The sequence below is a fragment of the Burkholderia sp. Z1 genome (assembly GCF_014893795.1).
Taxonomy (GTDB): Bacteria; Pseudomonadota; Gammaproteobacteria; order Burkholderiales; family Burkholderiaceae; genus Burkholderia; species Burkholderia theae.
Genome location: NZ_JACFYL010000001.1, coordinates 743,381 through 974,066, shown reverse-complemented (window position 1 = coordinate 974,066; position 230,686 = coordinate 743,381). Strand labels below are relative to the sequence as shown.

At 65.7% G+C, this 230,686-nt stretch carries 198 protein-coding genes, 1 tRNA gene and 1 riboswitch (2 of these 200 cut by a window edge); of the genes, 86 read left to right on the top strand and 113 right to left on the bottom strand.

Features of this window, described 5'->3' with window-relative positions; translation table 11 throughout:
* The 3 genes from H3H55_RS04435 to H3H55_RS04425 form a co-directional block, all read left to right on the top strand.
* Positions 1 to 55 carry the 3' portion of a hypothetical protein gene (locus tag H3H55_RS04435; protein WP_048251490.1) on the top strand. 203 nt of this gene lie to the left of the window's left edge, so only the last 55 of its 258 coding nucleotides appear in the window; its start codon lies off the left edge, out of view; it ends in the stop codon at positions 53 to 55.
* Positions 56 to 159: 104 nt separating this feature from the next.
* Positions 160 to 816 (top strand): protein-L-isoaspartate O-methyltransferase family protein, encoded by a 657-nt coding sequence (locus H3H55_RS04430; RefSeq protein ID WP_048251491.1) that lies wholly within the window; start codon positions 160 to 162, stop codon positions 814 to 816.
* Positions 817 to 830: 14 nt separating this feature from the next.
* Positions 831 to 1,154, top strand: a complete 324-nt coding sequence (locus H3H55_RS04425; RefSeq protein ID WP_193097795.1) for a rhodanese-like domain-containing protein — start codon at positions 831 to 833, stop codon at positions 1,152 to 1,154.
* An 84-nt stretch (positions 1,155 to 1,238) separates the two neighbouring features.
* Here the strand turns inward: H3H55_RS04425 and H3H55_RS04420 are convergent, their stop codons facing one another.
* On the bottom strand, positions 1,239 to 2,567 hold the full coding sequence (locus H3H55_RS04420) for an aspartate aminotransferase family protein (protein ID WP_193097794.1): 1,329 nt from the start codon (positions 2,565 to 2,567) through the stop codon (positions 1,239 to 1,241).
* A gap of 307 nt (positions 2,568 to 2,874) precedes the next feature.
* Here H3H55_RS04420 and urtA point away from each other — a divergent pair, with 307 nt between their 5' ends.
* The 12 genes from urtA to ureG all read left to right on the top strand — a co-directional run bounded on the left by urtA (position 2,875) and on the right by ureG (position 14,264).
* Complete coding sequence (gene urtA / locus H3H55_RS04415) at positions 2,875 to 4,182, top strand: urea ABC transporter substrate-binding protein (RefSeq protein ID WP_129513906.1); 1,308 nt, start codon at positions 2,875 to 2,877, stop codon at positions 4,180 to 4,182.
* Between the two features lie 142 nt (positions 4,183 to 4,324).
* Complete coding sequence (gene urtB, locus H3H55_RS04410) at positions 4,325 to 5,944, top strand: urea ABC transporter permease subunit UrtB (RefSeq protein WP_193097793.1); 1,620 nt, start codon at positions 4,325 to 4,327, stop codon at positions 5,942 to 5,944.
* 1 nt (position 5,945) lies between these two features.
* Entirely contained in the window at positions 5,946 to 7,130 is a 1,185-nt protein-coding gene (urtC, locus tag H3H55_RS04405) for an urea ABC transporter permease subunit UrtC (protein ID WP_193097792.1), read from the top strand.
* Positions 7,127 to 7,984, top strand: coding sequence for an urea ABC transporter ATP-binding protein UrtD (gene urtD / locus H3H55_RS04400; RefSeq protein ID WP_129513903.1), 858 nt, complete (start codon positions 7,127 to 7,129; stop codon positions 7,982 to 7,984). Before urtC ends, urtD begins: the two co-directional genes overlap by 4 nt.
* A gap of 4 nt (positions 7,985 to 7,988) precedes the next feature.
* Entirely contained in the window at positions 7,989 to 8,681 is a 693-nt protein-coding gene (gene urtE, locus H3H55_RS04395; protein WP_129513902.1) for an urea ABC transporter ATP-binding subunit UrtE, read from the top strand.
* A 145-nt stretch (positions 8,682 to 8,826) separates the two neighbouring features.
* Positions 8,827 to 9,705, top strand: a complete 879-nt coding sequence (locus tag H3H55_RS04390) for an urease accessory protein UreD (protein ID WP_193097791.1) — start codon at positions 8,827 to 8,829, stop codon at positions 9,703 to 9,705.
* Positions 9,706 to 9,941: 236 nt separating this feature from the next.
* Complete coding sequence (gene ureA, locus H3H55_RS04385) at positions 9,942 to 10,244, top strand: urease subunit gamma (RefSeq protein WP_006406310.1); 303 nt, start codon at positions 9,942 to 9,944, stop codon at positions 10,242 to 10,244.
* A gap of 8 nt (positions 10,245 to 10,252) precedes the next feature.
* Positions 10,253 to 10,558: an urease subunit beta gene (locus tag H3H55_RS04380; protein WP_048251499.1), complete on the top strand. Its 306-nt coding sequence runs from the start codon at positions 10,253 to 10,255 to the stop codon at positions 10,556 to 10,558.
* 38 nt (positions 10,559 to 10,596) lie between these two features.
* A complete protein-coding gene (gene ureC / locus H3H55_RS04375) occupies positions 10,597 to 12,303 on the top strand; it encodes an urease subunit alpha (RefSeq protein WP_048251500.1) in 1,707 nt (568 codons plus the stop codon).
* A gap of 17 nt (positions 12,304 to 12,320) precedes the next feature.
* The gene (gene ureE, locus H3H55_RS04370) at positions 12,321 to 12,932 is read left to right on the top strand and encodes an urease accessory protein UreE (RefSeq protein ID WP_193097790.1); all 612 of its coding nucleotides are present in this window, start codon (positions 12,321 to 12,323) and stop codon (positions 12,930 to 12,932) included.
* A complete protein-coding gene (locus H3H55_RS04365; RefSeq protein WP_193097789.1) occupies positions 12,919 to 13,599 on the top strand; it encodes an urease accessory protein UreF in 681 nt (226 codons plus the stop codon). Before ureE ends, H3H55_RS04365 begins: the two co-directional genes overlap by 14 nt.
* 17 nt (positions 13,600 to 13,616) lie before the next feature.
* The gene (ureG, locus tag H3H55_RS04360; RefSeq protein WP_193097788.1) at positions 13,617 to 14,264 is read left to right on the top strand and encodes an urease accessory protein UreG; all 648 of its coding nucleotides are present in this window, start codon (positions 13,617 to 13,619) and stop codon (positions 14,262 to 14,264) included.
* Positions 14,265 to 14,333: 69 nt separating this feature from the next.
* Here the strand turns inward: ureG and waaA are convergent, their stop codons facing one another.
* The 4 genes from waaA to H3H55_RS04340 form a co-directional block, all read right to left on the bottom strand.
* Complete coding sequence (gene waaA, locus H3H55_RS04355) at positions 14,334 to 15,689, bottom strand: lipid IV(A) 3-deoxy-D-manno-octulosonic acid transferase (protein WP_193097787.1); 1,356 nt, start codon at positions 15,687 to 15,689, stop codon at positions 14,334 to 14,336.
* Positions 15,690 to 15,726: 37 nt separating this feature from the next.
* Positions 15,727 to 16,611 carry a Kdo hydroxylase family protein gene (locus H3H55_RS04350; protein WP_193097786.1) on the bottom strand — a complete coding sequence of 295 codons (885 nt, stop codon included), beginning with the start codon at positions 16,609 to 16,611 and terminating at the stop codon, positions 15,727 to 15,729.
* Between the two features lie 43 nt (positions 16,612 to 16,654).
* Positions 16,655 to 17,650, bottom strand: a complete 996-nt coding sequence (gene waaC / locus H3H55_RS04345) for a lipopolysaccharide heptosyltransferase I (RefSeq protein ID WP_193097785.1) — start codon at positions 17,648 to 17,650, stop codon at positions 16,655 to 16,657.
* Positions 17,651 to 17,825: 175 nt separating this feature from the next.
* On the bottom strand, positions 17,826 to 19,220 hold the full coding sequence (locus tag H3H55_RS04340; protein WP_193097784.1) for a phosphomannomutase/phosphoglucomutase: 1,395 nt from the start codon (positions 19,218 to 19,220) through the stop codon (positions 17,826 to 17,828).
* A 256-nt stretch (positions 19,221 to 19,476) separates the two neighbouring features.
* Here H3H55_RS04340 and H3H55_RS04335 point away from each other — a divergent pair, with 256 nt between their 5' ends.
* Genes H3H55_RS04335 through H3H55_RS04315 form a run of 5 tightly spaced genes read left to right on the top strand, consistent with a single transcriptional unit; the run spans position 19,477 to position 24,914 of the window.
* On the top strand, positions 19,477 to 20,733 hold the full coding sequence (locus H3H55_RS04335) for a lipopolysaccharide biosynthesis protein (RefSeq protein ID WP_193097783.1): 1,257 nt from the start codon (positions 19,477 to 19,479) through the stop codon (positions 20,731 to 20,733).
* Complete coding sequence (locus H3H55_RS04330) at positions 20,730 to 21,554, top strand: glycosyltransferase (RefSeq protein ID WP_193097782.1); 825 nt, start codon at positions 20,730 to 20,732, stop codon at positions 21,552 to 21,554. Before H3H55_RS04335 ends, H3H55_RS04330 begins: the two co-directional genes overlap by 4 nt.
* Before the next feature lie 51 nt (positions 21,555 to 21,605).
* Positions 21,606 to 22,742 carry a glycosyltransferase family 4 protein gene (locus H3H55_RS04325; protein WP_193097781.1) on the top strand — a complete coding sequence of 379 codons (1,137 nt, stop codon included), beginning with the start codon at positions 21,606 to 21,608 and terminating at the stop codon, positions 22,740 to 22,742.
* 15 nt (positions 22,743 to 22,757) lie between these two features.
* A complete protein-coding gene (gene galE / locus H3H55_RS04320; RefSeq protein ID WP_193097780.1) occupies positions 22,758 to 23,780 on the top strand; it encodes a UDP-glucose 4-epimerase GalE in 1,023 nt (340 codons plus the stop codon).
* Positions 23,781 to 23,807: 27 nt separating this feature from the next.
* Positions 23,808 to 24,914 (top strand): MraY family glycosyltransferase, encoded by a 1,107-nt coding sequence (locus tag H3H55_RS04315; protein WP_193097779.1) that lies wholly within the window; start codon positions 23,808 to 23,810, stop codon positions 24,912 to 24,914.
* Positions 24,915 to 25,001: 87 nt separating this feature from the next.
* Here H3H55_RS04315 and H3H55_RS04310 read toward each other — a convergent pair whose 3' ends face one another.
* From H3H55_RS04310 to H3H55_RS04295, 4 genes are read right to left on the bottom strand one after another with little or no spacing between them, the layout of a single operon-like run.
* Positions 25,002 to 26,876 carry a polysaccharide biosynthesis protein gene (locus H3H55_RS04310; protein ID WP_193097778.1) on the bottom strand — a complete coding sequence of 625 codons (1,875 nt, stop codon included), beginning with the start codon at positions 26,874 to 26,876 and terminating at the stop codon, positions 25,002 to 25,004.
* Positions 26,877 to 26,888: 12 nt separating this feature from the next.
* A complete protein-coding gene (locus H3H55_RS04305; protein ID WP_193097777.1) occupies positions 26,889 to 27,905 on the bottom strand; it encodes an MraY family glycosyltransferase in 1,017 nt (338 codons plus the stop codon).
* A gap of 5 nt (positions 27,906 to 27,910) precedes the next feature.
* On the bottom strand, positions 27,911 to 28,876 hold the full coding sequence (locus H3H55_RS04300; RefSeq protein WP_193097776.1) for a UDP-glucose 4-epimerase family protein: 966 nt from the start codon (positions 28,874 to 28,876) through the stop codon (positions 27,911 to 27,913).
* On the bottom strand, positions 28,873 to 29,700 hold the full coding sequence (locus tag H3H55_RS04295) for a glycosyltransferase family 2 protein (protein ID WP_193097775.1): 828 nt from the start codon (positions 29,698 to 29,700) through the stop codon (positions 28,873 to 28,875). Before H3H55_RS04295 ends, H3H55_RS04300 begins: the two co-directional genes overlap by 4 nt.
* Positions 29,701 to 29,876: 176 nt before the next feature.
* On the opposite strand from H3H55_RS04295, the gene H3H55_RS04290 reads away from it, so the two are divergent.
* Entirely contained in the window at positions 29,877 to 30,692 is an 816-nt protein-coding gene (locus tag H3H55_RS04290; protein ID WP_193097774.1) for a sulfotransferase family protein, read from the top strand.
* A 92-nt stretch (positions 30,693 to 30,784) separates the two neighbouring features.
* On the opposite strand, the gene H3H55_RS04285 is transcribed toward H3H55_RS04290, so the two are convergent.
* The 5 genes from H3H55_RS04285 to H3H55_RS04265 form a co-directional block, all read right to left on the bottom strand.
* Complete coding sequence (locus tag H3H55_RS04285) at positions 30,785 to 31,762, bottom strand: glycosyltransferase (protein WP_193097773.1); 978 nt, start codon at positions 31,760 to 31,762, stop codon at positions 30,785 to 30,787.
* Positions 31,763 to 31,810: 48 nt separating this feature from the next.
* Positions 31,811 to 32,389 (bottom strand): acyltransferase, encoded by a 579-nt coding sequence (locus H3H55_RS04280; RefSeq protein ID WP_193097772.1) that lies wholly within the window; start codon positions 32,387 to 32,389, stop codon positions 31,811 to 31,813.
* Positions 32,390 to 32,403: 14 nt separating this feature from the next.
* The gene (locus tag H3H55_RS04275) at positions 32,404 to 33,642 is read right to left on the bottom strand and encodes a glycosyltransferase family 4 protein (protein WP_193097771.1); all 1,239 of its coding nucleotides are present in this window, start codon (positions 33,640 to 33,642) and stop codon (positions 32,404 to 32,406) included.
* Positions 33,643 to 33,668: 26 nt separating this feature from the next.
* Positions 33,669 to 37,064, bottom strand: coding sequence for a methyltransferase domain-containing protein (locus H3H55_RS04270; RefSeq protein ID WP_193097770.1), 3,396 nt, complete (start codon positions 37,062 to 37,064; stop codon positions 33,669 to 33,671).
* A gap of 117 nt (positions 37,065 to 37,181) precedes the next feature.
* Positions 37,182 to 38,552, bottom strand: coding sequence for an ABC transporter ATP-binding protein (locus H3H55_RS04265; protein WP_193097769.1), 1,371 nt, complete (start codon positions 38,550 to 38,552; stop codon positions 37,182 to 37,184).
* A 502-nt stretch (positions 38,553 to 39,054) separates the two neighbouring features.
* On the opposite strand from H3H55_RS04265, the gene H3H55_RS04260 reads away from it, so the two are divergent.
* The 3 genes from H3H55_RS04260 (at position 39,055) to H3H55_RS04250 (ending at position 43,487) form a co-directional block, all read left to right on the top strand.
* Positions 39,055 to 39,879 (top strand): ABC transporter permease, encoded by an 825-nt coding sequence (locus tag H3H55_RS04260; protein WP_193097768.1) that lies wholly within the window; start codon positions 39,055 to 39,057, stop codon positions 39,877 to 39,879.
* On the top strand, positions 39,869 to 41,269 hold the full coding sequence (locus tag H3H55_RS04255; RefSeq protein WP_193097767.1) for an ABC transporter ATP-binding protein: 1,401 nt from the start codon (positions 39,869 to 39,871) through the stop codon (positions 41,267 to 41,269). Before H3H55_RS04260 ends, H3H55_RS04255 begins: the two co-directional genes overlap by 11 nt.
* 319 nt (positions 41,270 to 41,588) lie before the next feature.
* Positions 41,589 to 43,487 (top strand): glycosyltransferase family 2 protein, encoded by a 1,899-nt coding sequence (locus tag H3H55_RS04250; protein ID WP_226800099.1) that lies wholly within the window; start codon positions 41,589 to 41,591, stop codon positions 43,485 to 43,487.
* Positions 43,488 to 43,817: 330 nt separating this feature from the next.
* Here the strand turns inward: H3H55_RS04250 and H3H55_RS04245 are convergent, their stop codons facing one another.
* The 7 genes from H3H55_RS04245 to rfbB all read right to left on the bottom strand — a co-directional run bounded on the left by H3H55_RS04245 (position 43,818) and on the right by rfbB (position 50,984).
* Complete coding sequence (locus tag H3H55_RS04245) at positions 43,818 to 44,672, bottom strand: class I SAM-dependent methyltransferase (protein WP_193097765.1); 855 nt, start codon at positions 44,670 to 44,672, stop codon at positions 43,818 to 43,820.
* Positions 44,673 to 45,015: 343 nt separating this feature from the next.
* Complete coding sequence (locus tag H3H55_RS04240; RefSeq protein ID WP_193097764.1) at positions 45,016 to 45,927, bottom strand: glycosyltransferase family 2 protein; 912 nt, start codon at positions 45,925 to 45,927, stop codon at positions 45,016 to 45,018.
* A 97-nt stretch (positions 45,928 to 46,024) separates the two neighbouring features.
* Positions 46,025 to 47,443 carry a mannose-1-phosphate guanylyltransferase/mannose-6-phosphate isomerase gene (locus tag H3H55_RS04235; RefSeq protein ID WP_193099447.1) on the bottom strand — a complete coding sequence of 473 codons (1,419 nt, stop codon included), beginning with the start codon at positions 47,441 to 47,443 and terminating at the stop codon, positions 46,025 to 46,027.
* A 131-nt stretch (positions 47,444 to 47,574) separates the two neighbouring features.
* Entirely contained in the window at positions 47,575 to 48,489 is a 915-nt protein-coding gene (gene rfbD / locus H3H55_RS04230) for a dTDP-4-dehydrorhamnose reductase (protein ID WP_193097763.1), read from the bottom strand.
* Complete coding sequence (gene rfbC, locus H3H55_RS04225) at positions 48,482 to 49,033, bottom strand: dTDP-4-dehydrorhamnose 3,5-epimerase (protein WP_129513877.1); 552 nt, start codon at positions 49,031 to 49,033, stop codon at positions 48,482 to 48,484. The genes rfbD and rfbC overlap by 8 nt, the downstream gene beginning before the upstream one ends.
* Positions 49,018 to 49,911, bottom strand: a complete 894-nt coding sequence (gene rfbA, locus H3H55_RS04220) for a glucose-1-phosphate thymidylyltransferase RfbA (RefSeq protein WP_193097762.1) — start codon at positions 49,909 to 49,911, stop codon at positions 49,018 to 49,020. Before rfbA ends, rfbC begins: the two co-directional genes overlap by 16 nt.
* Positions 49,912 to 49,922: 11 nt before the next feature.
* The gene (gene rfbB, locus H3H55_RS04215; protein ID WP_129513875.1) at positions 49,923 to 50,984 is read right to left on the bottom strand and encodes a dTDP-glucose 4,6-dehydratase; all 1,062 of its coding nucleotides are present in this window, start codon (positions 50,982 to 50,984) and stop codon (positions 49,923 to 49,925) included.
* Positions 50,985 to 51,326: 342 nt separating this feature from the next.
* Here rfbB and H3H55_RS04210 point away from each other — a divergent pair, with 342 nt between their 5' ends.
* Positions 51,327 to 52,166 (top strand): symmetrical bis(5'-nucleosyl)-tetraphosphatase, encoded by an 840-nt coding sequence (locus H3H55_RS04210; protein WP_193097761.1) that lies wholly within the window; start codon positions 51,327 to 51,329, stop codon positions 52,164 to 52,166.
* Between the two features lie 32 nt (positions 52,167 to 52,198).
* Here the strand turns inward: H3H55_RS04210 and H3H55_RS04205 are convergent, their stop codons facing one another.
* The 8 genes from H3H55_RS04205 to H3H55_RS04170 form a co-directional block, all read right to left on the bottom strand.
* Positions 52,199 to 53,056 (bottom strand): lysophospholipid acyltransferase family protein, encoded by an 858-nt coding sequence (locus tag H3H55_RS04205; protein ID WP_129513873.1) that lies wholly within the window; start codon positions 53,054 to 53,056, stop codon positions 52,199 to 52,201.
* A 19-nt stretch (positions 53,057 to 53,075) separates the two neighbouring features.
* Positions 53,076 to 54,365, bottom strand: coding sequence for a dihydroorotase (locus H3H55_RS04200; protein ID WP_193097760.1), 1,290 nt, complete (start codon positions 54,363 to 54,365; stop codon positions 53,076 to 53,078).
* Between the two features lie 51 nt (positions 54,366 to 54,416).
* Positions 54,417 to 55,448 carry an aspartate carbamoyltransferase catalytic subunit gene (locus tag H3H55_RS04195; RefSeq protein ID WP_027807413.1) on the bottom strand — a complete coding sequence of 344 codons (1,032 nt, stop codon included), beginning with the start codon at positions 55,446 to 55,448 and terminating at the stop codon, positions 54,417 to 54,419.
* A 74-nt stretch (positions 55,449 to 55,522) separates the two neighbouring features.
* Entirely contained in the window at positions 55,523 to 56,038 is a 516-nt protein-coding gene (gene pyrR / locus H3H55_RS04190; RefSeq protein ID WP_193097759.1) for a bifunctional pyr operon transcriptional regulator/uracil phosphoribosyltransferase PyrR, read from the bottom strand.
* Positions 56,025 to 56,474, bottom strand: a complete 450-nt coding sequence (gene ruvX, locus H3H55_RS04185; protein WP_048251531.1) for a Holliday junction resolvase RuvX — start codon at positions 56,472 to 56,474, stop codon at positions 56,025 to 56,027. The genes pyrR and ruvX overlap by 14 nt, the downstream gene beginning before the upstream one ends.
* On the bottom strand, positions 56,471 to 57,049 hold the full coding sequence (locus H3H55_RS04180; RefSeq protein WP_011351143.1) for a YqgE/AlgH family protein: 579 nt from the start codon (positions 57,047 to 57,049) through the stop codon (positions 56,471 to 56,473). Before H3H55_RS04180 ends, ruvX begins: the two co-directional genes overlap by 4 nt.
* 182 nt (positions 57,050 to 57,231) lie before the next feature.
* Positions 57,232 to 58,533 carry a hypothetical protein gene (locus H3H55_RS04175; RefSeq protein WP_193097758.1) on the bottom strand — a complete coding sequence of 434 codons (1,302 nt, stop codon included), beginning with the start codon at positions 58,531 to 58,533 and terminating at the stop codon, positions 57,232 to 57,234.
* Between the two features lie 104 nt (positions 58,534 to 58,637).
* Complete coding sequence (locus H3H55_RS04170) at positions 58,638 to 58,808, bottom strand: rubredoxin (RefSeq protein WP_004186709.1); 171 nt, start codon at positions 58,806 to 58,808, stop codon at positions 58,638 to 58,640.
* A 254-nt stretch (positions 58,809 to 59,062) separates the two neighbouring features.
* Here H3H55_RS04170 and H3H55_RS04165 point away from each other — a divergent pair, with 254 nt between their 5' ends.
* Positions 59,063 to 59,929, top strand: coding sequence for a hydroxymethylpyrimidine/phosphomethylpyrimidine kinase (locus H3H55_RS04165; RefSeq protein ID WP_048251533.1), 867 nt, complete (start codon positions 59,063 to 59,065; stop codon positions 59,927 to 59,929).
* Between the two features lie 144 nt (positions 59,930 to 60,073).
* On the opposite strand, the gene groL is transcribed toward H3H55_RS04165, so the two are convergent.
* The 4 genes from groL to H3H55_RS04145 form a co-directional block, all read right to left on the bottom strand.
* A complete protein-coding gene (gene groL, locus H3H55_RS04160) occupies positions 60,074 to 61,714 on the bottom strand; it encodes a chaperonin GroEL (protein ID WP_047899968.1) in 1,641 nt (546 codons plus the stop codon).
* A 46-nt stretch (positions 61,715 to 61,760) separates the two neighbouring features.
* A complete protein-coding gene (gene groES / locus H3H55_RS04155; protein WP_048251535.1) occupies positions 61,761 to 62,054 on the bottom strand; it encodes a co-chaperone GroES in 294 nt (97 codons plus the stop codon).
* Positions 62,055 to 62,864: 810 nt separating this feature from the next.
* Positions 62,865 to 63,653: a response regulator transcription factor gene (locus H3H55_RS04150; RefSeq protein ID WP_226800097.1), complete on the bottom strand. Its 789-nt coding sequence runs from the start codon at positions 63,651 to 63,653 to the stop codon at positions 62,865 to 62,867.
* 227 nt (positions 63,654 to 63,880) lie between these two features.
* Entirely contained in the window at positions 63,881 to 64,189 is a 309-nt protein-coding gene (locus H3H55_RS04145) for a hypothetical protein (RefSeq protein WP_193097757.1), read from the bottom strand.
* A 216-nt stretch (positions 64,190 to 64,405) separates the two neighbouring features.
* Here H3H55_RS04145 and H3H55_RS04140 point away from each other — a divergent pair, with 216 nt between their 5' ends.
* Positions 64,406 to 65,089, top strand: coding sequence for a GntR family transcriptional regulator (locus H3H55_RS04140; RefSeq protein ID WP_129513869.1), 684 nt, complete (start codon positions 64,406 to 64,408; stop codon positions 65,087 to 65,089).
* Positions 65,090 to 65,256: 167 nt separating this feature from the next.
* Here the strand turns inward: H3H55_RS04140 and H3H55_RS04135 are convergent, their stop codons facing one another.
* The 3 genes from H3H55_RS04135 to H3H55_RS04120 form a co-directional block, all read right to left on the bottom strand.
* On the bottom strand, positions 65,257 to 66,060 hold the full coding sequence (locus H3H55_RS04135; RefSeq protein ID WP_193097756.1) for an EAL domain-containing protein: 804 nt from the start codon (positions 66,058 to 66,060) through the stop codon (positions 65,257 to 65,259).
* A 113-nt stretch (positions 66,061 to 66,173) separates the two neighbouring features.
* Positions 66,174 to 72,059 carry an ESPR-type extended signal peptide-containing protein gene (locus H3H55_RS04130; RefSeq protein ID WP_193099445.1) on the bottom strand — a complete coding sequence of 1,962 codons (5,886 nt, stop codon included), beginning with the start codon at positions 72,057 to 72,059 and terminating at the stop codon, positions 66,174 to 66,176.
* Between the two features lie 688 nt (positions 72,060 to 72,747).
* Positions 72,748 to 73,056 (bottom strand): H-NS histone family protein, encoded by a 309-nt coding sequence (locus H3H55_RS04120; protein ID WP_193097755.1) that lies wholly within the window; start codon positions 73,054 to 73,056, stop codon positions 72,748 to 72,750.
* A 477-nt stretch (positions 73,057 to 73,533) separates the two neighbouring features.
* Between H3H55_RS04120 and H3H55_RS04115 the strand changes: the two genes are divergently transcribed.
* Positions 73,534 to 74,244 (top strand): response regulator transcription factor, encoded by a 711-nt coding sequence (locus tag H3H55_RS04115; RefSeq protein ID WP_193097754.1) that lies wholly within the window; start codon positions 73,534 to 73,536, stop codon positions 74,242 to 74,244.
* Between the two features lie 90 nt (positions 74,245 to 74,334).
* Here the strand turns inward: H3H55_RS04115 and H3H55_RS04110 are convergent, their stop codons facing one another.
* Entirely contained in the window at positions 74,335 to 74,565 is a 231-nt protein-coding gene (locus H3H55_RS04110; protein ID WP_193097753.1) for a hypothetical protein, read from the bottom strand.
* 884 nt (positions 74,566 to 75,449) lie between these two features.
* The gene (locus H3H55_RS04105; RefSeq protein WP_193097752.1) at positions 75,450 to 77,024 is read right to left on the bottom strand and encodes a tetratricopeptide repeat protein; all 1,575 of its coding nucleotides are present in this window, start codon (positions 77,022 to 77,024) and stop codon (positions 75,450 to 75,452) included.
* A 918-nt stretch (positions 77,025 to 77,942) separates the two neighbouring features.
* On the opposite strand from H3H55_RS04105, the gene H3H55_RS04100 reads away from it, so the two are divergent.
* From H3H55_RS04100 to H3H55_RS04075, 6 genes are all read left to right on the top strand, one after another.
* Positions 77,943 to 79,409, top strand: a complete 1,467-nt coding sequence (locus H3H55_RS04100; protein WP_193097751.1) for a carbohydrate porin — start codon at positions 77,943 to 77,945, stop codon at positions 79,407 to 79,409.
* A 68-nt stretch (positions 79,410 to 79,477) separates the two neighbouring features.
* On the top strand, positions 79,478 to 80,611 hold the full coding sequence (locus H3H55_RS04095) for a hypothetical protein (protein WP_129513864.1): 1,134 nt from the start codon (positions 79,478 to 79,480) through the stop codon (positions 80,609 to 80,611).
* Between the two features lie 11 nt (positions 80,612 to 80,622).
* Positions 80,623 to 81,930: an iron uptake transporter deferrochelatase/peroxidase subunit gene (gene efeB / locus H3H55_RS04090; protein ID WP_193097750.1), complete on the top strand. Its 1,308-nt coding sequence runs from the start codon at positions 80,623 to 80,625 to the stop codon at positions 81,928 to 81,930.
* A gap of 92 nt (positions 81,931 to 82,022) precedes the next feature.
* Positions 82,023 to 83,057: an iron ABC transporter substrate-binding protein gene (locus H3H55_RS04085; RefSeq protein WP_193097749.1), complete on the top strand. Its 1,035-nt coding sequence runs from the start codon at positions 82,023 to 82,025 to the stop codon at positions 83,055 to 83,057.
* 2 nt (positions 83,058 to 83,059) lie between these two features.
* Positions 83,060 to 84,658, top strand: coding sequence for an ABC transporter permease (locus H3H55_RS04080; RefSeq protein WP_193097748.1), 1,599 nt, complete (start codon positions 83,060 to 83,062; stop codon positions 84,656 to 84,658).
* A 28-nt stretch (positions 84,659 to 84,686) separates the two neighbouring features.
* Complete coding sequence (locus tag H3H55_RS04075) at positions 84,687 to 85,736, top strand: ABC transporter ATP-binding protein (protein ID WP_193097747.1); 1,050 nt, start codon at positions 84,687 to 84,689, stop codon at positions 85,734 to 85,736.
* A 36-nt stretch (positions 85,737 to 85,772) separates the two neighbouring features.
* Here the strand turns inward: H3H55_RS04075 and H3H55_RS04070 are convergent, their stop codons facing one another.
* The 9 genes from H3H55_RS04070 to H3H55_RS04030 all read right to left on the bottom strand — a co-directional run bounded on the left by H3H55_RS04070 (position 85,773) and on the right by H3H55_RS04030 (position 94,554).
* Positions 85,773 to 86,288 carry an SRPBCC family protein gene (locus H3H55_RS04070; RefSeq protein ID WP_193097746.1) on the bottom strand — a complete coding sequence of 172 codons (516 nt, stop codon included), beginning with the start codon at positions 86,286 to 86,288 and terminating at the stop codon, positions 85,773 to 85,775.
* Positions 86,289 to 86,332: 44 nt separating this feature from the next.
* The gene (locus tag H3H55_RS04065; RefSeq protein WP_129513858.1) at positions 86,333 to 86,965 is read right to left on the bottom strand and encodes a LolA family protein; all 633 of its coding nucleotides are present in this window, start codon (positions 86,963 to 86,965) and stop codon (positions 86,333 to 86,335) included.
* Positions 86,962 to 87,381, bottom strand: a complete 420-nt coding sequence (locus H3H55_RS04060) for a quinol oxidase (protein WP_193097745.1) — start codon at positions 87,379 to 87,381, stop codon at positions 86,962 to 86,964. Before H3H55_RS04060 ends, H3H55_RS04065 begins: the two co-directional genes overlap by 4 nt.
* A gap of 29 nt (positions 87,382 to 87,410) precedes the next feature.
* A complete protein-coding gene (locus H3H55_RS04055; RefSeq protein ID WP_193097744.1) occupies positions 87,411 to 88,193 on the bottom strand; it encodes an anti-sigma factor family protein in 783 nt (260 codons plus the stop codon).
* A complete protein-coding gene (locus H3H55_RS04050; RefSeq protein WP_048242823.1) occupies positions 88,190 to 88,705 on the bottom strand; it encodes a sigma-70 family RNA polymerase sigma factor in 516 nt (171 codons plus the stop codon). The genes H3H55_RS04055 and H3H55_RS04050 overlap by 4 nt, the downstream gene beginning before the upstream one ends.
* Positions 88,706 to 88,748: 43 nt before the next feature.
* The gene (locus tag H3H55_RS04045; protein WP_193097743.1) at positions 88,749 to 89,108 is read right to left on the bottom strand and encodes a hypothetical protein; all 360 of its coding nucleotides are present in this window, start codon (positions 89,106 to 89,108) and stop codon (positions 88,749 to 88,751) included.
* A 284-nt stretch (positions 89,109 to 89,392) separates the two neighbouring features.
* Positions 89,393 to 91,939 carry a beta strand repeat-containing protein gene (locus tag H3H55_RS04040; protein ID WP_193097742.1) on the bottom strand — a complete coding sequence of 849 codons (2,547 nt, stop codon included), beginning with the start codon at positions 91,937 to 91,939 and terminating at the stop codon, positions 89,393 to 89,395.
* 523 nt (positions 91,940 to 92,462) lie between these two features.
* Entirely contained in the window at positions 92,463 to 93,707 is a 1,245-nt protein-coding gene (locus H3H55_RS04035; RefSeq protein ID WP_193097741.1) for an NAD(P)/FAD-dependent oxidoreductase, read from the bottom strand.
* Between the two features lie 67 nt (positions 93,708 to 93,774).
* Positions 93,775 to 94,554: an ABC transporter substrate-binding protein gene (locus tag H3H55_RS04030; RefSeq protein ID WP_193097740.1), complete on the bottom strand. Its 780-nt coding sequence runs from the start codon at positions 94,552 to 94,554 to the stop codon at positions 93,775 to 93,777.
* A gap of 380 nt (positions 94,555 to 94,934) precedes the next feature.
* On the opposite strand from H3H55_RS04030, the gene H3H55_RS04025 reads away from it, so the two are divergent.
* From H3H55_RS04025 to H3H55_RS04005, 5 genes are all read left to right on the top strand, one after another.
* Entirely contained in the window at positions 94,935 to 95,897 is a 963-nt protein-coding gene (locus H3H55_RS04025; RefSeq protein ID WP_193097739.1) for an ornithine cyclodeaminase family protein, read from the top strand.
* Entirely contained in the window at positions 95,894 to 96,688 is a 795-nt protein-coding gene (locus H3H55_RS04020) for a transcriptional regulator (protein ID WP_193097738.1), read from the top strand. The genes H3H55_RS04025 and H3H55_RS04020 overlap by 4 nt, the downstream gene beginning before the upstream one ends.
* 209 nt (positions 96,689 to 96,897) lie before the next feature.
* The gene (locus H3H55_RS04015; RefSeq protein ID WP_193097737.1) at positions 96,898 to 97,629 is read left to right on the top strand and encodes a DsbA family oxidoreductase; all 732 of its coding nucleotides are present in this window, start codon (positions 96,898 to 96,900) and stop codon (positions 97,627 to 97,629) included.
* A gap of 118 nt (positions 97,630 to 97,747) precedes the next feature.
* Complete coding sequence (locus H3H55_RS04010) at positions 97,748 to 99,187, top strand: MFS transporter (protein WP_193097736.1); 1,440 nt, start codon at positions 97,748 to 97,750, stop codon at positions 99,185 to 99,187.
* Positions 99,188 to 99,479: 292 nt separating this feature from the next.
* Positions 99,480 to 100,268, top strand: a complete 789-nt coding sequence (locus tag H3H55_RS04005) for a sulfite exporter TauE/SafE family protein (RefSeq protein ID WP_193097735.1) — start codon at positions 99,480 to 99,482, stop codon at positions 100,266 to 100,268.
* A gap of 155 nt (positions 100,269 to 100,423) precedes the next feature.
* Here the strand turns inward: H3H55_RS04005 and H3H55_RS04000 are convergent, their stop codons facing one another.
* The 3 genes from H3H55_RS04000 to H3H55_RS03990 form a co-directional block, all read right to left on the bottom strand.
* Positions 100,424 to 102,262 carry a S10 family peptidase gene (locus H3H55_RS04000; RefSeq protein ID WP_129513846.1) on the bottom strand — a complete coding sequence of 613 codons (1,839 nt, stop codon included), beginning with the start codon at positions 102,260 to 102,262 and terminating at the stop codon, positions 100,424 to 100,426.
* 612 nt (positions 102,263 to 102,874) lie between these two features.
* Positions 102,875 to 104,965, bottom strand: coding sequence for a D-(-)-3-hydroxybutyrate oligomer hydrolase (locus tag H3H55_RS03995; protein WP_193097734.1), 2,091 nt, complete (start codon positions 104,963 to 104,965; stop codon positions 102,875 to 102,877).
* Between the two features lie 138 nt (positions 104,966 to 105,103).
* A complete protein-coding gene (locus H3H55_RS03990; RefSeq protein WP_129513844.1) occupies positions 105,104 to 105,469 on the bottom strand; it encodes a BON domain-containing protein in 366 nt (121 codons plus the stop codon).
* A 431-nt stretch (positions 105,470 to 105,900) separates the two neighbouring features.
* Between H3H55_RS03990 and H3H55_RS03985 the strand changes: the two genes are divergently transcribed.
* From H3H55_RS03985 to H3H55_RS03975, 3 genes are all read left to right on the top strand, one after another.
* Positions 105,901 to 107,343 carry a TAXI family TRAP transporter solute-binding subunit gene (locus H3H55_RS03985; RefSeq protein WP_193097733.1) on the top strand — a complete coding sequence of 481 codons (1,443 nt, stop codon included), beginning with the start codon at positions 105,901 to 105,903 and terminating at the stop codon, positions 107,341 to 107,343.
* Positions 107,344 to 107,427: 84 nt separating this feature from the next.
* Complete coding sequence (locus tag H3H55_RS03980; protein WP_193097732.1) at positions 107,428 to 108,066, top strand: DsbA family protein; 639 nt, start codon at positions 107,428 to 107,430, stop codon at positions 108,064 to 108,066.
* 69 nt (positions 108,067 to 108,135) lie between these two features.
* A complete protein-coding gene (locus H3H55_RS03975) occupies positions 108,136 to 109,083 on the top strand; it encodes a LysR family transcriptional regulator (protein WP_048242847.1) in 948 nt (315 codons plus the stop codon).
* 16 nt (positions 109,084 to 109,099) lie between these two features.
* Here H3H55_RS03975 and H3H55_RS03970 read toward each other — a convergent pair whose 3' ends face one another.
* The 4 genes from H3H55_RS03970 to xdhA all read right to left on the bottom strand — a co-directional run bounded on the left by H3H55_RS03970 (position 109,100) and on the right by xdhA (position 114,183).
* Positions 109,100 to 109,501, bottom strand: coding sequence for a polyketide cyclase (locus H3H55_RS03970; RefSeq protein WP_193097731.1), 402 nt, complete (start codon positions 109,499 to 109,501; stop codon positions 109,100 to 109,102).
* A 121-nt stretch (positions 109,502 to 109,622) separates the two neighbouring features.
* Positions 109,623 to 110,240: a xanthine dehydrogenase accessory protein XdhC gene (gene xdhC, locus H3H55_RS03965; RefSeq protein ID WP_193097730.1), complete on the bottom strand. Its 618-nt coding sequence runs from the start codon at positions 110,238 to 110,240 to the stop codon at positions 109,623 to 109,625.
* A gap of 1 nt (position 110,241) precedes the next feature.
* Positions 110,242 to 112,614 carry a xanthine dehydrogenase molybdopterin binding subunit gene (gene xdhB / locus H3H55_RS03960; protein WP_193097729.1) on the bottom strand — a complete coding sequence of 791 codons (2,373 nt, stop codon included), beginning with the start codon at positions 112,612 to 112,614 and terminating at the stop codon, positions 110,242 to 110,244.
* Positions 112,615 to 112,632: 18 nt separating this feature from the next.
* Entirely contained in the window at positions 112,633 to 114,183 is a 1,551-nt protein-coding gene (gene xdhA / locus H3H55_RS03955) for a xanthine dehydrogenase small subunit (RefSeq protein ID WP_193097728.1), read from the bottom strand.
* Between the two features lie 348 nt (positions 114,184 to 114,531).
* On the opposite strand from xdhA, the gene H3H55_RS03950 reads away from it, so the two are divergent.
* The gene (locus H3H55_RS03950) at positions 114,532 to 115,746 is read left to right on the top strand and encodes an MFS transporter (protein ID WP_048242854.1); all 1,215 of its coding nucleotides are present in this window, start codon (positions 114,532 to 114,534) and stop codon (positions 115,744 to 115,746) included.
* Positions 115,747 to 115,830: 84 nt separating this feature from the next.
* Here the strand turns inward: H3H55_RS03950 and H3H55_RS03945 are convergent, their stop codons facing one another.
* From H3H55_RS03945 to H3H55_RS03935, 3 genes are all read right to left on the bottom strand, one after another.
* The gene (locus H3H55_RS03945; protein WP_129513836.1) at positions 115,831 to 116,427 is read right to left on the bottom strand and encodes an RES family NAD+ phosphorylase; all 597 of its coding nucleotides are present in this window, start codon (positions 116,425 to 116,427) and stop codon (positions 115,831 to 115,833) included.
* A 9-nt stretch (positions 116,428 to 116,436) separates the two neighbouring features.
* Complete coding sequence (locus tag H3H55_RS03940) at positions 116,437 to 117,108, bottom strand: hypothetical protein (protein ID WP_193097727.1); 672 nt, start codon at positions 117,106 to 117,108, stop codon at positions 116,437 to 116,439.
* Positions 117,109 to 117,222: 114 nt separating this feature from the next.
* Positions 117,223 to 118,113, bottom strand: coding sequence for a DMT family transporter (locus H3H55_RS03935; protein ID WP_193097726.1), 891 nt, complete (start codon positions 118,111 to 118,113; stop codon positions 117,223 to 117,225).
* Between the two features lie 136 nt (positions 118,114 to 118,249).
* Here H3H55_RS03935 and H3H55_RS03930 point away from each other — a divergent pair, with 136 nt between their 5' ends.
* A complete protein-coding gene (locus H3H55_RS03930) occupies positions 118,250 to 119,185 on the top strand; it encodes a helix-turn-helix domain-containing protein (RefSeq protein ID WP_193097725.1) in 936 nt (311 codons plus the stop codon).
* 18 nt (positions 119,186 to 119,203) lie between these two features.
* On the opposite strand, the gene H3H55_RS03925 is transcribed toward H3H55_RS03930, so the two are convergent.
* Positions 119,204 to 120,415 carry a pyridoxal-phosphate-dependent aminotransferase family protein gene (locus tag H3H55_RS03925; protein ID WP_166957014.1) on the bottom strand — a complete coding sequence of 404 codons (1,212 nt, stop codon included), beginning with the start codon at positions 120,413 to 120,415 and terminating at the stop codon, positions 119,204 to 119,206.
* Positions 120,416 to 120,448: 33 nt separating this feature from the next.
* On the opposite strand from H3H55_RS03925, the gene H3H55_RS03920 reads away from it, so the two are divergent.
* From H3H55_RS03920 to H3H55_RS03895, 6 genes are all read left to right on the top strand, one after another.
* The gene (locus H3H55_RS03920) at positions 120,449 to 120,625 is read left to right on the top strand and encodes a hypothetical protein (protein WP_193097724.1); all 177 of its coding nucleotides are present in this window, start codon (positions 120,449 to 120,451) and stop codon (positions 120,623 to 120,625) included.
* A 531-nt stretch (positions 120,626 to 121,156) separates the two neighbouring features.
* A complete protein-coding gene (locus H3H55_RS03915; protein WP_048242861.1) occupies positions 121,157 to 122,140 on the top strand; it encodes a LysR family transcriptional regulator in 984 nt (327 codons plus the stop codon).
* Positions 122,141 to 122,170: 30 nt separating this feature from the next.
* Complete coding sequence (locus tag H3H55_RS03910; protein WP_193097723.1) at positions 122,171 to 123,169, top strand: 2-hydroxyacid dehydrogenase; 999 nt, start codon at positions 122,171 to 122,173, stop codon at positions 123,167 to 123,169.
* Positions 123,170 to 123,349: 180 nt separating this feature from the next.
* Positions 123,350 to 124,099 carry a 5,6-dimethylbenzimidazole synthase gene (gene bluB, locus H3H55_RS03905; protein WP_193097722.1) on the top strand — a complete coding sequence of 250 codons (750 nt, stop codon included), beginning with the start codon at positions 123,350 to 123,352 and terminating at the stop codon, positions 124,097 to 124,099.
* A 240-nt stretch (positions 124,100 to 124,339) separates the two neighbouring features.
* On the top strand, positions 124,340 to 125,509 hold the full coding sequence (locus tag H3H55_RS03900) for an MFS transporter (protein ID WP_193097721.1): 1,170 nt from the start codon (positions 124,340 to 124,342) through the stop codon (positions 125,507 to 125,509).
* 92 nt (positions 125,510 to 125,601) lie between these two features.
* Entirely contained in the window at positions 125,602 to 126,762 is a 1,161-nt protein-coding gene (locus H3H55_RS03895) for an MFS transporter (protein WP_193097720.1), read from the top strand.
* Positions 126,763 to 126,840: 78 nt separating this feature from the next.
* Here H3H55_RS03895 and fahA read toward each other — a convergent pair whose 3' ends face one another.
* The 5 genes from fahA to H3H55_RS03870 are packed head-to-tail and all read right to left on the bottom strand — an operon-like array spanning position 126,841 to position 132,770.
* Positions 126,841 to 128,145 (bottom strand): fumarylacetoacetase, encoded by a 1,305-nt coding sequence (fahA, locus tag H3H55_RS03890; protein ID WP_193097719.1) that lies wholly within the window; start codon positions 128,143 to 128,145, stop codon positions 126,841 to 126,843.
* Positions 128,142 to 129,476: a homogentisate 1,2-dioxygenase gene (gene hmgA / locus H3H55_RS03885; protein ID WP_193097718.1), complete on the bottom strand. Its 1,335-nt coding sequence runs from the start codon at positions 129,474 to 129,476 to the stop codon at positions 128,142 to 128,144. Before hmgA ends, fahA begins: the two co-directional genes overlap by 4 nt.
* Positions 129,477 to 129,491: 15 nt before the next feature.
* Positions 129,492 to 130,853, bottom strand: a complete 1,362-nt coding sequence (locus H3H55_RS03880; RefSeq protein WP_193097717.1) for an MFS transporter — start codon at positions 130,851 to 130,853, stop codon at positions 129,492 to 129,494.
* On the bottom strand, positions 130,850 to 131,080 hold the full coding sequence (locus H3H55_RS03875) for a DUF2783 domain-containing protein (RefSeq protein ID WP_048242872.1): 231 nt from the start codon (positions 131,078 to 131,080) through the stop codon (positions 130,850 to 130,852). Before H3H55_RS03875 ends, H3H55_RS03880 begins: the two co-directional genes overlap by 4 nt.
* A gap of 28 nt (positions 131,081 to 131,108) precedes the next feature.
* Positions 131,109 to 132,770, bottom strand: a complete 1,662-nt coding sequence (locus H3H55_RS03870) for an FAD-dependent oxidoreductase (RefSeq protein WP_193097716.1) — start codon at positions 132,768 to 132,770, stop codon at positions 131,109 to 131,111.
* Between the two features lie 363 nt (positions 132,771 to 133,133).
* Between H3H55_RS03870 and H3H55_RS03865 the strand changes: the two genes are divergently transcribed.
* On the top strand, positions 133,134 to 133,937 hold the full coding sequence (locus tag H3H55_RS03865; RefSeq protein ID WP_129513823.1) for an EAL domain-containing protein: 804 nt from the start codon (positions 133,134 to 133,136) through the stop codon (positions 133,935 to 133,937).
* A gap of 217 nt (positions 133,938 to 134,154) precedes the next feature.
* On the opposite strand, the gene H3H55_RS03860 is transcribed toward H3H55_RS03865, so the two are convergent.
* Entirely contained in the window at positions 134,155 to 134,946 is a 792-nt protein-coding gene (locus tag H3H55_RS03860) for an IclR family transcriptional regulator (RefSeq protein WP_193097715.1), read from the bottom strand.
* A 118-nt stretch (positions 134,947 to 135,064) separates the two neighbouring features.
* Between H3H55_RS03860 and H3H55_RS03855 the strand changes: the two genes are divergently transcribed.
* The gene (locus H3H55_RS03855) at positions 135,065 to 136,252 is read left to right on the top strand and encodes an acyl-CoA dehydrogenase (protein WP_193097714.1); all 1,188 of its coding nucleotides are present in this window, start codon (positions 135,065 to 135,067) and stop codon (positions 136,250 to 136,252) included.
* Positions 136,253 to 136,398: 146 nt separating this feature from the next.
* On the opposite strand, the gene H3H55_RS03850 is transcribed toward H3H55_RS03855, so the two are convergent.
* Positions 136,399 to 137,037 (bottom strand): peroxiredoxin, encoded by a 639-nt coding sequence (locus H3H55_RS03850; RefSeq protein ID WP_011351087.1) that lies wholly within the window; start codon positions 137,035 to 137,037, stop codon positions 136,399 to 136,401.
* Positions 137,038 to 137,356: 319 nt separating this feature from the next.
* Between H3H55_RS03850 and H3H55_RS03845 the strand changes: the two genes are divergently transcribed.
* The 3 genes from H3H55_RS03845 to H3H55_RS03835 all read left to right on the top strand — a co-directional run bounded on the left by H3H55_RS03845 (position 137,357) and on the right by H3H55_RS03835 (position 138,659).
* Positions 137,357 to 137,659 carry a DUF883 family protein gene (locus tag H3H55_RS03845; RefSeq protein ID WP_048242877.1) on the top strand — a complete coding sequence of 101 codons (303 nt, stop codon included), beginning with the start codon at positions 137,357 to 137,359 and terminating at the stop codon, positions 137,657 to 137,659.
* Between the two features lie 123 nt (positions 137,660 to 137,782).
* A complete protein-coding gene (locus H3H55_RS03840; RefSeq protein WP_048242878.1) occupies positions 137,783 to 138,172 on the top strand; it encodes a phage holin family protein in 390 nt (129 codons plus the stop codon).
* A gap of 43 nt (positions 138,173 to 138,215) precedes the next feature.
* Positions 138,216 to 138,659: a DUF3318 domain-containing protein gene (locus tag H3H55_RS03835; RefSeq protein ID WP_048242879.1), complete on the top strand. Its 444-nt coding sequence runs from the start codon at positions 138,216 to 138,218 to the stop codon at positions 138,657 to 138,659.
* A gap of 54 nt (positions 138,660 to 138,713) precedes the next feature.
* Here the strand turns inward: H3H55_RS03835 and H3H55_RS03830 are convergent, their stop codons facing one another.
* From H3H55_RS03830 to glyA, 7 genes are all read right to left on the bottom strand, one after another.
* Positions 138,714 to 139,160 (bottom strand): type IV pilin protein, encoded by a 447-nt coding sequence (locus H3H55_RS03830; protein WP_193097713.1) that lies wholly within the window; start codon positions 139,158 to 139,160, stop codon positions 138,714 to 138,716.
* Positions 139,157 to 139,675, bottom strand: coding sequence for a pilus assembly protein (locus H3H55_RS03825; protein WP_193097712.1), 519 nt, complete (start codon positions 139,673 to 139,675; stop codon positions 139,157 to 139,159). Before H3H55_RS03825 ends, H3H55_RS03830 begins: the two co-directional genes overlap by 4 nt.
* Positions 139,676 to 139,821: 146 nt before the next feature.
* A complete protein-coding gene (locus H3H55_RS03820) occupies positions 139,822 to 140,655 on the bottom strand; it encodes a PilW family protein (RefSeq protein WP_193097711.1) in 834 nt (277 codons plus the stop codon).
* Entirely contained in the window at positions 140,645 to 141,046 is a 402-nt protein-coding gene (locus tag H3H55_RS03815) for a hypothetical protein (protein WP_193097710.1), read from the bottom strand. Before H3H55_RS03815 ends, H3H55_RS03820 begins: the two co-directional genes overlap by 11 nt.
* A 5-nt stretch (positions 141,047 to 141,051) precedes the next feature.
* Complete coding sequence (locus H3H55_RS03810; protein ID WP_193097709.1) at positions 141,052 to 141,615, bottom strand: GspH/FimT family pseudopilin; 564 nt, start codon at positions 141,613 to 141,615, stop codon at positions 141,052 to 141,054.
* A gap of 153 nt (positions 141,616 to 141,768) precedes the next feature.
* On the bottom strand, positions 141,769 to 142,248 hold the full coding sequence (gene nrdR, locus H3H55_RS03805; RefSeq protein ID WP_006476792.1) for a transcriptional regulator NrdR: 480 nt from the start codon (positions 142,246 to 142,248) through the stop codon (positions 141,769 to 141,771).
* Between the two features lie 3 nt (positions 142,249 to 142,251).
* Positions 142,252 to 143,499: a serine hydroxymethyltransferase gene (gene glyA, locus H3H55_RS03800; RefSeq protein WP_048242883.1), complete on the bottom strand. Its 1,248-nt coding sequence runs from the start codon at positions 143,497 to 143,499 to the stop codon at positions 142,252 to 142,254.
* A 137-nt stretch (positions 143,500 to 143,636) separates the two neighbouring features.
* Positions 143,637 to 143,737: riboswitch (ZMP/ZTP riboswitch) on the bottom strand.
* A 180-nt stretch (positions 143,738 to 143,917) separates the two neighbouring features.
* Between glyA and H3H55_RS03795 the strand changes: the two genes are divergently transcribed.
* From H3H55_RS03795 to H3H55_RS03755, 9 genes are all read left to right on the top strand, one after another.
* Positions 143,918 to 144,664, top strand: a complete 747-nt coding sequence (locus H3H55_RS03795) for an SDR family NAD(P)-dependent oxidoreductase (protein ID WP_193097708.1) — start codon at positions 143,918 to 143,920, stop codon at positions 144,662 to 144,664.
* Between the two features lie 106 nt (positions 144,665 to 144,770).
* Complete coding sequence (gene ybgC / locus H3H55_RS03790; protein ID WP_193097707.1) at positions 144,771 to 145,256, top strand: tol-pal system-associated acyl-CoA thioesterase; 486 nt, start codon at positions 144,771 to 144,773, stop codon at positions 145,254 to 145,256.
* Between the two features lie 130 nt (positions 145,257 to 145,386).
* Positions 145,387 to 146,064 carry a protein TolQ gene (gene tolQ / locus H3H55_RS03785; RefSeq protein ID WP_129513815.1) on the top strand — a complete coding sequence of 226 codons (678 nt, stop codon included), beginning with the start codon at positions 145,387 to 145,389 and terminating at the stop codon, positions 146,062 to 146,064.
* 10 nt (positions 146,065 to 146,074) lie between these two features.
* Complete coding sequence (gene tolR, locus H3H55_RS03780; protein WP_034182823.1) at positions 146,075 to 146,524, top strand: protein TolR; 450 nt, start codon at positions 146,075 to 146,077, stop codon at positions 146,522 to 146,524.
* Positions 146,521 to 147,558 carry a cell envelope integrity protein TolA gene (tolA, locus tag H3H55_RS03775; RefSeq protein WP_193097706.1) on the top strand — a complete coding sequence of 346 codons (1,038 nt, stop codon included), beginning with the start codon at positions 146,521 to 146,523 and terminating at the stop codon, positions 147,556 to 147,558. The genes tolR and tolA overlap by 4 nt, the downstream gene beginning before the upstream one ends.
* A gap of 111 nt (positions 147,559 to 147,669) precedes the next feature.
* On the top strand, positions 147,670 to 148,965 hold the full coding sequence (gene tolB / locus H3H55_RS03770) for a Tol-Pal system beta propeller repeat protein TolB (RefSeq protein WP_129513813.1): 1,296 nt from the start codon (positions 147,670 to 147,672) through the stop codon (positions 148,963 to 148,965).
* A gap of 17 nt (positions 148,966 to 148,982) precedes the next feature.
* Positions 148,983 to 149,492, top strand: a complete 510-nt coding sequence (pal, locus tag H3H55_RS03765; RefSeq protein ID WP_129513812.1) for a peptidoglycan-associated lipoprotein Pal — start codon at positions 148,983 to 148,985, stop codon at positions 149,490 to 149,492.
* A 19-nt stretch (positions 149,493 to 149,511) separates the two neighbouring features.
* Positions 149,512 to 150,261, top strand: coding sequence for a tol-pal system protein YbgF (ybgF, locus tag H3H55_RS03760; RefSeq protein WP_048242890.1), 750 nt, complete (start codon positions 149,512 to 149,514; stop codon positions 150,259 to 150,261).
* Positions 150,262 to 150,372: 111 nt separating this feature from the next.
* Positions 150,373 to 150,449 (top strand) — tRNA-Lys (locus tag H3H55_RS03755).
* Positions 150,450 to 150,697: 248 nt separating this feature from the next.
* Here the strand turns inward: H3H55_RS03755 and H3H55_RS03750 are convergent.
* From H3H55_RS03750 to H3H55_RS03705, 10 genes are all read right to left on the bottom strand, one after another.
* Complete coding sequence (locus H3H55_RS03750) at positions 150,698 to 153,034, bottom strand: hypothetical protein (protein ID WP_193097705.1); 2,337 nt, start codon at positions 153,032 to 153,034, stop codon at positions 150,698 to 150,700.
* Positions 153,035 to 153,112: 78 nt separating this feature from the next.
* Entirely contained in the window at positions 153,113 to 154,267 is a 1,155-nt protein-coding gene (locus H3H55_RS03745; protein ID WP_193097704.1) for a beta-propeller fold lactonase family protein, read from the bottom strand.
* A gap of 43 nt (positions 154,268 to 154,310) precedes the next feature.
* Positions 154,311 to 155,258, bottom strand: coding sequence for a fatty acid desaturase family protein (locus H3H55_RS03740; protein ID WP_193097703.1), 948 nt, complete (start codon positions 155,256 to 155,258; stop codon positions 154,311 to 154,313).
* A complete protein-coding gene (locus H3H55_RS03735) occupies positions 155,255 to 155,872 on the bottom strand; it encodes a phosphatase PAP2 family protein (RefSeq protein WP_193097702.1) in 618 nt (205 codons plus the stop codon). The genes H3H55_RS03740 and H3H55_RS03735 overlap by 4 nt, the downstream gene beginning before the upstream one ends.
* The gene (locus tag H3H55_RS03730) at positions 155,869 to 157,026 is read right to left on the bottom strand and encodes a hypothetical protein (protein WP_193097701.1); all 1,158 of its coding nucleotides are present in this window, start codon (positions 157,024 to 157,026) and stop codon (positions 155,869 to 155,871) included. Before H3H55_RS03730 ends, H3H55_RS03735 begins: the two co-directional genes overlap by 4 nt.
* Positions 157,023 to 157,772, bottom strand: coding sequence for a hypothetical protein (locus H3H55_RS03725; protein ID WP_193097700.1), 750 nt, complete (start codon positions 157,770 to 157,772; stop codon positions 157,023 to 157,025). Before H3H55_RS03725 ends, H3H55_RS03730 begins: the two co-directional genes overlap by 4 nt.
* Positions 157,769 to 158,785: a hypothetical protein gene (locus H3H55_RS03720; RefSeq protein ID WP_193097699.1), complete on the bottom strand. Its 1,017-nt coding sequence runs from the start codon at positions 158,783 to 158,785 to the stop codon at positions 157,769 to 157,771. Before H3H55_RS03720 ends, H3H55_RS03725 begins: the two co-directional genes overlap by 4 nt.
* A 50-nt stretch (positions 158,786 to 158,835) precedes the next feature.
* Positions 158,836 to 159,903, bottom strand: a complete 1,068-nt coding sequence (locus tag H3H55_RS03715) for a glycosyltransferase (protein WP_193097698.1) — start codon at positions 159,901 to 159,903, stop codon at positions 158,836 to 158,838.
* A 139-nt stretch (positions 159,904 to 160,042) separates the two neighbouring features.
* A complete protein-coding gene (yiaA, locus tag H3H55_RS03710) occupies positions 160,043 to 160,486 on the bottom strand; it encodes an inner membrane protein YiaA (protein ID WP_129513803.1) in 444 nt (147 codons plus the stop codon).
* A 103-nt stretch (positions 160,487 to 160,589) separates the two neighbouring features.
* Positions 160,590 to 161,534, bottom strand: a complete 945-nt coding sequence (locus H3H55_RS03705) for a cupin domain-containing protein (protein WP_129513802.1) — start codon at positions 161,532 to 161,534, stop codon at positions 160,590 to 160,592.
* Between the two features lie 129 nt (positions 161,535 to 161,663).
* Here H3H55_RS03705 and H3H55_RS03700 point away from each other — a divergent pair, with 129 nt between their 5' ends.
* Both H3H55_RS03700 and H3H55_RS03695 read left to right on the top strand, forming a co-directional pair.
* Positions 161,664 to 161,999: a carboxymuconolactone decarboxylase family protein gene (locus tag H3H55_RS03700; RefSeq protein ID WP_048242899.1), complete on the top strand. Its 336-nt coding sequence runs from the start codon at positions 161,664 to 161,666 to the stop codon at positions 161,997 to 161,999.
* 166 nt (positions 162,000 to 162,165) lie between these two features.
* Positions 162,166 to 162,999 carry a class II glutamine amidotransferase gene (locus H3H55_RS03695; RefSeq protein WP_193099444.1) on the top strand — a complete coding sequence of 278 codons (834 nt, stop codon included), beginning with the start codon at positions 162,166 to 162,168 and terminating at the stop codon, positions 162,997 to 162,999.
* A 21-nt stretch (positions 163,000 to 163,020) separates the two neighbouring features.
* Here H3H55_RS03695 and H3H55_RS03690 read toward each other — a convergent pair whose 3' ends face one another.
* The 7 genes from H3H55_RS03690 to H3H55_RS03660 form a co-directional block, all read right to left on the bottom strand.
* Entirely contained in the window at positions 163,021 to 163,695 is a 675-nt protein-coding gene (locus H3H55_RS03690; RefSeq protein ID WP_193097697.1) for a GNAT family N-acetyltransferase, read from the bottom strand.
* Entirely contained in the window at positions 163,692 to 165,020 is a 1,329-nt protein-coding gene (locus H3H55_RS03685; RefSeq protein WP_193097696.1) for an aminotransferase class I/II-fold pyridoxal phosphate-dependent enzyme, read from the bottom strand. The genes H3H55_RS03690 and H3H55_RS03685 overlap by 4 nt, the downstream gene beginning before the upstream one ends.
* A gap of 64 nt (positions 165,021 to 165,084) precedes the next feature.
* A complete protein-coding gene (locus H3H55_RS03680) occupies positions 165,085 to 166,002 on the bottom strand; it encodes a UDP-3-O-acyl N-acetylglycosamine deacetylase (RefSeq protein WP_193097695.1) in 918 nt (305 codons plus the stop codon).
* Positions 165,999 to 173,633 carry a type I polyketide synthase gene (locus H3H55_RS03675; protein ID WP_193097694.1) on the bottom strand — a complete coding sequence of 2,545 codons (7,635 nt, stop codon included), beginning with the start codon at positions 173,631 to 173,633 and terminating at the stop codon, positions 165,999 to 166,001. Before H3H55_RS03675 ends, H3H55_RS03680 begins: the two co-directional genes overlap by 4 nt.
* 3 nt (positions 173,634 to 173,636) lie before the next feature.
* Entirely contained in the window at positions 173,637 to 175,169 is a 1,533-nt protein-coding gene (locus H3H55_RS03670) for an LTA synthase family protein (RefSeq protein ID WP_413463956.1), read from the bottom strand.
* Positions 175,166 to 175,957, bottom strand: a complete 792-nt coding sequence (locus tag H3H55_RS03665) for an SDR family NAD(P)-dependent oxidoreductase (protein ID WP_193097693.1) — start codon at positions 175,955 to 175,957, stop codon at positions 175,166 to 175,168. Before H3H55_RS03665 ends, H3H55_RS03670 begins: the two co-directional genes overlap by 4 nt.
* Positions 175,950 to 177,155 (bottom strand): capsule biosynthesis protein, encoded by a 1,206-nt coding sequence (locus H3H55_RS03660; protein ID WP_193097692.1) that lies wholly within the window; start codon positions 177,153 to 177,155, stop codon positions 175,950 to 175,952. The genes H3H55_RS03665 and H3H55_RS03660 overlap by 8 nt, the downstream gene beginning before the upstream one ends.
* A 41-nt stretch (positions 177,156 to 177,196) precedes the next feature.
* Between H3H55_RS03660 and H3H55_RS03655 the strand changes: the two genes are divergently transcribed.
* From H3H55_RS03655 to H3H55_RS03645, 3 genes are read left to right on the top strand one after another with little or no spacing between them, the layout of a single operon-like run.
* Positions 177,197 to 177,640, top strand: coding sequence for a hypothetical protein (locus tag H3H55_RS03655; protein ID WP_193097691.1), 444 nt, complete (start codon positions 177,197 to 177,199; stop codon positions 177,638 to 177,640).
* Positions 177,555 to 179,420 (top strand): glycosyl hydrolase family 28-related protein, encoded by a 1,866-nt coding sequence (locus H3H55_RS03650; RefSeq protein ID WP_193097690.1) that lies wholly within the window; start codon positions 177,555 to 177,557, stop codon positions 179,418 to 179,420. The genes H3H55_RS03655 and H3H55_RS03650 overlap by 86 nt, the downstream gene beginning before the upstream one ends.
* Positions 179,417 to 179,554: a hypothetical protein gene (locus H3H55_RS03645; protein WP_193097689.1), complete on the top strand. Its 138-nt coding sequence runs from the start codon at positions 179,417 to 179,419 to the stop codon at positions 179,552 to 179,554. The genes H3H55_RS03650 and H3H55_RS03645 overlap by 4 nt, the downstream gene beginning before the upstream one ends.
* A gap of 104 nt (positions 179,555 to 179,658) precedes the next feature.
* Here H3H55_RS03645 and H3H55_RS03640 read toward each other — a convergent pair whose 3' ends face one another.
* From H3H55_RS03640 to H3H55_RS03595, 10 genes are all read right to left on the bottom strand, one after another.
* Positions 179,659 to 180,717: a hypothetical protein gene (locus H3H55_RS03640; protein WP_193097688.1), complete on the bottom strand. Its 1,059-nt coding sequence runs from the start codon at positions 180,715 to 180,717 to the stop codon at positions 179,659 to 179,661.
* Positions 180,718 to 180,923: 206 nt separating this feature from the next.
* A complete protein-coding gene (locus H3H55_RS03635) occupies positions 180,924 to 181,571 on the bottom strand; it encodes an ABC transporter ATP-binding protein (protein ID WP_193097687.1) in 648 nt (215 codons plus the stop codon).
* Positions 181,568 to 182,365 (bottom strand): ABC transporter permease, encoded by a 798-nt coding sequence (locus tag H3H55_RS03630; protein ID WP_226799930.1) that lies wholly within the window; start codon positions 182,363 to 182,365, stop codon positions 181,568 to 181,570. The genes H3H55_RS03635 and H3H55_RS03630 overlap by 4 nt, the downstream gene beginning before the upstream one ends.
* Before the next feature lie 11 nt (positions 182,366 to 182,376).
* Entirely contained in the window at positions 182,377 to 184,482 is a 2,106-nt protein-coding gene (locus tag H3H55_RS03625) for a hypothetical protein (RefSeq protein WP_193097686.1), read from the bottom strand.
* A 42-nt stretch (positions 184,483 to 184,524) separates the two neighbouring features.
* The gene (locus tag H3H55_RS03620; protein ID WP_193097685.1) at positions 184,525 to 186,471 is read right to left on the bottom strand and encodes a glycosyltransferase family 61 protein; all 1,947 of its coding nucleotides are present in this window, start codon (positions 186,469 to 186,471) and stop codon (positions 184,525 to 184,527) included.
* 112 nt (positions 186,472 to 186,583) lie between these two features.
* The gene (locus tag H3H55_RS03615) at positions 186,584 to 187,945 is read right to left on the bottom strand and encodes a glycosyltransferase family 4 protein (protein ID WP_226799928.1); all 1,362 of its coding nucleotides are present in this window, start codon (positions 187,943 to 187,945) and stop codon (positions 186,584 to 186,586) included.
* Positions 187,946 to 188,049: 104 nt separating this feature from the next.
* Entirely contained in the window at positions 188,050 to 188,976 is a 927-nt protein-coding gene (locus H3H55_RS03610; protein WP_193097684.1) for an NAD-dependent epimerase/dehydratase family protein, read from the bottom strand.
* Between the two features lie 8 nt (positions 188,977 to 188,984).
* Positions 188,985 to 190,925 carry a glycosyltransferase gene (locus H3H55_RS03605; protein WP_193097683.1) on the bottom strand — a complete coding sequence of 647 codons (1,941 nt, stop codon included), beginning with the start codon at positions 190,923 to 190,925 and terminating at the stop codon, positions 188,985 to 188,987.
* 212 nt (positions 190,926 to 191,137) lie between these two features.
* Positions 191,138 to 192,172: a GDP-mannose 4,6-dehydratase gene (gmd, locus tag H3H55_RS03600; protein ID WP_193097682.1), complete on the bottom strand. Its 1,035-nt coding sequence runs from the start codon at positions 192,170 to 192,172 to the stop codon at positions 191,138 to 191,140.
* 184 nt (positions 192,173 to 192,356) lie between these two features.
* Complete coding sequence (locus H3H55_RS03595; protein WP_193097681.1) at positions 192,357 to 193,529, bottom strand: polysaccharide biosynthesis/export family protein; 1,173 nt, start codon at positions 193,527 to 193,529, stop codon at positions 192,357 to 192,359.
* A 239-nt stretch (positions 193,530 to 193,768) separates the two neighbouring features.
* Here H3H55_RS03595 and H3H55_RS03590 point away from each other — a divergent pair, with 239 nt between their 5' ends.
* The 4 genes from H3H55_RS03590 (at position 193,769) to H3H55_RS03575 (ending at position 199,721) form a co-directional block, all read left to right on the top strand.
* Positions 193,769 to 194,917, top strand: coding sequence for a glycosyltransferase family 4 protein (locus H3H55_RS03590; RefSeq protein ID WP_193099440.1), 1,149 nt, complete (start codon positions 193,769 to 193,771; stop codon positions 194,915 to 194,917).
* On the top strand, positions 194,917 to 196,929 hold the full coding sequence (locus tag H3H55_RS03585) for a capsular biosynthesis protein (protein WP_193097680.1): 2,013 nt from the start codon (positions 194,917 to 194,919) through the stop codon (positions 196,927 to 196,929). The genes H3H55_RS03590 and H3H55_RS03585 overlap by 1 nt, the downstream gene beginning before the upstream one ends.
* A 117-nt stretch (positions 196,930 to 197,046) precedes the next feature.
* On the top strand, positions 197,047 to 198,471 hold the full coding sequence (locus H3H55_RS03580; RefSeq protein ID WP_193097679.1) for a mannose-1-phosphate guanylyltransferase/mannose-6-phosphate isomerase: 1,425 nt from the start codon (positions 197,047 to 197,049) through the stop codon (positions 198,469 to 198,471).
* 437 nt (positions 198,472 to 198,908) lie between these two features.
* A complete protein-coding gene (locus tag H3H55_RS03575; protein ID WP_193097678.1) occupies positions 198,909 to 199,721 on the top strand; it encodes a mechanosensitive ion channel family protein in 813 nt (270 codons plus the stop codon).
* Between the two features lie 86 nt (positions 199,722 to 199,807).
* Here H3H55_RS03575 and H3H55_RS03570 read toward each other — a convergent pair whose 3' ends face one another.
* Complete coding sequence (locus tag H3H55_RS03570) at positions 199,808 to 200,491, bottom strand: DedA family protein (protein WP_193097677.1); 684 nt, start codon at positions 200,489 to 200,491, stop codon at positions 199,808 to 199,810.
* 175 nt (positions 200,492 to 200,666) lie between these two features.
* On the opposite strand from H3H55_RS03570, the gene mutL reads away from it, so the two are divergent.
* Together mutL and miaA are read left to right on the top strand one after the other, a co-directional pair.
* A complete protein-coding gene (gene mutL, locus H3H55_RS03565) occupies positions 200,667 to 202,646 on the top strand; it encodes a DNA mismatch repair endonuclease MutL (RefSeq protein WP_193097676.1) in 1,980 nt (659 codons plus the stop codon).
* Entirely contained in the window at positions 202,643 to 203,617 is a 975-nt protein-coding gene (gene miaA, locus H3H55_RS03560) for a tRNA (adenosine(37)-N6)-dimethylallyltransferase MiaA (RefSeq protein WP_193097675.1), read from the top strand. Before mutL ends, miaA begins: the two co-directional genes overlap by 4 nt.
* A gap of 21 nt (positions 203,618 to 203,638) precedes the next feature.
* On the opposite strand, the gene tetR is transcribed toward miaA, so the two are convergent.
* Positions 203,639 to 204,271 (bottom strand): tetracycline resistance transcriptional repressor TetR, encoded by a 633-nt coding sequence (tetR, locus tag H3H55_RS03555; protein WP_193097674.1) that lies wholly within the window; start codon positions 204,269 to 204,271, stop codon positions 203,639 to 203,641.
* A 64-nt stretch (positions 204,272 to 204,335) separates the two neighbouring features.
* Between tetR and tet the strand changes: the two genes are divergently transcribed.
* A complete protein-coding gene (gene tet, locus H3H55_RS03550; protein ID WP_193097673.1) occupies positions 204,336 to 205,529 on the top strand; it encodes a Tet(A)/Tet(B)/Tet(C) family tetracycline efflux MFS transporter in 1,194 nt (397 codons plus the stop codon).
* 22 nt (positions 205,530 to 205,551) lie between these two features.
* Here the strand turns inward: tet and H3H55_RS03545 are convergent, their stop codons facing one another.
* On the bottom strand, positions 205,552 to 205,947 hold the full coding sequence (locus tag H3H55_RS03545; protein ID WP_193097672.1) for a YybH family protein: 396 nt from the start codon (positions 205,945 to 205,947) through the stop codon (positions 205,552 to 205,554).
* A 99-nt stretch (positions 205,948 to 206,046) separates the two neighbouring features.
* On the bottom strand, positions 206,047 to 207,102 hold the full coding sequence (purM, locus tag H3H55_RS03540) for a phosphoribosylformylglycinamidine cyclo-ligase (protein ID WP_034182804.1): 1,056 nt from the start codon (positions 207,100 to 207,102) through the stop codon (positions 206,047 to 206,049).
* Between the two features lie 250 nt (positions 207,103 to 207,352).
* On the opposite strand from purM, the gene hda reads away from it, so the two are divergent.
* The 6 genes from hda to panB are packed head-to-tail and all read left to right on the top strand — an operon-like array spanning position 207,353 to position 212,444.
* Entirely contained in the window at positions 207,353 to 208,087 is a 735-nt protein-coding gene (hda, locus tag H3H55_RS03535; protein ID WP_319022249.1) for a DnaA regulatory inactivator Hda, read from the top strand.
* 11 nt (positions 208,088 to 208,098) lie between these two features.
* The gene (locus tag H3H55_RS03530) at positions 208,099 to 208,776 is read left to right on the top strand and encodes an HAD family hydrolase (RefSeq protein WP_129513776.1); all 678 of its coding nucleotides are present in this window, start codon (positions 208,099 to 208,101) and stop codon (positions 208,774 to 208,776) included.
* Positions 208,777 to 208,781: 5 nt separating this feature from the next.
* Complete coding sequence (gene pcnB / locus H3H55_RS03525; protein ID WP_193097670.1) at positions 208,782 to 210,323, top strand: polynucleotide adenylyltransferase PcnB; 1,542 nt, start codon at positions 208,782 to 208,784, stop codon at positions 210,321 to 210,323.
* 35 nt (positions 210,324 to 210,358) lie between these two features.
* The gene (folK, locus tag H3H55_RS03520; RefSeq protein ID WP_048242923.1) at positions 210,359 to 210,901 is read left to right on the top strand and encodes a 2-amino-4-hydroxy-6-hydroxymethyldihydropteridine diphosphokinase; all 543 of its coding nucleotides are present in this window, start codon (positions 210,359 to 210,361) and stop codon (positions 210,899 to 210,901) included.
* Positions 210,898 to 211,584: a deoxynucleoside kinase gene (locus H3H55_RS03515; protein ID WP_129513774.1), complete on the top strand. Its 687-nt coding sequence runs from the start codon at positions 210,898 to 210,900 to the stop codon at positions 211,582 to 211,584. The genes folK and H3H55_RS03515 overlap by 4 nt, the downstream gene beginning before the upstream one ends.
* 44 nt (positions 211,585 to 211,628) lie before the next feature.
* Entirely contained in the window at positions 211,629 to 212,444 is an 816-nt protein-coding gene (gene panB / locus H3H55_RS03510) for a 3-methyl-2-oxobutanoate hydroxymethyltransferase (RefSeq protein WP_129513773.1), read from the top strand.
* 123 nt (positions 212,445 to 212,567) lie between these two features.
* On the opposite strand, the gene H3H55_RS03505 is transcribed toward panB, so the two are convergent.
* The 5 genes from H3H55_RS03505 to grpE form a co-directional block, all read right to left on the bottom strand.
* Positions 212,568 to 214,472, bottom strand: a complete 1,905-nt coding sequence (locus H3H55_RS03505; protein WP_193097669.1) for a chorismate-binding protein — start codon at positions 214,470 to 214,472, stop codon at positions 212,568 to 212,570.
* A gap of 4 nt (positions 214,473 to 214,476) precedes the next feature.
* Entirely contained in the window at positions 214,477 to 215,613 is a 1,137-nt protein-coding gene (gene dnaJ, locus H3H55_RS03500; RefSeq protein ID WP_129513771.1) for a molecular chaperone DnaJ, read from the bottom strand.
* Between the two features lie 266 nt (positions 215,614 to 215,879).
* The gene (dnaK, locus tag H3H55_RS03495; RefSeq protein WP_193097668.1) at positions 215,880 to 217,832 is read right to left on the bottom strand and encodes a molecular chaperone DnaK; all 1,953 of its coding nucleotides are present in this window, start codon (positions 217,830 to 217,832) and stop codon (positions 215,880 to 215,882) included.
* A 148-nt stretch (positions 217,833 to 217,980) separates the two neighbouring features.
* Complete coding sequence (locus H3H55_RS03490) at positions 217,981 to 218,403, bottom strand: thioredoxin family protein (RefSeq protein WP_193097667.1); 423 nt, start codon at positions 218,401 to 218,403, stop codon at positions 217,981 to 217,983.
* Positions 218,404 to 218,413: 10 nt separating this feature from the next.
* Positions 218,414 to 218,959: a nucleotide exchange factor GrpE gene (gene grpE / locus H3H55_RS03485; RefSeq protein WP_129513768.1), complete on the bottom strand. Its 546-nt coding sequence runs from the start codon at positions 218,957 to 218,959 to the stop codon at positions 218,414 to 218,416.
* Positions 218,960 to 219,313: 354 nt separating this feature from the next.
* Here grpE and H3H55_RS03480 point away from each other — a divergent pair, with 354 nt between their 5' ends.
* Positions 219,314 to 219,475: a hypothetical protein gene (locus H3H55_RS03480; protein WP_006476841.1), complete on the top strand. Its 162-nt coding sequence runs from the start codon at positions 219,314 to 219,316 to the stop codon at positions 219,473 to 219,475.
* Here H3H55_RS03480 and H3H55_RS03475 read toward each other — a convergent pair.
* From H3H55_RS03475 to hrcA, 3 genes are all read right to left on the bottom strand, one after another.
* Positions 219,447 to 219,854 (bottom strand): RNA-binding S4 domain-containing protein, encoded by a 408-nt coding sequence (locus tag H3H55_RS03475; protein WP_129513767.1) that lies wholly within the window; start codon positions 219,852 to 219,854, stop codon positions 219,447 to 219,449. The genes H3H55_RS03480 and H3H55_RS03475 overlap by 29 nt on opposite strands.
* 84 nt (positions 219,855 to 219,938) lie before the next feature.
* Positions 219,939 to 221,003, bottom strand: a complete 1,065-nt coding sequence (gene hemH / locus H3H55_RS03470) for a ferrochelatase (protein ID WP_193097666.1) — start codon at positions 221,001 to 221,003, stop codon at positions 219,939 to 219,941.
* 125 nt (positions 221,004 to 221,128) lie between these two features.
* Positions 221,129 to 222,151, bottom strand: coding sequence for a heat-inducible transcriptional repressor HrcA (hrcA, locus tag H3H55_RS03465; protein ID WP_048242933.1), 1,023 nt, complete (start codon positions 222,149 to 222,151; stop codon positions 221,129 to 221,131).
* Positions 222,152 to 222,282: 131 nt separating this feature from the next.
* Between hrcA and H3H55_RS03460 the strand changes: the two genes are divergently transcribed.
* Positions 222,283 to 223,185 (top strand): NAD kinase, encoded by a 903-nt coding sequence (locus tag H3H55_RS03460; protein ID WP_129513765.1) that lies wholly within the window; start codon positions 222,283 to 222,285, stop codon positions 223,183 to 223,185.
* A 19-nt stretch (positions 223,186 to 223,204) separates the two neighbouring features.
* Positions 223,205 to 224,854, top strand: coding sequence for a DNA repair protein RecN (recN, locus tag H3H55_RS03455; RefSeq protein ID WP_129513764.1), 1,650 nt, complete (start codon positions 223,205 to 223,207; stop codon positions 224,852 to 224,854).
* A 126-nt stretch (positions 224,855 to 224,980) separates the two neighbouring features.
* On the opposite strand, the gene H3H55_RS03450 is transcribed toward recN, so the two are convergent.
* Both H3H55_RS03450 and glnE read right to left on the bottom strand, forming a co-directional pair.
* Positions 224,981 to 227,221 (bottom strand): carbohydrate-binding protein, encoded by a 2,241-nt coding sequence (locus tag H3H55_RS03450; protein ID WP_226799926.1) that lies wholly within the window; start codon positions 227,219 to 227,221, stop codon positions 224,981 to 224,983.
* 143 nt (positions 227,222 to 227,364) lie between these two features.
* On the bottom strand, positions 227,365 to 230,154 hold the full coding sequence (gene glnE / locus H3H55_RS03445; RefSeq protein ID WP_193097665.1) for a bifunctional [glutamate--ammonia ligase]-adenylyl-L-tyrosine phosphorylase/[glutamate--ammonia-ligase] adenylyltransferase: 2,790 nt from the start codon (positions 230,152 to 230,154) through the stop codon (positions 227,365 to 227,367).
* A 230-nt stretch (positions 230,155 to 230,384) separates the two neighbouring features.
* On the opposite strand from glnE, the gene H3H55_RS03440 reads away from it, so the two are divergent.
* A protein-coding gene (locus H3H55_RS03440) for a YhdP family protein (protein ID WP_193097664.1) crosses the window boundary here: on the top strand, positions 230,385 to 230,686 show its 5' end (the start). The gene runs 3,898 nt beyond the window's last position; only the first 302 of its 4,200 coding nucleotides appear in the window; its start codon is at positions 230,385 to 230,387; its stop codon lies off the right edge, out of view.

Sequence of the window (230,686 nt, the reverse complement as noted above, 5' to 3'; positions counted from 1 at the left end):
GGCGAGCAAGCTCGACCTCGCATTCGAGGCGCAGATCAAGAAGAGCAAGGGATAAAGGTCTGTTGCAGGCCGCCTGAAGGCTTGGCGGCCGCCCCGTTTGGTACAATCACGAAGTTTCTCTATCCCCGCTGATGGCCGACCAGGCTGCGTGACCACACCATGAATATCGAAAACGCGCGTTTCAACATGATCGAACAACAGATCCGGCCGTGGGACGTGCTGGATCTCGACGTCCTGGGCCTGCTGTCGATCGTCAAGCGTGAAAACTACGTGCCGGCCGAATACCGCGATATCGCGTTCGCCGACCTCGAACTGCCGCTGCCCGGCGGCCGCAGCAAGATGCTGTTCCCGCGCGTCGAAGCGCGCGTGCTGCAGGAACTGACGGTCAAGAAGCACGAGAACGTGCTGCTGATCGGCGCGGGCTCGGGCTACCTGGCGGCGCTGTTCGCCCATCGCGCGCAGCACGTGACGGCGGTCGAAATCGATCCGGCGATCGCGAAGTTCGCGGAAGACAACCTCCGCAACGACGGCGTGACCAACGCGGAAGTCGTGCTCGGCGACGGTTCGCGCGGCTGGGCCGGCAAGGCGCCGTACGACGTGATCTGCGTCGCGGGCGGCCTGCCCGTCGTACCGCAGGAAATGCTCGAACAGCTGAAGGTCGGCGGCCGCCTGTCGGCGTTCGTCGGCGGCCGTCCGGTGATGAAGGCGCAGATCATCACGCGCATCGACGACAAGCAGTACCGCGTCGCCGACGTGTTCGAAACCTACATCGACCACCTCGTCAACGCGATCGAGCCGTCGCGCTTCAAGTTCTGAGCGGCGGAGCCTCCATGCAGATCCTGACACCCGCGATGCTCGCGGAATGGCTCGGCGACACGGCGCGCCCCGCGCCGATCGTGCTCGACGTGCGCGAGCCGTGGGAAATCGCGACCGCGCAGATCGCCGGCAGCGTATCGATCCCGATGCAGCAGATCCCCGCGCGCAGCGAAGAGCTCGACGACGAAGCGGAAATCGTCTGCGTGTGCCATCACGGCATGCGCAGCGCGCAGGTCGCGATGTTCCTCGAATCGCGCGGCTTCACGAAGCTGTACAACCTGCAGGGCGGAATCGACGCGTGGTCGCGCGACGTCGATCCGGCCGTGCCGCGTTACTGATCTTTCCGGCGACGCATCGCGCGTCGCCCGCCATCCTGATCCGCCGAACGGGCGCGCATTGCGCGCCCGTTTCTCTTTTCCGCCCTATTCCGTTTCCTTCAGCGCGTCGGCGACGATCGCGAACAGCTCGGTGATCTGCGCGTCGTCGATGATGAGCGGCGGCGAGAACGCGAGGATGTCGCCCGTATAGCGGATCATCGCGCCCTTCTGGTAGCACTTGACGAACACGTCGTACGCGCGTGCGCCCGGCTTGCCGTCGCGCGGCGCCAGCTCGACGCCGCCGACGAGGCCGAGATTGCGCACGTCGATCACGTGCCGTGCGTCCTTCAGCTTGTGGATCTCGCGCTCGAACACGGGCGCCATCTGCGCGGCGCGCTCGAACAGCCGCTCGCGCTCGTACAGGTCGAGCGTCGCGCACGCGGCGGCCGCCGCAAGCGGGTGTCCCGAATACGTATAGCCGTGGAACAGCTCGATGCCGGCCGGTGCGCCGCTCACGATCGTGTCGTGAATGGCGTCGCTCGCCGCGACCGCGCCCATCGGCACGGCCGCGTTGTTCGTGCCTTTCGCCATCGTCAGCAGGTCGGGCGTCACGTTGAAGTACTGCGCGGCGAACGGCGCACCGAGCCGCCCCCAGCCCGTGATGACCTCGTCGAAGATCAGCAGGATGCCGTGCTTGTCGCACAGCTCGCGCAACCGTTCGAGATAGCCCTTCGGCGGGATCAGCACGCCCGTCGACCCCGCGACCGGCTCGACGATCACCGCGGCGATCGTCGATGCATCGTGCAGCGCGACGATCCGTTCCAGTTCGTCGGCGAGGTGCGCGCCCCACGCCGGCTGCCCTTTCGAAAACGCGGCTTCCTTGATGTTCAGCGTATGCGGCAAGTGGTCGACCGACGGCAGCAGCGCGCCCGAATACGCGTTGCGGTTCGGCGCGATCCCGCCGACCGAGATGCCGCCGAAGCCGACGCCGTGATAACCGCGCTCGCGGCCGATGAAGCGCGTGCGCTGCGCTTCGCCGCGCGCGCGGTGATACGCGAGCGCGATCTTCAGCGCGGTGTCGACCGCCTCCGAGCCCGAGTTCGTGAAGAAGATGTGGCCGAGGCCGGCCGGCGTATGGCGCGCGATGCGCGTCGCGGCTTCGAACGCCTTCGGGTGGCCCATCTGGAAGGTCGGCGCGAAATCCATCTCCTCGGCCTGCGCGTTGATCGCCGCGACGATCTCGTCGCGGCAGTGCCCGGCGTTCACGCACCAGAGCCCCGCGGTGCCGTCGAGTATGCGCCGGCCGTCGTGCGACGTGTAGTACATCCCTTTCGCGGACACCAGCAGCCGCGGCGCGTCCTTGAACTGGCGGTTGGCGGTAAACGGCATCCAGAACGCCGACAGGTCGGGCGTGTTCGCTTGCGGTTGACTCATGGTGGCTCCTCGGTGGGTTCGGGCGGCGCGGCATGGCGCTGCACCGGCGTGATTCGAAGACAGGGTGCATGGCAGACCGAACACCGAGTGTAAGCACCGGAACGGGGAACCACAATCGTGCACCATTTGCGCCCGCGAACCTGCACCGCAACGGACCGCGCATGCTGCACGACGCATCACGCGCACCACCCCATCGCCCCGCGCAGGCACGCCGGACGTGCATCCGCGCGACTGGCACATGCCTTGCGTTACCCCATGGCCGGCGCCGTTACGGCGCACGCCTATCCAACATGACAAGGGGATCCCGATGAAACGTCGCAGTCTGTTGAAGTTCGGTTCGATGGCCGGTGCGCTTGCGCTGGCGGGCAAGAGTCCGTTCGTGCACGCGGCCGATGCGGGCACCGGCCCGATCAAGGTCGGCATCCTGCACTCGCTGTCGGGCACGATGGCGATCTCCGAAACGTCGCTGAAGGACACCGCGCTGATGACGATCGCCGACATCAACAAGAGCGGCGGCGTGATGGGCCGCAAGCTCGAGCCCGTGGTGGTCGATCCCGCGTCGAACTGGCCGCTGTTCGCCGAGAAGGCGCGCCAGTTGCTCACGCAGGACAAGGTCGCGTGCGTGTTCGGCTGCTGGACGTCGGTGTCGCGCAAGTCCGTGCTGCCGGTGTTCGAGGAACTGAACGGGCTGCTCTACTACCCGGTGCAGTACGAAGGCGAGGAAATGTCGCGCAACGTGTTCTACACGGGCGCCGCGCCGAACCAGCAGGCGATTCCGGCCGTCGAGTACCTGATGAGCGCCGAGGGCGGCGGCGCGAAGCGCTTCTTCCTGCTCGGCACCGACTACGTGTATCCGCGCACGACCAACAAGATCCTGCGCGCGTTCCTGAAATCGAAGGGCGTGAAGGACGCGGACATTCAGGAGGTCTACACACCGTTCGGCCACAGCGATTACCAGACCATCGTCGCGAACATCAAGACCTTCTCGCAGGGCGGCAAGACGACCGTGATCTCGACGATCAACGGCGACTCGAACGTGCCGTTCTACAAGGAACTCGGCAACCAGGGGATCAAGGCGACCGACGTGCCGGTCGTCGCGTTCTCGGTCGGCGAGGAAGAACTGCGCGGGATCGACACGAAGCCGCTCGTCGGCCACCTCGCCGCGTGGAACTACTTCATGTCGGTGAAGAACCCGACCAACACGAAGTTCAAGGACCAGTTCGCCGCGTGGGTGAAGGCGAACAACCTGCCGGGCGGCGCGAAGCGCGTGACCAACGACCCGATGGAAGCGACCTACGTCGGCATCCATATGTGGAAACAGGCCGTCGAGAAGGCGAAGAGCACCGACGTCGACAAGGTGCGCGTCGCGATGATCGGCCAGAGCGTCGCCGCGCCGTCGGGCTTCACGCTCGCGATGGACGGCAACCACCACCTGCACAAGCCGGTGATGATCGGCGAAATCCGCGGCGACGGGCAATTCAACGTCGTGTGGAAGACCAAGACCGCGGTGCGCGCGCAGCCGTGGAGCCCGTTCATCGCGGGCAACCAGGGCAAGCCGGACATCGTCACGTCGATCCCGGCGTTCCTGCGCCGGCAGCGCGCGGCGCTCGCCTGACGCGATGTGGGGCGTCGTGCACCGGCGCGATGCCCCGCTCGTTCGCAGGTGCGGATGCACGGGCCGTGATTGCCGTGATGAACCGCAATCGCCTCCGCAACGCCGCATGAATTCGCTTCTCCACGCCCGACAGGATTTCCCGATGCCTATACGCTTTCGCCGAGCCGCCGTCGCGATCGTCGCGTGCGCCGCTCTCGCGGGCGGGTTGCCGCGCGCCGCGTTCGCACTGACGGCCGCCGATACCGCCGCGCTCGCCGGCGACGACTTCGACGCGAAGACGACCGCGATCGAACGGCTCGCCGCCGATACCGATCCGCGCGCGGTCGCGCTGCTCAACGCGCTGTCGACCGGCGATGCGCTCGCGACCGGCGACGGCCGCCTGCTGATCCAGACCGGCGACACCGCGCACGACGCGCTCACGCAGGCCGCGACGCCCGCAGGCGACGCGCAGCCCGTGATGCTGAACAACCTGCTGCGCACGAAGATCGCGGGCGCACTGTCGGGGCTCGCGCTCGCGTCGCCCGATGTCGCCGCGCGACGCGACGCGATCGATGCGCTGCTGAAGTCGCCGGACCCGGCGCTCAAGCCGATGATCGACCGCGCTCGCGCGAAGGAAACCGACCCCTCGTTGAAGCGCCGCCTCGACGCCCTGTGGGCGATCGCCGCATTGCACGACGCCGACCCGGCGAAGCGTCTCGAAGCCGTGCAGGTGGTGGCCGCGCGCCACGACCTCGACATGATCGAACAGCTGCGCCCGCTCGTCGCGAAGAACGCCGACGGCAGCTACGCGGAACCCGACGCACGCGTGCGCGACGCCGCGCAGCAGGGGCTCGACGCACTGCACGGGCTGCAGCGCCGCGGCGAGATCGTCGGCACGCTGTTCGCGGGCCTGTCGCTCGGCAGCGTGCTGCTGCTCGCCGCACTCGGCCTCGCGATCACGTACGGGCTGATCGGCGTGATCAACATGGCGCACGGCGAATTCCTGATGATCGGTGCATACGCAACCTATGTCGTGCAGACGCTGATCCAGCGTTATGCGCCGGCCGCGTTCGACTGGTATCCGCTCGTCGCCGTGCCCGCTTCGTTCGCGGCGGCCGCGCTGGTCGGCATCGTGCTCGAACGGCTCGTGCTGCGCCACCTGTACGGCCGTCCGCTCGAGACGCTGCTCGCGACGTTCGGCGTGAGCCTGATCCTGATCCAGGCGACGCGCATGCTGTTCGGCGCGCAGAACGTGCAGGTCGTGAACCCGTCGTGGATGAGCGGCGGCGTGACCGTGATGCAGAACCTGATCCTGCCGTACAACCGGCTCGCGATCCTCGCGTTCGCGCTCGCGGTGGTGTTCGTCGCGTGGGCCGTCCTGACGAAGACGCGGCTCGGCCTGTTCGTGCGCGCGGTCACGCAGAACCGCCGGATGGCCGCGTGCGTCGGCGTGAAGACCGCGCGCGTCGACGCGTATGCGTTCGCGTTCGGCGCGGGCATCGCCGGCCTCGGCGGCTGCGCGTTGTCGCAGATCGGCAACGTGGGCCCCGACCTCGGCCAGAACTACATCATCGATTCGTTCATGGCGGTCGTGCTCGGCGGTGTCGGGCAGATCGCCGGCACCGTGCTGGGCGGCTTCGGGCTTGGCCTCGCGAGCAAGGCGATCGAGCCGTTCTGGGGCGCCGTGCTCGCGAAGATCGCGGTGCTCGTGATGATCGTGCTGTTCATCCAGAAACGTCCACAGGGCATGTTCGCCCCGAAGGGCCGCAGCGCGGAGGCATGACATGACTACCCTTACCGATACGCTGCCGGATCGCCCGGCCGCTGCTACCCCGCCCTCCTCCGCACGCACCGCAGACGGTTTCGCGCTCGGCCTGCCGCCGCGCCCCGCGCTGCTGTCGCGCCGCGCGTGGCTCGCGCTCGTCGCGCTGTGCATCGCGATCGGCATCGGCGTGCCGCTCGCCGCGCTCGTCGCGCCCGAATCGAGCGCGTTCCATCTGTCGGCTTACGCGATGACGCTCGCCGGCAAGCTGATGTGCTACGCGATCGCCGCGCTCGCGCTCGATCTCGTCTGGGGTTACTGCGGAATCCTGAGCCTCGGCCACGGGCTGTTCTTCGCGCTCGGCGGTTATGCGATCGGCATGTACCTGATGCGCGAGATCGGCCGCGACGGCAAATACGGCAGCGACCTGCCCGACTTCATGGTGTTCCTCGACTGGCACCAGTTGCCGTGGTACTGGAGCGGCACGCAGCATCTCGCGTGGGCGCTCGCGCTCGTCGTGCTCGTACCGGCCGTGCTCGCGTGGGTGTTCGGTTTCTTCACGTTCCGCTCGCGCGTGAAGGGCGTGTACCTGTCGATCATCACGCAGGCGCTGACGTTCGCAGCGATGCTGCTGTTCTATCGCAACGAGACGGGCTTCGGCGGCAACAACGGCTTCACCGACTTCAAGCGCATCGCCGGTTTTCCGGTCACGTCGCCCGGCACGCGCACGGTGCTGTTGCTACTGACGTTCGCGACGCTCGTGCTCGCGTTCGTCGCCGCGCGCGCGATCGTCACGAGCAAGCTCGGGCGCGTCGTCACCGCGGTGCGCGACGGCGAGACGCGGCTGATGTTCCTCGGCTACAGCCCGCTCGCGTACAAGCTGTTCGTATGGACCGTGTCGGCCGTGCTGTGCGGTATCGCCGGCGCGTTGTACGTTCCGCAGGTCGGCATCATCAACCCCGGCGAGATGTCGCCCGGCAACTCGATCGAGATGGCAATCTGGGTCGCGGTGGGCGGGCGCGGTACGCTGATCGGGCCGATCGTCGGCGCGTTCGCGGTGAACGGCGCGAAGAGCCTGTTTACCGCGTACTTCGCGGAGTACTGGCTGTTCTTCCTCGGCCTGATCTTCGTGCTCGTGCCGCTGCTGCTGCCGCGCGGGATCATGGGCCTCGTCGAAACCGTGCTCGCGAAGGGGAAACGCGCATGAACGGAACCGCCCTCTACCAGTTCACGCCGCCGCCCGAGGACGAGCTGCTGGCCGTCAGCGGCACCGCGTCGATGGGCCGCGTCGTGCCGCCGGGCATCGATACGTCGCACGGCACGATCCTCTACCTCGAGGATATCGAAGTCAGCTTCGACGGCTTTCGCGCACTGAACAAGCTGTCGCTCGCGATCGACGCGGGCGAGCTGCGCTGCGTGATCGGCCCGAACGGCGCGGGCAAGACGACGATGATGGATGTCATCACCGGCAAGACGCGCCCCGACTCGGGCAACGTGTTTCTCGGCCAGACGCTCGACCTCGCGCGGATGAGCGAGCCCGAGATCGCGCGCGCGGGCATCGGCCGCAAGTTCCAGAAACCGACCGTGTTCGAGCAGCATCCGGTGTGGGAAAACCTCGAGCTCGCGATGCAGACCGACAAGGGCTGGCTCGCGTCGCTGCGCGCGCGGCTCGACCGCGCGGCGCAGGCGAAGATCGAGGAGACGCTCGCGCTGATCGGCCTCGAAAGCCATGCGTTTCGCGCAGCCGGCGAGCTGTCGCACGGGCAGAAGCAGCGGCTCGAGATCGGCATGCTGCTGATGCAGCGCCCCGCGCTGCTGCTGCTCGACGAGCCGGCGGCCGGGATGACCGACCACGAGACGATGGAACTCGCCGAGTTGCTGAACACGCTGCGCGGCACCTGCTCGATGATGGTCGTCGAGCACGACATGGATTTCGTCGCGGCGCTCGCGGGCGACACGGGCCGCGTGACGGTGATGGCCGAAGGCGCGGTGCTCGCGCAAGGCACGCTCGACCAGGTCAAGCGCGACGACGCGGTGATCGGGTCCTACCTCGGACGATGATGCGATGCTGAAGATCGATGCACTGAACCAGTACTACGGCGGCAGCCATATCCTGCGCAACGTGAGCCTTGCCGCCGACGACGGCAAGCTCACCGTGCTGCTCGGCCGCAACGGCGTCGGCAAGAGCACGCTGCTGCGCTGCCTGATGGGCGTCGTCGCCGCGAAAAGCGGCACCGTGTCGTGGCGCGGCACCGCGCTCGGCGCGATGCCGCCGTATGCGCGCGTCGCGGCCGGGCTCGCTTACGTGCCGCAGGGCCGCGACATCTTTCCGCGGCTGACCGTCGAGGAGAACCTGCTCGTCGGCGCGGCGAGCCGGAAGGCGCCGTCGAAGGTGCCCGACCGCATCTACGACCTGTTTCCGGTGCTGAAGGACATGCGCGCGCGGCGCGGCGGCGACCTGTCGGGCGGCCAGCAGCAGCAACTCGCGATCGGCCGCGCGCTGATGAGCGAACCGCAACTGCTGATCCTCGACGAGCCGACCGAGGGCATCCAGCCGTCGATCATCCAGGACATCGGCCGCACGCTGCGCCAGCTGGTCGACGAATCGGGGATGACGGTGCTGCTGGTCGAGCAGTATTACGATTTCGCGCGCTCGATCGCGGACCAGTACTGGGTGATGAGCCGCGGCGAAATCGTCGCGGGCGGTGACGCGCGGGACATGGAAACGAACGGCGTGCGCGAGTTGATCGCGGTGTGACGCGGCAGCGGGCACGGGCGGCCGGTTCGCGGTTCAACCGAAACCGGCCCTATCACCGAACGCGGCATCTGCATTATTGTTCCGGTAGCATCCACGTTCTTCGCGCCCGCTTTCCTCCGTTCGCCACGTTTCCCGTTCGCAGCCGATGTCCGCCCCCGATTCCCACGCCCCGCTGTCCCGCCCCGCCGCCGTCGCCAAGTCGTGGCGCGGCCGTCTCGAACTCGGCTTCGAGCGGCACGGCGCGCGCACGACGCTCGTGCACCGGCTGCACGACGGACCGCTGCGCGTGCAGCGGCCGCTGTACCCGGAAGGCGACGCGATCTGCCACGCGGTGATCGTCCACCCGCCGGGCGGCGTCGCGGGCGGCGACCGGCTCGACATCGACATCGCGCTCGGCGACGGCACGCACGCGGTGCTGACGACGCCCGGCGCGACCAAGTGGTACAAGTCGAACGGCCTCGATGCGACACAGCGCATCGGCGTGACGGTCGGTGAGAACGCGAAGCTCGACTGGCTGCCGCAGAACAACCTGTTCTTCGACGCGGCGCACGCATCGCTCGACTTCACGGTGACACTCGGCGCGGGCGCGAGCGCGATCGGCTGGGATGCGACGCAGCTCGGCCGGCAGGCGGCAGGCGAAACCTGGGCCGCGGGCCGCATCGCGTCGACTTCGGCGCTCGTCGATACCGACGGCCGGCCATTGTGGACCGAGCGCGCGCTGCTCGACGCACACGACCCGCTGCGCGGCGCGTTGCAGGGCCTCGCCGGCTTTCCCGCGTACGGCACGCTGTGGGCCGCCGGCGCCGCGTGCGACGCCGCGCTCGCCGAATCGCTCGCCGCGCGGATGCCGTTCGACGACACGCTGCGCGCGGGCGCGACCTGCGTCACGCCCGGCGTCGTGCTCGTGCGCGCGCTGTCGACGTCGATGGAAGCGTTGCAGCGCCATTTCATCGACTGCTGGCTGCAGTTGCGGCCGATCGTGCACGGCGTCGACGCACGGCCGCTGCGCCTCTGGCAAACCTGATCCCGTTCGTCCGACGCACCGTTTCGGCGCGGCGCCGCATCCGGCGGTGCACGCCGTTCATGCACCGCGCACCACGAACGCGCATCGCACCGCCCGCCACGGGCATGGCACGCGCCTTGCTGCTTACATAACCGATACACGCCGCACGCAAAACAGCGCGGTGCTACGATGAACCGCGCGTGCGCTCGGGTGTGAGCGCACCGATAAAAATTACGTTTTCCTGAACGTCTGCCTTCATGAAACTGACTCCCCGAGAAAAGGACAAGCTGCTGATCTTCACGGCAGCGCTGCTGGCTGAACGCCGTCGCGCGCGCGGATTGAAGCTCAACTATCCGGAGGCGGTCGCCTTCATCACCGCCGCGCTGATGGAAGCCGCGCGCGACGGCAAGACCGTCGCCGAGGTGATGCACTACGGCACGACGCTGCTCACGCGCGACGACGTGATGGACGGCGTGCCGGAGATGATTCCCGACATCCAGGTCGAGGCGACCTTCCCCGACGGCACGAAGCTCGTGACCGTCCATCATCCGATTCCGTGAGGCAGCGCATGATCCCCGGCGAAATCCTCACCGACGACGGCGACCACGAACTGAACGTGGGCCGCGAAACGCTGACGCTCGTCGTCGCGAACACCGGCGACCGCCCGGTGCAGGTCGGCTCGCACTATCACTTCTTCGAGGTCAACGACGCACTGTCGTTCGACCGCGCGGCCGCACGCGGCTTCCGGCTCAACATCGCGGCCGGCACGGCCGTGCGCTTCGAGCCGGGCCAGACGCGCACCGTCGAGCTGGTCGCGCTCGCGGGCGATCGCGCCGTCTACGGTTTTCAGGGCAAGGTGATGGGGCCGCTCTGAGCGAAGCCTCACGTCCGTCTCTTCAGGAACAGCACGACATGACACTACGCTTGAGCCGCCGCGCGTACGCGGAAATGTTCGGGCCGACGACGGGCGACCGCGTCCGGCTCGCCGATACCGAACTGCTGATCGAGATCGAACGCGACTTCACGACCTACGGCGAGGAAGTGAAATTCGGCGGCGGGAAAGTGATCCGCGACGGCATGGGCCAGTCGCAGCGCGTGGCCGCCGACGTGCCCGACACGATCATCACGAACGCGGTGATCCTCGATCACTGGGGCATCGTGAAGGCCGACATCGCGATCAAGCACGGCCGCATCGCCGCGATCGGCAAGGCCGGCAACCCGGACATCCAGCCGGGCGTGACGATCGCGATCGGCGCCGCGACCGAAGTGATCGCCGGCGAAGGGCTGATCGTGACGGCGGGCGGCATCGACACGCACATCCACTTCATCAGCCCGCAGCAGATCGACGAGGCGCTTGCGTCCGGCGTCACGACGATGCTCGGCGGCGGCACGGGGCCGGCCACCGGCACCAACGCGACGACCTGCACGCCGGGGCCGTGGCACATGGAGCGGATGCTGCAGGCCGCCGACGGCTGGCCGATCAACCTCGGCTTCCTCGGCAAGGGCAACGCGAGCCTGCCGCAACCGCTCGTCGAGCAGATCGCGGCCGGCGCGATCGGCCTGAAGCTGCACGAGGACTGGGGCACGACGCCCGCCGCGATCGACAACTGCCTGTCGGTCGCCGACGACACCGACACGCAGGTCGCGATCCACACCGACACGCTGAACGAAGGCGGCTTCGTCGAATCGACGGTCGCCGCGTTCAAGGGCCGCACGATCCACACGTACCACACCGAAGGCGCGGGCGGCGGCCACGCGCCCGACATCCTGAAGGTGTGCGGCGAGGCGAACGTACTGCCTTCGTCGACCAACCCGACGCGCCCGTACACGATCAACACGCTCGACGAGCACCTCGACATGCTGATGGTGTGCCATCACCTCGATCCGTCGATCGCCGAGGATCTCGCGTTCGCCGAATCGCGGATCCGCCGCGAAACGATCGCGGCCGAGGACATCCTGCACGATCTCGGCGCGCTGTCGATGCTGTCGTCCGATTCGCAGGCGATGGGCCGCGTCGGCGAGGTGATCATCCGCACGTGGCAGACCGCGCACAAGATGAAGGTGCAGCGCGGCGCGCTGCCCGAGGACGGCGCGCGCAACGACAACTTCCGCGCGAAGCGCTACGTCGCGAAATACACGATCAACCCGGCGCTCACGCACGGGATCGCCCACGAAGTCGGCTCGATCGAGCCCGGCAAGTGGGCCGACCTCGTGCTGTGGGAGCCCGCGTTCTTCGGGATCAAGCCGTCGATGATCCTGAAGGGCGGGATGATCGCGGTCGCGCAGATGGGCGACCCGAACGCGTCGATTCCGACGCCGCAGCCCGTCCACTACCGCGAGATGTTCGCGACGCGCGGCGGTGCGCTCGCGCGCACGTCGCTGACCTTCGTGTCGCAAATGGCGGCCGACGCGGGCATCGCGGAACGCTACGGCCTCGCGAAGCAGATCGTGCCCGTGCGCAACTGCCGCAACGTGACGAAGGCCGACATGATCCACAACGCGTGGCGCCCGTCGATCAGCGTCGACCCCGAAACCTACGACGTGATCGCCGACGGCCAGTTGCTCACCTGCGAACCGGCGACGGTGCTGCCGATGGCGCAGCGCTATTTCCTGTTCTGATTTTCGGTTTCTGCCTTATGCGCACCCTCGACAAACGCATTGCCCCGAACGTGAAACTCGCCGCGTCGCTCGTTGCGCGCGCACCGACCCTCACGCTCGCGTATGACGCCCGCTGCAAGAGCCGCCTCGCGGCGACGCTCGACACCGGCGAGGACGTCGCGGTCCTGCTGCCGCGCGGCACCGTGCTGCGCGACGGCGACGTGCTCGTCGCCGACGACGGCGCGCTCGTGCGCGTCGCCGCCGCGTCCGAAGCTGTGCTGCTCGTACGCGCGGCCGATCCGCTCACGCTGATGCGCGCCGCGTACCACCTCGGCAACCGCCACACGCCGGTCGAGATCGGCGACGGCTACCTGAAGCTCGAAGCCGATCCCGTGCTCGCGGACATGCTGCGCCGTCTCGGCACGCAGGTCGACGCAGCGAACGCGCCGTTCCAGCCGGAAGCCGGCGCCTACGGCGGCGGCCACAAGCACGGGCACGACGCGACGTTCGCCGAGGACTACGCGCTCGCGCAACAGGTGTTCGGCGAACACCACGGGCACTCGCACGATCACGATCACGATCACGATCACGATCACGATCATCAACATGGTCCCGGATGCACGCACGGCCATGGCCATGACCACCACTGAACTCGTCGCGCTGCTGCACCTCGCGTCGCCGGCGCTGCCGATCGGCGCGTACAGCTATTCGCAGGGCTTCGAAGCCGCGCTCGACGCGAACCTGATCCGCGACGCCGATTCCGCGCGCGACTGGATCGCGAGCGGCCTGACCGACGTGCTCGCGCACGGCGAGCTGCCGTTCCTCGCACACCAGCTCGCGCGCTGGCACGCACACGATGCGCCGGCGCTCGCTGCCGAGAACGCGTGGTATGTCGCCAGCCGCGAATCGGCGGAACTGCGCCGCGAGACCGAACAGATGGGCTGGTCGCTCGCGCAACTCTGCGCATCGCTCGAATGGGGCGATGCCGCGCGCCGCACGACGCTCGCATCGCTGTCGCCGGTCGCGCTGCCGACCGCGTTCGCGTACGCGGCCGCCGCGCACGACGCCGGCGCCGACGCGACACTCGCCGCGTACGCATTCGGCTGGGTCGAGAACCAGACGTCGGCCGCGCTGAAGGCCGTACCGCTCGGCCAGCTCGCCGGGCAACGCATCATCGTCGCACTGCGCGGCGCGATCGACGCGGCCGTGCGCCGAGCACTCGCGACGCCGCCCGACGCCATCAACACGTTCGCGCCGCAGCTCGGCATCCTGTCCGCGCGGCACGAAACCCAGTACTCGCGGTTGTTCCGCTCCTGACTACGACGCTACTCGCCATGAACGCACCTGCTTCCTCCTCCGCCCGCCGCACGAAGAAACTGCCGCCGCTGCGCGTCGGCATCGGCGGCCCCGTCGGCTCCGGCAAGACCACGCTGCTCGAAATGCTGTGCAAGGCGATGCGCGACAAGTACGACCTCGTCGCGATCACGAACGACATCTATACGAAGGAAGACCAGCGGCTGCTGACGGTGGCGGGCGCGCTGCCCAAGGAGCGCATCATGGGCGTCGAGACGGGCGGCTGCCCGCACACGGCGATCCGCGAGGATGCGTCGATCAACCTCGAGGCCGTCGACCGGATGCTGTCGCGCTTTCCCGATGCCGACATCGTGTTCATCGAATCGGGCGGCGACAATCTCGCGGCAACCTTCAGCCCCGAACTGTCGGACCTGACGATCTACGTGATCGACGTCGCGGGCGGCGAGAAGATTCCGCGCAAGGGCGGCCCCGGCATCACGAAGTCCGACCTGCTCGTGATCAACAAGACCGATCTCGCGCCGCTGGTCGGCGCGAACCTCGACGTGATGGCATCCGACACGAAGAAGATGCGCGGCGAGCGGCCTTACGTGATGACGAACCTGAAGGCGCTCGACGGCGTCGCGGACGTGATCGCGTTCATCGAGAAGAAGGGGTTGCTGACGGTCTGAGCGTGAACGGCGCGGCGGCGGCACACGAAGCCGCCACGCCTGCCCGCGCGGCATGGCGCCGCATGCCGTCTATTTGTCGGACGTGTCCTGCCCGTCCTGCATCGCGCGCTCGCCGCGTTCGGCGGGCGGCAGCAGTGCCGCGAGCACGTCGACCGTGCGCGCGGTCGCGCCGCGGTGACGCGACGCGAACGCCGCGCCGGCCGCGCCCATCGCGATGCGCCGCGCCTTGTCGGCGAACAGCGCGTCGAGCACGTGCGCGAGATCGAGCGGATCCTCGACCTGCAGCGCCGCACCGGCCGCGACCGCATCGGCGGTTGCCTGCGTGAAGTTGAACACGTGCGGCCCCATCAGCACCGGCACACCGACCGCGCATGCTTCGATCAGGTTCTGGCCGCCGAGCGGCAGCAGGCTGCCGCCGATGAACGCGATGTCGGCGGCCGCGTAATACGCACCGAGTTCGCCCATCGAATCGCCGAGCAGCACCGTCACGTCCTCCGGCAGCGCTTCGGCGGCCGGGTGGCCGGCCGCGAGCGCGGCCGTGTCGGCCGCCCACGTGGAGCGTCGCATGCACTTGAGCCCGCTGCGCTCGACCAGCGCCTCGACCTCGGCGAAACGCTGCGGATGACGCGGCACCAGCACCAGCAGCGCGCCGGGCGTGCGCATCGCCGCGAACGCCTGCAACACCAGCGCCTCCTCGTTCTCGCGCGTGCTGGCGGCGACCCACACGGGCCGCGCGCCGATCGCATCGCGCCACGCATGACCGCGCGCCGCCAGTTCCTGCGGCGTCGTCATGTCGAACTTCAGGTTGCCGAGCACGGTCACATTGCGCGCACCGAGCGACGTCAGCCGCTCCGCATCGGCCGGGCTCTGCGCGAGCACACGCGAGAAGCCGCCGAACACGTCGCGCGTCGCCGTGCCGAACTTCGCCGCGCGCCGGAACGAACGCGCGGACATCCGCGCATTGGTCAGCACGAGCGGCACGTCCGCGCGGCGGCACTCGTCGATCAACGTCGGCCACACCTCGGTTTCCATCACGAGGCCGAGCGTCGGCCGCCATGCGTGCAGGAAACGCCGCACCGCGCCGGGCATGTCGTACGGCAGGTAGCAGCGCAGCACGCGATCGCCGAAGATCTGCACGCCGGTCGCACGGCCGCTCGGCGTCATGTGTGTAAGCAGGATGCGTGCATCGGGGCGCACGCGCGTCAGCGCGTCGATCAGCGGCTGCGCGGCACGCGTCTCGCCGACCGATACCGCATGCACCCAGATCAGCGGCGCGCGATCGTCGCGCGAGCGGCCGGCCACATGGCCGAAGCGTTCGCCGATGTGCTCGCGGTAGCCGCGCTCCTTGCGCGAACGCACGTAGAGCCGGATAACCGCGACAGGCGCGACGAGCCACCACAGTGCGCGATAGATCGCCCTCAGCATGCGGCAGCCCTCGTATTGAATCGAAGCAGGTGTGCGCTCAAACCAGCGCCCTGCCCTGCAGGCGCTCGAGAATGCCGAGCGGCGCGCATTCGCGGCGGACCATCGCGTCGACCGGCAGGAAGAACGTCTGCTCGAGCATGAACTGGCCGGACATCACAGCGTGCGAAGTCTGGTCGGAGAAACATATCCACACGCAACCCGACGGAAACGGCATCGTCTGCTGCGGGCTCGTCTTCTGGTAGTCGAGATCGGCCTTCATGCTGTCGTGCAGGTTCAGCATCAGGTGGTCGTACGCGCTGCGCGGCGACTTCGTCACGTGCAGCAGGTTCAGCAGCCACGCGGCGCCCGGCAACTGCGGCCGGATGTGCGGCAGGAAACGCTTCGCGACGTCCTCGAACGGCTCGCCGACGCGCCACACGCGCGGCACGCCAGCCGGGTTCACGTTCGTGAACACGCGCAGGATGCGCTCGCCGTAGTTCGGCCGCGACGGAAACGCATCGACGTGCAGCCGGCTGTCGTCCTTGCGCCACGACGTCTGGCGCGTCTCGACCTGCATCAGCCGCAGGCTCGTCGGCGCGACGCGCAGCTTGCCGCGGTATTCGGGAAACAGGCCGTCGACGAGCGTGCCGGCCTGCTGCTGGAAGCGCGCGACGAGCGCGCGCACGGCCGACTGCGTGACGCTGTCGCCGAGCACGCCGGCGAGTGCGCCGCCGTTCGGTGCGAGGCTGATGTTCTTGCGTTTCGGATCGGCGAGCGCCGGATCGAGCAGCGCTTCCTCGCCGCCTTCGATCGCGAAGCGCAGGTGCGGGAAATACAGCACCTTGCCTTCCTCGACCGCGGCCAGCAGTTGCTCGCGCGGCGCCGACAGGTTGTGTCCGCTCCAGTCGGCGGACGGGACTTCGATGATCTGGGATTCGCTCATGATCGGTTCGCGTGTGTGGCAGGCATGGCAAGCATGGCGGGCATTACAGGAGACCGAAGCCCGCGAGCGCCGACTTCACCTGCGCGATCGACGGGGGCTGCCCCGCCGTGCCGAGATTGACGACGTTCGGCGACCAGTAGCCGCCGGTCCGCCAGGCCGTCGCGAAATTGTACAGTTCGACCGTCGGACGCTTCAGCGCGGCCGCGATGTGAACCAGACCTGTATCAACCCCGACCGTCGCGGCCGCGCCGTCGATCAGCCCGACCACGGCCGGCAGCGACAGCTTCGGCGGCACGATCGCCGCCGCGCCGAACTCCTTCGCGAGCCGCTCGCTGGTCGCGCGCTCCGCGTCGTTGCCCCACGGCAGCACCAGCGACGCGCCGCGCCGCACGAGCGCCTGGCCGAGCTCGACCCACGCGGCGTCCGGCCACTGCTTGTCGGCGCGCGACGTCGCATGGACGAACACCACGTACGGCACCGGCAGGTTCAGGCCGAGCGCGGCCACCGCGAGCGCCGCCGCGCGCGTGTCGAGGCCGAAGTCGACCGGATCGGCCGGCGTCGGCGCCGGGTCGCCCAGCGCGGCCGCGACGAGTTGCCGCGAGCGCTCGACGACGTGCGTGCGCGGCGCGATCGGCACGCGCTTGCGATAGAAGAAGCGCACGGGCCATTCGTAGCCGGCGCCGTCGGTGCGGTTGCCGAGCCCAACGAGCGGGCCGCGCGCCCAGCTCGCGACCCAGGCCGTCTTGATGAGACCCTGGCAGTCGATCACGAGGTCGTACTGCTCGGCCGCGAGGCGCTTGCGGAATGCGCGGATCTCGCGCCACGTGGCCCCCGCGAACGGCTTCTTGCGCCAGCGGCGCAGCGAGAACGGCAGCACATCGTGCACGCCGTCGACGAGCCGCACGAGGTCGACGAAGCTTTCCTCGACGAGCCAGTCGATCTGCGCATCGGGATGGCGGCGCCGGATATCGGCGATCACCGGCATGTTGTGCACGACGTCGCCCAGCGACGACACGCGCACGATCAGGATCTTTTGCACGCTGAAAAAACGCCGGCTGGCAGCCGGCGACAGACATAAAGGAGCGATTTTAGCTCGCCCGGGGGAGCAGACAGACAAAAAGCGGCCGCACGCCTGTGGCGTGCGCCGCTTTTCGGGGAGGGCGCGACCGGCGAATCGGCCGTCGCACCGCCGGCGGCCCGCAGGCCGCCGACATTCAGAACGGCAGCTTGACGTCCGGCTTCGCGGCCGTCAGCACCCGGCGGAAGTCTTCCTGGATGCGCTTGAGCCCTTCCTGCGTCTCGGATTCGAAACGCATCACGACGACCGGTGTCGTGTTCGACGAACGCGCGAGGCCGAAGCCGTCCGGGTATTCGACACGCAGGCCGTCGATCGTCACGACTTCCTCGGCGCCGTCGAACTTCGCCTCTTTCTGCAGCTTGTCGATCAGGCGGAAGTTCTCGCCCTCGTCGAGCCAGAGCTGCAGCTCGGGCGTGCTCATCGCGTCCGGCAGCCCGTTCAGCAGCGCGCTCGGGTCGGCCGACTTCGTCAGGATCTCGAGCAGGCGCGCGCCCGTGTAGAGACCGTCGTCGAAGCCGTACCAGCGATCCTTGAAGAACACGTGGCCGCTCATTTCACCGGCGAGCGGCGCACCCGTCTCGCGCAGCTTCGCCTTCACGAGCGAGTGGCCCGTCTTCCACATCAGCGGCTCGCCGCCCTTCGACTTCACCCACTGCGCGAGGTTGCGCGTGCACTTCACGTCGTAGATGATCTGCGCGCCCGGGTTGCGCGACAGCACTTCTTCCGCGAACAGCATCAGCTGGCGGTCCGGATAGATGATCTGGCCGTCCTTCGTGACGACGCCGAGGCGGTCGCCGTCGCCGTCGAACGCGAAGCCGAGCTCGGCATCGGTGTCCTTCAGCGCCTGGATCACGTCCTGCAGGTTTTCCGGGTGCGCGGGATCGGGGTGGTGGTTCGGGAACGTGCCGTCGATGTCGGTGAAGCGCTCGACGAGTTCGCAGCCGAGCGCCTTGAACAGGCGCGTCGCGAGTGGGCCTGCGACGCCGTTGCCGGCGTCGACGACGAGCTTCAGCGGGCGAGCGAGCTTCACGTCGCCGACGATGCGCGCGATGTACTGATCGGCGACGTCGACCTGCTCATAGGTGCCGCTGCCCGTTTCGAAACGTTCGTCGACGATACGACGGTACAGCGCCTGGATCTGCTCGCCGTAGATCGCGGCGCCGCGCAGCACCATCTTGAAGCCGTTGTAGTCGGGCGGGTTGTGGCTGCCCGTGACGACGATGCACGAATCGACGCGGCGCTCGCCGCCCTTCAGCGCAAGCGGCACGCTCGCCGCGAAATAACCGACCGGCGTGGGCACCATGCCGACATCGACGACGTCGACGCCCGCCGCACGCAGGCCGTCGGCGAGTGCGCCGACGAGGTCCGGCCCGGACAGGCGGCCGTCGCGCGCGACGACGACCGCGTCGCCGCCCTGTGCGCGCACTTCGCTGCCGAATGCCCGGCCGATCCCGCGCGCCGTATCGACGTCGAGTGTCTTGCCGACCACGCCACGAATGTCATATGCCTTGAAGATGGATTGGGAGATCATCGATTCTCTTCTCTCTCAGTTGCGTGCATGGAAAATTGTCTGACTTGCCTGACCGCGTCTCGCCGGTGCCGCGCATGATACATGCCGGTCCGGCACGACACGGAGCGGAACGGCTGGAGCGACCCCGATCCCACTTATAATCGCGGGTTTTGATGACGCGCATGTCGCCCATTTTAATGCCTAGCCGTCCCGCCGCCGCCAACCCGCAGCCTCCGCGCGCCCTGCCGGCCGCCCTGCGCGTGCCCGCTCGCTCCGCATGCTGAAGCGCTTCGGCAACCCGGATGTCGCGAAGGCCGTCGCGAACCTCGTCTGGCTGGGGCTCGAACGGCTCACGCAGATCGGCGTCGCGATCGCGATCAGCGGTCTTCTGGCCCGTTATTTCGGGCCGGATGTGTTCGGCAAATGGCAGTATGCGAATACGCTCCTCCTGGTACTGGCGCCGCTCACCTGGGTGTGCGGCGCGGAAATCCTCGTCCCGACCATCGTCCAGCGCCCGCCCGCCCAGCTCGGCGCGGTGCTCGGCAGCGCGTTCGTGCTGCGCATCGCCGTTTCGGTCGCCGCGCTCGCCGCGACCTGGATCGCGATTGCCGCGGGCGCCTTCGATCCGCTGGTCGGCGCGATGCTCGCGGGCCTGGCGGTCACGATGGTGTTCCGCGAGCCGTTCGTCGGCGTGATCAACGCGTGGCTGCAGAGCATGACCTACAGCAAGCCGCAGCTCGTCACCAGCATGGTCACCGCGCTGGCGAAGGCGCTGCTCGTCTGGCTGCTGGTCCGCGCGGCCGCCGGCCCCGCGCGCTTCGCGTGGCTGTGGGCGCTCGAAGCCGCGGCAATCGGCTTCGCGCTGCTGCTGTACTACCGGCATCGTAACGGCGGCGCGTTCGGCTGGACGTTCGACAAACCGCTGTTCAGGCACTTTGCGACGGCCGGCACCGTGTTCTGGCTCGGCCTCATCTGCATGTACCTGTTCCTGAAGCTCGACCGCCTGATGCTCGAGCGTCACGTGTCGTTTGCCGATCTCGGCCGCTATTCGGCCGCGCAGCAGCTCAACGAGAACTGGATCACGCTCGCGCTGATGCTCGCGCAGACGATCGCGCCCGCATTCGTCTACCGCGTGCAGGACGTCGCGCGGCTGCGCCGCAACATCGTCCGGCTGATCGCGATGACGGCCTGCCTGATGACGGCCGGCGCGCTCGTGCTCGATGCGGCCGCCCCATTGATCGTCGGCAAGGTGTTCGGCCACGGCTACGAAGCGTCGGTCGACATCTTCCGCTGGGCCGTCTGGCTGTCCGTGCCGGCCGGCATCGAGGCGATAGGCAATCTTATCGTTCTCAAATATCAAGCAAAATTCGTGTTGCTGTCGAAATGGCTGCTCGCGCTCGCGATCGCCGCGCTCGTCAACCTGTTCGCGATCCCCCGGCTCGGCCTGTACGGCGCGCTCGTCGGGCTGGCGGCCGGCTACCTGGCCGCCGCCGCCGTCAATTTTTATTACATCCGTTTCAAGTTGCGACCATGACGTCCCCTGATTGCCCGCCCCCGCTCGACGACGTGGCCGTGCTGATGCCGGCCTACAACGGGCACGACGACGTCGTTCGGACCCTCGCGTCGTTTCGCGAGGACGCGCCCGTGCAGGTGCTGATCGTCGACGACGGCAGCACGCCGCCGATCGTCGCGCCCGACCTGCCCGGCCTCGCGATCGAGGTGCTGCGCATGCCGGAGAACGTCGGCATCGAACGGGCGCTCGCGGCCGGCATCGACGCGCTCGCGGCGCGCGGCTTCCGTTATGCGGCCCGCATCGACGCGGGCGATCTCGCCGTGCCGCAGCGTCTCGCGAAGGAACGCGCGTATCTCGGCGCCCACCCGCGCGTGGCCTGCGTCGGCATGTGGACGCAGGTCGTGTCGCGCGCCGGCGAGCCGCGCTTCATGCTGACGCCGCCCGCCGATCCGCGCACGCTGCGCCGCACACGCTTCCTGCGTTCGCCGCTCGTGCATCCGTCGGTCATGCTGCGCATCGACGCCGTGCGCGAAGTCGGCAACTATCGCGCGAAATACCGCGCGGCCGAGGATCTCGATCTTTTTTTGCGGTTAATGCAACGCTACGATTGCGCGAACCTGCCCGAACTCGGCCTGTATTACGAGCTTAACGAGGGCGGGATCAGTGCGACCAAGCGCCGGCGCCAGCTGGTGTCGACGCTCACGCTGCTGCTGAGCCACTTCAACGCGCTGAACCCGTACGACTGGGCCGGTCTCGCCAAGAACCTGCTGCATTTCGTGACGCCGTACCGCACGCTGCAGCGGATCAAGCAGACGCTGTTCGCCGCGCGGCCGTCCGCCTGACGACCATTCGGCTCAGCCGGCATTTTCGACGCTTTATTTTTCATTTTTTTCATGTCCGCCACCTCCCCGCTGCGCATCGCGCTCGTCTGCAACACGGCCTGGGCGATCTACACGTATCGCCACGGGCTGATCCGTGCGCTCGTCGCGCGCGGCGCCGAGGTCATCGTGATCGCGCCGCACGACCGCACGGTGCCGCTGCTCGAGCAGATGGGCTGCCGCTACGTGGCGCTCGCGGTCGCGTCGAAAGGCACGAGCCCGCGCGAGGATCTCGGCACGCTCGCCGCGCTGGTGCGTCATTACCGCGCGCTGAAGCCCGGTCTCGTGTTCCATTACACGATCAAGCCGAACATCTACGGCTCGGTCGCCGCGTGGCTCGCGCGCGTGCCGTCGATCGCGGTGACGACGGGGCTCGGTTACGTCTTCATCCAGAAGAGCCGCGCGGCGAGCGTCGCGAAGCGCCTGTACCGGTTCGCGTTCCGCTTCCCGCGTGAAGTCTGGTTCCTGAACCGCGACGATCTCGCGACCTTCACCGACGAGCAGTTGCTCGCGCACCCCGACCGCGCACGGTTGCTGCACGGGGAAGGCGTCGACCTCGAACAGTTCGCGCCCGTGCCGCTGCCCGCCGGCGACGCGCCCGTCTTCATCCTGATCGGCCGGCTGCTGTGGGACAAGGGCGTGCGCGAATACGTGGAGGCCGCGCGCATCGTGCGTGCCCGCTTCCCGAACGCGCGCTTCCAGCTGCTCGGGCCACTCGGCGTCGACAATCCGAGCGCGATCGGCCGCGCGGACGTCGACGCATGGGTCGGCGAAGGCATCGTCGAGTATCTCGGCGAGGCGCACGACGTGCGCCCGCATATCGCGGCAGCCGACTGCGTCGTGCTGCCGTCGTACCGCGAAGGCGTGCCGCGCACGCTGATGGAAGCATCGGCGATGGGCCGCCCGATCGTCGCGACCGACGTACCGGGCTGCCGAGACGTCGTCGCCGACGGCGAAACGGGCTTCCTGTGCCGCGTGCGCGACAGCGCGAGCCTCGCGGAACAACTGCTTCGCATGATCGAACTCGGAACGGCCGGACGCGACGCGATGGGCGCACGCGGTCGGCAGAAGGTCACGGCGGAATTCGACGAGCAGCAGGTCGTCGAACGCTACCGGCGTACCATCCATTCGTTAACCGGTATCACCCTCTGAAGGAGCGCATCAGCAATGACCGCTAAAGGCACCATCCTCGTCACCGGTGGAGCGGGCTATATCGGCTCGCACACGGCCGTCGAGCTGCTCGGCAACGGCTACGATGTCGTGATCGTCGACAACCTCGTCAACAGCAAGGCCGAGTCCTTGCGGCGCATCGAGCAGATCACGGGCAAGACGCCCGCGTTCCATCAGGTCGACGTGTGCGACGAGGCCGCGCTCGCGAAGGTGTTCGACGCGCACCCGATCACCGGCACGATCCATTTCGCGGCGCTCAAGGCCGTCGGCGAATCGGTCGCGAAGCCGCTCGAGTACTACCAGAACAACATCGGCGGCCTGCTCGCCGTGCTCAAGGTCATGCGCGAGCGCAACGTCAGGCAGTTCGTGTTCAGCTCGTCCGCGACCGTGTACGGCGTGCCCGAGCGCTCGCCGATCGACGAATCGTTCCCGCTGTCCGCGACGAACCCGTACGGCCAGTCGAAGCTGATCGCCGAGCAGATCCTGCGCGATCTCGAGGTATCCGACCCGTCGTGGCGGATCGCGACGCTGCGCTACTTCAACCCGGTCGGCGCGCATGCGAGCGGGCTGATCGGCGAGGATCCGGCCGGCATCCCGAACAACCTGATGCCGTATGTCGCGCAGGTCGCGGTCGGCAAGCTGGAAAAGCTGCGCGTGTTCGGCTCCGACTACCCGACGCCGGACGGCACGGGCGTGCGCGACTACATCCACGTCGTCGATCTCGCGAAGGGACACATCGCCGCGCTCGACGCGCTGGCGAAACGCGACGCGAGCTTCGTCGTGAACCTCGGCACCGGGCAAGGCTACAGCGTGCTGGAAGTCGTGCGCGCGTTCGAGAAAGCGTCGGGCCGCCCGGTGCCGTACGAACTCGTCGCGCGCCGCCCGGGCGATATCGCCGAGTGCTACGCGAACCCGCAGGCCGCGGCCGACATCATCGGCTGGCGCGCGACGCTCGGTATCGAAGAAATGTGTGCCGACCACTGGCGATGGCAGGAGGGGAACCCGCGCGGTTTTGTATAATCCGCTGTCCATTTTTCGAGCGATCCCATGCTCAGCTTCGCGTCCGGCTTCATCGTCTCCCTGCTCGTCACGCTGTTCATCGTGCGCTACGCGCACCTTCACGAGAAATTCTCGATCGACAGCGACCTGGCCGGCGTGCAGAAATTCCACGTGCGGCCCGTGCCGCGGGTCGGGGGCATCGGGATCCTCGCGGGGGTCGTCATTGCCGCGCTGATCCTGTCGCGGCGCTATCCGACGATCGCCGGCAGCATTCTGGGCATCGCCGCGTGCGGGCTGCCGGCGTTCCTGTCCGGCCTCGTCGAGGACCTGACCAAGCGCGTGTCGCCGCGCGCGCGGCTGCTCTGCACGATGGGCGCGGCCGCGCTCGCGTTCTGGCTGATGGATATCTCGGTCACCCGCATCAGCGTGCCACCGCTCGATTTCCTGCTGCACTACGTGGCCATTTCGGCGTTCGTCACCGTGCTCGCGGTCGCGGCGCTCGCGAATGCGATCAACATCATCGACGGCTTCAACGGGCTCGCGTCGATGGTCAGCTTCATGATGTTCGCGTCGCTCGCGTACGTCGCGTTCCAGGTCCGTGACCCGGTCGTCATGTCCGCGTCGATCATCATGATGGGCGCCGTGCTCGGCTTCTTCCTGTGGAACTTCCCGGCCGGGCTGATCTTTCTCGGCGACGGCGGCGCGTATTTCATCGGTTTCATGCTCGCGGAACTCGCGATCATGCTCGTGATGCGCAACCGCGAGGTATCCGCGTGGTATCCGGTGCTGCTGTTCATGTACCCGATCTTCGAGACCTGCTTCTCGATCTACCGGAAGAAATTCATCCGCGGCATGTCGCCCGGCATTCCGGACGGCGTGCACCTGCACATGCTCGTGTACAAGCGGCTGATGCGCTGGGCCGTCGGCACGAAGCACGCGCACGACCTGACGCGCCGCAATTCGCTGACGTCGCCGTACCTGTGGCTGCTGTGCCTCGTCGCGGTGATACCGGCGACGCTGTTCTGGCGGCACACGGTGCACCTGTTCGTGTTCGTCGTACTGTTCGCGCTGACCTACGTGTGGCTGTATATCAGCATCGTGCGGTTCAGGGCGCCGAGGTGGATGGTGGTGCGCAAGCACCGCCACAGCCGCTGAGCCGTGCGCGGCCTGGCATGAAAAAAGCGCCCCGCGGGGCGCTTTTCTTTTGGGCGGCTCGGCCGCCGTGCAGCAGCCGCAGGGCCGTCAGTGGTTCGACGCGACCCGCACGCTCTTCAGCGCCGGAATTGCGGCCGTCTGATACTCGGGCACCCAGCGCCGCAGGTCGCGGCGCACTTCGTCGTCGGGCAGCACGCGATGCTGCATCAGCCACGGCAGCAACTCGTCGAGGAAATTGTCCGGCACTTCCCGTGCGCGCGCGATCCGCAGTTTCGGGTGCGGCGTGCGCGTCGTCGCCTCGTCGTCCGCCAGCAGCTCCTCGTAGAGCTTCTCGCCCGGCCGCAGCCCGGTGAACTCGATGTGAATCTGGTCCTCCGAGAAACCGTACAGGCGGATCAGGTCGCACGCGAGATCGACGATCTTCACCGGCTCGCCCATGTCGAGAATGAAGATCTCGCCGCCATGCCCCATGCTCGACGCCTGCAGCACGAGCTGCGACGCCTCCGGAATCGTCATGAAGAAACGCGTGATCTCCGGGTGCGTGACCGTCACCGGGCCGCCCTTCGCGATCTGCTGCTGGAACTTCGGGATCACGCTGCCCGCGCTGCCGAGCACGTTGCCGAAACGCACGGTCTCGAACTGCGTGCGCTCGCTCGTCTGCTGCAACGCCTGGCAGGCCATTTCGGCGAGACGCTTGCTCGCGCCCATCACGTTGGTCGGGTTGACGGCCTTGTCGGTCGAGATCAGCACGAAGTGACGCACGTCGTGGCGGATCGCCGCGCGGGCCACGCGATACGTGCCGAGCACGTTGTTGCGCAGCGCCTGCCAGGCGTTGTGCTCTTCCATCAGCGGCACGTGCTTGTAGGCGGCCGCATGGAACACGATGTGCGGCGCATGGCGCGACATCACCTGATCGAGCAGCAGCGAATCCTTCGCGTCGCCGATGATCGGCAGGACCGGCAGGTCGGGGAAGCGCTCGCGCAACTCCTCGGTCAGCCGGTACATCGCATACTCGGACAAATCGAACGCGACGAGCTGCGCCGGCGCGAAGCGCAGGATCTGCCGGCACAGCTCCGAGCCGATCGAGCCGCCCGCGCCCGTCACCATCACGACGCGACCGCGCAGCAGCGCCTCGACGTGCGGCGTGTCGATCGTCACGGCATCGCGGCCGAGCAAATCCTCGAGATCGATGTTCCGCACTTGCGACAGGAAGCCCTGCCCCGGCATCAGCGCGGTCAGCGACGGCAGCACCATCGCCTTCACGCCGGCCCGCACGCACAGCGTCGCGACGCGGCGCTGCGTTTCGACCGATGCCGACGGAATCGCGATGATCGCGTACTCGACCTTCATCGCGTCGGTCCAGTGCTTCAGATCGTTGAACGATCCGAGCACCTTGTAGCCGTAGATCTCGCGGCCCTGCTTCGTGACGTCGTCGTCGAGCAGGCCGACGAGGCGCCATTCGCCGGAGCGAGACAGCTCACGCGCGAGGCTCGCGCCGGCCGTGCCGGCGCCGAGCACCAGTACCGGCTTGCCCTTCCCGACGAGGCCACCGTACAGGTAGTACTCCTTCGTCGCGCGATACAGCGCGCGTGCGCCGCCCATCACCAGGAACAGCATCAGCGGCGACACGAGCAGCACCGAGCGCGGAATGATCGGCGTCGGCTGGAACATCACGGCACCGATCATCACGATCACGCCGCCGCCGGCCACCGCCTTCGAGATGCGCATCAGGTCGGGCAGGCTCGCGAACACCCACAGCCCGCGATACAGGCCGAACCCGTGGAACATCAACGCGTACACGGGCAGCACCCATGTCAGCGCCACCAGCGCGCCGCTCAGGAAGTCATGCGGAACGCTGCCATTGAAACGAACGAGATAAGCGAACAACCAGGCGGCGACAACCGCAGTCAGGTCGAACAGAAATGCACTCAGTGACAGCCACGATGCTTTGGATCGCAACATCGGCGGGAAACCTCAAGAGTTGTTTTTGGCGGCCGACTGAAACCGGCGCCAACGCATGTCGATCAACCATCCGAGCCATGCCAGGACGCCGTACCACACGAAGAACGACAGCCATTGCTGCAGTTCGGGGCGGCCCCGTGCCCACACGGCGACAATTATGCCTGCGAGCATGATGAGGTACCAATAAAGAGCGGTCCGACCGTGACCTACACCCGATCGGACCATCCTTTGATAATAATGCTCGCGGTGCGCTTGCCAGAACTTTTCACCGCGTAACAGGCGTCTCGAAAGTGTTACAGATGCGTCGGCGATAAAGGGGGCAAACACCATCGCGGGAAACCAGATCGGCCACACGCCCGTACGCCAGCCCCAGTAGCCCAGCGCGCCGGCCAGGAATCCGAGCGGAATCGAGCCGGCATCGCCGAGGAAGAGCCGGGCCGGATGGAAATTGAGCAGAAGAAAGCCCAGCGCCGCGCCGGCGACTGCCGCGCCCGCCACGGCGAGATCGGGCGATGCGTGCGCGCCGCCGAGCGCCGCGACCGCGTATCCGCCGAAACCGAACAGCGCCATACCGCCCGCGAGGCCGTCGGCGCCATCCATGAAGTTGTACAGGTTCGTCAGCCAGACCATCGCGAAGCCCACGCCCGCGAGGAGCCACCAGGGCGCGTCGGCCGGAAAGACGACGATCAGCGCGACGACTGCCGCGAGATGCGCCGAGAACCGCACGCGGGCCGGCAGTCCGCGCCGGTCGTCGATCTGGGACATCGCGGCCAGCCCCGCAGCGGCGATGGCGATCAACCAGAGTCGCGGCGTCAGCGCCAGAAACCCGACGACGCACACGGGCACGATGCCCCATCCGCCGACGCGCGGCGTCGGCAGCGTATGGAGCGAACGATCGTTCGGAATGTCGGTGGCGAGGCGCCAGGCCAGCCCGGTGGCGAGTAGCGCGCGGAGAATCGCCGTCGAGGCGAGTGCGGCGGCCAAGGCCACCGCGGCCGTGGTGAGCCAGGTGGGGTTCTCGAGAAACATAGGGCTTATTTTCGTGTATCGCGCGAACGATACCATGCGGCAGTCGCTTCGAGACCCTGGCGGGTCGTATAGGGCGGGCGCCAGTCGAGCACGCGTCGGATCCGGCCGCTATCGAGCTGCAAGCTGCCCGTCAGGCGGTCGACGGCTGCGCGACGGCCGGTCAGTTTCCCGAGCACGCGCAGCAGCGCCGGAGGCACCGCGATCAGCCGCGCCGGCTTGCCGAGTGCGTCGCCGACGAGGCGCAACAGGCCCGCGACCGACGGCGCATCGTCGTCGGCGACATGGAAGCACTCGCCGGCCGCACGCGGGTCGATCGCGCAACGCAACAGCGCGTCAGCAAGGTTTTCGACATAGACGATGCTGCGGCGCGCGGAAACGGAGCCGAGCGGCAACGGCATCCCGCGCGCGACCGCGTCCATCATGCGCAGGAAGTTGGCGCGGACGGCCGGACCATAGACGAGCGGCGGACGCACGACCACGACGTCGAGCCCTGCCGACTTCCCGAACTGCGCGAGTTGCCGCTCCGCACGCAGCTTGGAACGGCCGTATGCATCCTGCGGATCGGGTTCGGACGCTTCGGACAGCGGTACGCCGCCGTCACCCTCGCCGACCGCCTTGATGCTGCTCGCGAACACGATACGGCGTACGCCGTGGTTGCGCGCCGCCTCGGCGAGGCGCAGGGTGCCGGCGACGTTGGTCGCGTCGAAAGCGGCGTCGGGATCGGGCGACTCATCGCGCATCACGTGCACGCGAGCGGCGAGATGAATCACGCAATCGGCTGCAAGATCGATCGGCCACCCTTCATCCAGGCCATCGAAATCGGCGGTACCGTGCACCCATTCGCGCACGCCGTCGATGCATCCGCCCGGACGACGTACCAGTGCGGTGACGGTGTGCCCGGCCTGCAGCGCGCGGCGGCAGAGCGCACGGCCGACGAAGCCGTTCGCGCCGGTGACGACGAGGTGGCTCACCAGAACCTCCAGCCGAAGCGGTTGTAGAACTTGAAGGCCGATGCGGCGAACATGCGGATGTGCGCGAACCCCTTGCGGGATGCGCCGCCGCCGTGATGGGCCACGCGCACCGACGGGACGTACGCGACACGCGCGACGTCGTGCGTGCGCAGACTCAGGTCGTAGTCTTCGAAGTACAGGAAGTAGCGCGGATCGAAGCCGCCGAGTGTCTTCAGGACTTCGGTACGGAACAGCATGAAGCAGCCGCTGACGATGGGCGGCTCCTCGACGATGTCGTGATCGTTGATCACGTCGCGCATCTCGTAGCGGGCGAGACGCTCCACGAACCGCGCCTTCCAGCGCGCCGGAAAAAATCCGCGGACGAGCAGATCGAACATGGCAGGCGAACGCCTGCACAGGTACTGGATACCACCTTTCTCGTCTGAAATATACGGCGTCAAAAGCCCGACGTCCGGACGACCGCTCAAGAAACCCAACGCATGCACGAGGGCGTTCTCGTCAAGATCGATGTCGGGATTCAGGATCAGATGATGTTCGCTGTCGGCCTCTGCGATCGCAAGGTTGTGGCCCCGGCCGTAACCAACATTCCCGTGACCACCCAACGTCGAACACTCGAATCCGGCCAGATTCGATCCGACCACATCCTTCCAGATATCGGGCGTTCCGCCATTGTCCACCACGCAGATTGCCGCGTGGAAGTCCGGATCGCGACGTCGCACCGCACACACGGCGTCGCGCAGGCTGTGGAGCGTCTGAAAAAAACGCTCGACATCAGGCCGATAGACGACGATCGATACGGTCAGCGTGGCTCTCGAAGTACTCATCTCAAGTCTAATATTACGAAGTAAACATGACGTGCGCGGACCCAGAAACGTTTTGGCATCCAGGATGTCGTACGGGTTCGTTCATACTCAGTCGGCGGTGGCAGAATCACGTTGGCCCGCAGCACCCATTCGGTGCTACAGCCACACTGTCGCCCATCACGCCCCATACCCCCAGCATGTTCATTCTTTTTGGCTCGCCTCGATCTGGCACAACGCTATTCAAGGAGTCGCTCAATCTTCATAGCGGCATCTTCATCCCGAACCAGACTACGTTCATCAGCCCGATCGCTCACGTTATCGGTTGCATCAGCGACTGGTCGGTAGCACGTCCGCTGATCAGTCAAATCATCAAGTCGACGGACGACTTCGCCGAAGTTCTTGGGCCCTATATCTCCGCCGCGGAGATCGATGACGCGCTGAGCGAAGCAGAGCCGACTCTGGCGGGCGTCCTTACATCGATCTATCGCCGCATTGCGTCCAATGCCGGGAAGCGGCTTGGTGGCGACAAGACCCCTGACGATCTCCTTTCGATCCGGAAGCTCGAAGAGGTCGGACTCCTGAACTCCGACATCCGGTTTCTCCATATTGTCCGAGACGTGCGCGGTACGATGCTGTCTCTCAAGAACGTCACGTGGGCGCCGTCAGGCATTGAAGAGTATTTCCCTCGCCTGTGGAATTACACCAACCTCCACTTGCACAACGCGATGCGCGACCGCGCAAATTATCTGCTCGTGCGCTACGAGGATCTCGTCGCGAACCCGCGGGATGTCCTGTCGCGTTCTACGGAATTCCTCGGCCTGCCGTTCGAAGAATCCATGCTGGACAACTCGAAGCGGGCTCCGGTACTGCGCAACGATCAGAGCCACCTCAACCTGTCGCGGCCGTTCCTGAATGACCGCGCAACTGCGTGGCAAACAAGCCTGCCGCCGGACATCACCGCCCACTGTTGCGCAACTGCGGCTGAAGGACTGAAAGCGTTCGGCTACCTCTGATACACGGCAGTCCGTACCGATCTCGTCAGCGAGAACGGTCGCGCACCGTGCGTGCGCGACCTCGATCACCTGCCCGCCGGGCTCGCTGCAGTTCAGCCCGTCACGGCCGCGCGAAATGCATCGGCATTTCGCGCATCGACCGCATATTCATAGAACGCCGAACGAGTCGGAAATGCCGGAAGTACGGTTTGCAGAAAACACAGCATCTCCGTCATGCCCTTGTTCTGCAGGAACCGTCTGAATGCGCCGAGATCGCTTCCGTCCAGGCGCGCAGAGAAGATTCGCGGGCCCGACATCGCAAGCGCCTGTGCAATGACAGCCGCGATCTCGACCCGGACCTTGCCCAGGTCCTCCTTGATCGTGTTCCTTTCATGCACGCGATACACGATGTGCTGCACGTCCCGGTCGATGTACACGCTGCCGTGGGCGAACGCATACATCAGGAAATCGAGATCATGGCAGTAGCGAAGCGGCTGGAATCCGCCAGCGGCCTGCCAGAGCGCGCGACTGAAAACCATGTTCGACGTCGTCGCGACGAAATTCTCGTTCAGCAACGCCAGCTGCGGCAGGCCGGTCTCGCCCAGGAAACCGTACGCACGTGCCAGCCAGTCGATCGCAACGCCGTTTTGCTGTTCGACGCCATGGTCGTCCATGATGCCGGCACGCCCCGCGATCAACCCCAGGCCCGGCCGCTCCTGAATCAGTTCCCGACAACGTGCGAGCTTCTCCGAAGCAAACACGTCATCCGAATTCAGTACGGCGACATAGTCGCCCCGGGCAAGACCAATCGCACGATTGATCGTATTGTGGGCGCCCGCGTTCTCCTGCCGATATGCGCTCGCATTCGGAACGTTTGCAAGCAGCCGCGACGCGATGTCGAATCCGTCATCGGACGAGCCGTCATCAATCAGGATGATCTCGTCGGCCGGGGAAGACTGCGACAGAACGCTCTGCAACGTACCTTCGACATACCGTGCGTGGTTGTACAACGGGATGACCACGGAAATGGTGACGTCCGCCCGCGCAGCAGCGGCAGGAGCAGGCGATTTGCGGAATTTAAAGATTGACATATTCAGGACCGGGCAATAATTTCATCCACGACACACTCAAACACGAAGTCATTGGATATCGGTATCGAAGAACGGAAAATAGCGCGACCGATAGCGCAAATCTCGCGTCCGCTCCTTGATGAAACGCGCCGGATTTCCGGCAACGATCGTGTAGGGTTCGACATCACGCGTCACAACCGACCCCGCGCCAACAACGGCCCCTTCCCCGATACGAACGCCAGGGCTGATGATCGCGCGAGCACCGATCCAGACGTGATCCTCGATGACAACCGGCTTGCACAGGCATACAAAATCCGGATTCTGCGGATCATGCGTCAACGTCTGGATCAACGTGTAGTGCGAAATATTTACGTTGTTCCCGATCGTCAACGGAACACGGCCGTCCAGATAGGTATAACGATTTACGACCGTATTATTGCCGATCGAAATATGATACCCGGTAACAAAGCATCCCATTGCGATGCTTGAATCGCGGCCAATCCTCACCTGACAAAACCTTCCCAGGAACCAATGCCTTATGCGATAAGGCATGTAGTTCATGAACAAATGATTGCCCAGGTAGAAGCACACGGCGGGCTTGAAGCGCCATCTGACGAAGCGGTAGAACGACTTGAGTGAACTCACCATATCCGCCTCTCTTCTTATCGGCCGTGCGCCCTGACCACATCTTCGATGATCGATTCGTAACGCGTCACGATATCGGCAAAGTTGTAGTTGGCGTAAATCTTGTCGCGCCCCTTCGCCCCTCTATCGCGCCACTCCGCGGCGTTCGACGCCATCCGGTCCATCGCATCCGCGAGAACGGGCGCGATTTCATATTGCCTCGGTGCGTAGGCCAGCTCGTCGAGCAGCTTCGAATTCAGATTCGGCGTATCGCCATACTCGTTCGGGATCAGGATGCCGATGTCGTCATCTTCGATGACTTCGGCAGACGCGCCGGTATCGGTCAGGATCATCGGCTTGCGATAGAACATTGCCTCGTTCATCGCAATGCTCCAGCCCTCGATGAATGACGGAAGGATGAACGCGTCCGCAACGCGATGCACGTCTTCGACATCCGGGAAATAACCCGGCATCAGGATGTGCTGTTCCAGGCCGTGCTCGACCAGATAGTGGCGAAGCGCATCGACATGAGGCGGAAAGATCACGTTGCCGACGCAGAGAATCTTGACGTCGCGCCGGCGCGCCAGCAAATGGCGCATCGCGTCCGCCATCACATAATGCCCCTTGTGCAGGTTGTACGAGGCGACATTTGCGAATACGTAATCGGAGTCGGACAGACCGAGCTGGGCGCGCGTCAGCTTCGGCGGCTGCTTTTCCCGCGCCTCGTGTTCGGACAGGATGAGGCCGTTCGGCACCGTCACGACTTTATCGGCCGACACGCCGAGATTGCTCACGGCAAAACGAGTCGCGTTCTTCGAAACCGAAACGTAGCGATCGACATAGCGATCATTGTCTGCAAACGCTCGAGCCTGCTCATCCGAAAAGAACGCATAGACGTTGTGGATGAACGTGATGTTCGGAATCCCGAAACGCTCGAAGAGCGGGTAGCCCGTATTCGAGAAGTGAGACATCGAGATATCGACGCTCAACTCGGTCAGCAGTTTCTCGTAAGCCGCGAGCGGGTTCGCCGCGGGCAGCCCGACGACACGCAGGCCGGCATTACGTGCGACCGTGCCGAGGTGCCCGACTTTGCCGGGGGTCACGATGGTGACGTCGAAACGTGCCCGATCGAATGCGATCGCGGAATCAAGCACCACCTTCTCGAGGCCGCCCTTGTCGAACGATGCCAATTCGATCAGGACACCGAGCTTCCCGTCGGTACGGGGACGACGTTGCGGCGGAGCTTTACGAAACAATGAAAACAGGGAACGCAGCATGGCGATGATCAATATGAATGAAACTGTCAGTGAATATCGAATGCACCAGGACGCAAACCGCGCTTGCCATCGAGAACGTTGATGGACGCGAGAAGCGTGGACATCCTGGCTGCCACGGTCTCCACCGAGTACTCGGCAACCGCAGCCGCGAAACCTGCATCGGCGACCCGCTGCCACAGTTGCGGATCTTCGAGCAGTTTGACGATCGCGGCGGCGATCTCTTCGGCACTGTCTCCTTCAAGCACCTGCTCGCCTGCCACGAGGCCCATCCCTTCGCTGGCAATCTTGCTCAGCACGCTAGGCACGCCATGCAACAGACTCGAAACGACCTTGCCCTTGATACCGGCGCCGAATCGAAGCGGCGCAACCGATACGCGAGCCACGTCGAGCACGTCGCCCAGATTCTCCACGAATCCGACGATCTTCACACCCATCGCCGGGTTCTCGAGCGAGCGGACGTAGTCGGTCACGCCGCTGCCGACGATACGCAACTCCGCCGCGGGCTGGCTCCGCCTGACGATCGGCCAGATCTCCTCGACCAGGAATTGCACTGCGTCGATATTCGGACGATGCGCAAATCCGCCTACGAATACGACGCCGGACCGCTCGTCGAACGTACGCGCTGAACGTGTCGGTACCCGCGGAATCGGGATGCGATGAACGTTCGCTTGCGGCGCCAGCTCTTTCAGCACGTCGTTCTCGACACGGCTCACCACAATGGTCGCGTCGGCTTCGCGCACGGTCTGAATTTCCGTGCGGCGCAGCATCAGCGCTTCTTCCAGCGCCTCGGGGGAGCGGTCGTGAATCGCGGCGCGTTCTTCGCGGAGGTAATGGAGATCGACCGTGCCGAACACCAGCTTGACGTGCGGCGCGCCCTTGCGAAGCGACTCGACCAGATGACGCGCGACGATGATGCGTTGCGCGACGACCACGCGAGCGTTGGCGACTTCCTCCATGACCAACCGGTTGAGCGACGTCAGATCGCTCGCGCACTGAACCCGCACCCCCCAACGCCGCAGCGCTTCCATGTAGGCCAAGGGCGGTGACTGTTCGAATGCCGCAATGAAGCTCACGTCGTAGCCGAACTCGCGGAAAATTCGCATGTACCAGTAGACGTCGACCGAACCGGAATCCTGATCGGGCTTCGGCACGAACGCATCGACGATCACGACCTTCGGCCGCTGCGGCGACGCAAGCACGTCGCCAAACGGTCGCTCGACGCGGAACAGCGCGTCATGACGTTGGCGCAGCAGCCAACGCTGATAGGCGTCGTCCCAATTTTCGTCATGCGTCGGACGGCTCGTTTGCGCCGCATTCGACAGCACGAAACGCGCGAACGGCTGCAGGTAGGTTTTCTCGCTCCGCGCATGCAGATCGAGTGCCAGAGCAGCGAATCCGGTCGTGAGGACCGGCATCGCTTCCTCGAAGCGCGATACGCGGGCCCACGCATTGCTTCGGACTGCGATGAACCCGGGGCTTGCGGCCTTGATCTCGGTCACACTCTGGACTTCGACGTTATCGCTGCCGACACCGGCATGCGCGGGAAGGAGATGCGCGCCTGCATCGATGACGCCGCCCGCGGCATGCACCGTGCCGTTCCTCTCCAGGACGATCGCAGAGACTGCCGTCGCATCGGCGAAGCGTTCGAAAGCTTCATCGATGGCCTTCAGCCACCCTGGGCGCGCCAGCAATTCGTCCGACATCAGCACGACGAATTCGCTCCCGGACACATCACCGACCTGCTCGGCCAGAGCCGACATCGACTGGGTTGCACGCCGATCATCGATGACACGGACCCCGCTCTCCGCCGCAAGCCTCGCGTCGATTTCACCCACCGCGACGATCCGGTACGCAACGGATGCCGTATGCTGGCTCAGGGCCGCGAGGCATGCACGCATCGCCGCACCGCCTTGCGACTGCAGCACGACGATCGTCGCTTTCGGTGTCGACGCCTGCTCGAAAGGCCGAAGTGTCGCCGGCGACGCTCCATCGCCTTCGACGATCGACATGGCCTGCCCTGCGGCCTGCCCGGAATGCGAAGCCGGCGCTGCGCCGGCACCCTGCCGGCTTGCGTTGATGCGCCGGGCGGCATAACGAAGCGGCTTCGTCACGCGCCAGGACGTGGAATTCAGGATCAGCTTCAACTGCCGTCGAAGATTTTCGTTCTCGGCCAGCAATGCAACCGTCGACGGATCACGCTCGCGACCGCTGTTGCCATCCTGCCCCTGCGCGCCGCGTACGCCTTCCGCGTGTTTCAACTGGTCGGTCAACTCGTCGACCCGGGCAGCCAGAGCCGTCGACGTGTTGTTCTGCACGTCGAGCGATTCAAGCACCTTGCGTGACGTCGTCACGGCTTCGTCTCGATGGACTGCGGCCTCGGACAACGTGGAAACGGTCCGCGTCAATCGATCGACTTCGGCATTCAGACGTTCGATATCCGCATTGTTGGCGAGGATGACGTCGTTCAGGCGCACGGTTTCGACGGTCAATCTTCCGATCTCTTCGTCGCGCCGGAGAACCTCTTCGGTCAACCGCACGGCCTCGCCGGTCAGACGGCCGATTTCGTCGCCGCGCGCCATGGTTTCCGTCGTCAGGCGGACAATTTCAGTCGCCTGGGCACCGATATGCGCGTTGCGCGCCTGATCGTAGCGCGTGAACGACACGCCGCCATCCAGCAGGCTGTCGTCCATTTCAGGCAACGGCCCGTCGGACGCGATCGCGATGAAGTACACGGGATCGACGGCACCTGCCGTCTCGCGATACTCGCCCACCTCGCGTTCGGACCAGCAGTTGATGAGGCGCTCACCGCTGCGCCCTTCCTTCTGGAGCAGCGATCCGGCAAGCGGTTTCTGTTCGTAGAGTACGAAATTCTGAAACCCGCTCTTGAGCCACTGGACGAATTCCTCGCGATCGAGCTCGCGCACATGATATTCGTTGGGAGGCGATCCCGGCGGCGAGTAGATCGGCCGGTTCGGCGTCGAGATGATCATGAGGCCGCCGGGCTTCAACACCCGACGCGCTTCGCGCATGAACGTCTCGTGCTCGTGGAAATGTTCCAGCGTTTCGTAGGAGTTGAGAATGTCGACAGATGCGTCGCCAAGAGGAATCTGCGTGGCGCTCCCGCATTCGAACCGAAGATTCGGCACGTCACCGTAACGGCTCTTCGCATTTTCGACTGCTTGCGGGTCGACATCGACACCGGTCACGGAGCGCGCCGCCTGCGCAAGCAAAGCAGAACCATAACCTTCCCCCGACGCGATATCGAGTATGTCCTTGCCTGCGCATATCGCCGTCGAGAAAAGATACCGATGGTAGTGCTCGTACTGAATCGGCCCCGCAACGCCCGGAAGATATCGCTCACCCGTAAACGAGTGGTCATCTTCCGAGGCCTTGAATCGAAAAATTCGCTCTTGCTTGGTCATTTGTGAATCCTGCTCTGCAAACTTGCAAAATCTTGTAAGTAATCTCTCTCCGGACACGTGACGACAACTTCACGCCGGGAGATTGTGCTCACGTCTGCGGATCAAATCCGTTCCGCACTACATCTCTTCGGACAGTCCTGCATGCACCATCGGAACGCCCACGAGCGTGTGACTCACGCGGGATGCATGCACGCGAAGGGGTAATGCGTCGTGGATCCAGTGGTGCTGAACGTGGTCGTATTGCGTGCCCTCCGCGATCGCGACATTGATCGAGAAGGCACCCACCGGCAGCACCGGCATGATGAAGCTGAACTCCGCGCATAGCGCGTCGCCCGCATCACACGATACCGGCCGTTCGGCGAAGGTTGCGAACGTGTTGTCGCCCGTCAATTCCTGACCCCGTTCGTTCTTGAGGTAGAAACCGACGATCGGGGAAACCAGCGGTTCGTCGATTTCGATCGTCACGCGCAACGTCACCGCTTCGCCGCCGACGATCCATTCGAGCCTGCGCGCCTGATCGTCGAAGAATGCGACATCGACGATCCGCGCGCCGCCTTCGCCAAAGGCCTGCGACTCGTGATTGAACGCCAGCACCTGGATGTCGTTGCGAAACGCGGACGCGTTGAAGCGTTCGCGACGGAAATCGAATGCGCCGTCATGCTGCTCCGATTCGACGGGCACCGTCGCGATCGCTGCCCCCGTCGTGCTGTAGCGCGCTTCCAGATACGCCGCACAGACATCCGCCGGCCGCCCTTGCGCAACGATCCGGCCACTGTCGATCCAGATGACGCGTGAGCAAAGCTTTCTGATCGTCGAGGTATCGTGACTGACGAACAGAATGGTTCCGTGTTGCTTGAACTCGTGCAGAAAGCGAAAGCACTTCTGATTGAAGAATGCGTCGCCGACCGCAAGCGCCTCGTCGATCACCAGGATATCCGCATCGACATGCGCGATGACCGCGAACGCCAGACGAACGAACATACCGCTCGAATAGGTCTTGACGGGCTGGTCGATGAACTCGCCGATGTCGGCGAAATCGACGATCGATGCATAACGATCGTCGATCTGCTGACGAGACAGCCCGTACAGCTGCGCATTGAGATAGATGTTCTCGCGACCGGTGTACTCGGCGTCGAAGCCGGAGCCGAGTTCGAGCAACGCGGCAACCTTGCCGCGCACGGCGATATCGCCGCGGGTCGGCGCCAACGTACCGCAGACGATCTGCAGCAACGTACTTTTGCCCGACCCGTTCCGCCCCACGATGCCGACGGTTTCTCCCGCCGCGACGGAGAAACTCACGTCATGAAGCGCCCAGAAGACATTCGACTGGGCCTCGACGGGCCGATGCGTCGCCTGTCGCGTCGCGGAGCCCTGCGCAAGCCGCGCAATGGCACCGAGCACTCCTCTCTTCAACCGGTCGCCGGGCCGCTCGTAGGACTCAAAACCCTTGCTGATGCCGTGAGATTCGATCGCGATATTGTCAGACATATGGATTCATTCTTCGTATCCCGTCCGGACACGATGCCAACCTATGGATTGCGATCGAATGGATCGATCCAGTGATGTGCCATCAGGCGCTGATGGTAAACGACGAATGCTACCACGGCGCACCATTTCATAATATGGGAAATAGTCACCGAACGCCCCGGGCAAGGCGTTCGCCGGACTCGAAACACCCGTCGAATTCCGCTCGCTGCCCGAGAATGCCGACGATCGGCGTCAATCCGCCGCCCCGCCCGCGCACCCGGGATTGCTTGCGACATTTACACTTCGACACACGTCACGACGACAGCGCCGTCGATCCGCAGGTGAACCACTATGCGATAATTCGCATGCACCAGAATGGCCCCAGGGCCAAAGCAAAGCACTGGACCGCAGGCGCTGTACCGGCCTGACGCCCGCCTGCGATCATCCAATCGCGGCGGCACGGATCCGCTTTCCCGCCGGCTCCATGTGCCGTGCCACATCCGCTGATCTTGTCGTCGAACTTATGCAAAGCTTTAGTCTTTCGCCGCGATCCCTCGCCGCTTCACTGGTGAAAAATCGCCGCCTGATGCTCGATCTCGCGCGTCGCGACGCCGTGGGACGCTACAAGGGGTCCTTTCTGGGCATCTTCTGGTCGCTGCTCACCCCCCTCATGATGCTGAGCGTCTATACGTTCGTCTTCAGCGAAGTGTTCAAGTCACGCTGGAACGACGCGTCGCACGCCGCATCGAAGGGCGAGTTCGCCGTGGTGCTGTTCGCCGGCATGATCGTATTCAACCTGTTTTCCGAGTGCGTGAACAGGGCACCGGGACAAATCCTGTCCCACTCCAATTTCGTCAAGAAGATCGTCTTCCCGCTCGAGATCCTGCCGTGCGTGACGCTGTTGTCGGCGCTGTTCCACCTCAGCGTGAGCGTCTGCATCCTGCTGGTGGCCGAATGGTTCATCGTCGGCAGCGTGCCGCTGACCGCACTTCTGTTCCCTGTCGTCCTCGCGCCGCTTTGCGTATTCATCATGGGCGTGAGCTGGATACTGTCCGCCACCGGCGTCTATCTCCGCGACATCGGTCAAACCGTGGGTATCGTCATCACCGCGTTGATGTTCCTGTCGCCGGTGTTCTTCCCGGTGTCTTCGCTGCCCGAGCAATTTCGCGGTTTCGTCTACCTGAATCCGATGACCTATCCGATCGAACAGGGCCGCGACGTTCTCATCTGGGGGCACATGATCGACTGGAATCGATGGTCCATCTATTCACTCATGGCGGTCGCCGTTGCGTGGATCGGCTTCGCATGGTTCCAGAAAACGCGCCGGGGTTTCGCCGATGTCATCTGATGTCGTCATCCGTGCCGCATCGCTCGCCAAAGGATTCGAGTCGTACCGGAAACCGTCCGACCGCCTGAAGCGCAGCGTCCTCAGCTTGCTGAGCGGGCTCGCACCGGTCCCGGCCTTGCGCGCATCGCTGCGCCACCGTGCGCACGCGTGCGCCCGGATGTTCTGGGCACTCAAGGACGTCGACTTCGAGATTACGCGCGGTGAAACGGTCGGCATCATCGGCCGAAACGGTTCCGGCAAAAGTACGTTGCTGCAGATCATTTGCGGCACGCTCGCGCCGACCAACGGCGCGGTGGAAACCCGCGGACGCATTGCCGCGCTTCTCGAACTGGGTTCCGGGTTCGACGCGGAATACTCCGGCCGGGAAAACATCTACATCAACGGCCAGTTGCACGGCTTGACCCGCGAACAGATCGATTCGCGCGTCGACGACATCATTGCCTTCGCCGATATCGGCCATTTCATCGATCAGCCAGTCAAGACGTACTCGAGCGGTATGTTCGTCCGCCTTGCATTCGCGGTCATTGCCCACGTCGATGCCGATATCCTGGTCATCGACGAGGCGCTGGCCGTAGGCGACGCATTCTTCACGCAAAAGTGCATGCGCTTCCTGCGCCGCTTTCAACAGACCGGAACGGTTTTGTTCGTCAGCCATGATTCGTCCGCGATCCGCAGCCTCTGCGACCGGGTCATCTGGCTGGATCGAGGCGTCATGCGCGAGTCGGGAAGCGCAAAAACCGTCTGCATGAACTATTTCGAGGCGTTCTACCGGAAGCGCGGGGACGACGGCGTGTCTCGCGTCGAATCCGACACGAAAAAGTTCGACGCCTCCGCCATCGGCAACGAACCGCGCGCGGATCAGCGGAGCGGATTCCCGCACAACGCGCTCGAGGTACTGCCGCCCCTGCCGAGCATCGACCTGGATCCGCACGAGCTTCCGGCGCAACGCGATTCGATGCTGATCGAATCCGCGACCCTCACCAACACGAAAGGCTCCGCCGTGACCTGGGTCACGGGCGGCGAACGCGTTTCGCTTCGGATTCGCATACGCCGGACCGGGTCCGACACGCCGCACGTCGCATTTTTCGTCAAGGACCGACTCGGGCAGCCGCTGTTCGGCGACGACAGCGTTTTCGCGCTGCGAGAAACCGGTTCGTCGTCTCCGAACGTGAGCCACATCGTCGCGGAGTTCCGCTTCGACATGCCGATTCTTCCGCCTGGCGACTACGCGTTCACCGTGCTGGTCACGGCCCCCTCCGACAGCGGCACGCGCGTACTCGACTGCGTTCACGATGCGATCATCGTGAAATCGGAGTCCGCCCGTGTTGCGTCCGGACTCGTCGGCGTCCCCATGAATCGCATCGAGCTTTTTGTGCGAGAAACTACGTAAAACGCGTCAGTCCATCCGAGGACCTCATCAACCCATACCGACTGGGCCCTGTTTTACCTATATGACTTCCGGCCAACACCGCGCCCCGCACGATTCGACCGAGCACGATGCTCCCCCCGGTGACGACGTCGAGGGCAGCGCACTGGCGCAACGCATTGTCGAACTGGAACGTGAACTCGCGGGCTTGCGCAACGAGAATATCCTGCGCGCGAACGCAGAAGCCGATCGAATCCGGCTCGAGGACGAACTGCGAAACATCCGCGATTCGCTTTCCTGGCGACTGACCGCGCCGCTGCGACGCGTGACGTCTGCAATCCGCATGGCGGGCATCGTGACGGCAACGATCCGGCGCCAGGCGGTAGTCCGCGGCAGCCTGCCGAGCGCGCTCGGGCACTACGCGACCATGCTCAAACGTGAAGGTCTCCAGGGGATCATTGCGCGGTCCAGGCGTCTCCGCGAGGGTGGAGGATTCGCCGATGCCCCGCCCCCCGACGAGGTCTATCACGACTGGATCGACAAGTTCGATCGGTTCGGCGACGCGGAACGCGCCGCCGCCGCAAGCGCGCTGCAATCATTCGAACGGCGACCGCTGATTTCCATCGTCGTCCCGACGTACAACAGCAATCCGTCGCATCTCGAAGCAATGATTCGTTCCGTGCAGGAGCAGATCTACCCGTTCTGGGAACTCTGCATCGCGGACGACGCGTCGCCGGACGAGACCACGCGCGAGATCCTGACACGCCATCAAGCGCAAGATTCGCGAATCCGGCTCGTGTTTCGTACCGAGAACGGCCATATCTCCGAGGCGAGCAATAGTGCGCTGTCGCTGGCGACGGGAGAGTTCGTCGCGTTGCTGGATCACGACGACATCCTCCCGCCCCACGCGCTGTTTGTCGTTGCGCAATACATCAATCGGCACCCTCACGCGCGCATGTTCTACAGCGACGAGGACAAACTGAATGAACGCGGGCAGCGGACGGCCCCCTACTTCAAATGCGACTGGAATCCTGCGTTGTTCCGTACGCAGAATCTGTTTTCGCACCTTGGCGTCATCGAGACCGCGCTGGTGAGACAAGCGGGCGGCTTTCGCCGCGGATTCGAAGGAAGCCAGGATTACGATCTCGCCCTACGATGCGTCGAGATCGCCGGCGATGACAGTGTCGTTCACATTCCACATGTGCTTTATCACTGGCGCATCACGGCCAGCAGTACCGCGGGGACCAGTCACGCCAAGCCGTATGCATCGACCGCGGCGCAGCGCGCCATTGAAGCGCATCTCGCGCGCACCGGCGTCGCGGCAACCGTGGAGCGCCCGTTCGGCGAGTTACCGGTATTCCGGGTGAGATATGCGATACCCGGCCCGGCTCCCAAGGTGTCGATCATCATCCCGACTCGAGACGGTGTCGCGTTGCTTCGTCAGTGCGTCGAAAGCATCGTCGAACGCACGGTCTATCCGAACTACGAAATCATCGTCGTCGACAACGGCAGCACCGACGAGGCAACCCTCGCGTATTTCCAGGAGATTACGCAACGTCCGAATGTCCGGATCATCCGGGACGATTCGCCGTTCAATTTTTCCGCACTGAACAACACCGCCGCCGCGGCAGCGACAGGCAGTTTCCTGTGCCTGCTGAACAACGACACCGAGGTCATTTCGCCCGACTGGCTCGACGAAATGGTCGGTATCGCGTCGCAACCGGGGATCGGCGTCGTCGGCGCCGCCCTGTGGTACCCGGACAATTCGCTCCAGCATGGCGGCGTACTGCTGGGACTGGGTGGCGTCGCCGGTCATATGCATCACATGCTCAAGCGCGGGAATTTCGGCTACTTCAACCGCGCCGTATCGGTACAGAACCTGTCTGCCGTCACGGCTGCGTGCCTGGTCGTACGCAAGCGCATCTATGACGACGTACGTGGCCTGGACGAATCCTTCGCCGTCGCCTTCAATGATGTGGACTTCTGCTTGCGGGTACGCGACGCCGGTTTCCGCAACGTCTGGACGCCGTACGCCGAGCTGTACCACTACGAATCGGCGACGCGCGGCTCGGACATGGCAGCGGACAAATACCAGCGCTTCGTGGGCGAGGTGCGTCGGATGGAGGAACGATGGGGAGCCGCGCTGAGTCGTGATCCGGCGTACAACCCGAATCTTTCCCTCGCCGTCGACGTGTTGCCGTTCACGCTGGCCAACCCTCCGCGCATCGGCACGCTCGACTAGGCACACACCTGTTGGCGCGAGATCTGCGTGGAACGGGGGCAGCGCCACTTGCTCCGCATCAGGCCGTCAAGACGCTCGAACCCGGCGCCCGGGACAGCAGCCGGGGCCAACGGCCCGCGATACAAGGCCTGCAGTGCCGCCGTCAGAATCCGCCGGTTACCGCGGGCCCGACGCGATATCCGCCGCCGTTGGCTGTCGGGATCACGTTGGAACCCGCGCATCCGACAAGGGTCAGCACTGCGAGCGCGGTGGCGAGGCCTCGAGAAATTTGCATCATTTGTTTCGTTATTTTCCGATGGTTTTCGGCACGGACTATCCGACGGATCGGGATCAACCGTTGTTTTGTCGATGGCCGAACATGGCTAACCCCCTCATCCATCGTCTCGCGGGCCTTGTCCATGGATCGGAAGTCTGCGAAGCCGCCCTTTGGCGTTGCGACAGGAAAACCCAATTGTTATAGATTGCGTATGCGCGCTCCATGTCAAGGTCGCCATGAGCAGCCAGCATCTCCGACCTGCCGATGATATTGCAGTATCGCGCGAGAATATCTTGTCCGTAGTCAGTGAACGCAAGTATTCCCTCTGCCCTGGTCGGATCGAGGTGATACTCGGGTTCCTGCAGATGAACGATCGCGCCGCCCTTGATGATTGCACGCGGCTCGCTTTTCACAAGGTGCCATTTGACGGGTATGGTTGAAACATGATAACCGCCGGGGCTCAAAATGCGTCGAATCTCGGCAAATGCCATGTCGGGGTGAGGAACATGCTCCAATACGTCTTCGGTGATGACCAGATCGAATGAACCGTCATCGAAGGACGTATCCTGAATATCCTCGCACAGCACGCCATTGCGACGCTCGCCTGACGAGGCACCGTCGACATACTCACTGGTGACGAGGCGATCCCCGAGCGGCGCCAGAAATTCCACGATGGCGCCTGTCGTACTCGTGACAAACACCGTTCCGCGAAACTCCTTTGCGAATTTTCCCAGCGACGCACGGGAATCGCCGCGCTTCCACAAATCAAGAACCGATTTCGCAATATGTCGATTTCTTGCGGACGAGCCGCATTTCTCGCATATGAAAGAATTACGCTTGCAGGGAAAATCGACCGGTTCGTAGGACTTGAAAATAGTGTGCGATCCGCAGACGTGACAATATCCGCGGGCAATTTGAGTCGGCTCCATACGCATCTCTCAGGTAGACGGTTTGGGTAGGCTTCTGATGCCATAGCCGTGGCAAATTTCCACGCATAACCGGTTGGACTCCGGCCCACAGGCTTACGGAATATTAAGGTATATTATTTTTTGAAAGGAAGTGGGGTTAATACCAATTCCGGATCACCCCGAATTCACGGGGATTGAATTTCCGATAACGACCTGTTCTTGTATTCAATATAGATCGACCACGCAAATCGACTCGCTCATTCGATTTACATGCGGAACATAAATACCAATAAATTCATGCATGAATTTCCAGAGCCGCAGCACAATCGATGCTCCCGCTCCGCGGCCCCCTCTACTTCGCCCATCAAACGCGATCGGAATAAGGTCCGAGCCGTCCACGCAACCCGTCCCGGATTCCGCGCCATACCATCGCAAGATGCTCTCCGCGCCGCTCCGGGAACAGGCAATAAATCAGGACTCGAAACGGCAACTTCACGAGCTCCGTTAGCTTCCATTTCAGCGGCATCGACGCGCGTTTCATCAACGCGATCGCATTTCGGAACTGATAATAATGGCGGATCGGCCCATGCATCGGATAACGACGCCCCAGTACCCGAACCGGCTCGCCCCCCAGCTCGTGACTCATCCGTAACCAGGGAATCCCCCAGACCTGATAGCCACGCTGCTTCGCACGGATGCACCATTCAAGGTCGACGAAGTCGATGAAAAGCGACTCGTCCATCGCACCAATCTCGTCCCAGCATTCGAGGTTGATGCAGGACCCGGACGAAATGAGGAAATCGACTTCGATGGGTACGTCGCCCACTGGCGCTATCCGTTGGAGCCTTCCCCATCCAAACCTGACGAACGGCGCAACACCCCGCAGACGTCGATCCTCATACGCCGGACCGATCAGTGCGACACGGCTGCCCGACGCCCGGGCCCGAGCGATCAGTTCCGGCAGATCCGTCAGCAGAGACTGCGGCGGTTCGCTATCCTGATCAAATAGCAACGCGACGTCGCAACCCGCCTGAATCAGCGAGCCGACACCCTGATTGAATGCCATTGCAATTCCGGCATTCCACCCGTTGGCGATGTATTCGATCGAATCGGATAGCCCGAGGGCACGGCGATCAAGCACTGCCGGCGTATTGTCGACGACGACGCAGTGCATCGACTCGGCGAGCCGATTGGCGCGCGCTACACACGCCGCATCGGGATGAAAGAAAACGACCACCGCACCGGTGTTCGGGGATCGATCTTGAGTATTGCTCATAAAATTGCCACGCCTACGGCACCAGCATCGTCAGAAGTGGCCATGTTCGCCTTCTTGCGATTTCCACGCGTTTTGACACGACGGCCCTGCCGTCGCGTCATGTCCGCCCGTAGTTATCTTCGAAGCGGACGATATCGTCTTCGCCCAGGTACTCGCCGCTCTGGACTTCGATCATGACCAGGTCGACGACCCCGGGATTCTCCAGCCGATGCTTGTGACCAGCGGGGATGTACGTGGACTCGTTGGTCGATACGAAGAACGCATCATCGCCATTCACAACCCTGGCCATCCCGGACACGACAATCCAGTGCTCGCTGCGATGATGATGCATCTGGAGGCTGAGGCTTGCGCCAGGCTTCACGAAAATGCGCTTGATCTTGAATCGCGGCCCCTCTTCGAGCACCGTGTACGTGCCCCACGGACGATGCACCGTCCGATGCACCTTGTACGCCTCATGGCCGGTCGCCTTGAGTTCCGCATAGATCTGCTTCACGTCCTGCGCACGACTGCGTGTCGCAATCAGCAATGCGTCAGGCGTGTCGATCACGATCAGGTTCTCGACACCGACCGCGCCGATCAAACGCTCGGAGCTCTGCAGATAGCTGTTCTTTACATCGACAAGCAGCGCCTCACCTTCCACACGATTGCCATGCTCGTCCGGCGTTGCCAGATCACCCAGTGCCGTCCATGATCCGACGTCGCTCCAGCCGATCGAACAAGGCACCACCGACCCCTGCCGGCACTTCTCCATCACCGCGTAATCCACGGAAACATCCGGAACCGCGCCAAAGCTGTTCGGTTCGAGACGAATCTGTGTTCCACCGCCCGTACTCGACGACGACGGTGATGCATCGATGCAGGCTTTCACCGAATCGAGTATGTCGGGACAATGCTCGGCCAGCTCGCGCAACATGGTTCCGGCAGCAAAACAGAACATCCCCGAGTTCCACAGAAACCGCCCGGACTCGAGATACTGCTGTGCATGCGCAAGGTCGGGTTTCTCGACAAAACGCACGATGTCGGTTCCGTCCGCCTCGATATATCCGTATGCGGTTTCCGGGCTGTCCGGCTCGATGCCGAACGTCACGACCCGCCCGCCCTTGGCCAGCTGCGATGCCTTCTCCACAGCGTCTGCAAACGCGGGCTGGTCATTGATCAGATGATCCGCCGCAAGCACGAGCATGACGGCCTGCTCACCGTGCGTTGCCGCTGCATACAAGGTCGCCGCGGCTATCGCGGCGGCCGTGTTTCTGCCAAAAGGTTCGAGAATGAACGAGGTCGCCAATCCGGTGGCATTGACTTCGCGATACTCGTCCTCGGTCTTGAAGAAAAGTTCGCGATTGGTGACGGTGAGGATTTCGTCGACACCCTCCAGTCTCGCCGCGCGCAGGAAGGCCTTCTGCAACAGGCTTTCGCCGTCGGCAAGCCGAATGAACGGTTTGGGATGCGATTCACGAGACACGGGCCAGAGTCTCGACCCGGCACCGCCGCAAAGAATAATCGGCAACAAGTTCACATGTTCCTCGTACTGCAATGACCATCGACGCGCTACGGTCGACGTACGACACCACGGATATCAGCCCACATCAACGCGCTTCGGCACGAAACGTGCAAGACGCGCGATCGACCCTCACATCGCAGAAACGATCACGTTCTCTGCATACCGGCGAGGCAAAGCCCGAGAGATTCACGCCAATGCGGCATGACCACACCGAAAACCTGCGCCAGCTTGATATTCGACAACCTTGAATTCGATGGCCGTTTCGCCGGTGTCGGATAGTCCGCAGCCGGAATCGGCAATACGACCGGCCGCTTCGGGAGGTTGGCCAGCTCGAAAATCGCCGAAGCGAATCCGTGCCACGAGGTGTCGCCACCCGCCGTCAAATGATAGGTGCCGGAGCGCGCGTCCCACCATTCCGCCGCATCCGCCGCACCGCGCGCCTGCGCAATCATGTGCGAAGTCGCCGCTGCGATCGCATGACTCCAGGTCGGCGCGCCCAATTGATCCGCCACGACTTTCAGTTCGGGACGCTCAGCGCCCAGACGGAGCATCGTTAGCAGAAAATTGTGTCCTCGCGCGCCATATACCCAACTGGTGCGCAAAATGAGATGCCGGCACCCGGTCGAGGCGATCGCGGCCTCGCCTTCGAGCTTGGTCAGGCCATAGACATTCTGCGGATCGGGGAGGTCGGTTTCACGATACTCGCCCTCCTTCGCACCGTCGAACACATAATCGGTCGAGTAGTGAACCAGCGCCGCCCCGCTGCGCGCCGCCTCTTCGGCCAGGACGCGCGGCACGTCGGCATTCAGGCGGCGGGCAGCCTCCTGATCGGTCTCGGCCTTGTCGACGGCGGTATAAGCGGCGGGATTCACGATGATCGACGGCTTCAACTCGCGCACCACATCACGCACCCGATCGAGATCGGACAGGTCGAGCTTCGAACGATCGCATGCCACCACGCGACCCAGGCCTTGCAGCGAGCGCAACAGTTCAAATCCGACCTGGCCATTCACGCCCGTCACGAGGATCGTCGGTTCAGGTTTCACACCTACCTCACGCATAAACTTCGGCTTCGCTCAGACGCTTGCCCGCGGCATCCTTCGCCGCCAGCAACGGTTCGAAGTCGATCGGCCACTCGATCCCGATCTCGGGATCGTTCCACACGATGCTGCGCTCGTGCTCCGGGAACCAGTAGTCGGTCGTCTTGTAAAGAAACTGCGCGGCCTCCGACAGCACGACGAAACCGTGCGCGAAACCGGGCGGCACCCACAGCTGCCGATGGTTGTCGTTCGACAGGACGACGCCCACCCACTTGCCGAAGTTCGGCGAACCCTTGCGAATGTCGACGGCAACGTCGAACACTTCACCTTCGACCACGCGAACGAGCTTGCCCTGCGCATGCTGGACCTGATAGTGCAGCCCGCGCAGCACACCCTTCGACGAGCGCGAATGGTTGTCCTGCACGAATTCGACGCCGGGTTCGACCTGCTCGGCGAATTCCTTCCCGTTGAAGCTTTCGTAGAAGAACCCGCGTGCATCGCCGAACACTTTCGGCTCGATGATCTTGACTTCGGGCAGCGCCGTCGCCGTTACTTGGATGGCCATGCGACTTGATCCGTAAGAATGTTCTTGAGGTACTGACCGTACGCGTTCTTCGCGAGCGGCTGCGCGAGCTTCAGCACCTGCTCCGCATCGATCCAGTTGCGGCGATACGCGATTTCCTCCGGGCACGCGACCACGAGCCCCTGCCGCTTCTGCAGCGTCGCAATGAAGCTGGCCGCCTCGATCAGCGAATCGTGCGTACCGGTATCGAGCCACGCGTAACCGCGCCCCATGATCTCGACGTTGAGCGCGCCGTCAGCGAGATAACGCGAGTTGACGTCGGTGATTTCCAGCTCGCCGCGCGGCGACGGCTTGATGTCGGCCGCGATATCACACACGCGGTTGTCGTAGAAGTACAGGCCCGTCACCGCGTAGTTCGAACGCGGTTTCGCCGGCTTCTCCTCGATCGACAGCGCGCGGAACGACTTGTCGAACTCGACGACCCCGTAACGCTCCGGGTCGTGCACGTGATACGCGAACACGGTCGCGCCGGTTTCCTGCGCATGCGCGCGATCGAGCTGCTTCGCCAGGTCGTGACCGTAGAAGATGTTGTCGCCGAGGATCAGTGCCGACGGATCGTTGCCGACGAACGCCTTGCCGATGATGAAGGCCTGCGCGAGGCCATCGGGCGACGGCTGCACCGCGTACTGGATGTTCATCCCCCACTGGCTGCCGTCGCCGAGCATCGCTTCGAAGCGCGGCGTGTCCTGCGGCGTCGAGATGATCAACACGTCGCGAATGCCCGAGATCATCAGCGTCGACAGCGGATAGTAGATCATCGGCTTGTCGTACACCGGCAGCAGCTGCTTCGATACGACGTGCGTGATCGGGTACAGCCGCGTGCCGGAACCGCCGGCGAGAATGATGCCTTTGCGTGCCATCGCTTCTCTCCTCAATCGCGTTTCGCGTAGTTCGTCTCGACCCACTTGCGGTACTCGCCCGATGCGACCTCATCGGCCCAGACCTGATTGTCGAGATACCAGTCGACCGTCTTCGCCAGGCCGGTCTCGAACGTTTCAGCAGGCTTCCAGCCGAGCTCGCGCTCGAGCTTGCGAGCATCGATCGCATAACGACGATCGTGGCCGGGGCGATCCGTCACATAGGTGATCTGGTCGCGGTACGAACCGGCCGCCTTCGGGCGGGCCTTGTCGAGCAAGTCGCACAGCGTATGCACGACCTCGAGGTTCTTCTTCTCGTTCCAGCCGCCGACGTTGTAGGTCTCGCCGGGCACGCCGCGCGCGAGCACTTCGCGGATCGCGCTGCAGTGATCGCCGACGTACAGCCAGTCGCGCACGTTCTGGCCATCGCCATAAACCGGCAGCGGCTTGCCCGCAAGCGCATTCGCAATCATCAGCGGAATCAGCTTCTCGGGGAACTGGTACGGACCGTAGTTGTTCGAACAATTCGTCGTCAGCGTCGGCAGGCCATACGTATGATGGTACGCGCGCACCAGATGGTCGGAGCCTGCCTTCGTCGCGGAATACGGGCTGTTGGGCGCGTACGGCGTCGTTTCGGAGAATTGCGGATCGGTCGCGGACAACGAACCGAACACCTCGTCGGTCGACACGTGCAGGAAACGGAACGCCGCCTTGTCGGTGTCGCTCAGGCCGTTCCAGTATTGACGGGTTGCCTCGAGCAGCGTGAACGTGCCGACGACGTTGGTCTGCACGAAATCCGCGGGGCCGTGGATCGAGCGATCAACGTGGCTTTCCGCAGCAAAATGCAATACTGCGCGCGGCTTGTGCTCGGCGAGCAGCGCATCGAGAGCGTCACGGTCGCAGATATCGACGCGTGCAAACACGTGCTTCGGGTTCCCGTCCAGCGACTGCAGCGTGCGCAGGTTCCCTGCATACGTCAGCTTGTCGACGTTGAGCACGGCTTCGTCGGATTCGCGCAGCCAGTCGAGTACAAAATTGGCACCGATAAAACCCGCGCCGCCCGTAACCAGGATCATGAGGCTCCCTCTAGTAATGCGCGGCGAACACCGTCAGGCGCTCGCCGCATCAGATTCACAAGTGCTAGTCGCTTGTGACCGCTCCGTCAGACCGGGAATTTTAACCGGTCGACATGGCCTCCAAAGTCATGAAATGCTAATTTTGTTGGGGAGAACGATAATTATAGGGAGCCGTCACGCGCAAAAGCCATGCCGCTAACAACTTGATACAGCAGTCCGAACCCTGCGTGCCAGTGAAATTTCATTCCATCGCATGCGCATTTTTCGCAAAGAAAATTGCGCAAGAATGATCAATCGGACTAATCTTCGCGCACAGCCAGCGCGCGCAACATCCACCACCCTATGACCCGAACCCCCATCGCCATCGGCGATATCCAAGGCTGTCATTCTGCTTTCCAGTCGCTGCTGGAAAAGCTTTCAGCCCCCGCCGACACGCCGCTGTGGATCGCCGGCGACGTCGTCAACCGCGGGCCCGACTCCCTCGCCGCGCTGCGTGCGCTCGTGGACCTCGGCCCGCGTGCGACCGTCGTGCTCGGCAATCACGACCTCCACCTACTCGCGGTCTCCGCCGGCCTGCGCACCGAACGGCCGGGCGACACCATCGGCGAGATCCTCGACGCCCCCGACGCCGACGCGCTGCTCGACTGGGTCCGCCACCGCCCGTTCGTGCACGTCGAGAACGGGATGCTGCTCGTGCATGCGGGCGTGCTGCCGCAATGGGACGCGACACTCGCGCTCGAACTCGCCGACGAACTCCAGCGCGCGCTGCGCGCGCCCGACTGGCGCGACACCCTGCAGAAGCTATACGGCAACGAGCCGAACCAGTGGCGCGCGGACCTGAAGAAACGTGACCGGATGCGCGTCGCGTTCAACGCATTCACGCGCCTGCGCTTCTGTACGCCCGCCGGCGAGATGGAATTCAAGGCGAACGGCGGCCCCGCCAGCGCGCCGCCCGGCTACCTGCCGTGGTTCGACGTACCGGGGCGCCGCACGGAGGACGTGACGGTCGTGTTCGGGCACTGGGCCGCGCTCGGCCTGATGCTGCGCGACAACGTCGTCGCGCTCGATTCGGGATGCGTGTGGGGGAACCAGCTGTCGGCCGTGCGGCTGACGGCCGATCCGGCGCAGCGCACGGTCACGCAGGTGCAATGCGAAGCGTGCGGCGCGCCGGGCGGCGAGTAATGACGCGCTGATTCGTCCGGCCGGACAGCGCGTCAGCCCTCGCGCCCTGGCACGGGCTGGTCGGCCGCCCCGTCGCCCGCCGCGCCGGCGCCCAGTTCGGTCGCCGGATACGCGTGCCTGGCCAGCTCCGCGAGCGACTCGGCCGTCGGCTTGCCGACGTTCGCCTGCAGCGTCGCCAGCGCGGCTGCGATCGCTTCGCGTGCCGCCGCGGACGTCGTGCGCCGGTCACCGCCCGGCGCGATCGGTTCGCACACGTACAGGTGCGCGACGAGCGGGCCGCCGCGCAACACCATGTCGAGCGACTTGCCGAGCGACAGCTCGCCCGTGTAGGCCGGCGCGACCGACTGCCGCCGCTGCGCGTCCTCGTACATCAGGCAGATCGGCTGCACCGCGCAGCCGGCCGACACCGCGGCCTGAAACAGGTTCGCATGGAACGGCAGCAGTTCCTGCCCGTCGGTCGTCGTCCCCTCCGGAAACACGCACATCAGCCCGCCGTTGCGCAAACGCTCGGCCATCTCGTGCATGATCCGCATCGCCTCGGTGCGCTTCTCGCGCTGCAGGAACACGGTGTCGAGCTTCTCGGCGAGCCAGCCGACGACCGGCCACTGCCGCACCTCGGCCTTCGACACGAACGGCGTCGGCCGCCACGCGTTGATCGCGTAGATGTCGAGCCATGACACGTGATTGCCGACCACGAGCGCGCTCGCGTCGAGCCGCGCACCGTCGTTATGGACGACGACGCGCATCCCGCAGATCCGCAGCATCTTGAGCGACCAGCGGCGCGTCATCTCGGCGCGGCGCGCGGGCGTGACGTGCGAAAAACGCAGCGCGACGATCGCCATGCCGCGCAACAGGTGAAAGACGAGACGCAGCTTGCGAAGGGCGGTCATGGCGAAGGTCCGGCGTGGGTCAGTGGCGCTCGAACGCGACCTGCCCGGCGACGAGCGTCGTGCGCACGCAGGCAGGCAGTTCGTAACCGAGGAACGGCGAGTTGTGGCCCTGGCTCTTCAGCGCACGCGGCTCGACGCGCCAGTGCGCGCGCGGATCGAACACGCACAGGTCGGCCGCGCCGCCTTCGGCCAGGCGGCCGGCCGGCAGCTTCAGCACGTCGGCCGGCGCGGACGTGATGCGGCGCAGCGCCTGCGCGAGCGGCGTGCGCGTTTCTTCCGCCCACTTCAGCGTCAGCGACAGCAGCAGCTCGAGCCCCGTCGCACCCGGCGTCGCTTCGCCGAACGGCAGCAGCTTCTCGTCGTCGTCGACGGGCGTGTGGTCGGAGCAGATCGCGTCGATCGTGCCGTCGGCGAGCGCCACGCGGATCGCTTCGCGGTCGCGCTCGCTGCGCAGCGGCGGGTCGAGCCGGAACTGCGAATCGAAGTAGCCGATGTCGACGTCGATCAGGTGCAGGTGATTCACGCCGACGTCGCAGGTGACGGGCAGCCCTTCGGCCTTCGCCTCACGCACGAGCGCGAGACCGGCCGCCGACGACAGCCGCGCGAGGTGCACGCGCGCGCCCGTCACACGCATCAGTTCGAAGATCGTGTGCAGCGCGATCGTCTCGGCCGCGACCGGCACGCCGGACAGCCCGAGCCGCGACGCAAGCGCACCGCTCGCGGCGACGCCGCCGCGGCCGATGAACGCGTCGAGCGGGCGCAGCCACGTGGTGTAGTCATAGGTGCTCGCGTACTGCAGCGCGCGCAGCAGCACCTGCGTGTCGCGCACCGGCACGTTGGCATGCGTGAAGCCGACGCAGCCGGACTCGGTCAGCGCGACCATCTCGGTGATCACCTCACCCTTGAGACCGACGGTCAGCGCGCCGAGCGGATGCACGTTCGCCTGGTGCAGGTTGCGTGCGCGGTACTTGAGCATCTCGACGAGGCCCGGCTCGTCGAGCACGGGATCGGTGTCCGGCGGGCATACGAGGGTCGTGACGCCGCCCGCGACGGCCGCGGCCATCTCGGACGCGAGCGTCGCCTTGTGCTCGTAGCCGGGCTCGCGCAGCCGCGCGCACAGGTCGACGAGGCCGGGCGCGACGATCAGGCCCGATGCGTCGATGGTCTTCGCGGCGTTGAAATCGGCCGGCGCCGCCGTGCCGGCCTCGGCGATCGCGGCGATCTTGCCCGCCGCGACGAATACGTCGGCCTGCCGCTCGGTGCCGGCGACCGGGTCGATCAGCGTGCCGCCTTTGATATGAATCTTCATGCGCTGTCTGTGAATGCGTTGATTGCGTGAAAAGGATGCGCGAAAGCGGGCTCAGTCGTTGTTGCCGGCGACGATGCCCATCACCGCCATCCGCACGGCGATGCCGAACGTGACCTGGTTGAGGATCACCGACTGCGGACCGTCGGCGACCTGCGAATCGATCTCGACACCGCGGTTCATCGGGCCCGGATGCATCACGATCGCATCGGGCGCGGCGAGCGCGAGGCGCTCGGGCGTCAGGCCCCAGGTCTTGAAGTATTCCTGCGCGGACGGCAGCAGCGCGCCGCTCATCCGCTCGTTCTGCAGGCGCAGCATGATGATCACGTCGACGCCCTTCAGCCCTTCGTCGAGGTTGTGGAACACCTTCACGCCCATCTGCTCGAGACCGCCCGGCAGCAGCGTGCGCGGGCCGATCGCACGCACTTCCGGCACGCCGAGCGTGGTGAGTGCATGGATGTCGGAGCGCGCGACGCGCGAATGGAGAATGTCGCCGACGATCGCCACGCGCAGCTTCGTGAAGTCGCGCTTGTAGTGACGGATCGTGTACATGTCGAGCAGGCCCTGCGTCGGGTGCGCATGACGGCCGTCGCCGGCGTTGATCACGTGCACGTGCGGCGCACAGTGCTCGGCGATCAGGTACGGCGCGCCGCTCGACGCGTGGCGCACGACGAACAGGTCGGCGTGCATCGCCGACAGGTTGTTGATCGTGTCGAGCAGCGATTCGCCCTTGCTCGTCGACGACGCATTGATGTTCAGGTTCAGCACGTCGGCCGACAGGCGCGTCGCGGCGATCTCGAAGGTCGTGCGCGTGCGCGTGGAGTTCTCGAAGAACAGGTTGAAGACGGACTTGCCGCGCAGCAGCGGCACCTTCTTCACTTCACGGTCCGTCACGCTGACGAACTGCTCGGCCGTATCGAGAATGTGATTGACGATCGAGCGCGGCAGGCCCTCGATCGACAGCAGATGCTTCAGCTCGCCGTTTTTCGTGAGCTGCGGGTTGCCCTTCAGGAAACCGTAGCGGAATCGGTCGGGGCTCGCGGCCGCGGCGGGATTGCCGGTGCGGCCAGTGGTGTCGGTGGTCATGGTGTGCGTGATTCCAACTATGCAAACGGGCCGCGGTGCGAACCAGCGGCCCGGGATACGGTTTCGCGTGCCGTTCAGGCGCCGTGCGCCTCGACGCGCAGCGTGAACTGCGCGGCATCGTCGCGCGCGAGCACGAGCGTCGCGCCGGCCGGCACGTCGAGCGCGCCGCCCGTGAAACGCGCGGCAACCGGCAGCTCACGGCCGCCGCGATCGGCGAGCACCGCGAGCTCGACCGCGGCCGGACGGCCATAGTCGAACAGTTCGTTGAGCGCCGCGCGTACGGTGCGCCCGGTGTACAGCACGTCGTCGACGAGCACGATGCGCGCGCCGTCGATCTCGAACGGCAGCGACGTCGGGCTGGCCTGGCTGTGCAGGCCCTTCTTCGCGTAGTCGTCGCGATGCAGCGCGACGTTCACGACGCCGAACGCCGGTGCGCCGAGATCGCGCGCGAGACGCTCGGCGAGCCACGCGCCACCGCTGTAAATGCCGGCGAGGCGCGGGCCGCCCGGTTCGGCAAAAGCCGTACCGTACGCGGCGCGGATCTGGTCGAGCAGGACGCGGTAAAGCGCCTCGGCATCAATGGTGCTCATGGTCGGACAATTGATCGAGATACTGTTGAAGGATGACGCGGGCGGCCTCGGCGTCGAGCATCTCGGCCCGGGCGCGGCCGCGCACGTTGCGCTCGCGCAGCCCGGCCTCGGCCTCGACCGACGAATAGCGCTCGTCGACCCATGTGACGGGCAGCCCGAAGCGGCCGTTCAGCTGGTTGCCGAAGCGCTTCGCCTGCTGCGTCATGTCGTGCGGCGTGCCGTCCGGATGCATCGGCAGGCCGACGACGAGCGCGTCCGGCCGCCATTCGGCCAGCAAGTCGCCGACCGCCTTGAAGCGGTGTTCGCGGTTCAGGTTCTGGATCACGAGAAGCGCGCGGGCCGAGCGCGTCAGCGCATTGCCGATCGCGACGCCGATACGCTTTTCGCCGTAGTCGAACGCCATGAGCGTCGCATCGCGCGCGCTCGCGCCACTCATGCGTGCCCTGCTTCGCCGGACAGCATCGACGAGCTGACGCCGAGCAGGCCGAGTGCGGCTTCGAAGCGCTCTTCGGCCGGCGTGTCGAACACGATGCGCGGATCGGCGGCGACCGTCAGCCAGCCGTTGCGGGAAATTTCTTCCTCGAGCTGCCCTGCGCCCCAGCCCGCATGGCCGAGCGTCAGCAGGAAGCGCTTCGGGCCGGTGCCCGTCGCGACCGCCTCGAGCACGTCCTTCGACGTCGTCATCTCCAGCCCGCCTTCGACGGACATCGACGAGTTGTAGCTCGCGCCCTCCACCGGCTCGTGCAGCACGAAACCGCGCTCGGTCTGGACCGGGCCGCCGAAGTACACGGGAATGTGCAGCAACGGCTCGATGTCGAGCTTCAGGTCGATGCGGTTGAACAGCGATTCGAGGTCGATGTCGGTGGGGCGATTGATGACGAGGCCGAGCGCACCGCGCTCGCTGTGATCGCAAAGATAGACCACCGTTCCCGAAAACGTCGGATCCGCCATGTTGGGCATGGCGATCAGGAACTGGTTGGTGAGATTGATGCGATCGGAAGGCTTTGACATGGTTTGAATTTTAGCAAAGACGCCGCGACCTGACCGGGCCGCGATCAACAAGCAACGCCGCGCCACGCTGGCAACGGCGCGCGCGGATCACACGGCACTCTAACACGCGCGCGGGCGCTGTCGGGAGCGTGTTGCAGGCCCGCGCGGCAAGGGCCGCCGCCATGTGTCCGTCCCCTTGTTCGTCAGGTCCGGCCGAGCGCCGCGCCAAGCGCCGCGGACGCCGCGGTGAGGTCGGGCGGCGCGACGCCGGCCGCGATCTTCAGCAGCGCCGCGCGCAACATGTCGGACGCGTGACGGTGCGCATCGAGGCCGCCGTCGGCGAGCGGCACGCCGTGCGCCGCACGGCGCCACGCGAGCCCGAGCGTATCGGCCAGCAGCGCCGCGTGGCCGAGCCCGAGCGCGCACGCGGCCGTGCCGACCCGGTAGGCGGCGCCGGACGCATGCCACGCGGCACCCGCGTCGGCGGCAGCCGGATCGACCGCGAGATCGGCCATCGACGCATCGGCCGTCTGCAGGAAATCCTCATAGGCATGCGCATTGACGGTCACGACGCCGAGCGTGCGGGTCGGCGCGGCGACCACCGCATCGTGCTCGGCCCGCGCGGCATCGGCCTCCCACAGCGCTTCGGACGCGGGCGTGCCGGCGACGTGCCAGTCGACCGTCAGCCCGTAGTCGTGCAGCACGTCGACGAGCGCGACATCCTCGGCCGCGGCGCCGAACAGCGCGAAATCGCGCCACAACAGCGCAACCGCCTCGCATACGAGCTCGGGCGGCGCACTGCGCCGGCCCTGCGCATGCTCGCCGAGCAGCAGGTTCGTCCGCGCGAGAAAACGCTTCAGCTCGGGCGCGCCGCTTGCGCGCAGCGCACGCAGGCACGCGGTCGCGAGCCGCCAGAAATCGTACGGCCCGTCGTCGGTGAGCGCCGCCAGCATCGCCTCGAGTTCGTCGAGCGCCGCATCGGGCGCGCCGTGCTGCGCGCGCAGCACGCCGAGCAGCGCCTGCTCGTAGCGGGCGCGTATCCGGGTCGCGAACGCATCGGGCAGCGCCCGCAGCGTCGCTGGCGGCACCGCGCGACCGACGAGCGCGAGCGCGTCGAGCGGCACGCTCGCGCGCAGGTCGGCGGCGCTTTGCGCACGCAACGCACGGAAATGCTCGAAGAGAACGGGCGAGCAGGCTAGCTCGCGCAGGTTGTGGCGCCCGACGGCCGCGCGGAAATCGCGCAACGCGGCACGCCAGCCGGCCGAAGTCGGCTCGGTGGCGACGAGCGCCGCGGCGGCCGACAGTTGCCCCGCGAAACGCGCGGCCGGCAGCCAGCCGGCTTCCGCCAGCACGGCCGCGGCAGCGGACAGCGGCGCGGTTGCGTCGTCGCGACGCTCGAATGCGTCGGCGGCCGCCGCAAGCCACGCGTCGGCCGCGCGCACCGCCCCACCACGCGGGTTGGGCAGTGCGTCAGGTTGGGGAACGTTCGCCGGATCGGCCGTCATGGACACGCGCGCCTGTCATCGTCGAGTCGCTCGCGCGAACCTCGGCGCGCGAGCGCCGGGCCGATGCGAGGCCTGAGCGGTGTGTCCGTGGGCCAAGGGTCCGGTCAGATCTGGACCATCTCGAAGTCTTCCTTGCGGGCGCCGCATTCGGGACACGTCCAGTTGATCGGGACGTCTTCCCAGCGCGTGCCCGGGGCAATGCCCTCTTCCGGCAGCCCGGCTTCTTCGTCGTAAATCCAGCCACAAATCAGGCACATCCAGCTCTTGTATTCCATCTTAAGCCGCGTCGGGAAAGTCGGTAAATTCGGGAGCCATGATGGTACCGTGTCGGGGCCGGACTGCCTAGCAATCGCGCTGGAGTACGGCAACTACGTTGCGCTGCGCTAAAAAATCCGTCGTGCAGGCCGGATTACGCCGCATAATGGCTGAAAAGTGCGGCCTGCCGGGCAACACAGGGCCGAAAAAGCCCATTTCGCCTCGCCGTCCGCATACCCGTCGCTTTCCCGTTTTTCTCTTGCCCCATTTTTACATGTCCAGCAACGCCCCTCCGATCGTCCTCACCTTCGGCCTGTCCGATCCCACCGGCGGCTCCGGCCTCCAAGCCGATCTGATGACCCTGGCGAGCATGGGCTGTCACGGCGTGTCCGTCCTGACGGGCTACACCGTGCGCGACTCGGCCGCCTGCGACGAAGTGACCGGCCTCGATCCCGACGTCGTCGCCGCCCAGGCACGCATGCTGCTCGAGGACATGCCGGTCGCCGCGTTCAAGATCGGCGCGGCGACGCGCGCGGAAGTCGTGAGCGCGATCGCCGAGGTCGTCGCCGACTACGACGGCGTGCCGCTCGTGCTCGCGCCGGACTTCACGCTCGACGACGAACACGTGCTGGCAGCCGACGACCTGCGCGAATCGATCGCCGACCTGCTGGCACCCCAGACGACGCTGCTGGTCGCCGACTACGCGACGCTGATCGCGCTCGCACAGCCGGACGGCGATGCCGAGGCGCCGAATCTCGACGCGGCCGTATCGCACCTGCTGTCGCAGGGTTGCGAGTACATCCTGTCGTCCGAAATGGGCTCGCACCGGCTCGTCAACACGCTGTACGGCGAGGAAGGCCAGCTCCGCGAGGACATGTGGGATCGCTCGCCGCACCGCCTGATGGGCATCACCGACACGCTCGGTGCAGCCATCGCGGCACTGCTCGCGAACGGCCAGGAGCCGCCCGAGGCGGTCCGCGAGGCGCAGGAGTACCTGTACCAGGCCGTGCGCGACGCGTTCCGGCCCGGCATGGGTGCGCATATGCCCGACCGGTTCTTCTGGGCGCGCAGCAACGAAGATTCGGACACGCCGCCGGCCACGAAAGTCGACCCGGTGCCGAGGACGTCGCACCGGCATTGAAGCGCGCGCGGCAGGCCTGAACGCCGGCCCGCGCGCGCAGCGAATCCCGCGCGCAAATAAAAAAAGACCCGCATCGCTGCGGGTCTTTTCTTTTGGCTGGAACGCGCATCGCTGCGCGCTCCGGACACCATCGACCGAAGTCGATTACATGTCCATGCCCATGCCGCCCATGCCGCCCGGCATGCCGCCAGCCATCGGTGCATCTTCCTTCGGCAGTTCTGCAACAGCTGCGTCCGTCGTCAGCAGCAGGCCTGCAACCGAAGCTGCGTTCTGCAGTGCGGTACGCGTGACCTTGGTCGGGTCGACGACGCCGGCTTCGACCATGTCGACGTACTCGCCCGTCGCTGCGTTGTAGCCGTAGTTGCCATTGCCTGCAGCAACTGCCGCCACCACGACGCTGGCTTCTTCGCCGCCGTTCGTGACGATCTGGCGCAGCGGCTCTTCCATCGCGCGCAGCACGATCTTGATGCCGGCGTTCTGGTCAGCGTTCAGGCCGGTCAGGCCTGCGATCGCGGTGCGAGCGCGGATCAGCGCAACGCCGCCGCCTGCCACGATGCCTTCTTCCACAGCTGCGCGCGTTGCGTGCAGTGCGTCTTCGACACGTGCCTTCTTTTCCTTCATTTCGACTTCGGTCGCAGCACCGACCTTGATCACTGCCACGCCGCCGGCCAGCTTGGCCACGCGCTCTTGCAGCTTTTCACGGTCGTAGTCCGACGTCGCTTCTTCGATTTGCGCGCGCACTTGCTTCACGCGTGCTTCGATGTTCACGGCTTCGCCTGCGCCGTCGATGATCGTCGTGTTTTCCTTGCCCACTTCGATACGCTTCGCCTGGCCCAGTTCTGCCAGCGTTGCCTTCTCGAGCGTCAGGCCGGTTTCTTCCGCGACGACTTGACCGCCGGTCAGGATCGCGATGTCTTCCAGCATTGCCTTGCGACGATCGCCGAAGCCCGGTGCCTTGACCGCAACGGTCTTCAGGATGCCGCGGATGTTGTTGACGACCAGCGTTGCGAGCGCTTCGCCTTCGACGTCTTCAGCAATGATCAGCAGCGGACGGCCAGCCTTCGCGACTTGCTCGAGTACCGGCAGCAGATCACGGATGTTCGACACCTTCTTGTCGTGCAGCAGCACGAACGGGTTGTCGAGGACGGCGACTTGCTTGTCCGGGTTGTTGATGAAGTACGGCGACAGGTAGCCGCGGTCGAATTGCATGCCTTCGACGACGTCGAGTTCGTCGGCCAGCGACTTGCCGTCTTCGACGGTGATCACGCCTTCCTTGCCGACCTTGTCCATCGCTTCAGCGATGCGATCGCCGATCGACGAATCGCTGTTCGCCGAGATCGAGCCGACCTGTGCGATTTCCTTGTTCGTCGTGCACGGCTTGCTGATCTTCTTCAGCTCTTCGACAGCCGCTGCGACTGCCTTGTCGATGCCGCGCTTCAGGTCCATCGGGTTCATGCCCGATGCGACGTACTTCATGCCTTCGCGAACGATCGATTGCGCGAGGACGGTTGCCGTCGTCGTGCCGTCGCCTGCGTTGTCGCTGGTCTTGGAAGCGACTTCCTTGACCATTTGCGCGCCCATGTTCTGGAGCTTGTCCTTCAGCTCGATTTCCTTCGCGACCGACACACCGTCCTTGGTGACCGTCGGGCCGCCGAAGCTGCGCTCGAGCACCACGTTGCGGCCCTTCGGACCCAGCGTGACCTTGACTGCGTTGGCGAGAATGTTCACGCCTTCGACCATCTTCGAACGGGCGGAATCGCCGAATACGACGTCTTTAGCTGCCATCTTCTAACTCCTTGAATTCTTGGGAATATGTACCGTCGGAGGACGCTTAGTTAGCGTTGACCACGGCCATGATGTCTTCTTCGCGCATGACCAGCAGTTCCTGGCCGTCGACCTTCACGGTCTGGCCTGCGTACTTGCCGAACAGGACGCGATCGCCGACCTTCACGTCGAGCGCGATCTGTGCACCCTTGTCGTCACGCTTGCCCGGGCCGACCGCGAGGATCTCGCCTTGATCCGGCTTTTCAGCAGCAGCTTCGGGGATCACGATGCCCGAGGCGGTCTTGGTTTCCTGATCCAGGCGCTTGACGATCACGCGATCGTGCAAAGGACGAAGGTTCATATTCACTCCTCTCTTGACTGAGATTGAAGAACGCTTAGGGAATCTGCCCGGCAAATCGCCCGGCAGAGAATTGTTAGCACTCTCGTGCAGCGAGTGCTAATTATATGGACGGGTTTTGACAAATTCAAGAAGGGGATCCGGAGGATTTTTCCGGGCAGGCGGGGGGCGCTCGGCGCTGAGCTTCGTTCGCGCGAGATTGGGCGTGAGGCGATGTGGAAAAGGCCGGATCCACGGAAATATATCGTGCAAAAACAATAGCCTAGCAAAAACCACGAGCGACGGAGGCGGTATCCGGGAGGATAGCAGGAGTTGCCTGTTCGGTTCGTCGCCATGGCCATGCAGCAGCGGCTGCGACACCTCGGGAATTCCCGTACATCCCGAGCAAGCGCTGTCGAAACAAATAGGGTGCAAACATATATTCGCGATCAACGCGCAGGCAGCGCGTCACGACGTCCTCCTCTCAGGATCGGAGCAGTTGGTCACTTCGCCGCGTCTCAGCCGACGCTCGACGGGCAATCGTGAACGCCCGATCGGCCACACATCGATCGGAAGGACGAATGTTGTTTCCCGAGCGACGTCGGCCGGTTGCCTGTGAGAAAGCAACCGGCCTCGAAGCCGCCTGTTGGCGGAATGGTCAAAATGCACTGCCGTGCGAGAGCCGGACGATCTGTTCGTCGACCGGCCACCCATCGAATTCGTCTTGTCACAGGGTCAGGTCACGAGGATCTCGCTCGCGAAATCACCACGAGGAGCACCTCAGATCACTTTCGCCGCACACCCCTCATTCACCGGACGAATCACGCGGCATTTTTAAAGCAGCGCGGAAGCGGCACCCTCAGTCATCGCACCTCGCGCGACCTGGCCACGGACCACGAAATTCTCCGCCGTCGAGAAATCGTCGACCATATCGAGCCGATAGCCGTGCGTATACACAGCGCTCAATTGAAAGCCGTTTTCCGGGCGAAGCGCCAATTTCTGACGAAGTCGATAGATGTGCGTGTCAAGGCTTCGCGACGTGCCATCCAGTGTCCGCCCCCATGCCAAGGTCGACAAGGAATCTCGGGAGACTACGTTTCCAAGATTATTGAACAGGCAACTCGCCAAGGAAAATTCCTTCGCAGTCAAATCGATATTTTTGCCGTGCAGGGTTATCGTGCGCATAAGCGGATTCACAACATACGCCCCAACCTCGACTCTATTATCGGCTTTTTTATTTCGGCCGCTTCGACGCAGCAGCGCATTGATTCGAGCCATCAACTCGATCTCACGAAAGGGCTTGCCAATGTACTCGTCGGCCCCGGCATCCAGCGCAGCGGCAATATCTGCCTCCAGCGTTCTCGCGGCCAGAAACAAAACGACGGGCGCGTCTCCAAGATTGGCTCGAATCCAGTGCAACAAATTCAGACCGCTGGCGTCCGGGATTCTCCAGTCAAGCACCACGAGCTCCACGACTTTCTTTCTCAGAAACTGAACGGCTCGCGCACTATCGCACGCCACCGAAATTTCCCGGTTTGACCCTCGCAGCGCCTTTTCAAACGCTGACGCCTGACCCGGATCGCCTTCCACTAACAGGATACTCATAACACCCCCAGCCTTCATCGACACGATTAATTTTCAGACCACTCCAATCGATCGCCCGAACATGCAGACACAAATGTAATATTTTTAACCACTACCGAGCGATTGAGATCTTCCTCACTCAAACTTCAACATCAATTCAACTCACAACGGACCCATTCGATCCGATACAACACAACCCGAGCGGACACCTGCACATTTTTTCGTGCATTCTCATTTCGATAAAAATAAATTCGGCGCCCTTTATTTCAAACAGCACGTGCTCGGCGACGAGCGTGGAAGTCTTGCTGCACCCATCGGAATCCTCCACGGGCAGATAGCCGGTTTTTGCGTCCCCATTTCGCGCGCGATGCCGCTTTTGGTTGCCGGTAATTCATCCGGAGCCCCGCGGCCGCAATCACGCAGGTGAACATCCGTTCGCGAATGTTGTATGCAATTCCAGTGAGGCCGCACTCACCGAGCCAGCAGATCATCACGAGCGTGCCACGCACTCTGGCACCGATATCAGCGACGCGCATGCCGACCTCGGTAGCGATCAGCGAATTGGGCAGATCCATCGGTGTCCGGCACGCCGCCGCCGTGTCTTCGGCCCAACTCGCTCATCAAGTATGCCACTCAGATGTTACTGACATATCAGCAGGATATCGAGACGCTTGATAGAGGTCAAAGCGGGTAAACCCGCTCGCCAGCATTGACCCCTTTTACAGCGAGTTGAAAACGGGGGGTGACCACGCTAATATGTTAGTAATATTTTCTGCTGGATCACCGGACACATGAACGGACTAACGGGTACCACCCTTGCCGAACAGGCTCACCAGAAACTCGAAGAACTGATCGTGACGCTCGAGCTTGCGCCCGGCAGTGTCTGGTCGGAGGCATCCCTCGCGGAGAAGCTCAATACGGGGAGAACGCCGGTTCGCGAGGCCGCACAACGACTGGCTGCGTCGCATCTGCTTCAGATCGTGCCGCGTCACGGCATCATGATCACGGTCCCGAACATTCATGATCAGTTGCTCGTGCTCGAAACACGCCGTGAACTCGAGCGCCTCATCGCACGGCGCGCTGCACGGCGTGCATCGCCCGAGGAGCGCGAGCAGATCCGCGACGTCGTTGAAAAACTCGACGCGGCAGGCGAATCACAAAACGTTGTCGACTACTTGAGAAGCCTATATGCGGCCAATCAGCTTATCGCTCAGTGTTCGCGAAATCAGTTCGCTGCCGAGGCTATCGCACCGTTACATGCGTTGTCCCGGCGCTTTTACTTCATGTATCACAAACGGTTGAATAATTTGCCGTCGGCAAGTCTGCAGCACGTGAGAGTCGCGCGTGCAGTAGCTGATGGTGACGAGCAGGAAGCCGAACTCGCATCAGACATGATGATGGACTACATTGATGCATTTACGCGGGACTGCTTTACCCTCGATTTTGAACCGTATCACTCGCGAGCTGCGGTCTGATATGCCTTCGATGAATTGAGCACACCCGCAACCAGGTATATATCGTGCAAGCTCAATCGCGCACGTAGCGATGTCGGCAAAACACCGTCGATCTCGAACAGACATTGTGGAATTACCGTCGACGTCGAGCAGCAGCACCGAGCAAGACGTCGACAACCACTCGTCATTCAACACTGAATTCCGCGCCGTTCAATCAACCCGCCTACCTGCTCCTCCCGGACGGGCTCGGATATGTAATATCCCTGGCAATCAATTGGCGTCATCTCCCTCAACCACTCGAACTGAGCCTCGGTTTCGACGCCTTCGATCACAACACGCTTCTTCAAGCGGCGCCCGAGCTCGACGAGCGTTTCCACCATGGCCCGCGATTCGATATTTTCATGGATATCGCACATGAAGGACCGATCCAACTTGAGCGTGTCTACTGCCAGGCGATGCAATTTGGTCAGCGACCAACAGCCTGAACCGAAGTCATCGATCGCAACGCTCACCCCCATGTTCCGGATCGAAGCGATGGCAGTTGCGAGCGTCTCGATTGGACCCGGGTCGATGGATTCCGTGAGTTCGATTTGAAAATTCCCGGCACGAACCGCATGGGAATCGAGAATCGAGGACAGTCTTTTTTCCGCTCCCGGCCGCGTAATTTCACGGGCAGGCAAATTGACAGACAGCGACAAGCCACCATATCCGCGAGCAGCCCAACTGGCGAGCACCCGCGCAGATTCCGTCATGACGTAATCAGTGAACTGGCTCGTCAAATACGAATCCTCGACAAGATCAATGAATACCGATGGCATCAACACACCATGTTCCGGATGATGCCAGCGTATCAACGACTCGAACCCGGACAGCAATCCGGCCTCAAGGCGAAGCTTGGGCTGATACACGAAAAAGAATTCTTTCCGGGCCAGCCCAAGTTCCGCGTCGTCGACAAGATCATCATAATTGCGATGCACTGTCGTACTGTCCAAAGCGATCTCCAATGCACGCACATCAGATTTTCCAGTGCCTGCTGACACAGCCTTAGGGTCGCCCGGGCTTGCCGCTGCCCGGGCTTTCCGTCAGTCAGTGCATGAACACGCGACTACTTCCACTGATACAGCATGCCGGCACCGATCACCCGCTGGCCACCGCTGAAACCGCCGTTGATCGACGCCTTCAGGTTGTCGGTGATGCGCGCCTGCATGTTGACCGCCATCGCCTTCTGGCCGAGGAAGGTTGACGTACCGACCCCCATGCCGAAGTTGGCGTCGCGATCGAGCTGCGGGATCGACGCCATCGCGCCAACGGCCGCGATACCCTGCTTCGCCATCTGGTCGGTCTGCTGCAATTGCGAGCCCAGCGAGTTGATCTGCGCCTGCTGGCCTGACAGCGCCGTCGACAGCGTCGACTGCACCGCATTGAGCTGGTTCACGTTGACCGCGTCGGTGCCCTGCGTACCCGGCGCGACGTTGATGATCTGGCGCTGCTGCGTGTCGCTGCCGACCGACACCACGTTCGAGCGGCCGCCGTCCGTCGAATTCGCACCGATCGCCACGGAGTTCGAGCCGGCCGTGACGGTCGGCTTGTCGGAGCCGGTGCCGTTCATGTCGGCCGCGACGCCGGCAGCGTTCGTCGTATTCGTCGTCATCAACGTGGACAGCTGACTCAACTGGTTGTTGATGTTCGTCACACCAGTCGACAGCGACGCCACGTTGTTGTTCGTCGTGCTCAGGCCGGTGGACAGGGAGCTGAGGCCGGCCGCCGTCGACGTCGACAGCGTGTTGATCGCGGTCGAGGTCGATGTGGACAGCGACGACACGCTGCTGTTGGTCGAACTCAGGCCCGTCGACAGCGAGTTGATACCCGTCGACAGTGATGCGACGTTTGTCGCGGTCGTCGTCGACAGGGTGTTGACCGCCTGGTTCGTCGCGTTCAACTGGCTGCCGTTGATCGCGTCCGTGCTGGTGGCCGAGACCTGGCCGGCAGCGACGTTCGTGATCTGGCGTTCCGCGCCCGGCGCACCGACGCTCAGGACGCCCACCGGACTGGTGCCGAAGACCGGATACGTGACGCCGCCGACCGTGACGCTCGACACCGCAACCGCGTTGCCGGTGACCGAGTTCGCGCCGAGCGCGATCGAGTTGGCGACGTTCGCGGTGGCGTTCGAACCGAACGCGAGCGCGTTGGTGGCGCTGGCCGTGGCGCCCGAGCCGTAGGCCTGCGCGCCGATGGCGCTGGCCGTGGCCTGGTTGCCGAGTGCGATCGTGTTGTCCGCGGTGGCCTGGCTCGAGCTGCCGAATGCGAGCGCGCTGTTGCCGGTTGCCGTGCTCGCGTTGCCGAGCGCCACTGCGCCGGTGCCGGTCGCCGTGTCGTTTGCACCCATCGCGACTGCGCCGGTGCCCGTCGCGACGCTCGGGTCGCCGATCGCGACCGCGCCATCGCCGCTCGCGGTGTTGCCGGAGCCGATCGACACGGCCTTGCCGCCTGTTGCCGAAGCGCTTTGACCGATCGCGACCGAGCCGTTCGATTGCGCGTTCGAGCCGTTGCCGACCGCGACGCTGCTTGCGCCCGCCGCGGTGGCGCCGACGCCGGCGGCCAGCGAGTAGAGGCCGGTCGCGGCGCTATTGGCGTAGTTCGCCGATGGCGTACCGCCGTCGTTGACGCTGAAATAATGCGTTTTCGCGGCTTCGATCGCGGTTGAGGTCGACGTGGACAGCGACGTCATCGAACTGTTGGTCGAACTGAGGCCCGTGGACAGCGAGCCGATGCCGGTCGACGTCGAGGTGGACAGCGACAGGATCGTGCTGTTGGTCGAGCTCAGGCCGGTGGACAGCGATCCGATGCTCGTCGAAGTCGACGTGGACAGCGAAGAGATCGAGCTGTTGGCCGATGACAAACCGGTCGACGTCGAGGTCGACAGGGACGACACCGAGCTGTTGGTCGAGCTGAGGCCGGTCGACAGCGAGCTGATGCCCGTCGAAGTCGATGTGGACAGCGAGGAGATCGAGCTGTTGGCCGACGACAAGCCGGTCGACGTCGAAGTCGACAGCGACGTGATCGAGCTGTTCGCGGACGAGAGCCCCGTCGAAGTCGACGTGGACAACGAAGAAATCGAGCTGGTGGCCGACGACAGACCCGTCGACGTCGAAGTCGACAGCGACGACACCGTGCTGTCAGTCGAGCTCAAGCCGGTCGACAGCGAGCTGATGCCCGTTGAAGTCGACGTGGACAACGAGGAGATCGAGCTATTGGCCGACGACAAACCGGTCGACGTCGAGGTCGACAGCGACGACACCGAGCTATTAGTCGAACTCAGACCGGTCGACAGCGAGCTGATGCCCGTCGAGGTCGACGTGGACAACGAAGAAATCGAGCTGTTAGCCGACGACAAACCGGTCGACGTCGAAGTCGACAGCGACGACACCGAGCTATTAGTCGAGCTCAGGCCGGTCGACAGCGAGCTGATGCCCGTCGAGGTCGACGTGGAAAGCGAGGAGATCGAGCTGTTGGCCGACGACAGACCGGTCGACGTCGAGGTCGACAGCGACGACACCGAGCTGTTGGTCGAGCTGAGGCCGGTCGACAGCGAGCTGATGCCCGTCGAGGTCGACGTGGACAGCGAAGAGATCGAGCTGGTGGCTGACGACAGGCCGGTCGAGGTCGACGTGGACAGCGAGGAAATCGAGCTGTTGGCCGAAGACAAGCCGGTCGACGTCGAAGTCGACAGCGACGACACCGTGCTATCCGTCGAACTCAGGCCGGTCGACAGCGAACTGATGCCCGTCGAAGTCGACGTGGACAACGAGGAGATCGAGCTGTTGGCCGATGACAAGCCTGTCGAGGTCGAGGTCGACAGGGACGACACCGAGCTGTTGGTCGAGCTCAGGCCGGTGGACAGCGAGCTGATGCCCGTTGAAGTCGACGTGGACAACGAAGAGATTGAGCTGTTGGCCGACGAAAGGCCGGTCGACGTCGAAGTCGACAGCGACGACACCGTGCTATCCGTCGAGCTCAGGCCGGTCGACAACGAGCTGATGCCCGTTGAAGTCGACGTGGACAACGAGGAGATCGAGCTATTGGCCGACGACAAGCCCGTCGACGTCGAAGTCGACAGCGACGTGATCGAGCTGTTGGCCGACGAAAGGCCGGTCGACGTCGAAGTCGACAGCGACGACACCGTGCTATCCGTCGAACTCAGGCCCGTCGACAACGAGCTGATGCCCGTCGAGGTCGACGTGGACAGCGAAGAGATCGAGCTGTTAGCCGACGACAAGCCGGTCGACGTCGAGGTGGACAGCGACGTGATCGAGCTGTTCGCGGACGAGAGCCCCGTCGAAGTCGACGTGGACAACGAGGAAATCGAGCTGTTGGCCGACGACAGACCGGTCGACGTCGAAGTCGACAGCGACGACACCGTGCTATCCGTCGAGCTCAGGCCCGTCGACAACGAACTGATGCCCGTCGAGGTCGACGTGGACAGCGAAGAAATCGAGCTATTGGCCGACGAGAGGCCGGTCGAGGTCGAGGTCGACAACGACGTGATCGAACTGTTCGCGGACGACAGGCCCGTCGAGGTCGAAGTCGACAACGAAGAAATCGAGCTGTTCGCGGACGAGAGTCCCGTCGAAGTCGACGTGGACAACGAGGAAATCGAGCTGTTGGCCGACGACAGACCGGTCGACGTCGAAGTCGACAGCGACGACACCGTGCTATCCGTCGAACTCAGGCCGGTCGACAACGAGCTGATCCCCGTCGAAGTCGACGTGGACAGCGAAGAAATCGAGCTGTTGGCCGACGAAAGGCCGGTCGAAGTCGACGTGGACAGCGAAGAAATCGAGCTGTTGGCCGACGAAAGGCCGGTCGAGGTCGAAGTCGACAGCGACGTGATCGAACTGTTTGCCGACGACAGGCCCGTCGAGGTCGAGGTCGACAGCGACGTGATCGAGCTGTTCGCCGACGACAGCCCCGTCGAAGTCGACGTGGACAACGAGGAAATCGAGCTATTGGCCGACGACAAGCCGGTCGAGGTCGAGGTCGACAGCGACGTGATCGAACTGTTCGCCGACGACAGACCCGTCGAGGTCGACGTGGACAGCGAAGAGATCGAGCTATTGGCTGACGACAAACCGGTCGATGTGGAAGTCGACAGCGACGACACCGAGCTATTGGTCGAGCTCAGCCCCGTCGACAACGAGCTGATGCCCGTCGACGTCGACGTGGACAGCGAAGAAATCGAGCTGTTAGCCGAGGAAAGGCCGGTCGACGTCGACGTCGACAGCGACGTGATCGAACTGTTCGCGGACGACAGGCCCGTCGAGGTCGACGTGGACAGCGAGGAAATCGAGCTATTGGCCGACGACAGACCGGTCGACGTCGACGTCGACAGCGACGACACCGAGCTATCCGTCGAACTCAGGCCGGTCGACAACGAGCTGATCCCCGTCGAAGTCGACGTGGACAGCGAAGAAATCGAGCTGTTGGCCGACGAAAGGCCGGTCGAGGTCGAAGTCGACAGCGACGTGATCGAACTGTTCGCCGACGACAGGCCCGTCGAGGTCGAGGTCGACAGCGACGTGATCGAGCTGTTCGCCGACGACAGCCCCGTCGAAGTCGACGTGGACAACGAGGAAATCGAGCTATTGGCCGACGACAAGCCGGTCGAGGTCGAGGTCGACAGCGACGTGATCGAACTGTTCGCCGACGACAGCCCCGTCGAGGTCGACGTGGACAACGAAGAAATCGAGCTATTGGCCGACGACAAGCCGGTCGACGTCGACGTCGACAGCGACGACACCGAGCTATCCGTCGAACTCAGGCCGGTCGACAACGAGCTGATCCCCGTCGAAGTCGACGTGGACAGCGAAGAAATCGAGCTGGTGGCCGACGAAAGGCCAGTCGAGGTCGAAGTCGACAGCGACGTGATCGAGCTGTTCGCCGACGACAGGCCCGTCGAAGTCGAGGTCGACAGCGACGTGATCGAGCTGTTCGCCGACGACAGGCCCGTCGAGGTCGAGGTCGACAACGAAGAAATCGAGCTATTCGCCGACGACAGGCCAGTCGACGTCGAGGTGGACAGCGACGTGATCGAGCTATTCGCCGACGACAGGCCCGTCGAGGTCGACGTGGACAGCGAAGCGATCGAGCTGGTGGCCGACGACAGTCCGGTCGACGTCGAAGTCGACAGCGACGTGATCGAGCTATTCGCCGACGACAGGCCCGTCGAGGTCGACGTGGACAGCGAAGCGATCGAGCTGGTGGCCGACGACAGTCCGGTCGACGTCGAGGTGGACAGCGACGTGATCGAGCTGGTGGCCGACGAAAGGCCCGTCGAAGTCGACGTGGACAGCGAAGAAATCGAGCTGGTGGCCGACGACAGACCGGTCGACGTCGACGTCGACAGCGACGTGATCGAGCTGGTGGCCGACGACAGGCCGGTCGACGTCGAAGTCGACAGCGTAAACAGTTGGCCGCCGTTGACCGCGTCCCCGCTGCCGGCGGCAACGGTACCGTTCGCAAGGTTGATGATTTTATTGCTGGATACGTTGACGTTACTGCCATTCAGGATGATGCTTCCCGGTGCATACAGTTCGATCGACTGCCCCGGTACGGAGCCGCTGACGCTCGAACTTGTCGCCGTGGCGTTGTTGACAGTGATCCATGCGGTCGACGTGCTCGCGCCCGAATTGATTCCCGGCCCCCCTGTATAGCCGCCCATGAAAAGGAAGTCGCTGCCGGTGGCACAGCCCATGTTATAGCTGGTTGTCGCGCCGTTCGGGTTGAGAGCAGCAGTCGTTGCATTGCCACATACGACAAATGCAGCGGCATACACGTCCGGCGACGCGAAGGATCCCCCCCCCAACAACACCACAGCAGTCAACGCCCCCACTACGGCGCTCGTCCCACCCGTCCTTCGCCCTTTCGCAGTTTCCGATGCGGCCACATAGGTGCCCGTCTTCTCGCACCAGACATTCTTGTAAACCTTGTTCATTTCGACCCTCTTCTTCTTCTGCTAACCCGTTCAGCACTGCCACCCAAAAACAGCAGCGGCTCTTGTGAAAGAAAAAACCCGGCAGACTGGCGCGCGGGGAAGCCCATCCCCGACGACTTGCGCTCTTCCGCACTCAGCACCCAGACCGCCTTCGTTTTGAACGGCGGCTCGACATTCGTATTGCGTTGCCCTCGCTTGCTGCGGCCGTCATCTGCTCGCGTTTCCTGGATGACTTGTATTTGCGACGCTTGGTCTCTTCCCGCAGACACACCACTTCACCTACTCGAAAATCACGGAATTTGTTTCGATAGCATTCAACATTGAGCAATCGACTTGACGAGCAATCTCGCCAATCGATCGACATTCCAATAGCTCCTGCACATTCGATTTATAAATTGTTATTGAGCACGCACGTTTCCCGGTGCTCATATCGACGCACCACCGTCCTAATCAGGTGAGCCACGACAGAAGCACCTCGGATAATCGAAGCCTTTTGAATTGCATCAATGCAAATAAAACGAGGTGCCCCAGCTCACGACATCAATCATGATCACTACGGCACCAGGATTGCCATGTCGATTGCATGACAACCCATTTATATTTCGATCCCGCCTGAAGCACCCCAAGCGACGCAAGCACCTGGAGGCGCGGGACATCCGACCGTCACTTCACCGCGAGATCGAGCGCCTCAATCTTCACGATCAAAACTGGATATCTCGAACTGCTTGCGATCCTTGTCGCGAATCCACTCGGGCGCACGCCCTACCCCCGACCATGTCGCTCCGCTAACAGGATCGAAGTAGCGCGGCCGCCGTTTGGTCGCCTGCCGCAGGACATCGACAGTAAAAATATCTTCTGGAGCAAAACCGAACTCTCGAACGCAATACTTGATCTCGAGCAAAATCGCCTCCATGGCAATTCGTCGTTCCTCAGCGATCCGAGATTCCAGTTTCGATTTTGTATCGAGATACTCTCGATACGACTCCAGCTTGCTCATTGAGATAATTACAAACCGCCATTCGTCATCAAGAAAGATGTCGATCGAGTCGACAACCCGAAAACATCACGCGACTCGCTCCATTCTTCGTTACTTGTCGCAGCTGAATCGCAACGTTAACGACAGCCAATCATTATTCGCCGCGCGGCCTCACGCACAATTCCAGCCACAAAAAAATCCGGAGCGGACCCTACACCTGCTTCAACAATCCGTATGTCGCATCGTATATCCACGACGAGCGTCGATTGACAACATTTGTCACACATTGATCGCTCCCCAGTTGCTCCAATTCGTTCATAAAAGTTGACAAAAAGACTGTCGAGAAATGCCACTCTATTACGCAAATCAGACCTGCTACCGGCCACGAGGAATCAAAACATATTATTGCAAATGCCTTTCAGAACATTCGACAAGTCAATCAGCTCCAATGCAAGCAGGCATGCGCGGATTCGAGCAACACGATGAAAGATGGTGCCAATGAAAATTCTTGCCGTTGACGACGAGCCAGCACAGGCGGCGCTTCTCCGCGACACACTGATCGCCGAGGGATTCGATGTACGGAGCGCCACCGTGGGCGCAGAGGCCATCCGGTTCCTCGAAACCGACACCGTCGATCTGGTCGTGCTTGACTGGAACTTGCCGGATATCTCCGGACTGGAAGTCCTCGCCTGGATTCGCACACGAATCGGCAGAGATCTCCCCGTGCTGTTCCTGACGAATCGCGTGCGCGAGGACCAGCTCGTCGTCGCACTCGAGGCAGGTGCCGACGACTACATGGTCAAGCCCATCCGTCGCCATGAATTGATCGCACGCGTACGTGCTCTGCTGCGACGGGCCTATCCGGGGAATTCAAAGCCGGCGTCGATCAATATCGGTCGTTACCGTCTGGATCTCGTGAGCGAGACCGCGTTCTTGAGCGACGAGCCGATCAAACTGACATCTCGAGAGTTCACGGTTGCCGTTGCGCTATTTCAGAATTGTGGCCGCGCAATGCCGCGAGACGCGCTGATCAAGTCGATCTGGGGGCGCCATAGCGACCATATTTCCCGCACGCTCGACACGCACATCTATCGTGTGCGATCCAAGATGCGTATCGGCCCCGAAAACGGTGTTCGGCTTCGCGCTGTCTACAATCACGGTTATCGGCTGGAGTTGCTCGATCCCAACCACACGCACGATGCGGAATAGCGGCTGCCGTCACCCGCGCCAAAGACAACCCTACGTGACCGACGAACTTTCACGCGTCGCTCCTGCCGGGTGAACACCGAGGGCTTGCAGTCAGGAAATGGCGTCACCCTGACCGCCGCGCAAACCATGTGCTGGTTGCACGATACGGCAGCCGGCATCGGTGATCGACGCGCCGTTGACCATGGTTTCCCTCTCTGCTGGTACCGCCAATTTCCAGGCGAGCGCCGTCACGCTCAGAATTCGATACAGGGAATGGATGTTGCATTTTTCAACCTCACATCGGAACGTCGTTTCCCGCATCGGTACGATCGTGACCGGCACGGGAGACTGCACGAGCCGCCGTTACCGAGCCTGCTCGCGCGGCGGCCTGATGATCGGCTTTGTCGAGCCTTGAATCAGTCGAGACGCAAGTGGCATGGGCTCACCATGTTTGGGGCGATCGGCTAGCCAGGCCACGCAGACGGCCAGCGCAATCGCGCTCCCCCACAAAGTCAACAGAACACGCATCCTCACCTCACCTTCACCGGCTTGGCCGCGGCCTGCGTGATTGTCGCCCGCGGTTTCGGTACCGTTTCGAGGACAACCACCAGCGTCACGACAAGCCCGCAGATCAGAAGACCGCACATCCCGAGCATTGCTTTATTCATTTCTGCGCCCCCCTGCATCGTTTGACCGAATGCACCGATCGAGCCGCTCGGGCGACCGTGCACGGACGCTCGAATCACACCCGGAAGGCTCGACGCGATTCGATCGCCCGATGACCGGCCACAGAATGCGTCCTGGTGACGGTCGCGTCGCCCTTGATGCCGTCGATCGCGCTGAAGTTGCCATTGGCATGACGAGGCGCATCGGTCGTTGGCTATCTCGAGTCCCGAAGGCGAACCGAGCCTTTCGGCGATCCCTGAACGCATCCGCGGCGATATCACTTGTTGCCCACAAAGAGGCTCGTCGTTGATCTTCGGGGAAGAGGTCAGCTTCAATTTCTCATCAGTCAATTAATCAGTAATGCAGAGTAATCAGTGAAGAATCCGACTTCACCCAAGATACCGAAGCATCATCAGATTGGAGCGGACTCTCGACGGTTCACGCGTTTGTGTCGCCCGGCCACAACTGGCCGGCAGTCGCCCGACACGGTCGCCTGAAATGCCCGAAAGCCGCGGGCCGGAATGGCCCAGGAGACGGTTCCGTTTGCTCCATTTGGTCGACTAGTCGCGCCGATACGCCCTCTCCGCCGACAAAGCCTTAGCGTCGAACTCCAGTTCAGACAAAACGCGCTCGATTACCTCGGTCCAGTTTCCGCGCGTGGTCTGGGTAAAGATTCGCATGCCTGGATACCACGGACTATCGTCGCGGTTGCGCAACCAGCGCCAGCAGCCCGCATACCGGTTCAGTAACCACACGCGCTTCCCCATGGCTGCGGCCAGATGAGCGACCGCGGTGTCAACGGAAATGACAAGATCCAGCGCGTCGATGAGGGCTGCTGTATCGGCAAAATCCCTCACCTCGTGCATCCAGTCGACTACGTGTGGATACTTCTCGTGAGAAAGCTCTTTCGAAATGTCATCCGTCTTCTGCAAGCTGATCCAGTGCGCGTGAGGCCACGCAAGCAATGGCGCCATCGTATCCAGATCGATACTACGCCGGCGATCTTCGGGCGTGCCCGAATGCCCTCCCGCCCAGACCACCCCGATGCGTGGCAGGGTGCCTGGCTGCAACTTCGCCACCTTCGATGACCATTTTCGCGTCCGTCGCCGATTCGCGTACAAATAAGGCAGATCGGCGGGAATGTTGTCTACTTGCGTTCCGAAGGCCATCGGCAGCGACAGGAGCGGGCAATACCAGTCCCACCGAAGCGGGTCGAATGACTTGTCGTCGAGCAGTGTCAGATTTGGCCACCGAGAGCAGAGCGAATCAGTCAGCAGCCGACGCAGTGGTTTTGGGCATAAAAGGCCAACTGCCGTGAATTGCCGAAGCACCATTTCGAGATATCGACAAAAATGCAACGTATCGCCCAATCCCTGCTCGGCCAGAACGAGCAGGCGGTTTTCGCCAGGCGGCAGCCCTTGCCCCTGCCACCGACGGATCGGCAAAGCCGGGTACTTGGCCCCAGGATACGAATCGCCCGGCAGCATGGTTACCCACCGGTGTTCGAAGTACGGCCAGGCCTCCCTATATTCACCGGCGCGAAGCAATGCATATCCAAGGTTGCCGCAGGCTACGAGATTTTTGGGATCCAACTCGATTGCTCGACGATACGAACTGATTGCGAGGTCGGTCTCGCCTAACAGGCTGAGGCACACGCCCATATAGCTATGGGCATCCGAACGTGCCGGATTTCGTTCAATCGTGCGTCGACAAATATCGATGCCGTCTTCCGGCTTTTCGTCCAGCACCAAAGCCAGACACAGGTTGTACAACAACTTCGAAGTGTCCAGATCCGGCTGGTGATCTTCGGCAAACGCCAGACCGCTTCGCGCGCTTGCTGCCGCCTGCGAAAATGCCCTCAATCGTGTTTGCACCACGCTCAGGCTGTTGTAGAAGACGGCATTGGGAGATGCATCAATAGCCCTCTTGAACCAGTCCTCCGCCTCCTCAGCCCTATCCTCAGCCTTACCCAATGAAAAAGCGATCAGCCCTCTCAGATGCAGGACATCACCGCTTGACGGGTACTCCTTCAGAACGTCTTCGACCAGCCGAAGAGCGCGTTCAGGCTGGCCAGCGTGATAAGCCTCGATGGCCTTGTCATAGCACAACTGGATATCGTCGATATTCGATTCCATAGGAACCCCGATCAGCAACCCACGGTAGTGAACGTTTCGCAGCGCAGTCCGGAATCGCGATATGGATGATGGATATCCACTATCGCCTCAATACCGAAAAAACAATATCCAGAGATCGGTCTTGGCCGAACACCGTCCAAGGGAATCCCGCCCCCTGCCCCCCCACGATGAGAAAAAAACGCCAAGCGCGAGCTTGGCGAAAATCCGAGGGTTTGCGCTCTAGTGGACAGCGCAATTGCAATGCTACTCGTCGGTATGCGGCGAGATCTGAACGATTGTCACATTTAGGAATATTGATCACATCAGATCTCCTGACCCCACGAAATGACGAGTAGCACCATGGCCTCAACATCGCTGCCGTGGACACCGCCGCCCCCAAAACGGGTTCAACGAGCGATGCGCCCCCACCGGAAGGCGTCATATCGGCAACATGATCGGTTCGAAGTTGCATGAGTCACGACAGCGACAGCGGTAAAACGCGCGAAAACAACAAAAGCCCCCTTTCAAAGCAACACCGTGAAGCGCGCTACCCGGCCGGACCGGCCGCCCAACGACACCCCATCAAAGAACCCGTGCCGGCGTCGATCCGACGCGCAGCAACACCGCCTTCGCGCTTGTCGGACGCCCCCTTGCGCCCTTCCGCTCGGATCCATCGGTCCGCGCAATACCATTCATTTTTATTACATAGATCTTTACGTTTTACCTATTCACCAAACAACGTCCGCATAAAACCCGTAAGCCATCGGATTACATTCAGTAATTTAGATGCGAATCATTCTCGTTTACATTGACTTTCGCATTCGACACTCCTACGATGCGCCGCGTTGCGTTCATCTTTGTGCCCTGGCCAATCGGCGCCGAGCGTTCGGATAGCGCCTTAAAAGCAGGACTCCAGACTAAGAAAACCAGGGGTTTGATATGAAGTTTGTGTCGTTCCACGGAGACCGCATCCGCGTCCGGATGCGCCCCGCCGCCTGTGCGGCCGTCCTCGCTTGCGCGTCGTTCGCGAGCGGCGCCGCGTTCGCCGCCACGCCGGTCGACGCGCAACCCGAAGCGCCCGAAGCCGACCTCGCGATCCAGGCAAAGCCGACCAACATGTGGACCGGCATCTGGAGCCGCCAGAGCCTGCTCGGCGACATGGGCGGCATCCGCCCGTGGCTCGGCAAGTACGGCGCGACGCTGCAGATCACCGAAACCAGCGAATATCTCGCGAACCTGCGCGGCGGCCTGAATCGCGGCGGCGCGTACGACGGGCTGACGACGGCGACTTTGACGGTCGATACGCAGAAGGCGATCGGCCTGCCCGGCGGCACGTTCAACGTCAGCGCGCTGCAGATCCACGGCACCAACCTGAGCGCGCGGAATCTCGGCACGCTCAACACCGCGAGCGGCATCGAGGCGCAGGGCACAACGCGCCTGTGGGAGCTGTGGTACCAGCAGTCGTTCCTCGACAAGCGCGTCGACGTGAAGATCGGCCAGCAGAGCCTGGACCAGGAATTCATGGTCAGCACGTATGCGAACACGTTCGTCAACACGATGTTCGGCTGGCCCGCGCTGCCGTCGTACGACCTGCCCAATGGCGGGCCCGCCTACCCGCTCGCCGGCCTCGGTGTGCGTGTGCGCGCGCAGATCACGCCGAAGCTCACCGCGCTCGCGGGCGTGTTCGACGGCGATCCGCTCGGCAACAACCCGAACAACCTGAGCGGCACGAACTTCAACCTGCACAACGGCGCGCTCTACATCGGCGAGCTGCAGTACGCGCTGAACCAGCCGTCCGACGGCGAAATGGACACCGGCCGCTCGAACGGGCTGCCGGGCACCTACAAGGTGGGCGTCTGGTATCACAACGGCCGCTTCGCGGACCAGAACGTCGGTACCGACGGGCTGTCGCTCTCGGATCCCGCGTCGAACGGCAGCGCGCAGCAGCACCACGGCGACTACAGCTTCTATGCAGTGGCCGACCAGATGATCTGGCGCCCGGACCCGACGGGCCCGCGCAGCCTCGGCGTGTTCGCACGCGTGATGGGCGCTCCCGGCGACCGCAACCTGGTGAGCTTCTCGGCCAATGCGGGCGTCGTGCTGAAGGCACCGTTCGAAGGCCGCGACAACGACAGCGTCGGCCTCGGCGTCACGTACATCCAGGTCGGCAACCACGTGACCGACCTCGACCAGACCGCGCGGACGTTCGCGACGGGCCCGTACGGCGTGCGCACCCGCGAGACGACCGTCGAGGCGACCTACCAGTACCAGGTCAACCCGTGGTGGGTGATCCAGGCCGACGCGCAGTACACGTTCAATGCCGGTGCCGGCCAGAACCCGAGCGACGCGACCCAGCCGCTGCGCAACACGTTCGTGCTCGGCGCGCGCACGACCATCACGTTCTGAGCACCGCGCCCACGCTACCCGTTTTTTCACGCGCCGCCGCGGCGGCGCGTCCCCCAGGAGAGACCCAGATGAATCAATCCGCCCCGCTTCGCCGCCTCGCGACGGGCGCACTGGCCGCCGTCGCGCTGACGGCCGCCGCCGGCGCGTTCGCCGAGCCGCAAGGCTTCCTCGAGACACTCCATCGCCACTCGCTGCTCGTCAACACGGTGCCCGACAACGGCGACCAGAACCCGTACGCGATCGCGGTCGCGCCGGTGTCGGCCGGCACGATCCAGGAAGGCGACGTGCTCGTCGACAACTTCAACAACGCGGCGAACCTGCAAGGCACCGGCAGCACGATCGTCAACTACCGCCCGTCGACCAAGCAGATGAGCCTGTTCGCGACGATTCCGCGCGACCTGAAGGCATGCCCGGGCGGCGTCGGCCTGTCGACCGCGATGACGATGCTGAAGTCGGGCTGGGTGATCGTCGGCAGCACGCCGAGCAACGACGGCACGACGTCGACGAAGGGCGCCGGCTGCCTGATCGTGCTCGATCCGCAAGGCAAGGTCGCCTCGACGTGGTCGAGCCCGAACATCAACGACCCGTGGGGCAACATGGCCGTGGTCGACCGCGGCGACAGCGCGACGCTGTTCGTCAGCATGGCCGGCTTCGGCGTCGGCGGCGCGGACGGCAACCCGCCCGTCTACAAGCAGGCGACCGTGCTGCGTCTCGACCTCGACGTGCCCGCCGGCAAGCCGCCCGCGATCAAGCAGGAAACGGTCGTCGCGAGCGGCCTCGGCGCGCAGGCCGACAAGGGCGTGTTCCTCGTCGGCCCGACGGGCCTCGCACTGTCGGGCGACCAGAAGAAGCTGTACGTGTCGGACGCGATCGGCAACCGGGTCGTCGAGATCGACGATCCGCTCACGCGCGACACGAGCGCGGGTGTCGGCCGCCAGGTCACGGCCGACGGCTTCCTGCGCCGCCCGCTCGCGCTCGCGACCGCGCCGAACGGCCATCTGCTCGCGACCAACGCGCTGAACGGCCAGGTCGTCGAGATCGATCCGGTCGCCGGCAAGCAGCTCTATGCACGCTGGATCGACACCGACAAGGCGCAATCGCCGCCCGGTAACGGCGACCTGTTCGGGATCGCGATGACGCCGGCCGGCGACGGTTTCTATTACGTCCAGGACGACGTCAACACGCTGATGCTCGCGAAGTAACGGAGCCGACCATGGCAGACGATCTGAACCCGCCGTCGCGCCCCGCGCGCCGCGGCTTCCTGAAAGCCGGCGGCGCGGCGGTGGCCGCGGGCCTCGCAGCGGGCGCGATGCCGGCCGCACACGCGGCCGATGCAGCCACCCCGGCCGCGCCGGATGCGCACGCGCACGACAACGACCTCGAGCCGTTCTACGGCAAGCACCAGAGCGGCATCACGACGCCGCAGCAGCGCAACGCGTATTTCGCGGCGCTCGACCTCGCAACCGACAAGCGCGCGGACGTGATTGCGTTGCTGAAGACGTGGACCGACGCGGCCGCACGCCTGACGCGCGGCGACACCGCGCAGCCGCTGCCGGCGACCGGCGGCGACGACGTCGCACCGGCCGACTCGGGCGACGCGCTCGGCATCGGCCCGTCGCGGCTGACGATCACGTTCGGCTTCGGGCCCGGCCTGTTCGCCGTTGCGGGCAAGGACCGCTACGGCCTCGCGAAGCAGCGCCCGGCCGCGCTTGTCGACCTGCCGCGCTTCAACGGCGACCAGCTGATTCCGGAGAAGACGGGTGGCGACCTGTTCATTCAGGCGTGCGCGAACGACGCACAGGTCGCGTTCCACGCGGTGCGCCAGCTCGTGCGCCTCGGCGGCAAGGCCGTGCAGATGCGCTGGGGCCAGGCCGGCTTCACGTCCGGCAAGCCGGGCGAGACGCCGCGCAACCTGATGGGCTTCAAGGACGGCACGATGAACCCGTCGCGCGACGACCCGGCCGCGATGAACGAGTTCGTGTGGGCCGGCAGCGAAGGCCCGGCGTGGATGAACGGCGGCACCTACACGGTCGTGCGCCGCATCCGCATCACGCTCGAACACTGGGACAACACCGAGCTCGGTTTCCAGGAGCAGGTGTTCGGCCGCAAGAAGTACAGCGGCGCGCCGCTCGGCGGCAAGCAGGAATTCGAAGCGCTCGACCTCGACGCGGTCGACAAGGACGGCAATTCGGTGATCCCCGACAACGCGCACGCGCGTCTCGCATCGCCGCAACTGAACAACGGCGCGCAGATCCTGCGTCGCGCGTATTCGTACAACGACAGCGCGAACTTCTACATCGAGCGCTGGCCGCCGTGGCGCCAGCAGACCGAGTACGACGCGGGGCTGATGTTCGTCGCGCACCAGCGCGACCCGCGCAAGGGCTTCATTCCGATCAACGAGAAGCTCGCGAAGCTGGACATCATGAACCAGTTCACCACGCACGTCGGCAGCGCGATCTTCGCGTGTCCGCCGGGCGCGCAACCCGGTTCGTATATCGGCGCCGCGCTGTTCGAAGCGTAACGACACGACGACGCAACGACACGCAACGACACGCAACGACACGCAACGCACTCATTTTTCCGGGCCGCCCGGATGCAACTCACGACGACGACATGAACACTTCACCCGTTAGCCGCCCGCTGCGGCACCTGATCTCCGCGGCCGCCGCCGCGCTCATGCTGACCGGCGCGCTGCACGTCTCGCACGCGCATGCCGCGACGCTCACGCTGTACAACGCGCAGCACGAGCAAGTCGTCAACCAGCTCGTCAAGGACTTCGAAGCGCAGAGCGGCATCACCGTGAAGGTGCGCTCGGGCGAAGGCCCGGCGCTCGCCGCGCAGATCGTCGCGGAAGGCGATCGCACGCCGGCCGACGTGTACTTCACCGAGAACTCGCCCGAACTCGTGCTGCTCGACCGCAAGGGCCTGCTCGGGAAGGTCGACGGCGCCGCACTGCAAGCGGTGCCCGCGCGCTTCAACCCGGCCGACGGCAACTGGGTCGGCGTGCTCGCGCGCGAGAACGTGCTCGTCTACAACACCGCGAAACTCCAGCCGCAGCAACTGCCCGCGTCGCTGCTCGATCTCGCGAAGCCGGAATGGAAAGGCAAGGTCGGCGTCGCGCCGAGCGATGCGGACTTCCTGCCGCTCGTGAGCGCGGTGCTCGCACTGCACGGCGAAGCCGCGACGCTGCAATGGCTGAAGGGCCTGAAGACCAACGCGCAGATCTTCGACGACGACGAAGGCGTGACGGCGGCCGTGAACCGCGGCGGCGTGCTGACCGGCATCATCAACAACTACTACTGGGACCGCCTGCACGCCGAGCTCGGCGACAAGTCGACGAAGAGCGCGATCCACCACTTCGGCAATCACGACGTGGGCGCGGCCGTAAACGTGTCGGGTGCCGCGGTGCTGAAGGCGTCGAAGCACCAGGCCGACGCGCAGAAGTTCGTCGACTATCTCGTCAGCGAGCGCGCGCAGAAACTGATGGCGGGCGGTCACATCAGCTTCGAATATCCGCTGCACCCGGGCGTCGCACCCGACCCGATCCTGAAGCCGTTCAACGAACTGAGCCCGCCGGCGCTGACGTTCGAACAGCTCGGCGACGACAGCCAGGCCGGCAAGCTGCTGCGCCAGGCCGGCCTGCTCTGACCGTGAGCGACGCCGTGTCCCGCACGGCGCGCGCCGTGCACGACGGCGAACGCACCGCGACGCGGCGGCGCCCGTCGCGCGCGCTCGTCGCCGCGGCCGCGTGCGGGCCGCTGTTGATCCTGCTGCCGCTCGGCTTCACGCTGTACCGCGCGGCAACCTTCGGCTTCGACGATGCGATCGAGCTGCTGTGGCGGCCGCTCGTCGGCGAACTGCTCGTCAACACGCTGTCGATCACGCTCGCCGCGACCGTCGCGTGCACGCTGCTCGGCACCGCGGTCGCGTGGTTCATCGAGCGCACGGACCTGCCGGCCCGGCCGCTGTGGGCCGCACTCGCCGCCGCGCCGCTCGCGGTGCCGCCGTTCATCACGAGCTATGCGTGGGTGTCGCTGAGCCTCGACCTGCAGGATTTCCTCGGCGCGCTGATCGTGCTGACGTCCGCGTACTTTCCGCTCGTCTATCTGCCGGTGGCCGCCGCGCTGCGCGAGCTCGATCCCGCGCTCGAAGAAAGCGCGCGCACGCTCGGCTGCTCGCCGTGGCATACCTTCTTTCGCGTCGTGCTGCCGCAGTTGCGCCCCGCGCTGTGCGGCGGGATGCTCCTCGTCGCGCTCGGCGTGCTGTCGGAGTTCGGCGCGTTCCAGCTGCTGCGCTTTCGTACCTTCACCACCGAGATCTTCGCGGAATACCGCACCGCGTTCGACGGCGGCGGCGCATCGTTGCTCGGCTGCGTGCTGATCGCGCTGTGCCTGCTGTGCCTCGCGATCGAGGCGCGTGCGCGCGGCCATGCGCGCTACGGCCATACGCACCGCGCCGCACGCCGCGTCGCGATGCGTTATCCGCTCGGGTATCTTCGCGGCCCGGTCGCCGTCGCGTTCGCCGCGCTCGCGGCCGCGACGCTCGGCGTGCCGCTCGCGATGATCGGCTACTGGCTCACGCAACAGGGCGCGGCCGCCGTCACGCCGGCCGACGTGTCGCCCGAGCTGCTGTTGCAGACCACGCTCGCGTCGAGCGGCTACGGCCTCGCGGCGGCGGCCGTCACGACGCTGCTCGCGCTGCCGCTCGCGTTCCTGCTGGTCCGTTATCCGGGCCGCGTCGCGACGCTCCTCGAACGCACGGCGATGACCGTGCAGGGCGTGCCGGGCATCGTCGTCGCGCTCGCGATCGTGTCGATCACGGTGCGGCTGCTGCAGCCGCTCTATCAAAGCGCGCCGGCGCTCGTCGGCGCATACGCGATCCTGTTCCTGCCGCTCGCGGTCGTCAGCGTGCGTGCGGCGCTGTCGCACGTGCAGGTCCGGCTCGAGGAAACCGCACGCTCGCTCGGCCTCGGCTGGCGCGCGACGCTCACGCGCGTTGTGCTGCCGCTCGCGGCGCCCGGCCTCGGCGCAGCCGCGACGATGGTGTTCATCTCGGTTGTGACGGAACTCAACGCGACGCTGCTGCTGTCGCCGATCGGCACCCGCACGCTCGCGACGCAGGTGTGGAGCGATACGGCGACGCTCGCGTTCGCGGCCGCGGCGCCTTATGCGGCGCTGCTCGTCGCGCTGTCGCTGGGCGCTTCGGGACTGCTGTTCCTGCTGCTCGGCCGCGCGTCGGTGCGCGACTGAGCGCCGCCCTTTTTCTCCGGAACCGCTCATGAGCGAATTACGCATTCACGGCCTGTCCAAATCGTTCGGATCGCATACCGTCCTGCACGACATCGATCTCACGGTGCGGCGCGGCTCGCGGCTCGCGCTGCTCGGCCCGTCCGGCAGCGGCAAGACGACGCTGCTGCGCGTGCTGTGCGGCTTCGAGCGTGCCGAGCGCGGCACCGTCGAGATCGACGGGCGCCGCGTGGCCGCGCCCGACGTGCATCTGCCGCCCGAACAGCGGCGGATCGGTTACGTGCCGCAGGAAGGCGCGCTGTTTCCGCATCTGTCGGTGGCCGACAACATCGCGTTCGGGCTGCCGCGCGCGGCGCGGCGGCGCCATCATCGCGTCGACGAACTGCTCGAGATGGTCGGCCTACCCGCGTCGTATGCGAGCCGTGCGCCGCAGCAACTGTCCGGCGGGCAGCAGCAGCGCGTTGCACTCGCGCGCGCGCTGGCCCCCGAGCCGTCGCTCGTGATCCTCGACGAACCGTTTTCCGCGCTCGATACGTCGCTGCGGCACGAAACGCGCAGCGCGGTCGCGGACGCGCTCGCCGCGGCGGGCGCAACGTCGGTGCTCGTCACGCACGACCAGCCCGAGGCGATGACGCTCGGCGACGAAGTGGCGGTGATGTGGCAAGGCCGGCTCGTGCAGACAGCCGCGCCACAGATGCTGTACCGGCAGCCGGTGACGCGCGACGTCGCGTCGTTCGTCGGTCAGGCCGTGCTGCTCGCGGGCCGTGTGCATAACGCGCGCATTGCGTGCGCGCTCGGCGAGCTGCCCCTCGTCGCACCGCTACCCGACGGGCCGGCCGACGCGATGCTGCGCCCCGAGCAGATCGGCATCGTGCCGGTCGCGCAGGTCGACGCGGCGCGCGGCCATACGGCGCGCGTCGAAGCCGCGCAGTTCGCGGGTCAGGACGCCGACGTGCTCGCGCGCCTCGATGCCGACAGCGACGTGCTCGTGCGGGTACGCGTGCCGGGACACCGGTGTCCGGCCGTCGGCGAACGCGTGGCACTGGTGGTGGACGGCGCGGTGATGGCGTACGCGCGCTGAGCGGCGCGGATCGTCGTCACACGCGGTCACGCGTCATCACGCGTCGGCGCAGCCCGCGCCCGACAGCGGCCGGAACGTCCGGCCCTCCGTCTCGACCGCCGCGCCCAGCAGCCGCGCGAGACCCTTCGCACCTTCGCGCATCACGACATCGTGATTCCATCGGAACAGCGGCCGCGCGAGCGGCTCCAGCCAGTTCATCCAGCGCACGTGCGTGCGGATGTGCCAGTCGTAGCGCACGACGGTGCACGCGCCGTCGCCGGCAAACGACCAGCATCCGTTGCCTTCGATCGCGCCGCTCGCGCGGCCTTCGAGCGCATGCGGCGGCTCGACGCGGCGCACGCGCATGTCGAAGGTCAGCCGGTACGGCAGCGCGCCCTTCCACGTATATCGGTGCAATGCGCCGATGCCGCGCGCGTCGCCCTCCTCGATCTCCACGGTGCGCACAGCGCCCTTCCACCAGTCGGGCCAGCGGTCGACCTGGTAGATCGCATCCCAGACCGCCGCGAGCGGCGCGTCCACGCGCCAGGTCGTCGAGAACCGGTATTCCGCCATGCAGCCTCCGGCGTGCCCGTCAGGGGCTTGGATCAGGGCGCCGGTCAGGGCGCGAAGAAGCGCTCGGGAAACGCGACGTCGATCTCGACATCGTCAAGCGTCACCGTTTCGAGCGGCACATCGTCATCGTCCGCGAAGCTGACGACCTTCAGCGGAAAGCCGTCCTCGGTGTCCAGCCACAGCCGGTAGCGATGCACGCCGTCGACCACGTGCGCGGGAGCGCCCGTGACCGACACGCGCAGCGCGGTCCGGCCGCCGACGGCCTCCTCGCCTTCGGTCACCGTCGCGCCGCCTTGCTGCAGCGCATGAACGTTGCGCAGCAGTTCGCCGACGTCCGACCGGTCGACCCGGTGGCCGCTGCGGTCGCGCACGAGCGGATTGGACGGCGACAGCGTCAGCGCGGGCGGCGCGTGTGCGCCGAACGGGCGCAGCCGCACCTTGCCTTCGCCGGGATCGTACGCGAGCACCGCGCCGTGATGCGGCGACACGAAATCCATCCGGACGAAACCCGGTTTCAGGTACGCATAGCGGAATTCGGTGTGCTCGCCGCCCCGCGCCGACGAGCGGATCGTCGCGCGGTACGAGCGGACGTGGTCGAAATGCGTCTGCGCGACGGTCACGGGATCGGCTGTCATGCTCGCTCCTATCAGGCTCGCGGCCAGCAACGCGGCGATCACGGCGCCGCCTCGACGTCGAGCACGCCTTCCATCCCGCGCTCGCGATGGCTACTGAAAAACAGCAGCCGATGCGTGCAATAGTAGGCGAACCGGCCCGCTTGCGTCGGCGTGAAGCGAAAGGTCTTCGGTGTCGTGGTCAGTTCGGTGTGCACCGCGATGCCGGCCTGCGGCGCATCGATTTCGAAGCTGTGCGGCACCAGGCCGCGCTCCGCCGATACGGTCAGCTCGACCGGCATGTGCGCCCGCACGATCACGTGGTTCGGATGGAAGAAATAGCTGCCACCGACGATCGCCACCCGCTGCACGCCGTCGGCGTCAACCGGCACGCGCACCGGCGTGTCGCCGTCCGCCCGCGCAAACGCGGCGCCCGTCACGAGCGCCGCGAGCACCAGCCCCTTTGCCATCGTCGTCTTCATTGTCTGGCTCCCTGCCGGCGCCGCGCGCGTCATCCCTTCCACGCGTCGGTCGAACCGCCGAGCGCGCCGCACGCTTCGATCGCGAGCTCGCGCAGGCGTCGTTCGTCGCCGCGGCCGGACAATGCGTAGCCCATGCCGCGATCCGACCAGAAATACGTGTAGCGGCCGTCGGCCGACATCGCCTGCGGCGCGAGGTGCCGCGTGTCGTACGCGGTCACGTACAGCGTCACGCGCTCGCCGTCCGCGCGCTGGTACATCAGTTGCGCGGCCGGCCCCGCTTCGCCGGGGAGCAAGCGGCCGCCCAGCAGCGCGTAGCCGTATTCGTCGAGCGACGGGGCGCGCACGGGTCGCCCGACACGCGCCGACAGCCACGCGGCGAGACGTTCGGGATTGCCCGCGCCGACCTCGACCGGATGCTCGCGATCGGCTGCGTACACCGCATACGCGACATCCGCGCGCGCGGCAAACGCCGGTGCGCTGCCGAACGCCGTCCAGCCCGCGTGCAGCGCGACGCCGATCAGCAGCCCGGCCGCCAGCCCCGCGAATGCATACGCGAACCCGCGCCGGCGCGACGCGCGACGCTGCACGAACAGCGCGGACGCGGCGCTCGGCAGCGGAAACAGCGCCTGCAGCGCGTCGCGCTGCGCCCGGTAATGCGCGAATCGTTCCGCCTCCTCCGGATCGGATTGCAGGCGCTCGAGCACCACGCGGTGTTCGTGCCCGGACAGCTCGCCGTCCAGCAACGCGGACAGCAGTTGTGCCGACGCATCGTCGTCCCGCTCGTTCGAAGGCTTGTGCGAATCGTCCATCATGTTTTCCCGATCACCCGTAACGCGGCCGTGCCGTGCGCCGACGGCTCGTCCGACAGCAGTGCGCGCATCTGCCCGCGCGCCCGCGCGAGCCGCGACATCACGGTGCCCACCGGCACGCCGAGCACCTGCGCGGCGTCGCGATAGCTCAACTCTTCGAGCGCGACCAGCAGCAGCACCTCGCGCTGCTCGACCGGTAGCCGGTACAGCGCGCGCTGCACATCGCGCAGCACCAGCCCGCCGATCTCGCCGGCCGGCGCGGCCATCGTCTGCCACGGCGCCGTCGCGTCGTCGACCGCGATCTCGTGCCGCGCACGCAACTGGTCGATGAAGCGATGCCGCAGCAGCGTCAGCAGCCACGCGCGCAGGTTGCCGCCATCGCGCGGCGGCCGGTTCAGCGCACGCTCGAGCGTGTCCTGCACGAGATCGTCCGCCCAGGCCCGGTCGCCCGTCAGCGCACGCGCATAGCGCGTGAGATGCGGCAGCCACACCAGCAGATCCGATTCGTAGCTCATCAGGATGCCTCGCGCGTTGCCGCGCCATCACACCGTCGCGCCATCATGGACGCGCGACGTGCCACATGCCGCCGATCCCGTCGCCGCCCGTGTCGCCGGCCTTGTGATCCATCTTCCAGCGATACAGCGGGCGCCCGCGATACGCCCATTGCTTCTTGCCATCGTCGCGCGCGACGAGACTCAGCGCGCCCGATGCCTTGTCGTACGGGTCGGCGAGCGCGGGCGGCCAGTTGGCCGCGCAGGCGCTGTCGCACGCGCTCTTGCCAGGCGCGTCGCGATCGAACACGTACAACGTCATGTGCGCTTCGTCGACCAGTTTCCCGTCGCCGACCTGGGGCGGGTCCGCGGCCGCCGGCCGCACGATCGCCGCTGTCAGCGCGGCGGCGAGGAGCATCCGTTTCATTGCCGTTCTCCTTGACGTGGCCTCGCGGCACGGCGGCACCGGACGGGACGATCGGCTTCGTCGCGATCATTATCCCGCCGGGCGGCCGTGCCGGGATTCGGTATGTAAACGGACGGAGGCGGCCGGTTATTCCATGCCGTCCGGCGCGGGTCGGCAGCGGCCATTCGTGCGACGAAAGAAAGCGGGACATCAAAAGACAACGCGGCATGACATTCCTGTCATGCCGCGTTGCGCGCCCCGTATTGCCCGGCGGCCGAGACGGCGCCGCCGGGCAATCAGGCAGGTTACTTCGGCAGTGCGCCCGTCAGCGACTGGAGCAGCGACGTCACCGGTGCGAGTGGGTTGCTCGGCGAGCTGCTGCCCGAATGCGGCGTGACCGACAGGCCCGGCGCGGAGCCGAGCGCCGTGCCCACCGTCGTGCCGACCGCATTGACGACCGTCGCCGTTGCGTTCGCGCCCGTCGTCAGCAGCGAGCCAACCGCGCCCGCCGTGCCGCCGGCCGCGTTCGCGCCCGAACCGAGCAGGCTGCCGCCGGCCGCCGCCGTCGAACCGGCCGCGCCCGTCAACGCGCCGGCCGCCTGCCCGAGGGCCGCCGGACCGTTCGCGAGTGCGCCCGTCACCGAACCGAGCGCGCCGGTCAGTGCGCCGGCCGGGTTGCCGCCGCCCGTCAGGCCGTTCACGAGGTTCGTGATCGGTGCGATCGGGTTGTTGCCCGCCGCGCCCGACAGCGTACCGACGACCTGGTTCACGACGCCTTGCACCGGTGCCAGCGGGTTCGTGCCGCCCAGCCCGCCGAGCGCGCCCACCACGGAGCCGACCGCGTTGCCCAGTGCGTTCGTGGCCGTGCCGACCGCGTTGCTGCTGCCGAGCGTGCCGACGACCTGGTTCAAGACGCCCTGCACCGGCGCCAGCGGATTCGACCCGCCGAGGTTGCCGAGTGCGCCCGTCACCGAGCCAAGTGCACCGGTCAGCGCGCCGGCCGCGTTGCCGCCCGTCGGCAGCGCGTTCTGCAAGCCGTTGACGAGGTTCGTGATCGGCGTGATCGGGCTGCCACCGCCGGCGCCGGACAGCGTGCCGACGACCTGGTTCACGACGCCTTGCACCGGCGCCAGCGGGTTCGCGCCGCTGAGCGCACCCGTCACCGAGTTCAGCGCGTTCGTCAGTGCGCCTGCCGGATTGCCGTCGCCGAGCGTGCCCGCGAGCTGCGTGACGACGCCTTGCACCGGTGCGAGCGGGCTTCCTGCACCGCCGACGTTGCCGAGCGTGCCCGTGATCGTGTTGACCGCGTTGCTCAGCGCGCCGGCCGGGTTGCCGCTGCCGAGCGTGCCCGTGACCTGGTCGACGACGCTCTGGATCGGCGCGATCGGGTTCGAACCGCCGCCGATGTTGCCCAGTGCGCCCGTTACCGTGCCGAGTGCGCCGGTCAGTGCGCCGGCGGGGTTGCCGCTGCCGAGGGCGCCCGTGACTTGGTTCACCACGCCTTGGACCGGCGCCAGCGGGTTCGAGCCGCCACCGATGTTGCCCAGCGCGCCCGTCACCGTGCCGAGTGCGCCAGTCAGTGCGCCTGCCGGGTTGCCGCCACCGAGGGCGCCCGCGACTTGGTTCACCACACCCTGGACCGGCGCGAGCGGGTTCGAGCCGCCACCGATGCCGCCCAGTGCACCCGTTACCGTGCCGAGTGCGCCGGTCAGTGCGCCTGCCGGGTTGCCGCCACCGAGTGCGCCCGTGACCTGATTCACGACACCTTGTACCGGCGCCAGCGGGTTCGAGCCGCCGCCGATGCCGCCCAGTGCGCCCGTTGCGGAGCCGAGTGCGCTGCTCAGCGCCCCCGTCGCCGTGTTCAGCGCGCCGGTCAGTGCACCGGCCGGGTTGCCGCCGCTCAGCGCGCCCGTGACCTGATTCACGACACCTTGCACCGGCGCCAGCGGGTTCGCGCCGCCGCCGATACCGCCCAATGCGCCCGTTGCGGTACCGAGTGCGTTGCTCAACGCGCCGGTCGCCGTATTCAATGCGCCAGTCAGTGCACCGGCCGGATTGCCGCCGCTGAGCGCGCCTGTCACCTGATTCACCACACCTTGCACCGGCGCCAGCGGGTTCGCCCCACCGCCGATACCGCCCAGCGCACCGGTCACCGTGCCGAGTGCACCGGTCAATGCGCCTGCCGGGTTGCCGCCACCAAGCGCGCCCGTCACCTGATTCACCACGCCTTGGACCGGCGCCAGCGGGTTCGAACCGCCACCGATACCGCCCAGCGCACCGGTCACCGTGCCAAGTGCACCGGTCAACGCGCCTGCCGGGTTGCCGCTACCGAGCGCGCCCGTCACCTGATTCACCACGCCTTGGACCGGCGCCAGAGGATTCGAGCCGCCGCCGATACCGCCCAGTGCGCCCGTTGCGGTACCGAGTGCGTTGCTCAACGCGCCGGTCGCCGTATTCAATGCGCCAGTCAGTGCACCGGCCGGATTGCCGCCGCTAAGCGCACCCGTCACCTGGTTCAGCACACCCTGTACCGGCGCGAGCGGCGTCACCGTGCCGCCGCCACCGCCGAGTGCACCCGTCACCGCCCCCACGGCGCCGGACAGCACCTGGCCTGGATCGCCGAGCGACGTCTGGATCGCGCCTGCCCCGCCCGCCGCCACGGTCACCGAGCCCAGCGGCGACGTGCCCGTCGCGACCAGCCCGACCGACACGCTGTTCGTCGGCGGATTGACGATCACTTGCGGGATCGGCAGCGAATCGAGGGCCCCCGCCATCGCGGAACCCGAAGCCAGTACCCCGAACACCGTCGCGACCGACAGCGCCACACCCGTCAATTTAAGATTTTGTCCCATCCTTATTCACCCCATCTCGGTTGGCACTACGTTGATAAAGCATGGGGACGGATTGCACGAAGCGTGCCAATTCAAAAAAGCGGATCCATTCGTCTGTCCATTTCCACCCAATAACGCCTTTTTTATTGATTTCAGGCGAAACAAGCGGGTTGCAGACGGTTGCGGAGTCCGAATCATCTGATGAAAAAGGCTGACGGAACGCGGATGTAACGTAACGTTTGCGAGCCCCGTGGTAACGTGTTCCGGTACATTCCGCGTCACGCCGGAACGTCCGGTCGCGACGGTGCGGCACCTCGTCTGCGCCGGCTACGCATTGCGCATTTCAGCGATATGAAAATGCATTGATAAATCGCGAATTGGCTTATTTTCTTTATTCCGCGATTTCTTTCTTGCCGATTACGCAGATCATTTCCGATCGCGTGGCATTCGACAATACGGACAGCCGAACGAAAAACTGTGACAGCCGCATTGCAAGCGGTGCGCGCGGCGACGGCAACCGGGGCCGCATCGCCGCGCGGCAGGTTCAACCGAAGCGCGCGGGCCGATACGGATGGGGATCGATATAGGTCGGCGCGCCCGTCATCATTTCGGCAAGCAGGCGCCCGGTCGCGGGGCCGAGCGTCAGCCCGTGATGGCAATGGCCGAACGCGAACCACAGATGCCGATGGCGCGACGCGGGCCCGATCACCGGACGCATGTCGGGCGTGCACGGCCGCATCCCGAGCCACGGCTCGGGATCGAGCCGCTCGCCGATGCCGAACGCGTCGCGCGCCAGCGGTTCGGCACGGGCGAGTTGCACGCCGGTCGGCGGCGCGCCGCGCAACGCGATCTCGACGCCGGTCGTGAGCCGCAGGCGGCCGCCCTCCATCGGCGCGACGACGAAACCTTCCTCGGTATCGCACACGGGCACGTTCAGCGGCGTGCGCGTCGGCCGGTAATGCATGTGATAGCCGCGCTTCGCGCGCAGCGGAATCCGGTAGCCGAGCGGCGCGAACACGTGATCGGACCAGGGCCCGAGCGCGACCACGGCCGAGCGTGCCGAGATCGGCCCGTGCTCGGTACCGACCCGCCAGCCGTCATCCACCTGCGCGAGCGTCGTCGCGTCGCCCCGCACGAACGTGCCGCCGTCGCGCTCGAACAGCCGCGCATAAGCCTTCGTCAGCCCGCCCGGGCTCGACACGGTCTTCGGATCCTGCCAGTGGAATGCGCCGCAGAACGCGTCGCTGATGCCGGGCTCGCGCTCGCGCAGCGCACGCGCGTCGAGCACCGTCATCCGCAGCCCGCGCGCGGCGGCCACGCGCTGCTGCGCACGCGTTTCCGCATCGAACAGCGCGGGCGACCGGAATGCCTCGATCCATCCGCCGTCATGCACGAGCGGCTGCGCGTCAGTGCGCGCGAGCAGCGCGTCGTGCTCGACGACGCTCGCCGCGACGAGCGGCAGCAGGTCGCGCGCGGCGGCCGCGAGCCGCTGCGGCGACGATTCGCGCCAGAAGCGCGCGAGCCATCCCGCATAGGCAGGCAGCGCGCGGTAGTCCCAATAGAGATCGACCGAGCGATTGCGCGCATAGCGCAGCAGCGTGCCGAGCCGGCGCGGAAACGCATACGGCACGACCGACGAGCGCTCGATCAGCCCGGCGTTGCCGTGGCTCGTTTCCTCGCCGGGCGCACGCCGGTCGACGAGCGCGACGCGCAGCCCGCGATCCTGCAGATGCAGCGCCGACGACACGCCGACGATGCCGGCCCCCAGAACGATGACGTCGAAATCCATGGTTCCCCGTACTGCGTCGAGATTGGATGCGACACGCGCCGGCACCGCGGCCGGCGCGCGGCCGTGCTTACTTCGCGACGATGTCGCGCTTGAAGTACTTTTGCGACAGCGCGCCGAGCGTACCGTCCTTCTTCAGCGCATCGAGCGCGCCGACGATCTTCGCCTGCAGCACCTTGTCGCCCTTGCGCATCCCGAAGCCCGTGCCCTCGCCGAGCGTCGCCGGATCCTTCAGCGGCTCGCCGACGATCTGGTAGTCGCGGCCGGCCGGCTTGTCGAGGAAACCGTCCTGCGCGGTCTGCGCTTCCTGCACGGCCGCGTCGAGACGCCCCGCGACGAGATCGGCGTAGATCTGGTCCTGGTCCTGATACGAGACGACGGCCACGCCCGCATTGGCCCAGTGCGCCTTCAGGAAATCCTCCTGCGACGAGCCCTGCAGCACGCCGACGTGCTTGCCGCGCAGGCTCGCGACGTCGGGTCGCAGCGGCGAGCCGCGTTTGGCGACCATCACGATCGGCACCACGTAGATGGCCGGCGTGAAGTCGATGCTTTGCTTGCGCTTCGCGGTGATGTTCATCGCCGAGTTGATCGCATCGAACTTGCGCGCCTGCAGCGCCGGAATCAGGCCGTCGAACGAATTCTCGACCCACACGCATTTCATGTTCAGCTTCGCGCACACCGCGTTGCCGATGTCGACGTCGAAACCCTGCAGCTGGCCGGCCGGCGTCTTGCTCTCGAACGGCGGATAGGCGGCTTCGATCCCGAAGCGCAACGTGGTCTGTTCCGCATGGGCCGCGACGGCCGTGCATGCAAGCGCCGCGACGGCGCAGAGGGAAAGCTTCCAGTTCATGGCGGTCCTTCTGTTCTGGATTGAGGCGAGGAGATCGGTCGCACGACGCCCTCGACCGGGCGCCGGATCGGCACTCGAGGCAGGTGGCCGCCGCACGGCGACGCGTCGTGTCCTGCACGCGAAATATAGACTCAAAGTCTATATTAGACTATAGGGGATACGAGAATTTTGCGCCGTTGCGTCGCGTCGGAATTTTGCCGACCACCCGAAAACACCGTTGATTTTCCAGTGTTTTCCAGAAAATCCGCGACAGCACAGAGTCTCGAAAAGAAAAATTCTTCCGATTTAGTTTGTCTATATTAGACTTTTCGTCCATCACGAACACCGCCGGACGCCGTCTTTCGAGACTGTGCCGTCCAGCCCCGACCGGAGATGTCCCCATGACGCAAACCGTCCCGACCCTGCCGCTGACCGTCGACAAAGCCGCGGTGCGCGCGGCCCTGCCGTCGCTCGACGTGCTCGGCACGCTGCGCCGCATGTTCGCGTCGCTCGCCGCGGCGCGCGCGGTGCAGCCGCCGCAGACCCTCACGCTGTTTCCCGAAAATGCCGGCGACTTCATCACGTATCTCGGCGCTCTCGCCGACGAACAGGTGTTCGGCGCGAAGCTGTCGCCGTACGTCGTGACGGGCGGCAAACCGATCGTCACCGCGTGGACCGCGCTGATGTCGATGCGCACGGGCCAGCCGCTGATGTGGTGCGACGCGGGGCTGCTGACCGTCGAGCGCACGGCCGGCACGACGGCGCTCGCGGTCGACTGTCTCGCGCCGCGCGATGCGCGCCATCTCGCGATCGTCGGCGCGGGCGCGGTCGGCCTCGCGCACCTGCGGCACACGGCGGCGCTGCGCGACTGGGAGACGATCCGCGTGTATTCGCCCGCACTCGCCGGCGACGCGGCGCTACAGGCAACGCTCGCGCAGCTCGACCCGCGCGTGCGGCCGGCTGCGAGCGTCGAGGCCTGCGTGCGCGACGCGGACGTCGTGATGCTGTGCACGTCGTCGGGCACGCCCGTGCTCGGCGACGGGATGCTCACGCGCCCCGCGCTCGTCACGTCGATCAGCACGAACGTTGCACGCGCGCACGAAATTCCGCCCGCGTGGCTGCCCGACATGGACGTGTACTGCGACTACCGGCACACGACGCCCGCGAGCGCCGGCGAGATGCAGATCGCGGCGGCCGATCACGGCTGGGACACCGCGCGGATCGTCGGCGACCTGCCCGCGCTCGTCGCCGGCACCTGCGCGGCGCCGTCGCGCACGCGTCACGCGTTCTTTCGCTCGATCGGCCTCGGGCTCGAGGACATCGCCATCGCGCACGCGCTGTACACGCACCTGACACGCGCATGAGCGGCACGCGAGCGCGGGGCCGATACAATGGCGCAACCGCCGCGGCGGCCGCGCGCGGGCGCACGGGCATGCCGGCCACAGGCTCAGCGGCACGCCGGCCCGATGCGCCGCCCGGCTCCCGTCCACTCGAGATGGCGACACCGATGCGCAAGAAGAAATCCCCCGTCAAAGACCTGCTGCTCACCCGCTATGCGCCGATCGCCGACGGTATCGCCGCGCTGTTCTTCCCGTACGCGGAAGTCGTGATCCACGACCTGCACGACCAGACCGTGCTGTATCTCGCGAACAACCTGTCGAAGCGCGAGGTCGGCGACGATTCCGCGCTCGAGGAAATCGATCATTCCGCGCGCGAGCGCGTGATCGGCCCGTACGAGAAGCTGAACTGGGACGGCCGGCGGATGCGCTGCGTCAGCAACGTGCTGTTCGACGACGACGGCCGCCCGGCCGGGATGATGTGCATCAACTTCAACATCGCGGTGTTCGACGAGGTGCGCGCGACGCTCGACCTGTTCATCAAGGGCGCGGGCATCGTCGCGCAGCCCGACGAACTGTTCCGCGACGACTGGCAGGAGCGCATCAACACGTTCCTGCACGGCTGGCTGCACGAGCGACAGGTCGGGCTGAACGGGCTCACGCGCGAGCACCGGCGCGAACTCGTCGAGGCGCTTTATGCGGAAGGCGCGTTCCGCGGCAAGAGCGCGGCGAACTACGTGGCGAACGTGCTCGGGATGGGCCGCGCGACGGTCTACAAGCACCTCAAGCACCTGAAGGAAACGCAAGGCGACGCGTAAGCCGCCGGCCCGGCAGGCCGCTTCGCCCCACCTCGTCGCGGCACGCGGCAACGGCCGGCGTCGCCCATCGCTATCGGGACGCGACTTCCGTGTCTATGCTTCGTGATACGTCCGGCACGGGCCCGTTCCACGCGGACCTGGCGACGACGAAGCGTCGAAGCATAAAATGATATAGTCTCGGTTACATTTTTTGCCGCCCGGAACCGCCCATGACGACCGCTCCCGCCCCGACTACCCGCCCGACCCTGACCGTCGAAATCTGGTCCGACCTGATCTGCCCGTGGTGCTGGATCGGCAAGCGCCGCTTCGACGAGGCGCTCGCCGCGTTCGCGCACGCCGACCGCGTCGACGTCGCGCTGCGCGCGTACCGGCTGATGCCCGGCCATCCCGTCGAGCCGGTCGAGGCAATGCTCGCGGGCAAGTACCGGATGTCGCCCCCGCAGGTCGACCAGATGCTGCGCCAGATCACCGACGCGGCCGCGAGCGTCGGGCTGCGCTACGACCTGCCCGGCACGCTCGCCGGCGACACGCTCGACGGTCACCGGCTCGTGAAACTCGCGGAAGCGACCGGCCGCGCGCATGCGCTGACCGAGCGGCTGTACCGCGCGTATTTCTGCGAGCATGGCTCGCTGTTCGATCATGCGGAGCTGACCGAATTCGCGGTCGAAGCCGGGCTCGAGCGCTCGGCCGTCGAAGCCGTGCTGCGCAGCGACGCGTACCGCGACGAAGTCGAAGCCGACATCGCACGCGCCGAGCAGATCGGCGGGCGCGGCGTGCCGCTGTTCGTGTTCGGCGGCCGCTACGCGGTGTCGGGCGCGCAGCCGGCCGACGCATTCGCGCAGGCGCTCGACCAGGCATGGCGCGACGGCATCGTCGAACTCGACGGCAACGACGCGGCCGCGTGTGGCCCCGACGGCTGCGAACTGCCGGCGCGCTCGTAACATCCGTCATGTCCGGACGCGCGACTACGCGACGCTCCTGCCACAAACCGGCAGGAAGCCCGCGCCGTCGGCATCTACAATGCAGCCTTTCAGATAACTATCGGAAGGCTGCGAGCCCATGACTCACGGGATCCACGGCGAGAAGCGCTGGTATGCGCTGATCGTGCTCTGCCTCGGCGTGCTGATGATCGTGCTCGACAGCACGATCGTGAACGTGGCGCTGCCGTCGATCAGCACCGACCTCCATTTCACCGAGACGGCCCTCGTGTGGGTCGTCAACGCGTACCTGCTGACGTTCGGCGGCTGCCTGCTGCTCGGCGGTCGGCTCGGCGACCTGTACGGCCAGCGGCGCATGTTCCTCGCGGGCCTCGTCGTGTTCACGGTCGCGTCGCTCGCGTGCGGCCTCGCGCAATCGCAGACGATGCTGATCGCCGCGCGCGCCGTGCAGGGGCTCGGCGGCGCAGTCGTGTCTGCCGTCTCGCTGTCGCTGATCATGAACCTCTTCACCGAGCCGAGCGAACGCGCCCGCGCGATGGGCGTCTACGGCTTCGTCTGCGCGGGCGGCGGCAGCATCGGCGTGCTGCTCGGCGGGCTGCTGACGAGTTCGCTGTCGTGGCACTGGATCTTCCTCGTCAACCTGCCGATCGGCATCGCGGTCTATGCGATGTGCGTCACGCTGCTGCCGCGCATGCGCGCGCCGGCCGCCGCCGCGCGGCTCGACGTCGCGGGCGCGATCACCGTGACCGCATCGCTGATGCTGGCGGTCTACGGGATCGTCGGCGGCAACGAAGCCGGCTGGCTGTCGACCCAAACCGTCGCGCTGCTCGGCGCGGCCATCGCGCTGCTCGCGCTGTTCATTGCGATCGAGTCGCGCACCGCGCATCCGCTGATGCCGCTCACGCTGTTCGCCGCGCGCAACGTCGCGCTCGCGAACGTGATCGCCGTGCTGTGGGCGGCCGCGATGTTCGCGTGGTTCTTCCTGTCCGCGCTCTACATGCAGCGCGTGCTCGACTACGGGCCGCTGCAGGTCGGCCTCGCGTTCCTGCCGGCGAACCTGATCATGGCCGCGTTCTCGCTCGGGCTGTCCGCGCGCATCGTGATGCGCTTCGGGATCCGCGGCCCGATCGCGGCCGGCCTGCTGATCGCGGCCTGCGGCCTCGCGCTGTTCTCGCGCGCGCCGGTCGACGGCGGCTTCGTCTGGCACGTGCTGCCCGGCATGACGCTGCTCGGCATCGGCGCGGGCGTCGCGTTCAATCCGCTGCTGCTGGCCGCGATGAACGACGTCGATCCGGCCGATTCCGGGCTCGCGTCGGGGATCGTCAACACCGCGTTCATGATGGGCGGCGCGCTCGGCCTCGCCGTGCTCGCGAGCCTCGCGGCCGCCCGCACCGACGCGCTCGCGGCCGCGCAGGCCGCACCGCTCGCCGCGCTGAACGGCGGCTACCACGCGGCGTTTGCATTCGGCGCGGCGTTCGCCGCCGTGGCCGCGCTGATCGGCCTCGCGCTGCGCATCCGGCGGCAAGACGCGGTCGAAGGCGTCGGCCCCGCGATGCATTGATCGCCGGCAGACGAAGCCGGTCGCCGGCATCGAACCCGGGCGCGCACTGTCGCGCCCTTTTTTGCGCATGACGGGCGCCGCGCGCATTCACGGTTCGTCATACCTTTCGGCCGATCGCCGCCATCGGCCGCGCCCTCGCTCGAACACGCGTTTCACACCCGCCCGGACGCCCGCCGCACGGGCCTTCCCGGCCGATTTTTAACGCAGTCGTACACCAACCCGCCACTTTTGCGACAATGGCGGACTTTGACCCACGCGCCGCCGCCGAACGCCGCATAACCGCCTGCTTCCGATGTCGCTCCCCCATATCGATCTGCTGTACTCCCTGTCCGGTCTGTTCGTCGGCATCCTCGTCGGCCTGACGGGCGTCGGCGGCGGTTCGTTGATGACGCCGATCCTCGTGCTGCTGTTCGGCGTCCACCCCGCGACGGCGGTCGGCACCGACCTGCTGTACGCGGCCGCGACCAAGGCCACCGGCACGCTGGTCCACGGCCTGAAAGGTTCGATCGACTGGCGCATCACGGGCCGGCTCGCGGCGGGCAGCGTGCCGGCCGCGGCGCTGACGCTGTGGTGGCTGCACACGCACGGGATGAACGCGCCGGGCACCGCGCGGATGATCCAGCTCGTGCTCGGCGTCGCGCTGCTGCTCACGTCGCTCGCGCTGATCTTCCGGCCGCAGCTCGCCGCGTTCGCCGCGCGCAACCCGCTCGCGCCGAGCCCCGCGCGCACGCTGTGGTCGACCGTGCTGACTGGCGCCGTGCTCGGCGTGCTCGTGTCGATGACGTCGGTCGGCGCCGGTGCGATCGGCGTGACCGTGCTGCTGCTGCTGTATCCGGCACTCGCGACGACCCGCATCGTCGGCTCCGACATCGCGCACGCGGTGCCGCTCACGCTCGTCGCGGGCATGGGCCACTGGCTGCTCGGCTCGGTCGACTGGTCGATGCTGCTGTCGCTGCTGATCGGCTCGCTGCCCGGCATCGTGCTCGGCAGCCTGCTGTCGGCGCGCGCGCCCGAGCGGCTGCTGCGCAACCTGCTCGCCGCGACGCTCGTCGCGGTCGGCGTGCGGCTCGTGCTTGCGTAGGCGGTCCGGCCGCCGTTTCCTGCGCGGTTAGCCCGCCCCTTCCCTGCCGGCGCACGACGCGCCGGCCCGTCACCCGCCGTAAAAAGAAAAACAGCCCGACCGGCCTGCGCCGATCGGGCTGTCGTCCATCCGGGGCGGCAAGCCGCCCGCGGCGCTTACTGCCCCTGCTGCTGCAGTTTCTGCTGCTTGAGCTGCTGCGTGCGCGCCTGCAGCTTCAGCACGCGCTGCAGTGCGGTGCGGTTCGCGAGGATGCCGTCGTAGAAGTTGGCGAGATCGCTCTTCAGCGCGGTCCGCGACGCGTCGTTCAGGTAGATCATGTGGCCCGACGGGTAGTTCTTGATCGTCAGGTTCTGCGCCTTGATCGTCGGATCGAGCGGCATCTGCGCGAGCGTCAGCTCCGTCTGGTGGAACGGCGTGACCGCATCGAAATAGCCGTTCGCCGACAGCACCTTCAGGTCCGGGTTCACGCTCATCGTCGACGCCAGGTCGCCGGCCGTGTACAGCGTATTGCCGCCACCCTTGTTCGCGCCGGTCGGGTCCGTGTGGCTGAAGTCCCAGTTGTTGAAGACCTGGTCGTTCAGGTCCACGAACGACGACGTCGACGTGTACTTGAGGTCGGTGTTGATGTAGCTGTTCCACAGCACCGTGTACGCGCCGCCGACGTTCGTGATCGACGGATCGTTGCTGCCCGAGTTCGGCAGGATGTACGGCGCGATGCCCTTGCCCGTGAAGTTCGCGCGACCGTCGTACTGGCCGATCTGCGTGCCCGGCACGAGCGTCAGGAAGAACGTGTACGGCGGGTTGTCGTCCGACGACGGCACGTTGCCGAGCGCGGCCGGGTTGCCGAACGTCTGGATCAGCGACGTCGGATCCGTGCCGATGTACGAGCCCATCTGCTGTGCGGTCTGCAGGTTCAGGTTAAGACGCACGTTCACGAAGCCGCCGTCCTGCGGGTTCGGCTTCTGCACCAGCGGCGCGAGCGTGTTGTCCGCGTAGTTGCGGGCCTGGACCATGTACGCGTCGAGGTCTGTCGGCGTCGGGTTGAGCGTCGTCTTCTTCCAGTAGAACGCGTCGGCCGCGAGCGTCGGGAAGATGCCCGGCGCGGACAGCGCGTTCGCGTAGTCGAGAATCGACGACTGCAGCGTGATCCCGTTCAGGTCGATGCCGTCCTCATGCAGCACCCACGACACGACCGCGCTGCGGGCGGTGCCGTACGACTCGCCGTACAGGAACTTCGGCGAATTCCAGCGCGAGTACTTGGTCAGGTAGCGCTGGATGAAGCGGTCGATCGAGCGCGCGTCCTGGTCGGTGCCCCAGAAGTCCTTGTTCTTCGCCGGGGCGATCGCCGCCGAATAACCGGTGCCGACCGGGTTGATGAACACCACGTCAGTGCGGTCGAGCAGGCTGTCCGGGTTGTCGAGCAGCTTGTACGGCGCGGGCGGCGTGAAGTTCGGGAACGACGACTGCAGGCGCTTCGGCCCGTACGAGCCGAGCAGCAGGTAGACCGACGACGAGCCGGGGCCGCCGTTGTAGAAGAACGTGACCGGGCGCGGCTTCGACGGGTCCGGATTGTCCTGCGTGTAGGCGACGTAGAACATCTTCGCGTTCGGCGCCGACGTGGTCGGGTCGATCGTCGTCAGGTGGCCCGTGGTGGCCGTGTACTTGATCGTCTTGCCGCCGATCGTGACCTGGCGGTGCACGACCGCGGCGCCTTCCGTCGAATCCGTGACCGCGTCGTTCGGCCCGGTGCCGTACACGTCGGTGTCGACGAACGGCTGGTCGGCCGGGGTGGCGGCCGTGGCGTTGGTGCTGGCCGACGTGCTGCCGCCGGACGTCGTCGCGGCCGCGGCGGCGGCCGAAGCGGTCGGGCTCGGCCCGTCATCTCCGCCGCACCCCGTGACGAGCAGCGCCGCGGCCGCGGCTGCGGCGAGCGGCAGGCTCAGTGTCGTTCCGAATAGCGCGAAACCGTCTTTCAAGGACTTCCGTGTCGTCATTATTGCCTCTCGAACAGAACGATAAATACCGCCGGCCGCAAAGGATCATTTGCGCCGACGCTCCGCACCGGGAATGCATTCGTTATGCGACGCACTCCGAGTTTTTTACCGAGTCGGCGAATACCGACCGGCATGATTTACCCCACCCATATTTTTGCGACTGCACAATGGAATCAATTCCATTGCAAACGACAATTCAATAATCCGCAGCAATGCGAATTCATTCCACGCATTCGCATGCGCACAAAATCAACGGCAAAACCATACCCGGCAAAGCCCGCCCGACAAGGGCGCTTCGCTTCCGACAGACGAACAATCCCCCTCGGCGAGATGCCGATTAATCGCGCAGCGGCGACCAATCGCAGCTCGAGCCGATTTAATAAAATCGAAAGGATCGATTAACTAAACGGAAAGGAATATTCTCGTATATGGAATTTATTAAATTAAGTGAAAATACCGGCGCATATTAGGGTCCTGATTTACCGCCGTAAAGTAATAATTTGTTACAGCGCTCGCCATTCGGATAAAAGGCGGCACGGGACCGATTCCATCCGGCCAAAAGAAAAAGCCGGACGGCTGTCCGGCTTCGTGATGGCGGCGCGGCGGGCGCCGTCAGAGCGGCACGTCGATCGCGCCGGCGCCGGTCGTGATCGCGTTCGCGCCGGGCGCGGCCGAGATCGGCGGCAGGTTCGCGCTCGTCAATGCGGGCGCGGCGCCCGGCGTGCCGCCGCGCGGCACCGTGCGGATCACCTGCGACGGCGGCAGCGGCGCGCCGTTCTTCAGGTGCCGCCACATCAGGTTGAGCGCCTGCAGGTTGTAGTAGTGGACCGGCACGAAGCGCGTATCGAAGCCCGGGACCGGCAGGAACGCGTCGAAGTGCTGGCCGTTCGTCACCTCGTAGAACACGAGCTGGCTGCGCGAGCCTTCGCTGATGCCGTTCTGCGCGACGTACGCGCGCGACGCGTGGTTCACGGGCACGAGCGCGTCGCTGCGGCCCTGCACGATGATTGCCGGCTTGCCCTGCAGGTTCGCGTTCACGCGCACCGCGTCGACGTTCGCCGGCATCCCGAGCATCCCGTTCGTCCACAGCTGGCGCAGGCACAGCGCGCCCGCGAAGCTCGCGTCGGGCGTCGCGAGCCGGTGGTCGACGCCGGCCCCCGTGTTGAACACGAGGTCGATGCCGGACGTCGGCGGCACGCCGTTGCCGAGGCCGAACACGGCCGGCATCGGCGACGTGGCGGGCGGCGCGACCGCGCCCGTCGCCGGGTTCGTCGTCGCGAAGCTGAAATTGCACAGGTTGTCGGTGACGCGCGAGCGCGTGTACGCGTTCGCATAGGTGACCGCGATCGCCGGAATCGCCTGCGAATCCCACATCGGCGCCTGCAACAGGTCGGAGTCGGCGAGATAGCCGGCCGCATGCAGCTGCGCGAGCGCGTCGGCGGCCTGGCTCTGCGTATCGCCGCCCGACACGAGCCCGGCTGCTGCAAGCGTCGCGCAGCGCTGCGTGCGGATCGACTGCGTGGTCGCGGCCGGCAGCGCGCTCAGGTACGGCGCGCCGGCGAGCGACGCCGACGCGGCCGCGCAGGGCTGCAACAGGTTCGCGAGCGTCGCGTAGTCGGCCAGCGGCCGGCCGAACGACGGCACCGGCTGGCCGCCCGTGCGCACGACCGCGTTCGGCGCCATCCGCACGTTGATCTGCGGCTCGCCGACCACGACCGCGGTGATCCAGCCGCGGCTGTCCTGCTCGGCCGCCGCGAGCGACGCACCGCCGCCGTTGCTGACGGACGCGGCGATCGTCGTGATGTCGCCCGCGCGATAGCGCACGCCGTGATGCGAGCCGTCGATCAGCGGTCCGAACTGCTCGTTGAGCGCCCAGTACGCGAACTCGACCGACTGCAGCGTCACGCGCCCCCAGTCCTGTTCGGGATTCTGCTGCGAATGCGCGTGCTTGAACGCATAGCGGTTCGGGAAGCGGTTGTTGAACGCCGCGAGATCGCCGCTCGTCACGTTCGCGGTAAACAGGCTCGCGGTGCCGGCCAGCACCGCATTGGCGAGCGTGCCGTCGATCAGCGTGACCGTGTCGGAACCGAGTTCGTGCGCGCCGTTGCCGCCGCCCTTGTCGTTGTAGGCCACCGCGCAGCCGCGCTTGAGCGCCCATTCGCCGGCCGCGGAGATCGCGCCGTACACGCCGCGCGAGCCCGACGACGTCGCGGTGACGATGCATGGCTGCGCGGGGTCGAAGCTGGCGGGCACCTGCACGAGCAGCGTCACGTTCTTGCTGCCGCTGCCGTCGTCGGAGTACGCGAGATATTCGGTGCCGGGGATCTTGCCTTCGCCGAGCGTGTCGTTGCCGTTCAGGTCGACGTTCGGCCCCCAGAAACGGCCGTAGCCGCCGTTCGCGCTCATGTCGACGAGCGCGCGGTAGTTCGACCAGATCGCGAGACGGCGCAGCTCGGCGCTCGTCGGCCGGGATGCGTTCGCGAAGCCGGGCGCGGTTGCCGCGCCGAGGCCGGTCTTGCCGAGGCCGGCCGTCAACAGGTCGTCGCTCGCGCCGTCGTAGGCGGTCGTGCGTACGCTGCCGGACACGAAGCCGGGCAGCCGGTTACGCTCGGCCGACTCGTCGCCGTTGCAGGCGCCGAGCATCGCGACAGCGGCCAGCGCCGCACCGAAAACCATCCGCCTGCCCCACCCGAGCCTCGTCATCGCCGCCCTCTCGATATCGTTATCGGTCCGCCGCCGCGTCGCACGCGGTTCGCGGCCTCTGAAGCGCAAACGGGCCCCGGCACGCCGGGGCCCGCCTGAAAGCAGGCGCATGCGGCGCTCGCGCGCCGCCGCCCGGCGTTACTGCTGCTGGACCGTCAGCTTGTTCATGACCGACGTCACGCCCTTCACACCCTTGGCCGCGGCTTCGGCCTTGTCGATCTGGTCCTGGGACGGCATCGTGCCTTGCAGCGAGATCGCGCCGCCCTTCGAGCGCACGACGAGGTTCGACACATCGACGCCCGATTGCTTCGAAATCGCCTTGCGCACCGCGTAGCCGAGCTGGCGGTTCGCCTTCTTCGCGGTTTTCGCGGCGGCCTTCGGCGTGCTCGTCGCGGCCGCCGGCGCCTCGGTGGCCGCCGCATCGCTCGACTGCGCATACACGCTGCCCGACAGACAAGCCGCCACGACGGCGACACCCAACGCTCTCAACACGATCGACTTCATGCTATCTCCTTGTAACTCCGGAACGGCCGTGCACAGTACGGCCGGATACCCCCAAAGACAGCCGGCCCGCGCGCGAACGGGCGGGACAGCCGGTGATTTCCACGGCGATGCGAGAGAGGCGAGACGGGCCGGCAGCCGGCGCACGCGAGAGCGGGCCGGCCGGGCCGGACAGCCGCCGGCCGGACGCGCCCGGTCTCATTGCGTGCCGGGTCGCGCGCGAATCGGGCGCGGCTGCGTCGCACAATGTAATCCAGCGCCCGCGGAAGCGCAAAGCTTTTGACGCGGCGGCCCCCGGTGCTGTCGCCGCGCAGCCGCGCCACGGCCGCCCGACTCGCGCACGCGCGGCGAAACCGGGTACCATCGCCGCGAGAATGCGCATCGTCCACGACGACCGTCATCGATGCGTCACGCCAGCGTCATTCGCCGATCCCATGAAGCCAGCCCGCCCTCGCCCGCCTCGCCGCATCCTCGCCCGCTTCGTCGCGGTGTCATGGCGCGACCTCGCGCTGTCGATCGGCCCCACCGTGCTGCTCGCGGGCGCGGCCGTCTGGCTCGCGGTCAGGCTGATCCAGCCGGCGCCGCCGTCCACCCTCGTGATCTCGGCCGGGCCGCCCGGCAGCACGTACTGGAACGCCGCGCAGAAATACAAGACCATCCTCGCGAAGAACGGCGTCACGCTCGACGTCGAATCGTCCGAAGGGTCCGCGCAGAACCTCGCGCGGCTGTCGAACCCGAACGCGGCGGTCGACGTCGGCTTCGTGCAGAGCGGCATCGGCCCGAAGGAGCGCGACGAGCAGCTCGTCTCGCTCGGCAGCATCGGCTACGTGCCGCTCGCGATCATGTACCGCGGCCCGGTCGTCGCGCGCCTGTCCGACTTCAAGGGCAAGCGGCTCGCGCTCGGCGCGGAAGGCAGCGGCGCGCGCGAGCTGAGCCTCGCGCTGCTGAAGATGAACGGCATCGTGCCGGGCGGCTCCACCGAGCTGCTGCCGACCGCCGGCGAGGACGCCGCGACCGCGCTGCTCGACGGCAAGATCGACGCGGCGTTCCTGTCCGGCGACTCGACGCAGATCCCGGTCATGGCGAAACTGTTCCGCGCGCCCGGCGTGCACGTGTATTCGTTCACGCAGGCCGAAGCGTACGCGCGGCGCTTTCCGTACCTGACCGCGATCACGCTGCCGATGGGCGTCTACGATCTCGGCCAGAACCTGCCGCCCAGCGACATCCACACCGTCGCGCCGACGATCGAGCTGGTCGCGCGCGACTCGCTGCACCCCGCGCTGTCCGACCTGCTGATCGAGGCCGCACGCGAAGTGCACGGCCACGCGACGATCCTGCAGCATGCGGGCGAATTCCCGTCGTCGGTCACGCGCGGCTTCCCGCTGTCCGACGATGCGGCACGCTACTACAAGTCGGGCAAGACCTTCCTGTACCGGCGCTTGCCGTTCTGGGTCGCGAGCCTCGTGGACCGGCTGCTCGTCGTGATCGTGCCGCTGATCGTCGTGCTGATCCCCGGGCTGCGGCTCGTGCCGTCGCTGTATGGCTGGCGCGTACGCTCGCGCATCTACCGCTGGTACGGCGCGCTGATCGCGCTCGAACGCAGCGCGCTCGGCGAACATACGGCCGAGGAGCGCGTCAAGTTGCTCGACGAACTCGACGACATCGAGGAAGCCGTGAACCGGATGAAGATGCCGCTGGCCTACGCCGGGCAGTTCTACGTGCTGCGCGAGCACATCGGCTTCGTGCGCGAGCGGCTCACCTCGCACGACCAGGACGCGCCGGCGGGGCCGCCGGGCGCCGGCGGCCAGCCGCACGCAAGCACCGATGCCGCGCCGCCGGCCGGCGATCCCCCCCGGGCGACTCCCGGTTCCGCGTAAGCAGACGATCCGCGATCATTGCTGCAAGCGCGCACCGCCGCGTACCATGGAGGCCGCCGTACGCCCCACCCTCTGGAGATCGTCATGACAACCGGCCTCGACACCGCCCAGCCCGCCTGGTTCTTCGACTTCGTGTCGCCGTTCTCCTATCTGCTGCTCGAACAGCATGACAAGTGGCCGGACGTGCCGTTCGAACCCGTCGCGGTATCGCTCATCGACCTGCAGCGCCACTGGGGGCAACGCCCGAGCGCCGACGTGCCGGCCAAGCGCACGTTCACGTACCGTCACGCGCTGTTTCGCGCGGAACAGCTCGGCATTCGCTTCAAGATGCCGCCCGCGCACCCGTTCGATTCCGACAAGGTGCTGCGCCTCGCGATCGCGCTGCGCGCCGATATCGCGACCGTGCTGGAAATCTTCCGCTTCATCTGGCGCGACGGCAACGATCCGTCGACGCCGGAAGGCTTCGCGGCGCTGTGCGAACGCGTCGGCGTCGGCCACGGCGACGAACTGATCGAATTCGAGGAGACGCATGCGCAGCTGGCCCGCAACAACGCGGACGCGATCGCACTCGGCGTGTTCGGCGTGCCGACGTTCTGGATGAACCAGCAGCTGTTCTGGGGCGAGGACGCGCTGCCGATGGTGCTGTACTGCGCGCGCACGCCGAACTGGCTCGAATCGCGCGAGGTCAAGCGGATCAGCACGCTGCCCAAGGGTCGTGCGTGATGGCCGGTATCACGCACGGCAACGCGCGGCTGCGGTAAGGTTACGCTTCCCCCGAATCACCCGGCACCGATGGAAGACGACGACCGTACCGCCTCGCTCGACATCTGGCTCGTGCGCGTATTGCGCACGCTGCTGCTCGAGCGCAGCGTCACGCAGGCCGCGCTGCGGCTGAACCAGACCCAGCCCGCGATCAGCACCGCGCTGCGCAAGCTGCGCGAGACGCTGAACGACCCGATCCTCGTGCGCGGCAAATCCGGGATGGTGCCGACCGAATACGGCGCGTCGCTGCTCGAAGCCGCGCAGCGCGCGTTGCGCGAAGTCGACTTCATTGCGACGCCGCACGGCGACTTCGATCCGTCGTCGGCACGGCGCACGTTTCGCGTCGCCGCGCCCGACTACCTGAACGATTTCTTCATGCCGACGCTGATCGAGCGCTTTCGCGACGCGGCGCCGCATGCGCACCTGGAAATCGATTCACTGAATCCCGCACTCGACCACGCGGGCGCGCTCGAATCCGGCGCGCTCGATCTCGTGATCGGCAACTGGCCGAAGCCCGACCCGCAGTTCGCGCGCCAGGATTTGTTCTCCGACACGATCGTGTGCCTGATGCGCGAAGCGCACCCGCTCGCACGGGTGCCGCTCACGCGCGAAGCGTATGCGTCGGCCGCGCACGTCGCGCCCACGCCGTACACCGGCGACAAGCGCAACGCGATCGAGATCGGCCTGGCACGTGCACGCCTCACGCGGCGCATCGTGACGACGCTGCCTTACTTCGGGATCGTGCCGCAGGTGCTGCTGCAGTCGGACCTGATCTTCACGACGACGCGCCGCTTCGCGACGCACTATGCGCAGCTGCTGCCGCTCGTCGTCGTCACGCCGCCCGTGCCGTTCCCGCGCATCAAGAGCTACCTGCTCACGCATCCGCAGCCCGACCGCCCGACCGACATCGCGTGGCTGTGCTCGCTGATGCAGAGCGTGTCCGACGAGCTGACGGTCGCCCGCAGCCGCAAGCGCTGACACGCGGCGCGGCCGCTCAGGCCGTGCAGAAGGTTTCCTGCAGATGGGTCCAGCGCACGACGCCCGCCGCGTCGCGTTCGAACACGGCGGTCGCGCGACGCGCGGGCAGCTCGCCCGATGCCGCGTGCTGCGCTTCGAGATAGGTGATCACCGCATGCGACGCGTCAGCCGCGAGCACACGGATCTCCGACAGCGTGATGCGCAGCCCCGGCTTCGCGCCGGCGAGCTTCGCGAACAGCGCATGCGTGCCGTCGCGGTCGACCACGCGGCCGTCGGTCAGGATCATCGTGAATTCGACGGAGAACGACGCAAGCAGCGCGTCGAGTGCCGCTGGCTCGGTATCGACGCCGGACAGCCAGCGCTCGATGGCGACGAGGCTCGTTTCGAGCGCGTCGAGATAGTTCGGGTGATCGGACATGGCACCTGCACGGAAAAGCGCGGCCCGGTGCCGCGCGTTGCCGTGCAGTGTATGCAAAAACGCGCGGCCGTGTGCTGGGGCCCGCTCCCGCCGGTAACGGCCTTGCGCTCGCCGCGCGGCGTTACCGCGCGCAGGACACGTCGTCGCGCGCGCGCCCCGAAGCGGCCGCCTTCGTGTCGGCCACCGGCATGCCCGAGCGCGCCTGCAGCAGCTCCGCGCACACGGCCACCGCGATCGCGCCCGGCGCCTTGTCAACGATGCCCGCAACGCCGATCGGGCACACCATCTCCACGAGCCGCGCCGGATCGACACCGCGCGCGGCAAGCCGGCGCTCGAACTTCACGCGCTTGGTGCGCGATCCGATCATCCCGAAGTACGCGTAGTCGCGCCGCCGCATGATCTGCGCGGCGAGCGAGAAGTCGAGCGCGTGGTTGTGCGTCATCACGAGGAAGTACGCGCCGGGCGGCGCCGCGTCGACGACGGCCTCCGGCGTGTCGGTCGGCTCCGGCTGCACGTTCGGTGGACATTCGTCCGGGAACAGCTCGTCGCGCGTGTCGACCCACTGCACGACGCACGGCAGCGCGCCGAGCAGCGTGACGAGCGCGTGACCGACGTGCCCGGCACCGAACAGCACGATGTGCATCGGTGCCGGCGCGCCGGTCGCGCGGTTGCGCTGGCCGGTGCCCGGCGCGAACGTCGGGTTCGGCGCGGCGCGAAGCGAGCGTGCGGGCCCGTTCATGTCAGCCTGCCTGAACCGAACCAACCGCGCGGGCGGCACGCACCGCACTCACCGCGCGCAGGATCGACTCGCCGGTGGCCGGCGCGTCGAGCGGCGGGTTCACCTGGTAATCGCAGACCGCCGCGATCGCGTCGCGCACCGCGAAGAACACCGAGAACGGCAGCAGCAGCGGCGGTTCGCCGACGGCCTTCGAACGGTGGATGCTGTCCTCGACGTTGCGGTTCTGGAACAGCTTCACGTTGAATTCGGGCGGCGTGTCGTTCACGGTCGGGATCTTGTACGTGGACGGCGCATGCGTCATCAGCTTGCCGCCCTTGTTCCACCACAGCTCCTCGGTCGTGAGCCAGCCCATCCCCTGGATGAACGCGCCTTCGACCTGGCCGACGTCGAGCGCCGGGTTCAGCGACGCGCCCACGTCGTGCAGCGCATCGACGCGCAGCGTGCGCATCTCGCCCGTCAGCGTGTCGATCACGACTTCCGACACGGCCGCGCCGTACGAGTAGTAGTAGAACGGCCGGCCCTGCAGCTTCGACTGATCCCAGTACAGCTTCGGCGTCGCGTAGAACCCGTCGGACCACAACTGCACGCGTGCGAGGTACGCCTTCGCGATCACTTCGCCGAACGGCACGCCGTTGCCGCCGACCCACACGAAGTCGTTGCCGAACTTCACGTCGGCCGCATCGACCTTGCCTTCGCCGAACTGCTTCGCCGCGAACACCGCGAGCCGCTCGCGCAACTGGCGCGCCGCATCCTGCGCGGCCTTGCCGTTCAGGTCCGAGCCCGTCGACGCAGCCGTCGCGGACGTGTTGGCGACCTTGCTCGTGTCGGTCGCGGTCACGCGGATCCGGCCGAAGCGGATGCCGAGCTCGTGCGCGACGACCTGCGCGACCTTGGTGTTGAGCCCCTGCCCCATCTCCGTGCCGCCGTGGTTCACGAGCACCGAGCCGTCGGTGTAGATGTGCACCAGCGCGCCGGCCTGGTTGAAGTGCGTGACGTTGAACGCGATCCCGAACTTCACCGGCGTGATCGCGATGCCCTTCTTCAGCACCGTGTTGCGCGCGTTGAATTCGCGCACGCCCGCACGCCGCGCGCGGTAGTCGCTCGTCGCCTCGAGTTCGCCGAGCAGCTCCTGCAGCACGTTGTCCTCGACCGTCTGCCCGTACGGCGTTACGTTGCGTTCGGTCTTGCCGTACAGGTTCGCGTAGCGGACGTCGAGCGGATCGAGGTCGAGCGAACGCGCGACGTCGTCGAGGATGTACTCGATCGCGAACGCGCCCTGCGGGCCGCCGAAGCCGCGGAACGCGGTGTTCGACTGCGTGTTGGTCTTGCCGCAGTAGCCGGCGATGTCGACGTCGCCCAGCCAGTATGCGTTGTCGAAGTGGCACACCGCGCGCGTCATCACCGGGCCCGACAGGTCGGCCGAGAAGCCGCAGCGCGACGTCATGTCGAGCGCCACGCCATCGAGACGGCCGTCGTCGTCGTAACCGACGTCGAAACGGTAATGGAAGTCGTGCCGCTTGCCGGTGATCATCATGTCGTCGTCGCGGTCCGGGCGCAGCTTCACCGGGCACAGCAGCTTCCACGCGGCGAGCGCTGCGCAGCACGCGAACAGGCCCGACTGCGATTCCTTGCCGCCGAACCCGCCGCCCATCCGGCGGCACTCGACCAGCACGTTGTGCGACGCGACGCCGAGCACGTGCGCGACGAGGTGCTGCATTTCGCTCGGGTGCTGCGTCGAGCAGTACACGTGCATCCCGTCGTCGTCCTTCGGCACCGCGTAGGCAATCTGCCCTTCCAGGTAGAACTGCTCCTGGCCGCCGAGCAGCATCTCGCCCGACTCGCGGTGCGGCGCGGCGGCGAGCCGTGCGGCCGCGTCGCCGCGCGCGAGCTTCAGCGGCGGGATCACGTAGGTCTCGGCCTTGCGTGCCTCCTGCGCGGTCAGGATCGCGGGCAGCTCCTCGTAGTCGACCTGCGCGCGGCGCGCGGCGAGCCGCGCGGTTTCATGCGACGTCGCGACCACGATGAACATCGGCTGGCCGACGAACTGCACGATGCCCTTGGCGAGCACCGGGTCGTCGTGAATGATCGGGCCGCAATCGTTGACGCCCGGGATGTCGTCGGCCGTGAACACGGCGACCACGCCCGGCGTCGCGCGCACCGCGTCGAAGTTCATCGACACGATCCTCGCGTGCGGCTTCGCCGACAAGCCGAGCGCCGCGTGCAGCGTGCCGGCAACGACCGGAATGTCGTCGGTGTAGGTGGCGCGCCCGCTCACGTGCAGGTGCGCGGATTCGTGAGCGCGCGATACGTGCACCTGCGCGGCGTCGGCTTGCGGGTCGAGGGTACTCAGGAACGGTTCTGCTTGCTGGTTCATTTTCGGTGTTCTCCGTCTTCAGACGCGCGCCGCGTCGGCGCCGGCTTCGGCGGCCACTTCACGCACATTCAGGGCTTGCGGCGGCAGCGGGTCGTGCGGGCGCGTCTCCAGCCAGAATCGGTACATCAGGTTCTTCGCGGTATCGAGGCGGTACGTGCTCGTCGCGCGCATGTCGGACAGCGGCTGGTAGTCGCGCTCGAGTGCCTGCATCGCGGCCTGCGCGGTGGCTTCGTGCCACACCGCGCCGTCGAGCACGGCTTCGGTGTGCGTCGCGCGCTTCGGCGTCGCGGCCATCCCGCCGAACGCGATGCGCGGCTCGCGCACCGTATCGCCGTCCGCGATGAACGCGAACGCCGCGCACACGGCCGAGATGTCGGAGTCGAAGCGCTTCGACAGCTTGTACGTGCGGAACTGCAGCTTCTCGCGCGCGCCGGTGCGGGTCGGCACCTTCAGGCCGACGACGAATTCGTGCGGCGCCATGTCCTTCTGCTGGTAGCCCGTGTAGAGCGCCTCGAGCGGCAGCTCGCGCACCGTGTCGCCGCCGCGCAGCACGACGCGCGCGCCGAGCGCGATCAGGCCCGGCATCGAATCGCCGATCGGCGAGCCGTTCGCGACGTTGCCGCCGATCGTGCCCGCGTTGCGGATCGGCAGCGACGCAAAGCGCTTCCACATCTCGGTCAGTTCCGGGTACGTGCCGGCCAGCGCCGCATACGCCTTCTCGACCGTCACGCCCGCGCCGATCTCGATCCAGTCGCCGCGCTCCACGAGGCGCTGCAGTTCGGCGATCTGGCCGACGTAGATCAGGTCGTCGAGCCGGCGCATCTGCTTCGTGACCCACAGGCCGATGTCGGTGCTGCCCGCGAGGATCCGCGCGTCGGGCCGCTCGGCCTTCAGTGCGGCCAGCGCGTCGAGCGTGCGCGGCGCCGCGAAGCGCGCGCCGTTGATCGTGGCGTAGTCGAACGTGTCGTCGCGCTTGAGCGATGCGAGCGTGCGGGCGAGCGCGGCCGTGTCGACCGGTGCCGACGGCGCCGGCGCGTCGAACATCTGCACCGCCGCGTCGACGATCGGGCGATAACCGGTGCAGCGGCACAGGTTGCCCGTCAGCGCATCGGCGATCTCGGTGCGCGTCGGCACGTCCTTCGCCTTCGCGCACGTGCTGGCGCTCGCGCAGCCTTCGTGGCCGTGCTTCTCGTACAGCGCCCACATCGACATCACGAAGCCGGGCGTGCAGAACCCGCATTGCGAACCGTGGCAGTCGACCATCGCCTGCTGCACCGGATGCAACGCGCCGTCCGGCTGGCGCAGGTCCTCGACCGTCAGCAGCGCCTTGCCGTCGAGCGTCGGCAGGAACTGGATGCACGCGTTGACGGCCTTGAACTCGACCGCGCCGGTGTCGGTCAGCTCGCCGACGACGACCGTGCACGCGCCGCAGTCGCCTTCCGCGCAGCCTTCCTTGGTGCCGGTGCAATGCGCGTCCTCGCGCAGGTATTGCAGCACGGTGCGGGTGACGTCCGCGCCGCTGACTTCGCGGATCGCGTGACGATGGTAGAAGCGAATCGGCTCACTCATGTCTCTATGATTCTTCAAATGGGGGGCAAAGCGGCCTGCGCGGGGCGCTCGACCGACGTTTTTCTGACAGTTTGCACGCTATCACCATCAAATTCCGCAACCCATAGCCCATCACGCATGGGGCCCATATAACTGCCGCGATATGAGCGCCGAGGCCGCCCGGCGCCCCTTCGCACGGTGCTCCGCGCGCCTCTCTAGCGTGCCCTCGCCGGTTCGCGAGCGTTGAAATCGGGTCGTGATTAACTAAATGGTACCTGCGTGAAAACCGGTTCCATGGGAAAATCCCGATTCCGCTTTTCGCCGTCTTCCGTTCCGTCACGCTCCGTTTCGCTCAATCGTTCCGACCCCATGTCAACCGACTCCGCCACACCACCGCGCAGCGGGTTCGCGGTCACGCTGCAAATCGTGTCCGTCGTCTGCTTCACGTTCATCTGCTACCTGACCATCGGCCTGCCGCTCGCGGTGCTGCCGGGCTTCGTCCATGACGACCTCGGTTTTTCCGCGATCGTCGCGGGCGGCGCGATCAGCGTCCAGTATTTCGCGACGCTCGCATCGCGGCCGCTCGCCGGGCGTTTCGCCGATACGCTCGGCCCGAAGCAGACGGTGCTGCGCGGGCTGATCGGCTGCGGCGTGTCGGGCGTGCTGCTGCTCATCGCGCTGCTGCTCGCGCACTGGCCGGTCGCGAGCCTCGTGCTGCTGGTCGCGAGCCGGCTCGTGCTCGGCGTCGGCGAGAGCCTGTGCGGCACCGGCGCGATCCTGTGGGGCATCGGCCGGGTCGGCGTCACGCACAACGCGAAGGTGATCTCGTGGAACGGCATCGCGACCTACGGCGCGCTCGCGCTCGGCGCGCCGGTCGGCGTCGCGATCGCGCATACGCTGAATCCGGCGCTGATCGGCGTGATCGTGATCGCGCTGGCCGCGACCGGCTTCTACCTTGCGCGCCTGATCGCCGCCGTGCCGCTCGTGCACGGCGAACGGATGTCGTATGCGAGCGTGTTCACGCGCGTGCTGCCGCACGGCCTCGGCCTCGCGCTCGGCTCGGCCGGCTTCGGCTCGATCGCAACCTTCGTCACGCTGTATTACGCGGCGCGCCACTGGCCGAACGCCGCGCTGTCGCTGACCGTGTTCGGCACGCTGTTCATCGGCGCGCGCCTGCTGTTCGCGAACACGATCAAAACTTACGGCGGCTTCCGCGTCGCGATCGTGTCGTTCGCGTTCGAATGCGCGGGCCTCGTGTTGCTGTGGCTCGCGCCCGTGCCGCACGTCGCGCTCGTCGGCGCCGCGCTGACGGGCTTCGGTTTCGCGCTGATCTTCCCCGCGCTCGGCGTCGAGGCGGTCGCGCTCGTGCCGCCGGCGAGCCGTGGCGCGGCGCTGTCCGCGTACTCGGTGTTCCTCGACCTGTCGCTCGGCATCACGGGCCCGCTCGCCGGCTATATCGCGGGCGCGTTCGGTTATCCGCAGGTGTTCCTGTTCGCGGCGGCCGCCGCCGCGGCGGGCGTCGCGCTGTCGATGGTGCTGTACCAGCGGCAGGCGCGCGTTGAGGGGAGCGGCGCGGCGGCGTAGGCGCCCGGGCGCGCGACGCATCTCGCGCGCCTTCGGAATGTCCCCAACGCGAAGCCGCCCGCCGGGCGGCCGGCGATACGCGGCTTAACGTGGCAGTATGTTGAAGTCCCGCAGCACGCGGGCAGCGTCGGCGTGGCGCCGGAACGGAACGGCTTGTGCCAGCCTGACTTTGGGTCCTGCACGATCGAAGAGCACGAGCGCTTCCGACGTGTTGATATGGCGTGACATATACAGAAAACCGTCGACCCGACGATCATGCCCGTGCACAGCGAGCGACCATTGTTGTGGGATGTCGTACGGTACGACAGTCGACAGCGCGCCATCGCCGCCGAGGATTTTCAGCGGCACGCCGTGCAAGATGGCCACCGTCAGCGGCGAACCGGTGAACGAAAGCACGAAGCGCTCAAGCTCGGTCGTCACGAGCGGAAAGCCGCCAGCGGCGAGATCAGCGACTTCGTCGTGCAGCACAGTCTCGGCGAACGCGCAGTGCAGGTCGAATCCGAAATAGCTGGTGCCGTACCGGCGCCGCTTGCGCGGGTCGTCGAAACGATTGCCACCCGACTTGCCGAAGTATGGCTCGCCCGTCTCGTATCGGGAAACGCGCACCAGCGACGCCGGTGCAATCTCCCGCGTGACCAGCGTCGCATTCGCGAAATGTTCGCTCGGCAGCCTCAACGTCAACCGCGCCTCCTAGCGTTCCGCGAACGCCGCCGCGGCACGCTCCACCTCGGCAGGCTTCCCTGCCGACAGCGCTTCCAGCGGCGTGGTGTTGCCAAGGGACGCCTTGGGTGTCGTGAAGAATTGCCATTTGCTCCACCCCGGCAAACCACCCAGGCGTTGTGTCACCTTCCCGAGCGTCTTGCGATCGATATCTCCCGTCAGATAGAAGGCCGGGTAATACTGCACCGCCCCCACGTCGACCGTGAAGATGCGCCCCGACGCGACCGCCTTGCTGAGCGCCTGCCGCGTTATGCCGAGCGCTGCCCAGAACTCCGCGGCCGATAGCAGCGCGCCCTGCGCAACGAGCGCCCGCCGTTCGGCCAGCGCGCGCTGCTCGAAATCAGCGACTGCGGCATCCGCGCGCGCCAGCGACTTCGCATGTTGCTTCGCACGGCGGGATGGTTGTCGGTCGCGGGTCGCGGCGGCCGCGATGCCGAACGTGATCGTGCCCGCCAGATCGATGACCTGGGCGATACCGATCTTGAACAGGTGCCCGAGTTGTTCGTCCGACAGCTTGAGCAGCGCACGGGCCCGATCGGGCCCGAGCATGGTCGCGGCCCCAACGGCGCTGCGCAACGCCTCCTCCGTCTCGACATCGAGAATCTCAGCCACGCTTTCAAGTGCACGAGCCTGCCTGACCATCTCCGCCTCCTTACCCAACCGGAGATGCCAGCCTAGCCCCGAATCGAAACCAAGTCAACCAAGTCAACCTTTCGTCCAGTCGCGCCATGCCGCGCCTCACCCGTCTAGCCGTCGTCAGGCCGTCCGGAGAAACAACCGGCGCGTCAGGTCGAACGCGACAAGATTGCCGGCCACCACGAGCAGCAGCCCGATCACCGCGAGCGGCGACCACTGGTAACCCTCGAACACCGTCGACACGGCCAGCGCGACGATCGGGAACAGTACCGTGCAATACGCGGCGCGCTCCGGCCCGATCCGGCCGACGAGCGTCAGGTACGCGGTAAAGCCGATCACCGAACCCGGCACGGCCAGGTAGACGAGCGCGCCGAGATAACGCGGGCTCAGGTCGAGCGTGAACGGCATTCCGGCCACCGCGCTGCCGACGGTCAGGATCACCGCGCCGATCAGCATCGCCCAGCCGTTGGTCGCAAGCGGATGCAGCCCCATCGACTGCATCCGGCTCGACAGCAGGTTGCCGGCCGAGAAGCACATCGTGCCGGCGAACGCGATCGCGAGCCCCATCCAGGTCGCATGATCGTCGAGATGGCCGGCCATCTGCTGCCAGAACAGGCACGCGATGCCGACCAGGCCAAGCAACGCGCCGGCGATCGCCGACGGACGCAGCGGCCGGCCCATGAACAGCCGGCCGTTGATCGAATTCAACAGCGGCGCGGTCGAGAAGATCACCGCGACGAGGCCGCTCGGCACGACCTGCTCCGCGTAGTAGAAGCACAGGAAGTTCAGGCAGAACAGCGCGAAGCCCTGCGCGACGAGGAAGCGCCACGCCTCGCGCGGCGGCCGGACCGGCCGGCGCATCACGCGCAGCAGCGCGAACAGCACGGCGGCCGCGAGCCAGAAGCGCCACGCGATCGACACGGGCGGCGGCACGGCGCCGAGCTGCCACTTGATCGCGATCCAGGTGGTGCCCCAGATCAGCACGGTGACGAAATAAAGCGACAGGTTCATGGCGGTGGCGGTCCGAAAGGCGGGTGAAACGGGATCCCGACTATGCCGCCGCAGGGCGCGCGCCGATTGTCCGGAATTGCGGTCTTTTGCGGGCCGCCGCACCCGCTGCCGCGCGCCCGCTTATACTCGTCGCATCATGAGCCTCTCCCTCTCCGCCCCGCCCGTCGACCGCGCCGCCGCCCTGGCCGACGGCGATCTGCCGTTCGGCCTGCAGTCGGTCTGCCGCACGCTCGCCGACGCGAACGCGACGCTCGAGCGCTTCGCGTGGCTCGGCGACCATCTCGCGATCGCCGAATGGACGCGCATCACCGACGAAAGCGAGACGGTCTACGAGCAGCCCGGCCACCACACGCTGTCGTGCTACCTCGACGGCGGCTACCGGACCGAGCGCCAGCGCGTGCCGCGCTACGGCGCGCCGAGCCTGCTGTGCGCGCTGCCGGGCGACCATGAATCGCGCTGGTGGGTGCGCGGCGAGATGCACTTCATCCACCTGTATTTCCTGCCGGAGCACTTCACGCAGCGCGCGATCCGCGAACTCGACCGCGAGCCGCGCGAGCTGAAGCTCGCCGACCGCACCTATTTCGAGGATGCGCGCGTCGCCGCGCTGCTGCGCTCGCTCGCGCTGGACGGCTGGGACGATGCCGACGAGCGGCTGCGCGTGAACGAAACCGCGCACGAGGTGCTGAGCCTGCTGCTGCGCGGGCAGAGCACGACGCGCACCGACGTATCGTTTCGCGGCGGGCTCGCGCCGGCCGTGCGCCGCCGCGTGCGCGACTACATCGACACGTATCTGACACAGCCGCTGACGCTCGGCGAACTCGCCGACGTCGCCACGCTGTCCGAATACCACTTCTCGCGGATGTTCCGGCTATCGTTCGGCCGCGCGCCGCATGCGTGGGTTGCCGAGCAGCGGCTTGCGCGAGCGCGCGAGCTGCTGCGCACGACGGCACTGCCGCTCGCGCAGATCGCGGCCGACTGCGGCTACGCGAACGCCGGCCACTTCAGCCATCGCTTTCGCGACGCGCACGGCACGACGCCGAATACGTACCGGCGCGCGATGCAGGGCCGCTGAGCGCGGCCCGTCGCGGCGTTACGCGCCGCGTTGCGACAGTTCCTGTTCGAGCGCCGCGACACCGGCCGGCAGGTCGACCGGCACCTTCAGGTCGACCATCGTGCGGCCGAACGCATGCAGCGTGCGGAACAGGTTGTGTTCGCGGCACTGCTCGCCCATCTGCCCGATCCGCACGATCGGCAAGCCGAACGAGCCCGAGATCTCGACCTGGTACTGCTTCGAGATATGGCCGCAGACCATGCCGGGCGTCAGCCCTTCCGGCGTCTCGATCCCGACCACCGAATTGAGCCGGCAGTCTTTCGGCGCATAGAGCTTGAGCCCCATCGACTCGACGCCCGCCTGCAGCGCGAGCGAGCAGCGCAGATGGCGCGCGAAGCGGCTTTCGAGCGTCTCCGCGCAGACGAGCCGCAGCGCCTCGTGCAGCGCGAGCACGCCCGACACGGGCGCCGTGTAGTGATATCCCGCGTTGTGCCAGAAGTTCTCCGCGAGCGCCATGTCGAGGCACCAGTGCGTGTTCGGTTCGGCGCGATGCTTCATCCGCTCCCACGCGGCGTCGGAGAACGCGATCAGCGATACGCCCGGGATCGACGACAAGCCCTTCTGACCGCCGGTGATCACCGCGTCGATGCCCCACGCGTCCATCTCGAGCGGCATCGTCGACAGCGTGCACACCGCGTCGACGACGACCAGCGCGCCGGCCGCCTTCGCAAGCGCCGCGATATCGCGCAGGTCGCGGTTCCACACCGTGTTCGACGTCTCGCCCTGCACGATCGTGACGATCTCGGGCCGCTCGCGCGCGATCGCGTCCGCGATCTCGTCGAGGCTCGCGACCGCGCGGTCGGCCACCTCGAGCGTCGCGACGTCGGCGCCGACGCGCGTGGCCATCTCGGCCATCCGCGCGCTGAAGAAGCCGTTGCGGATCGACAGCACGCGCGTGCCGCGCCATGCGAGGTTCGAGATCGCCATTTCCATCGCGGCCGAGCCGGGGCCCGCGACGCCGAGCACCCACTTCGTGCGGGTCTGGAACACGTAACGCGCCATCTCCTTCACCTGCTCGATGATCTTCGCCATCGTCGCGCCGAGGTGATTGATCACGATCGTGTTCGCCTTCGCGACGGCGGCCGGGATCGGAACCGGGCCGGCCCCCATCATCAGCAGCGGTTCTTCGGGCAGGATCGCGTCGAGCGGCACGACGACGGGACAGGGAATCGGCGAGTAATCGATGGACATGGCTGGTAAAGGATGAGGAAAGGAAATGCACGGATGCTCGCCGCGCTGCATGGCGAACTGATCGATCATTCCGCGTTCCGCGGCCTCGCGCAAGAGGCACGCGCCGCCGGACAGCGCGCCGGTGGCCCGGTCGCCGGACCGGGCCAGCCGGCAGGACACTTATCTCGCGACGAGATTCCGGATTGGAAAAGGATTGCCGGCCGGTTGTGAAACGGTTCCATGCACGCGATTTTCTCGGGCAGTATCGCTGCGATTGGCCGAGGCCGACGGTTCAGCACGACTTGTGCATCGAACAAAATAGACCGGATGCCGGATAAAAATCCGCCGCGCGGAATACGATACGCAAAATTCGCGTGTGGAAAAAACATCTATTACGGTTGCATGTATTGGGGAGCGATTCCCCTATTTATCCGATCCCGGCTGTCCGAATCACACACAACCGATTGATTAACATAAGAAATATTCGCACCTTCGGCACATACTCAAATACCGATCCGGTTTTCCAGGCAGGCGCTTGCGCGCTCTACCACGTTTAACCGGTACTCGCGATTTAGATTTTCCGCAACCCGCCCATTTTCTCAGGTTGACGGATATCGCTTCTGTATTTAACAATCGTCTACAGAATCGAAAAACGATTTTTTCGATGCGATGGAGAACTGGGGGCCGCGCGATGCGCTTTCGAGGTTGCGCGGCGAAAATCCACAACCATAATCAATCAACCGGGCCAGAAATACGCCAGCCATGAACCAGATTCAGACCATGCGTGTCTTCGTCTGCGTCGCCGAGCAGCAAAGCTTCCGGCGCGCGGCGCACCATCTCGGCGTGTCCAATGCGCTCGTCACGCGTTCGATCGCGATGCTCGAGGGCCACCTGAACACACGGCTGATCCACCGCACCACGCGCAACCTGTCGCTCACCGAGGCCGGCGTACGCTACCTCGACGGTTGCCGTGCGCTGCTCGAGGAGTTCGATCACCTCGAATCGTCCGTCGCGCATGCCGTGCGCGAACCGGCCGGCACGCTGCGCGTCGTCGCGTCGGGCCTGCTGTCGCCGCTTGCGCTGACGCCGCTCGTCAGCAGCTTCCGGCACCGCTACCCCGAGCTGCGCGTGCAGCTGACCGTCTCCGAGGGGCCGCTCGACGTGCTCGATTCGGGCTACGACGTCGGCATCATCACGGGCAACCGGCTCGACGGCAATCCGACGCTGATCGGCCATGCGCTCGCGCCGAACCCGTTCGTCGCGTGCGCGGCGCCGGCCTATCTCGAGCGACGCGGCGAGCCGCGCGTGCCCGACGACCTGCCGGGCCACGACTGGGTCACGCTCGCGCCGCACCAGCATGCGCCCGCGTGGCAACTGATCGGTCACGACGGCGTCGCGCATTCCGTCACGGTGCGCCCGGCCTGCACGGTCAACCAACTCGCGCTCGTCCAGGCGGCCGCCGTTGCCGGGGCCGGCATCGCGGTGCTGCCCGAACCGTGCGTCGCCGACGCGCTCGCCACCGGCACACTCGTGCGGCTGCTGGCCGGCTACCGGATCGACGATCCCGACACGCAGTTGTCGCTCGTCTATCCGAACCGCCAGTACGTGCCGGCCCGCACGCGCAGCTTCGTCGAGCACGCGCTCGATCATTTCAGCGCGCAGACGGCCCGCGAGCGGGTGGACTACAGCTTCCTGCGTCCGCCGCGCGGGCCCGAACGCTCCGACATCGTCACGGGCCTGCAGTAAACTGCGTGCGACAGCCATCGGAGGTGCAGCGTGCGCGTGATCCTGTTCAGCAGCCGGCAGTACGACAACGATTCGTTTACTGTCGTCAACCGGCAGTTCGGCTATCGGCTGCACTTCCAGCCGTCGCACCTCGACGCGGAAACCGCGATCCTCGCGCATGGTTATGAAGTCGTCTGCCCGTTCGTCAACGACACCGTCGACGCGGCCGTGCTCGCACGGCTCGCCGACGGCGGCACGCGCCTGATCGCGCTGCGCTCGGCGGGCTTCAACCACGTCGACCTCGCGGCGGCCGAGCGGCTCGGCATCACGGTCGTGCGCGTGCCCGCCTATTCGCCGCATGCGGTCGCCGAGCACGCGGTCGCGCTGATCCTCGCGCTCAACCGTCGCTTGCCGCGCGCCGTCGCGCGCACCCGCGAAGGCGACTTCTCGCTGAACGGGCTGCTCGGCTTCGACCTGCACGGCAAGACCGTCGGCGTGATCGGCACCGGCATCATCGGCAGCGTGTTCGCGAAGATCATGATGGGCTTCGGGATGCATGTGCTCGCGCATTCGGTGCCGCCGTACAACGACGAGCTGATTGCGTTCGGCGCGCGCTATGTCGAGCTCGACGAGCTGCTGCACCACGCCGACGTCGTCAGCCTGCACTGCCCGCTGCTGCCGTCGACGCACCATCTGATCAACGAACGCACGCTCGCGCGGATGAAGCACGGCGCGATGCTGATCAACACGGGCCGCGGCGGCCTCGTCGACGCGCAGGCGCTGATCGACGCGCTCAAGAGCGGCCGGCTCGGCCATCTCGGGCTCGACGTGTACGAGGAGGAAAGCGGGCTCTTCTTCGAGGATCACTCCGACCAGCCGCTGCAGGACGACGTGCTCGCACGGCTGCTGACGTTCCCGAACGTGATCGTCACGTCGCACCAGGCGTTCTTCACGCGCGAGGCGCTGGCGGAGATCGCGCAGACGACGCTGCGCAACATCGAGGCCTGGCATGCGGGCACGCCGCAGAACGTCGTGACGGCGATTCGCTGACAAATCGACGAAATTGGCTCATTTGATGGTTGCCGGCGCCACCGCAATCGTTTGCTTGCGCCCACTGCTGCGCAACCGGTCTTTTTCATGAACAATTTCGCGCTTTGTTTCGACTGATGTAACGATTCCCGCGCGCCGTCTGCTATCGTTGCGCCGACGTTACCCCGCCTCCTCCCGCTCATGCGTTTCGACGACTCCGCCATCGCCGCGGTCTACCGCGCCATCTTCGAACGGCGCGACATGCGCCATTTCACACCGGCGCCCGTCGATCCGGCCGTGCTCGCGCGGCTGCTGCGCGCGGCGCACCATGCGCCGAGCGTCGGTTTCATGCAGCCGTGGCGCTTCATCCGCATCACCGATCCCGCGCTGCGCACCGCGATCCACGCGCTGGTCGACGCCGAGCGCCGCGCAACCGCCGATGCGCTCGGCGAGCGCCAGGACGAGTTCATGCGACTGAAGGTCGAAGGCGTGCGCGAATGCGGCGAGCTGCTGGTCGTCGCGCTCGCCGACGGCCGCGAGCGCCATGTGTTCGGCCGCCGTACGCTGCCGGAGATGGATCTCGCGTCCGCCGCGTGCGCGATCCAGAACATGTGGCTCGCAGCCCGCGCGGAAGGGCTCGGGATGGGCTGGGTGTCGCTGTTCGACGTCGATGCGCTGCGCACGCTGCTCCGGATGCCCGACGGCGCGAAACCGATCGCCGTGCTGTGCGTCGGGCATGTCGATGCGTTCTACGCGAAGCCGATGCTGGAAGAAGAGCGCTGGGCCGCGCGGATGCCGATCGAAGCGTGCCTGTTCGAGAACGGCTGGGACGATCCGGCCACGCTCGACGCCGCCGGCTCGCCCGCGTCGCCCGCAACCCCGGCGCCGGATGCCGACTCGGCCAACGCATCGAACCCCAGCGCCGACGGATCACCTGAACGAATCGCGTAAACCGCGGCCCGGCCGCCACCCTCGTTCCGACCCCGACGCACTCACCGCCGCAAACCGTTGCCGAATCCCACACTGTGAGCGTCACGCGCGTTGCCCCGTCGCACGCCGGCAACAACCGTTTTGGCCCCGAGCGTAGGGGTTTTCACTGAAGTAGAATCGCGCTGTCGTTCGCCTTACCGTCCGCCCGTCCCGCGCATCCTGCGCCTGGCTCGAGCGGCGGCTTTTCCCGAGCCTACCGCGATGCCCTTACCTCTTTTCGCCCTTGCCGTCGCCGCTTTTGGAATCGGTACCACCGAATTCGTGATCATGGGGCTGCTGCCCAATGTCGCGCGCGATCTCGGCGTGTCGATTCCGGCCGCCGGGATGCTCGTGTCGGGTTACGCGCTCGGCGTGACGATCGGCGCGCCGATCCTCGCGATCGTCACCGCGAAAATGCCGCGCAAGCGCGCGCTGATGGGGCTGATCGGGCTGTTCATCGCGGGCAACCTGTTCTGCGCGATCGCCCCCGGTTATGCAGTGCTGATGGCCGCGCGCGTCGTCACCGCGTTCTGCCACGGCGCGTTCTTCGGGATCGGTTCGGTGGTCGCGAGCAACCTCGTCGCGCCGAACCGCCGCGCGCAGGCCATCGCGCTGATGTTCACCGGCCTCACGCTCGCGAACGTGCTCGGCGTGCCGCTCGGCACCGCGCTCGGCCAGGCGTTCGGCTGGCGCGCGACGTTCTGGGCCGTCACCGGCATCGGCATCGTCGCGGCCGCCGCGCTCGCGGTCTGCCTGCCGAAAAATCTCGCGATGCCCGACACCAGCATCACGCGCGAATTCAGCGTGCTGAAGCACCCGCAGGTGCTGATGGTGCTCGGCATCAGCGTGCTCGCGTCCGCGAGCCTGTTCAGCGTGTTCACCTACATCACGCCGATCCTCGAGGATGTGACCGGCTTCTCGCCGCGCCAGGTCACCTACGTGCTGCTGCTGTTCGGCCTCGGCCTGACGGTCGGCGGCACGCTCGGCGGCAAGCTCGCCGACTGGCGCCGGATGCCGTCGCTGATCGCGACGCTCGCACTGATCGGCGTCGTCCTCGCGCTGTTCGCGGGCACGATGCACCTGCCGTTCGCCGCGCTCGCGACGATCTTCGTGTGGGGCATCCTCGCGTTCGCGATCGTGCCGCCGCTGCAGATCATGATCGTCGATCGCGCGAGCGACGCACCGAACCTCGCGTCGACGCTGAACCAGGGCGCGTTCAACCTCGGCAATGCGACCGGCGCGTGGCTCGGCGGGATGGCGATCGGTTCCGGCGTGTCGCTCGTGAACCTGCCGTGGGTCGGGGTCGCGATGGCCGTCGCGGCGCTCGCGCTCACGCTGTGGTCGGCGTCGCTCGAACGTCGTCCGGTGGCCGTACCGACCGAATACGTGTAACGCAACAGCGCGCATTCGTTGCGCGCGCAACCCCATTCGATGCTGATGGCCTTCATGGACCTTTCAAGGTCCGCGGTGTAGCATCCCGGCCGATGAAAGCCATTCTCAATCGTGATTTCCTCGCGCTGATCCTGAGCGTCGCGGTCGTCGGCCTCGGAACCGGCGCCACGCTGCCGCTCACCGCGCTCGCGCTGACCGAAGCCGGACACGGCACCAACGTCGTCGGCATGCTGACGGCCGCGCAGGCGCTCGGCGGCCTCGCGATCGTCCCGTTCGTCACCGCGCTCGCGCGGCGCATCGGCTCGCGCCGCGCGATCGTCGTGTCGGTCGTGCTGCTCGCCGCGGCCACCGCGCTGATGCAGTTCACGTCGAACCTGATCCTGTGGGGCGTGCTGCGCGTGCTGTGCGGCGCCGCGCTGATGCTGCTGTTCACGATCGGCGAGGCGTGGGTCAACCAGCTCGCCGACGATTCGACGCGCGGCCGCGTCGTCGCGATCTACGCAACCAATTTCACGCTGTTCCAGATGGCGGGCCCGGTGCTCGTGAGCCAGATCGCGGGCGCGACAAGCATCCGCTTCGCGCTGTGCGGCGCGCTGTTCCTGCTCGCGCTGCCAACGCTCGCGACGATCCGGCGCGCGCCGCTCGCCGGCGACGACGCGCGTCACGCGGAACACGACCACTGGCTCGCAGTGCTGCCGCGCATGCCCGCGCTGATCATCGGCACCGGGTTCTTCGCGCTGTTCGATACGCTCGCGCTGTCGCTGCTGCCGCTCTACGCGATGGATCACGGCGTCGCGAGCGCCACCGCCGTGCTGCTCGCGTCGATCATGCTGTTCGGCGATACCGCGATGCAGTTCCCGATCGGCTGGCTCGCGGACAAGCTCGGCCGCGAACGCGTGCACCTCGGCGCGGGCTGGATCGTGCTGGCCGGCCTGCCGCTGCTGCCGTTCGTCATCGCGAATCCGTGGCTGTGCTGGCCGCTGCTGTTCGTGCTCGGCGCGGCGGCCGGCAGCATCTACACGCTGTCGCTCGTCGCGTGCGGCGAACGCTTCCGCGGCGCGGCGCTCGTCACCGCGAGCTCGCTCGTGTCGGCCTCGTGGAGCGCCGCGAGCTTCGGCGGCCCGCTGGTCGCGGGCGCGTTGATGGAACAAGTGGGCAGCAACGCGCTGGTCGGCGTGCTGGTCGTCTGCGTCGCGGCATTCGTCGCGGCCGCGCTGTGGGAACGCCGCGCCGCGTTGCAACGCGCGGTCTGATACCGGCCCACCAAATGACGACGGCCCGCGCAATGCGGGCCGTCCGGACCTTCCGTGTCGCGCGCGACGTCCGTCGCGTTATGCGCTTCGCGCCGGCAGGATCTTGCCGGCGCAGGTGCCGAAGCCGACGCGATAACCGTCGCCCTGGCACCATCCGGCGAGCGTCAGCTCATCGCCATCCTCGATGAACGCGCGGCTGCCGCCACCGTTCAGCGCGATCGGCTCCTTGCCGTTCCACGTCAGTTCGAGCAGGCTGCCGAACGAATCCTTCGTCGGCCCGCTGATCGTGCCCGAACCCATCAGGTCGCCGACCCGCGTGTTGCAGCCCGCGACCGTGTGATGCGCAAGCTGCTGCGCCATCGTCCAGTACATGTGCTTGAAGTTGGTGCGGCAGATCGACGTGGCTTCGGCGTCGCCTTCGGCGCGCAGCGTCACTTCGAGCGCGATGTCGAACGCATGCTTGCCCGCGTGCTGCAGATACGCGAGCGGCTGCGGCGCCTGCTCGGGCTGCGCGGTGCGGAACGGCTCGAGCGCGTCGAGCGTGACGATCCACGGCGAGATCGTCGTCGCGAAGGTCTTCGCGTTGAACGGGCCGAGCGGCACGTATTCCCACTGCTGGATGTCGCGCGCGCTCCAGTCGTTCAGCAGCACCATCCCGAAGATATGCGCTTCCGCGTCCTCGCACGCGATCGGCTCGCCGAGCGCATTGCCGCGGCCGACGATGAAGCCCGTCTCCAGTTCGATGTCGAGCTTGCGGCACGCGCCGAACACCGGGCGCTCCTGGTCGGGCAGCTTCAGTTGCCCGTTCGGGCGCCGCACCGGCGTGCCGCTCACGACCACCGACGACGCGCGGCCGTTGTAGCCGATCGGCATCTCCGACCAGTTCGGCAGCAGTGCATTCTTCGGATCGCGGAACATCGAGCCGACGTTGGTCGCGTGTTCCTTCGACGAATAGAAATCGGTGTAGCCGGGAATCTCGACCGGCAGATGCAGTGTCGCGTCGCGCTGCGCGACCAGCACTTGCGCGCGCAGTGCAGCGTCGTCGCGCAGCCGCGCGTTGTCGCGCGAGAACAGGTCCGACAGTTGCACGCGCACGCTGCGCCATGCATCGCGGCCGAGCGCGATGAACGCATTGAGCGTCGGCGCGGCGAACGCATCGGCGCCGGCCGGCAACGTCACGAGGCCCGCGCGCGCGAGCGCCGCGAGATCGACGATCTGGTCGCCGAGCGCGACGCCCGCACGACGCGCCGCCTGCTTCGTATCGCTGAAGATCCCGAACGGCAGGTTCTGGATCGGAAAATCGCAGGCGGGATCGTTCGCCGTGTCGACCCAGCTCTTGCGGGCCGGGTCGAGCGTCGCGCGCCAGTCTTGGGTATCGCTCATCGTTGCTCCGGGTTGAAGTGTTTCTGGATGCCTTGCCAGCATTCGAAGTAATCCGCCTGCAGCTGCGCGGTGTCGAGCGCGTAACGCGTCGGCCGGATCAGCGTGCGGGTCTCGAACATGAACGCCATCGTCGCGTCGACCTTGTGCGGCTTCGTCGTGTCGCTCGCGGACGCCTTCTCGAACGTGTCCGCGTCGGGCCCGTGGCCTGACATGCAGTTGTGCAGGCTCGCGCCGCCCGGCACGAAGCCTTCGGCCTTCGCGTCGTATGCGCCGTGCACGAGCCCCATGAATTCGCTCGCGACGTTGCGGTGGAACCAGGGCGGACGGAACGTATCCTCGGCCGCGAGCCAGCGCGGCGGGAAGATCACGAAGTCGATCGTGTCGACGCCCGGTGTGTCGCTCTGCGACTGCAGCACCAGGAAGATCGACGGATCGGGATGGTCGAAGCTGATCGAGCCGATCGTGTTGAACAGGCGCAGGTCGTATTTGTACGGCACGTAGTTGCCGTGCCACGCGACGACGTCGAGCGGCGAATGACCGATGTCCGCGCGCCACAGGCGCCCGTTCAGCTTCGCGATCAGCTCGAACGCGCCTTCGCGGTCTTCGTATGCGGCCTGCGGCGTCAGGAAGTCGCGCGGGTTCGCGAGACCGTTCGAGCCGATCGGGCCGAGATCCGGCAGGCGCAGCTGCGCGCCGAAGTTTTCGCAGATGTAGCCGCGCGCGTCGCCGTCCGGCAGCGCGACGGAAAAACGCACGCCGCGCGGAATCACCGCGATCTCGAACGGCTCGACGTCGAGCCGGCCGAATTCGGTTGCGATGAACAGGCGCCCCTGCTGCGGAACGATCAGCAGTTCGCCGTCCGCGCTATAGAAGAAGCGGTCCTGCATCGAGCGGTTCGCCGCGTACAGGTGAATCGCGCAGCCGTTCATCGCGGCCGCCGAGCCGTTGCCGGCCATCGTCACCAGCCCCTCGACGAAATCGGTCGGCTCGACCGGCATCGGCAGCGGATCCCAGCGCAACTGGTTCGGCGGGGTCGGCGGCACGTCGGCCGAGTCGCCGAATTCCGACACGAGCCGCTGCGGGCCCGCGAACGGTTCGAACGGCCGGTGCACCGCCGCCGGGCGGATGCGGTACAGCCACGAGCGGCGGTTGTGGCCGCGCGGCGCGGTAAACGCGGTGCCCGACAGTTGCTCCGCATACAGCCCGTACGGCGCGCGCTGCGGCGAGTTGCGGCCGTGCGGCAGCGCGCCGGGCAGTGCCTCGGTCGCGAATTCGTTCGCGAAACCGCTCAGGTAGCCGGCGGTTGCCGGTTTCGACAGGTCAAGCGTCATCGTTTCCTTTCTCCCTCAATTCATGGCGGCGTTCGGCGCCTGCACGCCGTTGCGCCGCGTTACGCCCGCCAGCCCAAGGACGAACAGCGCCGAGCACAGCACGGGCACCGCGGCCGCATGGAACAGCGCGCCGTTGGTCCAGTTGAGCGCAATCAGTTGCCCGCCGACGAGCGGCCCGAGCACCGAGCCGATCCGGCCGATGCCGAGGCTCCAGCCGATGCCCGTCGAGCGCAGCGACGTCGGGTAATACTGGCCCGCGAGCGCATTCACGGCCGGCTGCCCGCCGACCACGCAGAACCCGCCCGCGAACACGACGACCAGCAGCCACGGCAGCGCATGCGCGACCGAGCCGATCAGCCCCACCGACACGGCCGCGCACGCGAAGCACGCGAACAGCACGCGCACGAAGCCGTAGCGTTCGATGAACCAGCCGAGCGACAGCGTGCCGATCACGCCGCCGGTCTGCAGCACGGTGCCGACGATCACCGCGGTGCCCGGCGAATAACCGGCGTCGCGCATCACGGTCGGCAGCCAGTTCGACAGGAAGTACAGATCGATCAGGTTCATGAAGCTGATCGCCCACAGCAGCAGCGTGACCGGCAGGCGGCCGTGGCGGAACAGCTCGGCGACCGGTGCGCCGGTCGCGGCGCGCTCGCGCACGACGAGCCGCGTGTTCGCATCGATGCCGGCCTGCGGCGCGAAACGCGCGAGCCAGTCGCGCGCCTGCGCGTCGCGCCCTTTCAGCACCAGGAACTGCAGTGACTCGGGCAGGCGCTTGACCATCGCGATCGTGAGCACGAGCGGCACCGCGCCGCCGACGAAGAACACCGCGCGCCAGCCGAGCGCCGGGATCAGCGCCGCGCTGATGAAGCCGCCGATCGCCGCGCCGAGCGTGAAGCCGCACGACACGATCATCATCCGCTTCACGCGATGCGCGGCCGGGCTGAACTCGCCGACCAGCGCCATCGCGTTCGGCATGATGCAGCCGAGGCCGAGGCCCGTGACGAAGCGCAGCGCCATCAGCACCGGAATCGAGCCCGCGAACGGCGTCGCGAGCATCGTCACCGCGAAGAACAGCGTCGAGCCGATCAGCACCGGGCGCCGCCCGATCCGGTCGGCCAGCACGGACAGCCCGAGCGCGCCAAGCAGCATCCCGAACAGGCTCGCGCTGAACACCGGGCCGAGCGCCTGCTTCGGCACACCCCATTCGGCGATCACGCTCGGCGCGACGTAGCCCATCGCCTGCGCATCGAAACCGTCGATCACGAGGCACAGCCCGCACAGCACCAGCAGCATCCAGTGAAATCCCGGGCGATGGGTCTCGTCGATCACGCGCTCGACTTCGAGCACGCGCGCGTCGGCCGGCGCCGCGCTCATTGCGCCACCTCGGCGGCCGGATGCGCGGGCGGCGTCACGCCCTGCCGCGCGAGCGCCATCGCTTCGCGCAGCACGTCGGCGTCGCCGATCTGGTTCGCGAGCAGCAGGATCAGCTTCGCGTTGACGAGCTGGCTGTCGCTGTCGGACAGGTCGCGATGCATGTCGATCAGCGCTTCGTAGAACGCGTCCGGATCGGCCAGGCGCGGACGGGTATCGAGTGGGGGCATGACGGGGTCTCCGGTGTCGTTATCGTGTTCAGCGTGCGCAGGTCGCGCGCGCCAGTGCGTCGGTTATCGCCTGGCGGTCGAGCGTGCGCGTCCGTGCGCAGACATGCTGGTCGGGACGCAGCAGGTAGAACGTGCCGGGCTTCGCGTCATAGCGTTGCGCGGCGAAACCGTCGACGTCCTCCACGACGTCGACGCCGGCCACCGGCTGCGCGTGCCCGGCCGGCACGACGAGCACGGGCCGTACCGGCAGCGCGAGGCCGTCGACGGCCTGCGCGAACGCACCTGCATCGCCCGGCAACCCGAACAGCACGCCCGTGAAACCGCCGCTCAAGTGCTGCAGCAACCAGCTCGACGCACCCTGCGCGCGCACCGGCGCATCGGCCGCCGCCGCGCCCGGCCGCATCGCGCCCGCGAACGCGTCGCCGTCACGGTCCGGCGTGTTCAGCGGCGAATCGGCGAGCACCGCCGGCACCGACAGGCGGCCGCTGTTCACGAGCTTGCGCGCGAACTCGTAGTCGCGCGCAAGCTTCAGCGTCGCGTCGCGGAACACGCGCGACACCGGGCTCTTCGGCGTGATGAAGTCGGTCGAGCGCGTCGAGTTGCGGATGTTCTCGTCCGCCGCGAATTCGCGCTCGCTGGCATACGTATCGAGCAGGCGGTCGGCCGAACGGCCGTCGAGCACGAGCTTCAGCTTCCATCCGAGGTTGTCCGCGTCCTGCACGCCGCTGTTCGCGCCGCGCGCGCCGAACGGCGACACGCCATGCGCGGAATCGCCCGCGAACAGCACGCGGCCGTGACGGAACGTGTCCATCCGCTGGCAGCGGAACGTATAGACGCTCACCCATTCAAGCTCGAACTCGACGTCCGGCCCGAGCAGCGCACGCACGCGCGGGATCACGCGCTCCGGCTGCTTCTCCGCGACCGGATCCGCGTCCCAGCCGAGTTGGAAGTCGATGCGCCACACGTTGTCGGGCTGGCGGTGCAGCAGCACCGACTGGTTGCGGTGGAACGGCGGATCGAACCAGAACCAGCGTTCGGTCGGAAACTCCGCCTTCATCTTCACGTCGGCGATCAGGAAGCGATCCTTGAACGTGCGGCCGTGGCTTTCGAGGCCCATCATCGTACGCATCGGGCTGCGCGAGCCGTCGGCCGCGATCACGTACTGCGCGCGCAGCGTCGCGACGCCTTCCGGCGTCTCGATCGTCAGCACCGCGTGCTCGGCCGATTGCTCGACGCCCGTCACCTTGTGCTTCCAGCGGATGTCGATGTTCGGCAGCTCGAACGCGCGATCGGCCAGATAACCTTCGACGTAGTACTGCTGCAGGTTGATGAACGCGGGGCGCGCGTGCCCTTCCTCGGGCAGCAGGTCGAATGCGTACAGCTGCTCGTCCTGCAGGAACACCTTGCCGACGTGCCAGCTCACGCCCTTGTCGACGAAGCGCTCGCCGCAGCCGAGCCGGTCGAAGATCTCGAGCGTGCGCTTCGCGAAGCAGATCGCGCGCGAGCCGGTCGACAGCGTGTCGTCGTCGTCGAGCAGCACGACGGGCACGCCCTGCTGCGCGAGGTCGATCGCGGCCGACAGGCCCACCGGGCCCGCGCCGACGACGATCACCGGGTGGACGGCCGCGTCATGCCCGCGCGGACGGTACTCGAACTTCAGCGTCTGGTAATCGATGCTCATGGTCGCCATCCGCTCCTCAACGCCGCCGCGCGCGCACCGGCGCACCCGTCGTCCCGCCCGTCATCCGCCGGTGCGCCGGCCCGCCGTTCGATGCGCATTTCCTGTCAACCGCCACGTCTCGCTCCTTGCTTCCTGTTGATTCGCGAACGGCGCCGTTCCGCAGCGCCCGAATGCCGCATTTCTTGATCGGCGACAAATCTTGGATTTACGAATAGTAAAACCAATTACGAATAGTGAAATCAACGTAAACCCGAGGTATCGGCTTCAAGACGGGATAACCTTATGAGCGAAACGCCAAGCCGAGCGGGGCGCGCACTGCTAATATCGAGATACGAGGCGGCCCGTTCGGCCGCCGTTTTCCTTCTTACGCCGATGATTCCGCCCACCATTCCCGAGCTGGTCGCCCGTGCCGGGCAACTGCCGTATCTGCGGGATCACCTCACGCTCGCCGAAGGCGGCACCGCGGGCGCGAATCTGCCCGAGCGCACGCTCGGCAGCGCCTACGAACCGATCTACGACGTGACGATGCCCGGCGCGCCGCAATCGACGTCGTTCGCCGATACGATCGAGCGCTACGGCGACGAACTCGGCTTCCAGGCCGTCACGCTCGTCACGGGTGCGCCGCACGATCCGGTCGACTCGGCCGTCGACGACCAGACGCTCGTCGCGATCGACCGCCTGTCGCGCTCGCTGCACGCGATCAACTTCTTCGGCGCGCAGCGCCACGGGCTGCTGTTCCTGCGCGTGCACGAACGGCTGCTCAAGAGCGTGAAGTACGACCACGGCAAGCATTTCTCGTCGGTGCTGCAGCGCTTCGGGCTACCGACCGAGCGGATCGTGATCGAGCTGCCGGCGGTCGCGGTCGCGCACAAGACCTTCCTCGGCTACCTGACGCGCAGCTACCAGCATCACGGCTTCAAGGTCGCGGACAAGCTGCCCGATCCGGGCCGCATCCTCGCGGTCGAATCGGACATGGCACGACCCGACTACATCAAGATGGATGCGGGCATCGCGTTGCGCGACGGGATGGTCAAGGCGCTGGTCGCGTATGCGCAGCGCGTGCGGATTCCGCTGATCTTCGACGGTGTCGTCGACGAGATGCAGTGCGAGCTGCTGCGCCAGCACGACGTGCGGTTCATGCAGGGGCCCGTGTTCGCGAAGGTCGTGACGGCCTGAACGGAGGGAAGTGGCCGGCGCGCGCGGGAAGCGGCGCGCCGGATGCCTGAATCGGAGAATGCTGCTTGCGGAATCCGGCCGGCGCGACGGGATAGTCGACGCCGGCCGGTTCGTTATTGGAGGCGGGGAACAGCCGGTCCGGCCTGAAAGTGGCGCTGCCGCCCTCGCCCGTTCCCGCCGACACCGGTGACCGACCGGTTGCCGTGCGCCGCCAGGCTCAGGCCGTCTGCCCGAGCCGCTGCGCGAGCGCCTTCAGCTTCGGCCCGACCTGCGAGCGGAATGCGCCCTCGTCCATCGACGACGCAGGGCCGCTGCAGCTCAGGATCAGCCAGCGCCCCTCGCGCGGCTCGCGAAACGGCACGGCCGCCGCGTTCACGTCCATGTGCCACGCGCGGAACGAATAGCAGCAACCACCCGCCGAGAACTCGGCCACCGCCTGCTGCGCGGCGACGACGAGCACATCGGCATCGGCCGCGCCGCCCGCCGCGCGATGCAGTTCCGCATAGAGCGCGCGGCGCACGTCCTCCGGCTGCACGGCCAGGTACGCGCGCCCCATCGAGCTCGTCAGCATCGACAGCCGCGAACCGGGCGCGAGCCCGAGCGTCAGCGCGGTCTCGCTGCGGATCGTCTCCAGATAGATCATGTCGAGCCCGTCGCGGCAGCCGAGCGACACCGCCGCGCCGATCTCGCGCGCGAGCGCCTGCATGTGCGGCCGCGCGAGGTCGATCGTCCCCGAGCCCGACAGCAGTGCGTAGCCGAGCGACAGCACGCCGGCGTCGAGCGCATACTTTCCGAGCGTCTCGTCGTAGCGCAAGTAGCCGAGCACGGTCAGCGTATAGGCGAGCCGGTTCACCGTCGCCTTCGGCAGCCCCGTGCGCTCCGCGAAATCGCGATTGCCGAGCATCGCCTCGCCGGGCCGGAATGCGCGCAGCAGGTCGAGCCCGCGCGCGAGCGCGACGACGAACTTGCGTTCGTCGATCGTGGTTTCGTCGATGGTTGAAAGTGTCATCTGATGCTACACTGGGTTCGATTTGCAAAACATTGTTCCGCATAGCGGAACTTCAGTCAAGCGAACTTTACGCACGAGGCCCGCCCCCAAACCCGCAGGGCCCACAGGAGATGACACGATGAGCGCTGCAACTTTTCATTGGGACGATCCGCTGTTGCTCGACCAGCAGCTGACCGAGGAAGAGCGGATGGTGCGCGATGCCGCGCAGGCCTACGCGCAGGACAAGCTTGCGCCGCGCGTCACCGAAGCGTTCCGCCACGAACGCACCGACGCAGCGATCTTCCGCGAGATGGGCGAAATCGGCCTGCTCGGCCCGACGATTCCGGAGCAATATGGCGGCCCCGGCCTCAATTACGTGAGCTACGGGCTGATCGCCCGCGAAGTCGAGCGCGTCGATTCGGGCTACCGGTCGATGATGTCCGTGCAGTCGTCGCTCGTGATGGTGCCGATCTACGAATTCGGCTCGGACGCGCAGAAGCAGAAATACCTGCCGAAGCTCGCGACCGGCGAATGGATCGGCTGCTTCGGGCTGACCGAGCCGAACCACGGCTCCGATCCGGGCAGCATGGTCACGCGCGCGAAGAAGGTGCCCGGCGGCTACGCGTTGTCCGGCACGAAGATGTGGATCACGAACTCGCCGATCGCCGACGTGTTCGTCGTATGGGCGAAGCTGGAAGAGAACGGCAAGGACGCGATCCGCGGCTTCATCCTCGAAAAGGGCTGGAAGGGCCTGTCGGCGCCCGCGATCCACGGCAAGGTCGGGCTGCGCGCGTCGATTACCGGCGAGATCGTCCTCGACGAGGTGTTCGTACCCGAAGAGAACCTGATGCCGAACGTGAGCGGCCTGCGCGGCCCGTTCACGTGCCTGAACTCGGCCCGCTACGGGATCGCATGGGGCGCGCTCGGCGCCGCCGAGTCCTGCTGGCACACCGCGCGCCAGTACGTGCTCGACCGCCAGCAGTTCGGCCGGCCGCTCGCCGCGAACCAGCTGATCCAGAAGAAGCTCGCCGACATGCAGACCGAAATCACGCTCGGCCTGCAAGGCGTGCTGCGTCTCGGCCGGATGAAGGATGAAGGCACGGCGGCGGTCGAGATCACGTCGATCATGAAGCGCAATTCGTGCGGCAAGTCGCTCGACATCGCGCGGCTCGCGCGCGACATGCTCGGCGGCAACGGCATCTCCGACGAATTCGGCGTCGCGCGCCACCTCGTGAACCTCGAAGTGGTCAACACGTACGAAGGCACGCACGACATCCACGCGCTGATCCTCGGCCGCGCGCAGACCGGCATCCAGGCATTCTTCTGATCGTCCGGATGCGGCGTGCGCGGCAGCCCTGCCGCGCACGCGCAAAAGAGACGGCCCGCCCGGCATGACTGCCGGGCGGGCCGTTTTTCATCGGATCCGCAGGTCCGGGCCGCCGGCCCGGTACCGCGTTCAAGCGCCGCCGATACTTACTTGTTCGGCTGCGGCGTCAGACGCAGATACGGACGCACCGCGTTGAAGCCCTTCGGGAAACGCTTCTTCAGCTCTTCCGGATCCTGCAGCGACGGCACGATCACGACGTCGTCGCCGTCCTTCCAGTTGCCGGGCGTCGCGACCTTGTAGTTGTCGGTCAGTTGCAGCGAGTCGATCACGCGCAGCACTTCGTCGAAGTTGCGCCCCGTGCTGGCCGGATAGGTGATGGTGAGGCGCACCTTCTTGTTCGGGTCGATCACGAACAGCGAGCGCACCGTCAGCGTCTCGTTCGCGTTCGGGTGGATCATGTCGTACAGCTGCGAAACCTTGCGGTCCGCATCGGCGATGATCGGGAAGCCGACGACCGTCGACTGCGTTTCGTTGATGTCGTTGATCCAGCCCTTGTGCGATTCGACGCCGTCGACCGACAGCGCGATCACCTTCACGTTGCGTTTCTCGAATTCGCCCTTCAGCTTCGAGGTCAGGCCGAGTTCGGTCGTGCACACCGGCGTGTAGTCGGCCGGATGGGAGAACAGGACGCCCCAGCCGTCGCCGAGCCACTCGTGAAACTTGATGGGGCCCAGGCTCGATTCCTGCTCGAAATCCGGTGCGATGTCGCCAAGACGCAGACTCATGATGTTCCCTCCTCGAACGATGCTGGTTGAAATCGCGCGCCGGGTCGGCGCGGGACAGTCTGTCAGCTTACGGGAAGCAATGGGCCGTGCGAACGATTATTCCGTTTGATATTCATACTTTTTTGTCATTTTTACCCGGTGCTGCTGCGCGACGACCGGCCGTGGAGGAAACTTTTCACCCCGTTTGCCGCTCTGTTCATGATTACAAGTCGTTTACCATGCAGTCTTGCGCTGCCGCCGTGCGTCTTCCCGGCTCGCCAGCAGGCAGTCGTTTCGCTACGATGTGAACCTGCAGCATGACAGCACGATGGGAGTTGCAATGTCGGAAATCAACAAGGAGAAACTGATGTCGGATATCAAAACCGTTCTCGCGGACGCCGAAGACCTGCTCAAGCAAGCCGCCAGCAGCACCGGCGACCGTGCAGCCGAACTGCGCGAGAAGGCCATGTCGCGCCTGAAGCAGGCCAAGGACAAGGCAGCCGACGTCCAGGTCGTCGTGGTCGAGAAAGGCAAGAAGGCCGCTCGCGCGACCGACGACTATGTGCACGAGCATCCGTGGACGTCGATCGGCGTCGCCGCCGGCGTCGGCGTGCTGGTCGGTCTGCTGATCAACCGCAAGTAACGCGCTCTGCGCCGTTCCGTCCCGTGGGCCACGTCGCGCGGGCCACGGGCGTCGAAGCCGGCCGGCGGGTGCCGCCGGCCGGCTTTGTCCTAGCTGCTCACTGCACGCGCAAGCATCTCATCCATGACGACAGACACTACTTCGCAGCCGTCCGGCCAAGGACCGCTGCGCCGCCTCGTCGGCTCCGTGATCGGACTTCTGCAGACGCGCCTCGAACTGGTGGGCATCGAGCTCGCCGAGGAGAAGGAGCGCCTGATGGGCGTGCTGTTCCTCGGGCTCGCCGCGATGATGCTCGCGACGATGGCGCTCATCAGCCTGACCGTGCTCGTCGCGATCGCGTTCTGGGACACCTATCGCTGGCAGTCGCTCGCGGCGATCACCGCGCTGTATGCGGCGGGCGGCATCGCGTGCGCGCTGAAGGCACGCTCGAGCCTGCGCGATGCGCCGACCGTGTTCGAGGCGACGCTCGCCGAACTCGACAAAGACCGCGAACTGTTCCGCGGCAAGCCGTGAACGCAGTCGCGCTCACCCTTCCCACCTACTTCGCCGACGCGCCATGAGCCAGAACGTTACGGGCAATTCACCCCGCTCCCATTCGTCGCGATCGAACTGGAGCGCGTCGCAGCACCGCGCACTCCGCAAGGAATTGCTGATCCTGCGATCCGAAGTCGAGCGGCTCGAACTCGCGGAGGCTGCCGGCGAAATGCGCCAGGCCGTCACGCGCTTCAGCTGGCTCAAGGTGTTCGTCCCCGGCCTGTCGAGCAACAAGTTCGGCCAGTCCGCGAAAAACCTGAACGCGAGCCTCGGCAACCTCGTCAACCAGTATCCGATGCTGAGTTCGCTCGCGTCGCTCGTGCTGGCGAAACCCGTTCGCTCGCTGCTGCGCGCGAGCGCGGGCCCCGCGCTGAAGTGGGGCACGCTCGGCTTCGCCGCATGGGAGGTCTACCGGATCTGGAAGCAGTCCCGCGACGAGCGCGGACTCGACGCGCACGACGACTGACACCCGGCGACATGCGCGCACGGCCATGCGCCGTCGCGCGCCTTTCTTGCGAATTCAACGCACACCCCAGCAAGCAGCGCGCTGTTCGTCCGCGCCATCGTTCCGTACATTGCCCTTCGTTCCGTCCGAGCGCAGCGTGAATGCGCCGCAGGCATCGTCGTGCATCGGGCCTGTGTCGAGCGGGCTTGCTTCCAGTTCATAGCTCACCGGCGAGTCGTCGCCGTCCGGCTGCCCGAGCGTCAATCGATAGACGGCCCGCCCGTCCGGCGGCGCCTGCGCGAGCGCGTCCGGCAATGCCGCAGGCCGCGCACCATCCAGCGTTTCGAGATAGTGGGCCGCCCGGTACAGCGCGGACACCGCCGACGCGCGATGAACGCGCACGACATGCTCGCGATACGACGGGACGCCCCAGCCGGCCAGCACCGCGACGATCGCGAGCACGATCATCAGCTCGATCAGCGTGAATCCCGCCGATCGGTACACGAACGTGCGGCCGCTCATCGAAGCCCCGCTGCGACACGACGCCAGCGTAGTGCGACGATGCGCCCGTCGCGTATCGCGACCTGATGCTGCAGCCAGACGGCGCTCGACGCATGCGCGCCGACGCCACGCGCGGTGATGAGGTAAGCGCGGCCACCGGCCGGCCCTGCCCCGCGCCATGCCTCGATCAGGCATCGCGGCGGCTGCGCGGCCATCGGCCATCCGGCAAACGGTACGAACGCTTCGTCGGTTGCCAGCGCCGGCATACGCCGCCACGCATCGGGCTCCGCGTGCGATTCGCGTTCGCTCAGGTACGGCGCCGAGCCGCGCAGCAAGCGCGCGGTGCACGCCGCAAGTGCGGCATCGGCCGCATGGAATGCAATCAGCCGATCCGACAACGCACGCGTGCGGCGCGCTTCCGTCAGCGCGGATTCGAACCACGTGCCTGTCAGCGCCGCGACGGCCGCACCGACCGCGATCACTGCCGGCAATGCAAGCCCTGCGTCGCGTCGCCAATCGCGACCGGCTGACCGCAAGCGTATGCGCGGCTCGCACCGGGTCGCCGCCGGGGTTCCCGCGCTGGCAGCATGCCGAGGTTCGTCGCCGTTCGCCGCGATGCGCCGATGCGTGTTGCCTGCCGCAACGCATCGCGATATCTCCCGTACGTGATGTCCTGCTCCGCTCATCGCAACACCTCACGTGCGTGCGTTGCGTCGCTCAACGTGTCGTTGAATGCGATCGCGGAATTCCTCAACGCGACGATGCGATCAAGCGTCAAACGTGCGCGGTTGTCCTGTGCAACGGCAACGCGACCGTCGCAGTCGACGTGGCGAACCGGCGCGCGCATCGGCTCGCCGCGCGCACGCACGCAAACATGCACGGCCACGACGCCGCGCCAGTCGTCGATACGCATCGCATCGGCATCGACGAACTGCATGCCGTCGCGCGGCAGATAGCGCACGCGCAACTGATCGATTCCCGACACGACGGGCTGTGACGTGCCCGGGCGGCCGCTTCCCTCGCAATACAGTTCGGGTTCGCCCGTCGACGGGCTGACATGCGCATCGAAGCGGTTCTCGACCGGCGACCGTTCGCCGGACTCGCCGACACCCTGCCCGAGGCAGTCCGACACCTGCCCGCTCACGGTCGGCCATGTCGACACGACATCGCCGACATACCGGATCAGCAACCCGTCCGACAAAGCGCGCCCGGGCTCACACCGCACCTGCGCGCCGTCGCCCCGCACGCGCGCCATCGAGCAACCGAACACCGACGGCAACAACGACGCCCCTTCGGCATCGAGCGGCCTGAATCCCGCCATCTGGATCTGCTGACCAATCAGCATCAGCGCGGTGCCGGCCGCATCGCGCATCCGGAACCCGTCTTCCGCGTGCCGCTGCGCAACGCGTTGCGCGTGGTACAGCGCACCGGCCGCAGCGAGCACGAGGAGACCGACGGTCATCGCAATCAGCACTTCGAGCAGCGTATGGGCGCGCATGCGGCGATCAACCTGCATCGGCGGCAGCCTCCCGAAACGGTATCCGGACGCACGACGGCGGCTGCGCCGACACGCCAGCGGTTTCGCATCGCGGCGACGCGGCCGTATTGCTGCCGCGCCAGCCGACCACCGCGTAACGCACACCGCCGGGGCCTTCATCCAGCGTCATCGCTCCGCCTGGCAACGACGCAGCCGCCAGCGCCGCGAGACCGGCGTCGCCTCCCGCTGCTGCGTGCGATAGCTCAATGCGCGCGTCGGCCAGCCAAAGCGCGCGCTCGCGCCAGATCGTCGCGCGTTGCCCGCGCGCCATCGCGAGCTGGCTGCCGGCCACCGCCAGCATCACCGTCGCGAGCAGCGCGATGGCCAGCATCGCCTCGATCAGCGACGTGCCGTGCACGGCGTTGCGCATGGCGATCACGCCGCGTCGCAACGGCCGGCGGCGACACGCGCCCGGCCGCCTGCCGCGATCCGCACGCAACGCGATACGCGCGTGTCGTCGACCCCGGACGGGCCGCGTCGCGGACGCAATTCGAAGCGCCGGATTCCGCCGACCGCCTGACCGACCGGCGGCGCGAAAGCCAGATCGTGCGCTGCGCCCGCGACGGCCACTTCGGCATCGCGCGGATAGCGCCGCAGAACGCGCGACTGGCCGTCGAACTGCCCGCTGACGATCCAGTCGCACGACCACTCGGCCGGATCGCACCGCTCGCCGGCACGCAGACAGGTGCCGTCACTCCCGGCCCGGCACAGCGTGACGCGCACGCCGAGACGCGTCGCCTCGGACCGCGCAAACGACAGCGCGCCGAGCAACGCGCGCGAGCGCGCATCCACGCGTTCACGCATGCGCCACTGGTCGAACGCGGGCGCCGCATGGAGCGCGAGCCCGGCCGCCAGCGAGATGGCGACCATCAACTCGACGAGCGTGAACCCGCCCGAGCGTCGCACCACGTTTTTCAAGAGGTGACAGTGAAGTCTCATCGCAACCGCCTTCCGTCAAGGTGATGCGACGACTGTAGCGACGCGTGCGGACGCACGCCATTTGCCGAACGGCCGACTGGCGACATGCGATCGCGGCCGACACAATCGACGCGAACTGAACCAACGGAGAAGACGATGAACGGACGCGGCGCGTCAGCGCTTACGCGGTGTCTTGGCGGGAGAGGCGCGACGGAACTCTTCGATCACGTCGGCAAATTCGGAAACGTCCTCGAACCGGCGATATACCGATGCGAAGCGGACATAGGCGATCGTATCGAGGCCGCGCAACTCGTTCATCACGAGTTCGCCGAGCTTCTCGCTACGCACTTCGCGCTCGCCTGTCGCGAGCAGTTGATATTCGATGCGGGCGACCGCCGCGTCGATCGCGTCGGCAGCAACCGGCCGCTTGCGCAGCGCGAGTTGCATGCTGGCGACGATCTTGCGACGGTCGAATTCCGTGCGGCTGCCGTCCTTCTTCACGACGAACGGCAGGGACAGCTCAACCCGCTCGTAGGTCGTGAAGCGCTTGTCGCAAGCCGAGCAGCGACGGCGCCGGCGAATCGCGGCGCCATCTTCGGACACGCGCGAGTCTACGACCTGCGTGTCGTCATGCCGGCAGAACGGGCAGCGCATCGATCAGCGATAGACCGGGAAACGCTGGGTCAGCTCGGCGACCTGCGCGCGCACGCGCTCGATCGTCGCTGCATCTTCCGGGTTCTCCAGCACGTCGGCGATCAGGTTGCCCACCTTCTCCGCTTCCGCCGGACCGAAACCGCGCGTCGTCATCGCCGGCGAACCCAGGCGCACGCCGCTCGTCACGAACGGCTTTTCCGGATCGTTCGGGATCGCGTTCTTGTTCACGGTGATGTGTGCCGCGCCCAGCGCCGCTTCCGCTGCCTTGCCCGTGATGTTCTTCGCGCGCAGGTCCACCAGCATCACGTGGCTTTCCGTGCGGCCCGACACGATCCGCAGCCCGCGCTTCACCAGCGTTTCAGCCAGCACGCGTGCGTTCTCGACCACCTTCTCCTGGTAGGCCTTGAACTCCGGCGACAGCGCTTCCTTGAATGCCACCGCCTTCGCCGCGATCACGTGCATCAGCGGGCCGCCCTGGATGCCCGGGAAGATCGCCGAGTTGATCGGCTTCTCGTACTCGGCCTTCATCAGGATCACGCCGCCGCGCGGGCCGCGCAGGCTCTTGTGCGTCGTCGTCGTCACGAAATCCGCGTGCGGCACCGGGTTCGGATACACGCCCGCTGCGATCAGACCGGCGTAGTGCGCCATGTCGACCATCAGGTAGGCGCCCACCGACTTCGCGATCTTCGCCAGACGCTCGAAATCGATCTTCAGCGAGAACGCCGATGCGCCCGCGACGATCAGCTTCGGCTTGTGTTCCTGCGCAAGCTTCTCGGCCGCTTCGTAGTCGATGTCTTCGTTCTCGTTCAGGCCGTAGCTCACCACGTTGAACCACTTGCCCGACATGTTCACCGGCGAGCCGTGCGTCAGGTGACCACCGTGCGCGAGGCTCATGCCCATGATCGTGTCGCCCGGCTTGAGCATCGCGAAGAACACGCCCTGGTTCGCCTGCGAACCCGAGTTCGGCTGCACGTTCGCGGCTTCCGCGCCGAACAGCTGCTTCACGCGCTCGATCGCCAGTTGCTCGACCACGTCGACATACTCGCAGCCGCCGTAATAGCGCTTGCCCGGATAACCTTCCGCGTACTTGTTCGTGAGCTGCGAGCCCTGCGCGGCCATCACGGCCGGGCTCGTGTAGTTTTCCGACGCGATCAGCTCGATGTGATCTTCCTGGCGGCGGTTTTCCTGTTCGATCGCTGCGAAGACTTCGGGATCGACGTTCGCGATGGTGCTTTGGGCTCTGTCAAACATACGGTTTCCGTTAAGTGTGTACAGGTTGACCGGAGTGGCCGAGTACGGTGCGTTGCTGGCGGGACCAGCTCGACGTGGCGGAAGAATCCGTATGACGCGAGGCAGGACAGCCACCGGCGATGCACGCAACGGCGCACAACGGCTGCCCAGGCGAACGGCAAAAACGGCGCCCCGCGCTTCACGGTGGGATGCTCCACCTTGAACCCGAAGGGTTCTATCGCCAGTCACGCAGGGGTGATGAGCGCGTTAGTGTATTGGATGCGTCATGAATAGGCAACCGCACGGCAGTGCGCCCCAAGCAATTGGGGCCAGACTCTACGCGCCCGTGCCGAAACGCTTTGGCGCCTTGCCGCGGTGCGGCAATCTCAGTAGGCTTGCGGGATACCACCCGCTACTTTGTCACCGACCAGGAGCAGCAATGATCGTGTTCGTCACAGGCGCGTCCGCCGGCTTCGGCGCCGCCATCGCCCGAGCCTTCGTCAACGGAGGCCACCGCGTCGTCGCGACCGCGCGCCGCAAGGATCGTCTCGATACGCTCGCCGCCGAACTCGGCGATTCCCTTCTGCCGTTCGAGCTCGACGTGCGCGACCGCGCGGCCGTCGAAGCCGTGCCGGCCGCCCTTCCCGCCGAATTCGCGGCGCTCGACGTGCTCGTCAACAACGCCGGCCTCGCGCTCGGCGTCGAGCCGGCCCAGAAGGCCAGCCTCGACGAATGGCACACGATGATCGACACGAACTGCACGGGCCTCGTCACGGTCACGCACGCGCTGCTGCCCGGCATGATCGCGCGCGGCCGCGGCCACATCTTCAATCTCGGTTCGGTTGCCGGCACCTATCCGTATCCGGGCGGGAACGTATACGGCGCGACCAAGGCTTTCGTCCGACAATTCAGCCTGAACCTGCGCGCCGACCTGCTCGGCACGCCGCTGCGCGTCACCGACATCGAGCCGGGCCTGTGCGGCGGCACGGAGTTCTCCAACGTCCGCTTCCGCGGCGACGACACGAAGGCCGCGAACGTCTACCAGAACGTCCAGCCGCTCACGGCCGAGGACATCGCCGACACGATCTACTGGATCGCGACGCGCCCGGCGCACGTGAACATCAACACGATCGAGATGATGCCGGTCGCCCAGGCGCCGGCCGGCCTCACGATCCATCGCGGCTGACACACCGGGCACACCGCGGGCCGCCTCCGGCCGGCCCGCGGTGTGCTACGTCGTACTACATTCCGTTACGAAACCGTTACGAATCCGGTTCCCGCCTTCCGGTAGAATGCGCGCCATGACTCAGCCTACCCGCCCCCCGGAAGCGCCTTCCGGCTTTACCTGGCCGGTGCGCGTGTACTACGAGGATACCGATGCAGGCGGCATCGTCTTCTATGCCAACTACCTGAAGTTCTTCGAACGCGCCCGCACCGAGTGGTTGCGCGCATGCGGCATCGACCAGCGCCAGCTCGCCGACGATACCGACGCGATCTTCATCGTCCGCAGCACGTCGCTCGACTACCGCGCGCCGGCGCGACTCGACGACACGCTGGCGATCACGAGCCGGCCCGGACGCATCGGCCGCGCATCGGTGGAATTCAGGCAGGAAGCCTGGTGTGGCGATACGCTGCTCGTGGCCGGACACATCCGCCTCGGCTGCGTCGACCGTACCGGCATCCGGCCCGCGGCCATCCCGCCGGTCGTGCTCGACGCACTGCACCGCGGGCCCGTCATCGAGGCCGGGCAGACTGTATTGTCAACGAAGCTCGCATGAGCGCCGTTTAGACAAAGCCCATGAACTTGCCTTCCTGATTCGATACTAAGCAAGGTTCGGCGCCAGGCATGGCCGGCGCGCCGCGCCACACGCATACCGGGCGCCCCGAAGGGACGTTACTCAAACCTCTATGAACACTTCTCAAGACCTGTCGATCATTTCCCTCGTCCTCAACGCGAGCGTGCTGGCCCAGGCCGTGATGGGGCTGCTGCTGCTGCTGTCGCTGATGTCGTGGACCTTCATCTTCCGCAAGTGGTTTGCGATCCGCCGCGCACGCGCGCAGACCGAACGCTTCGAGAAGGATTTCTGGTCGGGCGGCGACCTGCAGGCGCTGTACCAGAGCGCGGCCAACAACCGCCACACGATCGGCGCGCTCGAGCGGATCTTCGAATCGGGGATGCGCGAATTCCTGAAGGGGAAGGAAAAGCGCATCAGCGATCCGGGCCTCGTGCTCGACGGTGCACGCCGCGCGATGCGCGCGTCGTTCCAGCGTGAAATGGACGTGCTCGAAGCGAACCTCGCGTTCCTCGCATCGGTCGGCTCGGTCAGCCCGTACATCGGTCTGTTCGGCACGGTCTGGGGGATCATGAACTCGTTCCGCGGCCTCGCGAACGTGCAGCAGGCCACGCTCGCGAACGTCGCACCGGGCATCGCCGAGGCGCTCGTCGCCACCGCGATCGGCCTGTTCGCCGCGATTCCGGCCGTGGTCGCGTACAACCGCTACGCGCACGACATCGACCGCCTCGCGATCCGCTTCGAGACCTTCATCGAAGAGTTCTCGAACATCCTGCAGCGTCAGGCCCAGTAAGGAGCGCGCCATGGCAGGAAGTCCCATCCGATCCAGCATGCGCGGCGGCCGCTCGCGCCGTGCAATGGCCGACATCAACGTCGTGCCGTACATCGACGTGATGCTGGTGCTGCTCGTGATCTTCATGGTCACCGCACCGCTCGTCGCCCCGTCGATCATCAATCTGCCGACCGTCGGCAATGCCGCGCCGCAGGAGCAGACCCCGCCCGTCGTCGTCAACATCAAGGCCGACCGCACGATGAGCGTCAAGTACAAGGGCGACTCCGGCGCGACCCAGGAAGACACGATGACGAAGGCCGAGCTCGACGGCTTCATCTCGGCCCGGCAGGCCGATCATCCGGACCAGCCTGTCGTGATCGCGGCCGACAAGACCGTGCAGTACGATGCAGTGATGACCGTGATGTCGGATCTGAAGGCGCGCGGCGTCAAGCGCGTCGGTCTCCTCGTCAAATCGCAATGAACCCGCAGCAATCCACGCGCGGCACCGGCTACCCGCCTCAGCCTCCCCGCGAGCGGGGCACGTGGCGCGCGTTCGCGCTCGCCGCGCTGATGCACGTGCTGCTCGCGCTGTTCCTCTATCACGGCGTGCAGTGGCAGAACAGCACGCCGGCCGGCGCCGAAGCCGAGCTGTGGACCGAGGTGCCCGACGTCGCCGCGCCGCGGCCCGTCGTGACGCCGCCCGCGAAGGTCGCGCCGCCCCCTCCCCCGGTGCGCGACGAGCAGGCCGACATCGCGCTGCAGCAGAAGAAGCGGCAGCAGGAAGCGGCCGCGCGCGAAGCGCTGCTCGAGCAGCAGCGCCGCGCGCAGCAACTGAAGGCCCAGCAGGAAGACGACGCCCGGCGCGCGCAGCTCGCGGCGCAGCAGGCTGCCGCGCTCGCCGCGCAGAAGGCCGCGGAACGCGACAAGCAGAAGCAGGCCGACAAGCTCAAGCAACAGCAGCTCGCCGAGCAGCAGAAGCTCGAACAGCAGAAACTTCAGCAGCAGAAGCAGGCACAGCTCGAGGCGCAGCAGGCGGCGAAGGCCAAGTCCGACGCGGCCGCGAAGGCGAAGGCGGAAGCCCAGGCAAAGGCGAAGGCCGAAGCGAAGGCTAACGCGGCGGCAAACGCCAAGCTCGACCGCGAGCGCAGCGCACGCCTCGCGCAGATGCAGGGCCTGTCCGGCGCCGGCGAAGGCGGCGGCGAAGGCCTCGCGAAGAGCGGCACCGGCACGGGTTCGGGCGGCAATGCCGCCACGCCCGGCTATGCTGACAAGGTGCGCCGCCGCGTCAAGCCGAACATCGTCTGGGCCGGCGAGCGTACAGGCCTGACCACCGTCGTCAAGATTCGGTGCACGCCGACCGGTGACGTATTGAGCGCATCGGTCTCCCGCTCCAGCGGGAATTCGGGGTGGGATCAAGCCGTGGTCAGTGCGATCCACGCGTCGGTCCCGTTGCCGCCCGATTCTAACGGTCGTACCCCGTCTGACATTACGATTACCTTCAAGGCGGCGGAGTGAAAGGAAATACACTTACACTCCGTGCGTCGCGGTCAGACGGGAACGAATCGGGTATTTTTACTGTCTCTCTGCGGTTGCGCAGCGATCCAAGCCATACGGGAAGCAAGAAGCATGAGTTTGATGACAAAGCTAGGTTTCAGGGCACTCGTGGCCTCGTGTCTGATTTCGGCGGGCAGCGCCGCTAACGCCCAGGTCAACGTGCTGATCACCGGTGTCGGGTCGACCCAGTTCCCCATTGCCACCGCGAATTTCGCGAATGAGGCAGGCCTGCCGCAGCAGGTCACGTCGATCGTCCGCGCCGACCTCGCCCGCAGCGGCAAATTCACCAACATCGACGCGGGCAGCACGCCCGTGCCCGAGACCGCCTCGGTCGATCTCGGCGCATGGAAGGCCAAGGGCGCGAATGCGTTCGTTGCCGGCAGCGTGAACCGCGACGGGAACGGCCAGTACAAGGTCAACTTCATCCTGTACGACACCGTGAAGCAGCAAAGCCTCGGCGGCCTGTCGCTGACGGCCACCGACACCACGCTGCGCACGGCCGGCCACAAGATCGCCGACTACATCTACCAGAAGCTGCTCGGCGTGCGCGGCGTATTCGCCACGCGCCTGTCCTACGTGATCAAGACCGGTAACCGCTACCAGCTGCAGATTTCGGATTCGGACGGCCAGAACGCGCGCATCGCGCTGTCGAGCACCGAACCGATCATCTCGCCGGCCTGGTCGCCGAGCGGTACGAAGGTCGCGTACGTGTCGTTCGAGCGCAAGAAGCCGATCGTCTACATCCACGACCTGCCGACCGGCCGCCGTTACATGGTCTCCGACCAGAAGGGCAACAACAGCGCACCGGCATGGTCGCCGGACAGCAACACGCTCGCCGTCGCGCTGTCGCTCACGGGCAATACGCAAATCTATACGGTCAATGCGAACGGCGGCGGCCTGCGCCGTCTCACGCAGAGCAGCTCGATCGACACCGAGCCGTACTACTCGCCGGACGGCCGCTGGATCTACTTCACGAGCGATCGCGGCGGCGCGCCGCAAATCTACCGGATGCCCGCACAGGGCGAAAGCGCCGGTGCCGCGCAGCGCGTGACCTTCACCGGCAGCTACAACACGAGTCCGCGCGTGAGCCCGGACGGCAAGCAGCTTGCCTACATCTCCCGCACGGGCGGGGGCTTCAAGCTGTACGTTCAGGATCTGCAATCGGGCGCGGCGAACGCCATCACGAACACGAATCACGACGAATCGCCGAGCTTCGCGGCAAACGGCCAGTATCTTCTGTACGCTACCCAGTCGGGTGGTCGCAACGTTCTGGCTGCAGTGCCCTCCGACGGCAGCGCGCCGCCGCAAATCCTGTCCGTCCAGGGCGGCTCCGTTCGTGAGCCGTCGTGGGGGCCCTTCATGCAATGACCACAAGGAGAGTAACCATGATGTCGAATAAAGCTCGTCTGGCCCTGGCCGTGATGATGATCAGCGCGCTCGCAGCGTGCAAGTCGGGCGTGAAGCTCGACGACAAGGCAAACGCAGGTGCGGTAAGCACGCAGCCGAGCGCCGACAACGTCGCGCAAGTGAACGTCGATCCGCTGAACGACCCGAACGGCCCGCTCGCGAAGCGCAGCATCTACTTCGACTTCGACAGCTATTCGGTGAAGGACGACTACCAGTCGCTGATGCAGCAACACGCTCAGTACCTGAAGAGCCACCCGCAGCGCCACGTGCTGATCCAGGGCAACACCGACGAACGCGGCACGAGCGAGTACAACCTCGCGCTGGGCCAGAAGCGTGCGGAAGCCGTCCGCCGTGCGATGGCACTGCTCGGCGTGTCCGATTCGCAAATGGAAGCCGTGAGCCTCGGCAAGGAAAAGCCGCAGGCAACGGGCCACGACGAAGCATCGTGGGCGCAGAACCGTCGCGCCGACCTCGTCTACCAACAGTAAGTAACGGAAGAATCGCCGTATGACGCACCGTGTATCCTGGCTGCGCGTCGCCGCAGCAATCTGCGTCGCGGGCGCGGCGTGGTCGGCCGCGCCGGCGCACGCCGGCGTGTTCGACGACAACGAAGCGCGCCGCGCCGTGCTCGACCTGCGCAGCAAGACCGACAACCTGGCAAGCCAGCTGTCGGCCGCCCAGCGTACGATCCTCGATCAAACCAGCCGTCTCGACCAGCTGAACCAGCAGGTCGCGACGCTGCGCGGCGAGAACGAGGACCTGACGAACCGGCTGACGACGCTCGAGCGGCAGCAGAAGGAGTACTACCAGGATCTCGACACGCGGCTCAAGAAGTTCGAGCCGCAGCAGGCGACGATCGACGGCGTCGAAGGCACCGTGCAGCCGGGTGAGACGGATGCGCTCAGCGCGGCGCAGCAGCAGTTCCGCAACGGCAACTTCAAGGCGGCGGCGGCTTCGTTCCGCAGCTTCATCGCGAAGTATCCGCAGAGCCCCTACCAGCCGACCGCGCAGTACTGGCTCGGCAACGCGCAATACGCGCTGCGCGACTACCGTGGTTCGACTGCAACGTGGCAAGGGATCGTCAGCAAGTTCCCGCAGCACCCGCGTGCGGCCGACGCCCTCGTGGCGATCGGTACGAACCAGCTCGAACAAGGCCAGAAGGCGGCCGCAAAGAAGACGTTCGAGCAGGTTGTCTCGCAGTACGCCGGGTCGAACGCGGCGCAGACGGCACAGGGCAAGCTCGAAACGATCAAATAATTATCGTGGCGGATTGTTGACGCACCAATAATCTGCCGCTATAATCTTTTGCTCTTCGGGTCGTTGGCTTAGTTGTTAGCGCAGCGGATCTCGAGAAGTGCTTGAGCACGTGGGGTGGTAACTCAGTTGGTTAGAGTATCTGACTTTTAATCAGAGAGTCGAGGGTTCGAGTCCCTCCCACCCTACCATCTATCTTTTTGATAGATGCAATTGAAGCCTCCCGCGCGGAGGCTTTTTTGCGTCTGCTTTCTGCGCATCGAATTCGCAAGCATCCGGCATCCTTCCTGACTCGCCTGATGACTCAAGGCTCATCGCCTAGCAGGATGCAAAAAGAGGCTCGGCAGCAATGCCAAGCCCCTTTTCCTTCGGCTCGTGACCGGCACTGGCCGTCGCTACGGCCCACGCGCCTGCAAACAAACCACAATCGCCCTGTCCGTCACGGCTGACGCGCATTCGCCGCCACGGCCCCGTCGGACGTCGCCGCCGCAACCGGCACCTGCCCCGCCGCTGCTCCCGGCGCGCGCAACCGCACGATTCCCGCCTCCCCGACTTCGACGAACAGATCGCCGTGCGGCGTGACGACCATCCCTGACGGACGATTCAGCGACCCCGGCAACGCGCCGGGCCGATTACCGCGCGACCCGAGTTGCCCGGCGATCACCGCCGCATCGCCCTTCGCGTCGATGCGCAACACGGTATGGTTCCCGCTGTCGCTCATGTACACGTTGCCGCTCGCATCGGCCGCGATCCGGTCGGGCATGCACCACGTCCAGTCGCAGCTGATCAGGTTGTTCGTCAGCCGGTCCTCCTCGTCGCGCGACTTCGCATTCGCAAGCGCACCGTAGTACGCGTGCTCGGCGGCCGGCCACGGCCCGGGCAGGAAATGGATCCGGTGGGCGCCGGTCGCGGGATCGATCTGCCAGATCACATCGCGGCTCAGCACGTAGAGCTGTCCTTGCGGGCCGATCGCCAGATCTTCATAGCTGCCCGGCCGCCGCCGGCTCGCGACGAAACGCTCGACGTCTTCGCGCGGAATCTTGTACTGCTGCGCCTCGCGCGCCACCGTCGCGACCGTTCCCGTCGAGAAATCGAGCCGGCGGATGCTCGCGCCGTGGCCCGCCACATACGGACTGTCGTCGAGCACGTACAACCGGCCATCGCGATCGAAACGCAGGTAGCGCGGCCGCCAGAACGTCGCCTGCGCGAACGGGCCGTCGACCCGCGTCTCGTCGCTGACCTTGCCGCTCACCGTCTGCACGTTGCCCTGCGGATCGATGCGCCGGATCAGCGCATTGCCGCTATCCGCGACATACAGGTTGCCCGACGCATCCAGCGCGAGCCCCGACGGATAGCGGAAGCGTGCGCTCAAGCGCGGCCCGTCGCTGCGCCCCTTGTCGTCCGGCGCGCCTGCCCACAGCTCGCCCTTGCCGTCCGGCGCGATCCGGTAGATCGCGTCGTCGAGCCGGTCGACGTAGTAGATCGTGCCGTCGGCGGCAACCGCGAAGTCGTCGTCGACGGATCCCGGCAACGGCACGATCTTCGCGTCGGCCGTGTCGGTCACCAGCAGCGCATCGCTGCGATTGCTCACCCCCGCGTACGCGAGCAGGCGGCCGTCCGGCGCCGCCTGCAGCACGACCTCGCCGCTGCCCGTCGTCACCAGCCGGCGGCCCGATCCGTCGATCGCCAGCGACGTCAGGTCGCGATCGTCCGAGCGGCCGCGGCGCAACGTCGGCTGCGCGATGCGCACGGTCGCGCCCGGCTTGCCGTCGGCACCGACGGTCACGATCGAACGTGCGCTGGCCGCGATCATCTGTCCCGCGCCGTCGAACGCAAGTGCGATGTAGTCGGGATCGTCATGTGCGTCGCTTGCTTCGGTGTGCTTGTCAGTCTCGCTGGCCGGCGCCGCGCCGATGAACGGCACGCTGCCGGCCAATGCGGCGACCGGACCGGGTTCGGGCGGCACGCGCGTGGCAGCGGCGGCTGCGTCGCTCGCAGCCGCCGCCACGTCCGACGCGTCGGCGGCCTTGCATGAAGGCAGCGGCGTATAGCCGGTCGGCGTCACACGGCCGAACGTCTTGCCGTCGGTGATCCAGATCGCGCCATCCGGGCTCGCCGCGATCGCGCGGATCCGCGTCGGCGTGCAATCGCCGTCGGGCTGCTTCCATGTCGCCACCGATCCGTCGGCGCCGACGATACGCAAATGGCCCGAATACTGTTCGAGCGTCCAGAGCCGACCCTGCCCGTCGAGCGCGATGGCGTCCGGTTGATCGAGCTGGCCGACCCCGCGCGGGCCATCGGCGTCGCCCGACTTGCCCGGCACACCGGCGATCGTCACGACGGTGCCGTCCGGCCGGATCGCGCGCACCAGCGAATTGCCGGCGTCGGCCACGTAGACAGTGCCGTCCGGCGCGCGCACGGCGTCACCGGGCTGGTCGAAGCGCGCGGCGGACGATACGCCGTCCTGATACGCGCGCACGCCGCTGCGGCCGGCCAGCGTCGTCACACGGCCCTGCGCATCGATATGCCGCACCGTCGACGCGTACTTGTCCACCACGAGCACGCCGCCGTCACGATCGGCATGCAGCCGCAGGGCGCCGGCGAAACGCGCAGCCGCGCCGGTGCCGTCGAGATTGCCTTCCGAACCCGGCGTGCCGGCCACCCATTCGAGCGACGGCCCGCCCGCCAGCGGAAAATTGCCGCATGCGCTCAGCAGCACGGCCACGGCCGCGCAGGTCGCGATGCGCACGCCCAACCCGTTCGCATTCCGGATCATCTTGTTCTCCTTACCCGTTCCATTCACGCCGGCTACCGGTACGCGCATCGCGCGGGCCAGCCGGACGATTCCTGTCGATCACTGCGACGCGGCTTGCGCAGCCGGTTGGCAGAACAGCTCGCCGTTGGCGGCGACATAGTCGGCCAATCGCCCCGGATCGCGCACATCGAACAGCGACACGCTGCCGTCCTGGCTCGCATTGAGCACCGCGAGCCGGCTGCCGTCCGGACTGAACGTCAGCGCGAGCGGCCATTCGCCGGTGCGATATGCCGCGCGCAGCATGCCTGTCGAGCGATCGGCGACCAGCACGGTGTTCTCCTGCGGCAGCGTAAAAGCCACCGTGTGGCCGTCCGGGCTGAACGCCAAGTGATAGCTCGTCAGCGCGCGGCAATACTGCGCGGCCTGACGCGGCCGCAGCGTGTTCGCGTCATAGGCCGCGATGCCGTCGCGAAACAGCGCGACCAGATCGCCGGAACCCGGTTCGACCGCAACGTCGTATGCATCGGAATCCGCGATCGTGCCGACCTGCGCGCGCGTCTGCGTATCGAAGGCGTCGATGCCGCCCGCCACGCCGTTCGTGACGAACAGGCGCCGGCCGTCGGCGGACAACGCGAGCGCGGCAGGCCGCCCGAACGGCTGGTTGCCGGCGTTCCCGCCGCTCAGCGCAATCGGCTTGCCGAGCGTGCGAAAAGTCGCGAGATCGACGACCGATACCGAATTGGCGACCACGTTCAGCACATACGCACGCGTGCCGTCCGGCGACACCGCGACGGCCTGCGGAAAACGCTGCACCTTCGCAACGCCATCGACACGCCCGCTGTCGAGATCGAGCTGCGCGAGCGAATCGGGACGCATCGAGCTGACGTATGCATGGCGTTCGTCGGCGGCGATCGCGATGCCCGTCGCCCCCATCCCGCGACAAAAGTTGTCAGGACATCCATCCTTGGCTGGCTTCGCCGGTCGATCACCCAGATCGCGCATGCGCTGCCCGGCCGCCACGTCGATCACCGCGACCGTGTTGTCGCTGTTGCTGGTGACGTACAGGCGCTTGCCGTCCAGCCCGAACGCGATGCCGGCCGGCCCGCTACCGACCGCGATGACGGCCGGCGCATCGGTCTTCGCGGGTGTCGCCGCCGCAGGGTCCGTCTGGGCGCACGCGCCGGCCGCCAGCATCGCGAGCGCCACGGAAAGCACCGCCCGATGCAGGATCCGCGGCTTGAAATCGACTCTCACTTTTTTGCTCCTGGAAGATGGGCATGCGGCGCCGGACGACGCGTCAGCGCACGCTCACGTCGCGCAGCACCGCACCGTATCCCGCGTACAGATTGCCGTCGGGCAGCAACTGTCGCTGCGCGAGTTGCCGGTGCACGATCGACAGGTTATGGAACGGCATCCGCGTGAACAGGTGATGTTCGATATGGAAATGAATCGCGTGCGGGCCGAACAGGAATGTCTGCCACGAACGCCGGACGATCGTGCGCGCGTTGCGGCTCTGGTCCTCGCCAGCCGGCAGCCCCGCATGTTCGAAGATCGCGCGCACCTGCCCGACGAACGGCAACAGTGTGACGGACGGCACGATCCACAACGCGACGTACAGCAGAGGATGCCCGGCCAGCGCCAGCGCGCCGAACAGCACGCCGTTGCCGGCCAGCATCGATGCGACTTCCCACACGGCATACGCGCGCGACTTGCCGACCTTCGGCAACGCATGCGCAAACTCGCCGCGCGCGAGCTTCACGACGCTCGTCACGTATCCGATCCCGCACGCGTAGGCGAGCAGGCGGCCGATCAGCCGCACGCGCGTCACCGGATAGTCGTGAACGCCGAACAGCAGCGCGACGGGATCGTCCGACTCCATCGGCGCGCGATGATGCTTCAGATGGCCCGCGCGATACGTGCGCAGCGACAGCCACAGCGGGCCGGCCGCGAACAGCTGGCCGAGTGCGTCGTTGACGCGCCGGTTCCGTGCCAGCAACCCGTGCGCGCCTTCGTGCATCATCACCGCGAGCGCAAGCTGGCTGCGCGCGATCACGATCGCGGCCAGCGCGTACACGAGCGGATGCGGGAATGCGATCGCAACCGCGAACGCGGCGGCAATCATCAGCCAGTCGCCTGCCAGCGCCGCGCCGACGCGCGACGCGCTCACGCGAAACAGCGCGGGATCGGGCACGAACCGCGCGAGCTCGGCGTTCGATCCGGCGTGATGAACCTGGGCATCCGTCACGCGAGCCTCCTGCGCAGCGAACGGCGCTCGACCCACAGCGCGCTGGCCATCGCGAGCGCCACGCCGCCCAGCACGTCGGCAACCGTATGCTGCTTGAGCGTCAACGTCGACGCACAGATCAGCAGCCCGATCGCCGTTGCCACGATCCGGCGCCGCTCCGCGAGCATCCGGCAGGCAAGGCACGTCACCGCGACGTGCAGGCTCGGAAAACCGTTGGCCGCGACATCGAGCTGCCACATGCGCGCAAGACGTTGGCGCAGGAACGCATTGCCGATCTCCGCGACATCCGGCCTCGGCACCGCTTCCGGAAACAGCAGGAAGGACACGACACCGAGCACGAACGCGATCAGCGCGGCCTCCTTGAACGCGGCGAACGCGGATGGCCGTGCATACGCGGCAAGCGCAATCACGAACGGAAAGAAGCCGACATAGATGGCCCACGACCACGCGATGAACGGAATCCGCGCATCGATCGCCGTGGCGAACACATAGCGCGGCGTGACGCCGCGTTCCAGCAAAAGGAAGATCGCAAGGCCGGCAACCATGCCGAACATCGCGGCCAGCATCTGCCGGATATCGAGCCGGCGCTCGTCTCGAAACGACAACGTGTTCATCGCGGCGCCGGCGCCTCGCATCGCGTATCGGCGTCGATCGCCTGCGCCCGCGGGCGCAACGCGAGGACGCGCGACGTCCATGCATCGACGCGCGCACGCGCATGCTCGCGACCGGCGATCGTTCCTGCCGGCGTACCGGGATCGCGCAGCAGCTCGGTTGCGGCCTGCCCGACTTCGTGCCGGAACGCGGCCGCATCGCCGCGCCACGTGACGACGCGGTGCACGAGTTGCAGCCGTGCCGCGCGTGCGGCGTTGCTCGCCTGCTCGGGCTGATCGGTCAGCACGAGCAGGATCGGGCGGCGATACACGCGCGCGATCGACAGCGCGGCCATGCCGGGCGCCGATACGATCAGCGGCGCATGTGCGGCGCGAGTCGGCCAGTCCGCGTCGACGCCGGTCCAGCCGTCGTGCCCGGCGTACCCCTCGCCCACGCGGTGCGCGGCGAGCCCCGCGTCGCGCATGCCGGCCGACAGCGCATCGGCAATCGCGACATCGCGAAAGTGCGGGTTCAGATAAACGGCCGCGGCAGCCGGTTCCGAAGCCGGCAGTTCGGCGGCGACCGGTACCGGCGTCGGCAGCCGGCAATGCAGGTGCGAGCGCGGCGCATCGTCGGGGACGTCGTACGCAAAGTCGTGCTCGATGCAGCCCAGCGCCGAATCGATCTGCCAGTCGACGATCCGCGCGAAAGCACGCGCCAGCGCGCGCGGCAGCCGCTCGTCGAAGTTCGCGGTCAACGCGCGGCGGAGACTGCCGCCATACACGTGAACGATGCGACGCCGCCAGCCCGGCACCGCGCCCATGAACAGCAGCGCCGGATGAAACGAGTCGTTGATCACGAGATCGGCATCGCGGACGATCACATGCAGCCGCGCGATGTCGCGCAGCATGCGCGTCGGCCTGAACACGTAGTGCGCGACGTTGCGATCGGTCGCGTCGCGCAGCATGTTCTGCCGTTCGTCGAACTGCACCGCGTAGTGACGGGACAGCACGGCCGCGTCGATGCCGAATGCCGACAGGAATGCCTGCCCCGCATCGGACGTCGTCAGCACGTCGACCTGCGCACCGGCCGCGCGCAACGCATGCACGAGCAGTTGCGCACGCATCAGGTGGCCGCGCGCGTCGGCCGTCGCGAGATAGACGATCCGCTGCATCATGCGCGCGGACGAAGCGACTGGAGCCAGCCGGCCGCGTACAGCGCCAGTGCGCCCGTCACGCCGAAGCCGGCCTCGATCGCGCGAATCTCGTCCAACAACGCGGCGAGATGTGCGGCTTCGGACGGTGCAACGAGACGGCGCAGCGCGTCCGAGCAGAGCCGGACGTGCCGCGTCTCGTCGGCGAGCACGCGCGCGAACAGCGGATACAGCGGATGCGCCGCGCCGATCGTCTCGCAGTGGCGCGCGAGCACGCGCATCGCCATCTGCTCCGCACACAGGCCCGCCGCATAGGCGGGCACGAGCTTGCCTTGCGCGAAGTGCGGCGCATGGCGCTGTGCGAGCCGCCGCCATCGGATGATCTTGCGCCGGCTCAGCCAGTCGAGTTCGTGCGGCGCCGTCGATGGCACGACGCCGCGCGCACGCAGCGCATCGGCAAACGCGGCCGCGTGGCGGTGCTCGTCCGCGAGATGCTGCTCGATCCGCGGCGCAAGCCAGTCCGGCGGCTGCCCGGTCCAGTCCTCGTGCAGCGCGCACTCGGTCGCTTCTTCGCCGATCAGGTACATGCGCAACAGCCAGCGCTCGCCATGCGGGCTGCGATGCAGCCGCCGGAGCGCCGCCCGCTTGATGCGATCGACGAGATAGGCACGTGCCCGCGCCACACCGCGCGGCACGGGCGCATCGAGACAGTCGAAGCGCTCGCCGTGCGACGCCTGCGGCGAAGCGGGCAGTTCGCGCGCCGAGGTCATGCGGGCACGCCTCGTGCGGACACGGATTTCGTCGCGGCCGCCGCAGCAGCAATTGAATCGCGACGCCAGCCGAGGATCAGGCCGACGAAGCTTTCCTGCATGAACGCATGCGCGGATGCGGCCGCGCCCGCGAATGCCTCCTCGTGGCCGTTCACACGCAGATAGCCGTTGCCGTCGCGCGCGCCGAATTCGATCCGGTCGTTCTTCCTGAAGCCGCGCTCGCGCACGTCCTTCACGAGTGCGCTGCCGTCGAGACCGAACAGGAACAGCTCGCGCTGCGCGACCCACACCGGAATGTGATCGCTCAGCGCATCGAAACGGATCGACCACGTGCCGGACGCGAGCGCGCGCTCGACGTCGGCATCGTGCGGTGCGTTCGACGTGAAGCTCGCGCGCGCGACCGACTTCGTCAGGCCGCCGACGCCGAGCGCGATCGTGATGTCGTCCGCCGACGGCTGCTTCGGATCGGTCGCGCTCACCTTCACGAGATGCCGCGCGAGCCGCGATGCCAGCGACGGATGCGCGAACAGCGCAAGCGTTTCGTCCGGCGTGAGCATGTCGCGCTCGCCGTCGCCCTCCTTCACGCGCACACGATAAGGATCGATCCGGACATCGGTGAACTTGCCGCGCACGGGCGCATGAACGTACACGTCGCGATCCCACTTCGCGCCATCCCGACGCAGCAGCACGTGCACGCTCAACGGCACGCGCCGGCCGTCGCCGTCGACGCCCGTGCCCTGCAACAGCACGTCGCCGAGCACGTCCTTCGTGCGGCGATTCGCATCGCTCGAAAACACGATCGCATGCGCGTCGGTATCGATGCTGGCATGAACGTCGGGCGCATCAAGCGCGACGCGATTGCAGTCCGTCGCGGCCGCGCTCGCAAACGGGCAGCCGCTTTGCGACGCGAAGTGGTAGATCCCGCGCCCCGCGTGATCGACCGGTGCGGCATGGACGCCGGCGCTGGCGGCAAACAGGGCGAGGCAGGCAACACGGGTGGCGAGTGAGGGCATGGTCGTCGTCGGGATGGATGCAGGGTGTCGGCGGTCGTGGCGGCGCCGTGTCAATGACGGTGATAGGACAGCGCTTCGAGATCGCGCCGGGCCGATGCGCGCCCGGTGAGACCGAAACCGCGCGCGATCGCGCCGAGCGTATCGACGCCGGACGCGGCGATCGTGACGCCGACCGCCGCGAGATAGCGGGCGGCGCCGAGCCGCGGCAGTTGCTGGCGATTGAGCGCGCGCAGGCTGTAGCCGAGTCGCATCGCCATCACGCAGAACGGGGCGAGCGGGCCGCTGCGTCCGAACCACTGCCAGTGTCGCGGCAGATACGCGCTCACGAGATAAGGCGTCAGCGCGACGCTGTCCTCGCCGCGCATCCAGCGCAGCTTCAGCGATTCGCGCTGCGTGTCCGGCAGCCGATGCTCGGTGTGCGCGTCCGGCGCGAACTCGATGGCCACACCGGCCGCCTGCATCCGCAGCCCCATCACCTGGCAATGCGCGCGATAGACGCCGTCGAGCGGCTCGTAGCGGAATGACGCGAACACGTCGCGCCGGAACGCAACGTTGTTCGCGTAGAAATTACGCGTCGCGCCGTCGCGCAGCGGGCTCGGGAAATACATGAAATCGATCGACGTCAGCGCGGTGCCGAGCACGTTCGGCGCATAGCTGGTGCGCCCCGCCACCGCGACGGGTGCATCGCCCGCGTCGCGCGCGAATGGCGCGAGCAGGTGCTCGAGCCAGTTGTCGGCCGGCCGGCAATCGGCATCGCCGAACACGACGATGTCGCAGCGCTCCGCGTCGACGCGGTCGAATCCATCGTTCTTCGCATCGTAGTAGCCGGTGCTCGCGCCGATCTCGACGAAGTCGATCGGGCGGCCGGCGAGCGCGGCGATCTGCGCGCACGCGTCGGCGGGCAGGCCGTCGTGCGTGATGATCCATTGCGCGAGTGCCGTCGGCGGCACGGTCTGCTTCGACAGCGCCGCGACGAGGCGCTTCAGGCTGTCGACGGCCTGCGCGAGGCCGGCGCCGCCGCGCAGATTGTTCGTCTCCAGCACGAACGCGGCCCTCGCGGCCACGGAACGGGCGGCCGCGCGCGTGCGCGGCGCGGTTTCTTCTGTGAGGTCTGGCATCCTGAATATCTCCATCGTCATGCGCACCGGCATGGATGAAACGAATCGGCGGGGAGTCCGCGGCGTACCGGCGAATGCGGTTCGCCCACGGCCGTCATCGCGAAACGGGCGGCCTCGTGGGCGCCCGCCTCGCGGGCCGTCACTCCTGGACGGACGACGCGGAATCGGAGTCGGTAAAGCGCGGCTTCGCGCTCTGCAGGTCGCGGGTGTTCTTCTGCACGGCCACTGCGCCGAACAGCGCGAGCACGAACGACATCGCGTAGAAGCCCTTTTCGCTCAACTGCAGCGTCGCGTTGATCAGGCCGACGATCAGCAGCACGATCGACAGCAGCAGCGCGATCCAGCTGAGGCCGTAGTAAATGCCGGTGACGGGAATGCCTTCCGCGCGGTCGCGGACGCTTTTCTGCAGCGAGATCGCCGCATACAGGCCGAACACCAGCACGGTGAAGTAGTAGCCCTTCTCGTTGAGCTGCATGCCGGCGTTCCAGAGTCCGATCAGGAATGCCGCGAAGCCGGCGAGCAGCGCGGCCCACGATGCGGCCACGAACGCGAACGACGGCTGCTGGATGCTGGTCTGGTTCATAACTTTGCCCTCTCTTTCTTCTTGTTCGAAATCGTTTTCGTTGAACTGCGTTTCGCGCATGGTAGCAGCTTTGGCACGCGCCAAGACAGCCGCACTTGCAGTCTTACATTTCGCGCTGCGCGCGCCGCCAGCGCCCCGGCGTCGTGCCGAGCACCGCCCGAAACGCCTTGCCGAAGGCGGCCTCGGACTGGTAGCCGACCGCCTGCCCGATCTCCGCCTGCCCGCGCTGCGTGTCCTGCAGCAGCGCGCACGCATGCATCATCCGGATCTGCGCGACGAACGCGCCGACGCTCATCCCGGCCTTCTCGCGGAAATGCCGCGCATATGTCGCGCGCGACATCGCCGACGCGCCGCCGAGCGACTCGACCGTCCAGGGCTTCTCCGGCGCCTGCAGCACGGCCTGGACCGACGGGCCGAGCCGCGCGTCGGCCGCAAGCGCGAGCCAGCCGGACGGCACGCGCGCGCCGCGGCCATACGCACGCAACGCATACGCGAGCAGCGCCTGTCCGAGCGCGTTGACGATCGCACCGGCGCCGGGCTGCACATTCGATGCCTCGGTGCGCAGCACGCTCGTCAGCAGTTGCAGCGGCGCGAATCCCGACGCCTCGCGCAACCCGACGTGCAGCACGTGCGGCAACGTGCGCATCAGCAGCTCGCCCGCGCCGCGCGCATAGACGAACCGCCCGCAGAGCAGGTCCACGCTCGCGCCGCCCGGTTCGGCCGGGTCGAGATTCGACTTGACCGGCAGCACCGCGCCGCCGGTGCCCGATTCGCGCAGCGGTGCGATAGCCCGCGACCGGCCGGCTCCCGCATCGAGCAGGTCGTGCGCGCCGCCCGCGGGCAGCAGCACGAAATCGCCGTCGTCGAGCTGCAGCGTGCGCCCGTCGGCGGTACGCAGCCGGCAGGTTCCGGCCAGCACCAGGTGGAACGCCGCCTCGCCGGGCGGCAATGGGTCGTGCGGCATCGCGAACGGCCCGTCGAGCAGACAGCGCACGTCGAGTTCGACATGGCTGCGGCCCAGCGACAGCAGTTGACTCAATGCATCCATGAGACGATCGCGCTAAAAATTGACACTCTAGCGTATCGAAACCCTCAGCGCGAGCGATCAGAATAGCCCTGCATCGCCCGAGATCGCGGCGCCCGCCGCCCTCCTCACCTCTACTCGAAAGGACGCATCATGCTGAACTGGAACGAATACCGGAAGGAACTCTCGACGCGCATCGGCGAGATCGCCAAGCTGTCGCCCGATACGCTGGCCGGCTACAAGGCGCTGTCCGGCGCCGGCGCCAAGACGGGCCATCTCGACGCGAAGACACGCGAACTGATCGCGCTCGCGGTGGCCGTCACCACGCGCTGCGACGGCTGTATCGCCGTGCACACGGCCGAAGCGGCGAAGCACGGCGCGACCAAGGAAGAAGTGGCGGAAGCGCTCGGCGTCGCGATTGCGCTGAATGCGGGCGCGGCGCTCGTCTATTCGGCGCGCGTGATGGACGCGCTCGGCGACGGCGCGTGACGGCCGCTGCATGACGACTACCGCGTGGCGCCCGGCCGCCTGGCCGGGCGGTTGCGCGGCGCGCGTGCGGGCACGCGTTGTATGAAGATTCGGCGGCGCACCCGGACGCGGATGCGCCGCGAAGTCGGCTACCATGCGCGAACGATCCATCGTGAAGGAGCGCTCCATGTGCCGCTGGCTCGCCTATACGGGTAATCCGATCCATCTCGAGACCGTGTTGTTCCGCGCGAAGCATTCGCTGATCGACCAGAGCCTGCATTCGGAGTTGGGCGCCACGACCACCAACGGCGACGGCTTCGGCATCGGCTGGTACGGGCACCCCGACGAACTGCCGTTCCGCTACCGCTCCGTGCATCCCGCGTGGAACGACCGCAACCTGCGCGAAGCCGCGCGTGCGATCCGCTCGCGGATGTTCATCGCGCATATCCGCGCGGCAACCGACACGCCCGTGCAGGAAACCAACTGCCACCCGTTCCGCCACGGCCGCTGGCTGTTCGCGCACAACGGGCTGATCCGCGACTTCCACAAGCTGCGCCGCGACCTGACGATGAAGGTCGATCCCGCGCTGTTCCCGACGCTCGAAGGCTCGACCGATTCCGAGCTGATGTTCCGCCTCGCGCTGACGTACGGCCTCGAGCAGACGCCGCTGCCGGCGCTCGAACGGATGGTCGGTGTGGTCGAGGAAACCGCCGCGCGGCATCGCGTGGCCGACCCGCTCAACATGACGATCTGCGCGACCGACGGCGAACGGATCATCGCGGTGCGCTATTCCAGCGAACGGCAATCGCGTTCGCTGTTCCACAGCACGTCGTTCAAGCACCTGCACGAACTGTATCCGCATAACCCGCGCATCGCCGAAGCCGGCGACGACGCGTTCATGGTCGTGTCGGAGCCGCTCGTCGACCTGAGCGGCGCGTGGGAGGAAGTGCCCGAGGGCACGGCGATCGTCGCGCACGGCGCCGACGTGGAGCAGCGGCCGTTCAGCCCGCGCCACAAGTAGCAGCCGGCGCTGTTCGCGCGGTCAGGCGCCGCGCGAGAACCGCATCCGGATCGAATCGAGCTCTGCGGGTAGCCGGCGCGAGCGGGCACGCGGCCGCGGCAGCGCGGTGAACCCGAGCCGCTCGTACAGCGCGCGGGCGCGCACGTTGCGGGTCAGCACGTCGAGCACGATGTCGCGGCTGCCGTCGGCCGGCAACGCGCCGGTTTCCAGCGCGTCGCGGAACAGCGCGCTGAAGAGGCCCGTGCCGCGCTGGCGCTCATCCGTCGCGCAATGCGCGACGAGGATCTGCGCCCGCTTCGGCGCCGGGATTTCCGTTTCGAGGATCAGCCCGCGCAGCAACTGGCCGATCGTGCGGCGCACGCCGAAGCAGCGTGCGAGCGCCCACACGACATGCACGTCGTCGAATGTCGTCCGCTGCCCGTCGTGAATCGCCATCACGGCGAGCACCGTGCCGTCCTCTCCGACCGCCACGCGATGCCGGCGCCACGAGAAGCGCCCAAAACGCGACCGGAACGCCTGCTGCAGGAAAGCGATGCAGCGCGCGTCGCTTTCGCCGAGAAAGAAGCCGAATTCCGCCACGCCGGAAGCAAACACGAGCGGCGCGCACGCGGCCGCATCGTCCGCGCCGGCCGCACGAAACCGCACACGCTCGCCAGCGCGCGGGACCGCTTGTGCGACCGCGGCAGCCTGCGTCATGCGGTGCGGCCCGCGAGCCGCGACAACACGGCGACCGTCCGGCTGATCTGCTCCGGCTCGTGCGTCGAGCAGATGAAAAAGCGCAGGCGCGCGGCCTTTTCCTCGACGGCCGGATAGAAGATCGGCTGCACGTTGATCCCTTCGTCGAACATCGCATTCGCCCACTGCGCGGCCTTCAGCGAGCTGCCGGTGATCACCGGCACGACCGCATATCCGGCACTCGTGCCGGTATTCAGCCCGGCCGCGCGCGCCTCGGTCAGGAACTGTCGCCCGCGCGCCTGCAGCTGCGCGACGCGCTCCGGTTCGGCCTGCAGGCGCTCGAGCGCGGCCAGCGACGCCTCCGCGAGCGTCGGCGCCAGCCCGACGCTGTACAGGAAGCCCGGCGCCAGATGGCGCAGCATGTCGACGAGCGGCTGGCAGCCGGCGATGAAACCGCCGCAGCCGGCCAGCGTCTTGCTCATCGTGCCCATCCACATGTCGACCTGGTCGGGCGCGACGCCACAATGCTCGCGGATGCCCTTGCCGGTCGCGCCGAGCACGCCGAGCGAATGCGCCTCGTCGACCAGCAGGAATGCGCCGTGGCGCGTCTTCACGTCGACGAAGCGCTGCAGGTCGGGGAAATCGCCGTCCATGCTGTACAGCCCTTCGATCGCGATCAGCACGTGCCGGTATTCGCGGCGCACGCGCGACAGCAGGTCGTCGAGCGCCTGCCAGTCGTTGTGCGCGAAGCTCAGCCGCTTCGCGCCGCTCAGCTGCGCGCCCTGCACGATGCTGTTGTGCGCGAGCGCATCGTGGACGATCAGGTCGCCCGGGCCGAACAGCGCGCCGATCACGGTCACGTTCGTCGCGTGGCCGCTCACGAACGCGACGCAGTCGTCGGTCTCGTAGAACGCGGCCAGCGCGCGCTCGAGGTCGCGCTGCACCGGGCGCTCGCCCGCGACCATCCGGCTCGCGGATGCCGACGTGCCGTAGCGGTCGATCGCGGCTTTCGCGCGCGCGGACACGGCCGGATCACCGGCAAGGCCGAGGTAGTTGTAGTTCGCGAAGTTCAGGTATTCGCGGCCGCCGATCTGCGTCGTCGCACCGGCAACGCCGTCGTGCACGCGGAAAAACGGCGAGTCGACCCGCAGTTTCTCGCCCATCTCGCGCATGATCCGGACCTGCTGATACTGCGGCATCGATTCGAAGCGGCTGCGCGCCGACGCGGTCTGCGCAGCCGGCGTGCCGGGTACGCCAGGCGCCGCGGCGGCATCGGTCGCGCGTTCCAGTTGCCGTTTCAGGGCTTTCGCCGCCAGTTGCTGGCGAAGATGCTCTCCCAGTGCCATTGCTTCCTTCGCTGTATCTCGAAAAGACGCTATGTTACGCCGCGCATTTTGAAAAAGCGTGGTGTCACGCGTCGGAAAACTCGGCCCACTGCCACGCATCGGGCGTGGCCAGCAGCGCATCGACCAATCGGAAATTCATCTCGTGGCTCGGCCGCAACGCGCTCACGCGCGCCAGCAGCGGCGCGCCGGCCAGCGCGAGATCGCCGACCAGGTCGAGCACGCGGTGCCGGACGAACTCCTCCGGCAGCCGCATCCCGCCCAGCACGCGATTGCCGACGATCGACGCGGTGCACGACGGCCGCGCGCCGCGCAGGATCGGCACGCCGCGCAGATAACCGGCGACGATCGCCGGCACGGCCCACTTCACGCGCCCGTACGAGCGCGACGGCGCGATTTCGGTCGCGAATGCGGCCGGCGTCAGCGCACCATCCCAGTGCATGTCGCCGAAGCCGCGCAGGTCGTTGCGCACGCTCAGTTCGTAGCGCGGTGCCGGCTCGATCCGCATTTCGCGCCGCTGGTCGCCCTCGCCGTCCGTGACGACGACGGGCCGCAGCACGCGGATGAAGCGCTTCGGCGCATCGAGCGCGACGCGGCCGCACGCCAGGATGGCATCCACCCACGGCGTCGCGCTGCCGTCCAGAATCGGCACTTCCTCTGCGTCGAGCTCGACGATCGCGTGATCGATCTCGCACGCGAGCAGCGACGCGAGCAGATGCTCGATCGTGCGAACGCCGACGCCGTCGGCATTACGCAGCATCGTGCAGAGCGGCTGGGCGCGGCGCAGCGCGGGGTCGACCGGCAGCGTCGCGAGAGTACGCCCCTGCTCGACGCGACGGAACGCGATGCCCGTCACACCGTCTTCCGGACGCCCGGGCAGGATCCGCACGCCCACCCGGCGCCCGGTGTGCAAGCCGTGACCGTCGATCGTCAGCGGGCGTGCCAGCGTGCCCTGACGGGTCGCCCAGCCGGTCGGTGCGCTCACCGGGCGACCTCCAGCGTCGGCGACGCATGACCCGCGACCGGCGCTGCCCGGGTATCGAGCATCGCGCGCGCTTCGCCGTCGATCGCATGCTTCGCGGCGAGCGCCGCGACCGCCTCGTGTGCAGAATCGGTCGCGGAGCCGGCTTCGGCATCGGCCGACGCGCCGATCGAATCGACGATGCGTCCGGCCAGCGTCGTCACGGACGCGCCCTCGGCGATCGCCATCACCGACAGCTTGACCTCGAACGCTTCCTCGACCGCGAGGCCGAGTTCCATCCCCATCAGCGAATCCATGCCCATGTCGAGCACCGACTTGTCGAGCGCGATGCGATCGGGCGTCATGTGCAGGATCCGCGCGATCTGCGCCTGCAGCGTCCTGGCCACCAGCGCAATCGCCTCGTCACGCGGCAACGCGAGCACCTCTTCGCGCAACTGCGTGCCGCCGTCGCGCGCATCGCCGCCCTTCGCATGCGATTGCAGCAGCGAATAGCGGCGCGCCTTCGCGGCAGGCATCCCGCGTGCCACCGCGTGCCAGTCGAGCCGGACCACGGCTTCGCCGGCCGCGCCCGCGACCAGCGCCCGCTCGAGCGCGATCATCGCCTCGTCGGACGTGATCGACGCGCCGCCGATCCGCGACTGCAACGCCTCGCGCGTATCCGCGTGGCGGGCGAGGAAGCCGACGTCCTCGAGCGGCCCCCAGGCCATGAACGTGCCGGGCAAACCCGCCGCGCGGCGATGTTCGACGAGCGCCTCGAGGAAGCTGTTGGCCGCGACGTAGTTCGATTGCCCCGGATTGCCGAGATAGGTCGTCGCCGACGAATAGACCACGAACAGGTCGAGCGGCAGCGCGCGCGTCGCGCGATGCAGATTCCACGCGCCGGCCACCTTCGGTGCGAGCACCGCGGCCATGCGCGCATCGTCGAGATTGCGCACGAGGCCGTCGTCGATCGACATCGCGGAATGCAGTACGCCCTTGAGCGGGATGTCGCGCCGGACGATCGCGGCAATCATCGCATCGACCGCCGCGGCGTCGGTCACGTCGCACGACACGACGTCGACGGTGACGCCGAGCGTGTCGCGCCAGCGCTCGACTTCGTCGCGCGCCGCGACGGCGAGTTCGCCGGAACGGCTCGCCAGCGTCAGTTGGCGTGCGCCGCGCTCGACCATCCAGCGCGCGCTCGCGAAACCGAGCCCGCCCGTGCCGCCGACCACCAGGTACGCGCCATGCGGATCGAGCGCGAGCGAACCCGCGCCCGTGACGCCGCGCGTCGGTGCCGGCGTGCCGCACGGATAGGTCACGAGCACCTTGCCGATCTGGCGCGCCTGCTGCATGTAGCGGAACGCATCCTCGGCCCGTTCGGCGGGGAACGCGCGATACGGCAGCGGATGCAGCGCCGCTGCCGAGAACAGCGCCATCACTTCGCCGAACAGGCGCGCCGTCAGCTCCGGCAGCACGCCCATCAACTGGTCGGCATCGATGCCGAAATAGCTGATGTTGTTGCGGAACGGCCTGAGCCCGATATGGCTGTTTTCGTAGAAATCGCGCTTGCCGAGCTCGAGGAAACGGCCGAACGGACGCAGCGTATCGATGCTGCGCACCATGGCTTCGCCGGCGAGCGAATTCAGCACGATGTCGATGCCCTGGCCGCCCGTCATCGCGCGGATGTCGTCCGCGAACGCCAGGCTGCGCGAATCGAGCACGTGGTCGGCGCCGAGCAGGCGCACGAACTCGCGCTTCTCGTCGCTGCCCGCCGTCGCGAATACTTCCGCGCCGAAGTGGCGCGCGAGCTGGATCGCGGCGATGCCGACGCCGCCCGCGCCGCCATGCACGAGCACGCGCTCGCCGCGGCGCAGCCGCGCGAGTTCGACGAGCGCGTAATACGCGGTGAAGAACGTGGTCGGCACGGTCGCCGCTTCCTCGAACGACAGGCGCTCGGGTTTCAGCGCGATCGCTTGCGCACGCGTCGTGACGCGCGTCGCGAACGAGGCCGGCGCGAACCCGAGGACCGCGTCGCCCGGCACGAATTCCGTCACGTCGCTGCCCACCCGCACGACGCGGCCGGACAGCTCCATGCCGATCGTCGCGCCCGCGAAGCCGGTCTCGACCGCTTCATCGGACAGCAGCCCCATCGCATACATCACGTCGCGGAAATTCAGGCCGGTCGCGACCGGCTCGATTTCCACCTCGTCCGCGCCCAGCGCGCGTTCGGGCAATGCAAACCATTCGAGATTGCGCAGCGAGCCCGGCGCATCGAACGCGAGCACGGCCGCGCGCGCGATCGCGCCGTCGTTGCGCGCTGCGGCCTGTGCGGCCGTCAGCATGCGCGGCACCAGCCGCCCGCGTGCGCTCAGGACGACTTCTTCCTCGACTGCCGCGCCGGTCAGCTCGCGAATCAGCGCGTCGGGAATCCGGTCCGCCGCGCGATCGACGTCGATCAGGCGACACGCGAGTTCGGGATGCTCGTTCGCCAGCACGCGACCGAGGCCCCACAGCGTCGCCTGTTCCGGATGCGCGTTCGCCGCACCGGCGAACGGCGCGCCGCCACGCGTGACGACGGTCAGCCGCGTGGCCGCGTTCGGCTGCGCGCCGAGCGCGCGCACGAGCGCCGCAAGGGCGATCACGCCGTCGCGCTGCGCGGCCATCAGGCCGTCACCCGTGGCCGATTCGGCCAGCGGCGTTTCCGGCGCGCAGAACACGACATGCGCCGGCTGCCCGGCCGGCAACGACGCGATCGCATCGGCCGCGTGCGTGATGTCCACGATTTCGGCCGGATAACCCGCGTGCGCGAGCGCATCGGCCAGCCGTCCGCCAAAACCGCCGACGGCATCTGGCGCGTGCATCACGAGCCACTGCTCGCTGCGCGCCAGCGTATCGAGATCGTTCGTGCCGTCGCAGCCTTGCGCGGCAGCGGCACTCGCGGGGTTGCGCGCGATGACGAACGTCGGCGTGCCGTCCAGGTCGAGCGACTGCTCGACGTGCCGCACGACGTCGACGTAGCCCGCGCGCTCGAGCGCCGCATCGAGATCGGCCGGCACCAGCGGCACGGGCGCGCCGGCTTCCGTCGACGACGCCTGCGAGCCGAACACGATGTCGGAAAAGCGGCCGCGGCGCGACTCGGCCAGCAGCAGCAATCCGCCCGGCGCGAGCCACGAACGCATCGCGTTCAGCGCATCGACCCCATCCTGACGGCCGCTCAACGCACGGTTCGCGACGATCAGGTCGTAGGGGCCGGCTTCGTCGGCCGCCAGCGACAACCGCTCGCCCGGTTGCAGCGCAACCGTGCGCACCGCCGATTCCGCATCCGCGTCGAACCCGGCCAGTTGGCCGGCCGTCGCGGCGATCGTGTGATCGCAGCGCGCGGCCGCGAGATGCATGCCGAGCGTCTGCAGCACGTCGCCGTCCGTCGCGCCCAGTTCGAGCACGCGCAACCGGCGCGCCGGTTGCCATGCGTCGACCGCCTGCTCGACGCCGGCCGTCAGCAGTGCGTGCACGTGCTGCCAGGTCGGCGATGCGGCAAGGAGTTGCTCGACCAGGCTGTGCCCGGTCGGCGACAGCAAACGTGCGCCATCCTTCGCGCCGCTCAGCACGTCGGGCAACGCCGCGCCGCAATGTGCGAGCAGCGTCAGCTCGGCCACGTGCCCCGGCGACTCGGCCAGCAGCCCGCGCCACAGCTCGTCGAGCGGCGGCAACGCCGCGCACGCTGCATCGTCGCGCACGACGCGATCGCCGTCGCGATGGGCCAGACCGTCCTCGACGAGCATGTCGGCAAGACGCGTGGCCAGCGCCGCACGCCCGGCCGCCGGCTGCCACGTGCCGGCGAATGCGCCGAGCGCATCGAATGCACGAAGCACGTAGAGGCTCGCCAGCACGTCGAGCAGCGGCAGAATTTCGGTCAGATGCTGCGTGCGGCGGCCGTCGTGTTCGGCGGCATCGAGCCGCGCGACGGCTTGCGCGAGCAGTGCGTCGGGGGCCGGCAAACCGGCTGCGTCGACTTCGTTCGGCAGCGGCACCTCTTCGAGGCGGTAGACGAAGCGCGCGGGCAGGTTCTGCCGACGGCCGACGAGATCGACGCGCCGGAACCGGCACCCGCCGAGCCGCGCGACGATCGCGCCGTGCGCGTCGAGGAATTCGAAATGCGCGACGATCGAATGCGGGCTGCGCCGGTCGATCCGCGCGAGCACCCGTTCGACCGCGTCGCCGCGCAGATAGTCGACCCGGCCGATCTGCACCGGCACGTAAGCCGGATGCTCGCCGTCGCGCGCGTGCGCCGCCAGCAACGCGAACAGCGGATGAAACCCGCTGTCCATCAGCGCCGGATGCAGCAGATAAGCGGACAGCGCCCGCGCGTCGCCGCATGCGGCTGGTGCGGCGACGTCGGCCAGCGCCGCGTCGTCGTCCGCGGCGACCCGCACCGAGCGGACCCAGCGGAACGCCGGCCCGTAGCCGAGGCCGATGGCCGCCGTGTTCGCGTACAGCGTATCGCCGTCAGCGGCCGGCAGCGCGAGCAGGCGAGCGAGCGTGTCGGACGGCACGACGCTCGCGGCACCCAGCACGTTGCCGCTTTCCAGCATCCGCCCCGTCACGTTCAGCGTCCATCCGCCGTCGGACATCCGGTCGCGCGTCTCGATCGTGAAGGTCGCGGTGCGCGGCTCGATCACGAGCCGGAACAGCTTCGCCTGCTGCGGCTGGAACACGACCGGCGTGCGAATCTCGACGTTTTCGAGTGCCGCATCCGGCGTATCGAAGAAGGTGCGTGCCGCGGCGAGCGCCATTTCCACGTATCCCGCACCCGGGAACGCCACGCCGCCGTCGACGACGTGATCGGCCAGCATCGGCAGCTTCGCCGGATCGAGCTGGTTTTCCCACGCGAATGCGTGTTCGTGCAGGCGATAGCCGAGCAGCGGATGCTCGCGACGGCGATTGACGAGGCCGTAGCCTTCGGCGGTCGGCGTCAGCCAGTAGCGGTCGCGCTGCCACGGATAGGACGGCAGTGCCGCACGCGACGTGCCCGGCGCAAAGCGGTCGGGATCGACGCTCGCGCCATGCGCGATCGCCGCGAGAATCGCTTGCCGCAGCGTCGCCGCGCTGCCGTGATCGCGCTTGAGCGTCGGCAGCGCCGCGCCGGTCGCGCCGGCGGCCGCGAGCGCCTGCTTCACGTACGTGCGCAGGATCGAATGCGGCGATACCTCGACGAACAGCCGGACGCCCTGCTCGATCAGATGCGCGATGCCGTCGCCGAAGCGCACGGGCTCGCGGATATTTCGCCACCAGTAGCGCGCATCGAGCTCGCTGCCGGCGAGCGCGCCGCCGGTCACGGTCGACACGAAAGCGCCGTTGCCCGGTTGCGGCCGCAGGCTCGCCAGTTCGGCCAGCACGACCGGCTCGATGCGGTCCATGTGGCTGCTGTGGAACGCATAGTCGAGATCCAGCATCTGGAAGAACTTGCCGCTGCCGCGCAGCGCGGCCTCCAGCGCCTGCAATCCCTGCAGTTCGCCCGCGAGCGTCACCGCATCGGGGCTGTTGATGCCGGCGATCTCGACGCGACGCGCCAGCCCGTGGCGCGCGATCAGTTCGCGTGCCGCCGCCTCGCCGATGCCGACTGCCGCCATCCGGCCGCTGCCGCGCGTCATCGCCTGCGCGCGGCTGCGGATCTTGATCACGCGCACCGCGTCGGCGAGCGACAGCGCGCCCGTTACCCACGCCGCCGCAATTTCGCCGACGCTATGGCCGATCGCCGCGTCGTATCGCATGCCGCGCGCGTCGATCACACGGATCATGCCGACCTGGATCGCGAACAGCAGCGGCTGCGCGTTCTCCGTCGCGGCAAGCCATTCGGCGCCCGCGCCGGCCAGCCAATCCGCGCTCGGGCCGCCGCGCATCACGTCGACCAGCGACGGGCTGCCGTCCGCACACCACAGCGCGTCGACTTCGTCGAGCGCCGCGCGGAAGACGGCGTTCTCCGCATAGAGTTCGTTGCCCATCCCGACCCACTGGCAACCGTTGCCCGAAAACACGAGCGCGGTGCGCAGCGCGTCGGCGGGTGCCTGGCCGGTCACAACGCAAGCCGGCAACCCTTCCTGCGCCGGCTGCGCCAGCGCCGCGAGCGCCGTGCGCCCTGCGGCCACGTCGGCCGGCGCGACGATCGCGCGATGCTCGAGCCACTGGCGACGACGTGCGGCCGCGGCGGCAAGCGCCTGCCAGTCGGCGCCGTTCTCGAGCGCTGCCAGATAGCGGCTTGCGAGCGCGCCGAGCGCGTTCGCGCTACGGGCGGTCAGCACGAGCGGGGACGGTGCTTGAGACGGTTCTTGCGCAGCCGTCGACGCATCCTTTGCGACCGCCGCCGGCGCCTCGGTCAGCACGACGTGTGCGTTCGTTCCGCCGAAGCCGAACGAGTTGATGCCGACCGTCAGCTGCGCGTCGCCTGCATCGAGCGGCATGTAGCGATCGACGACGCGCAGACGCCCGCCGTCAAAATCGATGCCGGGATTGGGCGTGACGAAATGCAGCGAGCGCGGCACCGCGCGATGCTTCAGGCACAGCACGGCCTTCAGCAGGCCGGCCATGCCGGATGCCGTCTCGAGATGGCCGATGTTGGTCTTGACCGAACCGATCAGCAGCGGGCGATCCGCCGGGCGCTCGCCCGACACGACGTCGATCAGCGCGCGCGCCTCGATCGGATCGCCGACCGCCGTGCCGGTGCCATGCGCCTCGAGGTACGCGAGCGACTGCGGATCGATACCCGCGCGCGCGTATACGCTGCGCAGCAGCGACGCCTGCGCGGCCGCGCCCGGCACGCTGATGCCGCCCGGCGAGTGGCCGACCGAGTTCACGCCCGACCCGGCGATCACCGCATGGATCGTGTCGCCGTCGGCGAGCGCGCGATCGAGCGGCTTGAGCAGCACGAACGCACCGCCTTCCGAGCGGACGTAGCCGTCGCCGGTCGCATCGAACGCGCGGCAACGGCCGCGCGGCGACAGCATCGACGCCTTGGAGAAACTGACGAAGCCGAACGGGTGCAGCAGCAGGTTGACGCCGCCCGCGAGCGCCGTGTCGGCTTCGCCGGACTGCAGCGCGCGAACGGCCTGGTGGAGTGCGACGAGCGACGACGAGCACGCCGTGTCGACGGACATGCTTGGGCCGCGCAGGTCGAACAGATAGGACACGCGGTTCGACGCGATGCTCAGCGTATTGCCGGTCGCCGAATACGGATCGATCACGTTCAGATCGTCCATGTTGCGGTTGCCGTAGTCGGTGCCCGCGACGCCGACATAGACGCCGCAGTTGCTGCCGCGCATGTCGGCCGGGCGCACGCCCGCATCCTCGAACGCTTCCCACGCGAGTTCGAGCAGCAGGCGCTGCTGCGGATCCATCTGGGCCGCTTCGCGCGGGGAGATGCCGAAGAACGCGGCGTCGAAGCCGGCGACGTTGTCGAGCACGCCGGCCGAGAACGTGTAGCTCTTGCCCGGTTCGCGTTTGGACGGGTGCCGATAGAAATCGGTACCGAAACGTTCGGCGGGGATCTCGGTCACTGCGTCGCGTTCGTCGCGCAGCAGTTGCCAGAAGTCGCCAAGATTGTTTGCGCTCCCGGGAAACCGACAAGCTATCCCAATTATTGCAATCTTACTGTTCATCTTTTATGTCGCTTTCTCGGATGCGCACGGCCCTTCCGCACGATGTCCGCCCTCTTGTACCACGCGCAGCAATGCCGCCCCTAACTCCTCGGCGGCGAGATTCCGGTATTCCGGAGTCGCTGCGCCGCAATTCCGCCAAATGAAGTAGTCGCTGCGCTGTGGAGTAGCGCCCAGCTTATGAAAGACATGGGGCAGAGCGGGAACGTGGTCGCCGTAAAAACAAACGACCGTTTCACGATTGCTGGTGCGCAAATAATCGATCAAGCGCCCGATCATCGCGTCTGCATTTTCAATGTGCCGCAGATAGGCAGTCAGATCGCGCCAGGATGCGTGCTCGCCCAGAGTATGCCGTGAAGACGATTCTCCAGGTAAAACCTGCTCCAGATGCAACGGGCCGTGGTTCTCCATCGTCATCGCAAACACGAAGCGCGGGCGGTCGTCATCCGCCGCCTCGAGTTCCGCAACGATCGCCTCGGCGACCGACGCATCCGCCACGTAAGGCCCCGCACGGGATGCCGACGCAAAGTGACGGATATCGAGGAAGCGCGCAAAGCCGAGTAACGGAAATACCCGGTCCCGACCGAAGAAATCGGCGTAATAGGGATGAATCGCGACTGTGTCGTAGCCGCAACGGCCGAACCAGGATGCGAGTGACGCGATTTTATTTCTTACGAATGCGTAAGGATAAAAGCGCGCGTACCCGAGCGAAAAAGATTCCGTGCCGGTCAACACCGCGAACTCCGTTCGCATGGTATTCGCGCCCCAGGCAGGCACCGTCATCTCGCCATGCCAGACAGCCTCGCGACGTGCGTCGTCGAAGCGCCTGAAGAGTTCCGGCGCGACCTCGTCGCCGAGCCGGCGTGCGTCGAAGAACGATTCGCTCTGGATCAGGATTACGTCAGGGCACCGAATCGGTTCACCGGTTGCGAATGGCCCGGCCGCCACAATCTCGCGAAACCGCCGGAACGTCGCAGGACGCAAGCCGTTGAGCAGATAAGCGACGAACACGGCAAAAAAACCGTTGCGGCATTGATCGACGTACGGATCGAGCGTGAGAGGCAAGCGCGCGGCGACGGGAAAGGCAAGCGCGAACGGCAGCACTGCCGCGAGCCAGACCAATGCACGGGAGCCTGGCAACACAGGCCGCTCGACGATGAAACCCGCGATCACGAGCACGATGCCCGCGCCGATCGCAACAACCTTGCCGACACTCAGGAACGGCAGGTATAGACGGGGATGCGAAAACAACTGGCTGAAAAGGCTCAGATCGGTAAATACGAACGGCTCGCGCAGCGACTCGTACTTCGCATTGCTGACTGCGGCGACAAGACCGACGAGCGCAAGCGACGCGCAGGCCGAAAATAACGGCCGCGACGTGACGGCGAACACCAAGTCGAATACGAAGAGTACGGAAAGAATATGAAGCACTGACGACAGCAGCGGCCGCCGCAGTTGCGCGCGCGGGACGGCGATCATATCGACCGCGAACGACAGCGCAACGGTGGCGGCCAGCGTCGCGACAAGACGCGCGCTCAATTGACCCGATCCTTCGACGGCAGATAAGACAGACGGTCGAGGATCGCGTCAGCGAGCGCGACGGGCAGCAGCGGCAGGAGGCGCATGCCAAACGCGAGCAATCCGGGAAATGCGATCTCGCTTCGTCCCGCATCGAGCCGCCGGCGGATGTATGCGGCCGAGCGTTCGGCACTCCAGAGGAACGGCTTGTCGCCGGGAAACACATCGCTCATCGCCGTCTTCACGAAGCCGGGCAGGATGACCGTGACGCCCACACCGTCGCGCGCCAGCAGCGGGCGCACGGAATCGCCATAGGCCTTGATCGCGGCCTTGCTCGCACAATAGGCCGGCGAGATCGCCATGCCCCGCAGTGCCGCGATCGAACTGACCATCGCGATCCGGCCGCGCCTGCGCGCACGCATCCGGTCGACGACCGGCAGGACCGTATGCAATGCACCGTAGAGATTCGTGTCGATGACGCGAGCCGTGCGCTCGAGGTTTTCCCAGTCGCTCGCGTCGGCGATCGTGCTGGCCACGCCGGCATTCGCGATCAGCAGGTCGATCGGGTGACGGGTGTCGAAATCGGCCAGCCATGCGGCAGTCGACACGGCGTCGCGCACGTCGATCATGCCCGTGTTGACCACGGCGCCCCGCTCACGGCAGGCCGCTGCCGTTATATCGACCTCGGCGGTATTGCGGCCGACAATGCCGAGTGTCGCGCCCGGTCGCGCATAGGCGAGCGCGAGCGCGCGGCCGAGACCGGCACTGGCGCCGGTGATGACGATGCACCGCGGCAGTTGATCAGGCATCCGCGCGATCCAGGCGCTCGACCGCACCCGCGACCGCCATCTCGATACCGGTTCGCGTGTAGAAATCGCCGTTGATTTGCGTGTGATGCATCACGTAGTCCAGGAAGGCGTGATAGAGGCGCATGTCCGGCAGTTCGCCGCCGCGCCAGAAATCGTCGAGTTTTCCCTGCCAGGTCAAGCCGGGCATATTATAAATGGCGGTTCCGAGCACCACTAGCGGGCGCTCGTGGTGCAGCGCCGACAAGCCGACCGTGCTGTTCACCACGACCACGCCGCGCGCATGCTCGAGTAGCGTGGGCAAGTGGCCTGAGTTGATGAAGCGGATTCGATCCCCGATGCCGGCCTCGCGCGCGATCGACAACGCGAAACGATGATATTCGATCATGCCGGTGTCGAGCGGGTGGTTCTTGATCAGGAGAACCGCATCACTCGGCGCATGCTGCGCGAACGAGCGTACGACGTAGTTGATCGCATCGCGTACGCCTTCAAAGGGCGAATGCACGACGATCTGCGCATCCGAGTTGAGCTGAAGCGGAAACAGGTAATAGGGCCGGCCGGTGTCGAGCAATTCGCGCGCGACTGCCTCGGCCTGACGGTGATGACGCCCCTGCAACAGCGCGCGAAACGCAAGTCCTGCGTATTCGACGACTCCGTTGCGCGGCCGGTGACTGCGATAGCGGGGATAGCGCCAGGCAAGCAGCGCGTTGGCAACGCGATACGTGATGTCGTGAAAGACACGCTCGTACAGATTGTAGCCGGTCGGCTGACCGGGTTGAGCGGGCGGAACGAGATCCCTCTGACGCAGATATTCGGCTGGATCCGTCGGCATCAGCGAGCGGCCATTGACACCGTAGCGCTCGAGCGTGATCCAGTGAGGGCGGACATAACCCTCCTCGAACACATGCACACGCAGCCCCAGCGATTCCGAAATCGGATGCATGTGCCGGTGAATCTCTCTGCAATCGCCAAACATGATGACGTCCGTGATGCGCTCGCGACGCACGAGATCGGCGTACCAAGCCGGCAGATCCGAGAGCTTGCCGCCGTAGCTTACGCCACGGCTGCGCCCGTCATAAAACCAGTCTCCTCCGCAGAAATTGATTCGACGAACGACGTGTCCACGCGCGCGAAGCGCGTCGGAAAGCCGGGCAAAGAAAGACGACGCCGTGCCTTGCAGCACAAGAAATGAGCGAGGCATGGTATGGGTGACGCGGACTTATTCGAAAAATTGGCCTGCTCTTGTGGATCCTGACCGTGCGCGCACATTGGCGCCAGGCCGTGCCGCCTCCCGACGACGGCCGACAAATATATCACTACGAATGTGACAAACCTAACGACAGTTCGCGGAAATTGCGCCGGCCGATGCGGAATGCGAACAGCAATACCCTGCAAATCGCTTTCTTGCCTCGATCCGGCAGAACGCCCGTGGGCAAGCTGCGGTCATACGCATCAGTAACCGCTAACGGGCCGATGACAGCGACCAGCCGCCAAAACACCACCGCGACGGCGCAGGAATTGAAAGGACGACATGAAAACAGGGAACAAACAATATCGGTGTACCGCCATCGCGTCAAGCAAAAACTCGAGAAAATTAACTATGCCAGCGTCGATAAATATAAAAACGATATTCAATCGCGCCTTTCGATTTTCTCGAATATCAACAAGAGCCATTTATCTGAATGAAGAAAGAAATCACGAATTTGATATCGGCAAATACCATCGAACCACCACACTCGCGTGGCTGCTGGGGCTCGGTCTCGCAAGCTGCAGTTGTTTGACACCGTCATACGCGGATGATCTCACTTCTCATCCTGAAACAAACTCAAATGCCGCCCGCGTGGATTCGGCACGAGTATTTCAATTACCGGCCGCTGGAAGCGTCCCTCGCACAATCGCCGACAAACTGTCCGACAGCGACAACGTATTCGATTTCATGTCTCCGGCACAGATCGCCGATGTCAAAGCCGGTACCGCCAGCGTCGACGTGTCGAAAGCCATCCAGGCCTGCATTGATTACCAATCGAGCAAGCGACGCGGAGGCACCTGCGATCTGCCTTCCGGGGTGTACCTCGTCAAGTCGACGCTACGAGAAACCCGCTCCCACGTCAGATTACGCGGCGCCGGGAAATCCGCGACCGTCATCGCAACAAATTCCGACATCGTCGATATCGTCGTCGGTACGAATCCGGTCACTGCCCTGGTCGGTAACGACATCATCGACATCGGCTTTTTTCACAACAACGCCGTCGTCAAAACGAAGCCACACGTAGTCTTGCTGTCCCCTATCCAGTCCACGATTCGCGCCTCCTTTACAAATGGCGCTTACGGAATATTTCTGTATGGCGGACAGGGTATAAAACTGGATCAAATCGTTGCTCCGGGAAATTATGACCCGGAAGCAGGCCCGGCTCGCAATTCACACACGGCCATTTCGTTGCTTCCCTTGAGTGCCGCGTCAGGATACAAAGCATCGACCGGCGCCGTCGAATTACCAACCGAAGTCGAAATTGCAAGCCCCTACATCAACGGGCCATTACTGAAGGGCTGGCAATACGGTATTTCCATCTTTGCCGGAGAACACGTCACACTCGACGGCACCTACTATGTCGGGCAATCGACGGTCGACAACGTACACATCGAACAGGGTGCCGACAACAAGCTGATACTGGAGCCCACTCTGGCGCCGGGCGGATACATCGACGGCGCCGGTCGCGCCGGGATATGGGTAGGCGGGCCATCGGGTAACGGCTCTCAATATATCGGGCAGCTATCGATTTATTCGACGGTCAAAGGCCAGTCGGGTTCGGGCCTCGATGGCATCGTCATCGACGGCACCAACCGTGGGGGTGCTTATTCACAAGCCGTTATCAATGCCACCTTGTCGCCGGCACAAGTGAGCGGATGGCGCCGACACGGCATCAATCTGGCCGGCGGCCAAAACATCAACATCCCTTCGCCCAACGTATTCGGCAACAGTTTCCTGAAGATCGATGAAGGCAACGGTATCGACATCGGAGCGCATGCCGTTGGCGTTCGCATATCCGGCGGACGGGTCGGCGGTGACGCTTATGGCAGAGGCGTCGGAAACCAGGCGCACGGCATCGCGATCTCCCCTTCCTCCAGAAATGTGACGGTTACCGCGGCGGACTTGAACGGCAATCAGTCTCCCACCAACGGCGTGTCGAATGCCGAGTCAAGCAACAACCAGATTACCGACTGCCCGGGCTTCAATGGAAATCGAGCCACCGTTTCGCCACCATTTCCGGCATCCGGCACGGAATTCAAAAATCCATTGGGCTCACGCGCGCTCGTGTCGATTCGGGGCGGGAAGATCACCTCGATCGACCTGAACGGCCACACGCTTTTCAATACAGCGCCTGAAGCACCATTTCCGATCGCACCGGGCGATACCCTACGAATCACCTATTCGTCGCGCCCCGCCTGGACCTGGTGGCCGCAATGAATCGGGGGATCAGCGATGGCGAGTACGCCGGCCTGTCGATGCCGATTCCGAACATCGACCGGGAGACAGCTCGCCACAGCCGGCAACTCGAAAAGGCGCTCAATCAGCGACGAGGTGCAGCCGACATCATTTGATGTCGGCCAACGAGCCCATGGCGTAGAGCTTGCAACGCCCGAAATCGATCAGGTTCGACCAGCAGCCCTCAGCGCAACAGAATCCCGCGTCAAACACAAGGCAGTCAAACCGCTCTGAAATCGACATATCCGGATTTTCTCCACGTCGAGAAATTATCCAGCAACGCGTAGAATTCCATGTTGGCCGGCATAAGCCGACGCAAATGAAGAAGTATATCGAAACCCAACGTATCGCGCGTAACCACCGCTTCCGATTTGTTTTTCTCCAGCCTTTCTCCACCCTCGGAATCGGAAACAAAATCATTCACAAGATCCGACCTGACCGCAAACACCCCGAATCTGAGCATATTGTCAATAATCGCTCTCGCATCCTCCGGAGGACTATCCCTTCCGCCAAGATAATCGAAATATATATTCGATACGTTACGACTGAAAAAATCCGACCCACAGTAATTCACGAACCAATCGCTGGGGTTATCGCTACCACGCTGCCACTCCTCGACAAAAGGTCGCCACTGCGCACCCCATGCTTCGTCGTTGTTACGCACCATCGTGAAGGCGAAATTAAAATACGAAATCGCTATATCGATCGGATCGCGAATGGATGTGAAAATTACCCCAATCTCACTCAAATTGATGGTTCGATCGTAGAATTCCAGGGTTCGGTGGCCAGAAAAAATAATTCTGCGCGCTCGCGAATTTTCCCGATACATGGTTACGAGCGTAGATATATCGAAGCAGGAATTACGCAGGAGAGTTGCATCAGTTTCGAGGAGGTTGTTTACCGTCGTCCCCGCAGTTTTTGGAATATGGATGAAAATATCCATCCCCTGATTTTCAATCGTCTTGGCATAGACAATCTCACCCATGACCTTATTTTCTTCCGAAAAAATAAGGTCATGGAGCAACTCAAAATCCGCCTTCCGATTCAACTCCGCTGCCGATCCGATTCCCCATACGCTCTCGGGGGGGCGATCGAAAATGATGCGATAAAGATTTCTGCGATCCAGTCCTTCGAGAAACCTGGCGAGCTCGGTATTATTTTTGGCGTGCGCGACCCACGCCTCCTTCCCCACCGCTTCGCTGACGAACGAGTTCGAAAGCAATGTATATAACGCGAGACGGTCCGCTCGATTACTTGATTCACGCCTGTTGATTTTCATATTTTCCTGATATTGGTCTTCATAGCCTCGGAAGACTCAGGCATGAATCCTATCGCGCACATGCCTTTAACCCTTCCTACTCAACTTCCAGCGGAGGCCTTGACACAATAGCGCCGCATCGCCCACCGATTGTACGATCAGCCTGAACGGCCGCCCGCTTTTCGAATCGGCGCCGAGTCCCCATCCACGATCGAGCCAGAATGCCGTCAGATATGATTGTAAAAATCATAAGCATCGTCGACATCGTCAAAATGATGCAATCTGCCACCTTCGAGCACACATGCACGATCACAATACTCTTTCACCGTGACCGCATCGTGTGAAACCAGAATCATCGCGCGGTCTTTGCGTCTTTCAAACAACTCGTACTTGCACTTCTCGTGAAATCTTCGATCGCCCACGGCGATCACTTCATCGATGAGAAAACAATCAAACTCGACTGCCATTGAAATGGCAAATGCGAGGCGTGCACGCATGCCGCTCGAATATTTCTTCACCGGTTCTCGCAGATACTCCCCCAGCTCGGAGAATTCCTCGACAAACGGCAGTGCATTTTCGAAGGATGCTTCGTATACCCGGCATACAAATCGCAGATTATCCAGTCCAGTCAGACTACCCTGGAACCCGCCGGAAAAAGCCAGCGGCCAGGAAACGCTCATGCTCCGCGAAATCCGGCCGGACGACGGCAGCTCGGAACCGCTGATCAGACGAATGATGGTCGACTTGCCCGCGCCATTTCTACCCAATATGCCGATTCGCTCGCCGGGATTGATGGTCAAATTTACTCCATCGAGCACCAGCCTCTGCCCATTGCGGGTCGAATAGTATTTCCTGACGTCATCGAGCTGAATCATTCAGGCTCCACTCGGCGAGAAGCCGCAGAAACGACAAACAAACCAAGGCAGGTCAAGACCAGGTTGCACAGAACCACGTACGAGACATCGAAATATGTACGAACTTCATTTCCGTAGTATCCGTGACGAAACAGCTCGACACAGTTGGCAACCGGAAATTTCAGCACAATATTTCTGGCCGACACGGGCAACCATGCAGCCATCACGAGCGCTCCGGATACGGGCAGCTGAAAATAGGCAATCGGGTGCCACAGTCGCTCGACAACCTCGCTGAACTCCACCAGCGCGCCGACCAGCAGGCCCATCGCGGCCGCATACCAGCACAGCAATGCCCACCCGATGATCATGCTCATGACATCGTTGGGAAACGGAATGAGCCCGATCACCATGAAGAAGGCGAACAGAATCATCATCGACAGCGTCGTCCCCAGCAGTTCGAGAAGAATGCGAGCCAGAAAGAAGTCGATGACCCGTACATTGCGGTGATACAAAAGCGCCGCGTTCGGCTCAACAGCCATCACGCATCGACCGATCGTGTTTCGCCACACCAGAATTGTCGAGTAACCGGTCAACGAATAGGCGATCGCACTGATGTGGTGGCTGGTTCCCTCGTTGTGCGCGACATTCCAAAGAATCACCACACCGATCGAAAACAGCATTGGTTCAGCAAACAGCCATGCGAAACCGATGTTGTGCCGTCCGTAGCGGGTAATAATTTCTCTCATCAAGAGCGCATACAAGACGCGTCCCTGAATTTTCAACGAGCCGGTCAGCTCTCGAAAATGGATATTCAATTTAAGCCACCTCAATCGCGATGCTCTTTGATACTGGCAATGAGTAGCTTCAGCGTACACCAGACGATAAATCCGATTGCGAGGATCGCCAGCACGGTTCTGAGGCGACGCGGCAACAGCGGCTTGTCCGGCTCGTTCGGCTGCGAAATACGCTCGAGATACAGGTGCTGACGCTGCGCATCGCTACGTGCCGTCTCAAGCGACATAACCGCGGCCGCCAGCTGCTTGTCGGCAAACTGCTTGTCGAGTTCCAGCCGTTCATAAGCCGGGCTCTTGAACGCCAACGACGACTGTCCGTTGGTCACATTCTTCGACGCAGCGTCTACCTGCTCCTGCAGTGACTTGATCTTCACCTCCAGCGCACCGATTTGCGGATTGCTCGGCGACACTGCTTTCAACTGAGCCAGTTGAATCTTGCTCGCCACCAGTTCGCTTTGAAGTTTGGTAACACTCTGCAGGATCAACGAGGACTGGAGATTCGGATCAAAGACAGCTTGCTTCTCACGATACTGGGAGAGAGCGGTCGCCGCCTGCTTGAGGTTCGATTCTGCCAGCACGACTTCGCGCTGCGCATAAGTGACGAGATCCTGCTGGGCCCGATCGTTCATCTGATTGATGCGCTTCTCGCCGAGTTCGAGCAGATGCTCGTTCAGATCTCGGGCCTCCGACGCCGAAAACGCGTTGACCTCCAGGGTCGAAATCCCGGTATCCGAATCGAACTGGACGTTGGCGTGATCCTGGAAGTACTTGAACAGGTCTTCGAACGTGCGGCGCTGGGGAAGCAGGCCGAAACGGCTGAAGAGGTCGGCCTTCCCGCCACTATAGGCAGTTTCGTACCGAGCTCCCGCGTTCAGCGAAGCAAGTGCATCGCGCGACGTCAGATAATTGTTGACGGCGTAGGTGTCGTCCGACGCACGAGAAATACCCGTGGTCTGCAGCAACTGGCCAACGAAGCCGCTGGACTGGTTGCTCTTGCTTGGTGTGCGAATGATGAAGGATGACTGCGATACGTAGACGTCTGACGCCATCAAGCCAAAGTACAGGGCCGACACGACAAACGGCACGATCACGCACAGGACGAAAAGCTTGTCCATTCTCTCGAGCAGGGTGCCCGTGGAACGCTGATCCGAATTCGAAGCATTCTGGGCAACGGAAGCCCGGGTAGCGGCATGGCGCGCGCCACCATCGACCATCGTTTTCGCAGCACCATGCGGCCGGTCAGTGAATCGACTCCGGGGAAACTCCAACATCGGCGCATAGAATTTCGCATACTCCGTGACCCAGCGCTGATAGTCGATCTTGCGTCCGTAGATATCGAACTTCTTGTCGGCCGAAAGCCATGCGAGATTCAAGACCTTTCCGATTCTCGGATGAATCGGCGTTTCCGGCTGCAGGATTTCGGCAAGCGACATCAGTCTTTCCGATTCCGCGCGTTCGGCAGCATTCAGTTCAAGAAAGCTCTCAATCTTTTGAATCAGCAATCCCAGTGATGCGTTCGACGGAAGCGTATGCGAATTAAATAATTTCCTGTTGGAAAAATTCCCCACCAGATAATCGCGAAAATTCCACCCGCACTCGCTCTGCAATACGCCCCATTGCTCCTTGTCCGATTCAAATGCCGACTCTACTTCGGACTCGCTTAGACCCTCTCCACCGATGTACTCGAAGACTTCCTCCTCCGACACATCGTCGGATTGCACCAGAGCCTTGAGCTTCGAATCGCCGCGCGTTCCGGCAATCGACGAGCCGGACTGCTGCAACGCGCTGTCAAAGCAGTCATAGGGCCACAGGCCGGAACACAGCAGCATCGGCACTTTGACAACCGAGGTGCCATCGTGCTCCTCGAGGAAATTCGCGATATCCGAGCAGATGCCTCTGCGATTCGGGTTGATCTGCAACACGACCCTGGAGCCCGAGCCAACCAGGGCCTTCACCGAACCAAGGCAGCCGTCGTCGTTTGTATCGACGAAATGGACATCCGACGTTCCCGAGCTGCTCTTCTCGAAAACCTGCTGAAAGTGGCGATACATGCCAAGTGCCTGAACCTCTCCGACGAAGATGACACGATCCGGTCGCGAGAGAGCATCAGTGCGTTTTTCAGAATTACTAATATTCACAGTATTTACCTGGCAGTTATCCAAAACAGCTTGATGCAAAGTTTATATTAACTGTTCCACCAACCCCACCACATCAAGGGGATTGACTGCAAAATCACAATGACCATATGGCAGGCGCCGATCGACATCGCGTGCGGACCGGAAACTCTCGCCAAAGACGTGATATAAATTGAACCCGCGCAGGCGTCCTATGGTGCCGAGAATCGGCATCATGTAGTCTTCGTCACAAATACTGACGACGTGTGAATTTTCCTGGGAAAAGCAGGACGCGTACATCCCTGCCCCTTCCGCGCCGATGAGCACCTTCGATTGATTGAACAGGTCAATCTCTTCCTCAATCGTCAGTTTCTCCGGCTTGACTTCCTCGAAGCGATATCTATCGACCAGAATTTTCCGCACCGAGTCGTAGTTGACCATATTTCGCCAGGTCCGACGGCTTTCGCGGCTGATCAGAAGATTTTTTATCGGGCGCCGCTTCGTCTTAACCACACGCCCCAGCAACTCTTCGTAGATGCGAATCGTGAACGACGACATCGCCAATGGCCAGGCGCGCGGCACGATCAGCTCGTCGGCCTTGACGATTACTCCAGGCGGCATTTTCACGATTTGATCGTCGGCAATACCCGCGAGTCGCAACATCGCGAGTTGCTTCGCGCGCAGATTGTGCGGAACGATGATTTTCGCGTTCGGAATACCAAGTTCCCTCAGGATCAATATCCGGGGGAAACACTGGAGAATGAAATGGGAAAAGAAGGTATGTACGTCGGGTGTAAAGGCCAGCGGCATGGCCGGACCCGCAACATTCAGAATTCGCGCCTGCCGCAGCTTCGCGGTGACGATACCGTCCACGTTGACCCCGCTTCTGTAAAGCTCGGTCATCTCCGTGCGGGCAATTTCGTTCCCGGCATCCATTGCAATTTCGCCGCTTTCGGCAAAATGCAGGTAGGTTGAATCAACCGTGCCACGCTGGGCTGTAATCGAACCATTCTTGATCGTCACGACATCGTTGAAAAACTGTATCTCCGATGTCATTTTCAAGGTGTTCTCCGTTGAAATCGGCGAGAAGCTGATTACTTTCTTGGGTTCAACGGGTTTGAAAAATTCGGTTTCCGCAAAACTGAGATTGCGGAAATCGGCGTTATCACTGGCGGCCGCCGTAGTGAAGCTGCAATCAAGAATGTCGAAACATTCGATTTCGATGTCAGGAAGACCACTCAATCCATCCACCAGGACGATCGCTTTTTCCTCGCGTGCCGCCGACGAATTCAATGTGTATTCACGACTCTGCACGACAGCATGCGGATATTTCTCTTCCAGTTTCCGCTTGACGTTCTGCAGAACAGATTTTTTGCCGCAGAACACGTAGGTCGTGTTTTCATCGACCCAGCCAGCCAGCGCGGCAAATCTTTCTGAAACCTTCAATTGATCGACATCGGCCGGCAAAGACAGCGCCACCGCCCCGACCTTTCGACGAATGGATTCGACGAATTGACCCAGCTCGTGAATATGTCGGCAATGGATATTATCGAAGTTGTATTCGATATGCGGGAGATTGCCAGCCCACTCCGGAAGCACCTGTTGAGCCGGGTCGCCGAACAACAGTCCGGCCGTTGTACTTGCATTGGCTATCGCAACGCGAAAGTGACTCCTGGGTGCATCACAGACGAATAGTTCGGGGCCGTAGCCGGAAGTGAAGTGGCGGGTCTGGAATTCGAGCTGCAGAACGATCTTGTTGAGTACGGCGGCAAAAAAAGCGTCAAGATCGGTTTCGTGCTGCTCGAACGTGGCCAGCATCGACGTGAAATAATAATCGTCAGCTTCGCCACCAAACACATAATTCCTGACGAATTCCGAGTTCTTGTTCAAAAATTGATCGAACGAGCAATTAAGACCACTCACTTGGTAAGCATATTCCAACGCAGATCTTTTTCGCGACTCGCCACCGTTGTCGACTGCTCGGAAATTACTTACCAGATAAGAACTATCCATTCGATCACTCCCCAATTTCTATTAGGCAGGCAATATCCATTCCCCTGCCCTGACATTCCTGTTCGTGCCTGCCACGACGCCGGCTCGACCTCGATCCCCGCGCGCCCGAAAACTACTCCAGCCTCGCAACCAGCTCGCCCAGCCGATGCGCGCTCTGCTCCCATGTCAGCGTCGCCATGTTCCCGCTTCTGACGGCGCGATCACGCTCGAGATCCCGCAGCCAATGCTCGAGGCTCGACTCAACCTCCGCCGGAGACGCCCCGCGGAAGTAGGTTGCATGCTCGTGCGCAACCTCCCTGAACACGGGTATGTCTCGCAGGAACAACGGGATATCGCGCAACGCAGCCTCGATGATCGGCAAGCCGAATCCCTCGGCCTCGGACGCCATGATCAACCCGTCCGCGCGCTCATACAGCGCCGTCAGGTCGCTGTCGCTCGCATCCGCGATCCAGACGAGCTTATCCGTGACGCCCTGCAGATACTTGATCCGCTCGATCAGATCATCGACTCGCCACCCCGCCTTGCCGACAATCACCAGCGTTACGTTTATACCATCGCGCCACGCCGACTCGAACGCAGTCAGCATCTCGGCGTGTCCCTTGCGCGGTTCGACCGTCCCTACCATCAGCACGAGCCGCGACGCTTCCGTTGCCGCGACCACGTCGGCGGATTTCGGCGCGGCGATCGCGGTCGGTTCGCTCGCGTTGAAATCCGCCCCGAGATGAAACCAGTCGATGTGAATCTCGTTGTGCTCGAGACTGAACTTGTCCTGAAGCCAGGTATCGATTTCTCCGGCAACAGACTGCGAAATGCAGAACAGCGCATCGGCATGCATCACCAGGGTTTCCAGCCATCGGCGATAGGATTTCGCTGCGACGGGCGTAAACCATTCGGGATGTGCAGCAGGCAGCAGATCGTACACAACGAATGCGCAACTCACACCGAGTTCGCGCCAACGGCGCAATTCTTTTTGCCTCATGACCAGCGGGCGCCCCGCCAGATCGAGACCAAGGAACACATCGCCGCGTTGCACGTCAAGCAGGCTCTCGTCGCCGAGCCCGGTCTGCCCGGTCAGGCGTGCCTGATATTGCCTGGCATATCGATAGGGTTGCTTGCGCGTGGCACGCACGAGATGGACTGTCATGCCGGCGGGTGGATCCGCCAGCAGATGCTGTGCGATGGATCGGACGACTCGCTGAATGCCGGTCCCGGCGTCGCTGATCGCAATGATCGAGACGTCAATGAAAAGATTGCGCTGCGCGGGTCGCTGCGTCTGAGCTCGAGCGCGGGTGTTTGATTTGGCTATTGCGCGACGCATCGTCACGGCGCCGCCCGGGACCCACCAGAGATCCAGCAACCGCAGAAGATACCGGTGCACCGATTCGTACACGCAAAGACGAATCTTCCGCAATGTGCTCGCCAGCCTCTCGTTGCCCAATACGTCCATGTTCCGTAGATAAAACAAGCATTCCATGAGTCAGCATGGCCGGATAATGATGAACGCGCGCCCCTGGGCGCGCGTTCATCAGGCAATGGACCTCAAATCATCCACTGCAACCGCATCCGACCAAAGCGCGCTTACGTCAATCGCGCCGATGCAAGATTTTCCTTGAACCAGCTATAGGTCTTGCCGACACCGTCCTTCAGGCTCGTGTTCGCGGTGAAGCCCGTTTCTGCGAGCCGCGCGACGTCAACCGATCGACGGGGAATCCCCACCGGCTTGTCGGACAACCACTTGATCGGCACCGAGATGCCGGCGGCCGTACACACGGCATCGGCAAGATCGCCCATCGAGCTTTCGATCCCCGATGCAATATTGACCACGCCGGAAGCACGATCGAGCAAATGAATTGCAGCGCGTGCGGCGTCGTCGACGTACATGAAATCGCGCGTCGTATCCGGCCGTCCCCAGACCTCAAGCGGCGTACCGTTTGCCATCGCCTGCTCGGCCTTGCGAATCAACGACGGCACCACATGACCGTTTTCCACATCGAACCGATCGTTCGGCCCATACATGTTGGTGAAAACACCATAGACGTATTCGATGTCGTTATATTTCTTCAGCAATTCCAAATAATGGAACGCGTGAATCTTCGAGTTTGCGTAACCGTATTCGCCGAAATGCGGCAACCCCTTGAACATGTCATCTTCACGCAACGGAAGACTGATATAGGGAAACGGATACGAAGCCACCGTGCCGGCAAAGAACACCTTTTTGACGGAGCTGCCCGCAAGCCCCGTCAGCAGATTTTCGTTGATCCGCGTATTCAGCGACAGCGAAGAAAGCTGATTGCGCAAGTTGCCTTGCAGCCCGAAAACCTGCGAAGCGAGATGAATCAGATGGGTCGGCTGTTCGTCCGCGAGAAAGCCCTCGACCGCTTCGCGATCGAGCAGATTCAGCTCCGCGCGACGCGGCGCGACAAACGACGCGCCCGCCATCTCGAGTTGCCGGCAAACTGCCGAGCCAACGAGTCCGTATCCGCCTGTTACGAAATACTTGTCCATGGATGCTCCTAAATAGCCTTTTTCTTCCACAACCACTGGATGGGAGCAGAAATGAATTTAGGTATCTTCACCGAATCGTACAGCTTGACCAGCAACGCGCGTGCAGCGGCCGAATCGACTTGCCTCACGAACGCCATCGGCTCGACGAGTTGGCCCTGCACGACTGCTGCGGCACGAAGATGCTTGTCTACGTAATCGAAACCCAGGACGTCTCTCAGGATCTCGGATTCGCGCATCAGTTGATCGTGATTGGAAATGCGATGGTGGACGACGTAGTACTCGTGATCCTCCACCGCCGCGACGCGCACGTCGTCGAAACCCTCTCCGAACCGCTGATAGGCAATCGACATCAAGCGCTGCCAGAAGTACGGGGCATAGGCGAACGTCGCGAAAACCTCGCTCATCGAATCCGTGCGGCGATAGAGCGTCGACGAGCACGAGAACGGCGCATTCGCGTCCATCATGGAGGTCAGCAGCGTCTGCCTCGTGAACGTCGCACGACCTTCGTGCGGCTTGCCGGTGTTTTCGAGCACGGTAAAGCCACCGGCCACGTAGGTCATGTCCGCCGCCGCGTCGAGCTTTTCCCACATCGATTCGACCGTCGGCCAGACCGGGCGCTCCCAGGCAGGGACGACCTGGAAGATTTCGCCCTCAGGCAATGCCTGCAGGGTGGTAACGATCTTTCCGACGATTTCCTCGACCGTACCGATGTAGTCCTTCGTATCCCGCTTGAAACGGATAATTTCCGCGCCTGCGCAGGCTTTCCGGATATCGTCTTCGCGCGCGGCCGAACTCGTCTCGGGAATCAATGCATAGCACTTGGCGTTCCGCTTGCCGGCCATCTGCATCGCATAGGAGCGGATTTTCGACGTGAATGCCGGATTGCATTCGTCTGCGATGAAGATGGTCGACAGAGCGCTGCCGATCTCGCCCGTCCTGACGACGTCGAGGTGAGGCCCCGTCGCGAAGATGCGCTTGAAGTTCTCGACGAGACTGAAGCGTTGCTTGTAAATCTCCTGCGCACGGGTCGCCCTTTCAATCGCGAGCGCCGGATTGTCGCGAATCCACTCGACGTGCTCTTCGACCTTGCGTGCCACGGTCGCGGCCGGCTCGGTCGTGTCGATATAAAAAAGCAAATCGCCGAAATTGTCGCTTGCGAATCGGTTTTGATCGCAGATGATCGGCACACCTGCAGACAGGCACTCGAACAATCTGCTCGACATCAGCCCGGATTTGATGTGTGCATCTGAAGACAGGACAAGACCGATGCCTGATTGCGCAACACGCTTGATCAACGTCTTCCCGTCGAACGGAATCGATCCCTGGTACGAAGCGTAGCCGTCCCAGACACGCACATTCTGGAAGACCTCGGGGCCATAGATATCCAGCATGCCGCGTTGATCCAGCAGCTTCATCAACTCGTGGTGACGACCGCCGCGGCCGCTCAGCGCTTCCCAATTGATGCCGCAGTAGAACAGCTTGCCGTGTCCGAGTGCGGGAGGAATCACCGGCTCATGCACTGCATGGAACAACGTCAAAAACGGCGTCGTTGTCGCCCGGCCCGAGCCCTTCAGCAGCCGCCGGGCGTGATCGTCGGCCACTTGCGAACCGCACGACAGGAAAGCGTCGTTGGACAACGCATTTTCCGATTTTTCCCGGTAGCTCCACTGAAAATAGAAATCGAGCGGATTCCACAATGCATAATAGGTAAAGGCGCTCCACGCCTTCGCCGAATCGAAATGCAAGGCGAGCACAAACTCGATCTTGAGCTCGTCGACATGCGTCAGCGCATCATCGACGAGAAAACCGTGACGATTGATCGAAACGGTTTCATAGCCTAACTCTTGAAGCGCCGACTTGATCCGTAAAATGCATTCCGTTTCGGCATTTTCGATGGTGGGCCAATAATCTACAACAGCAACGGTCTTCTTAATTTCCGTCAGAGACATATCTATAATATCCACAATAGCCACACCAGCCGAATTCTGAAAACATCATCGGAGAGCCGCCGCAACCGCCCGCGCGTCCCCGCGCGCGAACTGACTCCCGTCCCTAATGCCCGCCTCGCGAAGCCGCGGGCCCCGACCGGAGTGCGACGAGCCCGATCCGCCTTACGCCCGAAGCGGTAACGACAGGCGGATCGTCAAGCGAGTCCGGTCTCTCAGAACGAGAAACCGATCTTGTTACGACGCAGATCGGCCTCGACCATCATCTGGCAGAGTTCTTCCAGCGTCGTTTTCGGTTGCCAGTCGAGATCCTGCTTGGCTTTGCTCGGGTCGCCGATCAGCAGGTCGACTTCAGCGGCCCGGTAAAACTTGGGATTCACGCGAACGATGGTCTTGCCGGTCTTGCGATCAACAGCCACTTCGTTCTCGTCCTTGCCATGCCACTCAAGATCGAAATCGCATGCACGGGCTGCGAGCGATACGAAATCGCGCACCGCCGTCGTACGATTCGTGGCAAGCACATAGGTGTCGGGCTGCTCGGCCTGCAACATGCGCCACATCCCGTCGACGTATTCCTTGGCATAACCCCAGTCACGCAGTGCGTTCATGTTGCCGAGTTCGAGAACACTCGCCTTGTCCAGGCGGATTTTCGCCAGCGTGTCGGTGATCTTGCGCGTCACGAACTCCTGCCCGCGAAGCGGCGATTCGTGATTGAACAGAATGCCGCTCGACGCAAAAATATCGTAACTTTCTCGATAGTTGATCGTCATCCAGTGCGCATACAGCTTGGCGACGCCATAGGGGCTGCGCGGATAGAAAGGCGTGGCTTCCGTTTGCGGAATCGACTGCACCTTCCCGAACATTTCCGACGTACTTGCCTGATAGAAGCGAATCTTCGGATTGACGATCCGGATTGCCTCGAGCAGATTCACCGCGCCCAATCCGGTGATATTGGCGGTCGTCAACGGCTGGTCAAATGAAACACCTACAAAACTCAGCGCCGCAAGGTTATAAACCTCGGTCGCCTCGGTGTTCTGCAGCAAGCGAATGCTCGAGCCCAGATCGGTCAGATCGTATTCGACCAGATTCAAATTCGGATGATTGAGAATCCCCAGCTCTTCGATACGCCAGAAGTTGACCGAACTGTTCCGGCGATATGAACCGTAGACACGATAGCCTTTTTCCAGCAGAAACTCCGCCAGATATGCGCCATCCTGCCCAGTGATACCGGTAATAAGAGCCGTCTTCATATTCTTCCCTAATTCAACGTAAATAATTCGCCAATTACATGCATACGCAGCCCGGACAAACGGTGGCGCTACGCGTCTTCGCCGAGAATCACCAGGAACATCAAGCCAGACGAACCCGGGAGTATCTCAAAAAGCGCTCCCCAGATCCATCCGACTTATATCTTGGCCCACATCGCGGACCTTGTTATTTGAAAGACTGAACCCCTGTCACCACGGGGTAGACAACTGTGAATACCAGATTCAGGACCTTTTGGATTTCGGTGATCGGCGCATTCGAGACGTACAACACGTCCTTGTTGTCCATCATGAAACTCTGGACGGCAAAAAATGCATTCGGGTCACGCAAATCGACCCTATAAATAACCGGCACCTTGCCGTCAGCGGTAGTCCTGACAGGCTGGTCCGGCCAATTCAGCGCCTTGGCATCCTCGAGGCGAAAGATGAATACGCCCTGGGCATCCGAACGCGTATCCTGCAGGCCACCGGATCGCGCGATTGCCTGCGCCAGCGTGATGCCCTGCGCCTCGAAATTGACCTCTTCGTTTTTCCCCGTCGCGCCCAACGCAAGAAAGCTGTAAGGCTGATACAGCGCCGTGACGACATCGCCTGCCCGCAACGGAACGTTCTGGCGCGGATCGCGAATGACGGATTGCAGCGGCAACGAGGCAACTTCATTGCCCCGCGTGATCTGGATCGTGATCTTGTCCACCGACTGACGCACACCACCGGCCGCCGCCAGCGCATCGAGCAACCGCTCGCCGCGCGCGCTCAATTCCATTCGCTTGCTGGTCCCCACGTCACCGACCACGGTAATGTAGGACGTCTCGTTGCGCGCCAGCCGTACCAGCACCTGCGGATCATGCGCGATATTCTTCAGCCGCCCGGCGATGTATCGCTGCAACTGCGTCGGCGTCTGCCCCGACGCTTTCACCGCCCCGACGAACGGGACGTTAATATTTCCGTCTCCATCGATTACCTGAAGCGGCAGCGTCGTCACCCGCGAACCACTCGGGGCGCTGCTTGCACTGCTGTCGGATATGCCACCGCCGAACAACGTAGCGGGCGGCGCCTCCCAGATCGAGACTTCGACGGAATCCCCCACCCCAAGCTGCTGGCGAAACGACCGATCGTCGCCGAGCAAGGTCGCGAAGTCCGCGTGGACGCGCTTGGCGTACAGTTCACGTGCAACAGTGTCGGTTACATCGATGATTTGAATGCCTTGCGGGTTGCCTTTCGTTGCCGCCGCATCGACCTGCGAGCGACTCGGCCCGGATGTTGGAATGGCCGAACAGGCCCCCAATCCGATCAAGCCAACGGCTACAATTGCCAACTGCACTCCGCGTTTCACACTTGCCATTTATACAATCCGGTCATCCAAGGATAGAGGCGGCGACGATTGTCGCACGATGCAGAATAAATTTGCGTATACTTGCCGTTTATACAATCCGGTCACCGCCAGGGTAGAGGCGGCGGCAATTGTCGCACGATGCAGAATAAATTTGCGTACAGTTGACGCAACTTGACGCAATTTCCTACACCCTCCGCATTTCCGCACGGCACGCGTGCCACTATGCATGCCACACGAACATTGCATCCGTGTTAAATATTTGCCTGGATATTACGCGCCTGCTTACTCGTCGTTCGGCGGGTTTGCTGCCCACCGGGGTTGACCGGGTCGGCCTCGCATACCTCGAGCACTATCGCTCCCGCGCCCACGCGGTCATCAGCCAGGCCGGATTCCCCCGGATACTGACCGAAAGAGCATCTTCGCGCACTTTCAATTTACTGACTGGACCGAATCAACACAGATTCGTCATTCGCAGCGCGATTGCCCGAGCCTATCTCGATCCTCGACGAGTCCGCGTGGAACGAGCCGTCCTGCTTCATACGAGTCACAACGGCATGGAGCATGTTCGTTACTATCAGGCAATGCATCAACGTAACGTTCGCGCGGTATTCATGATTCACGACCTCATTCCGCTCACGCACGCGGAGTACTGCCGTCCGGGCGTCGAAGAGAGTCATCGTCGACGCATTCATACCGCGTTGCGCTACGCGGATGGATTGATTGCAAATTCGGAAGATACTCACGCCGCAATCAAAGAGGAAGCCCGTCGCGCCAGCCTCTCGATGCCGCCGTGCGTCGTCGCACCGCTCGCGGCCGGATATCGCTCGATCGAACCCACGCAGCCACCGATTCAAGATCCGTATTTCGTCATGCTCGGCACCATCGAGCCACGCAAGAACCACTGGTTCATGCTTCATGTCTGGCGACGTCTTGTCGAGCAATTGAAAGGCGCAGCGCCCAAGCTGGTGATCATCGGAAGGCGCGGCTGGGAATGCGAAAACGTTGTCGACATGCTCGAGCGCTGCGCACCGTTGAAGGGTTCGGTGATCGAGCTTCCTGACTGCACCGACACACAGTTGCACGCGTGGCTTCAGCACGCTCGCGCCCTGCTGTTTCCTTCGTTCGTCGAAGGCTACGGCATGCCGCTCGTCGAGGCATTGAGCCTGAAAGTGCCGGTTCTCGCCAGCAATCTGTCCGTTTTTCGCGAAATCGCCGCGGATATCCCGGACTATCTGGACCCGCTGGACGGCCCTGCGTGGATAGCACGCATCCTCGCCTACGCACGCCCTGACGGCGTGGAGAGAAACGAACAGATCGCCCGGATTGCAGGCTTTCGCGAACCCACCTGGGCCGGTCACTTCGAATGCGTGGATCCATTCATCGATTCGCTGGCCTAATGACATTCCTCACGCGCCGCCGAATCACTCCGGCCGAAAGCGCCAGATCGCCAATCGCGCCCGGCGGCAGATTCCGTGAGTACCGCGGGGAAACAAGCTATGCATTTCGCCGGCGTTGCGCGAAATATCGTGCGGCGCTCGCGAATACCAGTGTCGCAATCGATTCGGACCAGGGCCATATATGTGCAGGCCCCGTGCTGTCCGCGTGCAATCGCCATGTCCCGCCACTCTCCTGGTTTGCCGCCCAATCACCCGAAGCCGGCCAGCCGGGCCTCGTCGCAACACTCGAATCGCTGTTGCACGCCAACGGCGGATCCACGGCTCCGTCCCGGACGCGGGCGCTGATGGAGCGCGTACTGAAATCCGATGCCTTGCATGTCAGGCCTCGCATTCAGCCACTCCCTGACGCCTGGCATATCGCCACCGGCCGGCCGCGTGTCGTGCTCATCGACGAACGATCGGTATCGCATGCAGATTCGCGCTCGAGCCGACGACAGCGACGCCTCGACTTCGAATCAATGGTGCACGCAGCACAAGCGGCTCACCCCGACGCGGATTTCTGGCTGCTCCCTTCGGCTGACGGCGGCAGCGGGCGCTGGATGTCGAGCCTGACGATGCTTCCCCCCGGAACGAAACGACTCGAAGTCGAACATTCGCTGCACGAAGTCCTGGCGGCGGCGGATATCGCTTACGTCGTCGCAGCTTCGGAAGGCATGGGTGCCTTGCTCGCGGGAATTGCGCTACATGTATTCGGCGCCCCCTACTACGCAGGATGGGGCCTGACTCACGACCACGTCGAATTGTCCCCGCGACGGCAATGTGATTCCGTCGACACGCTATTCGAGACGGTCTTCCTGAAAGCCGCCAACTACCTCGACCCCGTTACCTACGGCCGAGGAACACTGGATGCAGTCCTGAGCTTCATCGAGCTCCAGCATTCGGTCGCCCGGCGCTTTTCGGATCTGAACACGGTTGCGGGCATCGGCTTTCAGTGGTGGAAACGTCCTTTCGCAACGCCTTATCTGACCGCGGGCGGCGGCAGGCTTCGCTGGGTCAAACAAGCGCCCGACGTCGAGGCCGGGGAAGTCGCCGCGATCTGGGGCGGTAGATCGTCCGCAGGTCTGCGTGACGATACCCGACACATCAGAATCGAAGACGGCTTCCTGCATTCGACAGGGCTGGGCTCCGACATGGTTGCGCCGTACAGCCAGGTCATCGATCGTCTCGGCATTTATTTCGATTCCAGCCGCCCCAATGAATTGACGGCAATACTGAATACTGCCGAATTCACCGAGGTCGAACTGCAACGCGCAGCCGCCTTGCGCGAGGCAATCGCGGCATACGGCCTGACAAAATACAATCTCGGGCGACGCAAACCGGATTGGGCCGCCCCTGCCGGAGTGCGGGTCATACTCGTTTCCGGCCAGGTGGCGGACGATGCTTCGATTCGGCTTGGCACACATGGCATCACGACGACCGAAGCCCTGCTGGACGAGGTCCGCACGCGCCGCCCCGATGCCTTCATCGTCTACAAGCCCCATCCGGACGTGCTGTCCGGCAATCGTATCGGCCATCTTGGCACAACCGCGGTGGCCGACATCGTCGATGCCTCGTCGGACCTGATCTCGCTGATCGAAGTAGCCGACGAAGTGCACACGCTCTCGTCACTATCCGGCTTCGAGGCCCTGTTGCGCGGCAAGGAAGTACACACGTACGGCTTGCCGTTTTATGCCGGCTGGGGACTGACGACGGATGCCGTGCCGCAGCGCTGGCGCGAACGGACGCTGACGATCGACATGCTGGTCGCCGCCGTATTGCTGCGATATCCGATTTACTGGGATTGGCGGCTCAAACGCTTCACGTCAGCGGAAGCGGTCGTGAATCAGCTCGCCGCCACTGCGAACCGCCCGCTCGTCCGGATTCGCTCGCGACGAATTCGATTTCTCGTCAAGGCGGTCCGCTGGACCCGCAATGCACTGGACCACCTCGCCTGGAGATTGCGCATGGCTTGAGGCACGGACACGAAAATCAATTCTGAAAAATCGTTACAGCTGTATCCGAATCATTAGAACTGCCGATTCGCCTGCATTCAACGAACGGCGTCGACGTTTATATCTTGGAGCAACGCAATGATTTACCCGGTAATTCTGTGCGGTGGAAGTGGTACGCGTCTTTGGCCGATGTCTCGCGGCGGTTATCCCAAGCAATATCTGAAGCTTGCGGGTGAAGATACGCTGGTCCAGCAAACGGCGCTGCGCGCCAGCCATATTCCGGATGTCGCCAATCCGATCGTCGTCACCAACAACGATCAACGCTTCCTCGTCGCCGAGCAACTGCGCCAGGTCGGCATTACGCCGTCGTCGGTCGTGCTCGAGCCCGTCGGGCGCAACACGGCCCCCGCCATCGCCATCGCAGCACTGCTGGCGCTGCGCGAATCCCCGGACGCCGTGCTGCTCGTGCTGCCGTCCGATCACGTCGTCCAGAACGAGAAAGCCTTTATCGATGCCGTGCTCGAAGCAGCACCGATCGCGGCGGATCGCCATCTCGTCACGTTCGGCATCACCCCGACCGAGGCTCACACGGGCTACGGCTACATCCGACGCGGCCACGCCGCTGCGGACGGCAAGTCTGTTTATCGCGTCGACGCGTTCGTTGAAAAGCCGGACGCGCAAACCGCCGAGCGCTTCCTCGAGGACGGCAGCTACTATTGGAACAGCGGCATGTTCATGCTGAAGGCCTCGAGCTATATCGACGAACTCAAGCGCCATGCCCCGGAGGTTGCTCACCACGCCGAACTCGCGGTCGAGACCTCACGTCAGGATGCGGACTTCATCCGCCTTGATCCCGAAGTGTTTGGCGCCTGCCCGAACATTTCAATCGACTATGCGGTGATGGAAAAGACCGAACTCGCTGCTGTCGTCGAAGCCGCGAACCTGGGCTGGAACGATATCGGATCCTGGACAGCCCTCGCCGACATCGCCGTGCGCGATGCCGATCTCAATGCCAAGATCGGCGATGTGTTCTCCCACGAGACGACCAACTCCTATGTCCGTGCCGATCACCGCATGGTCGCCACCATCGGGGTCGACAATCTGGTCATCGTCGAGACGGCCGACGCCGTTCTCGTCGCGCATCGCGACAAGACGCAGGACGTCAAGAAAATCGTCGAATGGCTCAATGCCTCGGGCCGTCATGAATCGATCACGCACCGCCGCGTCGTGCGTCCGTGGGGCGATTACGAAGGTCTCGACCAGGGCGACCGCTTCCAGGTCAAGCGTATCGTCGTGAAACCCGGCGCGCAGCTCAGCCTTCAGATGCACCACCATCGCGCCGAGCACTGGATCGTCGTGAAGGGCACTGCACTCGTCACGAACGGCGACAAGGAAATCATGCTGACGGAGAACCAGTCGACCTATATTCCGCTGGGCGCGACACACCGCCTGAGCAACCCCGGCAAGATCCCGCTCGAACTGATCGAGGTGCAATCGGGCTCGTATCTGGGCGAGGACGATATCGTCCGCTTTGAAGATACCTACGGCCGCGCGCCGAAGTAAATCAGGCCGCTAAAGAGACATCTCCGTGCCGCTCTTCGCGGCACGGCTTCCCATTCTCCGGCATACGCTGCAGATCCCCCCCTTCCACAGACGCTCTCGCCGGCAGCGTCGCCCGAGCTGCGGCCCGTATGTGTCGGCAGAAACGACGCGTCGGCCATCGACTCGCCTCTACAGGCAATGCGATCCGACTCGCCCCCTGTTCTGCATCCGTCGTTCTCCGCTCAGCGAGCGCCTGCATTTGCCCCTCGGCGTGACGAGCATTCGCGAAGATGGCTTCAGTGTCGATATTGGCCTTGGACCAATACTGCCCCGATCGGCATCGCCCCTGACATTTCTTGAGCGTTCCACGACAGCTGATCGATTGCCGCGTCGTCGCCGCCCGGGTATAACTGCGAATCCGGCGCACTCCGCGCCCCGATTCCCCACTCGGAGCCCCCATGATCGATCTCGCCACCGCCCAGCAATTCCTGATGACCCGCGGCCTCGACTTCGGCCTCAACCTCCTTGCCGCGATCGTACTGTGGTTCATCGGCCGCTGGGCAATCCGCATCGGTACCCGCCTGCTCGGCAAGGTCGTCCGCCGCAGCGGCAAGGTCGACCCGACGCTGACCGACTACCTGACCTCCGTCGTCGGCGTGCTGCTGACGGTCCTGCTGATCCTCGCGATCCTGCAGATCTTCGGCGTGCAGACGACCTCGTTCGCCGCGCTGCTCGCCGGCCTCGGCCTCGCGATCGGCACGGCCTGGGGCGGCCTGCTCGCGCACTTCGCCGCCGGCGTGTTCATGCAGGTGCTGCGCCCGTTCAAGATCGGCGACGTCATCAACGCGGGCGGCGTCACCGGCACGGTGAAGGAGCTCGGCCTGTTCGGCACGACGATCATCACGCCCGACAACATCGTGACGATCGTCGGCAACAACAAGATCTTCTCGGACAACATCGCGAACTACAGCGCGACGTCGCATCGTCGCGTCGACCTGACCGCGAAGATCGCCAACGGCGTCGATGCGGTCGATGCAATCAACCGCCTGAAGGCGTCGATCCAGCAGATCCCGAACGTGCTGACCAACCCGGCACCGGACGTCGGCGTGTTCCAGTTCACGCCGGAAGGCCCGTTGCTGTTCGTGCGCCCGTCAACGGCACCCGAGAACTACTGGCAGGTGTACTGCGACACCAACCGCGTGATCCTCGAGACGTTCCGCGACGCGCAATACCCGACGCCCGAAACGCCGGTCTCGCATCGCAGCGCGTAACGAACGCGGCTGACGAAAAAAAAGCGTGGCAAATTGAATTGCCACGCTTTTTTTATTGCTCGAAACAGAACCGGATACGCGCCCGCTCAGCGCCCGCCCGTCTTCTGCGCATCGTCCGACTGCCGCCCGCGCACGAGCTTCCACACCGCGCCGAGCGCGACCGGCACGATCGCCGCACCGATCCCGACCAGCACGATCACGTTCAGGTACTGGCGGATGAACGGGATGTTGCCGAAGAAATAACCGAGCAGCACGAGCAGCAGCACCCAGACCAGCGCACCGATCACGTTGAAGAGCTGGAAGCGCGCGGCGCTCATCGACGACGCGCCCGCGACGAACGGTGCGAACGTGCGCACGACCGGGATAAATCGCGCGAGCACGATCGTCTTGCCGCCGTGCTTGTCGTAGAACGAGTGCGTCTTCTGCAGCGCGGCGCGGTCGAGGAAGCGCTCGAGCACCGGGATATGCGTATTGAACACCTTCGGGCCGACCCAGCGGCCGATCAGGTAGTTCACGGTGTTGCCGGAGATCGCCGCGACGAGCAGCAGCACGATCAGCGCGCCGACGTTCATTTCGCCCGTCGCCGCGAACGCGCCGCCGATGAACAGCAGCGAATCGCCGGGCAGGAACGGGAACACGACGAGCCCCGTCTCGCAAAACACGATCAGGAACAGCACGAGATAGACCCATGCGCCGTACTGCCGGATGAAATCGCCGAGGAATGCGTCGATATGCAGGACCAGATTGACGAAATGAAGCAGCGTATCCAAATGCGATTCCTCGAAGGCGAAAGGGCCGGAACGGCCAGAAAAGGCGGAAGCGCCCGCCGGCCAAGGCGCAGCGCGTGTATCGGACCCATGATACCGAAACTACCTTAAGGCTCCGTGAAAAAACGTAACGGTTCGTCGCCCCGGCACGTATCCGCCGCCTCGCTATAATTCGGCCATGTCCGATATCACCGAAACGGCCGCGGGCGCCGCGCCCGCCCCGACTCCGCGCCCGCTGCGCGCGATCCAGCCCCTGCCCGACCAGCTGATCAGCCAGATCGCCGCCGGCGAGGTCGTCGAACGCCCGGCGTCGGTCGTCAAGGAACTGCTCGAGAACGCGATGGACGCCGGCGCAACGACGCTGCGCATCGTGCTCGAAGAAGGCGGCGTCAAGCGCATCTCGATCACCGACGACGGTTGCGGCATTCCGCCCGACGAACTGGCGCTCGCGCTGATGCGCCACGCAACCAGCAAGATCCGCTCGCTCGAGGAGCTCGAGGCGGTTGCGACGCTCGGGTTCCGCGGCGAGGCGCTCGCCTCGATCGCGTCGGTCGCCGAGATGTCGATCACGAGCCGGACGGCCGATGCCACGCATGCGATGAAGATCGACGCGCAGACGGGCGTGCTGTCGCCCGCCGCCGGCTCGACCGGCACGACGATCGAGGTGCGCGAGCTGTATTTCAACACGCCCGCGCGGCGCAAGTTCCTGAAGAGCGAGCAGACCGAGTTCGGCCACTGCCTGGAAATGATCCGCCGCGCGGCGCTCGCGCGGCCGGACGTCGCGATCTCGGTGCTGCACAACGGCAAGGCCGTCGAGCACTGGAATGCGACCGAACCTGCGCAGCGCGTCGCGAAGATCCTCGGCGACAGCTTCGCGACCGCGCACCTGCCGCTCGACGAGCAGGCCGGCCCGCTCGCCGTCTACGGCTGCGCAGGGCTGCCGACCGCGAGCCGCGGGCGCGCCGACCAGCAGTACTTCTTCGTCAACGGCCGCTTCGTGCGCGACAAGCTGCTGACGCACGCGGTACGCGCGGCCTACGAGGACGTGCTGCACGGCGACCGTTACCCGTCGTACGTGCTGTTCCTCGACCTGCCGCCCGAAGCCGTCGACGTGAACGTGCATCCGTCGAAGATCGAGGTGCGGTTCCGCGATTCGCGCTCGATCCACCAGTACGTGTTCCACGCGGTCCAGCGCGCACTCGCGCGCCACGCGGGCGCGTCGCCGGAAACCACCGCGGGCGGCCATGCCGCGCATCTCGAACCCGCGCCGCGCGGGCCCGCATCGTTCCTGGACACGCCCCTCGGCCAGGGCCAGGCCACCGGCGGCGGCTTCTCGTCGCCGTCGTCGTCCGCTTCGTCGACGGGCAACACCTGGATGCGCCAGGCGCGGATGACGCAAGGCACGCTGCCCGTCGCGCAGCCGCTCGCGCTCTACGATGCGCTGTTCGGCCGCAAGGACACGGGCGCGGGCACGCCGGACGGCACGACGAGCCTCGCCCGCGATTCGGCCGACGCGCCGGGCGCGCCGCTGCCGGGCTTCTCCGCGTCGCCGATCGCCGCCAGCGCGCACGACGAGCAGCCGCTCGGCTTCGCGCTCGGCCAGATTCACGGCATCTACGTGCTCGCGCAAAACGCGCACGGGCTCGTGATCGTCGACATGCACGCGGCGCACGAACGGATCCTGTACGAACAGTTCAAGAACGCGCTCGCCGATCGCTCGGTCGCGGTGCAGTCGCTGCTGCTGCCGGTATCGATGACGGCCACGCCGATCGAGATCGGTACCGTCGAGGAAGAACGCGACACGCTCGAATCGCTCGGCTTCGATCTCGCGGTGCTGTCGCCGACGACGCTCGCGATCCGCGCGGTGCCCGCGCTGCTGAAGGATGCCGACCTGCAGTCGCTCGCGCGCGCGGTGCTCGCCGACCTGCATGCGTTCGGCGGCTCGCGTGTGCTCACCGAGCGTCAGCATGAACTGCTCGGCACGCTCGCGTGCCACCACGCGGTGCGCGCGAACCGGCGCCTGACGCTCGACGAGATGAACGCGCTGCTGCGCCAGATGGAGGCGACCGAACGCGCGGACCAGTGCAATCACGGCCGGCCGACGTGGTATCAGCTCACGCTGAACGATCTCGACCGCCTGTTCATGCGCGGCCAATGAGCGTCGCTCCGCCCTCCCGCCCGACGACGATCGCCTGCCTGCTCGGCCCCACCGCCTCGGGCAAGACGGCCGCGGCGCTGGCGCTCGCCGCGCGCCGCCCGATCGAGATCGTCAGCGTCGATTCGGCGCTCGTCTACCGCGACATGGATATCGGCACCGCGAAACCGACGCGCGAAGAACGCGCGAGCGTGCCGCATCACCTGATCGACATCATCGACCCGGCCGACGCGTATTCGGCCGCGGATTTCCGCGCGGACACGCTGCGCCTGATCGGCGAGATCGTCGCGCGCGGCCGCACGCCGCTGCTCGCGGGCGGCACGATGCTGTATTACAAGGCGCTGACGCAGGGGCTCAACGACCTGCCGTCCGCTGATCCGGCCGTGCGTGCGCAGCTCGATGCCGACGCCGCGCGCGACGGCTGGCCCGCGCTGCATGCGCGGCTCGCGCAGGTCGATCCCGATACGGCCGCGCGGCTCGCGCCGAACGATTCGCAGCGAATCCAGCGCGCCCTCGAGATCTTCATGCTGAGCGGGCAGCCGATGTCGGTGCTGCTCGCCGCGCCGCCGCGCGCGGACGATGCGGCCACCGCGTACCGCTTCGTGCCGGTCGCGCTCGAACCGTCCGATCGCGCGGTACTGCACGCGCGGATCGAACAACGCTTCGACGCGATGCTCGACGCGGGCTTCATCGACGAAGTCGAGCGGCTGCGCCGGCGCGACGACCTTCATCCCGACCTGCCGTCGATGCGTTGCGTCGGTTACCGGCAGGCATGGGAATACCTCGACGGCGACACCGACTACCGGACGATGCGCGACAAGGGCATCTTCGCGACGCGCCAGCTCTGCAAGCGCCAGCTCACGTGGCTGCGCGCGATGCCGGAGCGGATCGTCGTCGACTGCATTGCGCCGGACTCGACCGCCCGCGCGCTCGACGCGCTCGAACACGTGCTCGACGGACGCACGCCGGACTGAGCGGACGAACGGCAGCCGGCGTCAGCCGCGCCGGCGCGCCGCCAGACCCGCACGGGCACCTTCGACGATCAACGCGACGCCGCGCTCGAACGCTTCGTCACCGCCGCGCTCGCGCAGCGCGGCCCAACCCTTCGCGAGCAACGGATACTCGGCCGCATCCGGCAGTGGCACATCGGCGTCGCCGTCCGGCTCCGCCTGCTCTTCCAGCACCCACCCGACCACGAAGCGGCCGAGCGCATACATCACGTCGACCGCTTCGTCCGGCGCGAAGCCCGCCTCGGCGAGCAGCGCGACCTTGCGTTCGATCGAACTGAAATGCAGCGCGCGCGGCCGCGTCCCGGCGTGCAGGCGCGCGCCATCGCGATAGGCCAGCAGCGCGCGGCGGAAACTGCGCGCATTCTCGGCGAGCCACGCATCCCATGCTTCGCCCGGGCGCGGCAGCGACGCGTCGTGGCGCTCGAGCATGATCGCTTCGGCCATCGCGTCGAGCAGCTCGGCCTTGTTCCGGAAATGCCAGTAAAGCGTCGGCGACTGCACGCCGAGCCGTTCGGCGAGCCGCCGCGTCGACAATCCGTCGATACCGACTTCATCGAGCAATTCGAGCGCCGCGCGCAATACCGTGTCGCGCGTCAGCCGCGCGCCTGTGTCCTTCATCTCTATCACCGATAGGGAAACTATGAAATAATCACCACTCTATCATCGATAGAGAGTCACACTCTTGAATCCGTCCCTGATTGCCATCCTGGCCACGGTCCTGCTCGACGCGATCGGCGTCGGGATCGTGATGCCGATCCTGCCCGGGCTGCTGCGCTCGTTCGCCGGCGCGGGAAGCATCGACACGCACTATGGCGTACTGCTTGCGCTGTACGCGTTCGCGCAGTTCCTGTGCGCCCCGCTGCTCGGCGCGCTGAGCGACCGTTTCGGCCGCCGGCCCGTGCTGCTCGTATCGCTCGCCGGCGCCGCGCTCGACTACCTGCTGATGGCGCTCGCGCCGACGCTCGCCTGGCTTTACGTGGGGCGGCTGATCGCGGGCATCACGGGCGCGAACGTCGCGGTAGCGACCGCGTACGTGACTGACGTCACGGCCGAACCCGACCGCGCCAAGCGCTTCGGCCAGCTCGGCGCGATGATGGGCATCGGCTTCATCGCGGGCCCGCTGATCGGCGGGTTGCTCGGCGCGCTGCACCTGCGCGCGCCGTTCGTCGCGGCCGCGCTGCTCAATGCGCTCAATCTCGCGCTCGTGTGGCGCGCGCTGCCGGAGTCGCGGCCGCGCTCGGCCCGCGAAGGCCGCGCGATCGCCGCGTTCAATCCGTTCGCGAGCCTGCGCCGGCTGAGCGGCGCGCCCGCGCTCGCGCCGCTGGTCGGCATCTACGTGATCGTGGCGCTGGTATCGCAGGCGCCCGCGACGCTGTGGATCCTGTACGGCCAGGAGCATTTCGGCTGGTCGACGCCGATCGCGGGACTGTCGCTCGCCGGTTACGGCGCGTGCCACGCGCTCGCGCAGGCATTCGCGATCGGGCCGCTGATCGCACGGCTCGGCGAGCGCCGCGCGCTCGCGCTGGGTCTCGCGGGCGACGCGCTCGGGCTTGTGGCGATCGCGTTCGCGACCGCCGCGTGGGTGCCGTTCGCACTGCTGCCGCTGTTCGCGGCGGGCGGCATGACGCTGCCGGCGCTACAGGCGATGCTCGCGCGGCAGGTCGACGATGCGCGCCAGGGCGAACTGCAGGGCACGCTCGCGAGTGTGGCCAGCCTGATCGGCGTCGCGGGGCCACTGGTCATCACCGCGACCTATGCGGCGACACGTGCGACGTGGCCGGGGCTCGTGTGGGCCGCGGCCGCGCTGCTCTATCTGCTCGTGCCGCCGTTGCTGGCCGGCGCGCGTCCGGCGGGCGCGCCGCGGCCGTCGGCATGAGCGACGGCGGGCGCCGCCGCGCTCAGTGCGCGAGCGTCACGAGATTCGCGTCGCGCACGAGCTGCCAGCGGCCGTCGGCCTTGCGGAAGATCGTCAGCGTATGCCCCGAACGGCGGATCGTCTCGCCGCCCGGCGGCGTCGCGTCGATTTCGAGGAAATTGCGCATGTACGCCCAGTCGCCCATCACGCGCAGTTCGTCGATCCGGTAGCGGCCGTCGACCTTCGGCGCGTGCTCCGCACCCGCGTTCGCATCACGCGACGCCGCCGCGAACGCCGCCTTGTCGAACGGCGGCTTGCCGGCCACCATGAAGATCGCGTCGTCGGCGATCAGGTCGAGCACGGTCGCCAGATCGCCGCGCCGGCTCGACACGAACCAGTTTTCCACGAGCTCGCGGATCGCGCGTTCGTCTTCGGTCATCGTCGTCCCTCCTTCATCGACGCCGCACGGCGCCCGAAAAAAAGCCGCCCGGATCGACTCCGGGCGGCTTTTCCTGCTGCATCTGCTGCGGGCGACGCGTCAGACCACGACCGTCTGCGCCTCGCCTTCGCGGGTCGCACGCACGGTGCCGATCTTCCACACTTGTTCACCGGCGGCGGTCAGGTCGGCGATCGCTGCGTCGGCATCGGCCGCCGCGACGATCACGGCCATGCCGATCCCGCAGTTGAACACGCGGTGCATTTCCGCGTCGGCGACGCCGCCGTGCTCCTGCAGCCACTTGAACAGCGGCGGCAGCGGCCATGCGTTCTGGTCGAGCTCGGCGGTGAGGCCTTCGCGCAGCACGCGCGGAATGTTCTCGACGAGGCCGCCGCCCGTGATGTGCGCCATGCCCTTCACCGACAGCTTCTGCATCAGCGCGAGCAGCGGCTTCACGTAGATGCGCGTCGGGGCCATCAGCGCGTCGGCAAGCGAACGGCCGTGGAAATCGGCCGACAGGTCCGGGTTTGCACGCTCGATGATCTTGCGCACGAGCGAGAAGCCATTCGAGTGGATGCCGCTCGATGCGAGGCCCAGCACCACGTCGCCTTCGGCGATCGTGCTGCCGTCGATGATCTTGCTCTTCTCGACCGCGCCGACCGCGAAGCCGGCCAGGTCGTATTCGCCGTCCGGGTACATGCCCGGCATTTCGGCCGTTTCACCGCCGATCAGCGCGCAGCCCGACAGTTCGCAGCCTTGCGCGATGCCCTTGACGACCGTCGCGGCCGTGTCGACGTCGAGCTTGCCGCACGCGAAGTAGTCGAGGAAGAACAGCGGCTCGGCGCCCTGCACGAGGATGTCGTTCACGCTCATCGCGACGAGATCCTGGCCGACGGTGTCGTGTTTGTTCAGATGAAACGCCAGCTTGAGCTTGGTGCCCACGCCGTCGGTGCCCGACACGAGCACGGGCTCGCGATACTTCTTCGGCACTTCGAACAGCGCGCCGAACCCGCCGATGCCGCCGAGCACGCCGTCGCGCAGGGTTTTCTTCGCAAAAGGCTTGATCTTGTCGATGAGCGCGTCGCCCGCGTCGATGTCGACGCCTGCGTCGCGATAGGACAGACCCTGAGCGTCAGGAGCGGATTTCGGAGGATTCATGGGGGAATGCGAGAAGGTCGGTAAAATGCGATTTTACCCGAAGCCGGCCGGTTGGCCGGAATTCCCAGCACCGAATCGTCAGGGATTGCATCTTGGTCAACACGTCCCCGTTTTCAACGCCCAGCGAACCGCGCCGAAACCGGCACGGCGCCGTGCGTACGGTCGCGCGTGCAGCCAGCGGAGCCGCATTCCCCCGCGCGTGCCCGGCGTACGGCACGCGTTTTTTCAACCGACCCGCATTGTGACTGTTGTGTCCCGTCAACTGACGCTCGATCTCGGCACGCCGCCGCCCGCCACGTTCGACAACTTCATCATGAACGAGGAGAACGACGAGCTCATCTCGCGCCTGCAGAAGCTCGACCTCGCGCTCGCGGCGGGCCCCGTGCCGGACCGTTCGTTCTACATCTGGGGCGAGCCCGGCAGCGGCCGCACCCACTTGCTGCAGGCGCTCGTGAGCGACGCGTCGTACGGCTATGCGCGTTATCTGACGCCGCAGAGCCCGCTCGGCGCGTTCACCTTCGACCCGCGCATCGGCATCTACGCGATCGACGACTGCGACCGGATGACCGACACGCAGCAGGTCGCGCTGTTCAACCTGTTCAACGAGGTCCGCGCGCATCCGTCGAGCGCATTCGTCGCGGCGGGCCCCGCGGCGCCGCTCGCGCTCGACGTGCGCGAGGATCTCCGCACGCGCCTCGGCTGGGGGCTCGTGTTCCACCTGTCGCCGCCGTCCGACGCCGGCAAGATCGCCGTGCTCAAGCTCGCCGCGAAGGAGCGCGGGATCGCGCTCACCGACGACATCGCCGCCTACCTGCTGACCCATTTCCGCCGCGACATGCCGAGCCTGATGGCGCTGCTCGACGCGCTCGACCGCTTCTCGCTCGAGCAGAAACGCGCCGTCACGCTGCCGTTGCTGCGCCGAATGCTGGCGCGTCCCGGCGACGACATCACACCACCGGGCACGGGCCCGAACCGCTTCGAGTAAAATGCGCTTCCATGACTAATCTGGCACTCTTTGACCTCGATCACACGCTGATCCCGACCGATAGCGACCACGAATGGGGTCGCTTCATGGTGAAGCTCGGCATCGTCGACGCGGAAAGCTTCTCGCGTCAGAACGATCAGTTCTTCGCCGACTACAAGGCCGGCAAGCTCGACATCCACGCGTACCTCACGGCGATGCTCACGCCGCTCGCGAAGTATTCGCGTGCGCAGCTCGCCGACTGGCACGAGCAATACATGCACGAGGTGATCCGTCCCGCGATGACGCCCGCCGCGCTCGAGCTGGTGCGCAAGCACCTCGATGCGGGCGACCTGTGCTGCGTCGTGACGGCCACCAACGAATTCATCACGCGCCCGATCGCCACCGCATTCGGCGTCGACACGCTGATCGCGTGCGAGGTCGAAACGACCGACGGGCATCCCGATTCACCGTACACGGGCCGGCCGACCGGCACGCCGAGCTATCGCGAAGGCAAGATCGTGCGTACCGAAGCGTGGCTCGCGTCACTCGGCAAGCACTGGGACGACTTCGCGCACAGCTATTTCTACAGCGACTCGCACAACGACATCCCGTTGCTCGAGAAAGTCACCGACCCGATCGCGACCAACCCTGACGACACGCTGCGCGCGCATGCAAGCAACCGCGGCTGGCGTATCCTCGATCTCTTCTGAACGTCGTGATCAAAAAATTCATTCGCAAGCTGCTCGGTCAGGACGAATCCGAGCAAACGCCCCCCGCAGCGGCCCCGGCCGACGAAGCGGCCCCTGCTGCCCCGCGCCCCTCGAAGGGCACCCGCGGCGGCGGCGCGAAAAAACCGCGCAGCAACCATGAGCCGACCATCGTGCCGGCCAGCGTGCACGGGATCGATCCATCGCTGATCTCGAAGAATGCCGTGCGCGTGACCGACACGCTGCAGCAGGCGGGTTTTCGTGCGTTCATCGTCGGCGGCGCGGTGCGCGACCTGCTGTTCGGCATCGCGCCGAAGGACTTCGACGTCGCGACCGACGCGACGCCGACCGAGGTGCAGCGCCTGTTCCGCCGCGCGCGCCTGATCGGCCGCCGCTTCCAGATCGTCCACGTGCAGTTCGGCCAGGAACTGATCGAGGTGTCGACGTTCCGCGCGTTGGTCGACGCGCCGCCCGAGGCTGCCGCCGCGGCCGAGCCGCCGAAGCGCCTGAAGCGCGACGAACTCGATCGCCGCACGCACGCGGTCGACGCGAGCGGCCGCGTGCTGCGCGACAACGTGTGGGGCGAGCAGCACGAAGATGCCGCGCGCCGCGACTTCACGATCAACGCGATGTACTACGACCCGTCGACGCAGACGGTGCTCGATTACCACGACGGGATGGCCGACATGCGCGCCCGCCTGTTGCGGATGATCGGCGACCCGGCTACCCGGTTCCGCGAGGATCCGGTGCGGATGCTGCGCGTCGTGCGCTTCGCGGCGAAGCTCGGTTTCGAGATCGAGCCGCATACGCGCGAACCGATCAACGCGCTCGCCGACCTGATCAACAACGTGCCGGCCGCGCGCCTGTTCGACGAAATGCTGAAGCTGCTGCTGTCGGGCCACGCGCTCGCGTGCCTGACGCGGCTGCGCAAGGAAGGCCTGCACCACGGGCTGCTGCCGCTCCTCGACGTCGTGCTCGAACAGCCGCAGGGCGAGAAGTTCATCACGCTCGCGCTGAACAACACCGATGCGCGCGTGCGTGCCGGCAAGCCGGTGTCGCCGGGCTTCCTGTTCGCGACGCTGCTGTGGCACGACATGCGCCAGCGTTTCGAGCAATACACGGCCGAAGGCGAAATCCCGGTGCCGGCGCTCCATCGCGCGATGGACGACGTGCTCGACATGCAGACCGAGAAACTCGCGATCCACAAGCGTTATTCGGCCGACATGCGCGAGATCTGGGGCCTGCAGTTGCGCCTCGAAAAACGCTCGGGCCGCAGCGCGATGAGGCTGCTGGAACACCAAAGGTTTAGAGCGGGGTATGATTTCCTCCTGTTACGCTGCGAATCCGGCGAGCTCGATGCGGATGTCGGACAGTGGTGGACGGATTTCATCGAAGGCGACGCGGCCGCTCGCGAGGCATTGCTCACGCAAGGCGGCTCGAAGGAAAAATCGCCCCGCAAGCGGCGCCGCCGCGGCGGCGTGCGAAACCGCAAGCCGGGTGAAGGTGCCGCCGAGCAGGCACCGGACACCGCGGGCGGTTCCGACGATTGACGCGCTCGTCGGCGAACGACGTAGGAAGTGATGCCATGACGGTTGCATATATCGGACTGGGGGCGAATCTCGGCGATGCGCGCCAGACCCTGAAGGACGCGGTGGTGTGCCTCGCGCAGCAGCGCACCATCTCGATCCTCGGCAAATCGAGCCTGTATCGCACGGCGCCCTTCGAAGCGGGCGGCGACGATTACTACAACTGCGTCGTCAAGCTCGACACGACGCTCTCGGCCCGTGAGCTGCTGGCGCTCTGCCAGAAGATCGAACATCACTTCGGGCGCGAGCGCCCGTATCGCAACGCGCCCCGCACGCTCGATCTCGACATCCTGCTGTTCGGCGCCGACTCGATCGACGAACCCGACCTGATCGTCCCGCACCCGCGCCTCACCGACCGCGCGTTCGCGCTCGTGCCGCTCGTCGAGATCGATCCGGCGCTCGATATCCCCGCGCGCGGCCGCGCCGACGCCTTTCTCGCCGCCGTCGCGGACCAGCGCGTCGAGAAGGTGCAGACCTGCCAGTGCCTGATGCAGAAGGCGCTCGCGGCCGGCGAAGACACCGACAAGAACCGCTGCCGATGAACTCGACTCCGCTGACCGTCACTGCGCCCGACTTGCGCGCCCCGCACCGCTATCTCGTGATCGAAGGCCCGATCGGCGTCGGCAAGACGTCGCTCGCGCGCCTGCTCGCCGAGCGCTGGTCGATGCAGACGCTGCTCGAACGCCCGCAGGACAACCCTTTCCTCGAACGCTTCTATCGCGACACCGCGCGCTACGCGCTGCCCGTGCAGCTGTCGTTCGCGCTGCAGCGCGCGCAGCAGGCGCGCGAGCTGATCGGTGCGCTCGAAACGGGCCGCCCCGTCGTCGCCGATTTCATGCCGCAGAAGAACGACATCTTCGCGCGGCTGAACCTGCCGGAAGACGAATGGCAGCTCTATCGCTCGGTCGCGACGCACGTGGACGTGCCGCAGGCGCCGTCGCCCGACCTCGTCGTCTATCTGCAGGCCAGCCCCGAAGTGCTGTTCTCGCGTATCCAGAAGCGCGGGCTGCCGATGGAGCTGCAGATCAGCGACGCGTACCTGCGCTCGCTCGTCGACGCGTACAACGAATTCTTCTACCACTACGACCGCACCCCGGTGCTGACGGTCGCCGCGGAACACCTGAACCCGCTGGATTCCCCCGAAGACCTTGCCCTGCTGGTCGAGCGCATCGAGACGATGCGCGGCCGCAAGGAATTCTTCGTCAAGGGCGAGACGACGCGCTGACGCGTCCCGCCTGCCGTTCTTCACCTATCGACCCGGATTTCCCCATGACCTATCTCCAGGAATCGAGCCGGCCTGCCGTGACGGTACCCAAGCTGCAGGCAATGCGCGACGCCGGCGAGAAGATCGCGATGCTCACCTGCTACGACGCGAGCTTTTCCGCGCTGCTCGATCGCGCGGGCACCGACGTGCTGCTGATCGGCGATTCGCTCGGCAACGTGCTGCAGGGCCACTCGACCACGCTGCCCGTGTCGCTCGACGACATCGCGTATCACACGGCCTGTGTCGCACGCGCGCAGCCGCGCGCGCTCGTCGTCGCCGATCTGCCGTTCGGCACATATGGCACGCCGGCCGAGGCATTCGCGAACTCGGTCAGGCTGATGCGCGCGGGCGCGCAGATGGTCAAGCTCGAAGGCGGCGAATGGCTGGCCGATACGATCCGCTTCCTCGTCGAACGCTCGGTGCCCGTGTGCGCGCACCTCGGCCTAACGCCGCAATCGGTGCATGCGTTCGGCGGCTTCAAGGTGCAGGGCAAGACCGAAGCCGGCGCCGCGCAGCTGCTGCGCGATGCGCGCGCGATCGAGGACGCGGGCGCGCAGCTCGTCGTGCTCGAAGCAGTGCCGACGCTCGTCGCGTCCGAAGTCACGCACATGCTGAAGATTCCGACGATCGGCATCGGCGCGGGCGTCGACTGCTCGGGGCAGGTGCTCGTGCTGCACGACATGCTCGGCGTCTTCCCCGGCAAGCGGCCGCGCTTCGTGAAGGACTTCATGCAGGGTCAGCCGAACATCCAGGCGGCCGTCGAAGCGTACGTGAGCGCGGTCAAGGACCGCACGTTCCCCGGGCCGGAACATTCGTTCTGACGCGGGGCTGGCGGCGGGTTCGCCGGCATCTGGATGTCAAAAAGCGCGGCGCCCTTTGCGGGGCGCCGCGCTTTTTGTTTGCACGCAGCATCGGTGCAAGGCGATGCCAGATCCGTCACCTCATCACTTCAATACCGCGTCGAGCGCGCCACGCAACGCATTGGTCAGCAGCAACGCCTGCGCGCGTGCAAGATCGTCGCAGGTCACGACGCGCTCCGTCGCACCGAACGCGCGATCGTCGAGCAGCACGCCGCGCATCACGCCCGGCAGCACGCCGGACGCCAGCGGCGGCGTCACCCACTGGCCGTCGAGTTTCACGAACAGGTTCGAGCGCCCGCCTTCCGTCACCTCGCCGCGCTCGTTGACGAACAGCATGTCGAAACCGCCGAGCGCCTCCGCCGCGTGCCACGCGCGGTCGTATTCGGCACGGCGCGTGGTCTTGTGCAGCAGCAGCGCATCGCTCGCACGGGTCGGCGCGAAGCCGTGCGCGGACGCCAACAGCATGCCGACCGGCCCCGCCGGCAGCGGCTTGAGCGGCGCCGCGACGATCTCGATCGTGCCGTCCTTCGCGAGTGAGAGCTTCATCCGGTAGGCGCCGTCGCCGTCGAGCGCCGCGCAGCGCGCGTCGATCTCGCGACGCAACGCGTCGGCGTCGAAGCGGAAGCCGAGCGTATCCGCGCTGCGCTGCAGCCGCGCAAGATGACGATCGAGATGCCGGATGCCGTCCGCATGCGTGGCGGCGGTCGTTTCGAACAACTGGAAGCCGGGATCGGCGTCCGTCAGGAATCGCGCTTTCAATTCGCACTCCGCATATTCGTCGGCCGCGACGCTGTCGAGCACGATACCCGCACCGACACCCATCGTGCCGCGGCGCCGGCCGGCGGTTGCCGTTGCCGGATCGCATGCTTCGATTTCGGTGTCGGTCGCATCGAGCGTCAACGTACGTATCGCGACCGACAGGCAGAAATCGCCGCAACCGCCCGCACGCTCGCCGCGCGCGACGGAATCGGCGCTGTCCGGCGGCGCGTCGAGCCAGCCGATCGCGCCCGTATAGAGCCCGCGCGGCGTCGTTTCGATCGCGTCGATCAGCTGCATCGTCCGGTACTTCGGCGCGCCCGTGATCGATCCGCATGGAAACAGCGCGCGCAGCATCTGCGCGAACGTCGTGCCGGCGCGCCAGCCGGCCTCGACCGTCGACGTCATCTGCCACACCGACGCATACGGTTCGACGGAGAACAGCGCCGGCACGCGGACCGTACCGGTGCGCGCGATCCGCGACACGTCGTTGCGCAGCAGGTCGACGATCATCACGTTTTCCGCGCGGTTCTTCGGATCGCTCGCGAGGAACGCGGCAGCCGCCGCATCTTCGCGGGGATCGGCCGAGCGCGGCGCGGTGCCCTTCATCGGCCGTGCGCGCAGCACGTCGCCGTGCTTCTCGACGAACAGCTCGGGCGAGCACGACACGACCCACGCGCCGCCGGGCAGCGCGATCAGCGCGCCGTACCGCACCGGCTGGCGCGCGCGCAGTCGCCGGTACAGCGCGAGCGGCGTGCCGAACACGTCGAAATTCAGCCGGTACGTGTAGTTGATCTGATACGAATCGCCCGCGCGCAACGCGTCGTGCACCGCGGCGATCGCCGCGTCGAACGCATCGCGCGACACGCTCTTCGCGACATGCGCGACGCCCGCGATCGACGGCGTGCCGCCGCCGTCCTGCTGCGCGAGCCACGCGTCGACTTCGTCGCGCGACAGGCGCTCGCAGCGCGCGTACAACAAAAAGCGCAGCGGGGCATCGCCCGGCTGCGCTCGTTGCAGGTTGCGTCCGAATGCGTAATCGCCGACGACGACCGCATGCAGCCCGTCGCGCAGATCCTGCGCAACCGCCGCGTCGACCTCGTCGAGCCGCGCCGGGTCCGTGCACACGCGTTCGCGCACGAAACCCGAATACAAACGACTCGACCGCGCGGACGCGGTCGAGTCGCAATCGTCCAAGAGCGCGAACGACGCGCTCTCGTTGCCTTCAGTCATGCTGTTACTCGAAGAAGCTCTTCACCCGGTCGAACCAGCTCTTGCTCTGCGGGCTGTGACGCGCGCCGCCCTCGGCCAGCGACTTCTCGAACTGCTTGAGCAGGTCGCGCTGGTGGTCGGTCAGCTTCACGGGCGTCTCGACCTGCACGTGCACGTACAGATCGCCCGCGATGCTCGAACGCAGCCCCTTGATACCCTTGCCGCGCAGGCGGAACGTCTTGCCCGACTGCGTGCCTTCCGGCACCGGGAACGACGCACGGCCGGCCAGCGTCGGCACCTCGATCTCGCCGCCGAGCGCGGCGGTCGTGAACGGGATCGGCATCTGGCAGTGGAGATCGTCGCCGTCGCGCTCGAACACCGAGTGCGGCTTGATGTGGATCTCGACATACAGGTCGCCCGGCGGCCCGCCGTTGATGCCCGGCTCGCCGTTGCCGGCCGAGCGGATCCGCATCCCGTCGTCGATCCCGGCCGGGATCTTCACTTCGAGCGTCTTGGTTTCCTTCACCTTGCCCGACCCGTGGCAGTGCACGCACGGCTCGGGGATATAGGTGCCGGTGCCATGGCACTTCGGGCAGGTCTGCTGGATGCTGAAGAAGCCCTGCGACATGCGCACCGTACCCTGGCCATGACAGGTCGGGCAGGTTTCCGGCTTCGTGCCGGGCTTCGCGCCCGACCCGTGGCAAACCTCGCACGACACCCAGCTCGGCACGCGGATCTGCGTGTCGTAGCCGTGCGCGGCCTGCTCGAGCGTGATTTCCATGCTGTAGCGCAGGTCGGCGCCGCGATACACCTGCGGGCCGCCGCGGCCGCCGCGTGCGGCGCCGCCCGCGGCCTGGCCGAAGATGTCGCCGAAGATGTCGCCGAACGCATCCGCGAAGCCGCCGAAGCCCTGTGCGCCCGCACCACCCATGTTCGGATCGACGCCCGCGTGGCCGTACTGGTCGTACGCGGCCCGCTTCTGGCTGTCCGACAGCATTTCATAGGCTTCCTTCACCTCCTTGAAATGCTCTTCCGCATCCTTGCTGTCCGGATTACGGTCAGGGTGATACTTCATCGCAAGCTTGCGATATGCCTTCTTGATTTCGTCGTCGCCCGCATTCTTCGCGACGCCCAGAACCTCGTAGTAATCCCGTTTCGCCATATCGATTCACTGTGCCGCCACGCATCGCGCACGCGGCGGCTCCTTTCGCCTGCAGTAAAGTCTCTCGACTCGTCTGGCGCTGCACCCGTCCGCGGACGGCTCGCGCAGCACCCGCCAAAAAACAAATGTGCCCGGAGGGCCGCGAAGCCCGCCAGGCGTGGAGTCGATCCGGCCATCCGGAAGGAAAGACAGACCGCTTTTCAGCCGCTGGTCAGTCGCGCCGCGCGCGTTTCCGCGCGCGGCGTGCGGTGCCATTGCAACCCGGCTTAGTCCTTCTTCACTTCCTTGAACTCGGCGTCGACGACGTCGTCGGCAGCCTGCTGCGCGCCACCCGCGTGGGCCGCGCCTTCCGCTGCACCAGCGCCGGCGGCGGCACCCGCCTGCTGAGCCTGCATGTCGGCGTACATCTTCTCGCCGAGCTTCTGCGAGACCTTGCCGAGCTCCTCGACCTTCGCGTCGATCGTTGCCTTGTCGGCCGACGTGTCCTTCAGCACTTCCTCGAGCGACTTCAGCGACGCTTCGATCGCTTCCTTCTCGCCTGCGTCCAGCTTGTCGCCGTACTCGGTGAGCGCCTTCTTCGTGCTGTGGACCAGCGCGTCGCCCTGGTTGCGCGAATCGGCCAGCTCGCGCAGCTTGTGATCTTCCGCTGCGTTCGCTTCCGCGTCCTTGATCATCTGGTCGATTTCAGCCTCGGACAGACCCGAGTTGGCCTTGATCGTGATCCTGTTTTCCTTGCCGGTCGCCTTGTCCTTCGCGCCGACGTGCAGGATGCCGTTCGCGTCGATGTCGAAGCTCACTTCGATCTGCGGCACGCCGCGCGGTGCGGGCGGGATGCCTTCGAGGTTGAACTCGCCGAGCAGCTTGTTGCCGGCCGCCATTTCGCGTTCGCCCTGGAACACCTTGATCGTCACGGCGCCCTGGTTGTCGTCCGCCGTCGAATACACTTGCGCGTGCTTCGTCGGGATCGTCGTGTTCTTGCTGATCATCTTCGTCATCACGCCGCCGAGCGTCTCGATGCCGAGCGACAGCGGGGTCACGTCGAGCAGCAGCACGTCCTTGCGGTCGCCCGACAGGACCTGGCCCTGGATCGCCGCGCCAACCGCGACGGCTTCGTCCGGGTTCACGTCACGACGCGGATCCTTGCCGAAGAACTCCTTCACCTTCTCCAGGACCTTCGGCATGCGGGTCTGGCCGCCGACCAGGATCACGTCGTCGATGTCCGACACCTTGACGCCTGCGTCCTTGATCGCGATGCGGCACGGTTCGATCGTGCGCTCGACGAGGTCCTCGACCAGCGCTTCCAGCTTCGCGCGGGTGATCTTCAGGTTCAAGTGCTTCGGGCCCGACGCGTCCGCCGTGATGTACGGCAGGTTGATTTCGGTCTGCTGGCTCGACGACAGCTCGATCTTCGCCTTTTCAGCAGCTTCCTTCAGGCGCTGCAGCGCGAGCACGTCCTTCGACAGGTCGACGCCCTGCTCCTTCTTGAACTCGCCGATGATGTAATCGATGATGCGCTGGTCGAAATCTTCGCCGCCGAGGAACGTGTCGCCGTTGGTCGACAGCACTTCGAACTGCATTTCGCCGTCGACGTCCGCGATCTCGATGATCGACACGTCGAACGTACCGCCGCCGAGGTCATACACGGCGATCTTGCGGTCACCCTTCTCGACCTTGTCGAGGCCGAACGCCAGCGCAGCTGCCGTCGGCTCGTTGATGATCCGCTTGACTTCGAGGCCCGCGATGCGGCCGGCGTCCTTGGTCGCCTGGCGCTGGCTGTCGTTGAAGTACGCCGGCACCGTGATCACGGCTTCCGTGACCGGCTCGCCGAGGTAGTCTTCGGCCGTCTTCTTCATCTTGCGCAGCACTTCAGCCGAAACCTGCGGCGGCGCGAGCTTTTCGCCGTGCGCTTCGACCCATGCATCGCCGTTGTCGGCCTTGACGATGCTGTACGGCATCAGGCCGATGTCCTTCTGGACTTCCTTCTCTTCGAAGCGGCGGCCGATCAGGCGCTTCACCGCGAACAGCGTGTTCTTCGGGTTGGTCACCGACTGACGCTTGGCCGGCGCGCCGACGAGCACTTCGTTGTCGTCCATGTAGGCGATGATCGACGGCGTGGTGCGCGTGCCTTCCGAGTTCTCGATGACCTTGACCTGGTTGCCTTCCATGATGGCGACGCACGAGTTCGTGGTGCCGAGGTCAATACCGATGATCTTTCCCATTTTTTCCTAATCTCCAGAAATGCTTGATTGCTGCGCGAAACGCCGCGTTTTTGGGCGGTTTCACGCGCCAGAATTCAACTCTGCTCCCGACATGCGTCCGTCCGGCCCGTTTTCAAGACCCGACAAGCGATGCGGATATTAAATTTTTTCAATCGCCGCCGGCTACCGGATCGCCGGCCGCCGGAATGCCGGCCGCCGCGATCTTCGCGCGCGCCGCGGAAACGGCCGCCTGGAACTGCGCGAGGCCATGCCAGCCCGTCGCACGGCCGAGACGCTTGCCGCGGTGGAAGAAGAACCACGTCGGCACGCCGTGCAGCCCGAAGCGGTGCCCCAGCTGATGGTGTTCGTACACGTTGCAGTGGAACCACTTCAGGTCCAGCGCGCGGATCGCGTCGGGCCGGGCGAGCATCGCCTTCTTCGCGATCTCGCAGTTGAAGCAGTCAACGCCCCAGAAGAACACCACCGCGAGCGCATCGCCCGCGCCGTCGATACCCGCGTCGAACGTGTCGGCAGCCAGCGGCTGCATGTCGAACACGTCGAACGCGGCCGGATCGACGCCGGCGGCAGCCATCGCGACGGCCTTACTTCGGCTGCGCGACGGTGACGAGCGCCGGGCGCAGCACGCGGTCGGCGATCGTATAGCCCTTTTGCAGCACCGCGACGACGGTGTTCGGCTCCTGCTCGGCCGGCACCATCGAAATCGCCTGGTGCTGGTGCGGATCAAACTTCTCGCCGACCGGGTTGATCGCGACGACGCGGCCCTTCTCGAGCGCGCTCGTCAGCTGGCGCAGCGTCAGCTCGACACCTTCGCGCACCTTCGCGATGTCGCCGGACGTGTCGCTGACGGCCGCTTCCAGGCTGTCCAGCACCGGCAGCAGGTGTTCCGCGAAACTTTCGATCGCGAACTTGTGCGCCTTCGAGACGTCATCCTGCGCGCGACGGCGCACGTTCTCGGTCTCGGCCTTGGCCCGCAGGAAGCTCTCCTGCAGCTCGGCGACCTTGGCTTGAGCCTCCGCGAGCGCCGCGTCGGCGGCTTCGGCGGCGGGAGTGGCGCCTTGCGCCGCCTGCTTCTCGCTGCCGATGTCTTCGGCCGATTGGGGTGCCGGGTTCTCTTGCGTGTTTTCCATGTCGCTGAAAGTCGATTAGAGGTTGAAGCCAAATCGGTCACCGCCGGACCGTATACCCGGCGGTACCGCACATTGCTGGTGCAAATAAGGGCGAAAACTACAATTTCAAGAGGGTTATTCGCCGGCATTCGCCATTGCCGCGAAACAACCGCGCGTCCTGCCGGTGCATGCGTCGCAGCGTTCGCCGGATCGGGAGAAACGGCCTGTAACAACGCTTACCTGGCAAGTACTAGCTGCGCACAACGCCGCTGCACTACACTCCACTCAAGCGTCGGAAAAGCGTGTTTACCCTAAGCTGACCGTCGCCTTACATCCACCAGGCGCCTTTTCACCCGTCTTCTCGAGGGGAGTACCGTGAAACTGACCTTTGCGATTTCGGTGGTCGCGCTGGTACTCATTGCCGGCACCACCACCATCTGTCTATCGGGAGCCGTGACCGATCGCACGACCGAATACGGAAGCGCGCGGGCGACGTTCGACCAAATGTTCAGCTCCCACCAGAAAATCTGTCGATGATGCGCCGGTCGCGCTTCGTCGGCCGGCCGTGCAGCTCGGCCGCCGGCTCGCGATACGTGCGGCGCCGCTCCAGTTCGGCGAGCCGCGCGGCCCGCCCCGCTTCCGTTTCCTCGTAAAGCGTCTGCGCGACGCTCGCCGGCCCGCGCACATCGCACACGCCGCGCACGGCAATGTGCCAGACGATGCCGTCCATCGCAATCTCGACCTCGTCGCCGACGCGCACCTCCTTCGCCGGCTTGATCGCCGCACCGCCGATCTTCACGTGCCCCTTGTCGACCGCATCGGTCGCGAGCGAGCGCGTCTTGAAGAACCGGGCCGCCCACAGCCATTTGTCGATGCGCAGCTTCGCGCCCGGTTCCGTGGAAATCTTGTAGTTCATGTCAGCCTCCGCCGGGCCGCCCCAAGGAGGCTGACCGCCCCCTCGGGGGGCAGCGAGCAAAGCGAGCGTGGGGGTCGTTTCATCTCAGTTCACCGTTTCGGGCTGCGCGACCCGGACGGGCCAGCCCTGCAGGTTCTCGGCGACGATCTCGCCGATCGCGCCGAGCCACGCGGGTGCGCCGTTCAGGCACGGAATGCGGTGGAACGCCTTGCCGCCGCCGGCGAGGAACTCGTCGCGCACTTCCATGCCGATTTCCTCGATCGTCTCCAGGCAATCGGCCGTGAAACCGGGACAGAACACGTCGGCCCGCCGCACGCCGGCCTCGCCGAATTCGCGCAGCGTCGGCGCGGTGTACGGCTGCAGCCATTCGGCCTTGCCGAAGCGCGACTGGAAGGTGACGCGGCATTCGGTCGTCGACAGCCCGAGCGCGGCCATCAGCAGCGCGCCTGTTTGCTGGCACTGGTCGTGATACGGGTCGCCGAGGTCGAGCGTGCGCTTCGGCACGCCGTGAAAGCTCAGCACGAGCTTGTCGCCCGCCGCGAAGTCGGGCCGGCCGTGCTGCGCCCAGTACTGGCGCACCTGCTCGGCAAGCGCGTGGACATAGGCCGGATGGTCGGCGTAGTGCCGCACCGTGCGCACCTCCGGCTGGTTACGCATGCGCGCGAGCGCGTCGAATGCGGCATCGAACGCGGTGGCCGTGGTCGACGCCGAGTATTGCGGATACATCGGCATCAGCAGCACGCGCTCGACGCCCGAGCGCTTGAACTGCGCGAGCGCGTGCGCAATGTTCGGGCTGCCGTAGCGCATCGCGTAGTCGACGAGCACGTGATAGCCGTTCGACACGAGCAGGTGCCGCACGCCGTCGGTCTGGCGCTCGGTGTGCACGCGCAGCGGCGAGCCCTCCGGCATCCAGACGGCCGCATATTTCTTCGCGGACGCGCGGCCGCGCAGCGGCAGGATCAACGTGCGCAGCAGCACCTGCCAGACGGCCTGCGGAATTTCGACGACCCGCGGATCCGACAGGAATTCGGCCAGATAGCGCCGTACCGCGCGCGGCGTGGGCGCGTCGGGCGTGCCGAGATTGATCAGCAGCACGCCGATGCGGTGGGCTGCCGCGATGCTCGAAGGCGGCTCAAGATCGAAACGCATGGGCAAGAACGTGCTCGGGGCACGGGACCGGACGGCTCTCAATTATAGCGGGCCGCCCCGCACCGTTCGGCCGACTGTCGGCACGCACGGCGCCGCGGCACGATGACGGGGCGGGATCGGGTGTGCTACTGCTGGCTCAACGTGAGCGACAACAGGCGCGCGGTGATGTCGACGATCGGAATCACGCGGTTGTACGCCATCCGGGTCGGGCCGATCACGCCGAGCGTGCCGACGATCTGCCCGTTCACCTCGTAAGGCGCGGTGACGACGCTCATTTCCTCGATCGGCACGAGCGTCGATTCGCCGCCGATGAAGATCTGCACGCCCTGGGCGTGGCTCGACACGTCGAGCAGTTGCAGGAGGCCCGTCTTTTGGTCGAACACGTCGAACAGCTTGCGCAGCCGCGCCATGTCGGACGACAAGTCCGCCACCTCGAGCAGGTTGCGCTCGCCGGAAATCAGCACGGTGTCCTCGGTGTCGGGCACCTCGGTGCTGGCCGTCACCGCCAGATGCATCAGCGCGGTCATGTCGCCGCGCAACTGGTCGATCTCGTCGCGCAGGCGGCGGCGCACCTCGTCGAACGACAGGCCGGCGAAATGCGCGTTGATGTAGTTGGACGCCTCGGTCAGTTGCGACGGCGAGTAGTCGCGCGGCGTCGCGAGCATCCGGTTCTGCACGTCGCCCTCGGGCGTGACGATGATCAGCAGGATGCGCTTGTCCGACAGCCGCATGAACTCGATCTGCTTGAACACGTGGCTGCGACGCGGTGTCAGCACGACGCCCGCGAACTGCGACAGGTTCGACAGCACGCTCGCCGCGGCGGCGACCACCCGCTGCTGCGGCTCGCCGGCCTGCAGCGTGTTCTGCACCTGCCGCGCGACGGCCTCGGCGTCGATCGGCGTCTCGACCGTGAGCATCGTGTCGACGAACAGCCGGTAGCCGCGCGGCGTCGGCACGCGGCCGGCCGACGTGTGCGGGCTCGACACGAGGCCGAGCTCCTCCAGGTCGGACATCACGTTGCGGATCGTCGCCGGGCTCAGCTCGAGCCCGGAATAACGGGACAACGTGCGCGATCCGACTGGCTGACCGTCGGCGATATACCGTTCGATCAGGGTTTTCAGGAGGGTTCGTGCGCGAGGATCTAGCATGGTGGAAAATTTTAGCGCAACCGCGCGACCGCGGCGAGTGGCGTCGGCCGCCATTGCGCGGGCCGGCCCGATCCGGCCCCACCGGTGCACAGCCGGTTCTTTTCGTCAACGAGCTATGGTGTAATGCCGGCATGAAAACCGGTAATCAGTTCAATACTGTCGCGCTCGTCGGCCGGAGCAACACGCCCGGCATCGCCGAGCCGCTCGCCACCCTGGCTGCCAGCCTCGCGAAGCTGGGCTTCGAGGTCGTCTTCGAAGGCGATACCGCGCGCGAGTTCGGCATCACCGGTTATCCGGCGCTCACCCCGGCCGAAATCGGGGCGCGTGCGGACGTGGCGGTCGTGCTGGGCGGCGACGGCACGATGCTCGGCATCGGCCGCCAGCTTGCGCCGTACCGGACGCCGCTGATCGGGATCAACCACGGGCGGCTCGGCTTCATCACGGACATCGCGGCCGCCGACATGCACGCGCTCGTCCCCGTGATGCTGTCGGGCAAGTTCGAGCGCGAGGAGCGCTCGCTGCTTGAGGCGCGGATCATGCGCGACGGCGAACCGATCTACCACGCGATCGCATTCAACGACGTCGTCGTCAACCGCAGCGGCTTCTCCGGGATGGTCGAGCTACGCGCGTCGGTCGACGGCCGGTACATGTACAACCAGCGTTCGGACGGCCTGATCGTCGCCACGCCGACGGGCTCGACCGCTTATGCGCTGTCGTCGGCCGGCCCGATCCTCCATCCGCAGCTGCAGGGCATCGTGCTCGTGCCGATCGCGCCGCACGCGCTGTCGAACCGGCCGATCGTGCTGCCGGACGACACGAAGATCGCGATCCAGATCGTCGGCGGGCGCGACGTCAACGTGAACTTCGACATGCAGTCGTTCACCTCGCTCGAACTGAACGACACGATCGAGGTGCGCCGCTCGAAGCACACGGTGCCGTTCCTGCACCCGATCGGCTACAGCTACTACACGACGCTGCGCAAGAAGCTGCACTGGAACGAACACGCATCGAACGAAGACGACAAGGCGTCCTGACGCCCCTCCGCCCGACACCATGCTCCGCCACCTCTCGATACGCGACTTCGTCATCGTCGCCGCGCTCGATCTCGAATTCGACAGCGGCTTTTCCGTCTTTTCCGGCGAAACCGGCGCCGGGAAATCGATCCTGATCGACGCCCTCGCGCTCGCACTCGGCGAACGCTCCGACGCGAGCGTCGTGCGCACCGGCTGCGGCCGCGCCGACATCACGGCCGAATTCACGCCGCACGACCGCGTCGTGCGCTGGCTCGACGAACATGCGTTCGACGCCGAGGACACCGTGATGCTGCGCCGCGTGATCGACGCGAACGGCCGTTCGCGCGCGTTCATCAACGGCACCAGCGCGACGCTCGCGCAACTGCGCGAACTCGGCGAGATGCTCGTCGACATCCACGGCCAGCACGCTCACCAGTTGCTGATGCGGCCCGACGCGCAGCGCGAGCTGTTCGATACGCACGCGGGGCTCGTCGCCGATGCCGCGAACGTCGCACGTGCGTGGCGCGTCTGGCGTGACGCGACGCAGGCGATCGACGCCGCGAAGGCGCACGAGCGCGAGCTGCAGCTCGAACGCGAAAAGCTCGCGTGGCAGCTCGCCGAGCTCGACAAGCTCGCGCCGCAGGCCGGCGAATGGGATGAAGTCAGCAACGAGCACAAGCGCCTGTCGCATTCGGCGAACCTGATCGAAGGCGTACGGGGCGCGCTCAACGCGCTGTCCGAGGCCGACGACGCGATGCTCGCGCAGCTCGGCGCGATCGTGTCGAAGCTGCGCAGCCTCGCCGACTACGACACCACGCTCGGCGACGCGCTCGCGTCGCTCGAACCGGCCGAGATCCAGCTGCAGGAAGCCGTCTACTCGCTGTCGCACTACGCGCAGCGCGTCGATCTCGACCCCGAGCGGCTCGCGCAGGTCGAAACGCGTCTCGATGCGCTGCACTCGACCGCCCGCAAGTTCCGGCTGCCGCCCGACACGCTGCACGAAGAACATGCGGCGCGCCGCGCCCAGCTCGCCGCGCTCGACGCGGCCGCCGATCTCGGCGCGCTCGAGGCGATCCAGGCCAAGGCGCGGGAAGCCTATCTCGCCGACGCGAAGCACCTGTCCAAGGCGCGAGCACAGGCCGCCAGGGCGCTGGGCACGGCCGTCACGACTGGCATGCAGGAACTGTCGATGGCGGGCGGAAGTTTCGAAGTCTCGCTCGTGCCGCTCGCCGACGGCGGCCCGCACGGGCTCGAGCAGGTCGAGTTCCGGGTCGCCGGGCACGCCGGCGTGCCGCTGCGGCCGCTCGCGAAAGTCGCGTCGGGCGGCGAGCTCGCGCGGATCAGCCTCGCGCTCGCGGTCATCGCGAGCGCGGCGAGCCCGACGCCGACGCTGATCTTCGACGAAGTCGATACGGGGATCGGCGGCGGCGTCGCCGAAGTGGTCGGCCGCCTGCTGCACCAGCTCGGGCGCGATCGCCAGGTGCTGTGCGTGACGCACCTGCCGCAGGTCGCCGCGCGCGGCGACCACCACTTCCAGGTCGCGAAGGGCGCCGACGACCGCGGCGGCACGGTCTCGACGGTCGTCGCGCTCGACCGGGCCAACCGGATCGAGGAAGTCGCGCGGATGCTCGGCGGGCTCGAGATCACGGCCACGACGCGCAAGCACGCGAAGGAAATGCTGGCGGCCTGACTCGGCCTTCACGACTCGGCGCCCGGCCATGCAAAGGCCGGGGGGCGGACTCGCACGATTCATCCGGCCAAGCCCGCCCCCAGCGCCGCATCGAGCCATCATCGCGCTCGCCCTGCCGCCCGCCCGTTACCCCTTGCACTGCTCATGCATGTTGGCCGCGCCGACCGGACGCCACGCGGCCCACTCGCCGCCCGTGCCGGGCACGTCGCCCAGCACCCACCAGCCGTTGGCCCAGACCTTGCCCGCATGGCTGACCTTCTGGCACGGCTGCGCATAGGTCTGCCTGGGATCCCACGCGGCCACGCCCTCGCCGACCGATGCGTGCACGGTCACGCGGTGGGTCGCGTCGGACGTGCGGCCCAGCGCATCGGTCACCACCAGCCTGAAGTCGTAGCGCCGCTCATCCGCCGCCGTCGGCGCGGTGAACGTCGCGACCGCGCCGGTCTGCACGAGCGGCACGCCGGCCGGCCCCGTCCACGCATAGCTCAGCCCCTTGCCCGTCGACGACTCGCCGGACAGCGTGACGCTCGCGCCGCCGTCGGCCGACGCCGGTCCGCCGATCGCCGCGCGCGGCGGCGCGACGACCTCCTGCGCCTTCACCTTGACGACGTGCGTCGCCTGCGCGGTGTAGTCGTGGTCGTTGGCGACGGTCAAGCGAAACGCGTAGTCGCGGTCCTGCTCGAGCGCCGGCGCGACAAAGCGCAACTCGGCGCCGGCCGGCTTCGCGTCGATGCCGGCCGGCGCGCTCCATGCGTAGCGCAAATGCTCGCCGCCCGACGACGCGCCCGACAGCACGACCCGCGCGCCCGCGTCCGCCTGCTGCGGGCCCGTGACCACCGCATTCGGCAGCAGCAGGCCGTCGTTCCTCACCTCGATCACCGCGCCGTCCGGCCCGACCGATTTCACGGTGACGAGCTTGCCCGACAGCGTATCGTGCAGCGTGTGTCCCGGCATCAGCGGCGCGTCCTTCATGCCGTCCGCGCTGCCGGGCATCGCGTCGACCAGCGTGTTCGTCAGCACGTTGCCGCCGTGCGCAACGGTCCGCACGATCACGCCGTTGACGAACGGATCGCCCGCCTTCCAGTCGTCGAAACCGCGCAGCGGCTGGCGGAACTCGAACCACAGCGTCGAGCCGTCGGTGCGCGCGACCCGGTACGCTTTCGCGCCCGGCGCATCGCCCCACAGCGGGGCAAGCCGGTAGGTGCCGTCAGCGCGAATCTCCGGTACGTCGGCTTCGCCGAGCCAGCCGGCGAACAGCTGGTAGCTCGCCGGGTACAGGCGCCGACCGCCGCCCCCCATCGTGTCGGACGGATCGTCGACCTTGCCGGCGCGGCATGCGCCGCCGACCTCGACCGTGCCGCCCGGCGTCGGACAATCGACGAGCGAGCCCGGATGCTTCGCGCCGAGGTTGTGGCCGAACTCGTGCGACCACATCCAGTAACCGTGGCCGCTCGCGTTCGACAGGATCCAGTTGCCCGGCGTCGCGGCAAGGCCGCTCCAGCCGCAGTTGCTCATTTTCGGCAGGTCGACGAACAGGTAATCGAATTGGTCCGGGTTCACGCCACGCGCGAGCGCCGCTTTGCGCGCGGCCGTGCGGATCGCGCCCGAATCGCAGGTTGCCGGCCGGTCGCCGAGATTGACGCTGTCGAGCGTTTCGCCGTGAACCGTCAGCTTGCCGCGCGACGCGACCTCGAGATAACGGCGCAGCGACGCGTAGTCGTCGCCATCGCCGAACACGGCCTTGCGCACGACGTCGGCATCGGCCGGTTTCGAGTCGTTGAAGTGCGTGACCATCAGCAGCACGGATTTATCGCCGGCAAGCGGCCGGGTCGGCAGCGGTTGCGGCAGCGGATAGGTGAACGTCGACGCCGGTGTGAAGCCCGTGCCGGGACGCATCGCCACGTCGCGGTTGTCGGCCGACGCGCTCAGCACTTCGGTTCGGCCCAGATCGCCGCGATACTTGTTGCGCAGCACGATCCTGCCGTCGACGCCGGCGCTGACCTGCCAGGTGCGCATCGACGTGTAGCCGTCTCCGTTGCAGGTCCCCAGCGTGACCCGGCCCGCGTCGCCGTCCGAGTGGGCGCGCAGACAACGATCGCCGCCCTGCGCGATCGCCGCCCGGTTGCGGATCAGCTGATAACCGCCGCTCTGCTTCTGAAACTGCCAGTCCTGCGCCGCACTGCCATCGCACGCGGCGAAGGCGACCGCGTCGCCGCCCGGTTGCCACGCGAGGCACTGGCCTGCGCCAAGCAACCGGTTCGTGAGCGGGGTCGGCGCCGCATCGGCGGCATGGGCGGCAACGGAGAAAAGTCCCGTGACGGCCGCGGACAGCGCCGTCGTGACAAGTGAATGGCGGATCGGTTTCAAAATAGGCTCGAGATCGCTTCGTGCACACGCGGTGCCGGTTGAACGGAAAGCCGCATTTTTTCGATGCCGGCCGTTCCGCTCAAACAATCTCAATCGAATCTCAAAGCCTCGGGTGCGCGGCCCGGACGGCCCGCGCGCCGCCGTCACGCGCCGCCGAACACCCGCTCCCACAACGCCGTCACCGCGGCCCGCTCGCCGGCGACCGTCGCCGGGTCGACCCGCGCCTTCTCCATCCCGTCGAGCCGCAGCTTGTGTTGCAGCTTCCGGTACTTGCGGTAGGCCGCGCCAACCTGCTCGGCCTCGTCCTCGCCCATCAGCCCGAAGCGCGCGACCTCGCGCAGCAGCGCGATGTTGCCGGTATTGCGGATCAGCTCGGCGTCGCTCGACGCGTGCAGCAGCACCCAGTACTGGACGATGAACTCGATGTCGACCATCCCGCCGCGATCGTGCTTCAGGTCGAACAGCTCGGTCTGGTTCGGGTGACCGGCAAACACCTTGCCGCGCATGTCGACGATCTCCTTCGCGAGTACGCCCCCGTCGCGCGGCGTCGTCAGCACCTGATGGCGGATCGCCTCGAAGTCCGCGCCGATCTGCGCGTCGCCCGCGCTGTAGCGGGCGCGCGTCAGCGCCTGGTGCTCCCACACCCACGCGGTATTCGCGGCATCGCCCTCGCGCAGCTGGTAACGGCGGAACGCGTCGAGATCGGTGACGAGCAGCCCGGCCTCGCCGTTCGGCCGCAGCCGCAGGTCGATGTCGAACAGCGCGCCCGCACCGGTCGCCGTCGTGAGCCACGTGATGAGCCGCCGCGTGAAGGTCGTGTAGACGTCCGCCGAGCGCTCGTCGGGGTCGTCGTACAGGAAGATCAGGTCGAGATCGGATGCATAACCAAGCTCCTTGCCGCCCAGCTTGCCGTACGCGATCACCGCGAACTTCGGCACGTCGCGATGGCGCTTCGCGAGCTGCGACCAGACGACTTCGATCGTCACGTCGAGCACCGCATCGGCCAACTCGGACAGCCGGTCGCTCACATGCTCGACCGACAGTTGCCCGGCGAGATCGATCAGCAGGATCCGGAACACCTCCGCGTGCTGCGCGTGCCGCAGCAGGTCCATCTGTTGCTCGGGGCCGTCGGCCGCCGCAAGGCGCGCACGCAGCGCGTCCTTGAACGCGGGCCAGTCGAACGGGCTCGCGATCGCCTCGTCGTCGAGCAGTTCGTCGAGCAGCTGCGGGTGGCGGATCAGGTAGCCGCCGCCCCAGCGCGTCGCGCCGAGCACCGACAGCACGCGATCGAGCGCGGCCGGATATTCGGTCAGCAGCGCGAGATAGACGCCGCGCCGGCTGACCGTCTCCAACAAGTCGAACAGGCGCACGATCGTGTCGTCGCGGCGCGCGGCGTCGATCCGCGGCGCGGCCTCGAGCGCCCGCTGCGCGACGCTGTCGAAGCGCTGCCGGCTCTTTTCCGGCAGGCCCGTGTAGCGCGACGACTGCCAGATCGCGCGCAGCCGCGCGAGCACGGTGGCCGGATCGGTGAAGCCGAGTCCGTCGAGGCGCGCGACCAGCGTGTCGTCCTCGCCGTCGTCGGCCAGCGCGCCGCTCCAGATCCACGCCGCCGCCGTATCGTCGCCCGCCGCGCAGGGGTTGCCGCCCACCTTGTCCGCGAAGATCTGGCGGAACTGCGCCTCGACGAAGGTCCGGTGATCATCAAGCACCGTCATCAGCGCCGCATAGTCGGCAAAGCCGAGCGACGCGGCCAGCGCCGCGCGTTCGTCGGGCTCGACCGGCATCGCGTGCGTCTGCGCGTCGTTGCGGTATTGCAGCCGGTGCTCGAGCGTGCGCAGGAAGTTGTAGGCGTCGGTCAGGCGCGCGCGCACGTCCTCGCCGATCAGCCCGCGCGCCTGCGCATGGCGCAGCACCGCGAGTGTCGGCCGCACGCGGAATTCCGCGTCCTGGCCGCCGCGGATCAGCTGGAACACCTGCGCACTGAACTCGATCTCGCGGATCCCGCCGCGCCCGAGCTTGATGTCGTCGGCCTTGTCGGGCCGCATCGACACGCGGCGCGCGGCTTCCTGCCGGATCTGCTGGTGCAGCGAACGGATCGCGCCGATCACGCCAAAATCGAGATAGCGGCGGTACACAAACGGCTTGACGATCGACTCGAGCTGCGACTCGAGCCGCTGCGCCGCGTCGCTGTCGCCTTCCGACACGAGCCGCCCCTTGATCCATGCATAGCGCTCCCACTCGCGCCCCTGCACGTAGAAATATTCCTCGAGCATCCCGAGGCTGCAGACGAGCGGCCCGGAATCGCCGTTCGGACGCAGCCGCATGTCGACGCGAAACACGTAGCCGTCGGCGGTGACCTCGGACATCACACCGATCAGGCGCCGGCCGAGCCGCGTGAAGTATTCCTGCGTGGACAGCGGCGCGCGCGCGCCGCCGGTCGTCTCGCCGTCGTCCTCGTAGACGAAGATCAGGTCGATGTCCGACGACACGTTCAGTTCGCGGCCGCCGAGCTTGCCCATCCCGACCACGCCGAGCACGACGCGCTGGCCGTCGGCGCCGCGCGGCTCGCCGTACAGCGCCTCGAGTTCAGCCGACAGCAGTGCGAGCGAGCGCTGCACGGCCACTTCGGCGAGATCGGTCATCGCGCCGGTCACCTCGGCGACGTCCGCCAGCCCGCGCAGGTCGCGCTCCGCGACCGCGCCGAACGCCTCGGCGCGCAGTTGCCGCAGCGCGCGCTTCAATTGCTCCTCGGTCGGCGCGGCCGGGCCGGCCGGCATCGCGAGCAGTTCGGTGAGGCGCGCGTCGAGCTGCGCGCGGGCGAGCGGCGCGGCGGCCCATGCGGCGACCTGTTCGGCCAGCGCGGGCCGCGCGGCGGCCGCGCGCGCGATATAACGGGAATAGGACGTGCTGATCAGGGCGGAAGCGTCGGTCATCGAGAAGCGGGCCTGGCGGTAAGGCCGGCCGGTGCGGGCAAACGCGTGCGCGCGCCGCTGCCGACAGGCCCCATGGACTCGGCGCGGCATCGCGGGACGCCCGTGCGTCCGTCGCGAAACCGCGCGCCGGAAAGCCCGTGCCGCACTGCCGCAACGGCCGCCGGCACGAACCCGTGTGATACATTTCAACGTCAGTCTGCAAAACTACCATATCGCCGCCCGTCCGCCGCATGTCCGACCGTCAGGAATCCGCCGTAGCTGCGCCCGAAGCGGGACCTCCGAAGCACGATCATCCGGTCCTGCGTCGCGTGTTCAAGGTGACGCTGGCAGTCGGGATCGGCACCTACTTCGTTGCGTCCGGCGCGTTCCTCGGGCTGCGCTATGTGCTGCTGCCCCGCATCGACGAATTCCGTCCGCGCATCGAGCGCCTCGTGTCCAACAAGCTCCACGCGCAGCTTTCGATCGGCAAGCTTTCCCCGAACTGGTCCGGCATGCAGCCGGGCGTCGAACTCACGAACCTGACGATCCGCGG

What these genes read in the sequence shown, in the direction of transcription:
- H3H55_RS04430 (WP_048251491.1), top strand. Translation starts at nt 160, where the DNA reads ATGAATATCGAAAACGCGCGTTTCAACATGATCGAACAACAGATCCGG.
- H3H55_RS04425 (WP_193097795.1), top strand. Translation starts at nt 831, where the DNA reads ATGCAGATCCTGACACCCGCGATGCTCGCGGAATGGCTCGGCGACACG.
- H3H55_RS04420 (WP_193097794.1), bottom strand. Translation starts at nt 2,567, where the DNA reads ATGAGTCAACCGCAAGCGAACACGCCCGACCTGTCGGCGTTCTGGATG.
- urtA (WP_129513906.1), top strand. Translation starts at nt 2,875, where the DNA reads ATGAAACGTCGCAGTCTGTTGAAGTTCGGTTCGATGGCCGGTGCGCTT.
- urtB (WP_193097793.1), top strand. Translation starts at nt 4,325, where the DNA reads ATGCCTATACGCTTTCGCCGAGCCGCCGTCGCGATCGTCGCGTGCGCC.
- urtC (WP_193097792.1), top strand. Translation starts at nt 5,946, where the DNA reads ATGACTACCCTTACCGATACGCTGCCGGATCGCCCGGCCGCTGCTACC.
- urtD (WP_129513903.1), top strand. Translation starts at nt 7,127, where the DNA reads ATGAACGGAACCGCCCTCTACCAGTTCACGCCGCCGCCCGAGGACGAG.
- urtE (WP_129513902.1), top strand. Translation starts at nt 7,989, where the DNA reads ATGCTGAAGATCGATGCACTGAACCAGTACTACGGCGGCAGCCATATC.
- H3H55_RS04390 (WP_193097791.1), top strand. Translation starts at nt 8,827, where the DNA reads ATGTCCGCCCCCGATTCCCACGCCCCGCTGTCCCGCCCCGCCGCCGTC.
- ureA (WP_006406310.1), top strand. Translation starts at nt 9,942, where the DNA reads ATGAAACTGACTCCCCGAGAAAAGGACAAGCTGCTGATCTTCACGGCA.
- H3H55_RS04380 (WP_048251499.1), top strand. Translation starts at nt 10,253, where the DNA reads ATGATCCCCGGCGAAATCCTCACCGACGACGGCGACCACGAACTGAAC.
- ureC (WP_048251500.1), top strand. Translation starts at nt 10,597, where the DNA reads ATGACACTACGCTTGAGCCGCCGCGCGTACGCGGAAATGTTCGGGCCG.
- ureE (WP_193097790.1), top strand. Translation starts at nt 12,321, where the DNA reads ATGCGCACCCTCGACAAACGCATTGCCCCGAACGTGAAACTCGCCGCG.
- H3H55_RS04365 (WP_193097789.1), top strand. Translation starts at nt 12,919, where the DNA reads ATGACCACCACTGAACTCGTCGCGCTGCTGCACCTCGCGTCGCCGGCG.
- ureG (WP_193097788.1), top strand. Translation starts at nt 13,617, where the DNA reads ATGAACGCACCTGCTTCCTCCTCCGCCCGCCGCACGAAGAAACTGCCG.
- waaA (WP_193097787.1), bottom strand. Translation starts at nt 15,689, where the DNA reads ATGCTGAGGGCGATCTATCGCGCACTGTGGTGGCTCGTCGCGCCTGTC.
- H3H55_RS04350 (WP_193097786.1), bottom strand. Translation starts at nt 16,611, where the DNA reads ATGAGCGAATCCCAGATCATCGAAGTCCCGTCCGCCGACTGGAGCGGA.
- H3H55_RS04340 (WP_193097784.1), bottom strand. Translation starts at nt 19,220, where the DNA reads ATGATCTCCCAATCCATCTTCAAGGCATATGACATTCGTGGCGTGGTC.
- H3H55_RS04335 (WP_193097783.1), top strand. Translation starts at nt 19,477, where the DNA reads ATGCTGAAGCGCTTCGGCAACCCGGATGTCGCGAAGGCCGTCGCGAAC.
- H3H55_RS04330 (WP_193097782.1), top strand. Translation starts at nt 20,730, where the DNA reads ATGACGTCCCCTGATTGCCCGCCCCCGCTCGACGACGTGGCCGTGCTG.
- H3H55_RS04325 (WP_193097781.1), top strand. Translation starts at nt 21,606, where the DNA reads ATGTCCGCCACCTCCCCGCTGCGCATCGCGCTCGTCTGCAACACGGCC.
- galE (WP_193097780.1), top strand. Translation starts at nt 22,758, where the DNA reads ATGACCGCTAAAGGCACCATCCTCGTCACCGGTGGAGCGGGCTATATC.
- H3H55_RS04315 (WP_193097779.1), top strand. Translation starts at nt 23,808, where the DNA reads ATGCTCAGCTTCGCGTCCGGCTTCATCGTCTCCCTGCTCGTCACGCTG.
- H3H55_RS04310 (WP_193097778.1), bottom strand. Translation starts at nt 26,876, where the DNA reads ATGTTGCGATCCAAAGCATCGTGGCTGTCACTGAGTGCATTTCTGTTC.
- H3H55_RS04305 (WP_193097777.1), bottom strand. Translation starts at nt 27,905, where the DNA reads ATGTTTCTCGAGAACCCCACCTGGCTCACCACGGCCGCGGTGGCCTTG.
- H3H55_RS04295 (WP_193097775.1), bottom strand. Translation starts at nt 29,700, where the DNA reads ATGAGTACTTCGAGAGCCACGCTGACCGTATCGATCGTCGTCTATCGG.
- H3H55_RS04290 (WP_193097774.1), top strand. Translation starts at nt 29,877, where the DNA reads ATGTTCATTCTTTTTGGCTCGCCTCGATCTGGCACAACGCTATTCAAG.
- H3H55_RS04285 (WP_193097773.1), bottom strand. Translation starts at nt 31,762, where the DNA reads ATGTCAATCTTTAAATTCCGCAAATCGCCTGCTCCTGCCGCTGCTGCG.
- H3H55_RS04280 (WP_193097772.1), bottom strand. Translation starts at nt 32,389, where the DNA reads ATGGTGAGTTCACTCAAGTCGTTCTACCGCTTCGTCAGATGGCGCTTC.
- H3H55_RS04275 (WP_193097771.1), bottom strand. Translation starts at nt 33,642, where the DNA reads ATGCTGCGTTCCCTGTTTTCATTGTTTCGTAAAGCTCCGCCGCAACGT.
- H3H55_RS04270 (WP_193097770.1), bottom strand. Translation starts at nt 37,064, where the DNA reads ATGACCAAGCAAGAGCGAATTTTTCGATTCAAGGCCTCGGAAGATGAC.
- H3H55_RS04265 (WP_193097769.1), bottom strand. Translation starts at nt 38,552, where the DNA reads ATGTCTGACAATATCGCGATCGAATCTCACGGCATCAGCAAGGGTTTT.
- H3H55_RS04260 (WP_193097768.1), top strand. Translation starts at nt 39,055, where the DNA reads ATGCAAAGCTTTAGTCTTTCGCCGCGATCCCTCGCCGCTTCACTGGTG.
- H3H55_RS04255 (WP_193097767.1), top strand. Translation starts at nt 39,869, where the DNA reads ATGTCATCTGATGTCGTCATCCGTGCCGCATCGCTCGCCAAAGGATTC.
- H3H55_RS04250 (WP_226800099.1), top strand. Translation starts at nt 41,589, where the DNA reads ATGGCGGGCATCGTGACGGCAACGATCCGGCGCCAGGCGGTAGTCCGC.
- H3H55_RS04245 (WP_193097765.1), bottom strand. Translation starts at nt 44,672, where the DNA reads ATGGAGCCGACTCAAATTGCCCGCGGATATTGTCACGTCTGCGGATCG.
- H3H55_RS04240 (WP_193097764.1), bottom strand. Translation starts at nt 45,927, where the DNA reads ATGAGCAATACTCAAGATCGATCCCCGAACACCGGTGCGGTGGTCGTT.
- rfbD (WP_193097763.1), bottom strand. Translation starts at nt 48,489, where the DNA reads ATGCGTGAGGTAGGTGTGAAACCTGAACCGACGATCCTCGTGACGGGC.
- rfbC (WP_129513877.1), bottom strand. Translation starts at nt 49,033, where the DNA reads ATGGCCATCCAAGTAACGGCGACGGCGCTGCCCGAAGTCAAGATCATC.
- rfbA (WP_193097762.1), bottom strand. Translation starts at nt 49,911, where the DNA reads ATGGCACGCAAAGGCATCATTCTCGCCGGCGGTTCCGGCACGCGGCTG.
- rfbB (WP_129513875.1), bottom strand. Translation starts at nt 50,984, where the DNA reads ATGATCCTGGTTACGGGCGGCGCGGGTTTTATCGGTGCCAATTTTGTA.
- H3H55_RS04210 (WP_193097761.1), top strand. Translation starts at nt 51,327, where the DNA reads ATGACCCGAACCCCCATCGCCATCGGCGATATCCAAGGCTGTCATTCT.
- H3H55_RS04205 (WP_129513873.1), bottom strand. Translation starts at nt 53,056, where the DNA reads ATGACCGCCCTTCGCAAGCTGCGTCTCGTCTTTCACCTGTTGCGCGGC.
- H3H55_RS04200 (WP_193097760.1), bottom strand. Translation starts at nt 54,365, where the DNA reads ATGAAGATTCATATCAAAGGCGGCACGCTGATCGACCCGGTCGCCGGC.
- H3H55_RS04195 (WP_027807413.1), bottom strand. Translation starts at nt 55,448, where the DNA reads ATGACCACCGACACCACTGGCCGCACCGGCAATCCCGCCGCGGCCGCG.
- pyrR (WP_193097759.1), bottom strand. Translation starts at nt 56,038, where the DNA reads ATGAGCACCATTGATGCCGAGGCGCTTTACCGCGTCCTGCTCGACCAG.
- ruvX (WP_048251531.1), bottom strand. Translation starts at nt 56,474, where the DNA reads ATGAGTGGCGCGAGCGCGCGCGATGCGACGCTCATGGCGTTCGACTAC.
- H3H55_RS04180 (WP_011351143.1), bottom strand. Translation starts at nt 57,049, where the DNA reads ATGTCAAAGCCTTCCGATCGCATCAATCTCACCAACCAGTTCCTGATC.
- H3H55_RS04175 (WP_193097758.1), bottom strand. Translation starts at nt 58,533, where the DNA reads ATGACGGCCGATCCGGCGAACGTTCCCCAACCTGACGCACTGCCCAAC.
- H3H55_RS04170 (WP_004186709.1), bottom strand. Translation starts at nt 58,808, where the DNA reads ATGGAATACAAGAGCTGGATGTGCCTGATTTGTGGCTGGATTTACGAC.
- H3H55_RS04165 (WP_048251533.1), top strand. Translation starts at nt 59,063, where the DNA reads ATGTCCAGCAACGCCCCTCCGATCGTCCTCACCTTCGGCCTGTCCGAT.
- groL (WP_047899968.1), bottom strand. Translation starts at nt 61,714, where the DNA reads ATGGCAGCTAAAGACGTCGTATTCGGCGATTCCGCCCGTTCGAAGATG.
- groES (WP_048251535.1), bottom strand. Translation starts at nt 62,054, where the DNA reads ATGAACCTTCGTCCTTTGCACGATCGCGTGATCGTCAAGCGCCTGGAT.
- H3H55_RS04150 (WP_226800097.1), bottom strand. Translation starts at nt 63,653, where the DNA reads ATGAAGGCTGGGGGTGTTATGAGTATCCTGTTAGTGGAAGGCGATCCG.
- H3H55_RS04145 (WP_193097757.1), bottom strand. Translation starts at nt 64,189, where the DNA reads ATGGATCTGCCCAATTCGCTGATCGCTACCGAGGTCGGCATGCGCGTC.
- H3H55_RS04140 (WP_129513869.1), top strand. Translation starts at nt 64,406, where the DNA reads ATGAACGGACTAACGGGTACCACCCTTGCCGAACAGGCTCACCAGAAA.
- H3H55_RS04130 (WP_193099445.1), bottom strand. Translation starts at nt 72,059, where the DNA reads ATGAACAAGGTTTACAAGAATGTCTGGTGCGAGAAGACGGGCACCTAT.
- H3H55_RS04120 (WP_193097755.1), bottom strand. Translation starts at nt 73,056, where the DNA reads ATGAGCAAGCTGGAGTCGTATCGAGAGTATCTCGATACAAAATCGAAA.
- H3H55_RS04115 (WP_193097754.1), top strand. Translation starts at nt 73,534, where the DNA reads ATGAAAATTCTTGCCGTTGACGACGAGCCAGCACAGGCGGCGCTTCTC.
- H3H55_RS04105 (WP_193097752.1), bottom strand. Translation starts at nt 77,024, where the DNA reads ATGGAATCGAATATCGACGATATCCAGTTGTGCTATGACAAGGCCATC.
- H3H55_RS04100 (WP_193097751.1), top strand. Translation starts at nt 77,943, where the DNA reads ATGAAGTTTGTGTCGTTCCACGGAGACCGCATCCGCGTCCGGATGCGC.
- H3H55_RS04095 (WP_129513864.1), top strand. Translation starts at nt 79,478, where the DNA reads ATGAATCAATCCGCCCCGCTTCGCCGCCTCGCGACGGGCGCACTGGCC.
- efeB (WP_193097750.1), top strand. Translation starts at nt 80,623, where the DNA reads ATGGCAGACGATCTGAACCCGCCGTCGCGCCCCGCGCGCCGCGGCTTC.
- H3H55_RS04085 (WP_193097749.1), top strand. Translation starts at nt 82,023, where the DNA reads ATGAACACTTCACCCGTTAGCCGCCCGCTGCGGCACCTGATCTCCGCG.
- H3H55_RS04075 (WP_193097747.1), top strand. Translation starts at nt 84,687, where the DNA reads ATGAGCGAATTACGCATTCACGGCCTGTCCAAATCGTTCGGATCGCAT.
- H3H55_RS04070 (WP_193097746.1), bottom strand. Translation starts at nt 86,288, where the DNA reads ATGGCGGAATACCGGTTCTCGACGACCTGGCGCGTGGACGCGCCGCTC.
- H3H55_RS04060 (WP_193097745.1), bottom strand. Translation starts at nt 87,381, where the DNA reads ATGAAGACGACGATGGCAAAGGGGCTGGTGCTCGCGGCGCTCGTGACG.
- H3H55_RS04055 (WP_193097744.1), bottom strand. Translation starts at nt 88,193, where the DNA reads ATGATGGACGATTCGCACAAGCCTTCGAACGAGCGGGACGACGATGCG.
- H3H55_RS04050 (WP_048242823.1), bottom strand. Translation starts at nt 88,705, where the DNA reads ATGAGCTACGAATCGGATCTGCTGGTGTGGCTGCCGCATCTCACGCGC.
- H3H55_RS04045 (WP_193097743.1), bottom strand. Translation starts at nt 89,108, where the DNA reads ATGAAACGGATGCTCCTCGCCGCCGCGCTGACAGCGGCGATCGTGCGG.
- H3H55_RS04040 (WP_193097742.1), bottom strand. Translation starts at nt 91,939, where the DNA reads ATGGGACAAAATCTTAAATTGACGGGTGTGGCGCTGTCGGTCGCGACG.
- H3H55_RS04035 (WP_193097741.1), bottom strand. Translation starts at nt 93,707, where the DNA reads ATGGATTTCGACGTCATCGTTCTGGGGGCCGGCATCGTCGGCGTGTCG.
- H3H55_RS04030 (WP_193097740.1), bottom strand. Translation starts at nt 94,554, where the DNA reads ATGAACTGGAAGCTTTCCCTCTGCGCCGTCGCGGCGCTTGCATGCACG.
- H3H55_RS04025 (WP_193097739.1), top strand. Translation starts at nt 94,935, where the DNA reads ATGACGCAAACCGTCCCGACCCTGCCGCTGACCGTCGACAAAGCCGCG.
- H3H55_RS04020 (WP_193097738.1), top strand. Translation starts at nt 95,894, where the DNA reads ATGAGCGGCACGCGAGCGCGGGGCCGATACAATGGCGCAACCGCCGCG.
- H3H55_RS04015 (WP_193097737.1), top strand. Translation starts at nt 96,898, where the DNA reads ATGACGACCGCTCCCGCCCCGACTACCCGCCCGACCCTGACCGTCGAA.
- H3H55_RS04010 (WP_193097736.1), top strand. Translation starts at nt 97,748, where the DNA reads ATGACTCACGGGATCCACGGCGAGAAGCGCTGGTATGCGCTGATCGTG.
- H3H55_RS04005 (WP_193097735.1), top strand. Translation starts at nt 99,480, where the DNA reads ATGTCGCTCCCCCATATCGATCTGCTGTACTCCCTGTCCGGTCTGTTC.
- H3H55_RS04000 (WP_129513846.1), bottom strand. Translation starts at nt 102,262, where the DNA reads ATGACGACACGGAAGTCCTTGAAAGACGGTTTCGCGCTATTCGGAACG.
- H3H55_RS03995 (WP_193097734.1), bottom strand. Translation starts at nt 104,965, where the DNA reads ATGACGAGGCTCGGGTGGGGCAGGCGGATGGTTTTCGGTGCGGCGCTG.
- H3H55_RS03990 (WP_129513844.1), bottom strand. Translation starts at nt 105,469, where the DNA reads ATGAAGTCGATCGTGTTGAGAGCGTTGGGTGTCGCCGTCGTGGCGGCT.
- H3H55_RS03985 (WP_193097733.1), top strand. Translation starts at nt 105,901, where the DNA reads ATGAAGCCAGCCCGCCCTCGCCCGCCTCGCCGCATCCTCGCCCGCTTC.
- H3H55_RS03980 (WP_193097732.1), top strand. Translation starts at nt 107,428, where the DNA reads ATGACAACCGGCCTCGACACCGCCCAGCCCGCCTGGTTCTTCGACTTC.
- H3H55_RS03975 (WP_048242847.1), top strand. Translation starts at nt 108,136, where the DNA reads ATGGAAGACGACGACCGTACCGCCTCGCTCGACATCTGGCTCGTGCGC.
- H3H55_RS03970 (WP_193097731.1), bottom strand. Translation starts at nt 109,501, where the DNA reads ATGTCCGATCACCCGAACTATCTCGACGCGCTCGAAACGAGCCTCGTC.
- xdhC (WP_193097730.1), bottom strand. Translation starts at nt 110,240, where the DNA reads ATGAACGGGCCCGCACGCTCGCTTCGCGCCGCGCCGAACCCGACGTTC.
- xdhB (WP_193097729.1), bottom strand. Translation starts at nt 112,614, where the DNA reads ATGAACCAGCAAGCAGAACCGTTCCTGAGTACCCTCGACCCGCAAGCC.
- xdhA (WP_193097728.1), bottom strand. Translation starts at nt 114,183, where the DNA reads ATGAGTGAGCCGATTCGCTTCTACCATCGTCACGCGATCCGCGAAGTC.
- H3H55_RS03950 (WP_048242854.1), top strand. Translation starts at nt 114,532, where the DNA reads ATGTCAACCGACTCCGCCACACCACCGCGCAGCGGGTTCGCGGTCACG.
- H3H55_RS03940 (WP_193097727.1), bottom strand. Translation starts at nt 117,108, where the DNA reads ATGGTCAGGCAGGCTCGTGCACTTGAAAGCGTGGCTGAGATTCTCGAT.
- H3H55_RS03935 (WP_193097726.1), bottom strand. Translation starts at nt 118,113, where the DNA reads ATGAACCTGTCGCTTTATTTCGTCACCGTGCTGATCTGGGGCACCACC.
- H3H55_RS03930 (WP_193097725.1), top strand. Translation starts at nt 118,250, where the DNA reads ATGAGCCTCTCCCTCTCCGCCCCGCCCGTCGACCGCGCCGCCGCCCTG.
- H3H55_RS03925 (WP_166957014.1), bottom strand. Translation starts at nt 120,415, where the DNA reads ATGTCCATCGATTACTCGCCGATTCCCTGTCCCGTCGTCGTGCCGCTC.
- H3H55_RS03920 (WP_193097724.1), top strand. Translation starts at nt 120,449, where the DNA reads ATGCTCGCCGCGCTGCATGGCGAACTGATCGATCATTCCGCGTTCCGC.
- H3H55_RS03915 (WP_048242861.1), top strand. Translation starts at nt 121,157, where the DNA reads ATGAACCAGATTCAGACCATGCGTGTCTTCGTCTGCGTCGCCGAGCAG.
- bluB (WP_193097722.1), top strand. Translation starts at nt 123,350, where the DNA reads ATGCGTTTCGACGACTCCGCCATCGCCGCGGTCTACCGCGCCATCTTC.
- H3H55_RS03900 (WP_193097721.1), top strand. Translation starts at nt 124,340, where the DNA reads ATGCCCTTACCTCTTTTCGCCCTTGCCGTCGCCGCTTTTGGAATCGGT.
- H3H55_RS03895 (WP_193097720.1), top strand. Translation starts at nt 125,602, where the DNA reads ATGAAAGCCATTCTCAATCGTGATTTCCTCGCGCTGATCCTGAGCGTC.
- fahA (WP_193097719.1), bottom strand. Translation starts at nt 128,145, where the DNA reads ATGAGCGATACCCAAGACTGGCGCGCGACGCTCGACCCGGCCCGCAAG.
- hmgA (WP_193097718.1), bottom strand. Translation starts at nt 129,476, where the DNA reads ATGACGCTTGACCTGTCGAAACCGGCAACCGCCGGCTACCTGAGCGGT.
- H3H55_RS03880 (WP_193097717.1), bottom strand. Translation starts at nt 130,853, where the DNA reads ATGAGCGCGGCGCCGGCCGACGCGCGCGTGCTCGAAGTCGAGCGCGTG.
- H3H55_RS03875 (WP_048242872.1), bottom strand. Translation starts at nt 131,080, where the DNA reads ATGCCCCCACTCGATACCCGTCCGCGCCTGGCCGATCCGGACGCGTTC.
- H3H55_RS03870 (WP_193097716.1), bottom strand. Translation starts at nt 132,770, where the DNA reads ATGGCGACCATGAGCATCGATTACCAGACGCTGAAGTTCGAGTACCGT.
- H3H55_RS03865 (WP_129513823.1), top strand. Translation starts at nt 133,134, where the DNA reads ATGATTCCGCCCACCATTCCCGAGCTGGTCGCCCGTGCCGGGCAACTG.
- H3H55_RS03860 (WP_193097715.1), bottom strand. Translation starts at nt 134,946, where the DNA reads ATGACACTTTCAACCATCGACGAAACCACGATCGACGAACGCAAGTTC.
- H3H55_RS03855 (WP_193097714.1), top strand. Translation starts at nt 135,065, where the DNA reads ATGAGCGCTGCAACTTTTCATTGGGACGATCCGCTGTTGCTCGACCAG.
- H3H55_RS03850 (WP_011351087.1), bottom strand. Translation starts at nt 137,037, where the DNA reads ATGAGTCTGCGTCTTGGCGACATCGCACCGGATTTCGAGCAGGAATCG.
- H3H55_RS03845 (WP_048242877.1), top strand. Translation starts at nt 137,357, where the DNA reads ATGTCGGAAATCAACAAGGAGAAACTGATGTCGGATATCAAAACCGTT.
- H3H55_RS03840 (WP_048242878.1), top strand. Translation starts at nt 137,783, where the DNA reads ATGACGACAGACACTACTTCGCAGCCGTCCGGCCAAGGACCGCTGCGC.
- H3H55_RS03835 (WP_048242879.1), top strand. Translation starts at nt 138,216, where the DNA reads ATGAGCCAGAACGTTACGGGCAATTCACCCCGCTCCCATTCGTCGCGA.
- H3H55_RS03830 (WP_193097713.1), bottom strand. Translation starts at nt 139,160, where the DNA reads ATGAGCGGCCGCACGTTCGTGTACCGATCGGCGGGATTCACGCTGATC.
- H3H55_RS03820 (WP_193097711.1), bottom strand. Translation starts at nt 140,655, where the DNA reads ATGCAGGTTGATCGCCGCATGCGCGCCCATACGCTGCTCGAAGTGCTG.
- H3H55_RS03815 (WP_193097710.1), bottom strand. Translation starts at nt 141,046, where the DNA reads ATGCGCAACGCCGTGCACGGCACGTCGCTGATCGAGGCGATGCTGGCC.
- H3H55_RS03810 (WP_193097709.1), bottom strand. Translation starts at nt 141,615, where the DNA reads ATGAGACTTCACTGTCACCTCTTGAAAAACGTGGTGCGACGCTCGGGC.
- nrdR (WP_006476792.1), bottom strand. Translation starts at nt 142,248, where the DNA reads ATGCGCTGCCCGTTCTGCCGGCATGACGACACGCAGGTCGTAGACTCG.
- glyA (WP_048242883.1), bottom strand. Translation starts at nt 143,499, where the DNA reads ATGTTTGACAGAGCCCAAAGCACCATCGCGAACGTCGATCCCGAAGTC.
- H3H55_RS03795 (WP_193097708.1), top strand. Translation starts at nt 143,918, where the DNA reads ATGATCGTGTTCGTCACAGGCGCGTCCGCCGGCTTCGGCGCCGCCATC.
- ybgC (WP_193097707.1), top strand. Translation starts at nt 144,771, where the DNA reads ATGCGCGCCATGACTCAGCCTACCCGCCCCCCGGAAGCGCCTTCCGGC.
- tolQ (WP_129513815.1), top strand. Translation starts at nt 145,387, where the DNA reads ATGAACACTTCTCAAGACCTGTCGATCATTTCCCTCGTCCTCAACGCG.
- tolR (WP_034182823.1), top strand. Translation starts at nt 146,075, where the DNA reads ATGGCAGGAAGTCCCATCCGATCCAGCATGCGCGGCGGCCGCTCGCGC.
- tolA (WP_193097706.1), top strand. Translation starts at nt 146,521, where the DNA reads ATGAACCCGCAGCAATCCACGCGCGGCACCGGCTACCCGCCTCAGCCT.
- tolB (WP_129513813.1), top strand. Translation starts at nt 147,670, where the DNA reads ATGAGTTTGATGACAAAGCTAGGTTTCAGGGCACTCGTGGCCTCGTGT.
- pal (WP_129513812.1), top strand. Translation starts at nt 148,983, where the DNA reads ATGATGTCGAATAAAGCTCGTCTGGCCCTGGCCGTGATGATGATCAGC.
- ybgF (WP_048242890.1), top strand. Translation starts at nt 149,512, where the DNA reads ATGACGCACCGTGTATCCTGGCTGCGCGTCGCCGCAGCAATCTGCGTC.
- H3H55_RS03750 (WP_193097705.1), bottom strand. Translation starts at nt 153,034, where the DNA reads ATGATCCGGAATGCGAACGGGTTGGGCGTGCGCATCGCGACCTGCGCG.
- H3H55_RS03735 (WP_193097702.1), bottom strand. Translation starts at nt 155,872, where the DNA reads ATGAACACGTTGTCGTTTCGAGACGAGCGCCGGCTCGATATCCGGCAG.
- H3H55_RS03730 (WP_193097701.1), bottom strand. Translation starts at nt 157,026, where the DNA reads ATGATGCAGCGGATCGTCTATCTCGCGACGGCCGACGCGCGCGGCCAC.
- H3H55_RS03725 (WP_193097700.1), bottom strand. Translation starts at nt 157,772, where the DNA reads ATGACCTCGGCGCGCGAACTGCCCGCTTCGCCGCAGGCGTCGCACGGC.
- H3H55_RS03720 (WP_193097699.1), bottom strand. Translation starts at nt 158,785, where the DNA reads ATGCCCTCACTCGCCACCCGTGTTGCCTGCCTCGCCCTGTTTGCCGCC.
- H3H55_RS03715 (WP_193097698.1), bottom strand. Translation starts at nt 159,903, where the DNA reads ATGCCAGACCTCACAGAAGAAACCGCGCCGCGCACGCGCGCGGCCGCC.
- yiaA (WP_129513803.1), bottom strand. Translation starts at nt 160,486, where the DNA reads ATGAACCAGACCAGCATCCAGCAGCCGTCGTTCGCGTTCGTGGCCGCA.
- H3H55_RS03705 (WP_129513802.1), bottom strand. Translation starts at nt 161,534, where the DNA reads ATGGATGCATTGAGTCAACTGCTGTCGCTGGGCCGCAGCCATGTCGAA.
- H3H55_RS03700 (WP_048242899.1), top strand. Translation starts at nt 161,664, where the DNA reads ATGCTGAACTGGAACGAATACCGGAAGGAACTCTCGACGCGCATCGGC.
- H3H55_RS03695 (WP_193099444.1), top strand. Translation starts at nt 162,166, where the DNA reads ATGTGCCGCTGGCTCGCCTATACGGGTAATCCGATCCATCTCGAGACC.
- H3H55_RS03690 (WP_193097697.1), bottom strand. Translation starts at nt 163,695, where the DNA reads ATGACGCAGGCTGCCGCGGTCGCACAAGCGGTCCCGCGCGCTGGCGAG.
- H3H55_RS03685 (WP_193097696.1), bottom strand. Translation starts at nt 165,020, where the DNA reads ATGGCACTGGGAGAGCATCTTCGCCAGCAACTGGCGGCGAAAGCCCTG.
- H3H55_RS03675 (WP_193097694.1), bottom strand. Translation starts at nt 173,633, where the DNA reads ATGAACAGTAAGATTGCAATAATTGGGATAGCTTGTCGGTTTCCCGGG.
- H3H55_RS03665 (WP_193097693.1), bottom strand. Translation starts at nt 175,957, where the DNA reads ATGCCTGATCAACTGCCGCGGTGCATCGTCATCACCGGCGCCAGTGCC.
- H3H55_RS03660 (WP_193097692.1), bottom strand. Translation starts at nt 177,155, where the DNA reads ATGCCTCGCTCATTTCTTGTGCTGCAAGGCACGGCGTCGTCTTTCTTT.
- H3H55_RS03650 (WP_193097690.1), top strand. Translation starts at nt 177,555, where the DNA reads ATGCCAGCGTCGATAAATATAAAAACGATATTCAATCGCGCCTTTCGA.
- H3H55_RS03645 (WP_193097689.1), top strand. Translation starts at nt 179,417, where the DNA reads ATGAATCGGGGGATCAGCGATGGCGAGTACGCCGGCCTGTCGATGCCG.
- H3H55_RS03640 (WP_193097688.1), bottom strand. Translation starts at nt 180,717, where the DNA reads ATGAAAATCAACAGGCGTGAATCAAGTAATCGAGCGGACCGTCTCGCG.
- H3H55_RS03635 (WP_193097687.1), bottom strand. Translation starts at nt 181,571, where the DNA reads ATGATTCAGCTCGATGACGTCAGGAAATACTATTCGACCCGCAATGGG.
- H3H55_RS03620 (WP_193097685.1), bottom strand. Translation starts at nt 186,471, where the DNA reads ATGGATAGTTCTTATCTGGTAAGTAATTTCCGAGCAGTCGACAACGGT.
- H3H55_RS03615 (WP_226799928.1), bottom strand. Translation starts at nt 187,945, where the DNA reads ATGGAATGCTTGTTTTATCTACGGAACATGGACGTATTGGGCAACGAG.
- H3H55_RS03610 (WP_193097684.1), bottom strand. Translation starts at nt 188,976, where the DNA reads ATGGACAAGTATTTCGTAACAGGCGGATACGGACTCGTTGGCTCGGCA.
- H3H55_RS03605 (WP_193097683.1), bottom strand. Translation starts at nt 190,925, where the DNA reads ATGTCTCTGACGGAAATTAAGAAGACCGTTGCTGTTGTAGATTATTGG.
- gmd (WP_193097682.1), bottom strand. Translation starts at nt 192,172, where the DNA reads ATGAAGACGGCTCTTATTACCGGTATCACTGGGCAGGATGGCGCATAT.
- H3H55_RS03595 (WP_193097681.1), bottom strand. Translation starts at nt 193,529, where the DNA reads ATGGCAAGTGTGAAACGCGGAGTGCAGTTGGCAATTGTAGCCGTTGGC.
- H3H55_RS03585 (WP_193097680.1), top strand. Translation starts at nt 194,917, where the DNA reads ATGACATTCCTCACGCGCCGCCGAATCACTCCGGCCGAAAGCGCCAGA.
- H3H55_RS03580 (WP_193097679.1), top strand. Translation starts at nt 197,047, where the DNA reads ATGATTTACCCGGTAATTCTGTGCGGTGGAAGTGGTACGCGTCTTTGG.
- H3H55_RS03575 (WP_193097678.1), top strand. Translation starts at nt 198,909, where the DNA reads ATGATCGATCTCGCCACCGCCCAGCAATTCCTGATGACCCGCGGCCTC.
- mutL (WP_193097676.1), top strand. Translation starts at nt 200,667, where the DNA reads ATGTCCGATATCACCGAAACGGCCGCGGGCGCCGCGCCCGCCCCGACT.
- miaA (WP_193097675.1), top strand. Translation starts at nt 202,643, where the DNA reads ATGAGCGTCGCTCCGCCCTCCCGCCCGACGACGATCGCCTGCCTGCTC.
- tetR (WP_193097674.1), bottom strand. Translation starts at nt 204,271, where the DNA reads ATGAAGGACACAGGCGCGCGGCTGACGCGCGACACGGTATTGCGCGCG.
- H3H55_RS03545 (WP_193097672.1), bottom strand. Translation starts at nt 205,947, where the DNA reads ATGACCGAAGACGAACGCGCGATCCGCGAGCTCGTGGAAAACTGGTTC.
- purM (WP_034182804.1), bottom strand. Translation starts at nt 207,102, where the DNA reads ATGAATCCTCCGAAATCCGCTCCTGACGCTCAGGGTCTGTCCTATCGC.
- H3H55_RS03530 (WP_129513776.1), top strand. Translation starts at nt 208,099, where the DNA reads ATGACTAATCTGGCACTCTTTGACCTCGATCACACGCTGATCCCGACC.
- folK (WP_048242923.1), top strand. Translation starts at nt 210,359, where the DNA reads ATGACGGTTGCATATATCGGACTGGGGGCGAATCTCGGCGATGCGCGC.
- H3H55_RS03515 (WP_129513774.1), top strand. Translation starts at nt 210,898, where the DNA reads ATGAACTCGACTCCGCTGACCGTCACTGCGCCCGACTTGCGCGCCCCG.
- panB (WP_129513773.1), top strand. Translation starts at nt 211,629, where the DNA reads ATGACCTATCTCCAGGAATCGAGCCGGCCTGCCGTGACGGTACCCAAG.
- H3H55_RS03505 (WP_193097669.1), bottom strand. Translation starts at nt 214,472, where the DNA reads ATGACTGAAGGCAACGAGAGCGCGTCGTTCGCGCTCTTGGACGATTGC.
- dnaJ (WP_129513771.1), bottom strand. Translation starts at nt 215,613, where the DNA reads ATGGCGAAACGGGATTACTACGAGGTTCTGGGCGTCGCGAAGAATGCG.
- dnaK (WP_193097668.1), bottom strand. Translation starts at nt 217,832, where the DNA reads ATGGGAAAGATCATCGGTATTGACCTCGGCACCACGAACTCGTGCGTC.
- H3H55_RS03490 (WP_193097667.1), bottom strand. Translation starts at nt 218,403, where the DNA reads ATGGCTGCCGCCGGCGTCGATCCGGCCGCGTTCGACGTGTTCGACATG.
- grpE (WP_129513768.1), bottom strand. Translation starts at nt 218,959, where the DNA reads ATGGAAAACACGCAAGAGAACCCGGCACCCCAATCGGCCGAAGACATC.
- H3H55_RS03475 (WP_129513767.1), bottom strand. Translation starts at nt 219,854, where the DNA reads ATGAACTACAAGATTTCCACGGAACCGGGCGCGAAGCTGCGCATCGAC.
- hemH (WP_193097666.1), bottom strand. Translation starts at nt 221,003, where the DNA reads ATGCGTTTCGATCTTGAGCCGCCTTCGAGCATCGCGGCAGCCCACCGC.
- hrcA (WP_048242933.1), bottom strand. Translation starts at nt 222,151, where the DNA reads ATGCTAGATCCTCGCGCACGAACCCTCCTGAAAACCCTGATCGAACGG.
- H3H55_RS03460 (WP_129513765.1), top strand. Translation starts at nt 222,283, where the DNA reads ATGAAAACCGGTAATCAGTTCAATACTGTCGCGCTCGTCGGCCGGAGC.
- recN (WP_129513764.1), top strand. Translation starts at nt 223,205, where the DNA reads ATGCTCCGCCACCTCTCGATACGCGACTTCGTCATCGTCGCCGCGCTC.
- glnE (WP_193097665.1), bottom strand. Translation starts at nt 230,154, where the DNA reads ATGACCGACGCTTCCGCCCTGATCAGCACGTCCTATTCCCGTTATATC.